Source organism: Uliginosibacterium sp. 31-16 (assembly GCF_030730865.1).
Classification (GTDB): domain Bacteria; phylum Pseudomonadota; class Gammaproteobacteria; order Burkholderiales; family Rhodocyclaceae; genus Uliginosibacterium.
Window position 1 is genome coordinate 630922 of the sequence record NZ_JAVALZ010000001.1, and the last position, 230686, is coordinate 861607.

The following is a 230686-nucleotide window of genomic DNA, read 5'->3' on the forward strand; positions in this document are numbered from 1 at the left end:
GCCGGCCGATACGGAACTCCTGTTCTATGAAGGCCTGCATGGCGGCGTGGTGACCAACGAGGTGGATCTGGCCAGCCATGTCGATCTGCTCATCGGCGTGGTGCCGACCATCAATCTGGAGTGGATCCAGAAAGTCATGCGCGACACCCAGGAACGCGGCTACTCGGTCGAATCGGTGCAGGACACGATCCTGCGGCGCATGGACGACTACGTGCACACCATCGTGCCGCAGTTTTCGCGCACCCATATCAATTTCCAGCGCGTACCCATCGTCGACACCTCGAACCCTTTTGTCGCCAAGGACATCCCGCTGCCCAATGAAACGCTGGTCGTCATCAGCTTCCGCAACCCGGCCGGCGTGGACTTTCCCAGCCTGCTGGCGATGCTGCAAGGCTCCTGGATGACCCGGCCGAACACACTGGTTGTACCGGGCAGCGAACTGGAACTGTCGCTGCAGATCATCCTCATTCCACGCATCAAGGCACTGCTGGCGCGCCGCGCAGCCGTCGAATAAGCCTGCCTGAAGAGCCGCGCCCCGCCTTGCTCTCCCGCTACCATTCCCGCACAACTAGGCTGCATGCGGCTTTGCGACGCACCCTTGCACAGGCTTGTCGCATGCAATTCCCGAACTCGGGCAACTGCCTCACCCGTCACCATCGCCCGGGTGAGGCACGAAACCTCGCCAGGCCCGGTAAACCCTGAATCTTGCGCTTCATCAAGGGGCTGTCATCCGGCTATCTGTATGGTGCGATCCGGGCCAACTTCGCCCGGCCGCGGGTTCCCCGCTGGCACGGCAGTTCGCATTTGACAGATAATCGCGGGTTCCCGACTTCATCCCGTGGCTCGCCCCCCGACAGAAACAATGAATACCAGCGCTCCTCGCATCGAATTCTCTCCCATCACCGGCGCCATCCGTGCCCTCGCCATGGATGCCGTCCAGCAAGCCAACTCCGGCCACCCCGGCATGCCCATGGGCATGGCCGAAATCGCCGAAGTGGTGTGGCGCAAGAACCTGAGCCACAACCCGGCCAACCCGGCTTGGGCCAACCGCGACCGCTTCGTGCTGTCCAACGGCCACGGCTCGATGCTGCACTACGCGCTGCTGCATCTGACCGGCTACGACCTGCCGATCGACGAGCTGAAGAAATTCCGCCAGCTCGGCTCGAAAACGCCGGGCCATCCGGAAGTGCACTACACACCGGGTATCGAAACCACCACCGGCCCGCTGGGTCAGGGCATTGCCAATGCCGTGGGTTTCGCGCTGGCCGAGAAGATGCTCGCCGCCCAGTTCAACCGCCCGGGCCATGAAATCGTTGATCACCGCTCGTGGGTTTTCCTCGGTGACGGCTGCCTGATGGAAGGCATCAGCCACGAAGTTGCCTCGCTGGCCGGCCTGTGGAAGCTGGGCAAGCTGACCGCTTACTACGACGATAACGGCATCTCGATTGACGGCGAAGTTGCCGGCTGGTTCGCCGACGATACGAAAAAACGCTTCGAAGCCTACGGCTGGCAAGTGATCGGCCCGATCAATGGCCATGACACCGCTGCGCTGGAAGCCGCCACGGCAGAAGCCCGCGCCGACAGCGAGCGCCCGGCCCTGATCATCTGCCGCACCACGATCGGCGCCGGTTCGCCGAACAAGGCTGGCACCGCCGACTCCCACGGTGCCCCGCTGGGCGCCGCTGAGATTGCAGAAGTTCGCAAAGCCATTGGCTGGGAACATGCTCCGTTTGAAATTCCGGCCGACATTTACGCCGCCTGGGATGCCAAGGTCGCTGGTGCAGCTCGCGAAGCTGCCTGGAACGACAAGTTTGCCGCCTACGCCAAGGCCTTCCCCGAGCTAGCAGCCGAGTTTACGCGCCGCCTCAAGGGCGAATTGCCCGCAGGTTTCGCCAAGGCCGCCGAAGATTTCGTCGCCAAGGTGCAGGCCAAGGCGGAGACCATCGCCACCCGCAAGGCTTCGCAGAACGCCATCGAAGCGCTGGCGCCGGCCCTGCCCGAGCTACTCGGCAGCTCCGCCGATCTGGCCGGCTCGAACCTGACCCACTGGTCCGGCTCGAAGGACTTCATGCCGGGCGTCGCCGACGCCAACTACATCAACTACGGCGTACGCGAGTTCGCCGAAGTGGCGATTGCCAACGGCATGGCCCTGCATGGCGGCTACATTCCCTACACCGCGACCTTCCTGGTGTTCTCGGACTATTGCCGCAGCGCAATCCGCATGGCCGCGCTGATGCACATCCGTCAGGTGATGGTATTCACGCACGATTCCATCGGCGTGGGTGAAGACGGCCCGACCCACCAGCCGATCGAGCACACCGCCTCGCTGCGTCTGATTCCCAACCTGAATGTCTGGCGGCCTTGCGACACAACCGAAGCGGCGGTCGCCTGGGTTGACGGCATCGAACGCGCCGACGGCCCGACCGTGCTGGCCCTGACCCGTCAGAATTTGCCCTTCAGCGCCCGTTCGGCTCAGCAAATTGCCGATATCCGCAAGGGTGGCTATATCCTGAGTGATGCCGAGGGCGCCAAAGCGGTGCTGATCGCCACCGGCTCGGAAGTCGGCGTGGCGCTGGCGGCACAGAAATTGCTCGCAGAGTCCGGTTTGCCGGTTCGTGTCGTGTCCATGCCTTGCACCCGCCTGTTTGACTTGCAGGATGCGGCCTACAAGGCCGGGGTGCTGGGCAAGGGCCTGCCGCGTGTCGCCATCGAGGCAGGCGTGTCGGATGGCTGGTACAAGTACGTGGGGCTGGAGGGTGCAGTCATCGGTCTGGACCGCTTCGGCGAGTCCGGCCCCGGCGGCACGCTGTTCAAGCATTTCGGCTTTACGCCCGAGCGGGTTGTCGAAGCCGTCACAAAGCTGGTTTAGACTGCTTGTTTTCGCACGCCCGGTTCTCCCCCGGCCGGGCACCGCTTGCGCACAAAGCCATACCGAGCGCAGCGCGCGATGATGTTGGATTGTTCAATAACGTTTTTTGGTAATCAGGAGTAAAAGAAGATGACAATCAAAGTCGGTATCAATGGTTTCGGTCGTATCGGCCGCATGGTTTTCCGCGCTGCCGTGCAGAATTTCAAGGACATCGAGATCGTTGCCATCAACGACCTGCTCGAGCCTGACTACCTCGCCTACATGCTCAAGCACGACTCCGTGCATGGCCACTTCAAGGGTGAAGTGTCGGTCGAAGGCAACACCCTGATCGTCAACGGCAAGAAGATCCGCCTGACGGCTGAACGCGATCCGGCCAACCTGAAGTGGAACGAAGTCGGCGCTGATATCGTCGTCGAATCCACCGGCCTGTTCCTCGAGAAGACCGGCCAGTGGGGTGCCGACAAGCACCTCGTCGCTGGCGCCAAGAAGGTCGTGATGTCGGCCCCGTCCAAGGACGACACCCCGATGTTCGTGTACGGCGTGAACCACAAGTCCTACGCTGGCGAAACCATCATCTCGAATGCGTCCTGCACCACCAACTGCCTGGCCCCGATCGCCAAGGTGCTGAACGACAACTTCGGCATCAAGCGCGGCCTGATGACCACGGTGCACGCTGCCACCGCCACCCAGAAGACCGTTGACGGCCCGTCCAACAAGGATTGGCGCGGTGGTCGCGGCATCCTGGAAAACATCATCCCGTCCAGCACTGGCGCTGCCAAGGCAGTCGGCAAGGTGATCCCGGAACTGAACAAGAAGCTGACCGGCATGTCTTTCCGCGTGCCGACCTCCGACGTTTCCGTGGTCGACCTGACCGTGGAACTGAACAAGGAAGCCAGCTACGAGCAGATCTGCGCCGCCATGAAGGCCGCCTCTGAAGGCGACATGAAGGGCGTGCTGGGCTACACCACCGAGAAGGTCGTGTCGACCGACTTCCGTGGCGAATCCCGCACTTCCGTGTTCGACGCCGACGCCGGCATCGCGCTGGACTCGACCTTCGTCAAGATCGTGTCCTGGTACGACAACGAGTGGGGCTACTCCAACAAGGTGCTGGAGATGGTCCAGGTCGTCGCCAAGTAAGTGAAAGATCCGGGCCGCAGCGCAGCGCGTTGCGGCTCGTTTTTTCATTCCCCAGTTGCCGCCATTACAGGGCTCTTCCATGCAATTCCGCAAACTCGCTGATCTCGATCTGGCCGGCAAGCGCGTATTCATTCGCGCCGACCTGAACGTGCCGCAGGATGATGTCGGGACAATCACGGACGACACCCGCATCCGCGCGTCCCTGCCCTGCATCCGGATGGCTCTGGACAAGGGCGCTGCCGTGATGGTGACTTCGCATCTGGGCCGACCGACCGAGGGCGAATCCCGCCCTGAGGACTCGCTGGCCCCGGTCGCGGCACGTCTCGCCGAACTGCTCGGCAAGCCCGTGCGTCTGGCGCAGGACTGGGTTGAAGGCCGTTTCAGGATATCGCCTGGCGATATCGTCGTGCTGGAAAACTGTCGCCTCAACAAGGGCGAAAAGAAAAACAGTACAGAGCTGGCCAGCAAGATGGCTGCCCTGTGCGATATCTACGTCAACGATGCTTTCGCCACGGCACACCGCGCTGAAGCCACCACCCATGCGCTGGCTCTCGCCGCGCCGGTAGCTTGCGCAGGGCCACTGCTGGCGGCTGAACTGGAAGCGCTGGGGCGTGCCCTCGTTGCTCCCGAAAAGCCACTGATCGCCATCGTTGGCGGATCAAAGGTGTCGACCAAGCTGAGCATTCTCGACAGTCTTGCCGACAAGGTTGACCAGCTCATCGTGGGTGGCGGCATCGCCAATACCTTCCTGCTGGCAGCGGGGTTCAATGTCGGGAAATCGCTGGTTGAAACAGATCTGCTGCCCGAAGCCCGCCGCATCATCGCCAAGATGAGCGCACGCGGAGCGTCGGTGCCGATTCCGACAGACGTTGTGGTGGCACGGGAGTTCTCGGCCCAGGCCGAAGCCATCGTGAAGCCCGCCTCTGCGGTGGCGGATGACGAGATGATCCTCGACATTGGCCCACAGACCTCGGCGCATCTGGCCGACATGCTCAAGGCGGCCCGCACCATCGTGTGGAACGGCCCGCTGGGCGTGTTTGAATTCGACGCCTTTGCCAAGGGCACCCAGATGGTCGCCGAAGCCATTGCCGCCTCTTCTGCCATGTCTCTGGCCGGCGGCGGCGACACCATTGCCGCGATTGCAAAATTCGGTATTGGTGAGCACATCAGTTACATCTCCACCGCTGGTGGAGCCTTTCTCGAATTCCTCGAAGGCAAGCCTTTGCCTGCCGTCGAGGCACTGGCCCAACGTGCCAGCAACTAAGACCGGATCCGTTTTTCTCTCATGACCAAATCTGCTGCACCGGCCACCAAGGCCCCCAAGAAAACCTCCCCGACTGTTCGCAGCACCAAGGCTGCTGCCATCGAATCCTCCTCCATGCCCAATACATCCTATAAAGGAATCAGCATGCAACGTCACACCAAGATTGTCGCCACCCTCGGCCCGTCCTCCAATGATGCAGAAGTTCTGGAGCGCATGATCCGCGCCGGCGTCGATGTCGTACGCCTGAACTTCTCCCACGGCAAGGCTGAAGACCATGCCAACCGCGCCAACCTGGTGCGCGAAGCTGCCAAGCGCGTTGGCAAGCCGGTCGCCATCCTCGCCGACCTGCAAGGCCCGAAGATCCGCGTCGGCAAGTTTGCCAACGGCAAGACCTTCCTCGAAAAAGGTCAGGGCTTCATTCTCGACGCCGAATGCGAGATGGGTAACGACGAACGCGTCGGCCTGGACTACAAGGAACTGCCGAATGACGTGAAGCCGGGCACCATCCTGCTGCTGAACGACGGCGCCATCGTGCTGGACGTCGAAAAGGTCGTTGGCGCAGAAATCCACACCCGCGTGCGTCACGGCGGCGAACTGTCCAACAACAAGGGCATCAACCAGAAGGGTGGCGGCCTGACCGCTCCGGCCCTGACCGCCAAGGACATGGAAGACCTGAAGACCGCAGCCTCGATCGGTATCGAGTACATCGCCGTCTCCTTCCCGAAGAACGCAGCCGACATGTACATGGCCCGCACTCTGCTGCGCGCCGCAGGCTCCAATGCCCTGACCATCGCCAAGATCGAACGTACCGAAGCTGTCGAACCGCAGACCCTGCGCGAAATCCTCGAAGCCTCTGACGGCCTGATGGTTGCCCGTGGTGACCTGGCGGTTGAAGTGGGCGAAGCCGCTGTGCCGGCCCTGCAGAAGAAGATGATCAAGCTGGCCCGCGAGATGAACAAGCTGGCCATCACCGCGACCCAGATGATGGAGTCGATGATCTCCAGCCCGGTACCGACCCGTGCCGAAGTATCCGACGTGGCCAACGCCGTGCTGGATGGCACCGATGCCGTCATGCTGTCGGCTGAAACCGCAGCCGGCAAGTACCCGGTGGAAGTGGTCGAAACCATGGCCCGCGTCTGCGAAGAAGCCGAAAAGTCCTACGTTGTGACGCTGGATCAGGACTTCCTGAACCGCACTTTCACGCGCATCGACCAGTCCATCGCCATGGCAGCGCTGTTCTCGGCGCACCACCTTGGCGCCAAGGCCATCGTGGCACTGACCGAGTCCGGCTCGACCGCCCTGTGGATGAGCCGTCTGCACTCGCCGACCCCGATCTACGCGCTCACCTCGCAGCCGGAAACCATCGGCAAGACGGCGCTGTACCGTGGCGTGTTCCCGATCGCCATGCCCCGCATCACCGACAGCAGCGAACACCTGCTGCACGAAGCCGAGCTGGCGCTGATCAAGCACAAGCTGGTGCAGCCGGGCGACGTCGTGGTGGTCACTGTGGGCGAACCGCTCGGCCAGTCCGGCGGCACCAACAGCCTGAAGATCGTCAAGATCGGCGGCTGAGCGCCTGACTGCAGCGCGACGATTCCGGCGCCTGCCGCCAATCGTCGCCATACAGCCTGAGAACGGCCTGTCGCACCTGCGACAGGCCGTTTTTCTTGCGCCTTGTGACACTTGTGCACATGCAGCAGCCCACTGCACAGGGTAGAATCGCGCCCGGAATGACGAAACCGCAACGCGGCTGCGTCGAAAATCACCCCAATTTCCGAAGGAATCCCATCATGGCTCTCGTTTCCATGCGCCAGCTCCTCGACCACGCCGCCGAGTTCAGCTACGGTCTGCCCGCGTTCAATGTCAATAACCTTGAGCAGGTCCAGGCCATCATGGAAGCCGCCAACGAGCTGGACAGCCCGGTGATCATGCAGGCCTCGGCCGGCGCCCGCAAATACGCCGGAGAAGCCTTCCTGCGCCACCTGATCGACGCTGCCGTGGAAGCCTACCCGCACATCCCGGTGGTAATGCACCAGGATCACGGCCAGAGCCCGGCGGTGTGCATGGCAGCGATCCGCTCCGGCTTCAGCTCGGTGATGATGGATGGCTCGCTGATGGAAGACGGCAAGACCCCCTCCAGCTACGACTACAACGTGGCGGTGAGCCGCGAAGTGGTGAAGTTCTCGCACGCCATCGGCGTGACCGTTGAAGCCGAACTGGGCTGTCTCGGTTCGCTCGAATCCGGCATGGCCGGCGAGGAAGATGGCCATGGCGCCGAAGGCAAACTCGATCACAGCTCGCTGTTGACCGACCCGGAACAGGCTGCCGACTTCGTCAAGCAGACCCAGTGCGACGCGCTGGCGATCGCCATCGGCACCAGCCATGGCGCTTACAAGTTCACCCGCAAGCCCACTGGCGACATCCTGGCGATTTCGCGCATCAAGGAAATCCACGCCCGCCTGCCCAACACCCACCTGGTGATGCATGGCTCATCTTCGGTGCCGCAGGAGCTGCTGGCGATCATCCGCGAATTTGGCGGTGACATGAAGGAAACCTACGGCGTGCCGGTCGAAGAAATCGTCGAAGGCATCAAGTACGGCGTGCGCAAGGTCAATATCGACACCGACATCCGCTTGGCGATGACCGCGGCGGTGCGCAAGTTCATGTTCGAGAATCCTTCCAAGTTCGACCCGCGCGACTTCCTCAAGCCCGCCCGCGCCGCCGCCCAGGCCATCGTCAAGGCCCGCATGGAAGCCTTCGGTTGCGCCGGTCAGGCCAGCAAGATCAAGGCCCTGTCGCTGGACAAGATCGCCGCCAAGTACAAAACCGGTGAATTCGCACAACAGGTGAAGTAAACCCGACACGGCTGAAGAGCCGCGTGTGGCAAAGGTTTCAAGGCCTCCCCCTCGGGAGGCCTTTTCGCATGGGGCTCTGCAACATACCTGCCTGAAGAAGGCCGCCACTTGCCCGTGTGCGGGCATGCCCCTTGCAAGAATCGGAGATCATCTTTTCGCAAACAGCCCTCCGCCATGAGCATTCTCATCCTCCTCGCCCACCCCAAACCGGGCAGCTTCAATCACGCCATTGCGTGCGCGATTCGCGACAGCCTGCAGGCCGCAGGCAAGGACGTCATCCTGCACGACCTGCAGGCCGAGGGCTTCGATCCGGTCTATACGGCCGAGGAAATGCCACGCGACGCCAGCGTCCCCGCCGCGATCACACAAGCCACTCACGAGGTCATTGAAGCGGAGGGCCTCATCTTCATCCACCCGAACTGGTGGAGCGGGCCGCCCGCCATCCTCAAGGGCTGGCTGGATCGCGTGTTGCGGCCCGGCGTGTGCTACCGCTTCCAGACCGGCGCCGACGGCAAGGGCTACGTACACGGCCTGATCACCGCCCAGGCCGGACTCGTCATCACCACCGCCAACACCCCGGACGAAGTGGATCGCGCGGTATACGGCGATCCGCTCGAAAACTTCTGGCAGAAATGCGTCTTCGGCTTCTTCGGTATCACCCGCTTCAAACGACTGAGTTTCAGCCCGGTGATCGTCAGTTCGCCGGAGCAACGCTCCGACTGGCTGCTGCAGGCGCAGGCCACGGCCCGGGAAATGTTTCTGTAGCCAGATCTGCTCCTTGGGGAAAGTCGGCTCGCGCATCCCGGCCCCGGTGCTAAGCTCGGCCTCACCGATCTGACAAAGGGAGTTCGTCATGCTGCACGGCAGGAATGCGCTGGTCACCGGAGCCACCAGCGGCATCGGGTTGGCCATTGCAGATACTCTTGCCCGCAGCGGCGCAAACGTCATGATCAACGGGCTCGGCGACCCCGTAGCCAATCGGGCCCTGTGCCACGAACTGGCCAATCGTCATGGCGTGCGCATCGGTCTGAATGCCGCCGACCTGCGCGACCCGGCGCAGATCGAGACCCTGTTCGCCCAGGCACACGCCGAACTCGGCGACATAGACATCCTGGTCAACAACGCAGGCATCCAGCATGTTTCGCCGGTCGAGGATTTTCCGGTCGAGAAATGGAACGACATCCTCGCGCTGAACCTCACCGCCGCCTTCCACACCACACGGCTGGCCGTACCACAGATGAAGGCGCGCGGCTGGGGCCGCATCGTGAATATCGGCTCGGCCCACGCGCTGATCGCATCGCCATTCAAGAGCGCTTATGTCGCTGCCAAGCACGGCCTGAATGGCTTCACAAAAAGCGTGGCGCTGGAGCTGGCTCAGCATGGCGTCACGGCCAATACCGTGTGCCCCGGCTACGTACTGACCCCGCTGGTCGAAAAGCAGATTCCGGACACCATGAAGGCACGCGGCCTGACAGAGGAACAGGTGATCCACGACGTGCTGCTGGCGGCCCAGCCGACCCGGAAATTCGTCAGCGTGCAGGAAATCGCCGAGGCGGTGCTCTACCTGTGTTCGGAAGGTGCACGCTCCATCACCGGCACGAGCCTGTCGATCGATGGCGGGTGGACCACGCAATGAACTTTCTTCCATCGGGCGAATGGTCGCGCACTGCGTTTGTGCTGGGCATCCTGTTCGCTTTATCGGCAGGCGCACTCACGCTGAGCGGGGAGAAGTTTCCAGCGTTTTTCGCTGCGCTGGCGCTCCTGAATGTGCTCAGTAGCCGTTTCGCCAAAGAGCAGTTCAATCGCGGCTTTCTCATCCTTGAAGCCAGCTCAGCCATCATCCTGTGCATTGCGCTTGTTCTAGCATATCCCAGCAACTGACCCGGCCAGAATCTGCGCCCCGCCTGCGTCTCCCGCACCCCTGCCTGTAGAGCGGCTTCCAGCGCGGCTCTACAGGCATGCCCTAGCCCGCCCGGCTTTCCTCTACAATCACGCCTCCCCAACGCAACACAGGAATTCCCTCATGGCACGCATGGTCAAGTGCATCAAGCTCGGCACCGAAGCCGAAGGCCTCGACTTCCCGCCCATCCCCGGCGAGCTGGGCAAGAAGATCTGGGAGACCGTTTCCAAGGAAGCCTGGCAACAGTGGATCAAGCATCAGACCATGCTGATCAACGAGAACCGCCTGAACCTGATGGACCCGAAAGCCCGCAAATATCTGGCCGAGCAGATGGAGCGCCATTTCTTCGGCACCGGCGCCGACGCAGCCACGGGCTACGTTCCGCCCGCACAATAAATCCGGAGCCGGGAACCGGGACTGCACTGGGAGACCCCTCGGTGCCACGCCTGTTGTTCCCTGCCCCGAGTTCCCAGTACCCCGTTCCGGAGTTTTACCCATGAGCCAAGCCCTCTACGAATCTTCCATCACCAGCCTGCCGCTGCTCGGCCGTGGCAAGGTGCGCGACATCTATGCCGTGGGCGAAGACAAGCTGCTGATCGTCACCACGGATCGCCTGTCCGCCTTTGATGTCATCCTGCCGGACCCGATTCCGCTCAAGGGCATCGTGCTGACGCAGACCGCGCTGTTCTGGTTCGACAAGCTCGCCCACATCCTGCCGGGCCAGCTCACCGGCATTGCCCCGGAAGACGTGGTAGCCCCGAACGAGCGCGATCAGGTGCGTGGCCGTGCGCTGGTCGTAAAGCGTCTGAAGCCGCTGCCGATCGAGGCGGTGGTGCGCGGCTACATCATTGGCTCGGGCTGGAAGGATTACCAGAAGACCGGCCAGGTGTGCGGACATGTCCTGCCGGTCGGCCTGCAGCAGGCCGCCAAGCTTGAAAAGCCACTGTTCACCCCGTCAACCAAGGCCGAGATGGGCCAGCACGACGAGAACATCGACTATGCCAAGTGCGTCGAGCTGATGGGCGAAGAACTCTCCGCCAAGACCCGCGATGCAGCCATCCAGCTGTATTCGGAAGCGCGTGACTTCGCGGCCGCGCGCGGCATCATCATCGCCGACACCAAATTCGAATTCGGTCTGGACGCCGCCGGTACCCTGCACCTGATCGACGAAGCGCTGACACCGGACTCCTCGCGTTTCTGGCCTGCCGACAGCTATGCGGAAGGCATCTCGCCGCCGTCCTTCGACAAGCAGTTCGTACGCGATTATCTGGAGACGCTGGACTGGAACAAGACCGCTCCGGGTCCGCGCCTGCCGGCCGACGTGCTGGAACGAACCAGCGCCAAGTACGTGGAAGCCTATGAACGCCTGACAGGCAAGAAGCTGGCGTACTGAGACTCTGCTTCGCGGATCGACCAAGGGCTGCTTATGCAGCCCTTTTTTGTTTTACTCAGGCTCTTCAGGGCACACCCTCCGTGCCGTGCAAACCGCTAAACTGCGGACTCCTCGTCCTGCAGAGGCCTGCCATGTTGCGCATCATCTCCCTGCTGTTCGTGATGGCCCTGAGCGCCTGTGCCACGCGCGAGAAACCAGACCCGGCGTATTACGAAATCGACGCAGGGCATTTGCCCAGACCGGATGTCACACTGAACATCCCCGGCCTCGGCCCCTGCACCGACAATCCGGACCGCAGCCTGCATCTGGACTCCAGTCAGCCGGTCAACGTGCTGGTGCATGGCTGCTTCGGCTCTTCCGGCAATTTCCGCGGGCTGGCCCAGGTGCTGGCCTTTCACGGTCAGCAGACCGCCTGTTTCACCTACGACGACCGCGCCGGCCTGACCCACAGTGCCACCGAATTGCGTCACGCCCTGAATCTGCTCGCCGAGCAGACCCGCGCCCCGCAGATCACCCTGATCGGGCACAGCCAGGGGGCGCTGATTTCACGCAAATCACTGGCGGATCTGCCACTGGCGCCACCGCGCCCTGAAACGGATCTGCGCCTGGTCACGGTCTCCGGACCGTTCGACGGCATCGCTGCAGCGAAAACATGTGGCCGCGACTGGCTGAACATCCTGAGTCTCGGGCTGCTGCCGGCGACCTGCCAGCTGGTGACTGGCTCGAAATGGAGCGACATCACCTTCTCCTCGCGCTTCATTCGTCAGCCCGGAACGCTGACCCCCGGGGTCAGCCGTTATCTGAAGATTGACACTGACGAACGCGGCAGTTGCCGACGCTTTGAGGGTTCGCGTTGCGTCGAGAGTGACGACATTTTCAGCGTGGCCGAGCAGCGCAATCAGCGCATCGAAGCGGATGCGCGCACGCAGCGCCTGGAGTTGCGCGCCGGGCATGTGGAAATCGTCGGCGACAAGCGGGTCGCACCGGTGAAGCTGATCGCTGCCCTGCAGGAGCAGGGCATCCTGAAACCAACCCCCTCGGCCCATGCCGCCGCCTTCCGGCAACTGCTGGCCAGGGTTTATCAGGATGATTCGTTCATGACCTGGAGCACGCCGGAGAGCCGCCCGCAGCCTTGACCTGCAGGCAGGCATCGCGCGCAGGCCCGTCGGGAGCTGAGCTCAGAGCATGTCTGCTGAAGAAGTCCGCCAGAAGCGGCTTTGCAGGTAGCCCTGTTCAGGCCGTCAGCATCGCCATCGCCGCGGCGCGGCGCACGCGTGCCTCATCCAGAAGGTGATTGACGGTTTCATGTTCGACACCGGCAAAGGCCTCCTGACGCCGGGCAATCTGCTCTTCCAGCGATACCGTGCTGAAGGGGTTGGGGGTACCGGCTGCCGAGTTGGCCAGGAACAGGATGTCGGAAAGCTTGCGCGGTGGCCAGCTGCCGGAGCATTCCTCCTGCTCGTCGAGCGCCGCAGTGATCAGCTCCGGCGTGCCGAGCGAACGCAGCACGGCCTGGCTGACGCGACGATCCCAGTACAGGATGAATTCGGCCAGCTCGCTCTGCTCTTCGAGCAGTTCGGGAAAATCATGCACGCGCGAGAGCAGGTAGAACTGGCCGATGTCATGCACCATGCCGGCGAGCAGGGCCGTGTCGGGCTGAGCATGGTCGAGCTGGATCGCCACGGAATAGGCCAGCGAAGCCACGTCGAGCGAGTGCCGCCAGAGCTGGTCCGCCAGACGCCATACCGGGGCAAACTCCCGCTCGGTGGCCAGCTGATCGCCGATCACCGCAAGGGCCAGCGTGCGAGCGTTGCTCACGCCCACCCGGATCAGTGCCCGCTGCACATCGGTGACGTCCACCCCGCCGGGGTTGAAGAAGGCCGAGTTGGCCATGCGCAACAGCTTCACCGACAGCAGGGGCTCCAGGCTGATGACCTTGGAGACAGAGGACAGGCTGGAGTCCGGGTCTTCAAGGGCACGCCTGATCTTGATCGCCGCCTGCATGCTGGTCGGAAACACCAGTTCCCCGCTCCGAAGCTCTTTTTCGATTGCCGCGCTGAAGGCCGCGCGACGGTCGCCCGTCTCAGCCATAGTCAAAACCTTCCACCGTGATTTTTGCTGCACTGCTTTCGTTGACGGCACAATGACGTCTGAACTTCAGCCCACACGCCTGCATTCCTGCCCCAAGGTCGCATAAAAATGTCTTCTCCCCTGCTCGATTTCTCCAGCCTGCCCCGTTTCGACGCCATCCAGCCCGCCGACGTGGCCCCAGCCATCCAGCAGCTGCTGGCCGATGGCCGTACCCTGATTGCCCGCCAGACCAGCGACGACGTTCCCGCGACCTGGGCAGACTTCGTGGCGCCCATGATCGACGCGGGCGAGCGCCTGTCACGCGCCTGGGGCATCGTCGGCCACCTGCACAGCGTGATGGATACGCCCCCCTGGCGCGAGGCCTACAACGCGCTGCTGCCGGAGGTGACGCGCTATTACTCGGAGCTGGGCCAGAACCTAGCCCTCTTCGCGAAATACAAGCAGCTTCGCGAGAGCGTGGAATACGCCACGCTCTCATCCACACGCCAGCGCATTCTCGACAATGAAGTACGCGATTTCCGCCTCTCCGGCGCGGAATTGGCCGAAGACCAGAAACCACGCTTTCAGGCGATTCAGGAAGAGCTCGCCGCACTGGGCGCCAAGTTCTCCGAAAACGTGCTCGACGCGACCAATGGCTGGACTCAGCATGTGACGGAAGAAGCCCGTCTGGCGGGCCTGCCCGAGGATGCCAAAGCCGCCGCAGCAGCGGCAGCGGAGCGTGCCGGCAAGCCGGGCTGGGTCTTCAGCCTGCAATTTCCGTCCTACTTCCCGGTGATGCAGTACGCCGAAGATCGGACGCTGCGCGAAGCCATGTACCGCGCCAACGCCACTCGCGCCTCGGAGTTTTCGGCCGAACTGGGCCACGCGGAGTGGGACAACGCGCCGAACATCGCACGCATCATCGCCCTGCGCAGCGAAGCGGCCAAAATGCTCGGCTACGCCAGCTACGCCGAAGTGTCGCTGGTGCCGAAAATGGCCGAATCGCCGGCACAGGTGCTGGCCTTCCTGCGCGATCTGGGCACGAAAGCCAAGCCCTTCGCCGAACGCGACATGGCCGAATTACGCGCTTTCGCCGCCAAGGAACTCGGGCTGAACACGCTCGAAGCCTGGGACATCCCGTGGGCCTCGGAGAAGCTGCGTCAGGCGCGCTACGCCTATTCCGATCACGAGGTGAAAGCCTACTTCCCGCAGCCCAAAGTGCTCGCCGGCCTCTTCAACGTGGTCGAAAAGCTCTTCGGCGTGGCGATCCGCGAGGACAGCGCGCCGGTGTGGCACGAGGACGTGCGCTTCTTCCGCATCGAACGCGCCGGCCAGCTCGTCGGCCAGTTCTACCTCGACCTGTATTCGCGCGACACCAAGCGCGGCGGCGCCTGGATGGACAGCCCGATCAGCCGCCGCGCCACCGCCAGCGGCACACAAACACCAGTCGCCTACCTGGTCTGCAACTTCCCCGGCCCGGTCGCGGGCAAACCGGCGACGTTCAGCCACGACGACGTGCAGACCCTGTTCCACGAAGCCGGCCACGGCCTCCATCACTTGCTCACGCGCATCGACGAGCTGTGGGTCTCCGGCATCAGCGGCGTGGAGTGGGACGCAGTCGAACTGCCCAGCCAGTTCATGGAAAACTTCTGCTGGGAATGGGATGTGCTGCAGGGCATGACAGCCCACGCCGAGACCGGCGAGCCGCTGCCCCGCGCGCTCTTCGACAAGATGCTCGCCGCCAAGAACTTCCAGAGCGGCATGCAGACCGTCCGGCAGATCGAATTTTCAATTTTCGATCTGCGCCTGCACCATGACTGGCCGTTTGACGCAACGCAGGGCGTGCAGCCGCTGCTGGACGAAGTGCGCAAGGAGTTCGCGGTGGTGTTCCCACCGCCATTCAACCGCTTCGCCAACAGCTTCAGCCACATTTTCGCGGGCGGCTACGCGGCGGGTTACTACAGTTACAAATGGGCCGAGGTGCTCTCCGCCGACGTGTTTGCCGCCTTTGAAGAAGCCCGCCCCTCCGGCGGCAGCGTCTTCGACAGCGACGCCGGTGCCCGCTACCTCGCCGAGATTCTGTCGGTCGGCGGTTCGCGTCCGGCATTGGCATCGTTCAAGGCCTTCCGTGGTCGCGAACCACAGGTCGACGCCCTCCTGCGTCACAGCGGGATGAGCACAACATGAGGGAGTTCAAAGTGAAAACATTCTGGATTGGCCTGATTCTCACCGCCCTGCTCGCCAGTCTGGGCGCACAGGCCGAGGTCTTTCGCTGGACCGACAAGAACGGCAAGGTGCATTACTCCGACGCCCCGCCGCCCGAAGCGGACGCTCAGGCTCGTCGCCTCTACGACAGCCGCATCGAGCAGGACAAGCAGCCCTACGAGACCAGCAAGGCTGCCGAAAAATTCCCGCTGACCCTTTACGTCAGCGATGACTGCAAAGAGCACTGCAACAGCGCCCGCGCCTGGCTGCAGAAACGCAAGGCACCATTCAGCGAGAAGCTCGTCAAGACCAATGAAGAGGGTGACGCACTCAAGCAACTCACCGGCAACAAGCAGGTTTTTCTGCCAACCCTGACCGTAGGCAGCAAGGTCATTGAAGGTTTCGAAGCGGGTGCCTGGGGCTCGGCACTGGATCTGGCCGGTTACCCGAAGTAAAACACGCGGTGGCCCGGCGCTCGGCGCCGGGTCGATTCAGGAGACGCGGAAAACCAGCAAATCCTGTCGCGGACCACGGCGCCGCGCAACGCGCACATCAGCGATCCTGCATCGGTGCCCGGGGAAAACCTGCCCGCACACCGCCATGGTGGTGCTCCTGCAACATGAATGACCGCCCGGCCTGTAACGACGTGCGGGAGCATGTCGCGGCCAGCCGCTTGGTGATATGTTGCGGGCTGCATGCGACAGCGCATGATCGGGGGAAAAAGTAATGATCTGCAGCAAGTGTCAAAGTGAGTTGAAACCCGGCGAAAGTGTCTGCGGGCAATGCGGCACAGCCGTCAAGTCCGCCGGGGAACTCGGTTTTCCATGCGTGCTCTGCGGCACGCCGATTCCGCCCGGTGCAGAGGGCTGCACGCAGTGCGGCAGCAGCTCCGGCAGTGACGCCGGCATGGCGCTGCCAGACTTGCCCTTGCCGAACACCGGCGCACCAGCGCCGACGCCCGCAGCCCCCCCCCTTTCGCCCGTGCCCGAAACCGCCGTACCCGCTCCTGCAGCGTCCGGAGCCGCCAGCGTCGCCACCTTCCGCATTCCCGACCCGGAGGCCAGCCCGGACGCTCCGGATGAAGCGGCCAGCTTTTCTCTGGAAAGCTTCCAGCTCGAAGCCATCGACATTCCTCCGCCCCCGCCGCCCGCACCGGTGATTGCGCAGAAGGCCGCATCGCGTGTGCAGGCCTTTGATCCCCTGCCCAGTCTGGAAGAGGTGACGGCACCACGTGTCGAAGTGCCCCCGCCGCCGCCTCTGTTCATTGAGCCCAAACGCGAACCCGCGCCCGAGCCGGTGCCCGAAGCGGTACCCGCTCCGCTGCAAGCTGTCGCACCCGTTCCGCCGGTACGCACGCCAGAGCCGGTCAAACCACGCCCTGCGGACATCGCGCCCCCGCCGCAAGCGCCGGTCACGCCCGCGCCACAGCCCGTCCAGGCGGCTCCAGGGCCGGCACCCGCACCGACGCCGGCCACCGCCATTCCACGCTCCGCACCCTTGCCGGTCTGGCCGCCCCGCGTCGAGGAAGAAGAGGAAGAGCTGGGTCCCCAGCCGGAGGACGTGCCCGATGAAGACCTCATCCGCCGGCGCAAGGCCATCCGGCAATTGGTCATCGTGATCCTGAGTGTCGTCCTGGCGCTGGCCGCTTGGGGCTACCTGATGACGACCAAGCCCTGGATCAAGCGCCCGGCCTCAGCCGACAGCACGCCGACCCTCGAAGCGCCTGCAACCCCCGCCGCACCGGAAGTGGTCGCCGCATCGGCCCCGCTGGCAACAGCGTCCGGAGCTGCCGCCGAATCCGCCTCTGCGCCAGCGGCCGCTGCCGAGCCAACGCAGGATGAGCCCGAACTGGTTCCCGAGCCCGTCGTCGCACCGAAACCGCAAGCTGCACCGCGCGCGGCCGCGAAACCGGCCGCCACGCCCAAGCCCACCCGGAACCGCAGCGAAGAGGATGCCTACATGCGCCAGATCCGCCGCCAGCTGGAGCAGCGCTAAGTGAAGATCGCCACCTGGAACGTCAACTCGCTGAAGGTGCGCCTGCCGCACCTGCTCGACTGGTTGCACAGCGAAGCGCCGGATGCGGTCTGCCTGCAGGAGCTCAAGTGCGAGGACAAGGCCTTCCCACTGGCCGAGATCGAGGCAGCCGGTTACCGGGCGGTGTTCAACGGGCAGAAGACCTACAACGGTGTGGCGATCCTGTCGAAGCTTGAAGCCACCGGGGTGCAACGCGACATCCCGGGCTTTGCGGATGAGCAGAAGCGCATCATCGCCGCCACCATCGGCGACGTGCGCGTCATCAGCGCCTACGTGGTGAACGGCCAGGCGGTGGGCTCGGAGAAGTACGCCTACAAGCTCGAATGGCTGGCGGCGCTGACCCGCTGGCTGCAGGACGAACTGGCGGCTCACCCGAAACTGGTGCTGGCCGGCGACTACAACATCGCGCCGGAAGACCGCGACGTGCATCCGGACTGGCAGGACGAAATCCTCGTCTCCGCCCCCGAGCGAGCCGCTTTCCAGGGGCTGCTCGATCTGGGCCTGAGTGATGCATTCCGCCTGCTGGAACAGCCGGAGAAAATCTTCTCCTGGTGGGATTACCGGATGATGGCCTTCCGCCGCAACTACGGCCTGCGCATCGACCATCTGCTGGTCTCGCAGGCGCTGGTGCCGAGCGTGGCGCGCTGCTGGGTGGACAAGGCCCCGCGCAAACTGGAGCGGCCATCGGACCATGCGCCGGTACTCGTCGAGATCAAGGCTTGAATAGCCAGAGCCTGAAGACCCGCCACTGACGGGCATTTCCGGCCGGGCTGCCGGTAATGCAAGACTGGACGCGGGCTGCACAGCAGGGGGCCTGAAGAAGCCCGCCAGATGCGGCTATCCAGCCTGGATCTTATAAAACCCCGCTCCCCAGCAAAATCGCCCCGAGCAGAATCAGCACCAGCACAGCCGCCATCAGCATGCGCCGCACATCACGCGGCACGGTCTCGCGCACCGGCGGCCTGGTGGCCGGAGTCGCGGCGGAGAAGCGCTGGCGCATGTGGGCGAGCCGTTCTTCCTTGCCCCCGGCAGGACGGGCAAAGGGAACGATTTTCTCGGGGGCAGCCATCGCGTCTCTCCATTCCTCAAGCCGGCAGAGGCAAAACTCTAACATCGTCACGGGGAAAGGCTCTCAAAACAACGCCTGCCTGAAGAGCCGCGCCTGACGCTGATCTGCAACCATGCACTCCGGAGAGGTGCGCGCCGCCTGGCTTTCGGGAACGGCCTGCCTGAAAGCATCTTGCCATGCGGCAATCCGGCTGGCGCGCCGTACAATGACGCCCATGAATCCCAAACCTTCCTCGCGCCGCCCCGGCGCTCACCCGTCCTCGGGTACCGTCGCCAACACCCGCTCCGATCACGCCCGCCGCCCGCCTCCACGCGCCTTGCCACCCCTGCCCGCTGGCTCACTGGGCGAAGCCCTGCTGGTGGCGAGCGATGCGCTGGCCGCCGTGTTGAAAGGCTATGCCCTGAATGACGGCCTGCTCGGCCTGTGGCGCGCGTATCCGGACCTCAGCCCGGCCACCCGTGGCGCGGCACAGGATCTGATCTACAGCACCTTGCGCGACTGCGGGCGCGGCACGGCGATCCTGAGCCGCCTGCTCAGCAAACCGCTGGAAGAGCCGCGCATCGAAGCGCTGCTGCTGATCGCCCTGCACCGCCTGGAGTCCCGCCCGGATACGGCGCATACGGTGGTCGATCAGGCGGTGGAAGCAGCTGCCCGGCTGGCCGAAGGACGCCTGAAGGCGCTGGTGAATGGCGTGCTGCGCAATGCCCTGCGCCAGTGGCCGGAACTCATTGCCGCCCTGAACGCTGACCCAGTGGCCCGCTGGCGCCACCCGGAGTGGTGGATCAAAAAAGTGCAGAGTCAGCACCCGGAGCATTGGGAAAGCCTGCTGGCCGGCAACAACGACCATCCGCCGATGAGCCTGCGCATCAACCCGCAGCGCACAGCGCTGGCGGATTACACCGCCGCACTGCAGGCGGCGGACATCGCGTTTGAGCCGCTGGGGCCACTGGCACTGCGTCTCGACAATCCGCGTCCGGTTGCCCAGTTGCCGGGCTTTGCTGAAGGACAGGTGTCGGTGCAGGACTGGGGCGCACAGCAGGCTGCCAGCCTGCTGGATGTGCAGGACGGACAACGCGTGCTGGACGCCTGCGCCGCGCCGGGCGGCAAAACCGCTCACCTGCTGGAGCTGGCCGCGGTGGATCTGCTGGCGCTGGAGCTGGAGGAGTCGCGCAGCCAGCGCGTACGCGACAATCTCAGTCGGCTGGGCCTGAGCGCCGAGCTGCAGACGGTGGACTGCCGCCGCATCGATGCGTGGTGGGATGGCCGCCCCTTCGACCGGATTCTGGCCGATGTACCCTGCTCAGCTTCAGGAGTGGCGCGCCGCCATCCAGACATCAAATGGCTGCGTCGGGCGGAAGATGTTGCGGGTTTCGCAACGGTTCAGGCCGAAATCCTTGATGCGCTATGGCAAGTGCTGGCGCCAGGCGGGAAAATGCTTTATCTGACTTGTTCCGTCTTCGCTGAAGAGAATGGACGGCAGGTCGCCCGCTTCGCGTCCCGCCACGCCAACTGCCGCCGCGCGGCCTTTGCAGACGGAACAACCGAGAGACAATGGCTGCCCGACGCCCAACATGACGGCTTCTATTTTGCACTGCTGGAGAAAACCGCCTGAGCCCTTGCGGCCGAGGTGCGCCAGCGGCCGTCTGTATCGCGCCCTACTCGTTCTGCTCCTGCCCCTCCTGCTGTGTCTGGGAGGACTGCCGGCCGCCCGGGCGGCGGGGCGTGGCATGGAGTTCCGCTACCACGAGGTGGTGCCGATCGATCTGCTTTACGTGCTGAATGCGTCGGTCGAGCTGCAGCCCAACCCACGCCTGCAGGAAATGGTGGAGAGCGGGCTGGCGATCCCCTTTCAGGCCGAATTCGTGCTGACGCGCGGGCGCTGGTACTGGCTGGATGAAACCATCGTGGAGCGGACCATGAATTTCCGTCTCGCCTACCATGCGCTGACCCGTCAGTACCGTCTCTCTATCGGCAGCATCCACCGCAGCTTCGCCAGCTTCGACGAGGCCCTGCGCGCCATGCTCACGCTGCGCAACTGGGCCGTGCTGGATCGCAGCCGCCTGAATGATGGCGAAGCCTATACGGCGGCCCTGCGGCTGCGGCTGGACATGAGCCAGCTGCCCAAGCCCTTTCAGGTCGCCGCGCTGGGCAACCGTGATCTGGACCTGAGCACCGGCTGGGCACGCTGGAGCTTTGTGGCCTCCGCCACGGACGCACAATGAAACGCCTGATCCTGGTCGTATCGACACTCGGGGCCATCCTGCTGTTCCTGCTGGCCTCGGCGGGTGCGAACACATCCCTGTTTTCACACAATTACCCGTTGTTGCTGGGGCTGAACGTCCTGCTTGCCCTGGGGCTTGCCGTGCTGGTCGGGGTGCAGCTGCGAACCCTGTGGCGGGAATACCGCCAGCGCAAATTCGGCTCCCGCCTCAAGCTCAAGCTGATCGGCATGTTCGTGCTGCTGGCGGTGGTGCCCGGCGCACTGATCTATGCGGTGTCGGTGCAATTCGCGGTTCGCTCCATCGAATCCTGGTACAACGTGCGCGTCGACTCGGCACTCGAATCCGGCCTGACTCTCGGGCGCAGTGCGCTGGACGCCTTGCTGGACCAGCTCGGCGAGCGCAGCCGCAGCATTGCGCTGGATCTGGGGGACGTAGGCCAGCCCAGCCTGGGCATGCTGGTACGCATCCGGGAGCAGCTGGATGCGGATGAAGTCTCGGTGCTTTCTACCAGCGGACGCGTGGTGGCAACCACCAGCGACATGCGTCACGGCCTGGCCCCGGATGTGCTGCCCTCGCTCCAGCTGCGTCAGGCTCGGCAGGGGCGCGGCTTCCGCGCCGTGGAGGGCGACAGCGACAAGCTGGTCATGCGCGTGGTGGTGCCGATTGCCAGTCGCCAGTTTCAGGCGGATCCTCTGCTGATGCAGGTGCGCGTGCCGGTGCCCGAAGCACTGGCGCAAAGCGCCGAACGCATTCAGGAGCTGCACCAGAACTATCAGGAACTGTTGCTGGCACGCCAGGGCCTGAAGCAGATCTACCTGATCACCCTGACCCTGGCTCTGCTGCTGAGCATGTTCGCGGCGATGGCGGTGGCTTTCATGTTTGCCCGCTCACTGTCGGCGCCGCTGTCGATCCTTGCCGAAGGTACGCAAGCGGTCGCGGCCGGCGATTTTTCGCCGCGCCAATCCCTGCCCTCTCGCGATGAACTGGGAGTGCTGACCCAATCCTTCAACCGCATGACCCGCCAGTTGCTGGATGCCCGCGCCCAGGCCGAGAAAAACCGCTCCGCCGTCGATGCAGCACGCGCCTACCTCGAAAGCGTGCTGGCCAACCTGTCCGCCGGGGTGCTGGCCTTCTCGGCCAGCGGCGAACTTCGCGCGGCCAATCAGGGCGCCATGACCATTCTGCAGGATGATCTGGGCGGCTACGAGGCCTTGAGCCTCTCAGAATGGCCCGGTCACACCTTGTTCCGCGACACCATCCTGTCCGGCTTTGCTGACAACGAGAACTACTGGCACAAGCAGATCGAAATCGATCACGGCGAAAGCGTCATTCAGACCCTGCTGCTGCATGGCTCACAGCTGCCCGCCAGTTCAGGCGGTGGTTTTGTGGTGGTTTTCGACGACATCAGCGAGCTGATTTCAGCACAACGCAATGCGGCCTGGGCGGAAGTCGCACGCCGTCTGGCTCACGAAATCAAGAACCCGCTCACGCCGATCCAGCTGTCGGCGGAACGCTTGCAGCTCAAGCTCATCGACCATCTCAACGAGGCTGATCAGGCCATGCTCACGCGGGCCACCCAGACCATCGTGAACCAGGTTGAGGCGATGAAAAATCTGGTCAATGGTTTCCGTGACTACGCCCGCCTGCCACCACCGCAACTTGCTCGCGTGGATCTGAACGCCCTGCTGCGCGAGATCCTGGTGCTGTATGAAGGCTCGCCCGTCCCGATCAGTGCAGAACTCGCCTCCGATCTGCCGTTTGTGCAGGCGGATGCCAGCCAGTTGCGTCAGGTCATCCACAACCTGCTGCAGAATGCGCAAGATGCCGTGGCTGAACACGCTCCTGCAAATATCAGCGTGCTGACCCGCCTTGATGGCAAACGGGTTGAACTGCTGGTTCGCGATAGCGGCACGGGTTTTCCAGCCGCCATCCTGGCCCGCGCCCTGGAGCCCTACGTGACAACCAAGCCACGCGGCTCCGGGCTCGGCCTGGCCATCGTGCGCAAGATCATCGAGGAGCATCGTGGCGACATCAGCCTGCATAACCGCAGCGAAGGTGGCGCCGAGGTCAAAGTGCGGCTACGGCTTGCACATGTGGATAACGTGGTAAATTAGCAACACTCTGTTGGATTTGGCGGGTATGGCAAAGATTCTGGTAGTGGACGATGAAATCGGGATCCGCGAATTGCTGCGAGAGATCCTGTGTGACGAAGGCTACGATGTGGTGCTGGCAGAAAATGCCATGAGTGCCCGCGCAGCGCGCCAGGCGGCACGCCCGGATTTGGTCCTGCTGGATATCTGGATGCCGGATACCGATGGTGTCACGGTACTCAAGGAGTGGGCTGCATCCGGTTTGCTGACCATGCCGGTGATCATGATGTCCGGGCACGGCACCATTGATACGGCGGTTGAAGCCATCCGTTTCGGGGCGCTGGATTTCCTCGAAAAACCCATCGCCCTGCAGAAGCTGCTGGCTGCGGTCAAACGCGGTTTGCAGCGCCAGCCCAACAAGGCCCAGGCGCATCTGACCCTGGCGGCCTTCACCCGTTCTACCCCCTTGCGCGACCTGCGCAAACGCTTGGAACAAATCAACCAGAAATCCCGCCTCTTGCTGCTGCGTGTTGGTCCTGGCTCGCTTGCCGAACTGTGCGCCCGCAGCTTGCAAACAGCCGGTACGCCCTGGCTTGATCTGGGCGTCTTGATGCAGCCCATTGAAGTCCAGGCTCTTGAAGCCGCGCGTGGCGGGCAGGTATTCATTGAAGACCTGGCTCAGCTGAACCGTTCGCAGCAAAAAAACCTGTCCTTCGTCATCGACCGCCTCGACAAATACGACCTGCATCTGCTTGCCGCCACGACGCGTCAAGCGGAGGCCCTGCTGCAGGACGGCTGGGACCCGCTGCTGGTGCGCCGACTGTTCGATGTTGCGCTGGTGCCACCCTCTCTGCTTGAACTCAAGGATGAAGTGCCGGAACTGGTTTCCCAGCTATTGCAGCATCTGAGCGAAAGCGGCGAAGTCCCGGTGTGTACCCTGACGACCGGGGCGCTCAATGCATTGCGCAACAGCCCGTGGGGCGGTGGTTTCGTCGAGCTGAAAGCTGCCGTCAAATCTCTCGCGCTAGGCGCGCTTGAAGAAGAAATCACTGCTGACGAGGTTGTCCGCTTCGTCGCCCGGGCTTCGACTGCCGCACTGGCCTTGCCTCTGGATCTGCCCCTGCGCGAAGCCCGCGAAACTTTTGAGCGCCTGTACTTTGAGCATCATTTGCAACTGGAGGATGGCAACATCACCCGACTGGCTGACAAGACCGGGCTGGAACGCACCCACCTGTATCGCAAACTGAAACAACTGGGCATTCAGGTCGGACGCCGCGCCGAGGCCTGAACATGAATGCGTGATGCATTTCACGCTTTCCTGCAAAAGAGTGCCGGACGGCCCGGAACTTATGACCAAAGACATATAGTTTTGCCTGTCATCCAGAGGCACTCCGATATAATCGGCAGCCTGCAGCCCTGAACCCGAAGCATCGTGACCCTCGCAAGCCCCGCCTCCGAAGATTTGTCCAATACTGTTCTGCGCCTCAAAAAACGTCTGATGCGCGGGATTGGCCAAGCAATTGCCGATTACAACATGATCGAAGAGGGCGACGTGATCATGGTTTGCTGCTCCGGCGGCAAGGACTCCTTCGCCCTGCTCACCCTGCTGCGGGAAATGCGCGCCCGCGCGCCGGTGAATTTCCGCGTCATCGCGATGAACCTGGATCAGCGTCAACCGGGTTTCCCGGCCGACGTTCTGCCTGCGTACTTTGAATCGATCGGGGTCGAGTACCGCATCGTCAGCGAAGACACCTACTCCATCGTCAAGGACAAGATCCCGGACGGGAAAACCACCTGTTCCCTGTGCTCCCGCCTGCGCCGGGCCATCATCTATCGCACGGCGCTTGAACTGGGGGCCACCAAGATCGCACTGGGTCATCATCGTGAAGACCTGATGGAAACGCTATTCCTGAACATGTTTTTCGGCGGCAAGCTCAAAGCCATGCCGCCGAAGCTGCTGTCTGACGACGGACAGCACATGGTGATCCGACCACTGGCTTACTGCGCAGAAAAAGACATTGCGAAATTTGCGCGGGCCATGAATTACCCGATCATCCCCTGCAATCTGTGTGGTTCGCAGGAAACCGCCCAGCGCAAACAGATCAAGGCGCTGCTTGCAGACTGGGAGGTGAATTTCCCCGGGCGTGTAGAGTCGATCGCCACTGCCCTTCAGAACGTAGTGCCCAGCCACCTCGCCGATGGCAAGCTCTTTGATTTCAAGACGCTGTCACGGGATAGCATTATCAGCGAGGGAGACCTTGTCTTCGATAGTCCGGCCGTCAGCAGCACACAGCCGCCAGCGCAGGATGCCGTACCGGTTCGCTGGATGACCACCGATGATTCTCTCGACGCAAATCCTTGGAGCCGCACACACAATGCCGAGCACGCCCATCACAACTGAAACTTGCGTCCTGATCGCCGAAGTCACTGGCGACAATCCGCTGCTGGACAAGATCGGCGCGATGGAAACCCAGCGCGCGGTTGAGCGCAGTCGCAAGCGCGCTGAACGCTCGGTGGAGGCTTACCAAGGGTTCGCCGTGTCAGCCAACGGTCGTCGCCTGATCGCTCACTTTCCGCGAGGAGAGAATGCGGTGCTTGCAGCCTTCGACATGCGCGCACGCGTCAAACAACTCCCTCCTGTTTCGGGGGTAGCCCTGACCGTCCATGTCGTTGTGCATGCCGGCACAGTAGAAACCACCAGCAACCAGCCGGACGACGCAACACTTGGCCTGGTCAGCAAACTGATTGCGGTCAGCCCGGCCAACCAGATCCTGATTACCAGCGAAGCTTCCGTCCGCCTGCCGGAAACCATGCGCGGACAGCTCGTGGCTGAGCCACCCAGTTCGATAGCAGTTCCTGGTTACAGCAATGCAGTTTATGCATTCCCTGAGGGCATAACGCCTACAGCGACAAGCAGCATGGCTGCAGCCCCATCGGCGGCAGAGCCTTTCTCACCTACGTCCACTTCGCTGAGCCTGAATCAGGCCGCACTGGACACCGCCAGTCACAGCCAATCTCCGGCATTCAGTCCAGCAGCTGCAGCCCCTTTGCGAACATCCCTGATGCTGCGGCATAACAAGAACAACCTTTCGGTATCCGACCATCACCCCGTGGTTTTGGCCGGACGCGAGGAAGGCAATGATCTCGTGATTGCAGATCGTCGTGCCTCACGCCATCACTCCCGCATCGAATGGCGCCATAACCATTTCGTGCTGATCGACACCAGCACCAACGGCACCTTCATGGTTGATGATGCGGGCAATGAAGTCGTGCTGCGTCGTGGCGAGGCGGATCTGCCCTTGCGCGGCCGCATCGGTTTCGGTTATTCGCCGACAGAAGTAGGCGCCGAAGTAGTGTTTTTCGACATCGGCCAGCGCTGAATTTTGTCAGCCAACAAAAAAGCCTGCTTCAAGCAGGCTTTTTTGTTGGCAGCTTGTTCTCCGCACTCAACGATCGTAATAAGGATCGTCCTGATCCAGGATACCGCGCTGGCGAACAACAAACTCCTGGGTTGAGTCGATGCCACGCAGCTGCAGGATGGTGTTGCGCACTGCAGCCTCAAGCAATACCGCAAGGTTTCGCCCCGCAGCCACTGGCAGAACAACCCGACGCACCGGCACCCCCAGGACGTCCTGCGCATCATCCTCGTCAAGAGGCAAGCGCAACGGCTCGTCATGCCCCCCAGTACGTCGCTGCAGATGTGCAATGAGTTTGAGTTTCATCTTGCGCCGACAGGCTGTTTCACCAAAGATGGTGCGAATATTCAGGATACCGAGGCCACGCACCTCCAGAAAATCCTTGAGCATTTCAGGACATCGCCCTTCAAGTACCCCGGATGCGACCCGCGCGATTTCCACGACATCATCCGCCACCAATCCGTGACCACGCGTGATCAATTCAAGCGCCAATTCGGATTTGCCCGCGCCGGAATCTCCGGTAATCAGCACGCCGACGCCCAGCACATCCATGAACACACCATGCAGCGACACCCGCTCGGCCATCTTGCGCGACAGGTAGACACGCAACACTTCTATGACCCGTGCCGACTCCAGCGGCGAAGCCATTACAGGCACTCCTGCCTCATCACAGGTACGCCGGATGATGTCGGGCACGTCACAGTCGTCCGCCACAATCACTCCTGGCGGAGAAGACGCAAGAATTCCCAGAAAATGCTGTTCGAAGTGCTCACGGGTCTGCTGACGGGCCCACGCAAATTCGGCCTCGCCCATGATCTGCAGACGATTGGGATGAATCAGATTAAGGTGGCCAACCATGTCGGCAGGCCAGACACGATTATCTGAAACGGATAGCCAGGAATCCAGACGCCCGGCCACGTGTCGTAGTTGCAAAGCCGTGCGATTGGCCTCAAACAGCTGGGCTACGCTCGCTCGACGCATGGGTGCTCCAGTTTTCAAACGCGGCTGCAACGCTCGCTGCATCAGGCGCAACGCAGAGGGTTTCGCGGAAAAGACGGTCACTGAACATCTGCGCCAGCTCGGCAAGCAAGCGCAGATGGGTTTCATTGGCCTGCTCAGGTGCCAGCATGATGAAGAACAGATTGACCGGAGCGCCATCAGGCGCATCGAAATCGATCGGCTGACTCAGTCGCAGGAATGCACCTTGAGTTTCCTTGAGCCCCTTGACGCGCTGATGCGGAATGGCGATACCCATGCCCAAACCTGTAGACCCCAGCTTCTCGCGTTGAGTCAGGGCATCAACCACCTTTTTGGCAGGCAAGCCACTGTGCTGCTCGAACAGGACACCGATATGCTCAAACACGGCCGCCCGCGAGCCAAGCGCTACGTCGACTTCAATGCGTTGCGGATCAAGAATTTTGGAAATCAGGTTCATGCGACACTTACAGCACAGCGGCGAGTCTCCTTTCGGAGCCCGCCGCTTGTCAGATTGAAAATTGACAGGTCAGGATTTCATCCTGCGGTCAGGCAGCTCATTATATGCCCTGCCTGCCCTGCTGCGTCCAGTCTGGTACAGCACTGCAATCCTCTTGCACGCAGGATCAACCCGCGCTTTCAATACTTTGGCGCTTTGCCGAGTCGTGGCCGTGATCGCCGGACTTCTCCTTGTGTTTGAGTACTTGCCGATCCAGCTTGTCAGCCAGTGCATCAATGGCCGCGTATAAATCGTCGTTTTCACTTTCCACGTGGATATCCTTGCCTCGCACGTGCACCGTTACTTCTGCTTTCTGTTTGAGCTTCTGTACCGAGAGGGTTACGTGGGTCGCCGTGACATGATCAAAATGGCGAATCACCCGATCGAGCTTGGAGGTGACGTACTCACGCAGGGCGGGGGTCACTTCAAGATGATGGCCGGTGATGTTGAGATTCATAAAGCACTCCTCTCCTGTTAAATCGACTTGCGCTGACTGACCGGCGGAATATTCAGTGACTCCCGGTATTTCGCGATCGTCCGGCGTGCCACCACAATACCCTGCTGGCCCAACAATTCAGCAATCCGCGCATCAGACAGGGGTTTTTTCCCGTCTTCCGCGGCAACCAGCTGGCGAATCAGCGCACGTATCGCCGTTGCTGAACATTCTCCACCCGTATCGGTGGAAACGTGACTGCCGAAAAAGTATTTCAGTTCGAAGACGCCGCGAGCACTTGCCATGTACTTCTGGGTAGTCACCCGCGACACTGTAGACTCATGCAACTCCAACTCCTCCGCGATCTCGCGCAGGGTAAGCGGCCGCATGGCCACCTCGCCGTGCTCGAAGAACTGACGCTGCCGATCCACGATTGCCTGTGAAACCCGCAGGATCGTCTCGAAGCGCTGCTGCACGTTCTTGATCAGCCATTTAGCCTCCTGCAACTGCCCGGACAGTGAACTACTTACGCCCCTGTTCTGTTGAAGTATATCGGCGTAGACCCGGTGAATCCTGAGTCTTGGCATCGCTTCAGGATTGAGACTCACCATCCAGGAGCCACGATACTTCTTCACGACCACGTCCGGAATCACATACCGCGTCTCAACCTGAGCAAAAGACGCTCCTGGCCGTGGGTTAAGGCTGCAGATCAACTCCTGTGCTGCCCGCAGGGCATCATCGTTACACGACAGGCGGCGCTTGAGCTTGGCAAAATCCCGCGCAGCCAGCAGCTCAAGATTGCCATCGACGATCAGCATGGCATGGCGTCGCGATTCACTCTCGGGCAGGTTCTTCAGCTGCAGGAGCAGGCATTCCTGCAGATTGCGGGCACCGATACCCGCCGGGTCCAGATTCTGTACCTGATGCAGAGCGATGCTGAGTTCATCAAGCTCGACGTCCCATTCCGCCGGAATCAGCGGCAGCAAATCTTCAAGATCCTGCAGCAGCAGACCATCATCATCGAGTGCCTCAACAACCAGCATCACCAAGGCCCGATCACGATCCTCCAGGGGCATCAGCGCAATCTGCCCCAGCAGGTGATCACGCAGGGATGTCGCTGCCGCCTGAAACTCCTGGAAATCGCTGTCTTCCCCGTCACCGTTGTTACGTGTCCCGCCTTCACTGCGCCACTCTGCCGCCTCACCGATGTCATCGTCCGAAACGCTGTCGTAGGCTTCGTTGATGCTGTCCGGCATGTCAGTGACGCTGGGAGTGTCGTGCTCTTCTTCGCTGGAAGACGAGAGGCGCTCACTGGAATACTCTTCGCCGGCGGTTGCCATGCTGAGCTCTGGCGCATCAGGCAGGGAGGGGCTCGAGCCTTCTTCTTCCTCGCCTCCCTCGCGCTCCAGCATCGGGTTTTCCAGCAGAATGCGCTCGATCTCCTGGTTGAGTTCGAGCGTGGACAATTGCAGCAATTTGATCGATTGCTGCAATTGCGGCGTCAGGGCCAGTTGCTGAGAGAAACGAAGTTGAAGCGAGGGTTTCATGCTGTCTGCAAGACCGGCCAGACCCTGCCAGCCCGGAGAAAGAGTTTACAAACGGAAATGCTCGCCAAGATAGACCTGACGCACCTGATCATTCTGCACGATGTCCTCCGGAGTTCCGCCAGCCAGAACCTCGCCCAGATTGATGATGTAAGCATGATCGCAGATACCCAGTGTTTCGCGCACATTGTGGTCGGTAATCAACACTCCGATGCCACGCGCCTTCAGGTAACTGATGATCTTCTGGATATCCAGCACCGCAATCGGGTCTACCCCGGCAAAGGGCTCATCCAGCAGAATCAGGCGCGGGCGGGTCGCCAGCGCACGCGCAATCTCCACCCGACGACGCTCGCCGCCAGAAAGCGACATGGCGGTTGCCTCACGCAGATGACCGATGTTCAGTTCGTCGAGGAGTTCATCAAGTCGCCGGTCCTGTTCGGTTTTGCCGAGTTTCTGCAACTCCAGCACGGCCAGAATGTTTTCGGCCACGGTGAGTTTGCGGAAAACCGAGTTTTCCTGCGGCAGATAGGAGAGCCCCTGGTGGGCACGCTTGTGGATCGGCCAGTGGGTCAGGTCCGTGCCATCCAGATGGATGCTGCCACCATCGGCACGCACCAGCCCGACGATCATGTAGAAACAGGTGGTCTTGCCCGCGCCGTTCGGGCCAAGCAAACCGACAACCTCTCCACTGCCCACCTGGAAGGACACGTCATGCACAACGGTGCGCGACTTGTAGCGTTTTTTCAGGCTGGTGACCCTAAGCAGACTCATCAAACGGTTCTTTCAACAATTTCCGGATCACATCCACCGCAAACCCGCGCGACTGCATGAAACGCGCCTGGCGTCCCCAGTCACTCTGATCCTGCGGCAGCACTCCAAATTTCTTTGCCCACACATCACGGGCACGCGTCAGTTCGTCTTCAATCAGACCTTCGCCAAGCGCCGCGGCAGCCACCTCACTGCTCACACCACGCTCTGCCAGCTCACGCCTCAGGCGCTCAATGCCTACACGTCCGCCTTGCGTGCGTACCCAGCCTTCGGCGAAGCGCTGATCAGACTGGAGACCGGTTTCAGCCATGCGATCCAGCACGGCTTCCACGTCCTCGCCTTCCTGCGCTTTGGCCTTGAGCTTGCGTCGCAACTCCACCCGCGAATGCTCCCGCATGGAGAGCAAACGCAAGGCGGTGGCCTTTAGCGACGGAACGGGCTTCTTGCTCACAGGCGGGGCTTACTCCGCCTTCACTTGCACGGCAATCACACCCACCGCTTCGCGGATCTTGTTCTCGATCTCCACCGCGATGGCTGGATTATTGCGCAGGAATTCGCGCGCATTATCCTTGCCCTGGCCAATCTTTTCGCCATTGTAGGCATACCAGGCGCCACTCTTGTCGACGAATTTGTGCTCTACGCCCATATCGATGACTTCGCCTTCACGCGAAATGCCTTCGCCGTACAGGATATCGAAGTGGGCTTCCTTGAACGGAGGAGCAACCTTGTTCTTGACGACCTTGACCTTGGTCTCGGAACCAATGACTTCGTCGCCTTTCTTGATCGTGCCGGTACGGCGGATATCCAGACGCACGGAAGAGTAGAACTTCAGTGCGTTACCACCGGTGGTGGTTTCCGGGTTGCCGAACATCACCCCGATCTTCATGCGGATCTGGTTGATGAAGATGACCAGGGTATTGGTACGCTTGATATTGGCGGTAAGCTTGCGCAGTGCCTGACTCATCAGACGTGCCTGCAGACCAGGCAGCTGGTCGCCCATCTCACCTTCGATTTCCGCGCGCGGCGTCAGTGCGGCAACCGAGTCGACCACCACCACATCAATCCCGCCGGAACGCACCAGCATGTCGGCGATTTCCAGAGCCTGCTCGCCGGTATCCGGCTGCGACACCAGCAGATCCGATACGTTCACACCCAGCTTCTGGGCATATCCCACGTCCAGTGCGTGCTCTGCATCGATGAACGCTGCCGTACCGCCCATTTTCTGCATCTCGGCAACCACCTGCAGGGTCAGGGTTGTCTTGCCAGAGGACTCCGGACCGTAAATCTCAACCACACGCCCACGCGGCAGGCCGCCGATACCCAGTGCGATGTCCAGACCCAGCGAACCGGTCGACACCGATTCGATGGCCTCCACCTCGCCATCGCCCAGGCGCATGACGGAGCCCTTGCCGAACTGCTTCTCGATTTGTGCCAGTGCAGCGGCGAGCGCTTTGGCTTTGTTGTCGTCCATGGATAACCTCACTGAATGGTCGGAATGATTATGGCACAGAGCTTGCTGCAACGCGTTTGCGGCTTGCCCGCAGGCTCTGCGTTAATTACTGTACAAATATACACCATCTTTACTTTGGCGCAAGAAGGACGCAACAGACACTCCGCATTCAAACTCAAACCCACATCCAGAACGCCCCTATGCCATGCCGAATTCTTCACATTTCCGGGTTAAGGTGGGTAAAGCCTCTTGGCGCGATAGCGTGCATGCAGGATGATTCGCTTCCGCTGCTCCGTCTCCTGACCATCCATAGCCATGGCGCCTCTGCGGATAACGCCGAGTCGAGTTTGATGCCCCGCTACACGCTTGCCCTGTTGCTTTCCGCTGTATGCCTGTTGCTGTCAGCCTGCCAGAACAAGAACTCCCCTGCCGGCCCTGAGGCGTCGGCCCCCGCCAGCGGCGAATCCCGGCCTGCGGCAGAGGCCAAAGGCAATGCCGGGCGCGGCAACCGGCCGCAAATTGTCACCACCACCACCAGCCGGATCGAGAACGTCCCCTTGCTGCTCGAAGCGCAAGGCAATGTGCTGGCGCTCGACGAGGTGGATGTGCGCCCGCAGAAGAGCGGCATGATCACCCAGATTCATTTCAAGGAAGGCGACGAAGTCCGCAAGGGACAGTTGCTCTTCTCGCTGGACGCCCGTGACGATGAGGCCAATGTGGGCAAGGCAGCCGCAGGTGTGGCCAGTGCCGAAGCCGCGCTGAGCATTGCGCAGCGTGATCTGAAACGCAGCCAGGAACTCTCGGACAAGAATTTCATTGCGCCTTCCGCGCTGGACACCACGCGCAGCAAGGCTGACACGGCCATCGCCAATCTCACGCAAGCCCGCGCTGCGCTGGAGCAGGCCAGGGTCAGCCAGTCCTACACCCGTATCCATGCGCCTTTCGATGGGCGCGCTGGCCTGATCAACGTGCGCCCGGGCAGTCTGGTCACCTCGACCTCCACCGCCGGATCACTGGTCAAGCTCACCCGCATGAACCCGATCGGCGTCACCTTCTCGTTGCCGGAACGCGATGTTCCTGCCCTGCTCGACGCCATGCGCAAGGGGCCGGTCAAGCTCAGCGCCAGCACGAGCAGTCAGGACAAGCTGCCGGGCGAAGTGATCTTCGTCGACAGCAATGTGGATCGCGCTTCGGGCACGCTGCTGGTCAAGGCGAAGCTGGACAACAGCAAACGCAGCGTGTGGCCCGGCCAGTACGTCTCGGTGAAGGTGGAAGCCGGCAGCATTCCGGACGCCACCGTGCTGCCCGCCCAGGCAGTGATCAACGGCCCGAACGGCCGCCTTGTCTACGTCATCGACGAAGAAAGCACGGCACAGGCCAAGCCGGTCGAGCTGCTGCGCATTGCCAGCGAGAAGGCGGTAATCAAAGGCTTGCCGGCAGGCGTCAAGGTGGTTCTGGAAGGCGGCCAGAACCTGCGCCCGGGCAGCAAGGTCACGGAAGCGAAAAGCGGTGACAAGGGAGAAAGCCGTGGCAAGCGGGGTGGGAAGCCCGTCTCCGGAGAGGCAGCCCGCGAAGCCGCTTCCAGCGCAGCTCCGCAGGCAGGCATACCGCAGAACAAGGCTGCAGGCGGCTCTTCAGGCAAGGCTGCTGCACAATGAAGTTCACGGAACAGAGTATCCACCGCCCGGTCGCCACCACCCTGCTGTGGTTGGCAGTGATGCTCGGCGGCATCGCTGCGTGGTTCAAGCTACCCATCGCAGCCCTGCCCTCGTTCAACCAGCCGATCATCGAAGTCAGCGCCAGCCTGCCCGGCGCCAATCCGGAGACCATGGCGAACTCGGTCGCCACCATCCTCGAACGGCAATTCTCGACGATTGCCGGTCTGAAGATGATGACCTCGACGAGCCAGCTCGGCAGCACCCGCATCACGCTGGAGTTCATTCCCTCGCTGGACATCAATGCCGCGGCCGTCGACGTGCAGGCTGCGCTGCTGCGTGCCAATCGCCAGCTGCCGAAGGACATGACCAATCCGCCGAGTTACCGCAAGGTCAATCCTGCGGACGACCCGGTGCTGTTCATCACGCTGGATTCGCCTTCGCTGTCACTGGACCAGCTCAACGATTTCGCCGACAACCTGATTTCGCCCACGTTGGCAACCCTCGAAGGCGTCGCCCAGGTGAGCATCAACGGGCAGAAGCGCTACGCCGTGCGTGTCACGGTGGACCCGGCCAAACTTGCTGCGCGTGACTTGTCCATCGGTGAGCTGTCGACGGCACTGGCCGCCGCCAACTCCAACACCCCGATGGGTTCGCTCGAAGGCAAACGTCAGACGCTGGTCATCACCGCCAATGACCAGCTCATGAACGCCGCCGATTTCGCGCGCATGATCGTGGCCAACAAGAACGGCCAGCCGGTGCGCCTCGCCGATGTGGCCGAAGTCATCGACAGCGTGGAGAACATCAAGAACGCGGCCTGGGTGAACGGCAAGCGCGGCATCAATCTGCAGGTGCTGCGCCAGCCCAGTGCCAATACGGTTGCCGTGGTGGATGCCGTGCGCGCAGCGATTCCGAAACTGCAGGCCCAGCTGCCCGCCTCGGTCGACATCAACATCCTCAACGACCGCTCGATCTCGATCCGCGACTCCATTCACGACGTCAACCTCACCATGCTGCTGACCGTGGCGCTGGTGATGCTGGTGATCCTGATGTTCCTGCGCCGGATCTCCGCCACCCTGATTCCGTCGGTCTCGCTGCCCGCTTCGGTACTCGGCACTTTCGGCTTGATGCTGTGGTTCGGCTACAGCCTCGACAACATCTCGCTGATGGGCCTGACGATTGCCGTCGGTCTCGTCGTGGATGACGCCATCGTGGTGCTGGAAAACATCGTGCGTCACATCGAGAACGGCGTGAAGCCTTTCCCGGCGGCCGTGCGCGGCGTACGCGAAGTGGGTTTCACGGTGATCTCGATCTCGGTGTCGCTGATCGCCGTGTTCATCCCGATCTTCTTCATGCCCGGCACCATCGGCCTGATGTTCCACGAGTTCGCCGTGGTCGTCACCCTGGCCATCTCGGTGTCAGCCGTCGCTGCGCTGACCATCATCCCGATGCTGGCTGCGCGCTTCATCCACCATCACCCGGACGAAGCCGAGCATGCCCCCGCCTGGAGCCGCGCCTTCGAGCGCGGTTTCAATGCCGTGCTCGACGCCTACACCCACAGCCTAGGCTGGACCCTCAAGCACCGCTGGCTGATGCTGCTGCTGGCGCTGGTGACCTGCATCGCCACCGTCGCGCTCTACCAGATCATGCCCAAGGGTTTCTTCCCCGAGGAAGACATCGGCCAGGTCCGCGCACCGATCACCGCGGCACAGGATATTTCCTGGCCGGCGATGCGCGAACTGACCATGAAGATCGACGACAGGATCCGCCAGAACCCGAATGTGCTCGATGTCGTCTCCAATGCCGGCGGCAACAACCGCGCCTTCATCTTCATCACTCTCAAGCCGCAGAAAGAGCGCGCGAAGATGAAAGACGTACTGGAGTCACTGCGCAAGGACACTGCGGACATTCCCGGCGCACAGATATCCTTCTCGGCGATCCAGAATCTGCGCATCGGCGGCCGCAGCTCGAACGCGCGCTTCCAGTACACCCTGCAATCGGTCGACTACGACCTGGTCGCCAACTGGGCCGAACAGATGCAGCGCAAGCTGCGCGAGTCGCCGCTGCTCAAGGACATCAACTCTGATGCCGAACGCCGCGCGGTGCAGGCCAAGCTGATCATCGACCGCGATCAGGCGCTGGCGCTGGGCGTGGACATGCAGAGCCTGCGCAATGTGCTGAATGCCTCTTTCGGCGAACGTCAGGTCACGACCATCTACGCCCCGCAGGACAACTTCCCCGTCATCCTGCAATGGGCCGAAGCCTTCCGCGCCGACGAAGGCGGCATGGAATTCCTGCGCGTACGCTCGAAGACCGGCCAGCTCGTACCGGTGACCGCCTTCTCGCGCATGGAGCGGGCCGCCGTGAACAATTCGGTGAACCATCAGGGGCAGATCGCAGCAGTCACGCTGTCATTCAACCTCGCGCCCGACGTGACCCTGTCGCAAGCCATCGACGAAGTGAAGAAGATCAAGGGCGAGATGGCCATGCCCGCCAACGTCTTCGGCTCCTTCGCCGGCGACGCAGCGGTCTATCAGGAATCCCAAACCAGCCAGCTATGGCTGATCCTGATCGCCATCGCAGTGATCTACGTGGTGCTCGGCGTACTCTATGAGAGCTGGATCCACCCGATCACCATCCTGGCCGGCATTCCTTCGGCGGCCGTCGGTGCGCTGCTCTCGCTGCAACTCGCCGGGCTGGAGCTGACCTTCATCGCCATGGTCGGCATCCTGCTGCTGATCGGCATCGTGAAGAAGAACGCCATCATGATGATCGACTTCGCGCTCGAAGCGCAGCGCAAGGAGCACATGTCGCCGCACGACGCCATTCGCGCCGCCAGCCGCCTGCGTTTCCGCCCGATCATGATGACCACCCTGGCCGCCATCATGGGCGCCCTGCCCATCGCGCTGGGTATCGGCGCCGGCGCCGAGCTCCGCCAGCCGATGGGTGTGGCGATTGTCGGTGGCCTGATCTTCTCGCAGATGATCACGCTCTACGTCACTCCGGCGCTGTATCTGTCGTTTGACTGGTTGCAGCACAGGCTTGGGCTGGTCAAAGACACGCCCAAGCACTGAGCCGAAGAGCCGCGTCTGGCAAGCCTCTTCAGCACGGTCGCCTGAAGATGCCCGCCCCGCGCGGCTCTTCAGGCAGCCCGCCGCAAACCCTCGCGGCGTGGGACAATCCGGCCTGATTTCCTGAAAGCACCGAAATAATGGCCATCCAGTGGTTCCCCGGACACATGACTTCCGCCCGCAAGAAAGCCGGCGAAGCCATGGAAAACATCGACGTCGTGATCGAGGTCGTCGACGCACGCCTGCCCGCTGCGAGCTGCAACCCGATGATTCAGGAGCTGCGTGCGCATCGCCAGCGCCCCTGCCTGAAGATCCTCAACAAGGCCGATCTGGCCGACCCGGCGGCCACCCAGGCCTGGCTCGACTACTTCAACCGTCAGCCCGGCGTGAAGGCGGTGGCCCTGTCGTGCAAAAAAGCCAGCGACGTGGCCCGCGTGCCCGGCCTGTGCCGCCCGCTGGCACCGCACCGCAACGACAACGTCAAACCTTTGCGCATGATGATCATGGGTATCCCCAACGTCGGCAAATCCACGCTGATGAACGCGCTCCTCGGCCGCAAGCTTTCGGCAGTGGGCGACGAACCGGCAGTGACCAAATCGCAGGTGCGCGGCGAGATCGACCTGCGCCATGTGCTGGTCGACACCCCGGGCATGATGTGGCCGAAGATTGCTTACGACAGCGACGGCTACATGCTCGCCGCCAGCCACGCCATCGGTCGCAACGCGGTGATCGACGAAGAAGTTGCCACCTTCCTCGCCAATCTGCTGCTCGCCCGCTACCCGACGCACCTGACCGAGCGCTACGGCTTCGATATCAAAGGCATGGATGGCGTTGCCGTGATCGAAGCCGTCGCCAAGCGCCGCGCCATGCGCCTGAAAGGCGGCGGGCTGGATCTGGAGAAAGCCGCGCTGGTCTTCCTGCAGGATTACCGCGACGGCAAGCTCGGCCGTGTCAGCCTGGAAACCCCGGAAACGCGCGACGCCATGCTCGCCGAGCACGCCCGCCTGCTGGAGCTGCGCAAGCAGGAAGGACCGCGCGCGGATGCCCCGTTGCCCGCAGAGCCTCCGACCGACGAGTAAACGGATGCCCACGCCGTCTGCGCTGTTTGCCAACCTGCTTTTCGGCCTGATCGGTGCTGCGGTTTTCATGTACGGAAAACGCGTCGTCAATTTTCCGCTCATCGGTATCGGCCTCACCCTGATGGCCTACACTTGGTTCGTGTCCGAAACCTGGTTGCTGTACGGCATCGGCCTTGCCCTCTGCGCCGGTGTCTACTGGTTCAGGGACTGGTCATGAAGTCTGCCGCCCACTCCACGCTGCGCCAGATTCCGCGCGGGATCTGGGTGCTGGGCTGTGTGAGTCTGCTGATGGATGTGTCTTCCGAGATGATCCACAGCCTGCTGCCGATGTTCATGGTGACAGTGCTCGGGGCGAGTGCACTGTCGGTCGGCATCATCGAGGGATTGGCAGAATCCACGGCGCTGATCGTCAAGGTGTTCTCCGGCGTGCTCAGTGACTATCTCGGTCGGCGCAAGCTGCTGGCCTTGTGCGGTTACACGCTGGGCGCACTCTCCAAACCCCTGTTTGCGCTGGCTCCAAGCGTCGGACTGGTACTGGGCGCCCGCCTGATCGACCGCGTCGGCAAGGGCGTGCGTGGCGCACCACGCGACGCGCTGGTGGCAGACATCGCCCCGCCCGAACTGCGCGGCGCCGCCTTTGGTCTGCGCCAGTCGCTGGATACGATCGGCGCCTTTCTCGGTCCGCTGCTGGGCGTGGGCCTGATGCTGCTGTGGGCCAATGATTTCCGGGCGGTGTTCTGGGTGGCAGTGATTCCGGGGCTGCTGGCCGTTGCCCTGCTCTTCGTCGGTGTGCAGGAGCCTGAGCATCAAGGCGTGCGGCGCGCCAATCCGATCAGCCGTGCCAACCTGCGCCGGCTGAGCCGCGACTACTGGTGGGTCGTCGGCGTCGGTGCCGTGTTCACGCTGGCGCGCTTCTCCGAAGCGTTTCTGGTGCTGCGCGCCCAGCAGAGCGGAATGCCCATTGCATGGGTGCCGCTGGTGATGGTGGCGATGAATCTGGTCTACGCTGCCAGTGCCTATCCCTTCGGCAAGCTCTCCGACCGCATGAGCCACGCCCGCCTGCTTGCGCTGGGCCTGCTCATGCTGATCGCTGCGGATATCGTGCTGGCGGCGAGCAGCCACTGGAGCGTGGTGCTCGGCGGTGTGGCGCTGTGGGGTATTCACATGGGCATGACACAAGGCCTGCTGGCAAGCATGGTGGCCGATACCGCGCCTGCGGATCTGCGCGGCACCGCCTATGGTTTCTTCAACCTCATGAGCGGTCTCACGATGCTGCTGGCCAGTGTGATCGCCGGCCTGCTGTGGGATCTGTCCGGCGCCGGTCTGACCTTCAGTGCAGGTGCGGGGTTCTGCGTGCTGGCCTGTGCGGTGCTCGCCTGCCACCCGGAGAAAAAATCATGAACGAGCCATCCAGTGCGAAAACTTCCTTGCACCAGCGCAGCCTCGTACTGCGGGTAATACACGCTCGTCCGCGCCTGTTTTCCTCGGCACTGATCGCCGGTTTGCTGCTGATCCTGCTGCCTGCCAGCTGGGCACCCCACCCGACCACCCGCCTGCTGCTGGCCTGGAATGCCGGAGCCTGCAGCTATCTGCTGCTGGCGGTGATCATGATCGCACGCGCCACTCCGGCACACATGCGTTGGCGTGCCCGGATCGAAGACGAAGGGCGGCGGATGATTCTGGCCAGCGTGGTGCTGGCCACCCTGGCCTGTCTGGTCGCGATCTTCGTGCAACTCGCCCTTGCACGGGATCTGCACGGTTTGCTCAAGTATGCCCACATCGCGCTGGCCGTGCTGACGATGGCCAGCGCCTGGGCTTTCGTGCACCTGATCTTTGCACTGCATTACGCCCATGATTTCTACAGCGACCGTGGTCAGAACGGCAACAGTGGTCTGCTGTTTCCCGATACCGAAAATCCGGACTATCTGGATTTCATCTACTTCGCTGCGGTGATCGGCACCTCCGGCCAGACCGCTGACGTGAGTTTCACCTCGCCGCATCTGCGCCGCATCGGCCTGTGCCATTGCGTGCTGGCCTATGCCTTCAACACCACGGTGCTGGCGCTCACCATCAATATCGCATCGGGCCTGCTTTAAGCTCCCTCCAGCGCCGCTCTGCCTCCACCAGAAAACCAGACGCCCACAGCGCCGCAGGTGAAATCACCGGCTTACCTCGTGGCACGTGATCGCCATAGCACTCGTGGCACCTGACGCGCAGTACTGGATCCATACGCAACCGTATTCGGGTTTCCCTGAATATTGCCTTATGGACATGACCCTCCTAGAATTAAAACGAACGTTTGAATCAAACACACAACATGACCACTGCTCCTACCGAAACACGCATCCGCATCCTCGATGCAGCCGAACGGCTGTTCATGGCCAACGGCTTTGAAGGCACCTCGATGCGTCAGATCGCCAGCGAGGCGGAGGCCAATCTTGCGGCAACCAACTATCACTTCGGCTCCAAGGAAGCACTGCTTCAAGCCGTCTTCAAACGTCGTCTGGAATGGCTGAATGGGGAGCGCCTTCGCGTTCTCGACGCCATGGAAGCAGAGGCTGGCGACCAGGCCTTGAAGCCGTCGCAGATTGTCGACGCTTTTTTCGGCACCTTGCTGCGCATGGGCAACGAACCCAATCAGGGCGGCCAGACTTTCCTGCGCTTGCTCGGGCGCAACCTTAGCAACCCCAGCGACATGATCCGCACCCTTTTCGCCGCCGAATACAGCGATGTGCTGGAACGCTGCAAGAACGCACTCTACCGGTCGCTGCCGGAGGTCCCGAAAGCCGAAATCGTGTGGCGCCTGCACTTCATGCTCGGCGCCACCCTACGCCATTGCCGGCACCGACGCGCTGGATCTGGTGACCGATTGGCAAGTTTCCGAAGGTGAAAAAGCACACAGCCCCGAGTTGCTGCTTCCCCGCCTGATGTCTTTTCTGCTGGGAGGCTTGCGCGCACCACTGCCCAGCAATTCCAAATAACAGCGTGCCGCAATGACGGCTCGCATCCATCCAAACCAAGAGAGACAAGCATGCACACACTGATAGTTCTGATCGTTCTGGTGATCGCTTTGCCAGTCGCCCTGCTCGGCATCGCACCTCTGCGGCGTGCCCTGATCAGCCGGCCACTCTTTGCTGTATACAAAAAGATCCTCCCGCCAATGTCCGACACCGAACGCACCGCGCTGGAAGCCGGCACGGTGTGGTGGGAGGGCGAACTGTTCTCCGGCAAGCCAACATGGGAGAAGCTGCTGGGCTACGCGTGGCCTCGTCTGAGCAGCGAGGAACAGAGTTTTCTCGACACCGAAACCGAGGAACTGTGCCGCCTGATGAATGACTGGGAAACCACCCATCAGCATCAGGACATGTCACCCGAGGCCTGGAAATATGTAAAGGAAAAAGGCTTTCTCGGCATGATCATCCCGAAAGAGTTCGGGGGAAAAGGCTTCTCGGCCTTCGGTCATGCTCAGGTCATTACCAAGCTGGCAACCCGGAGTTCTGCCTCCGCCATCAGTGTGATGGTGCCAAATTCGCTTGGCCCTGCCGAACTGCTTCTGCATTACGGAACCGATGCACAGAAGCAATTCTATTTGCCGCGTCTGGCGCGTGGTGAGGAAATCCCGGCCTTCGCACTGACCAGCCCGCAGGCTGGTTCGGATGCCGCATCAATTCCCGACTTCGGCGTGGTGTGCAAGGGTACATACCAGGGTCGTGAAGTGCTGGGAATGCGGGTCACTTGGGATAAACGCTATATCACGCTGGGTCCGATCTGCAGCATTCTCGGTCTCGCATTCCGTCTCTACGATCCAGACAAACTCCTCGGCTCCACCGAAGATCTGGGCATTACCTGCGCGCTGGTTCCGCACGACCATCCTGGCGTCAACATCGGCCGCCGGCACTTCCCGCTCAATGCGGTGTTCCAGAACGGGCCGAACTGGGGCAAGGAGGTATTCATGCCGCTGGACTTCATCATCGGCGGACCGGCCATGGCGGGCCAAGGCTGGCGAATGCTCATGGAATGCCTTGCGGCGGGTCGCTCAATCTCGCTGCCTGGTTGCAATACCGGCATGATGAAGCTCACCGCGCGCGCTGTCGGTGCTTATTCCCGCGTACGCAGCCAGTTCAAGATGCCTATCGGCAAGTTCGAGGGCATCGAAGAGCCGCTGGCACGTATCGGCGGCAACCTTTACATGGCGGATGCGGCACGCATCATGACCGCAGGAGCACTGGACCTCGGCGAGAAACCTTCGGTGGTCTCTGCCATCGTCAAGTATCACGTCACGGAGCGTGGCCGCCAGTCAGTCAACGATGGCATGGACGTCCTTGGCGGCAAGGGCATCTGCCTGGGGCCGCAAAACTTTCTTGGCCGGGCCTATCAGCAACTTCCCATCGGCATCACCGTCGAAGGAGCAAACATCCTTACGCGCTGCCTGATCATCTTCGGCCAGGGCGCCATCCGCTGCCACCCGTACGTGCTCAAGGAAATGCAGGCCGCACAGGATGATCATGCAGATCGCGGCCTGACCGCATTCGATCGTGCACTGTCGGGACACATCCGGTTCTCCATCGGTAATGCGCTGCGCACCCTTGGCATGGGCCTGACAGGATCACACTGGGCCAGCACGCCTGCCATTGGCTCACAAATAGCGCCAGAGACCCGGCGCTACTATCAGCAACTTACCCGCTTCTCATCAGCCTTCGCCTTTCTCTCCGATGTGTCGATGCTGACCATGGGCGGAGACCTCAAGCGCAAGGAAAAGCTTTCTGCACGCCTGGGTGACATCCTGTCCTACATGTACTTGTGCTCGGCCACTCTGCGTCGCTATGAAGCGGAAGGTCGTCAGGCCGCCGACGCGCCGCTGATGCACTGGGCAATATGGGATGCCATGTTCAAAGCCCAGAATGCTTTCGAAGGAGTGATCTCAAACTTCCCGAATCGCTTCATCGCAGCCTTGTTGCGGCGCATTATTTTCCCCCTGGGTCGCCCGTATGTTGTGCCCTCCGACAAACTGGGCCATGAAGTGGCCCGATTGCTGATCACCCCCTCGGCCACCCGCGACCGCCTGATTGCCGACAGCTTCTGTGACTTCGGTAACGAAGAAGATCCGGTTGCCGTACTGGAGCTTGCCCTGCAAGCCACCATCAAGGCTGAAGCGGTTGAAGGACGCATCCGCGCAGCACAGAAAGCCGGGCAGATCACCGGGCGCGGCATGGAAGCACTCATTGCGGAAGCCAGCGCCAAAGGGATTATCAGCAAGGATGAACAGGCTCTCCTCGTACGTCGCGAAGAGCTGCGTCAGAAAGCAATCCGCGTCGATGATTTCCCGCAGGACTTTGGCCTCGGTCAGGCAGATGCCCATATCCGCCCAGAGTCGACACCCGAGATCAGCCAGCGAGCAGCGGCATGATGGCCTTCAAGCCTGTCTATATTGTTGATGGCGCGCGCTCACCTTTTCTGAAGGCGAAGAATGCGCCCGGCCCCTTTTCGGCGTCCGATATTGCGACGATCACCGGGCGTGCCCTGCTGGCACGCCAGCCTTTCTCGCCCGAACAACTGGATGAAGTGATTCTGGGCTGCGCTTCGCCTTCGCCTGATGAAGTAAACATCGGGCGTGTGGTGTCACTGCGCATGGGATGCGGCAACAAAGTGCCGGGCTGGACGGTGATGCGTAACTGTGCCTCCGGCATGCAGGCCCTGGACTCCGCCATCACCAATATCCAGGCAGGGCGCTCGCAACTGGTTCTGGCCGGCGGCGTGGATGCGCTGTCACGTGCACCGCTGCTGTTTTCCGATGCAATGGTCCGCTGGCTCTCTCGCTGGTATGCGGCGAAGGGGCTGGGTCAGCGGCTTGGCGTACTCATGCAATTCAAGCTGGGCTATCTTGCGCCCGTCATCGGCATTGTCAAAGGACTGACAGACCCGGTTGCAGGTCTGATGATGGGGCAGACAGCGGAGAACATCGCCTGGCGCTTCGGCATCACCAGAGAAACCATGGATGCCTTCTCGGTGCGCAGTCACCAACGCGTTGCTGCAGCACAGGATGCCGGATATTTCGATGAAGAAATAGTGCCCCTGATCAATGAAAAAGGCACTCCATATTCCGCCGACGACGGTGTGCGCCGGGATTCATCGATGCCGAATCTTGCCAAACTGAAACCTTTTTTTGACCGCAAATATGGCGCCATCACTCCGGGCAACAGCTCGCAGATCACTGACGGTGCAACCTGGCTTGTTCTCGCCTCCGAAGAGGCTATCAATGCACACGGGCTGAAGCCGATCGGCAAGATTGTAGACAGCCAATGGGCCGGCCTCGCACCCGAGCAGATGGGTCTTGGCCCCGTACATGCAGTCACCCCGATCCTGCAGCGCAACAACCTGGGACTCAATGATCTTGATGCCTGGGAAATCAACGAAGCCTTTGCCGCACAGGTTATTGGCTGCCTGTCCGCGTGGAAAGATGAAACCTATTGCCGCGAACAGCTCGACCTGAATGGTGCTCTCGGCGCGCTGGAGGAAAGCCGCCTGAACGTCGATGGCGGTGCTGTCGCCCTCGGCCATCCGGTGGGGGCCAGTGGCGCACGCATCGTCCTACATTTGCTGCATATCCTCCGTCGCACTAATGGCAAACGCGGGATCGCAAGCATCTGCATCGGCGGCGGGCAAGGCGGCGCAATGCTGGTGGAGGCGCTGTGATGACAAACAGTATTGAAGAACTGAATTTGCAAAACTGGCATCTCGAACGCGATGCTCAGCAAATCGCATGGCTGTCACTCGATTGCGCGAACAGCAGCACCAATACGCTGAGTTCTGCAGTCATCATCGAACTGGCACGAGTGATTAATGCGCTGGAAAAAAACCGGCCTTCAGCGCTCATCATCCACTCCGGCAAGGATGCCGGCTTCATTGCGGGTGCAGACATTGAGGAGTTTACGAAGCTGTCAGATGGTTCGGCAGTTCGTGTGCTCGTTCAGCGCTGCTGGGATCTGTTCAACCGTATTGCAGGGCTCCCCTTCCCTACCCTGGCGCTGATCCGTGGCCACTGCATGGGTGGCGGGCTGGAATTGGCACTGGCGTGCCGTTACCGAATCGCCGTGGACGAGCCAGCCACGCGCATGGCTCTCCCCGAAGTCATGCTTGGCATCGTGCCAGGCTGGGGTGGCATGTTGCGCTTGCCGCGTCTGATCGGTCCAGCAGCCGCGCTTGACATGATGCTGACAGGCAAACAGATCGATGCGAAACGAGGCAAGAAGATGGGGCTGGTTGATGAGTGCGTGCCTCCACGCGTGATGAAAAACGCGGCACGAATGCTTGTTCTTTCCGGTCAGGCTGCGCACAAGTTAAGCCTCATGCAAACCCTGTTGTGTGGCCCGCTGAAAGCGATTGTGGCAAATGCAGCTCGCAAGCAGGTCGCCGGGAAAGCCAGCCCGGAACATTACCCGGCTCCCTATGCCGTCATCGACACATGGAAGAACTTCGGGGGTAATTCACTGGCCGTCCCGGCGGGTCATCCATCGTCCTTTGAATACATCCTGCAACAAGGCACGGCAGCGAATCTGGTACGCGTCTTCTTCCTGCAGCAACGCCTAAAAGCCTTGGGAAAGAGTGAAAACCCCAGCGACTTTGCCCCCAGGCACGTGCATGTAATCGGCGCTGGCACGATGGGTGGCGATATTGCCGCCTGGTGCGTGCTACGCGGAATGACGGTGAGCTTGCAGGATCAGACGACGGAACGCATTGCGCCAGCCATCGGACGTGCAGCTGAAGCCTTCAGCAAGAAGTTCCGGGGCGACCGGAAAGCGGCACGATTCGCTCTGGACCGCCTGATTGCCGATCCGCGTGGCGATGGCGTTCGACAGGCGGATGTCATAATCGAAGCAATTTTCGAAAATCTGGATGCCAAGCATGCGCTGTTTCAGGATATCGAATCACGCGCCCGTCCCGATGCATTGCTTGCCAGCAACACATCCAGCTTGAAACTCGAAGATATTGCGCAGGCACTGAAACGACCAGACCGCTTGGTGGGGATTCATTTTTTCAACCCGGTCGCGATGATGCCTCTGGTCGAGGTGGTTGCGGGTCAATCCAGTGATCCGGCACAGGTTCAGCGTGCAATCAGCTTCGTCCACAAACTGGACAAGCTGCCACTGCCGGTCAAGAGCGCCCCCGGCTTTCTCGTCAATGCCGTGCTTGGACCCTACCTGCTTGAAGCCATGCGCTGCGTGGAGGAAGGCATCTCTGCCGCAACCGTGGATGCGGCGGCAAGTCGCTTCGGCATGCCAATGGGGCCAATTGAACTGGCCGATACCGTAGGTCTCGACATTGCCATGGCGGCCGGCAAAGCGCTGACGGGCAGCGACGATGCACCGCCCCAGTTGCTCGCGCTCGTCTCGGCCGGAAAGCTCGGGAAAAAATCAGGGGCAGGCTATTACACATGGCTCGAAGGCAAGGCAATCAAAGCCAGGGTTTACGACATCCCGGAAGGGCTGACACAACGGCTCATCAAGCCACTGTTAACGGCTACACAGCGCTGTATCGCAGTGGGCGTAGTGGACGATCCTGATCTCGCCGATGCTGGAATCATTTTCGGCACGGGATTTTCACCCTGGACGGGAGGCCCCATGAACTATATGGCGCAAAAAGGAAATCCAGCATGACTCAGCTTCCGCAACGCGAACCTGTACTTCGAACCTTCCCGATGCCAAAGGACTTGAATGCGGCTGGCGACGTATTCGGTGGCTGGATCATGGCTCACGTGGACATCGCCGGTGCGATTCCGGCAGCGCGTCGCGCACGTGGCCGCATCGTGACTGTCGCGGTTAACTCACTGGTTTTTCGCGAACCAATGTTCAACAGTGATCTGGTCAGTTTTTATGCTCAGGTCACCAAGGAAGGCACGACTTCAATGACCGTAGAAGTCGAGGTTTACGCAGAAAGAGATCCTGCCAATCCAAAAATCGTCAAGGTCACGGAAGCTACGTTGATCTATGTCGCCATCGACGGCTCGGGGAAGAAGCGCCCCCTCCCGCCACTTTGATATGCGCTTCATTCCACCACGACCCACCACGGAGACAGAGCAATGACTAAAACCATGCTTTCACGCACCATCACTGCCGCAACAGCATTGTTGGCCGCGCAAGGAGCAAGCGCATCAGGCTTTCAGCTTCAGGAGCAAAACGCCAGCGGGCTAGGAAACTCCTATGCTGGCTCTGCTGCCGTAGCAGAAAACGCCAGCACGATATTTTTCAACCCTGCCGGCATGACAAAACTCCAGGACCGAGAGTTTTCACTGGGGCTGAATCTGATCAGGCCGAGCTATAAATACACCAACGAAGGCTCCAGCGTCGCACCGGCATCTACGGGCAGCAACGGCGGAGATGCCGGTTCGATCGCAGCACTGCCAAACGGCTACATGTCCTGGGCTCTCAACAAGGACTGGTACCTGGGTCTTGGATTCGGCGCACCGTTCGGCCTCAAGACCGAGTATGACGAAGACTGGGTCGGTCGCTTTCAGTCCATCAAATTCGATATCAAAACCTACAACATCAACCCGTCGCTGGCATGGCGCATCAACGACATGGTGTCCGTGGGTGCCGGGGTGAACTGGCAACGGATGGAAGCCGAATACGTTCGAAAAGCTGCCGTCATCAATTCACTGGCTCAAAACACCACGATCACGCTTGATGCCGATAATGACTCCTGGGGCTGGAACGCAGGGGCATTGTTTACGCTGAGTCCCGATACAAAGCTGGGGATTTCCTATCGTTCAGCCGTCAAGCACGAACTTTCCGGAACATTGACTTCCGACAACCAGTTGGTCTCTCCTGACGTCAGCGCCCGTGCGGACATCACGCTACCGGATACATGGATCCTGAGCGTGGCACAGAAAATGGGGCCTGACTGGGAACTGCTGGGCGATCTGTCCCGCACGGGCTGGGCCAAGATCCAGAACGTCGATGTCTGGCGTACAAGCGGATCTTCTGCGGGTCAAGCAACACCGGCACAAACCCTGGATGTGCATTTCCGCAACACCTGGCGTGCAGCCCTGGGCGCGACCCAGAAACTCAACGAACAATGGAAGATGAAGTACGGCATCGCTTACGACCAGTCCCCGGTTCGTGGAGCGGACACCCGTCTGGTGTCGCTCCCCGACAACAACCGGACCTGGCTGTCGCTGGGCGCCCAGTACAAGTTCAACAAGACGTCCACCATCGATGTGGGTGCCGCCTACCTGCTGATCAAGGAAACCACCGTCGACAATGATCAGTCGGCCAAGGGCCGTGGCCGCGTCACCGGTCGCTATGACGGAAGCGTTGCGATTCTTGGCGTGCAGTACTCCCAGTCGTTCTGATCACTTGAACCAGGGCTGCTCGTTACGGGCAGCCCCACTCCAGAAACCAAAAAAATACGGGGTGCCGCTTGCGGCAAGCCGGGGAGTGCCTCACCCATCAGCAGGAGAATATTGTGAGTAATTTCATCGTTCGCAAGGTGGCCGTTCTCGGCGCTGGCGTCATGGGGGCACAGATTGCGGCGCATTGTGCAAATGCCGAAGTTCCTGTGCTGCTGTTCGATCTGTCGACAAAGGATGGCGACCCCAGCGGCATTGCAAGAAAGGCCATCGACAGCCTCAAGAAAATCGAGCCCTCACCGATCGCGACAGCTGATCGCGTAAACCACATCGAAGCAGCCAACTACGATCAGCATCTCGACAAACTTGCTGAGTGTGACCTCATCATCGAGGCCATTGCAGAGAAAATGGAGTGGAAGCTCGACCTCTACCGCAAAGTCGCACCGTGCCTGCGCAGCGATGCAATCTTTGCAACCAACACATCAGGACTGTCGATCAACAAGCTCGCCGAAGGCTGCCCCGCATCGCTACGCCCACGCTTCTGCGGCGTACATTTTTTCAATCCGCCACGCTACATGTCTCTGGTCGAGCTGATCCCCTGCCACGGCACGGATGCGACGCTGCTTGATCACCTGGAATCCTTTCTCACCTCGACGCTGGGCAAAAGCGTCATACGCGCACTCGATACGCCAAACTTTGTCGCCAATCGGGTTGGCGTATTTTCGATGCTCGCGGTCATGCACCATACGCATCAATTCAAACTGGGCTTTGATGAGGTCGACGCGCTCACCGGCCCGATCATCGGGCGACCAAAGAGTGCCACCTATCGCACGGCGGATGTCGTCGGGCTCGACACGCTGGTCCATGTCATACAAACCATGGCCGACAACCTTGCGGATGATCCGTGGGCACATTATTACGCGAGCCCCGGCTGGCTCACCGCGCTGATCGGCCAAGGCGCGCTGGGACAAAAAACCAAAGGCGGGATCTATCGCAAGGAAGGCAAGCAAATCAAGGTTCTTGATCTTTCCACGCAAGCCTATCGCGACAGTAATGCAGAGGTGGCTGACGAGGTCGCTGCCCTCCTCAAACATAAAAGCGCCGCTGAACGCTTCGCCTTGCTCCGTGCAAACCAGCATCCGCACGCCCAGTTCCTGTGGGCAGTCTTCCGCGACGTATTCCACTATGTCGCTGTACATCTGGCGCATATCGCCCACAACGCCCGCGATATCGATCTCGCCATGCGCTGGGGTTTTGGCTGGAATGATGGGCCTTTCGAAACATGGCAAGCCGCCGGCTGGAAAGAAATCGCCGATGCCATTCACGAAGACATTCGAGCCGGCCGCGCAATGAGTTCTGCCCCTTTGCCACCCTGGGTATTTGAAGTCAGTGGCGTACATGGCGCACACGCTTCGTTTGATGCCGCAACGGGCACACTCAAAGGACGCTCGACTCTGCCCGTCTATCAACGCCAGCTGTTCCCGGAGCGAGTCGCCGGTGAACAAGAGAACCCGGGTCGCACGCTCTGGGAGAACGACGAAGTCCGCATGTGGACGCTGGACGACGACGATGGCCGGCATGTCCCCGTACTCTCCTTCAAGAGCAAGATGTGCGCCGTCGGACCTGTCGTGCTGGATGGCATCATCGAAGCCGTTCACCGTGCGGAGCGCGAACATGCCGGGCTGGTGATCTGGCAACCGACCACACCATTTTGCGTTGGGGCCAATCTCAAACAGATCCGCCCCCTGCTCGAAGCAGGTGATTTCGTCGGCCTGGAAGGCATCGTCGCCAAGTTCCAGCTCATGTCACAAACCCTCAAATACGCACAGGTTCCCGTTGTTGCTGCTGTAAATGGTCTGGCACTCGGCGGTGGCTGCGAGATCGTGATGCACGCCACGCGCGCCGTATGTGCGCTGGAGAGCTACATCGGCCTGGTTGAAGTTGGCGTAGGGCTGATTCCAGCCGGTGGCGGATGCAAGGAATTCGCCATCCGCAGCGCGGAGATGGCGGCACGCACGGCCACGAACGATCCCATGAACTGGCTACAGGGAATCTTCCAGACCATTGCCATGGGAAGCGTTTCCAAGAGCGCACGGAATGCAAAAGAACTCGGGCTTCTTCGCGAGCAGGACATCGTCATTCATAACCCTAAGGAGCTGCTGCACGTCGCACGCAAGACGGCCTTGAGTCTGGCGGCCTCGGGTTACCGACCGCGACTTCCTCCCGCTGGCGTACCCGTTGCCGGGCGCGGCGGAATCGCAACGCTGGAGATGATGCTCGTCAACATGCGTGAGGGCGGCATGATCTCGGCGCACGACTATCTCGTTTCCAAATCCGTCGCCACAGCGCTATGCGGAGGGAATGTTGAAAGCGGTACGCTGGTCAACGAAAAATGGCTTCTAGACGTGGAGCGTTCGCTCTTCGTCGATCTTTTGCACACAGCAGAAACCAAAGCACGCCTCATCCATATGCTGGAAGTCGGCAAACCGCTGCGCAACTGAGTGGCCTTGACGAGAAATCAGGAGAATCAAGCATGAACAAACAGATTCAGGACGCCTACATTGTCGCGGTCGCGCGCACGCCGGTTGCCAAGCGCCGGGGCGCCTTCAGGAATGTTCGCCCGGACGACATGCTGGCCCACGTATTGCGCAGCGTTGTCGAGAAAGCGCCGGGCCTGGCTTTGAACGAAATCGGCGACGTCATCGTCGGCTGCGCCATGCCAGAAGCAGAGCAAGGCATGAACGTGGCGCGCATCGGCCTTCTACTGGCAGGGTTTCCGGACACCATTCCGGGCATCACCATCAATCGTTTCTGCTCCTCCGGCGTCAATGCGGTCGCCGATGCCGCCCGGCGCATTCAGCTCGGTGAAGCGGATGTCATGATCGGGGCAGGCACGGAGTCAATGAGCGCAATGCCTCAGATGATGGGCAACAAGGTCGCGATGAACCCGGCGTTCTTCGAGCGCCGCGAAAACATCGCCATCGCTTACGGCATGGGTCTCACCGCCGAAAAGGTCGCGCAACAATACGGAATCTCGCGCGAGGAGCAAGACGCCCTGGCCATGCGCTCGCATCAGAAGGCATGTGCCGCAATCGCAGCAGGACGTTTCCGCGGCGAAATTTCACCCTACCTGGTGCGCGAGCATGTGCCCGACTTCGGCAGCAGCGCCGTACGCGTGGTCGAACGTCTGGTCGAGAGCGATGAAGGCCCTCGCCCGGACAGCTCGCCGGAAGGGCTCGCCAAGCTGAAGCCGATTTTCTCCGTAAAAGGAAGCGTCACGGCAGGCAACAGTTCGCAGATGTCAGACGGGGCCGCAGCAGTACTGCTGATGAGCGAATCCGCACTCAAACGCTACAACCTGACCCCCGTCGCCAGATACTGCGGCTTTGAAGTAGCGGGCGTCCCGCCTGAAGTAATGGGTATCGGGCCTATCGCGGCCATTCCAAAAGTGCTGAAAAGCGTAGGGATATCTCAGGAGGCACTGGACTGGATTGAACTGAACGAAGCCTTCGCCGCCCAGGCCCTCGCCGTAATGAAGACGCTCGACCTTGATCCGGACAAGGTAAACCCGCTGGGCGGCGCGATTGCGCTCGGTCATCCACTGGGGGCCACCGGCGCAATCAGGGTGGCTACGCTGGCAAGCGCCATGCAGCACGATCCGAAGCTGCGCTATGGCCTGATCACCATGTGCATTGGCACGGGCATGGGCGCTGCGGGGCTCTTCGAAAGGGTTTGATGCAATGAGAACGGACTGGATTCGCCGAATGCCTGCTGCATGGCAAGGGCGCTTGATCCGCTGGGGCTTCAATCTGCACCCGGCCTATCGAGCGACAGGCGGGCGGGTCGATTACGTATCGCCGGACATCACCCACATCCGTGTGCGCCTGCCACTGAACCGGCGTACACGGAATGTGGTGGGTTCGCTTTTTGGTGGCTCCCTGTTCGCCGTGACCGACGGCCCACACCCCACGCTTCTGATGTGGGCACTGGGGCCGGATTTCATCGTTTGGGACAAAAGCGCCAGCATCCGCTACCGCAGACCCGGACGCAGCACGCTGTACGGCGATTTCCGTATCCCGCCCGAAGAGATCGCCCGTATTCGCGCTGCGCTGGCAGAGAAGCCGGAGCTCGACTGCCAGTATCTGATCGAACTCAAGGATGACGCTGGCGAGGTGCATGCAGTTATCGAGCGCACGCTCTACATCGCAGTCAAACACCATTACAAGAGCAAGCTCCGGGGAGAAACAAGGAAATGACAATGCGCCAGATAAACCCCCTCCGTTACATCGTACTCACCTTGGTCATGGCTGCCTTGCTTGCGGGCAACGCAGGCAGAGCGGCCGAGATCGCCGGAATCCAGGTCGATGATCGTATCAAATCCGGCAGCACCGAAATGCAGCTCAACGGCGCCGGCCTTCGGACCAGACTCATTTTCAATATCTATGTTGCAGCACTCTACCTGCCACAGAAAAGCAGTGATCCGGGCACGATCATTCAGAGCAGAGCCCCTCGCCGGATGGCTCTCAGAATGCTGCGTGATCTGGATGGAAGCACTCTGTTAAACGCATTGAAAGACGGCCTTCGTGACAATCACAGCGAAGCAGAGCTCGCTGCACTACAAGCGGATATTTCGCAACTTGAAAAGGTATTCACGACTGTCGGCAGCACAAAAAGCGGCGACCTCATCGTCCTCGATCTAAATAACGAGGGTCTTGTCGTCACGGTAAACGGAAATCCGCGTGGCTCCGTGGCAAGCGAGGCGCTCGGGCGCGCATTACTGAAGATCTGGCTGGGAGAAAAACCGGTAGAAGCCTCACTCAAGAAGGCCTTGCTCGGAAACTAACTTCGATGTCAAACCAGTCTTGCCTTGTCCTCACGACAAAGATTGTTTGACCCTGAATCAGGATGAGACAAAACATGAAAAAAACATGGCTGGAAAGCTATCCGCCCGGTGTCCCTGCTGAAATCGACCCTGCCCGCTACAGCTCGGTAGTCGCCATATTTGAAGAGAGCTGCAAACGCTTTTCAAACAAGACTGCTTATATCAGCATGGGCGCTAGCATGAGCTACGCCGAACTGGACAGACAAAGTCGCAACTTCGCGGCCTGGCTTCAATCTACAGGCGTCCAGCGGGGCAGCCGCGTTGCCTTGATGATGCCCAATCTGCTGCAGTATCCGGTCTGTCTGTTCGGTGCCTTGCGCGCCGGCTGCACCATCGTCAATTGCAATCCTTTGTACACCGCACCAGAGCTGGAGCATCAGCTCCAGGATAGTGGCGCTGAAGTTATCGTCATCGTTGAGAACTTCGCTCACACACTGCAGAAAATCGTCGCGAATACAGCGGTGCGCCACGTGGTCACCACATCACTGGGCGAAATGCTCGGGGTTGTAAAAGGACGCGTGGTCAACTACGTTGTCCGCAAGGTCAAGAAAATGGTTCCCACTTGGCAACTGCCAGGTTCGATCAGCCTGGCTGCTGCCCTGAGAGCGGGACGCGCAAGGGAATTTAATGCTCCGCAGCTGAGCCATCAGGACATTGCTTTCCTGCAATACACCGGCGGCACCACGGGCATATCCAAGGGCGCGATGCTGACTCACCGCAATATCGTCGCCAACGTACTGCAGGCCGACGCCTGGATCGATCCCGTCATAAAAATCGGTGAAGAATTCATCGTCACCGCGCTGCCGCTGTATCACATCTTCGCTCTAACGGCGAACTGCCTGACGTTCCTCAGGCTGGGCGCGACCAACCTGCTGATCGTCAATCCACGTGACATCCCCGGCTTCGTCAAGGAACTCGGCCGCTATCGCTTCACCGCGATCACGGGAGTGAACACCTTGTTCAATGCCCTGCTGGCGAACCCGGATTTTGCAAAACTGAACTTCTCATCGCTGCGCCTCACGCTCGGCGGCGGCATGGCGGTCATGGCGCCCGTCGCCGAAAAGTGGCGACAAGTCACGGGCGTGCCGCTTGTACAAGCCTACGGACTGACCGAGACCTCGCCTGCGGTGTGCATCAATCCTTTCACTGAAACAGGTTTCTCCGGCTCCATCGGCCTGCCCATTTCATCAACCGAAGTATCGATCCGCGACGATGATGGTGAAGTCGAGGCGGGGAAATCAGGTGAAATCTGCGTGCGCGGACCGCAGGTCATGGCCGGCTATTTCAAACGCCCCGGCGAGACCGCGAATGTCTTCCACGCCGATGGTTTTCTCAAGACCGGTGACATCGGATATATTGATGACAAGGGTTTCGTTTTCCTGGTTGATCGCAAGAAGGACATGATCCTTGTCTCCGGTTTCAACGTGTATCCGAACGAAGTCGAAGCCGTCGTTGCCATGATTCCGGCGGTCCAGGATGTAGCGTGCATCGGCGTCCCCGACGCTCGATCCGGCGAGGCGGTAAAAATCTTCGTCGTGCGCAGCGACCCGCGCCTCACCGCAGCCATGATCATCGAGCACTGCCACACCCAGCTCACGGGCTACAAAGTGCCCCACCACGTTGAATTCCGCGAAGATCTGCCGCGCACCAATGTCGGCAAGATCCTGCGCCGAGCCCTGCGGGAAGGAGTGCCGTCATGAGCCTGCCACCCCTGCTGCAGAATCGTCTGAGCCTGCCCGTCATCTGTGCCCCGATGTTCATCCTGTCGTGCCCGGAGCTCGTCATCGCGCAGTGTCTGGGCGGTCTGGTCGGAGCCTTTCCGGCACTGAATGCGCGGCCCGAGCATGCTCTGGAAGAATGGCTCCAGACCATCGAAGCGGCGCTCGCTCAGGCTCGTGCGGCCAATCCGGAGCGGCGCATCGGCCCCTTTGCGGTCAACCAGATCATCCACCCCACCAATGCGCGCCTTGAGCACGACATGGAGGTCTGCATCCGCCATCGCGTTCCCCTGATCATCACCAGTCTGCATGCGCCGGGCGAGATCGTGAAGAAAGTCCACGCCTACGGAGGTCTGGTTTTCCATGATGTGATCAGCGTGCGCCATGCCGAAAAAGCGCTGGAAGCCGGCGTGGACGGGCTCATCCTTGTTTGCGCCGGGGCCGGCGGTCATGCCGGCACGCTCAGCCCGTTCGCGCTGGTCAGCGAAGTCCGCCGCTTCTACAGCGGGCCGCTGGCGCTCGCCGGGGCGCTTTCAAGCGGCAGCGCCATCCTTGCGGCGCAAGCCATGGGCGCTGATCTGGCCTACATGGGCACACGCTTCATCGCCACTCAAGAGGCGAGAGCCAGTCAGGCCTATAAGGACTGCATTGTTGCCAGCAAGGCCAGTGACATTTTGTACACGCCGTATTTCACGGGAGTGCCGGGCAACTATCTCAAGGCGAGCATTCGTGCCGCAGGTCTGGACCCTGACAAGATGCCCGACGCAGACACTGGCGGACTGAGCCTCACCAAGGACAGCGCCAAGGTGTGGCGCGACATCTGGGGCGCGGGTCAGGGCGTCGGCAGCATCGATGCTGTCCTGCCAGCGGCGGAACTCATCGCCCGTCTGCAACAGGAGTACGCGGCCGCGCGCCAGACGCTGGCAGGCCAATGACGGAGCGTCCTGAAGAGCCGCCACTGGTGGGCTTCTTCAGCCATGCACCGCTATCAGCAATACGTAGAGCGGATCTTGCGTGCATACGGGTGAAGACTCAGGTGCGGTGAGGCTCTTCAGACAGCTATCGGCGCAGCACCTCGACCAGCAGCACGGATTCAAACATCGCCACCGGCGAGATCACCGGCTCGGCCAGCGGCACTTTTTCGCCGTAGCGCTCGCGCATCTTGGCACGCACGGCGGCATCGTCCAGTTTGAAATCGCGCAGCTGCTGCAGCTCACCGATGCGGATGCCGAGCGCGCGGTCGTACAGTTTCCACACCAGCTCGGAGCAGTAGATGCGTTGATCCGACCACTCGAAAGTCAGGTCATACGGCCGCCCGACAAAAGCCCGCGCGGCGTTCTGCAGCTTGGCCTGCGCCCCCGCATCCGGCGCGGCTCGCAGGCGCTTGAGCACGAAATGTCCGCCCTCGCCGCGCGCGATCCAGTTTGCCAGCGGCGTGCAGCGCACCGTCTTGACCGCCTCGAACACGCAGGGCTGCCCGTTCTGCAGCAGGATCACGCCCATGTGGCTGTACGGCGAGCCGGTAGCTCGCTGCACGGCCAGACTCTGCGCGGAGCGCGAAGTATGGAAGATCAGATCGCCGGTCTGCACGGCCGGCAGGCCCGCCGCCTGCAAGGTTGAAGAAGCCAGAAGAATCAGGAAGATGAGTGGGCGCATGGTGCAGAAGAAAATCTGGACGAGCGCCTACAATGAACGCAGCCGCCACTTTTCTCAACAGGATTCCCCATGAATGGCACTGACCGTTTCGTCGCCCTGTTCATCGATGCTGACAATGCACCGGCTTCACATGTCGATGTGATCCTCAACGAGCTGGCCAGCTTCGGCACGGTCAGCATCCGCCGGGCTTACGGCAACTGGAAGGGCGATCGCCTGAGTTCCTGGGAGAAACTGCTGCATGAATATGCCATTCAACCGATCCAGCAGTTCGATCTGACCAAGGGCAAGAACGCCACCGACATCGCGCTGGTGATCGACGCGATGGATGCGCTCTACAGTCGCCGCGTCGATGTGTTCGCGCTGGTCTCGTCCGACTCGGATTTCACCCCGCTGGCCACCCGCCTGCAGGCCGACGGCAAGACTGTGGTGGGCTTCGGCGAACGCAAGACGCCCACGCCCTTCGTGAATGCCTGCTCGAAATTCCTCTACCTCGACATGGAGGCCGCACCGCAGGAAAACAGCTCCGGCAGTGCCAATACAGTCAGCGTGAGGAAATGGGGCGTCAAGGAACTCAAGAGTGACACCAAGCTTGTCACCCTGCTGCGCAATGCCGTGCAAGCCGCCGAAGCCGATGACGGCTGGTCGCCGCTGGGCCGTGTCGGCAGTCACATCGCCAATCAGGCCTCGTTTGATTCACGCAACTATGGCTACAAGAAACTGGTCGATCTGTTTCGCGCCAGCGAACTGTTCGATCTGGAAACCCGTGAAGACAAAGGCGTATTCCTGCGCGACAAACGCAAGGCCAAAGGCACATAAAGACGCCTGCCTGAAGAATCGCACGCAGCTTGCCTGTGCAGCACAGCGTGCCGTACAGGCAATCCCGACGCGGCTTTCAGGGCATGTCTGCTCAGTGCTCCTGCAGCAAGCTCAGTATGCCTTCCAGTGCCACCCGGGTTCCCGCCGTGCGCACGGCGGCACGATCTCCATCCAGATGCAGGGTAAGGCAACGCGCCGGGTAGCCACGCCGCTGCCAGCCAAAGCACACGGTACCGACCGGCTTGTCTTCCGTACCACCGGCCGGGCCGGCAATACCGGAGATGGCCACGGCCACGTGCGCCACCGACCGGGCCAGCGCACCCGCCAGCATCTCGCGCACGGTTTGCTCCGAGACAGCGCCATGTGCATGCAGGGTCAGCAGCGAAACGCCCAGCAACTCGACCTTGGCCTCGTTGGAATAAGTCACGAAGCCCCGGTCAAACCATGCGCTTGATCCGGCGACCTCGGTGATTGCGGCGCTAATCAGCCCGCCGGTACAGGACTCGGCGGTCGCCAGCTGCCAGTTCTGCGCCAGCAACGCAGGGCCGATCTGTTCGGCCAGCAAACGGATTTCAGGTGTCATCCCGGGCTCCTGCAAAAACGTTTTCAATCTGTGGCAGCACGATCTGCCAGACGCGTGGCAACACCTCGGCGATGAAGCCATTGCGGGCCATGATCTGTCCCAGCGTCACGCCATTCTCGCGCCAGACCTTGCCGCCATGATGAATGTTGTGCAGCAGTGGCATCACGCGATCCAGTGCATTGGCGTAGCGCGCTTCCGGCGTCTCGCAGGCAGTGAACTCCTCCCACAGGCTGCGCAGACTTTCCGCAGTCTGCGCCGGCAATGTTGCCAGCAGATGCTGCAAGCCTTGTGCCTCCAGCGCGCTCGCATCCGCCCGCGCCGCCGCGTAGGCGAAAGTGTCACCGCATTCGATCTCGGGCACGTCGTGCATCAGGAACAACAGCGCCGCATGCTTCGCATCCACTGCAAAGGCGCACTCACTCTCCAGCAGCAACGCGCACAGGGCGCCGTGCCAGCTGTGCTCGGCACTGTTTTCCCGCCGGCTCAGCCCGGCCGGGCTGGTGCGCCGCTCGACGGCCTTGAGGCGATCAAGGTTCAGGATGAAATCAAGCAGGGATCGGGTCGCACTCACCATTCGCTCCAGCACAGAAGAGCCCCGAGTTTGCCACCGAAAACGCCAGGCGTGCAGCCTGTCTTGCCAGCGGAATAAACTTTGCGCATGATGCCGCAACCCTGACTGCCCGCCACGCCCATGCGCATCCGCCTTGCCTGCCTTGCTCACCTCCTGCTGGGCCTGTGCGCCGCTGCACAGGGCGCCGACCAGGCAGCATCAAACCAGCCCCTCTCCCCCCGCCGCGTTCCCTGGCTGCAAGCCAGCCCTGCCGATTTCACCCAGGCCTTTGCGTTTTCGGACATCGAGTTGCGCGATCAGGGACGCATGGTCGCCGTGAAAACACCGGAGGGTTTGTGGGGTTTGCTTGATCGCGATGGGCGCTGGCAGCTCCAACCCACGTATTCAGCAGATCAACCCTTTTGTTGGCGAAGTCGCTACGGTAGCCCTCCGGCAAGGAGACAAATTCCGCTGGGGGCTGATCAACCGGCAAGGACGGGTTCTGGTCGCACCACGCTTCGAGGAACTCAGCCCGGAGCTGAACGGCCGGGTGATCGCCCGGACGATGGATGAAATCGGTCTGGTTGACCTCCAGGGGCGCTGGCTGGCGCGTTTCAGCACGGCCGGCAATCCGCCCTACCAGCCCATGCACGGTGCTTTCATTGGTGATCTGGTGGTTTTCCGCGTCAGCGGCCGCCATGGGCTGCTCGACAAGGATGGAAAGTGGCGTGTGGAGCCACGCTACACGGAGATCCGGCGCAGTGGCGATGGCTACGTGCTGCACGAGTTCCAGGGCGAAATTGCGGCCTTTGCCGATGCGAACGGCAAACTGCTGTTCAAGCCACCGGAGCTGTTTCGCGCCAAAGTCGACAATGGCATCGTGCACGCCGACGGCGTGGTCAGCCTGCAGATCGACGATGGGCGCTACGGCCTGACGGACCATCAGGGACGCTGGCTGATCCAGCGCAAACAGGACGCAGCAACGCGGAGAAACGGTGATTTGCTGACCTATCTCGGCGAACGCCTGGTCCTCGACAACGAGAACGGACAGCTCATTGATCTCACCGGCAGACTGCGCAGCAAGGATTTCCGCAGCGTCGAACCCTTCCTGAACGGATTGGCCAGGGCCGGCACAGACAAGGGCGTCGGACTGATCGACAATCGCCTCTCCTGGGTACTGCCCCCACGATACAGCGACGCGCAGGTACTCGGACCAGACCGTTTCAATGTGCTCGACGACAAGGGGCACTGGCATGAAGTTGATCGCCGCGGACAAGTCGTGGCTGATCAGGCGCCCAGCCTTCCGGCCCGCCGCCGCGAGGGTTGTCTGTACGGTCTGGCTGACGCGCAGGGTGGCTGGCGGGTGGCACCGCGCTACACCGATGTCGAGGCGCTGCCTGAGGGCAGCAGCATCGCCTGGTACATCGACCAGGCGATGCTGCTGGATGCGCAGGGCAAGGCGCTCACGACACCGCTGATGCCCCGCCCCCAGATCCGCGAAGATGACCCACGCCCCGGACGTTTCGGCTTCATCGACCCCAGCGGCCGGATGCGGATCGGGCCGCAGCTATGGGAAGCCGAGGATTTCAGCGAAGGGCTGGCACGCGTAAGCGGAGCAGGCTTTGTGGATCGGGACGGCTACTGGGTAATCCCGCCGACGTTCCAGGAAGCGCGCTCCTTCTCCGAAGGCCTGGCGGCCGTTATGATCGGTGGTGAAGGCTGGACTTACATCGATCACAACTGCCGCCCCCTCGGCGAGGAGCGTTTCGAGAGTGCCAAGAGTTTCCACGCAGGTCTGGCGCGCGTCACCGACAAACAGAATCGCACCGTTTTCATTGATCGCCGTGGTCAGCGCATTACTGCGCCGGTTCCTGCAGCGACAACAGACACGTCACCCCGGCCGCTTGCCCTCAACGCGCGCTGGGGCTACGCAGACAGCTCGGGACAGTGGCTGATCGAACCACGCTTCGAAGACGCGGAACCTTTCTCTGAAGGGCTTGCGGCAGTCAAGAGCGGCGGGCGCTGGGGCTTCGTCGACAGCAGTGGCAAGCTCGTCATTGCGGCTCGCTTCGCGGAAACCCGCCCGATGCACGAAGGCTGGGCCGCGGTGGCGATGCCGGCAGCGAAAGGTGAGCCCATCCCTGAGTGGCGCCTGATCAATCGCCAGGGCAAACTCGGCGACCTCAGCTTCAGCAGCGCGCCGGGGCCATTCGTGAACGGCCTCGCCCCAGCGCAATCGGGGAATTTCTGGGGTTATATCCGGCGCGATGGCAGCTGGCAGATCGAGCCGCGTTTCAGCTCCGCCGAAGCGTTCCATGACGGACTCGCACGCATCACGCAGGAGCCGCAGAGCCCCCCCGTCACGAAGTCTGGACCGCTGGAATTGCCACCACGACCGCGCTCGATCACTCGTCTGGATACTGGCTTGCTCAAGGTCGGCATTCAGGAAAACCGCCTGTTTGCCTTGCTGCGCCCCGATGGCTCGCTGCTCATCCCCACCCCGCTGACCGGAACCCGCCGATGATTCACCGCCTCTTTTCCTGTCTGCTCGTGACAGCGCTGCCCGCGCTGGCGCATGCAGAAACCCTGAATGTCATTCGTGCCCATGCCCCGGTCTATGCAAACGCTGGCGACAAGACGCCCAATGGTGACGCCTTGCTGCTCGGAACCCGTGTCGAGCTGGCGAACCGGCGTGGCGAGTGGTGCGAAGTCCGCCCGGAAGGCGCGGGAAAATCCAGCTTCATGCGCTGTGCCGAACTGCGCGCCGCACCGTTGAGTGCCGAGGAGATCCGCAAGGCACTGCAAGCCGACAAGCTTGATCCGGCGGCCCGCTTTGAATGGACCGCACGCGCCTTCTGGCTGCAGCCCTCCCTCGGCGCCTGGCTGGCCAGCGCCCGCGCACTGGAAGGCTGGCAGCTCGATGACAAGACCCGCGAACGCGAATACCGCCTGACCAAACCTCTGCGCCCCCGGAATGCCGAGTTCGATGCGATGAAAGCACGCCTTGCCGAAGGCATTGTCGCCAGCCTGCCCAGCGTGCCGGGAGACGCCAACTGGCCTGCCGCCTCTTCTTTCGAGGGCAATGCCGGCCTGGCCCTGCAGCGTCTGGGGCTGCCGCAAGCGAAACCATCGTATTTTCATACCGGTGACATTCTGGCCGTGCTGCCGCGCATCAGGGACTGGCAATCCGCCGGGCTGGCTGATGCATTGTCGGCCTGGAACAAGGCGCCCATGCGCGTGGCGCAGTTCAAACCTGCACATTACGCCATCAATGCCCCGCTCGACGGTTTCCGCCTCGTCGACACCGGTCTGGAAGCCGTGCTGGGCCACTGGGATGTCGCGGCACTAGCGCTGGAGTTCTACACCCCGGCGCTGTTTCAGGGCATCACTGCACAAGCCCGCCCCGTCACCGCACGCGTCCAGAAGATGAGCTTCGGCTTCGAGTATTTCGCCTGTCGGGGCTGGAGCACCGAGCTGCCCGGCAGTGCTTTCGTGCGCACCGAGCCTGGCTCCCCCCTTGTGAAGCAGGCCATCGTGCGCTGGATCGGCAAACCTGCCACTGACAAGGCACGCATCCTCACCCGTAAATCCAGCGGCAAGGACATGTACGCCCTGCTCTACGTGGACGACATCGACCTGGATGGCGACGGGGTTGCCGATCTATCGAACTGGCGGGGGCGCTATGAGCCGCAGGTAAGCGCCGAAGGCATCTGGAATGCGGTCTACGCCAACATCGACGGAAAATGGTATCTGCTCAGCGCGGACGAAGACGAAGACTGCACATGAACCTGCCGCGCGATCATTGCCGCAACTGCAACAGTGCCGAGAGGAACAGGGCTTCAGCCAGGACTTCGCAGCCTTCCTCCAGAAACGCCAGCCATACCGGCGGCGAGCCCAGATCGACCCAGATGGCCAGCAGACCGACACCAACCGCCGCGCGCAGCAGGCCGGTGGTGCTGCGCGGAAACCCGCAGCGGCCGGCAGCCCAGGCGAGCAGGACGCCACCGAAACCAACCAGCAGGACAGGCAGATCAGCAAGCCCGCCCGGCGCACGCTGATGCAGCAGGCCCGGCAGGAAGGCATGCTTGAACCATTCGTGGAGCATGAACTGCTCATCGAGCGCCAGCGCCAACAACGCCAGCGCCAGAGGCAGCCCCCACTTCAGGGGCAAGGCGCGTTCGGAGCACAGGCGCAGACATAGCATCGCGCCGGCGATCAGCAATGCCGATGACAGCCAGGACACAGGGGAATCATCGGAGCGGAAAGCCTCTTCCCAGAACGGGGCATAGACCCAGGCAGCCAGCACCATGAAACCCAGCACGAAGAGCAACAGCACGACGGACGGCAGCCAGTCCCGTGCGGAGCCCGGTTTCACGCAAGCGCCTTCGCGACCATGAGCAGGCACAACAAGGTGTAGCCTGCGGCAAGAAGATCATCGAACATCACGCCCAAGCCATTCTTGAAACGACGATCCGCGATATGGATCGGCCATGGCTTGGTGATGTCAAAAACGCGAAAGACCAGCACGCCGGCAAGCTGCCAGAGGAAGCCTGTCGGAATGCAGGCAAGCACCAGCCACACCGCCACGAACTCGTCCCAGACGATCCCGCCATGATCGACTTCGCCAAGAGCCGCCCCTGTCCTTGCTATACAGGCAGCCCCTATGAAGAATGCCGCCAATAGCGCGGCTACGAGCACCCATGCTGCAAACACAGGCGGGACGCTGCTTTCCAGCATGGCATACACGCCCCACGCCACGAAACTGCCGACCGTGCCGGGCGCCTTGGGCGCCAGACCGGAGCCGAAGCCCAGCGAGATGAAATGGGCGGGATGGGCGACAAGAAGTTTGAAAGTCGGGCGCATGGTGGCTTAGGTCTGATCGTTCCCGCGCAGATCGTAGGTGCGATCCGCTATTTGTTGGCTACTCTTGTATCCCCAAAATCCGCAATTCGTCCGCACTCAACATGCTGGTCGCTGCGCGGCCTTTTTTGGCAAACGTATTGATGAGCTTGACCAAGGCATCAACCTCATTTTTTGAAAAAAATGGGCAGAAGTCAGCCCTCGATTCGGGCAAAAGTTTTTCCCACAGATCGCGCTTGCCATCCACAAGCACTTCAAAATAATCATCGGCCTCAATCATCTGACGATCTTCGCCAGGAAAGCGCTCTTCCTCGATATGGATGGCTCGTGCCTTGATCTGCTGACAAGTACACGCTTGTCGTTGCCTTCGCCCGAGCATGCAATATCTGGTCATTGCAAGCACACAGGCATCACGCTGAGGCCTTATCTCTACGGCAACGGCTGTTGGGCGAAGACCAGCCCAGCGGGTCATGATGCATCCCAAGCAGATAAACACTGCCCCACCCATCAATGCGCCTGCCCAATTTTCCCTGACCGGCACTTGGGAAAGAACAAAGGCGCCCAAGACGATGAGTAGCACACCGAGCAGTATAAAAATCGCGATTTGACGGGAATAAACACGCACGACCAACGCATCCTTCTGGATTTTTACCGAAAAGCTCATTGCCACCTCACAGAGAATTTAAAACTGTCTCCTGCAAGCGATTTGACTCATAGACCACCGCATACGCTGATTTTAGTGACGGAGTTTGCACTCCCTCCCCCTACGCAAAATGATCAAAGCCGCTCGCCGCAATAGCCTCCACCACCCCATCGCCGCGCTGCAGCCACAGGCCGGATTTGTCGAGGATGCGGCCGATACGATGCAGGGGTAATTCGAGGTGGCGGCCAAGGGCTTCGACCTGACCACGTTTTTCACGCGGCACGGTGAACAGCAATTCATAATCGTCACCGCCCCCGAGCAGGGCGGCCATTGCGGGCTCGGTGCGCTTGCAGGCGGCCAGCAGAGCGTCAAGCGGCAGCGCGGTTTCCTCGATCATCGCGCCAACCTGAGAACGCTCCAGGATGTGGGCCAGGTCACCGAGCAAGCCATCGGACACGTCCAGCATGGCGCTGGCGACACCGCGGAGCGCCATGCCCAGCGCCACGCGCGGAATGGGGCGGTGCAGGCGGTCGAGACAGGATTCACTCCAGCCGTCGAGCAGTTGCAGCTCGCCGCGCAAATGAGCCAGACCCAGCGCAGCCATGCCGGGCCAGCCGGAAATCCAGATGTCGTCACCATGCCGCGCGCCATCGCGCCGCACGGCCGCGTCGGCAGGCACTTCACCGAACACCGTGGCACACAGGTTGAGCGGACCACGCGTGGTATCGCCACCGATCCAGTCCACGCAATAGGCTTCGCAACAATCACGGAAGCCACGTGCCAGTGCCCCAACCCACTCATCGTCAGCCTGCGGCAAAGCCAGGGCCAGCGTAATCCAGCGCGGCTCGGCGGCCATCGCCGCCATGTCGGAGATGTTCACTGCGGCGGCTTTCCAGCCCAGCAGGAAAGGGTCGGCCTGGGGAAAGAAGTGGTGGCCTGCAACCAGCATGTCGGTCGACACCACCAGCTGCATGCCAGGGCGCGGACGCAGCAGCGCACCATCGTCCCCCACGCCCAGATCGGTATGACTGGTGGGGTAATGGAAGAAACGACGGATCAGGTCAAATTCGCCCGGCATAGGGAGCGGGGAGTGAGAAGTGGGGAGTGGGCGTCGTGTTTCCGACGCCCGACTTCCCACTGTCGACTCCCTAGCGGTTCCGCTGTTTTGCCGCGTGCTCGACTTCGGCAGCACGCAGTTTGGGCGCCAGCTTGTCGAGCACGCCGTTGATGTAGCGATGGCCATCGGTACCGCCAAAAGACTTGGCGAGTTCGATGGCTTCGTTGATCACCACGCGATACGGGGTCTCGATGCGATGCGCCAGTTCGTAGGCGCCAAGCAGCAGGATGGCGCGCTCGATGGGTGAAACTTCGGTCAGCGGACGATCGATACAGCCGGCCACTTCGGTTTCCAGCGCATCCGCATTGGCTGCTGCACCACGCAGCAGCACCAGTGCCAACGGTTTATCAGCACGCGCCCATTCTTCGCTTTCCTGCTCCAGATGATCTTCGATCAGCGGCAGGGAGTTGCCGCTCATGCGCCACTGGTAGAGGCCCTGCATCGCGACTTCGCGTGCGAGCCGGCGCGGGGTCTTTTTGGGAGTTTCTTGCGGGATCAGTTCTTTGTTGTCGTCGCTCATGCGCGGATCGTCCTCAGCAGGTTGGCCATTTCGATGGCGCACTGGGCGCATTCGCGGCCCTTCACGTCCATGCGGATTTCGGCCTGTTCATCGGTGTTGGTGGTCAGCACGCCATTGGCGACGGGAATGTCCCAGTCGAGCTGCACGCGGGTGATGCCGGCAGCCATCTCGTTGGACACGATCTCGAAGTGATAGGTGTCGCCACGAATTACCGCGCCCAGCGCGATCAGCGCGTCATATTCTTCGGTCTGCGCCAGGGTCTGCAGGGTCAGCGGCATTTCCAGCGCGCCGGGCACTTTGGCAATCAGGATGTCACTGGCGGCAACGCCGCGGGCGAGCAATTCCTCGACACAGGCACCGAGCAGGCCTTCGCCAACGTTGGCATTGAAGCGCCCGGCGACGATGGCCACGCGCAAACCCTTGCCGTCGAGACTCTGGGAAATTTCGGGAACGTTTTCAAAACGGGACATGAATGGTCTTCCTTCTCAGGCCTTGGGTTCTTCGTAACCGGTCACTTCGAGACCAAAACCGGTCATGTTCGGGATGTGTCGCGCCTTGGCGAGTACGCGCATCTTGCCAACCCCCAGATCACGCAGGATCTGCGCGCCGATTCCGAACAGGCGTGGGTCCCACTTGGCTGCGGGTTTTTGTTCATCCGCCTTGATGCCCAGCGCGGCAAGCATTTCCTCGCTGCTCTCGGGGCGGCGCAGCATGATCAGCACGCCGTTGCCATGCGCGGAGATACGCGCCAGCGCGTCGTCAATCGGAAAGCTGTGACGACTGTTGGCGGCATCCAGAAAATCGAGCACCGAGATCGGCTCATGCACGCGCACCAGCGTATCCACTTCAGGCTTGATCTCGCCTTTATACATGGCCAGATGAAGGTCGCCGGAGGCACGGTCAGAGAAAGCCGCCAGACGGAATTCTCCATGCGCCGTCTGCACCGGCTTGTCGGCCACACGCTCAACCAGCTTTTCAACGGCGGAGCGATAGTGGATCAGGTCGCGGATGGCACCGATCTTCAAGCCATGCTGCTGGGCAAAAGGCACCAGATCCGGCAGACGCGCCATGCTGCCATCTTCGTTCATGATCTCGCAGATCACCGAGGCCGGCTCCAGCCCGGCCAACCCGGCCAGATCGCAACCGGCTTCGGTATGCCCGGCGCGCACCAGCACGCCCCCCGGCTTGGCCTGGATCGGGAAGATATGCCCCGGCTGCACGATATCGGCCGGGCGGGCGTTGCGAGCCACAGCGGCCTGCACGGTGCGGGCCCGATCCGCCGCCGAGATGCCGGTGGTGACACCTTCGGCGGCTTCAATGGAGACCGTGAAGGCCGTAGTGAACTGGCTGCGGTTGTCGCGCGCCATCGGGTTCAGGCCGAGCTGCCGACAGCGCTCTTCGGTCAGCGTCAGACAGATCAGGCCGCGCGCGTAGCGCGCCATGAAATTGATCGCCTCCGGCGTGATGTGCTGGGCAGCGATGACGATATCGCCCTCGTTCTCGCGGTCCTCATCATCAATGAGGATGACCATCTTGCCGGCGCGAATATCTTCGATGATGTCGCGAACCGGGGAAAGAACGCTGGCGCTTGCTGGATTCGTATTCATTTTTCCGTACTCTTTCATTGCTGCATACAGCTCTGTGGGTGGCTCCCCGGTCAAGCCAGAATGGCGCTTTCTGCCAGTCCGCATGGTCTGGAGAAACTGACGGCTTGAAAATCCGGTTTCCGCACCCAGTTAGTCAACACCAGGCCGGCGCTGCCGATGTGTCCATGCCCCCGTGCGCCGGCTATCACCGATAGCTCCCGCATTCAAGGCAAGCACCCCGGCCACCAGATTCGCACGCCCAACAGCGTTGGCGACCGCAACAACATCCGAGTACCCGAGAGGAAGAAACCCAGTGGCCTGTCTTGCAAAGCTTGATTTTACGCGATTCGACGCCCCCCCGCCCGGGAAAGACTGCACTGTGCCGATTGGAGTACCATCGCCTGCCCGGCAAGCCGCCCAACCCTTCATGAAAAGAGGCTGACCATGGTGCCCCACCTGACCACCGCCCTCTCCGGCCCCCTGCTCGCGCTGGAACAGGGCCTGCTCGACAACGCCTGTCGCATCGAACAATGGTTCCGCAGCCAGTGGATGGAGCACACCCCACCCTTCTACGGCTCGGTGGACCTGCGCAACAGCGGCTTCAAACTGGCACCGGTGGACATGAATCTGTTCCCCGGCGGTTTCAACAACCTGAACCGGGATTTCCTGCCCTTGTGCGTGCAGGCCGCCCATGCAGCGGTCGAACGCCTGTGTCCGAACGCCAGTGACCTGTTGCTGATACCCGAGAACCACACGCGCAACCTGTTCTACCTGCAGAACGTGGCGCAGATTGCCAACATCCTTAGCCTGAGCGGGCTGAATGTGCGTATCGGCTCGCTGCTGCCGGAAATCACTGCACCCACACCAGTAGACCTGCCTGACGGCAGCCAATTGATTCTGGAACCTCTGGTCCGCAAGGGTAACCGCCTCGGTCTGGCCGGCTTTGACCCCTGTGCCATCCTGCTCAACAACGACCTGTCGGCTGGCGCTCCAGCCATCATTCAAGGTCTGGACGAGCAATGGCTGCTGCCACCGATCCACGCCGGCTGGGCCACACGGCGCAAGTCGATCCATTTCGCGGCCTATGATCAGGTCGCCGCACGCTTCGCACGCCTGCTCGATATCGACCCCTGGCTGGTCAATCCATATTTCGGACGTTGTGGCGAGATCAATTTCCACGAGCGCACCGGCGAGGACTGCCTGGCGGCACAGGTGGATTCGCTGCTGACCATGATTCGCCAGAAATACGCCGAGTACGGCATCAAGGAAACCCCCTTCGTGGTGGTAAAAGCGGACGCCGGCACCTACGGCATGGGTGTGATGACCGTGCGTGATGCCTCCGAAGTGACCGGGCTGAACCGCCGCCAGCGCAACAAGATGAGTGTGATCAAGGAAGGCCAGCAGGTCTCCGAAGTCATCATCCAGGAGGGCGTGCATACCCTGGAAACCGTTAATGGCGGCGTGGCCGAGCCGGTGGTGTACATGATGGACCACTACGTGGTGGGCGGTTTCTACCGCGTGCATGGCGAACGCGGCCGCGACGAAAACCTCAACGCCCCGGGCATGCATTTCGAACCACTGGCGTTTGAAACCTGCTGCAACGTGCCGGATTGCAAACAGGCGCCGGACGCAGCCCCCAACCGCTTCTACGCCTATGGCGTGGTCGCACGCCTGGCTTTGCTGGCCGCATCGCTGGAGCTGGAGCAGACCGCTCCGGCAGAAGTGGCGCTGGCATGAAGATCGCGTTCATCGTCGATCCGCTGGACAAACTCAAGGCCTACAAGGATTCCAGCGTAGCCATGATGCGTGCCGCCCAGGCACGCGGGCATTCTGTTTTTGCCATCGCCCGGGACGGGCTGCTGGTGCGGGACGGCGAGGTGCATGCCCTGGCATCCGCACTGGACGTGAGTCTTGACGATGCCTGCTGGTACACCGCCGCTGCAAGCGCCTCGCAGCCACTCACCGCTTTCGACGCCGTGCTGATGCGTCAGGACCCGCCTTTCGACGCGGAATACATCGCAGCAACATGGATGCTGGAACGCGCCGTCGCACAGGGAGCAAAGGTCTTCAATGATCCGCGGGCCATTCGCGATCATTCGGAAAAAGTATCCATCACTGAATTCCCGCAGTTCACGCCAACTACACTGGTCGCACGGGATTCGACAAGCATTCAGGCATTCATCGACGAGATGGGCGACGCCATCCTCAAACCGCTCGACGGGATGGGTGGCACAGGCATCTTCCGCGTGCGTGCGGACGACCCGAACCGCAACGCCATTCTGGAAACCCTGACCGACAACGGCCGGCGTTCCATCATGGCGCAGCGCTACCTGCCGCAGATCAGCGAGGGCGACAAACGCATATTGCTGATTGCAGGTCAGGTCATGCCCTACAGCCTGGCCCGCATTCCCATGGCCGGCGAAACACGCGGCAACCTCGCCGCAGGCGGCAAGGGCGTCGCCATGCCATTGACTGCCCGCGAACGTGAAGTCGCCGAGGCGCTGGCTCCGGTCCTGTGGCAACGGGGTCTGCTCATCGTCGGACTGGACATGATTGGTGGACATCTCACCGAAATCAACGTCACCAGCCCGACCTGCATGGTCGAAATATTCCAGCAGACCGGCTGCGATATCGCAACCCGGCTCATCCAGGCTCTGGAACAGTTGTAGGAGCTTTGCGCCGCAGCAATGTAGGCGCTCCAGCCGCTGCCCTTCTTGGCCTACCGACCAATGGGCGTTTGGTCCGTCGGTGCTTGCCTGCTCCGCATAATTCAGAGCAACGGCAACCCCTTCCCCAGCCCGACGAATATGCGTTTATTCTATTCACAACTACACCGCAGTCGGCTTGAAATACCATCATTCAAGCTTCCACATGCCTCACGCAAAAAAGGGGCGATGCACAAGGCCGCCTCCAGCCTGTTGCCCGGGTCCGGCAAGCGCACCGAGGTTCATGGCTGGCTGCACCGTAACCGCATCAACATCCTGCTGTTGCTGCTGGCCTGTACCGCAGCATTGACGGCAGGTCTGCGCCTGATGACCCCCAACCTGGCCGAAGCCCTGGCCGACAGCCTTCCCGGCAGCTGGGTCCGCACCAGCTCTGAAAAAGTCCTGGCTCATCTGGAAACCGGCACACTGCTCGCTTCACAACGCCCTCTGGCGGAGCAGGACGCCCTGCGCGACCGCTTTGCTGCCCTGAATGCTGCTCCTGAAGGAGCCCCGCCATACCGCCTGCTGTTCCGGCGCAACCTCGCTTCCGACCGCATGCTGCTGACCCTGCCGGGCGGCGAGATCATCGTGACAGACCAGTTCATGCAAACCGTGCCAGATCCGGCAGAACAGCTGGCCTTGCTGTGCCACGAACTGGGTCATCTGTATTACCGCCACGCCCTGCGCAGCGCCATCGAGCACAATCTGTTCTGGCTCGCCTCGGCGGCCTTTGTCGGCAGCAGCGAAAGCAGTGTGCGCGCCCTGGTCAACGGACTGGAGCACGCTGACTATGGGCGCGAGCACGTGCTGGAAGCGGATCGCTACGCACTGTCCATGCTGCGGACCAACGGACTGCCGGCACGCTTGCTGCAGGATGCCATCGAGCATGGTCAGGGACCAGCTGGTCCAGCGCAGATCCAGCGCGACCCGCTCACGCATCGGCAATACTTCAACGAGCGGATTCGCGCCCTGCAGAATTTGCTGTAATGCAACAGGCCGGCTGCCTTATCATTAGGGCATGCCTGCCTGCAGTCCCCTCCTCTCCGTCGGCCATATCCTGCGTCATCTGCTCTGCATCTGCCTGATCAGCCTGTTGGCTGGCTGCGGCGACGGCCCGCTCGTCCGGCAGGAGTCGTTCGTCTTCGGCACGCGCGTGGAAGTTGTCACCCAGGGGGCTCCGGAAGCCCAGGCTCGTGACGCCATCGCCGCCGTGCTGCGGGAGTTCGACCGTTTGCACCGCACCTATCACGCCTGGCAGCCCTCCGAATTGACCCGCCTGAACGAGGCTCTGGCGCGTGGAGAAACCGCCAGCGTGCAACCCGAGATGCTCGGTCTGATCCGCTCGGCACAAACCTATTCCGAACTCGGCGAACATCTGTTCAACCCGGCCATCGGCCGACTGATCCAGCTCTGGGGTTTTCATTCCGACACCTTCGTTGCCCGTCTGCCGGCCCCCGAAGCACTACGCCAGGCCGTCGCCACGCAGCCTCACATGAGCGATCTGCAAATCGACGGCAACCAGATCCGCAGCCGCAATCCAGCGGTCGCTCTTGATTTCGGCGGTATCGCCAAAGGCTGGGCACTGGACAAGGCCGCAGCCATCCTGCGCGAGCATGGCATCCACAACGCCCTGATCAACATCGGCGGCAACGTCATGGCGCTGGGAAGCAAGGGAAAGCAGCCATGGACCGTTGGCATCCAGCATCCGCGTGCCTCCGGCCCGCTGGCCACGCTGGCACTGTATGACGGTGAAGCCATCGGCACCTCCGGCGATTACCAGCGTTTCTTCGACCTGAACGGCCAGCGCTACAGTCACCTGCTCGATCCGCGCACCGGCGAGCCTGCCCGTCACACCCAGGCCGTCACCGTGCTGATCACCCCGCGCCCCGATGCCGGCATGCTTTCGGACGTAGCCAGCAAGCCGGTTTTCCTCGCAGCAGACGAATGGCGCTCAATGGCCCGACGCTTCGGCGTAGCCCACGTATTGCGGGTCGACGGACAGGGAAAGATCATGTTGAGCACGGACATGCGGGCACGTCTGCGCTGGGCTCAAGGTGTCGAACCGGGGGAAGTGCTAGAGTAGGGCCGCCTTGCCCACCACGCAGCACACACGCGCATGATCGGCATCCTCATCATCACTCACGGCACCCTTGGCGAATCCTTGATCCAGTGCATCTGCCACGTGATCAACAAGCGTCCGCCACACATCGCCCAGCTTGGCATAGCCGAGCAGGATGCGCCGCAAGATGCTCTGGATGAAGCCCGGCGGCTGCTGGCCAGTGTGGATGACGGCGAGGGAGTTCTGATTTTGACGGACATCTATGGTGCAACACCGGCCAACATTGCCATGAAACTTCTCATCCCCGGTAAAGTCGAAGGCGTCGCCGGCGTCAGCATCCCGATGCTGCTGCGCGTCTTGACCTACCGGGAAAAGAGCGATATTCAAACCGTAGTACACAAGGCCATATCCGGCGGCTGCGATGGTGTGCTGCACATAAAAGGAGGCTTCTGAAATGCCCCGCGCGATGACTGAAATTGCCAACCGGCTGGGTCTGCACGCCCGCCCCTCTGCCAAGCTGACCCAGCTGGCCACCCAGTTCCGCAGCGATGTCTGGCTGGAACGTGAAGGCCGCCGCGTCAACGCCAAGAGCATCATGGGCGTCATGATGCTGGCTGCTTCACAAGGCACGAAACTCACCATAGAGACCGAGGGTGAAGACGCCGAGGCTGCGCTCGCCGCCATCGTCGAACTGATTGCCAGCCGCTTCGGCGAGCGCGAATAAGGCGACAGTCTCGACCCATGCCCTTCGTCATCCACGGACTGCCTGTCTCACATGGAATCGCCATCGGGCGTGCCCATCTGGTTTCCCATGCCTTGCTGGAGGTCGATCACCTGTTGATCGCCCCACGCCATGTGGAGGCCGAAGTGATCCGCCTGGAAGACGCTGCCGCCAAGGTCCGTTTCGAGCTGCGAGCGCTGCGCGAGGCCTCGGCCAATGTGCAGTCAGAAGTCTCGGCATTTGTCGACCTGCACACCATGCTGCTCGACGACCCGATGCTGGTCAGCACTGCCTGCAAGCTGATCCGCGAGCGTCGTTGCAACGCCGAGTGGGCATTGGTGCAACAGATGGAATTGATCGTCGACGACTTTGACAACATCGACGATCCTTACCTGCGCGAACGCAAGGCTGACGTGATTCAGGTGGTCGAACGCGTACTCAAGGCTCTGCTGGGGCATCCCGGCCATGTCACCACGCGCCGCGGCAAGGACGACGGGCTGGACAGCATCGTCGTCGCTCACGACCTTTCTCCTGCCGACACCATCCACTTCAAGGACAGCCAGGTCGCCGGCTTCGTCACCGATGTCGGTGGCGCCACCTCGCACACGGCCATCGTCGCCCGCAGCCTGGGCATCCCGGCGGTGGTCGGCCTGCGTCACATCCGCCACATCGCCCGCGACGACGACATCATCATCATCGATGGCGCACGCGGCGTAGCCATCATCGATCCGGACGAACGCGTCCTTGAAGAATATCGCCTGCGCCGCAGTGCCATCGAACTGGAACGGACCAAGCTCAAGCGCTTGAAAGCCAACCGCGCCGCCACGCTCGACGGCATCGAGATTTCGCTGCAGGCCAATATCGAGTTGCCCCGGGACATTCCCGGAGTCAAGGACGTTTACGCCGACGGGGTCGGTCTGTTCCGCACCGAATTCCTCTTCATGAACCGCGACACGCTGCCCAATGAAGAGGAGCAGTTCGAGGCCTACAAAGCCGTCGCCAAAGCCATGGGTGGCAAGCCGGTCACCATCCGCACCCTGGATATCGGCGCCGACAAGAACCTCAATTCAGGTGGCCCACGCCCAGAAACCAATCCGGCACTGGGCCTGCGCGCCATCCGCTACTGCCTGGCCGAGCCGCAGATGTTCCTGACCCAGCTGCGGGCCCTGCTGCGTGCCTCGCTGCACGGCAAGATCAAGATCCTGATCCCGATGCTGGCGCATGCTCACGAAGTTGACGCCTCGCTGGCCGCCATCGAGCAGGCCAAGGCCCAGTTGCGCGCGGAAAAGATCAAGTTCGACGAAGCCATCCCCGTCGGCGGCATGATCGAAATCCCTGCCGCCGCACTGGCACTGGGCATCTTCGTCAAACGTCTGGACTTCCTCTCCATCGGCACCAACGACCTGATCCAGTACACCCTGGCCATCGATCGCACCGACGAAGCCGTTGCCCATCTCTACGATCCGCTCCACCCAGCCATCCTGCGCCTGATTTCGGCCACCATCCAGGCCGGCATCAAGGCCGAAATTCCGGTGTCGGTGTGCGGCGAAATGGCCGGCGACAAGAGCTTCACCCGCCTGCTGCTGGGCATGGGTCTGCAGCAATTCTCGATGCACCCGACCCAGATTCTGGAGGTCAAGCAGGAAATCCTGCGCTCCAACAGCGCGGACCTCGCCCTCAAGGTCGCCAAGATCCTCAAGCTCGAAGAGCCGGACAAGATTCGCGAAGCAGTGGAAAAACTCTGAAGATGAAGCGCGTCAGGCGGCGGCTGAAGAGCCGCTTCTGACAAGGCTTACCGGCACACCCACCTCAAAACCCGCGCCAGACAATCCTTCGCAGCACCACTGTCCGGAGAAGTCCGCCAGAAGAGGCTCTCCGGGCATTCCTTGCAAGAGTAGTTTCTGACAGCAAGCACGCCTCCCGCCAGGCCTGCACCGACGTAAGCCCGCGTAAACTTCACTCCGCATGTGCTTTGGCTCTGTCACCAAAGGCGGCCGCTCCGTTTGACTTTCTCGCGCTCTGCGAGTAATTTCGACTCCATTGCGCCGATTTGATTCAGCTTGCGGGCGCGTAACAAATACGGCTAAAGCGGATGGGCACCACAAAACCCGATCACGCTTTGGCTGATCGGGTTTTTGCTTTTGACGATGACAAAGAATCCATCAGGTAGTGTCGGCATCGTAACGCCGCAATGTGCACACTTCACCGAGCCGCTCGCCCTGCGCAGCGGTGGCGTACTGCCCGCCTACGATCTGGTGTATGAAACCTACGGCACCCTCAACGCAGCCAGATCCAATGCGGTGCTGGTGTGCCACGCCCTGTCCGGCTCGCACCACGTCGCGGGGACCTATGCCGACAAGCCGAAAAGTACCGGCTGGTGGGATAACCTCGTCGGCCCCGGCAAGCCGCTGGATACCAACAAGTTCTTCGTTGTCGGCGTCAACAATCTCGGTGGCTGCTTCGGCTCGACCGGACCACAGAGCATCAATCCTGCGACCGGCCGGCCTTGGGGCGCGAGCTTCCCCTTCGTGACGGTCGAGGACTGGGTCGATTCGCAGGCTCTGCTGGCGGATCGTCTGGGTATCGACGCCTGGGCTGCCGTTCTCGGCGGTTCGCTCGGCGGCATGCAGGCGCTGGCCTGGACCCTGCGCCACCCCGAACGTGTGCGTCACGGCATGGTGATCGCTGCCGCACCGCAACTCTCGACCGAGAACATCGCCTTCAACGAGGTCGCGCGCCAAGCCATCCTGACCGACCCGGACTTTCACGGCGGCAACTATTATCAGCATGGCGTGGTGCCCGTGCGCGGCCTGCGTCTGGCGCGCATGGTTGGCCACATCACCTATCTGTCGGATGACGCGATGGCCGAGAAATTCGGCCGCAAGCTGCGCCATGGCGAGCACAAGTACCATTTTGATGTCGAATTCGAGATCGAGTCCTACCTGAACTATCAGGGCGACAAGTTCGCCGGCTTCTTTGACGCCAACACCTATCTGCTCACGACCAAAGCGCTGGACTACTTCGATCCGGCCTACGAATACGGTGGCGACCTGAAAGCCGCTCTGGCACGCGCCAAGGCCAAGTTCTTCCTCGCCTCCTTCACCACCGACTGGCGCTTCTCACCCGCACGTTCACGCGAACTGGTGTTCGCATTGCTGCACAACCAGCGCGACGTGAGCTACGCCGAAATCGCCAGCAGTGCCGGGCACGACTCCTTCCTGCTCGACGATCCGCATTACCACGCCGCGATGCGCGCGTACTTCCAGAACATCGAAGTATGAGTCTGAATCCGCAGTCGACAGCTCGACTCTCCACATCACTCCGCGCTTTCCGGACGATCGCTACGCACCCGATTGAAGCGCGCTGCAGCACGCTGGCCGCGTTGCTCCTCCTAGCGGGCATCAGCCCGCAGCGTCGTCGCGCCTCGCCAGCGCACAGCATCGCGCCCCACCCGGATGCGCCCAACTACGGATTCAGACTCTCATGGTAAAAACCGGCCAACAAGACCGCCACGACTACGACGTGATCGCCGGCTGGGTGCGTGAAGGCGCCCGCGTGCTCGACCTCGGCTGCGGCGACGGCGAATTACTGCAGCACCTGGCGGCCACCCGCAAGACCCTGGGCTATGGCGTGGAGCGTGACTCCGAGCGCGTTACCGCCTGCATCGCCAATCACATCAACGTGCTGCAGATCGATCTGGAACAGGGTCTCGCCGGTTTCGAGGACGGCCAGTTCGATTACGTGATCATGAGCCTCTCGCTGCAGGCCGTGCACAACACAGAGGGCATCCTCAGCGAAATGCTGCGTGTCGGTCGCGAGGCCGTGGTGAGCTTCCCGAACTTCGGTTACTGGCGCCATCGCGTGTCGATCAACGAAGGTCACATGCCCGTCTCTGACAGCCTGCCGCACCAGTGGTACAACACGCCCAACGTGCGCTTCTTCACCATGGCGGACTTTGAGCAACTGTGCGAAAAACGCGGCATCGCCGTGCTGGAGCGCGCCGCATTCGACGAAGACCGGGCCATTGACATCGACCCGAACAACTTCGCCAGTGTGGCGCTGTACCGCTTGGGGCGCACTGCCGCCTGAGCCTTGCCTGACGCGGCTGTTCAGGCCCCCTGTCTGAAGAGTCGCGCCAGACAACACGCGCCGCCCGCCATTCATCGCGTTTTAGTGGTTTGCGCAACACATCTCCCCGCGTTTCTGCGGCATTCATTGTTCCCGGTCCCATATTGCGTTAGTTTGATGCTTGCACAAGCACCGGGGAGACTTGCGAAGCCCCCCCGGCAATAACACATCCGGTGGAGACTCTCATGAAATTCGCACTTGGTCGTGCCTGGGGCAAGGCATGTCTTGGAACCGTACTGCTCGCTCTGCTGGCAGGCTGTGGCGGGGGTGGCAGTGGTGGTGGCGCAAGCGACTCCGGCGCATCGACCGGCAACTCATCCAGCAGCAGTTCCGGTGGCAATACGGTTCTGACGGTCAGCGCCACGCCTACGGGCTGGGCATCCGAAGACGGCGGCACGACTGGCGGCACCGGTGCGCCAGCCAGCAACATCTATGTGGTACACAACCGGGCAGAACTGCTCAACGCCCTGGCCAACAAGAACAGTCCGAACTACTCGGCTACCAATGCGACCAACCTTGGTCTGGGCGCACCGGCAGCCAAAGAAGCCAAGATCATTTACATCGTCGGCACCATCTGGGGCACTGATCTGGGTAACGGCAAGTTCGCAGACGAGACCTATTACAAATCCACTAATACGACCGCAGCCAAGTGGGACTTTGAGCTTTATCTCCAGAGTCTCGACACCCAATGGGCCGCAGATCTGGCCACCGCTGTCGCGGCCGGAGACGCTGCGGCCATTGCGACCAAGAGCAAGGTCAGCGCCTTGTCCTCGGCACGCAGCACACTGGGCCGCCTCCAGAAAGCGCAGATCCAGTTCCAGATCCCGTCAAATACGACCATCATGGGCGTGGGCTCAGACGCAAAACTGATCGACGGCTACTTCTCGATCAATGGCGGAACAAGCAAGGACCTGGGAACCAATATTGTCGTCCGCAACCTTGAATTTCAGGCACCTCAGGATCTGACCACGCAGTACGACACCAAAAAGCAGGAATGGAACGCCGCCTACAAGGCGTTCGGCATCGTCACTGGCAAGCATGTGTGGATCGACCACTGTACCTTCAGTGACGGCGCCCATATCGACTCGGCCGAGGTCCGCACCATCAACGGCTACACGCTGGAAGTGATGCGCCACGACGGCCTGCTCGACATCGAAGACAGCGCCGACTACATCACAGTTTCCTACTCCGTCTTCAAGAACCACGACAAAACCAACATGGTCGGCGGTTCAGGAGATCAGAACTACGCCAAGGAGCGGGACTTCAACCACCTGACCTTCAGCAACAACATCTGGCAGGATTCCGTGCAGCGCGCCCCGCGCGTGCGCTTTGCCAAAGCGCACGTTTATAACAACTACTACACAGGCGACACGGACAAGACCAGCTACGGCACCAGCTATTACATTGGTATGGGCGCCGAGTCCAAGATCCTCTCCGAAGCCAACGTGTTCGACCTGACCGGCTCGAAAGCCAAGGTCAGCCAGGTGATCTCGAATCTGAACGGCTATCAGTTCAAGGATGTCGGATCCTGGTTCAACGGAGTACCCGCTTCGGCAGATCTGGAAGCTGCCGCCAAAGCGGCGCTGGAAGCGCGCTGGGCCTCGGCGCAGGCAGCTCAGGCAGGGACATCCGGCGGGTTCATCCTGGCCCCTTACACCAACGAACTGGGCTGGGCTCCTACCTACAGCTACACGCGTGGCGCTTCGGCGGCACAGGTGCGCGAACATAATCTCGCCAATGCCGGCGCCGGCAAGCTGGTCGTTTCCCTGGCAACCACGGCAACACGCCCGCAACTGGACGACACCTCCGCGACCAATTACACCGTAGCCAAGGCTTTGGCCGGAGCAGACACCTGGGCGCCCCAGACGGTGAACAGCGACCAGCCTAATGTCGGCCGCATCAATCTGACCGGCGTGACGCCGAACTACGTCGTGGCCCAAGATGGCACGGGCGGTTACACCACCATCCAGGCCGCGCTGAACGCTGCTTCCATCGACACGTCGGGCGCAGCACGCCTGTATGTCCAGGTCAAAGCCGGGACATACAACGAGCAGCTCATCGTTGCCCACTCCACGACGCCGATCACCCTGTATTCGATGGAAAGCGACGCCTCCAAAGTCGTGGTGAGTACCGCTCTGTACCAGAACAGCGCGGCGCTCGACTACACCACGATGCTGGGCGCAAGCTTTGCCACCTCGGTCTACAGCACCAGCACCAACAGCACGATCAAGACCGACTACAACGGTTGTTATCGTGCGGCTGCCGTTGGAAAGCAGTGTTCCACCGCGATCCGCATCCACAACAAGGGCTTCAACGCAGTCAACCTGACCTTCCAGAACACCTGGGGAGACACTGACGCGAAAGGCAACAATCAGGCACTGGCCGCAATGGTCGACAAAGCCGACCAGGTCATGTTCGACGGCGTGCGCCTGATATCCAATCAGGACACCCTGTATGTCAACAACCCGGGCGCACGCGTGTATTTCGTCGCTGGCGAAATCACCGGGGATGTGGACTTCATCTTCGGAGCAGGCACCGCGGTGTTCGATGGCACAGCTGTTCGCTACACCGGCGCGCGCAAGCCTGCCGGTGGATACAACGGAGCACCGTCTACACTGACCGCACAAGCCTATGGCTTCATCTTCAACCGCTGCGTTTTCGTGGGCGACGATGCGACCACGGCAGACAGCGTCTTCCTCGCCCGTCAGTGGGATACCGATGCCAACTCGGTCGGCAAGATGATCGTGCGCAATTCCGTCATCGGCAAACACATCGCCACGACCAGCGGGCCGTGGAACGCCACCACGGTTAACAATGCCAGCACCAACTATGGAACGTCCGAGCGCTATCTGGCGGAATACCTGAACTGGGACGAAGCACAAAAGACCACCAGCGGCGGCAGCTCATCGAGTTCAAGCAGCTCTTCGAGCTCCAGCAGTTCTTCAAGCTCGTCCAGCTCGAGTTCATCCAGTTCGAGCAGCTCGTCCTCCAGCTCCGGTGGTTCCAGTTCGAGCTCATCGAGTTCGGGTGGTACCGATACTCCGATTACCGGCTCCGGCACCTTCACCAGTGCCTACGCTTCGGGCGGTCTACCGGGCACGGTGACAACGACGTACGACAGCGTCAACGGCGTCTTCACGCTTGTGTCGGCAGGCAGCATCGGTACATCATCGATTCTCTATGACAATCTGCAGTTCGCTTACAAGCAAGTCACCGGCGACTTCACGATCAAAGCCCGCCTGACCTCGCTGGAGCTGCCGACAGGGCTGTCCACAGCAAATGTTCGCGCCGGCCTCCTGCTGCGCAACAGCCTCGCAGACAACTCGCGCTTCTTCGGCATCATGGTGCGCGGCGTGCCGCGTGTGCAGTGGGAGCAGCGCTTGTCGGACGGCGGCGGTGAGTCCTCAGCCTCTCTGGTCTCTCTGGCCGCGCAACCCTCCAGTGCCGCACCTGTGTGGCTCAAGCTGCAGCGCGTAGGACAAGTCATCAGCGTCTGGTACTCCATCGACGCCGGCGTCACCTACCTGCCTGCCACAGTGAAGTCACAAGACTTTTCGACCGCCGCCGGGGCCACCCTGCTCAGCGACACCGTGTATGTGGGCATGGCTGGGGTTTCGGGCAGCACCACCGTCACTTCCACCAGCATCTTCGACAACGTGACGCTGACAACCCCCTGATCCAGCGTCACCACACAAAGCCCGCCCTCACCCGGCGGGCTTTTTTACGTCCGCTACAATGCGCCCATGCGCACTGAACACCCTCACGTCTACGCCGAACCACCCTGGACTGAACGCATCCTGCTTGGCAGTTTCACGCCCGCATCCGATCACGACTGGCCGGGCCGTCGCGTGGCGACGATCTACCTGCTCGGCTGCCCCTGGCGCTGCGTCTATTGTCACAACCCGCAACTGCAGAAACGCGGCACCGCTCCCATGCTCTCGTGGGCGCGCATCGCCGCAAAGCTCGAAGCCTCGCGCGGCAAGATCGATGGCGTGGTCTTCTCCGGCGGCGAACCAACCACCGATCGCACCCTGCCGGACGCCATCGCCGCAGTGAAAGCCTTGGGCTTCCCGGTCGGCCTGCACACCAGCGGCGCTTACCCGGAGCGGCTCGAAGCCATTCTGCCGCTGCTGGACTGGGTCGGCTTCGATCTCAAGAGCGATTACGAAAGCTACGAGCAACTCACCGGCACGCCCGGCAGCGCTGCGCGTGCCACGCAGAGCGCCAGGCTGCTGGTCGCCAGCGGCGTGCCACATGAATTCCGCCTGACCTGGCATCACGAACTGATCAGCGAGGAATCCGCCCTGCTCGCTGCACACTTCGCGCAGCATCTGGGCGCGCAGAATTTCGTGCTCCAGCTCTTCCGCGAAGAGGGGGTTGATACCCCGTTGCCGGCCAGTGCGCAGCCTGGGCCGGCGCTGCTTGCGCAGCTGCGCGTGCTGTTTCCGGGCTTCGTGCTGCGCGGCGACAACTGTGGCCTGGCAGCCTGAAGACCCTCTCCAGGCGGACTTCTTCAGGCATCCTGCTTGTCAGACCTCGCCAGTCATTGCTTTCCAGCCAGCCTGCCTGAAGAAGCCCGCTACATGCGCCGGTGCGGGCCAGCCCATTTCAGGCGGACGAACGTGGCTGCATCAGCGATAATCGCCCCACACCTCTCCGGACCCCTCACGTGACCCACCGCCCTGCCTGGCTGGATGCCTTGCTCAATCGCCGGATGCTGATCTGCATCCTCACCGGCTTCTCCTCCGGCCTGCCGCTGTATCTGCTGCTGAATCTGGTGCCCGCCTGGCTCAAGACCGAGGGCCTGTCGCTCAAGATGATCGGTGCCTTCGCGCTGATCCAGTTTCCCTACACCTGGAAATTCCTCTGGTCGCCGCTGCTGGACCGCTACGCCCTGCCCCTGCTGGGTCGGCGCCGTGGCTGGATGCTGGTAACGCAACTACTGTTAATCGCTGGCATCGCCCTGCTCGGGCAGATCTCCGTCAAGGAACTGGCCGCCGCCGCGCCGCTCGACTCCGCTTTGCCGGACTGGCTGCTCAACGTGCAGCGCTACGCCCCGCTTTTCGCGCTGACCGGCCTGATCGCCTTTCTGAGCGCCACGCAGGACATCGTGCTCGACGCCTTCCGCCGCGAGCTGCTGCCGGAAGTCGAACTGGGGCTGGGCAATGCCATCCATGTGAACGCTTACAAGATCGCCGGACTGGTGCCAGGCTCCATCTCGCTGATTCTCGCCGACCATCTGCCCTGGGGCACGGTGTTCCTGATCACCGCCCTGTTCATGCTGCCCGGTGCGGCAATGAGCCTGTTCAGCGTCGAACCCGCCGCCGCCAGCAGCGCTCCGCGCACCCTTCGCGCCGCCATCGTCGAGCCCTTTCAGGAGTTCTTCGGCCGCCACGGCGTGCAATCCGCCCTGCTGGTGCTGCTGTTCATCCTGCTCTACAAGCTCGGCGATTCGCTGTGCACCTCGCTGGCCACGCCCTTCTATCTCGACATGGGTTTCACCAAGACGCAGATCGGCCTCGTTGCCAAGAATGCCGGCCTGTGGCCCAGCGTGATTGGCGGTCTGCTCGGCGGACTGTGGATGATCAAGCTCGGCATCAACCGTGCGCTGTGGATCTTCGGCTTCCTGCAATGGATCGCCATTCTCGGTTTTGCCTGGCTGGCCTGGCTGGGCCCGGCGGAAGCCGATGCGGCGCGGCTGGCCGTGCTGGCCACGGTGATCGGCGTCGAGGCCGCCGGCGTCGGGCTGGGCACCACCGCCTTCGTCGCCTGGATGGCACGCACCACTCACCCGGCCTACACCGCCACGCAACTCGCCCTGTTCACCAGCCTGATGGCCGTGCCGCGCACCTTCATCAACGCCAGCGCCGGCTGGCTGGTCGAGGCGCTGGGCTGGTTCGATTTCTTCATGTTATGCACCCTGCTGGCCGTGCCCGGCATGCTGCTGCTGTTCAAACTCGCGCCCTGGAATGAAGCGCCCAAGGAAACGTTATGAGCACCCAAGCCCTGATCACCGCAGCTCGCGCCCTCTCCGCTGCCGTCGCCCCGATGCGCTTCGCCGCGCCGATCACCCATGCCTACAACCCGCTGGATTACGCCTGGGCGCCGCATGAGGAATATCTGCGCAAGTTCGGCGAGGGCAAAAAGAAGATCATCTTCGTCGGCATGAATCCCGGCCCCTTCGGTATGGTGCAGATCGGCGTGCCCTTCGGCGAGATTGCCGCCGCGCGCGACTGGATGGGCATTTCTGCAGCGGTCGTGAAACCCGCCGAGGAAACCCCGGCGCGCCCCATCGAGGGCTGGGCCTGCGAGCGCTCCGAAGTTTCCGGCCGCCGTCTGTGGGGCCTGTTCGCCGAGCGCTTCGGCACGGCCGAGGCCTTCTTCGCGGATCACTTCGTCGCCAACTACTGCCCGCTGGCCTTCTTTGAGGGCAAGCGCAATGTCACGCCGGACAAACTACCCGCTGCCGAGCAGGCCCCGCTGCTCGCCGCCTGCGACGCGCATCTGCGCGCACTGGTCGAAACGACGCAAGCAGAATGGGTGATCGGCATCGGCGCCTGGAGCGAGACGCGCGCGCGCGAAGCCTGCGCCGGCATGGCCGTGAAGTTCGGCCGCGTGCTGCACCCCAGCCCGGCCAGCCCGGCGGCGAATCGTGGCTGGAGCGAGGCCGCGACGAAGCAGCTCACCGCACTGGGCGTGTGGGCCTGAAGCCCGTAGAGCCGCGTGTAGCAATCTTCTGCAGGCACCCATGCCGCCAGACCGCATCCAGACTGACAGCACAGACGACATGCCTGCAGATGCCCGCCCCATGCGGCTTCGCGAGCTGGTCTGTCCTTACATCCATTATCTGAACACGGAACCTTCCATCATGCTCCGTCTGCTTCGCCCGAGCTTGCTGCTTGCTCTCAGCCTTCTGTCCCCGCTCACGCAGGCAGAGGAAGGCGCTTTCAGGTTCGCCAGCCGCCCGGTGGCGATGCAGAAGAAGCCCGGCGCGGTCTGGGTCGAGCAGCCGACCCGCGTGCTCACCGCCACGCCGGACAAGGCCGACGCGATCAATCAATACGGCGGCAGTCTGGACTGGCCAGCCGAGACGGCCAGCGGCTTCTTCCGCACCCAGAAAATCGACGGCCGCTGGTGGCTGATCGACCCGGAAGGGCGGCGCTTCATTCAGGCCGGCGTCGCGTCGGTCACGCCCATGGGCAACTCCGCCACAGCCAAGGCCGCGCTCGCGGCGCAGTTTGGCGACACGGCAGGTTGGGCCCAGACGACCAGCGCATGGCTGCGGGACAACGGCTTCAACGGCGCCGGCGCGTGGTCCAACAGCGCGTTCGCGAAAGCGGAATACCGCCTGCCGCACGCGCGCATCGTCAATTTCATGGGCGACTACGGCAAGCAGCGCGGCGGCGTTCGCCAGGTGCCCGGCCATCTCGGCTATCCGGAGAACGCGATCTTCGTCTTCGATCCGGAGTTTCCCGCCTTTGCCAAACAATACGCCGAGGCGCTGGCGCAAGAAGCCGCCAACCCCTGGCTGATCGGCTGGTTCTCCGACAACGAAATGCCGCTCTACGACAAGACGCTGGACGGTTTCCTGCGCCTGCCGGCGGAGGATCACGGCGGCCGCGAAGCCCGCCGCTGGCTGGCCGAGCGCCAGCGGCGCGACACGCCAGACATCGCGGCGATCACCAAAGACGACCGCCTCGCCTTCGTCGGCCACGTTTACGCCACCTACCTGCGCATCGTCAGCACTGCCCTGCGCCGTGCCGACCCGCATCACCTGTATCTGGGCTCGCGCCTGCATTCGGACGAGCTGCGCAATCCACAGGTCTGGCAGGCTGCCGGGCAATACGTCGATGTGGTAAGCGTGAATTTCTACCGCGACTGGGCTCCTGCCGCGAGCCTGCTCAAGGACTGGGAAGCCTGGTCCGGCAAGCCGCTGATGATCACCGAGTGGTACACCAAGGGCGAGGACAGCGGCCTGCCCAACACCACCGGCGCCGGCTGGGTGGTGAAGACCCAGGCCGACCGCGGCGACCACTACCAGAACTTCACCCTGGCCCTGCTGGAATCCACCAACGTCGTCGGCTGGCACTTCTTCAAGTATCAGGACAACGATCCGGCCGCCCTCAACCCCGAACCGTCGAACATCGACGCCAACAAGGGGCTCGTGGACGTTCGCTATCAGCCTTACGCCGAACTGGTTTCGCGCGCGCGCCGCGTGAATCAGCACAAGTACGGCCTGATCCGGCGGTTCTCTGCCGCGAGCCGTTCAGCACCATAACCGATTCACGGCACCCGTCTCATCCATTTTCTGGCGAACTTGCCGCCCTGCGCATAGTCTCTCAGAGGTCAGGCGCTCCAGCGCCACATGATTCATACAAGAAAAGGACTCCCCCCATGCCCCATTTCCGCTCTGTTCTGACAGCCTTCGCCCTCGGCCTGAGCCTGCACGCCATGCCTGCCAGCGCCGGACCGCAAGCCGAGGCGCTCGGTCAATGCTTCGTGAATTCGACCACCGCCGCAGAAAAGGAAACCCTTTCGCGCTGGCTCTTCGTCGTGCTGGCACAACAGCCCGAGGTGCGTGATCTGGCCAGCATTCCGGAAGCGACCAAAGTGGAAACCGACCGCGCCATGGCCAAGCTGGTCGAACGCATGGTCACCGCGGCCTGCCGCGCCCCCGCCCAGCAAACCCTGATGCAGGAAGGGCAGGCCGGCCTCACCCAAAGTCTGGAGATCTTTGGTCAGGCCGCTGCGCGCAAGATTTTCGCCGAGCCCTCCGTGGTCAGCGCCGCGAATGGCTTCACGCGTTACATCGACATGGCGCGCATCGTCCAGAGCTTCCTGATGCTCCAGTTCGGGCGCTGAAGCGTCACGGCGCTGGCGGCGCACAAGACTCCGATTCGAGCCTGCCTGTACAGTCGCATGCAGCAAGCCTCTCCGGGCAGGCAGGCCAGAGAGGTGCGGATTGCCTAGTTGTCCCGCCCAGCAGGCTGAAGAAGCCCGTCCCATGCGGCTCTGCAGGCTGCCACTACACAAGATCGGCGGTGATCGCTGCAGGAAGAGCCAATCCACCGTACACTTGCGACTTCGTTCTGCCCTGCAAGGGCGTTTCCCACTGAATCCGATCATGACTCTGCGCGTACTCACCGGCATCACCACCTCCGGTACTCCCCACCTCGGCAACTACGCCGGCGCCATCCGCCCGGCGATTGCCGCCAGCCGCCAGCCCGGCGCCGAGAGCTTCCTGTTCCTCGCCGACTACCACGCCCTGATCAAGTGCGACGACCCCGCGCGCATCCAGCGCTCGCGCCTCGAAATCGCCGCCACCTGGCTGGCTGCCGGGCTCGACACGCAGCGCGTCACCTTCTACCGCCAGAGCGACATCCCCGAGATTCCGGAACTCAACTGGCTGCTCAGCTGCGTGACCAGCAAGGGCCTGATGAACCGCGCCCACGCCTACAAGGCCAGCACCGACGCCAACGAAGCTGCCGGTGAAGAGCTGGATGCCGGCGTGACCATGGGCCTGTACTGCTACCCGGTGCTGATGGCGGCGGACATCCTGATGTTCAAGGCCAACAAGGTGCCAGTCGGCCGCGACCAGATCCAGCACATCGAAATGGCCCGCGACGTCGGCCAGCGCTTCAACCACCTGTTCGGCGCAGGCCGCGAACTCTTCGTGCTGCCCGAGGCCGCCATCGAAGACAACGTCGCGACCCTGCCGGGGCTGGACGGTCGCAAGATGTCCAAGAGCTACGACAACACCATTCCGCTGTTCGAAGGTGGCGCCAAGGCGCTGAAGAACGCTGTCGCGCGCATCGTCACCGACTCGAAGCTGCCCGGCGAGCCGAAAGACCCGGATAACAGCCATCTCGTCACCCTCTTCGACGCCTTCGCTACGGCAGATGAACGCAGCCAGTTCCGCGCCGACCTGCGCAGCGGGCTGGGCTGGGGCGATGCCAAGCAACGTTTCCTCGGCGTACTGGAACGCGAGCTCGGCCCGATGCGCGAAAAGTACGACGCGCTGATCGCCAAACCCGAAGCCATCGAAGCGATGCTGCAGGAAGGTGCGGCCAAGGCCCGCGCCGTCGCCACTCCCTTCCTCGCCGAGCTGCGCGAAGCCGTCGGCCTGCGCCGCTTCAACGCGATTCCGGTCGCGGTCGAGAAGAAGGCGGAAGCCGCCGCGCCGCAGTTGCCGGTGTTCAAGCAATACCGCGAAGCCGACGGCAAGTTCTACTTCAAGCTCAGCAGCTATGATGGCCGCCTGCTCCTGCAGAGTCAGGGCTTCGACTCCGGCCGCGACGCTGGCCAGTGGGTTGGTCGCCTCAAGAGCGAAGGTGCCGCCGCGCTGGACGGCGTGCCGGCGAGCTTTGGCGAAGGCGTTGCCCGCGAGGATGTGGCTGCAGCGCTGGGGGCGTTTGCGCAATAAGAGTCCCATCCACCGGCATACGAAACGCCCGCCTTTGGCGGGCGTTTTTCGTGCACACGATGCGAACTAGTCCTTCCGTATGCGCTCGCCCAGCCTGGCAATGACGGACTCCTGTGCGGCCAGCGGAGTCTGTGCCGTCGTGAGATATATGCACAGCACGATGGGCTTGCCGTCAGGTGTCCAGTAAACTCCGACGTCATTGGCCGTGCCGTTATAGCCGGTGCCGGTTTTGTCCGCCAGACTCCACCCCGCCTTCAACCCGGCGCGCAGACGCTTGCCGCTGGTACGGGTGGCCAGCATCCAGTCAGTCAGTTGCCGGCGCGAAGCAGCACTCAGGCCATCGCCCAGCAAGAGCCGGCGCAGGTCTGCCCCCATTGCAACAGGGCTGGTGGTGTCACGCACATCGTCCGTTCGAGCCTCGTTCAGCGCGGGTTCATAGCGGTCAAGACGGGTCGTCGCATCACCATGCTGGCGCAAAAATGCATTGAACCCGGACAGGCCACCAATGGCATCAAGCAGCAGATTGGCTGCGGTGTTATCGCTGTCAGCAATAGCTGCTTCGCATAAACGCACGATACTCAGTCCTGGCCCGTCTGCATGCGAGCGGGTAACAGGGGAATAGTCCAGCACATCTTGCGCCCGGAACCGGATCTGGCGATCCAGACGGTCGCGCCCCATATCGACCTGCCCCAGTACAGCTGCCGCAGCCAGCCATTTGAAGGTACTGCACATTGGAAAGCGCTCGTGGCCGCGATAAAGAAATTCTTTATCATTTCGTCCATCGAACAGATACACGCCAAGGCGCCCCCCGCTCTGTGTCTCCAATTCGCGGCACAGGGTTTCCAGCACTGGGAATGGAAGCGATTTGCTCAGAGCAAGCCGCGTACTGAGCATTAACGTGACTCCGCTCAAGATGAGAAAGGATCTGCGCTGCATGTCTCGGACTCCGTGGTGTAAGGTCAGGTGCATGCTAACGAGGCATGGCGTGCTCATTCAAACGATGTTTTTGATGAGATTGCACAAGAAAATCCAGGCCTCAACCAACAGACAACGGACAATCCGGCCATGAATCTCCCGCTGAATGCACTGCGAGCCTTCGAAGTAGCGGCCCGCCACCTGAGCTTCACCCTGGCAGCACAGGAGCTGAACGTCACGCAGGCGGCGGTCAGCCAGCAGGTCAAGAACCTGGAGGCACGCCTCGACATGACGCTGTTCCGCCGTCTGCCGCGTGGCCTTGTGCTGACCGATGAAGGTCAGGCACTGCTGCCGGTTCTGGCCGACACCTTTGGTCGCCTGAGTTCGGTCTTGCAGCAGTTCGAGGGCGGACGCGTGCGTGAGGTACTCAACCTTGCGGTGGTCGGTACCTTCGCCGTGGGTTGGCTGATGCCCCGCCTGGCCGCGTTCCGCCAGACCAATCCCTTCATCGACCTGCGCCTGTTCACGCACAACAACCGCGTCGACCTCACAGCAGAAGGGCTCGATTTCGCCATCCGCTTCGGCGACGGAGCCTGGCGTGGCATGGGTGCGGAGATGCTGGTGGAAGCAGAGATGGCGCCGCTGTGCGCCCCGCGACTTGCAGCCCAGCTGCAGGGCCCCTCCGACCTGCTCGCTTGCGAACTGTTGCGCTCTTACCGTGCGGATGAGTGGTCACACTGGTTCGCGACAATCGGCTTGCCCGCACCCTTGGTTCACGGCCCGGTATTTGACTCTTCGCTAGCCATGGCAGAGGCCGCAATGCAAGGGCTGGGGGTCGCACTGTTGCCCGTGGCGATGTTCCAGCGCCACTTGCGGGAAGGATTGCTCGTGCAAGCCTTCGACACCACGGTCACGACCGGCCAGTACTGGCTGACCTGGGTGAAATCGCGCCCGCATACCCCTGCGATGCGCGATCTGCATGACTGGTTGCTGCAGCAGGCACGAGTCAACAGCACTCCATGAAATGATCGAGCCGGCGGACTGGTCATGGATTCGGCGGCGCCGATCATGCGCTCGGGGGCTCGGGGGTCTTGGTCAGACGCCGGAATTGCCAAAGCCGCCCGCACAGGCTGCCCGGCAAGGCAGTTTGCGTGGCGCTATAGGTCTGTCCGGTCCGGCCGTAAACCCTGTCTGGATCGAATCATTCCGGGGGCCAGCATGAAAGCCTACGAAGACCACTCTGCGGCAAAACAGGAAGGCCATGTTCTGGTGGTCGACGACGTGGCGACCACACGCGCGATCCACAACCTGATTCTCGCCCGCAACTTCGAGGTGAAGAACGCCGCCTCGGGTCAGGAGGCGCTGGACCTGTGCGCCGAACGCATACCGGACCTCATCCTGTTGGATGTCGAGATGCCGGGCCTCAATGGCTTTGAGACCTGCCGCAAACTGCGCGAACACTACGACATCCCGATCATCTTTGCGACCGCGCATGAATCGCTGGAGGAGCACCTCAAGGCTTTCGACGCAGGTGGTACCGATCTCTGTGTCAAACCTGTTTCAGCGGAAATCCTGATCCGCAAGGTGCGTCTGGCCATCCGCCAATGGCGCGAGCGCACCGAGCTCAAGACCCGGCAGGAGTCGCTCAAGGCCCAGGCAGATCTGTATCAGTCCGGCATGAGTGATCGCCGTCTGTTGCTCCAGTTCACCCGCATCGCCCTTGGCTGCGACAACTACGAGCAGCTCGCCCGGAATTTTCTGCACGCCTGCCGGCTTTTCGGCGCGCAATGCTGCATTGCCATTCGCCACGATGACAGCGAATCCGCCTGGAGTGCCGAAGGCTCGGCCACGGCCCTGGAGCGCTCCGTCCTCACCCAGATAGCCGGCATGGGACCTCTCGTACAGTTCAAGAACCGCCTTGCGATCAATCAGGATCGTCTATCGGTCGTGGTCAGCAACATGCCGGAAGAAAATTCCGACGAGGCCGTTCGCATCCGCGACAACATGTCCATGCTTGTCGACATGGCCGCCGCCATTGCCGACAAACTCGCCCAGCAGCACACTACCCCGGTCAGCAGCAAGGACACTCCGGATCACCAGCGCAAGACGCTTGCCGACGCACGCCTGCTGGTTCAGGAATTATTCGACCGCCTGGACAATGCCTATGACCTGATGGCGACGGACAAGCAGCAGGAGGAGCGCATCACCGAAGCGGTGCGCGTTCCGCTCGAGCGTCTGATCGCCCTGCTGGAGGAAAGCTTCGGCCTGGACCCCGCGGCCTAGACCGGACAGCAGCACGCATCGCCAGCGTTTGCCCATATCAGCCGAAAACTCCGGCAACGCCGAAACAGCCCCAGACAGAGCTCATCGGAGGCCTGACCTGGTCAATACGTACTTCGCTGGAGTCAGCCGCTGCGTCGGCCTGCCGGCCGCCCTTCAGCTTGCGCAACCGGGAGCCGGTCTTGCCCAGACGCGCAATGGCTTTTTCATCCCACGTCGCAGCACCTCGGCCATCACCAATTCCTGCGATCCGGCAATGCCCTTCGTGCGATGGGCGCTCTACACCTGCGGTGTATTCCCCCGCGCCTGGCCTAATGCCTTGAACAGCAGGTTCAGGCTGCGCAATGCCAGGTAAGCGATGAAAGCGTTAGCACCGACGAAGATCGGAATGGCCAGTTGCCGTGCGGGGGCGACGCCAGCAACAGCAAGTTTGAGACAGCACACGGTGGTGGCGGCGATGCCGAAGGTATAGGCCCAGTAGGAAGGGGCAAAGGGCTCCTCGCCCAGCCAGCGCCCGAGGCGCAGCCCGAGCAGAAGCTGGAACAGGCCATAGCCCCACAGCATGAGGATCCAGTGTTCGGTGCTGCCCGGTGCCAGCATCAACCAGGCCATGGCGCACACCACGGGCGGGGCAAACTGGATGCCCAGCAGGGGACGTTGCCGGACCGGTACGGCGCTGGCGTGCCATAGACGCCCGATGATCAAGGATTCGAGTGCCAGCCAGGAGAACATGCCTGCGCCTAGAAACAACCAGCCCCATTCCGCCAAACCAAGTCCGCCCAGCGCAGCGGCGCTGGTGAAGTTGCCGGCCACCGTCGGCAGATAGAGGGTCGGCACCGTATCCAGTGCATCACGCCCACCTTGCCACAGCGCCCCGGTGTGCCACAGGGAGAAGCCGAGGTGCCAGGCGATGCCGGCCGCAGTCAGGCAGATTGCGACGGTGTGGGACCAGGGCAGCACGGCCAGCGCGATCAACAGCGTTGCCACACCGAGCAATGCCGGTGTGCCGCCCTGTACCGGGTGGCTGAACTCCTGCCGGACCCGTTCTGGCTGGCGCAGAGCTTGCACGAGGTAGAGAGCAAGCAGAGCCGCCCACACCAGAGCGGCGATTCCCAGCAGAGCCTCACCGATCAGGATGGGCAGCCCCCACAGGGCGTGGGCGACGCGCCAAGCCTGGCCAAGCCCGGCAAGACCGAGCACGATGCCGAAAAACGAGGCGGGCAGCGAACGCTGTTTCAAGACGATCAAACGCCGAACCGGATCACCCGTGCAGCTTGGCCAGCTGCTTGGCGATCACGTCGTGGCTCAGCCACAGCACCGGGCCGGAAGGCTGAGCGGCTTCGTTGAACATCAAGGGGCCGGTCGCTTCGATCACCACACTGGAGAGGTGATCGGTGATCAGCGCGCTGCGCTCCTTGTGCATGGCGGTGATGGCTTCGGAGGTGCCGATCATGCGATCTGCCAGTTCCGGGGTGTTGTTCATCGGCCAGGCGTCGAAATTGCGGAAGCCGACCATCACCGGGTCCTGATTGTAGGTGTCGAGTTGGGCGAGCACGGCCGCCAGCGAGTTGCCATCCTGCAGCAGCGCTTCGCAAGCGGCCCACTGGGCTTCGCCCCAGGCGCCACAGCCTTCGCGCTTGAGTGCATTGAGCAGCGGCACCAGCGACAGCTCCACGCCGACGAAGATGTCCGACGAGTTGGTGCGGATCTCCGGGCAGTTGAACACGGTGGCCTTCACGCCCTTTTCCCAGGCTGCGCGGGCAATGTCTTCCAGACGCTTCTTGGCGTAGCCCTGGGTGTAGTTGGTGTAGGTCTGCCAGTGGTACTCGCCGCCGATCAGGATCTCGGTACCGTGGTAGCCGTAGGCGGTATAGCGGGCTGCGCCACCGGTCTTTTCGATGCGGGCGCGGATCGCGGCCGAGCCTTCGATCAGGTAACCGAAGGTGTTGGCGGTGACTTCGTCGAAGTTCATCAGGTTGAGCTTGCCGAGGTCAGACTCGATCAGCGCCTGCGAGGACATGAAGCGGTCGCCACGGCCCTTGTAGATGCGGTTGGCAATCGCCAGGAACACCTTGGCCTTCACCAGACCACCGGCCATGGTGTGGGCGAAGAACACGTTCGCACCATCCGGAATCATGCCGTCGAGCTGCGCCATCGCTTCGCTTACAGCGGCCTTGAAGCGGGCCACGCCGACTGCGCGGCAGGCCTCCACATGCGCCCAGTCGAGCTTGTCTTCCTGCCAGGTCTTGAGGCCCATCTCGTTGACCAAGGTGGTCACGGTCGGCGTGCCGGCGGGCGAATCCATGTCGAAACCGGCCATCATCGGCACGTTGATGATCTTGCCGCCGAGGTTGGCTTCGGCGGTGGCGAGCTCTTCCTCAGTCAGCTTGCGCAATAAGCCATCGGCCTCGCGGCGGCCCACGGTCATGCCGATCAGGGTCAGGCCGGCAGCGCGGGCTTCATTCACCAGGCCATTGGCGTAGCCGCGCCCGAACAGTTCGCCGAACAGGACGAACACATCGCCCTTCTTGAACAGGGTTTGCTGGCTCAGGTTTCTCAATCCGGTCGGTGCGCTCACTTCGTTTTCCTCGGTTTTATGCCGGCAAACAGGCATGTCGCCGTTCGCTCCGGGCGTCGCACAGTGGGGGCAAAGCGCCGGATACACGCTGGCATGCTTCGCCTTCATTCACTGCGTTCATGGCGCTCGGCACAAACGGTATTGAACAGGTCAGGGCGCGGATTCTACCGCAGCCACCCCGCCATACCGACAGGTATGGGCCTGTCAGCGCCGTGGCGGCGTCCGGCGGCAGCGCTGGAGCACGCCCCGGAACCGTGTCATTCCGTCTTGTCCCCTTACCTTGTACCTGCTGAAGAGCCGCCTCCAGCCTGCATCTGCAGCATGCATGCCGCGCACATGGCGCTCCGCAAGGATCTTCACTGCATCAGGCTGAAGAGCCAGTCCCCGCGAGCCTCGGCAGGCAGCCCCCTGCGCTGCGGGGCATGGCTGGTCAGTTTGCCTGTGACAGGCGGATAATCCCCCCAACCCTGCAGCCGGAAATCCCCTCATGCGCCTGCTCCATCGTCGTCTTCTTGTTGCTGCCCTCGTGATCGCTGCGCTCGCCGCCGGCATCGGCTGGTTCAAACGCCCGCAGCCCATCGCGGTCACCGTGAAAACCGTGGAAAGCGGCAAGGTCGAGGCGAGCATTGCCAACACCCGTGCCGGCTCGGTGGAAGCCTGCCAACGCGCCAAAATGGCGCCGATCATGGGCGGGCGCATCGAATACATCGGCGTGAAGGAAGGCGATCACGTCAAGGCCGGACAGGTGCTGATGCGCCTGTGGAACGAGGATCAGCAAGCCCAGGCAGGCCTCGCCTCCGCCCAGCTCGAAACCGTGCGCCGCCGGGTCACCGAAATCTGCACCGCGGCCGACAGTGCCGTGCGCGAGGCGGCACGCAACAAACAGCTCTTCCAGCAGGGCTTCGTCTCAGCAGGGCGCGAGGAAACAAGCCGCCTAGAAGCCGATGCCAGGCGCGCCGCCTGCGAAACAGCGCGGGCCGAAGTCAAAAGCTCGGACGCCAAACTGGCCTCTGTGAAGATAGAACAACGCCGGACCGTGCTGATCGCGCCTTTCGCTGGTACGGTGGCGAAGATCGTTGGCGAAGTTGGCGAATACACCATGCCCTCGCCACCAGGCATCGTCACCCCGCCCGCCATCGACCTGATCGATGATTCATGCCTGTACGTGAAGGCGCCGATGGATGAAGTCGACGCGCCGCGTCTCGCCAAAGGCCAGAACGTGCGCATCACGCTGGACGCCCTGCCCGGCAAGCCCTTCGCCGGCCACGTGCGGCGCATCGCGCCGTATGTCTCGGCCGTGGAGAAGCAGGCGCGCACGGTGGATATCGAAGTCGATTTCGACCAGACGCCCGAGGCACGTGGCCAATTGCTGGTGGGCTACAGCGCCGACGTGGAAGTGGTGCTGGCCAGCCATGAAAACGTGCTGCGCATCCCCACCGCGGCGATCCTCGAGGGCAACCGGGTGCTGATCCTCCGCAGCAGCGACAGCAAACTCGAAGAACGCAAGATCAAGCCCGGCATCGCCAACTGGGAATACACCGAAGTGCTGGAAGGGCTTTCCGCAGGCGAGAAGATCGTCACCTCGCAGGAACGTGCCGGGGTCAAGGCAGGCGTACTGGCCGAGGCCGAAGAAGACAGCCCGGTCACAAAATAAGATGGCGCTGATAGAACTTGCCAGCATCGAACGCCGCTTCACCCTCGGCGACAGCGTGGTGCACGCCCTGCGCGGGGTGAATATCAGCATCGAAGCTGGTGAATACGTGGCGGTGATCGGCCCCAGCGGCTCGGGCAAATCCACCCTGCTCAACCTGCTCGGTCTGCTTGACCGGGCGGATGCCGGCACCTACCGGCTCGACGGCCGCGACACCACAGGCCTCAGCCCTGACGAACAAGCCGCAATGCGCAGCCGCCATATCGGCTTCGTATTCCAGAGTTTCCACCTCGTGCCGCGCCTCACCGCTGCCGAAAACATTGCTCTGCCCATGGTGCTGGCCGGGATCGACGCCGCCGAGCGCAAACGCAGCGTGCAAAAGGCGCTGGCGGCCTTCGGCCTGGCTGATCGCGCCCACCACCGCCCCAACGAACTCTCTGGCGGTCAGCGCCAGCGCGTGGCGATTGCCCGTGCCACGGTGATGCAGCCCGCCGTGCTGCTGTGCGACGAACCCACCGGCAACCTCGACCGCCACACCGGGCAGGAAGTTACGCATCTGCTCGAATCGCTCAATGCCAATGGCGTGACCCTGATCGTCGTCACCCACGATCCAGCGATGGCCGAGCGCGCCCGCCGTCAGATCCGCATGGAAGATGGCGCAGTGCTTTCCGATAGCGCATCGAGCGTTGGAGTGGCGGGGTGAAACCCCTCGATATCCTGCGCTTCGCCCTGCGGGCGGTCACCGCCTACCCGCTGCGCACCGCACTGATGCTGCTGGCCATGTCGATCGGTGTGGCCGCCGTGGTGATGCTCACGGCATTGGGCGACGGCGCGCGGCAATACGTGGTGAATGAATTCAACGCGCTCGGCAGCAACCTGCTGATCGTGCTGCCGGGGCGCTCCGAAACCCGTGGCGTGAATCCGGCCAACTTCTTCACCGAAACCCCGCGCGATCTGAGCATTGGTGACGCCGACGCGATGCATCGCGTCGCCGGCGTGGTGCGTGTCGCGCCGATGGTCGCCGGCACCTCGGAGGTCGCCTTCGGCGGGAAACTGCGTGAAGCCATGGTCGTCGGCACGGCGCACGATTATCTGGCGCTGCGCCGCTTCCAGCTCGCTCAGGGGCAATTCCTGCCAGACGAAGAAGGGCAACGCAACGCTGCCGTCGCCGTACTTGGCAGCAAGCTGCGCAGTGAGCTCGCCGGCAGCGAACCGGTGATTGGTCGGATGGTGCGCATCGGCGACCGGCGCTACCGCGTAATCGGTGTGCTGGCTCCTACGGGCAATGCAATGGGCATGGCGGTGGACGAGATGGCCTACATCCCGACAGAACAGGCTTTCGCGCTGTTCAACACCAGCACCCTGGTGCGCATCTTCATCGAAACGCGCGACCGCGCCGCCATCGAAGCCACGCGCACGCGCGTGGTCAATACGCTCAAGGCGCGTCACGATGGCGAGGAAGATGTCACCACGATCACCCAGGATGCGGTGCTCGGCACTTTCGACAAGATCCTCAGCGCGATCACCTTCGGTGTCGCCGGCATCGCCGCGATCAGCCTGGGCGTCGCCGGCATCCTTGTCATGAACGTGATGCTCGTCGCGGTGACCCAGCGCACGCCCGAGATCGGCCTGCTCAAGGCCCTCGGTGCCAGCGGTGCGGTGATTCGCCTGGCCTTCCTGACCGAGGCCGTGCTGCTCTCGCTGGGCGGTGCCATCGTCGGCGTGGCGCTCGGCCAGCTAGGCGCCTGGGGATTGCGGCTGGCCTATCCGGTGCTGCCCGCCTATCCGCCGTACTGGGCGGTGGCTGCCGGGCTGGGTACGGCGATGCTGACCGGCGTGCTCTTCGGCTTCCTGCCCGCCCGCCGGGCTGCCGGGCTGCATGTGGTGGATGCACTGGGGCGGCGCTGATGATCTGGGCCGATTTCCTCCAGCTCGCCACCCGCGCGATCACCGCCCACCGCCTGCGCAGCGCACTGACCTTGCTGGGCATCGCCGTGGGCATCGCCGCAGTGATCCTGCTGACCAGCATCGGCGAAGGCGTGCATCAGTTCGTACTCGGCGAATTCACCCAGTTCGGCACCAACGTGGTCGAGATCACGCCGGGCAAGGTGTCCACCGGTGGCGCACCGCAAGGCCTGCCGACGTCGGCCCGGCCCCTGTCGCTGGAAGACGTCAGCGCCCTCACCCGCATTGCCGGCGTCACCGGTGTCACACCGATGGTGTGGGGCAACTCGGAGGTCGAAGGCGAAGGCCGGCTGCGCCGCACCACCGTCTATGGCGTTGGCGCCAACATGACATCCGTGTTCAAGATGAACGTGCGCAGCGGCCGCTTCCTGCCCACCGATGACGAAGCCGCCGCACGCGCCTTCGTGGTTCTCGGCTCGACACTCAAGCAGGAGCTCTTTGGCAGCAGCAACCCGCTGGGCGCCCGCGTACGCATTGCCGGCCAGCATTTCCGGGTGATCGGCGTGATGGAAAGCAAGGGCCAGTTCGTCGGCATGGATCTGGACGACACGGCCTACATTCCCGCCAGCCAGGCGCTCGCGCTCTACAACCGCGAAGGCATGATGAAGGTGGACGTGGTCTACCGCGAAGGCCTGCCCTCCGCCCTGATCGCCGAGCGCGTCAAAACGCTGCTGAAGACGCGCCACGGCAGCGAGGATTTCACCATCACCACGCAGGAAGACATGCTGCGGACGCTGGGCAAGATCCTCGATGTGCTGACGGCGGCGGTGGCCGCCATCGGCAGCATCTCGCTGCTGGTCGGCGGTGTGGGCATCGTCACCATCATGAGCATTGCGGTGGCCGAACGCACGCAGGAGATCGGCCTGCTGGTGGCGCTGGGCGCCACGCACCGGGCCATCCTTGGCCTCTTCCTCGGTGAGGCAGTCATGCTCTCCGCCGCCGGTGGCGTGATCGGTCTGGTCGTGGGCATGAGCATGGCACAATTGCTGCGCCTTGCCGTACCCGCCATGCCGGTACATACGCCGCTGCTTTACGTATTTCTGGCCGAGGGAGTGGCGATTGCCATCGGACTGGCCGCCGGAGTCTTGCCGGCACGACGGGCCTCGCTGCTCGACCCGGTGGACGCCTTGCGCACGGAGTAGGCTGAGGAAGCCACCAGGCACACAGCCCGCTGCGCCCGGACAGCCCGCGCCGGCAATGCCAGCGGAGGCTTTTAACCCGCGACGCAGTCCTGCGCCGCAGGTGACAAGATCAGTGCAGCTTCTCCGGCGAGCCGCAGCACTTCTTGTATTTCTTGCCACTCCCGCACGGGCATTCTTCGTTGCGCCCCGGCGTGTCATCAGCCCGCAGCGGTTCGCGTGGCGCGTTCACCACATTCAGGTAGCGGCGCCAGAACACGTAGATGTACTGCAGCCCGGCGACCAGCAGGCTGATGACTTCGTCACGCTCCTGCTCGGTGATCGGGTGGCCCGGTGACTTCTCACCGGTGTCGAAGGCAGCAATCAGATTGAGCACGGCAACGCACTCCTCGTCCTGCTCCAGAGCGTCCCAGTACTGGTCTTCCAGCCAGTCCAGCCCGTCGCGGAAACCACGTGCCCAGCCTTCGGCCAGCGGGCAACCGCTCTCGGTCGGATCGTCGAGAAAGGGGAAATACATCAGCTCGGAACCTTCTTCGGCCGACATGCCGGACCAGTCTTCGCGAAAGCCGGATTCCACCGTATTCCAGTGGCGCAGCAGCAGTTCGAAAACACGGCGTGTATCTTCCTCGCTGATGTCCTCTTCCTCCTCCTCGCCCAGCACCACCGGCAGCCACTCGCTGGGCATGATGGTTTCGGGGCCGATGATCAGGGCACAGAACAGGCCGTCAAGTTCTTCGATCGCGCAGGAGCCGGGATAACGGTCCAGCAGGGTATCGAGTTCGGCGAAGTCCGCATCGGACAGGGGAATCTGGAGGTCGGGATTCATGGCAGGATCAGTAAGCGTACAGGTTCGTATTGTCTCCCAGAAGCGCTTTCCGGGGGTCAGGAAATTCAGTGGCCGGTCCCTGCGTCCGGATTCCGGGCGCGCAAGGGAGATGGCTGGGTGATGCCCATCGACAGGTAGATGCTGCTGAGTTGTTCGACGCCAATTTCGGCTGGCTGCACCCATTCTGCCGGCACGTACAGCAGGCCGCCGCCGACCGGAATCGGCGCAGTCGGCACCAGCACCGCGCGGTAGGACTTGCCGTTCAACTCGATCGGTGCGGGGTTGGGCATCAGGGCCAGCACGGCTGTGCCACCCTCGCCGCCAAAGAAACACCAGACCGGACTCATTGCCGCCAGATCGGCCTGCTGGTTGCGGTCGAACATGCCGACGAAACGGTCGGTTGCGTCATACAGGGTGCCGATCAGCGGCAGGCGCTTGATGCTGCGATCCACCAGCGCCCGGACGTGACGCTGCAGACTGGTCTGCACCACGATGCCCAGCAGGAAGATCGCCCCGGCAAGAACCAGTGCGCCAAGCAGGTAGGCCTGCCACTCGTCTTCCACCATGCGCAGGCCGATGGCTGACAGCAGGCGCCCCGGCAGGCTGCCCGGGCCAAGGAACTGCTTGAGCAGGTTGGCCACCCAGCCCAGCAGGAGGAAGGTCAGGATCAGCGGCAGGGAAGCCAGCAAGCCGGCCAGGAAGGTATTCAGCGGCGCACGCAGGATCCGCTTCATTGGCCGCCACCGAACAGGTCGGCAGCACCCGTCTTCGGCTGGATCAGCCCGAAGTGCCGCCACATGACCGGCGTGGCGACCCGCCCGCGCGGCGTGCGCTGCAGGTAGCCCTGCTGGATCAGATAAGGTTCAAGCACGTCTTCGATGGTGTCCGGCGCCTCGCCGATGGCGGCGGCGAGATTGTCCAGCCCGACCGGGCCGCCGCCGAATTTCTCCAGCATCGCACTGAGCATCTTGCGGTCCATGATGTCCAGCCCGAGGTGGTCGACATCCAGCATCGACAGCGCCGCGTCGGCCACGGCCTTGGTGATGCAGCCATCGGCCTTGACCTCGGCGTAATCGCGGCAGCGGCGCAGCAGGCGGTTGGCGATACGCGGCGTGCCGCGCGCACGACGGGCAATTTCCAGCGCACCTTCGTCTTCGATCTCGACATTGAGCAGGCGCGCCGAGCGGCTGACAATGAAGCCGAGTTCCTCGGGCGTGTAGAACTCCAGCCGGGCGTTGATGCCAAAGCGGTCGCGCAGCGGGTTGGTGAGCATACCGGCCCGCGTGGTCGCGCCGACCAGGGTGAAGGGCGGCAGATCGAGCTTCACCGAGCGGGCGGCCGGCCCTTCGCCGATCATGATGTCGATCTGGTAGTCCTCCAACGCCGGGTAGAGGATTTCCTCAACTACCGGCGAGAGGCGGTGAATCTCGTCGATGAACAGCACATCGTGCGGTTCCAGATTGGTCAGCAGTGCGGCCAGATCGCCGGCGCGCTCCAGCACCGGGCCGGAGGTCTGACGCAGATTCACCCCCATCTCGGCGGCGATGATGTGCGCCAGGGTGGTCTTGCCCAGCCCCGGCGGGCCGAAGAGCAGCACGTGGTCGAGCGCTTCAGAGCGGTTCTTGGCTGCGTGGATGAAAATCTCGAGCTGTTCGCGGATCTTCTGCTGGCCGACATATTCGGCGAGCCGTTTGGGGCGCAGCGCGCGCTCGATGGCGTCTTCCTGCGGCGTGGTGGTGGCGGCAGAAACGATGCGCGGGCCCTGTGCGCTGCTGAGCTGGTCGGTCTGGATCATGGCCTGAACATAGCACAGCCGCAGGGAGTGTTGGCATCCCTTCGCCCGATCACGAATCGGTGATGCCAACGCCCCCCGGATGGCGTACCCTTGAATCTGACTGAAAGACTGGGTTTTCACCATGGGATTGCTGGACTGGTTTCGCCAAAGTACGCCACAACTCAACGAGGAGCGCATTTCCGATACGCTGGTCGATGAGACCATCGATTACGTGGTCAAGATGACGGATTCCCGCCTGGCGCTGGTGCATCATCACCGCCAGCGCCTGACCGGCCCGGTCACCCGCACCCTGCAGTACCTGAACACGCTGCGCGGCAGCGGCCCCGGCACCCATGAGGCGGGGCCGTTGTCCTGGTCGGTAGACCCTTCAATGCGGGCCTTTTTCGGCCAGCCCGGCGATCTGCTCGACACCTTTGCCCACTGCCAGAAACTCAAGGATTACGCCGTCACGGCTTCGCCGCTGGACCCCATCTATGCCTTGCTGGCCATGGAGATAGAGGAGCAACCGCGCTTCGGCGTGGGCATACAGGGCGACATGGTGGTGCGCGACGTGGCGCAGACAGCGCTGTCCTTCAGCCAGCACCGGCTGCGCCTGTTTGCGCGCAACGAACAGGAGCTCTGGCGCTCGGTCGCCCGTCGCCTGCTCGACGAACTGGCCCTGATCGCCCTCGAACACATGCAGCACGAGCACGCCCAGCGCCGCGAACTGGAGGAGCACCGCAACCTGCTCACCGCGCGTCTGGCGACCTTCACCCGACGCGGCGCCGGGGTGGACTCCTTCCTTGGTGAAGCCGGTGTGCTGGTCGGCAGCGAAGAATCCAACGCCCTGCTGCAGAAACTCGAAGACAACGAAACCGCCCTCGCCGCCCTGGGCTGCCCGACCGAGACGCTGGACCGCCAGCTCGACTATCTGGCCGAGGTGCTGGCCGAGCCGATGCGCTTCATCCAGATCGAGCACCGCCGCCTGCATCTGGACAGCATGAATGTGGTGGTGGACGCCCGTCATGGTGAAAGTGTCGAATTCGGCATTGTCTGCTTCGAGCGGCATCCGCCGCAGCGCCGCGCCTTCCTGCCCGTACGCGTGGATCGTGCCCTAATCGGCGAAGGTCGCAAGCTGCGCCTGGATAACGCCGAGCGCTGGCTGTAAGCTGAGCCCTGAGGAAGATGGCCGGAGAGCCGCACAGGACAAGGCTTTTCAGAACATGATCTTCAAGACCCGCTCTGTACAACACTCCTCAGCATGCCAACCTGAAGAAGTCCGCCAGAAGCGGCTCGCCAGACAACCCCTGCAGGAGCTGATTCATCAGCACAGCACGCGTCAATGGCCGGATGAATCCGGCCCTGCTAACACTGCGTCAACGTACGCCAGCGGAAACCTCCACTCAGAACTCAGCACACCGCTGCAGGCGGTAACCGTCAGCTTCGTGCAAGCTTCGCCTCAGGCTTCGGTCAGCTTCGCCTCATAAGATGAACTCGTCGGACAAACAAACCGTGTCTTGCCCGCCCTTCAACCTGAATGAGGAATCGAAAAATGACCAAGACTCTCCTGACCGCCCTGATCGCCACCCTGACTACCGCTTCGGCTTTTGCTGCCGACGCGCCCGCCGCCAGCAGCACCCCGGTCGCCACCCCGGTGAAAGCCGAGCAGCCTGCTCAGACCCAGACATCGCACAAGGCCGCGCCGAAGAAAACCAGCAAGGCCCACAAGGCGGAAGCTGCGCCTGCCGCTCCGGCCTCCGCGCCGGCAGCGCAAAAGTAAGCCGTTCATCAAGCAGCCTCAGACTCGTCCCCCTCCATCGGGTCTGAAGCCGGTGCCGTCCGTGACCTCCACGGGCGGCACTGTCATTTGTGCGCGCACAAATTCCCTTATCATGGCCGCTCTGCCTGCTCCGGAGCCCCGCTCATGCCGACCCGCCGCACCGACCTCGCCCGCACCCTGCTCAGCATCACCATCACGGGCATGCTGCTGCTCGCATCACTGTGGGTGCTGTCACCTTTCGTTCTGGCCATCACCTGGGCGACGATGATCGTGGTGGCCTCCTGGCCGCTGCTGCTCCTGCTGGAACGCCGCCTGTGGGGCCGCCGCTGGCTGGCAGTCACGGTGATGATCAGTGCCTTGCTGACCCTGCTGTTCCTGCCTTTCACCCTGGCTACGGCAACCCTGATCGACAACGCCGACCAGATCATCGCGCTGGCCGGTTCGCTCAAGAGTCTGGCGGTGCCCGAAGCGCCGGGCTGGCTGAGCGGCTTGCCCTACGTGGGCGAAAAAGCCGCCCAGCTGTGGGCACAGGGCGCTGCACTCGGCTTGCAGGAACTGGCCGGCAAGGCCGCGCCCTACGCCGGCGACATGACCCGCTGGTTTGCTACCAAGATTGGCCACATCGGTCTGCTGCTGGTGCAGATTGCGCTGGCCATCGTGATCTCGGCCATCCTCTATGCGCAGGGTGAGGTCGCCGCCGCCGCGCTGCGCCGCCTGGCACACAAGCTGGGAGGGCAGCGGGGTGAGGAAATGATCGTGCTCGCCGCTGGAGCCATTCGTGGCGTGGCGCTCGGCGTGGGCGTCACGGCGCTGGTGCAGGCCATCCTCGGCGGCATCGGCCTGGCCTTGACCGGCATTCCCTTCATTGCCGTGCTCACCGCCCTGATGTTCATGCTCTGCATCGCCCAGCTGGGCGTCCTGCCGGTGCTGGCTCCGGCCGTGATCTTTCTGTACTGGAACGATCAGCCGGCGTGGGCCACCTTCCTGCTGATCTGGATGCTGGTGGTGGTGAATCTGGACAATTTCCTGCGCCCCTGGCTGATCAAGCGCGGCGCCGATCTGCCTCTGCTGCTGATCCTGGCCGGGGTCATCGGCGGCATCATCAGCTTCGGTCTGGTCGGAATCTTCCTTGGCCCGCTGCTACTGGCGGTGAGCTACACCTTGCTCGGTTCATGGCTGGGCGAAGAAGATCCACCCGTCCGCAAAGCCGCGCCTGACAAGGATCTTCAGGAAGACCTCCCCGAAACCGGCGCACAGAATTGATCTGCACGGCCCCCGGCTCAAGACCCACGTCAGGAGCCGGTCTGCAGCACGCTTGAGGATGGGTTGGCCGGGTCGTAGAACACCTCGACGCGAGCCCCCACCGGATAGCGCAGCAGCTCGGCCTGCGCCGCCGCCGCATCACGATGCCCCGTTGCCACGATGCGGATGCGTGTGCCGCGCAACGCCACGCCGGCCACGCTGTAGCGGTAGACCAGCTCGACCGTGAAACGCCGGCTGCCCTCGCCATTATTGCTGCCGTCATCGCTCTCGACGATCTGCGCCGACTGGATCTCGCCCGGCACGGAAGGCCAGTTCCGGCTCGCCTGCTGTTGCTGCCAGACGTGCCACACGCCCGCGGCAATCAACCCGAGCACAACCGCCATCAGCAACCCGATCATGGCTTTGCGCATCCTTCCGCTCAGGCTTTTGACAGCAGCTTCAGCGCCGCCCGGATCCCCTCGGACACACCGATCTCCGCCGGCAGCTGCTTGAGCGCAGCGGCCGCCTCCTTCTCGTTGTACCCCAGAGCCAGCAGGGCGTGCACGATGTCGCTCTGGGCCGCATGTTGCGGTGACAGGCTGGCAGCATTGACGCCCGGCAGCACCTTGGCAAACTTGTCCTTCAGCTCCAGCAGCAGGCGCTCGGCCGTTTTCTTGCCAATGCCCGGCACCTTCACCAGACGGCCAGACTCCTGCAACGCCACGGCACTGGCCAAGTCGGCAATCGACATGCCCGAGAGCACCGCCAGCGCAGTACGCGCGCCGATGCCGGAGATTTTCAGGAGCTGGCGGAAGGTAGCGCGCTCATCTTCGGAACCGAAGCCGTAGAGAAAGTGGCCGTCTTCGCGCACCGCCAGATGCGTCACCAGCACCACCCGCTCGCCAAGATTCGGCAGGTTGTAGAAGGTGCTCATCGGCACCTCGACCTCGTAGCCGACGCCATTCACGTCCAACAGGATCTGGGGCGGGTTCTTTTCGAGCAGGGTTCCGGTAAGGCGGCCGATCATGGTGTGTATTCCATATTGGTGGAACATGGAGTCAGGAGCGATTGCTCCTGTTTTCCCAAGCGTCCCAGTAATTTTCACAAGCTTTCACGAGCTGCACATAATCCACCAACTCGCCGCTATCAAGTGCAACAGTGGCTGCATGGTATTTCATCCTCAGTGTCCCACCTGCACAATCGATGATGGTCGACGAGGAGTCCTGCAGATAAAGGATTTCGGGTCTCGCTAACGCAATCTCGCTTAGAACCGAAGTAGCCGACTCGTCAAAAGGCTGATAGCTGATCGCTGAACAAGCATCCAGCGTCACCACAAAACCTTCTCCCTCACCCGGAAACATCCTGCGCAGATAGGGGATCCGGATTCGGAGACTCACAGCTCCCGGAACGACGCCAGCTGCAGTGATGATTTTTCCATCGTGAAAAATGCCCCAGAAATCCCGCTCTATCGCCTCCTTTGTCATTTCTCCCAAGCTATTCCTCCTCGCGCGAGAACGGACTTTCCGACTCCCACTCCCAACTTCCCGCACCCGACGCACTACATCAACGCCACCAGCACATCCTTCAGCGATTCCAGCACCGACACGCCATAGCGCCGGATGTCGGCATCGGGCTTGAGCAGGTCCGGCACCATCACGACATTCATGCTGGCCGACACAGCCGCACGCACACCGGCATTCGAATCTTCCAGTGCCAGACAGTCGCGCGGTTCGACGCTCAGACGTGCGGCGGCCAGTTCATAGATATCCGGCGCCGGCTTGCCGCGGGACACTTCGTCACCACACGCCAGCGCCTGGAAATGCTGCAGCAGATGGGCCCGCATCAGCTTGGCCTCGGCACGCGTCCGTCGCGTCGACGTCGCCACCGCACACGGGATGCGCGCACCAGCCAGATACTCCAGCAACTCGCGCGCAAACGGCTTGAGCGGAATGTCTCCAGCCACGATGGCCGCCTCATAGAGTTCGCCGAAACGCTGACGATGCGCCTCGATCGGAAAGTCTGCGCCGAAGGCCTGCAGGATCAGCTTGTCCGAGTCCTTCGAGTTGAGGCCCACCATCGACAGGCCGACCTCCTGCGACCAGGCTACGCCAAGCTCGCGGGAAGCCTGCTCGAAGAAACCCAGGGCAACGCGCTCGGAATCGAGCAGCAGGCCGTCCATGTCAAAGATGACGGCGCGGGGGCGAGTGAGAGTAAGCATGAGAACCAGAAGTAGAAAGTGGGGTTGGAGGGGAGTGAAGTTTCCGTCGGTTTCGCCAGCGCTGATCTGGCCGACACCCGACTATCCACGCCCCGCGCCCTATAACAAAACAATATCGAACTGCTCCGGTGTATAGCTGGACTCGGCATGGAAGGAAATCGGCTTGCCGATGAAATCCTGCAGATTGGCAATCGCTTGGGCTTCTTCATCGTGAAACAGGTTCACCACACTCGGCGCGGCGAGAATGCGGAATTCTTTCGCGGTGAACTGGCGGGCCTCGCGCACCACTTCACGCATCACTTCGTAAGCCACCGTGCGTGCGGTCTTCACTTCGCCACGTCCGCCGCAGGTGGGACAGGCTTCGCACAGTACGTGCGCAAGGGATTCGCGGGTGCGCTTGCGCGTCATTTCCACCAGTCCCAGCGAGGTAAAGCCACCGACCGAGACCTTGGTGTGGTCACGCACCAGCGCCTTGGTGAGCTCGGCCAGCACGGAGAGGCGATGTTCTTCGTTCTCCATGTCAATGAAGTCGAGCAGGATGATGCCGCCCAGATTGCGCAGGCGCAGCTGACGGGCGATGGCCTGCGCGGCCTCCAGATTGGTCTTGAAGATGGTGTCGTCGAAGGTGCGCGCACCGACGAAGCCGCCGGTATTCACGTCGATGGTGCACAGGGCTTCGGTCTGGTCGATGATCAGGTAGCCGCCACTCTTGAGGTCAACGCGCCGGGCCAGCGCCTTCTGGATCTCGTCTTCCACGCCATGCAGGTCAAACAGCGGGCGCTCGCCGGAATAGTGGTCCAGCAGGCCGGCTACGCGCGGCATGTAATCGGCGGCAAACTGGCAGAGTTTCTGGAAGTTCTCACGCGAGTCGATCACCACCTTTTCGGTGTCGGCGCCGATCAGGTCACGCAGCACACGCTGCGCCAGATTCAGATCGCGGTACAGCAGGGTCGGCGGCTTGCCATCCATGCGCTTTTGCTGGATTTCGGCCCAGGATTTGCTCAGATAGGCGATATCGGCAGCCAGTTCCTCGTCTCCCGCCTGCTCCGCCTGGGTGCGCACGATGAAACCGCCCTTCTCCTCGACCGGCAGCAAACCCTGCACGCGTGCGCGCAGCGCCTCACGCCCCGCCTCGCTCTCGATGCGCTGGGAGATGCCGATGTGCTTGTCCTGCGGCAGATACACCAGCAGGCGGCCGGCAATCGAAATCTGCGTGGACAGACGCGCGCCCTTGCTTCCGATCGGGTCCTTGAGCACCTGCACGATCAGCGACTGACCTTCGTTGAGGATGCGTTCGATCGGACGCTGCGCCTCGCCCGCAGCACGGTCCAGCCAGATATCGGCAACGTGCAGGAAGGCCGTACGCTCCAATCCGATGTCGATGAACGCCGACTGCATGCCCGGCAGCACGCGGACCACCTTGCCCAGATAAATATTGCCGACGAAACCGCGCGAATGCTCGCGCTCGATGTGCAATTCCTGCACCACGCCGTTGTAAAGCAGCGCAACGCGCGTCTCCTGCGGCGTGAAATTGATGAGATAAGCCTCGCTCATGGGAGCACCCGGAATTTTGTAAGTCCCGTCATTCTACCGGCAAGGGCTTGATCACCCGTTATCATCCTGCCCATTCAGGAGATGCGGCAGTGACAGACAACTACGATGTGGTGGTAATCGGCGCCGGCGCGGCCGGCATGATGTGCGCGGGCGTGGCCGGGCAACGTGGCCGACGCGTGCTGGTCATCGACCACGCCGAAGCGCTGGCCGAGAAGATCCGCATCTCCGGTGGCGGGCGCTGCAATTTCACCAACCTGCAGGCCGGACCGGCGAATTACCACTCCACCAACCCGCATTTCTGCCGCTCAGCCCTGTCACGCTACACGCCGCAGGATTTCCTGGGCCTGATGCAGCGCCATGGCATCCGCTGGAACGAGAAGCACAAAGGCCAGCTGTTCTGCGACAACTCCGCGCAGGACATCATCGACATGCTGGTCGCCGAGTGCAACGCCGGCAACGTGGCTTGGCGCCGGCCCTGCAAGGTGGAATCGCTGCGCCGCGAAGCGACGTGCTGGCAGCTTGCCACCAGCACTGGCGCGGTGACGGCAGAGTCGGTCGTGATCGCCACCGGCGGCCTGTCGATTCCGAAAATTGGCGCCACCGATTTCGGCCACCGCATCGCGCGCCAGTTCGACATCCCGGTGATTGCGCCACGCCCCGGCCTCGTGCCGCTGACCTTCGACGCCGACAGCGCCCCCTTTGCCGAACTGGCCGGGATCGCCCTGGAGGTGGAACTCTCCTGCAACGACGGTTTCTTCCGCGAGGATCTGCTGATCACCCATCGCGGCCTCTCGGGTCCGGCGATCCTGCAGATCTCCTCGTACTGGACGCCCGGTGACGCCCTGCGCATCAATCTGCTGCCCGAACTGAAAGTGGAGGACGAACTGCTCGCCGCCAAGCAGGGTGCGCGCCAGCACGTCGTCAGCGTGGTGGCGCAATGGCTGCCGCGGCGCATGACGGAGTTGCTGGTGGAGCGTGCGGGGCTGGCGGGACGACCGATTGCCGAAGCCAGCGACAAGGCCCTGCGGCTACTTGCCGCCAGCATCAATCGCTGGGAACTCACCCCCTCCGGCTCGGAAGGCTACCGCAAGGCAGAAGTCACCTTGGGCGGCGTCGACACCCGCGCGCTGGACCAGAAAACCATGATGGCACGCAGCCAGCCGGGGCTGCATTTTGTTGGCGAGGTCATGGACGTGACCGGCTGGCTCGGCGGCTACAACTTCCAGTGGGCCTGGGCCAGTGGCTACGCTGCAGGAATGGCGGTTTGAGCGCGCCGCGGTAAAGGCTTCAGGCGAATGGCTGGAGAGCCGCTTCTGACAAGGTTTTCCGGCACACCATCCTGAAGACCCTTACCAGCCAATCCTCTGCAGCACTGCCGCCCGAAGAAGCCCGCCAGATGCGGCTCTCCGGGCCCCATCCCGCGTAGCCCTGCTATTCAAACCTCGCCGATTTCTTCCAGCTCGGTCTGGATTTCCAGCCAGCGCTCTTCGCCCGCATCGATACTGCTGGCGAGCTCGCCCTGGCGCTTGAGCAGACTCTGCACCAGCGCGTTGTCGCCCGCCGCGTAGAGCGCCGGATCGGACACGCGCTCGTCGAGCAGCTTCTTCTCGCCCTGCCAGCCCTGCAGCTTGCGTTCGAGCTGTTCGAGTTCCTTCACCAGCGGGCGGCGGCGAACCAGCTTTGCCTGCCGATCCGCCTTGTCGGCTTCGCGCGCAGCAATCCGCGCAACCTTGTCGCTATCCACATTCGCCGCCGCTTCGCGGTTGCGGCGTGCATCCAGCCACACGAGGTAGTCCTCGATGTCGCCATCGAAAGGCACGGCGGCACCATCCGCGACCAGCAGGAAGTCGTCGCACACCGTACGCAGCAAGGCGCGGTCGTGACTCACCAGCACCATGCTGCCTTCGTACTCGGCCAGCGCCAGCGTCAGCGCGTGGCGCATTTCCAGATCGAGGTGGTTGGTCGGCTCATCGAGCAGCAGCAGATTCGGTTTGTGGCGGATAAGCAGGGCCAGCGCCAGACGCGATTTCTCGCCGCCCGAAAACGGCCCGACCTTGGCGTCCGCCATCGGCCCGCGAAAATCGAAACCGCCGAGGTAGTCGCGCAGATCCTGTTCGCGCGTCAGCGGTTCCTGGCGGACCAGATGCTGCAGCGGTGATTCATCCGGACGCAGCTGTTCGAGCTGATGCTGGGCGAAGTAGCCGAGCACCACGCCCTTGCCGAGCAAGAAGGTGCCGCTTTGCGTGGCCAGATCACCGGCGAGCAGCTTGATCAGGGTGGACTTGCCGGCGCCGTTCGGGCCAAGCAGGCCAAGACGCGCACCAGGGCGCAATTCGAGTTTCACGCGCTCGAGAATGGTCTTGTCGCCATAGCCGAGCTTCACATCCTTGATCGTCACCATCGGGTCCGGCGCCCGATCCGGCACCGGGAAGGCGAAGTCGAACGGCGTGTCGACGTGGGCGGCGGTGATGCGCTCCATGCGCGCCAGCGCCTTGATGCGGCTCTGCGCCTGACGGGCCTTCGTCGCCTGCGCACGGAAGCGGTCGATGTACTTCTGCAGGTGCGCCACCTCGCGCTGCTGCTTCTCGAACAGGGCCTGCTGCTGGGAAAGCTGGGCGGCGTGCTGGTCTTCGAAGGAGTCGTAATCGCCCGTATAGAGCGTGAGCTTCTGCGATTCGAGAAAAGCGATGTGGGTGACGCAGGCATCGAGGAAATCCCGGTCGTGCGAGATCAGCAGCAAGGTGCCGCGATACGCCGCCAGCCACTTCTCCAGCCACACCACGGCATCCAGATCGAGGTGATTGGTCGGCTCATCGAGCAGCAGCAGGTCGGAGCGGCACATCAGGGCCTGCGCGAGGTTCAGGCGCATGCGCCAGCCGCCGGAGAAATCCGACACCGGCCGCACGAAATCCGCATCGCCAAAGCCGAGGCCGTGCAGCAGCGTCGAAGCCCGCGCATTCGCCGAATAACCTTCGATTTCCTGCAGGCGGGTGTGCAGCTCACCAATGCGATGGCCGTCATGGGCGGCTTCGGCCGCCGCCAGATCGCGCTCGACGCGGCGCAGCTCGGCGTCGCCATCCAGCACGTATTCCAGCGCCGTGCTGGTTAGCGCCGGGGTTTCCTGCGCCACATGGGCGATAGTCCAGCCGGAGGGGATGTCGAGGTCGCCCATGTCCTGATGCAGCTCGCCACGCAGCAGGGCGAACAGGCTGGACTTGCCCGTGCCGTTCGCGCCGACCACGCCAACGCGCCAGCCGGGGTGAATCTGCAGGGAGAGGTTTTCGATCAGGCGGCGGGCGCCGCGGGCGAGAGCAAGATTACGGAACTGGATCAAGGCGCAGGTGTCTGGGACAATTGGAAGCGAACCGCATTTTACAGGCCCGCGCGGCCACATCGACCATGTCCATCAAGAAGCTGTGCTTTCTTCTGCTGCTGCCGCTCTGCGCCCAGGCTGAAAACGCCGTGCCAAAACCTTCGGCCTCGCTGCCTGCTGCTCCGCTGACCATCGAAGAGGCGCGTGCCCAGCAAGAGCGCGCCGCCGGCATGCGGCGTGAAGCCGACCGCCTGCGTGCCGAAACCGAAGCCACGCGGGCACGCGACGATGCAGCCTGCCTCCCGAAAATTCTGGTCAATGCCTGCCACGATGATGTGCGCAAAGCCTATATCCAGCGCATCACGGTCGTGCGTCAGCTGGAGATCGATGCCAACCAGATCGATCGTATCGCCAAGAGCCGTCAGCTCGAACTGGAGTCCGCGCTCAAGCAGCCCCCCTCCCCGACTGTTGCGCCCATGCCGGCCAGCAGCCAGCCAGCAGGCCAGCCGCCAAAGCCGGGCGCCAAGCCACTCAGCAACTCCTCCACTGTGAAAACGGCGCCTGCCGCAACGGTCACCCCGGCAACCCAAGCCAAGGCCGATGCCGCACGGAGCCAGCGCATCAGCGAAGCCGAGCGCCAGAGACAGACCCGCACCACCGCCGCGGCCGAGCGGGCACGCAAGGCCAGGGAAGATGCAGAGCGCTACGCCCAACGCGCACGCGAACACGCCGAGAAGAAAGCGCGCAAGGCCAGCGCCTCAACTCCAGCCGGGCAGTAAATCAAGGCAGCAGACTCTGCCGCAGGGATTGCAGTGTATCGCCGGGTACGGCATGCAACTCACGCCCCAACTGATCCTGAAGGGTGTCAAACACATTCAAGGCAGCACGACGGGCTCCCGATTCACGCAGCAAAGTAATGAGCGTGGCCGCTGCGTGCTCGTCCAGCGGGTTCTGCTGCGCCAGACGATGTGCGGTCCGGATCGCCTCTGGGGACTGTGGCTGGCGTTGCTGATGCAGGCAACGCGCTTCCATCAGAGTCAGAAAACAATTGCGCAGGTGTTGCCGGGTCAGATGCAGCCAGCTATCAAATTCATCGCCATCAGAAACCTCGACCCCTTCCAGAAAATCTCCACCCAGACTTTCCGGCTCCACGCACGCGTGGTGCTGTGACGACTCGGCCAGCTGCAGCTTCGTGAGCCAAGCCACATCCAGGCAGCATCCCGGGGTATGGAAAAAGCCCAGCCAGGTTCTGTCACTGCGGATGATGTCCGCCACCCCACAGGTGTTCAGCACGGCACGCAGGTTATTGAGTACCTGTCGCAGATTGGTCAAGGCTGCGGCGTGATTGAGGCGAGGCCACAGAAGACTGGCCAGCTGCTCACGACGCACCCATGTGTTTGCATGTACCGCAAGATAACCAAGTGCCGCGAAGCCCTTGCGGTACTTCACCTCCCGGCTGACATCCTGTCCATGCACAAGGATCTGCGGACGACCCAGCAATCGAACCGACAGAACTGGCTCGGCAGTGTTCGCAGACGCTGATATCGCGTCATCCCCTTGCAATAAAATGGCAAACGCATTGTCATCCACACTCGCCTCCGAACCACCGTCTTCTTCAACCATATGCCATGGTCACAGGTGGAAATATTAGGGAGGGGGAGAACACTGGTATGCGCGGGATTTCCCGGTCAAAAATAACAAAACCGTGATTTCCGTCACAATGGTTCACAAGGTTTTGATGTTGCACAGACGGAATCGGCCACACGTCGTACTGTCCTTGACAGAAAATCCTTATACCCGATGACGAATGGCATACTGTCGCAACTCTTTCATGCCGGACAGTTTGAGTTTTTCAATGATGCGGGCGCAGTATGACTCCACCGTGCGCACGCTGATCGTCAGGGCGTTAGCCATTTCTGTAAGACTCTGCCCGGCCCCCAGTGCGTCAAGGATCTGGACTTCACGCTCGCTGAGTTGTTCTGACCGATGCGTCCCGTTCGGCAGCGCCGCCCGGCAACCCAGAACTTCAGCTCCGCGCGGGCTGACAAAGCGGCGTCCAGCCAATACTTCAAGTACTCCCTTGCGCAGCACCCCGGACTCTTCCCGCTTGCTCAGATAACCGTCCGCACCAGACCGGAAACCACGCTCGATACTGACTACATCCTCGTGCATGGAATACACCAGAACCCGGATTCCACGTGCCCGCAAAACTCCGATCAGATCAAAACCGGTTTCCCCGCCCAAAGACAGGTCCACCAAGGCCAGGTCCGCCTGCACCCCGGTAATGGCTGACAAGGTCTCGGCCAAACTGGCGGCCTCGCCGCACACCACATGATGGTCCTGTGCCAGTAACAGACTCAGGCCCTGTCGCACAGCCGGGTGATCATCAACCAGCAGTATCCTGGCCCCTTGTCCCGGAATTTTTTCTTGCCGCATTGCATCCATTCACGCTCTCCTTGAGCACTGCACCTGCAACATGCGCCGCGCAGCTTTCTATTCAGCCACGTCCAGAGTGGCATCCTGAGGACGAAACCACGTACTGCAGGGAACAATACACTCGACCACCGTGCCGCCCCCGGCACGATCGGAAATCGACAGCAGCCCTCCGATGATCCGGGCTCGGTGCGCCATGATGCGGGTTCCCAACCCACCCCTGGAAAGACTTTTCACCTGCCGTCCAACACCATCATCCTCAACACGCAGGATCAGGTTTGATGGACTGCTACAACAGTCGAGCGTCATCCGGATGCTTTGTGCGCTGGCGTGCTTGAGCGAATTCAGCAAGGCCTCCTTGGCTATGCTGTAGATCTGATTGGAATTCGAATTACAGCAATTCCCACAGTTCAACTCGCACTGCAAGGCAATCTTGTCGCCCTGCGATACCTGGATTCGCCCGGCCAGCTCCTCCAGAGAGGAAACCAGACTGCGCGCATCGTGTTCAACAGGCCACAAGCCCCGTGAAAGTTCATATGCCTGATCTACAGACTCCTCCAGCAATATCGCCAGCTTCGCGATCTCGGCACCTTCCGGACCTGACCCGGCGTAACGGCTCTCCAGGACCGAGCAATGCAGGCGTGCTGCAGTCAGCTGCTGACACATACCGTCGTGCAGATCCCGGCTGATGTTGCGCCGCTCCTCCTCGCTGACATGTACGATCTCCCGCTCCAGACGCGTGCGCTCAGCCATTTCATCCTGCAGATCTGCATTCTGCTCTTCGAGCTTGTCCGACAGATTTTCTATGGATTGAAATGCCATCGAATAGCGATGGGCTAGCGCAAATGCCTGGAACAATACAAAGATGAACATCCCTGCCGGAATCATCCACGGCGTGTGGATAATCTGCATATCATTAAACATATCGTTCATTCCTGCAGCACCGACAAACAGGAATCCGCACAGGATCAGTCGGGCACCATCCCGCTTCAACCGGGCTGCCTTGAACAGACGGATCAATGCATATCCCATGACCCCCATCGAAAAAATGTAAAACCAGGGGACCGCTCTGGATAGCGCCAGTGGCGACGCCACCAGGGCAAACAGGGAAAACACCGCCGCTGCTGCTGCCGCGAAAAGCCTGAGTCGGGCTGAAAATTCCTGCGGATAGAGACTGTGGAAAAAAGCATACCCAACCGGAATGGACACAAATAGACTGATCATCTCCAGCGGATACAGAAAACCCGTAGTCAGGTTTGGCAGATAGACACGAATGATCCAGTCACTGGCGCTTGAACAAAGGCTGCTGATCGTCCACAACAGACAATAGAACCCGAAATAAAGGGGCGAAACCATGCAGCGGCGGGTGAGGTAGAGCACCAGATGATAGATCCCCATCACCAGCAAACAGCCGATAACAACGAAAATCAGCCCCCAGCGCATCACCTGTGCGACATCAAGAATCCGCGATGCTCCGAACTGAATCGGCACTACCAGACCACCATATCGATAGTGGTAATTGGAGACCTGCATCAGCAGCTCGATCGGTTCGCCATTGCTGACAAAACGGGGAATCCGCAAAGCGCGGTATTCCGTTTCGGTCCGCAAGCTGTCACCCACGATCCCGTTTTCCATGACCAGCCTGCCATTTACCCAGAGCTTGAAGGCCGAGCTGACATCCGCCATTCGCAAGCCGAACTCCTGCTTGCCTGGCGGGGGGATGATTTTCAGACGATAGGTTGCATGACCCAGGGTTGGCAGCTCCTGAGCGCCGAAGGACGTATCCGACCAGGAGGAAGGTACGTGCAGCATGGTGCGCACCGCAGGCAAGCGCCCTTCGGCGAAGTCCGCGGGCTCGAGCAAGTGCCCCCAGTAGAACTCCCACTCGCCGTCCAGATAGGCGGTTTCACCTTTGGCAGTGTCAACCGAGCGCAGATCAATCTCGCCCTGCATTGCTTTTGCGGCGGCTACTTCGACAGAAGTGCCAACACAGAAAAATGCAAACAGGCAAAGCCCGGTGAGGTACCAGAATCGTCTCATGCTGTCCGCAACCGCGAGTCCATGCTTAAGGGGGAGAAAGTCAATGACGCCAAACTATCGATGACAAACGCTCGACCCGGAGCAGGGAGCTTGTCCCGATGCGTGCCCTTAAAATTGGCGCAAGCTCAAACAAGCCACTACTCTCTGCGGAGAGTATCTCTTTGGGCCGACACACGCGAAATTTTCTGCGCCAAAGAGGAGCTCAGCAAACTCTTTCCCGGCCTTGCTCTTCAAGCGCCCCTGCCTCTCAGCCTTACTGCGCGTGGGTCTTCAGAATGTCGAACAGGAAACCCATACCACAAGCGGTTCTGCAAGCAGGAGCCTGAGTGTTCAGCGATTCATCTTGAAGTAAGCCAGAACCACGGCCACCTGGCTTTCATCCAGATTGGTAGCAAGTGCCGCACCATGCGCGACACCGTCGTCCACTGACCACCCCGTGGAAACCGGCGCTGCCACATTGGCCTGAGCCTGTTCGCGCACCCTTCCAAAAGCCGCATCAACGTGACCGTCGATGCTGGAGTCGAGCGTCGTCGCCAACGAAGGGGTCAGCCCCGCAAGAGTCATCACATTCCGGTTACGCAGCACAAAAGTCCCTGGCACCGCATTCGGTTCAGCCCAGGCAACACTGTTGAAGCACACCTGAACCTCCTGCGGATTGCCATTACTGTCCAGATACACGAAGCGATCCTGCGAACCTGCCGTACGTCCTTCCGGCAGGGGGATCCCGGCAGCCTGCATGGCTCCAATCAGGGCTGCGCCACACAACGCTCCCGCCCCATTATTCACTCTCCCGCTGGGGTTCGCGGCAAGATCGCCCGGCACATTGCCGGTCGCAGTCACGAAATTATCGTAGGCCATTGCCCAACCCTGCACAAAATCACTCGAAATGCGCTGATAGACCGCATTGCGCTGCACATCGCGACCAATCGTCACAGCCGCGACGATCAGGCCAATGACGGCCAGCACAACGGATAGCTCCAGCAGGGAGAAACCTTGCTGGGTGCGATGCAAAGGTTCCGTTCTCACGACAGGAGGGTAAAGCGTATTCATTTTGAGGTCCGTTCTCGTCATCACAAACCGGCCGCGTCGGCAGCCCGGGCATTGGCGTCGATTTGTCTGGCCAGAGCAGCCGAATCGCTTACAAGGTGGTAAGTGCCTTCCAGTTCGGCGGCACGCGCCTTGGATTCGGACAAAGCGATTCCTGCCGCCACGGTTCCGGCGGTGGCTAGCGCCACACTCACCGCATTCGCTGCAATGGCCACCGAGCCAAGCGCGATGATCGCCGAAGTCGCGCCATAGCTCAGAACTGTCTCGGCAATCGCCAGGGCCATCGCTGCAGCAGCCCCTGCCACTCCTGCGGCAGCGGCGAGCACGCCGGCTGCTGCTGCGGCTACGTCAGCCTCTGCGAGTTGCACTGCCAGATCAAGCTGAATCTGATAATCAGTCATGGCGTGCGCCATCATCGCCGCGCCCGCAGCCGAATTGAAGTGCGCATGTCCAGCAGACGACAGCGCATTACCACAGGCCAGCTCGCCGAAAAGCGTATCGAATCCGATGGCGCGGACTTGATCGTCATAACCGACGGAGACCGTACGGGAGGGGGCAGAAAATGAATTCCCGGCGACACTCTGCAGCCCATCAAATAGATTACCGTCACCATCTGCATCCAGCAGTCCGGCCGTGGCCAGCGCAAAGGCTACGTTGCGCGAATTGCCCTCCTCATCCTGAACCTGCAGTCCGTTCGCATTGGCGGCGGAAAGCGAGGCCGTCGTGACCGGCAAATTCAGGGCAAAACAAAGATCCAGACCATTTGTAGCGCCGATTGGAATCGAAAATGCGGCGGGCGGCGTGCCCGCCGTCGTCAACGGCGCATAACGATCTTTGGCAACGGCAAGGTCCGCGTCTTTCACCGGATCGGCATTCGCCGCACGATAAGCCCCGTAACGCACAAACGCGGCGCGGCTATCCGGCAACCCCAGAACGGCTGCAGGCAGAAACCCTTTCTGCAACCCACCGCCACAACTCTCGCCCCCCCCCGGGCTCACCGCTGGGCATGGCAATCGGCCATTGATGCGGGCAAAGGCAACAATAGCCGCTTCCGCCCGCTCCAGCAGATCACGCTCCGTCAGATGCACCGCCTCTCGCTGCGAGGTAATGGCAAAAAACATCAGGGCTGCGGCAACCACGCCCAGAATGGCCAGAGCCACAGCGCACTCGATCAGAGTGAATCCTTTGGGATGCGTCATGGCAATAACCCCCTTCCGTCTTGCGCTATCCCAGCCGCCAGGGTGTCCGCTGCGCGCTGTTGCGTCAGCAGTTGGAAGGCGACGGCCTCGGCTGACTGTTCACGCGCTTCGGCCGCCGAATCAATGGAGTCCTGCAGCGCCGTCGCCGCCAATGCCACGCCTGCTGTGGCGTATCCGATGTTTAACGTCGCAATCACGACCTGAGGTGCTGCGACACCTCCCGTTTCCGCCGCAAAAGCGATTCCTGATGCTTCTGTGCCAATCGCCACGGCCAGGCCGACTGCTGCCAAAGCCACCCCTGCCTCAGCAATCTTCAGATTGGTGTCGTTAACCTTTACTGCGAAAGCCCGGAAGCGCACGTACATGCTAGCCAGACGGTCCATGTCGTAGGCCGCGAAAGCAGCTCGCGCAGTGCCGTTCACCTCCCCCAGACGGCTTGCACAGCCCAGGCGTGCAAACATCTCGCCAACACCCGAAGCAAATACCCTGTCGTCATTTTCAGCGCTATGTGCCTTACCCGGCATGTCAAAGGCCAGACTTGTTCCGGCATTCACTCCATCAAAGACTCCGTTCGCACCGGCATGAGCTACTGCAAATGCTACCGGCATTCCTCCGGCCGTAACACCGGCGGCCCCCTGCAAACCCAAACATAGGTCGAGTCCGTTTATTCTTGCGGAGCTGCCGGTTGGGGGCAGGCGAGGAACATAGCGATCTGCGACCAGCGTCAACGGTCCACTGACTGCGTAGCGCAGAGGCGTTGTGTGAGAAATCCCCAAGCTCTCCGCAGGAAACCACCCACTTGCCGGCCCAGCACAACTGGCCGCTGCCGCACCACCAGGCGCCACAGCCGGACAGGGCAAACGATAGTTAGCCTGAGCAAACCCTTCCAGGGCCTGCTGTGCTTCAATCAGGGCGCGCCCTACCGGATCACCTTCCGCAACAGGCCGCGAAGCGCCAAAGAGCTTCCAGACCATCACGCCGACGATGGCAGAGACAACCAGCGCCACCGATATCTCAAGCAGACTGAATCCTCCTTGTCTGCATTTCATTCCATCGCTCCTTTAGCGTCAGCCGCCTGAAGTATTGCTTCGGCGCCATTCCAGACGCTGATCTCGCTGCCCGAAGACGAGCCACCTGCGGAGATCGTGCGTAGTTGCTGAGCGCGATTTGCCGTATCAGTCGCCGTGGCCCTTGCGTCGACCAGTGCCTTCTCCGCCTTGATAGCTCGCTGCTCCAGATCGAACCACTTGCGGTACTCGGGAACGTATCCGGCATCAATGCCCAAGAAGCTGTAATCCACCGCCTGCTGCATATCTCCACGGTGATCAACCACGGTGCAAACACCTGCCACCTTGTCGAAACAGAAGGCCTCGATGGCCGCTGACTCTGCGCTAGTCAGGGCGCTGGCCGCAGCCGCCTGCACGCTTTGTCGGCTGGCCAAAGCAGCTTGGGCGCTGGCAACACCCGTTTGAGCATCGGTAATCTGGCTGTTCAGGCTGGCAATAGCGGCCGTCAGTCGCGTCTGCTTGGCCGGATCCGTCTCGTTCGCCAGCATGGTTTGTAAATCGGCAAGCCCCTTATTCAGTTCGTCGCGCTTCTTGATGGCCACTTCAAGCTCACCTTGCGCCGTGCTCACATCAAGCTTGGCCTGCTCCAGCGCATTGGCGTCAAGTCTGACTGTAGACAGAAGGCCATCGTTCTGCGTCAGCGGGCGCGTCCCGACTGGATCGGTCTTGTTATTCGCGTCGGCCACATCAGCATGCGCAAGATTCAGCAGGCTTGTCCACAGAGCATCTAGGGCCGTTTTCGCGTTGTCTGCCTTTTGCCGGGCAACTGTAGCCTCCGCCTGCCGGGTCGCAAGCTCCTGAGCGGCAGTAGCGGCGGCGGCATCTGCCTCAGCAATAGCCTGGCTCATATCGACGACAGTCGTAGTCGTCTGGCCGTTGGCCTTGACGAGCACGTCGGCAGCAAGCCCGGTAGCGACTGCCTGTGAAATTGCTGAGGCTACATTTGCCGCGATCGCCACCCCCGCAGCGGCCACCGCGGCGGAAGCCGCAGCAACGGATGCTGCCGCATGAGGAATTTCCGCGCAGCCGACGAGCACTACACAGGTTGCAATGGCCGTCGCCAACGCCGCAGAGGCAGTTGCCAGCACCGCTACAGCAGCAGCCATATCCATCCCTGCCATGACCGTGTTCACAACGGTCATGACTGTTGCAATGCCATTCATGGTCGTGCTGATGATCGCAGCCTGGACCGTATCTGCTTTCTGTTGATTGACCTCTGAAACAACATCCGCCGCCCGGGAAAGGGTTTCAAGCGACATGGTCAGCAAAGCGCAGCCTGCGCTCACCGCGAGCTCGTCGGTCCGCCGACCCAGCGTCTGCTCACCGATCCCTTGGCCACTGGTGTTCAGCGTGCTGGAAGCGATCAAGGTATAGGCGTTGACGGCGCCTGCCGTCTCCAGCGCCTGACAGAAATCCGCTCCGTTTCTGGCGTTGAAGGGATAGGCTGTTCCGTCCCAGGTATGCGGACTGAAGTAGTTGTCTTCGACCGTCAACGCAGCTGTCGCTCCCAGCGAATATCGCAGCTGTCCTATACGCGTACGCACATCACCGCCCTCAAGCCCCAGTGTCCGGAACGGAAGACTGCCGGTAGTGGCACTGCAATTCTCTGTACCGGTAATGGTCGTAGCCGGGCAAGGCAGTCGGTGATGTTTAGCCACGAAACCCTTTACGTAGCGGTCTGCCTGCTGGAGCAATTCCTGTTGCCGCTGCGCTTCGCGCGAACCCTCTGTCGCCTTGAGGTACAAAAATCCCGCCGCCAGAGCGGTTCCAAGGATCATCAATAAGAGCATGACTTCGAGCAGCCCGAAACCGCGCGTATCTCTCCCCCGCCCCTGATTCGAAGCGGCCCTCAGTCTGCAGAGTCGTCTGTCCATGCTCTCTCCTTACCCCCCCATCGGGGCGAGAACCGACTGCCGGACCAGGTCATAAACCGGCAGCAGCAGAGCGACGATCAGGAAAATGAACATGCCACCGGCAAGCAGAATCATCGCCGGCTTGAGCACTTCGCCCAGATTAGCGATCAGCGTATTCAGACGCTGACGATATTCGGTGGCCAGATGACGCAGCTGTGTGTCCAGCGAGCCAGACTCCTCACCTACCGAAATCATCCGCACCACCATGGTCGGGAAACCGCCGACCTGCTGCATGGCCAGACCGATGCGGTCACCCCGGGCGACCCGCTCACGGATGGCCATCACACGCACGCGGTAATAACTGTCATGTACCGAACGCTCAAGAATGCTGAAGCTGCTGACCACATCGACACCTGATCGAATGAGCAACGCCAGATGCTCGGTCACATAGGCCAGCCCGGCAGATCGCAGCAAGGTCCGCACAATCGGCAGCCGGTGCCCGATGCGATACATGAAATTCTTCACCCCCGGAACCCGGCGAGGCACGATGACGGCCACAAGAATCAGGCAGACCATCAGGAACACGCCCAGAAACAGATGTGCCGTCAACCAGTTTGAGAACGCCACCAGTCCACGGGTAATGGGTGGCAGCTTGGCGTGCAGTTGCTTGAAAAGGATGGCCATGTTGGGAATCACGTAGTAAACCCAGAACAGCCCGACCGCGAAAATCGAAACAAACACGATCACCGGATAGATCATCGCTGTACGCACGTCGCGCCCGATCCGGGTAATGCGTTCGACGTGTTCGGCGGCTTCCAGCAAAACCTTGTCCAGCGAACCGGTAGCCTCACCGATGCGCACCAGATTGCGCACGGTTTCCGGAAAGATGTCAGGGTGACGCGCAAATGCATCACTCACCGATGCTCCTGCGTCTAGACTTCCCAGCAGCATCTTGGCTGTGGCAGCCACCTCTGGCTGATCATTGTCCGGGGTATCGATGGCCAGAACCCGCAGCGCATCCAGCATGGGAAGGCCGCCCGCCGTCATCAATGCCAGATCGCGCAGCAACCCGCTCAGACTGTCCCGCCCGACCCGTTGCCGGAAAAACTGCGACAGGCCATCCTGAACCGAGGCCAGCCATTCCGGTGTACGGATCAGGCTCAGCACCACGCCCGCATGATGCTTCTCCAGCCACAGACGCGCCGAAAAGTCCCTTTCTACGCCAAGCCGGACAAAGCCCCGCTTGACCTCGCCATCCGCGTTCAGTACCCGGTAGAAGTAGGTGTTCATGTCGCGGCATCTCCAACGACACGCAAGACCTCATCAACCGTCGTCTGTCCTTGCAGCACTCGCCAGCGGGCCATTTCAAGGATCGGCGCAAACCCCTCGTCGCTGGCCAGCTGCCGGACCACGCGACGGGGCTCGGCATTGGCAATCGCGTCTGCGAGCAAACGCGAGATCTGGATCATTTCATAAACAGGTAAACGTCCGTAGTAGCCGCTGCCACCGCACTGAGCACAACCTGCTCCATGCACAAGAACATCTCTTGCATCGGCGCCGAGGAAATTGCGCTCGGCAGTCGTCGCCTCGCACTCTGTCCGGCAGAAGGGACATACCTGACGCAGCAAGCGCTGATTGACAACAACAATCATGTTCTCCGCAATGCTTTCGGAATCCACGCCCAGCAAACGCAAGCGCGGCACGACACCAAACACGCTTCCCACATGCAGGGTAGACAGCACCAGGTGACCTGTTGAGGCAGCATCGATGGCCGCCTGAGCTGTTTCGGCATCGCGGATTTCGCCGACCAGCATTACATCCGGGTCATGTCTGAGGAAAAAGCGCATGGCTGAGCCGAACTCATAGCCAGCCCGCCGATTCACCTCGGTCTGGCAAGCGCCAGGAACCTGATATTCGACGGGGTCTTCAATGGTGAGCACGTTGCGCTCGATCAACGACTGCATCCGTAGCGCCGCATGCAAGGTGGTGCTCTTGCCAGAGCCGGTAGGCCCGGTAATCAGAACCATGCCAGAGGGCTTGGCAAACGCCTTCTCCAGAACACGCAAATCCCGCGGCAGGAACCCCAGCCTCTCCAAACCGCCCAACTCGTTACGTTCAGGCAGCAAACGCAGCACCATGCGTTCGCCATGCTCCGAAACGAGTGTCGAAACACGGATGGTCAAGCCTGTCTCGAGTACCACCGCATTGAAACTGCCATCCTGCGGCAAGCGTTGCTCCGAAACGTCCATTTCCGCAGACAGCTTGACGAAGGAGAGCAGTCTGTTCAGTGCTTGAGGCAGCGCGAACATCGGGCGCAAAACACCATCAATCCGCAGCAATACATGCAGACTGCGCTCGGCAGGAGCGAAGTGAATGTCGGTAGCCCGCTCGCGCACCGCCAGATGAAGAAGATGATCGAGTAACTTCTCGGGGCTGTAGGCCCGATCCGGATCGTCCCCCAGACGACGAACCTCTCGACCAATCAGCTCCTCAATCGGATTCTGGGAAAAATAGAAATGCTGACGTACGGCTTGTGCTACCCGGGTGAATTCACCCTGCAGGAGACGTGAGCGCATCCCTGTACGCCGCATGACCAGATCGCTTACAACAGCGGGCTCACCATCCCCCAGCATTACATCCAGCAATCCATCAGCACGGCGTAATGGCAGAAATCCGTGCGAAAGGCATAGATCCCGGTTGAACAAGCCGAGAACTTCAGCTTGCGGCGGCGCACACTTTTCCAGATCCTGCAGCGGAATTCCGCGCTGAGCAGACAGGAAACTAGCCACTTGATACTCGCTGGCCAGACCATGCCGAACCAGCAAACCGCCGAGCTTTTGCCCTTCAACCTTCTGCTTCTGCAGGGCGTATTGCAACTGCATCGCCGACAAAACACCCCTCTGGCACAGATATTCACCCAGCAACTGGCCGTGCACTTCGACATCATCTTCCTGATGATCGATGACCATTCCATCCTGATTCTCAGCCACGACTATCTCCTGCGCGCTCTGCGTTGAGGTCATTCACGTTCATCTTTTCCAGCAGAAAAAGGGTGAGATCATCAGGCTCACCATCCTTGCCATAAGTGGTTTGAGTCTGGAACCGTGCCAGAGCTCCTCTGGTTTTCGGGCCAAACCAGCCGTCCGCATCGCTGACATCAAACAAGCCCAGCGCCGCCAGCCTCATCTGCATGACCTGCACCACTTTGTTTGGCCCTCTTGTGGTCATGCCTGCGCTCGAGAGAGTCGGGTGCCACGCCACCCAGACACTGGCCCCCTCGTGATACAGACACGCTCTTTCATCGGCCTGTACAAAGCGACTCAATTCATCAGGCAAACGGAATACCTTGATTTCGCTGGAGATCCGCAGCGGGGATCCTGTTGGCAAAGATCCATTCAAGGCCTCTTCTATGCGCAATGCACAGCCAGACAAACCCGTCTCCGCAACATGTTTCACGGGATCGGTCTGAATCACCGGCGTTACCGGCACAGGAGGTGGCGCAGCAAGGGTGACCCGGCTCTCCTCTTGCTTCGGGGCTGTCTGCATCGCAAAAGAAACACCTAGAATTCCACTCAGCATCAGACTCGCCGCAGCAAGAGCATATGGCCACCAGCGCCGGCCAGACGCCTCGGTGCGACAGCGATTGAAATCCACTTCGGCAGCGGCAGTCTTGACCAGGAGATGGCTGATTTCATTCGTCCGCAAAGCCACCAGACCATAGAGGCAGCGATCCAGGATCAGGTGCACCCGGCGTGGATTTCCGCCACTGATCTGATGCAGATGCGTCAAGGCCCTTCCGCTCAAGCGCAAGCGGCCAGCAGCTCCTGCCTGGCTGATGCGGAACTCAAAATAGCGCAGCAAATCCGCCTTGCTAAGACTTTGCAGACTTACATGGGCAACTATGCGGCTGGTGAGCTGGCGGATTTCGGCCTTAGCTAGAAGTGCCAGCAACTCAGGCTGTCCGGCAAGAACGATCTGCAGTAATTTTTCCTGTCCGGTTTCCAGATTGGTCAGCAAACGGACCAGTTCCAGGCTTTCCAGGGTGAGATTCTGAGCATCATCAATCACGACCAGGCAAGTCAGTCCGTCTCGTCGTTGCTGCAACAGGAATTCGTTGAGCTGTGCCAGATCGTCCGACAAATCGCCCGTCGCCTCGATTCCGAAATCACGATTAATTTCTTGCAGCAGGGCGGCGCCCTGCAGGAACGTATTCAGGACCAAAGCATAAACAACGTTTTTCTCTGTCAGCGTGTCCAGCATATGCCGCACAAAAGTGCTCTTGCCAAGACCGACCTCTCCGGCTAGCAAAACAATGCCTTTGTGGGCCAGCACACAATGCAGGGCCTCGGAAAACTCCCGCTCCAGTTTCGACGTATAGAAGTACGACTGCGCATCCGGGGTAGGCGGAAACGGATTACGTTGCAGCCCCAACGCTGCCAGATGGCCGGCAGCGCTCTCGCTCATCGCGCGCCCTCGCGCAATACCTTCATCATTTCATTGCCCGCAGAAGACTCAGGATCACGTTGCAGCAAATCATTGATGAGGATGAACGCTTCGCCGGGCCGTCCAGCCCTGGCCTCTAGCGAGGCCAGATTAAGGCTGGCATTTTCATCGCCAGGCAAGCGCTCAAGCAGGTTCCGGTACAGACGGTTAGCTCCCGTCAAATCACCGCCACGGACGGCATACCAGGCCTGGGCCCGCAGCAGGCTCAGGCTGTTGGATGGCAACGTTGCAGCAAGTTGATCAAGCAGGGCTTTGCCACGTTCCAGATCATTTTTTTCCAAGGCGCCAGAGAAGTCGGCAAACAACAGCTCTGGAGCAATGACTGGCCTGGCACCTGGCACCGGCACAGCTACTGTCGGTCTGACTGATTTCTTCGCAGAGCCCCTAGCAGCAGACCTTGAGACCGTAGCGGCCGGCTTGGCCACGGAAGAATCGGTGATGATCACACTCGACTCCCTGATCTCTGGCGCAGGCTTCACCGCAACCGGGACGATCTGCGCGCGGAAAGTCTCGACAGCAACAATCGAATCGGGCTTCGCCACCGGTTCCACCGCAGCCGGAACTGAAGCCGCCTCAGTCACGCCAGTCGGGGACGGTGCCGTTTCTGGTGCAAGCATGGACGACACCGGCTCAACATTGACAATCGGAGCCGGAATTGGGGCAATGACTGCCACGGAGGACTCCGGAGGTTGTGGCGAACCTCCAGGCTTCGTGATCATCCACCAGATGGTCACCCCAGCCAGAACAAACGCAAAACCGATTGCGGATCCAACCAGCCATCCCGCCACATTCCTGTCATGGCCTGGAGTCGGAATGCCGGAAGTTTCCACCAAGGGAGTACTTGCCCGGGTCGGCTTCTCCATTTCCTTCAGTGCATCGTGGATGAGACTCATAAGACCCTCACACGCAACACCATCACCATTTCACGACTGTTGTGACTTTTCTTCTGGTTACCAAATGCCCAACCGACATAAGGCACATCGGAGAGACCCGGAGCGCCCTTGTCCGCGTTGCTGGAGCGCTGATCGATCAAACCACCGATCAACACCGTATCGCCATCGGAGACATTCAGCGTGGTCGTCATGCCCTTGTAGCTCACCACTGGCAGCGTCACCTTGCTGCCATTCCCTACATCAACCAACGCCAGACTGGTGGCTTCCACGTCCGTCTGCATCGGATGCACCATCAACTCAACACGTCCGTCATCACGAACAAAAGGCACTACACCAACCATCACACCGGCAAACACCGAATCGGTCTGCACATCGGCGGCCGTCGAAGTAGCTGTACCTGTCGTGGTTGTCACCGTCGTCTTCGAAACATAGCGGGTACTGGTCCCTACACTCAGCAAGGCGGGGGTTCCATTACGCACCTGCACGCTGGGGTTCGACAGAACCTTGACGTTACCAAACGAACGCAGTGCATCCAGCGCCACCGAGAAGGAATTGGACTGGAATGCCACACCCATCGCAGCGTCAGTCGCCGAGCCAAGAATTTTCGACGGAATTGTCAGGGAGCGCGCAGGCAGGTTCGCCGTAGCACCAGCCGGCAGATTTGCAGAGATGGGGCCCAAGGTCATCGGCGATGTCCCATACGTCCCGGCCACCTGATTACGCAGAATGTTCCAGTCCACCCCCAGCGAGAAGCCATCACTGAGTTGAACATCTACAAGTTGGGCCTCGATCTGGACCTGGCGCTTCAATACCTTCTGGGTGCGCTCCAACAGTTTCTCGATTGACCGGACCTGCGACGGACGTGCCTTCACGTAAAGGCTGCCGGACATCTTGTCCAGACTGAAAGTCGTCGCTCCTTTGGAATCGACCTCGGCATCCTGACGGCGGGTCTGAACATCACCCACTATCCGCTTGACCGCATTTTCGATCTGGTCGTAGGGATCACTTTTGCCGGTACTGCCACCGTTGAGAATCACATTCCCACGCAGGGCATTCCCGCTTCCGCCTGACGTGCCACCCGTATTTGAACCAAACACATTGCCGCCAGCACTGATATCCAGATTCGTGTTCGTATTCAGGAAGTCCAGCGAAAAGATCCGTTCATCCATCAGATCAACACGCAGGGTATTACCCTTGATCTGGCCAACCAGATCGAATGCTTGCAGCACATTATTGACCGCCTCACGCAGGGTCACATCTTTCAGATGCAGGTCAGCGCGCTTGTCCATCGCCAGTACTGATGGATCAACGATCAGATTAAGCTTTGACTGATCTGCCAGTGCCACAACCAGTTGGCTGATAGTCGCGTTGTTCATGCTTACACTGATGGTCCGCGACTCCAGCGGATCCAGTTGCGGCGCGGTCATTGGCAGTGGAACAGCTGCCCTGGACGTAGCCAGCTCAGCGCGCAATCCATCCTGCGCCTCACTCAGCTTTTTCGACTCAGCCACCACATGTTCGCGGATGCGCTTGAGTGCGGCCTGATCCACCTCTGGCATGCTCGCAACGCTTCTTGGTTCAGAGGAAGCACACCCGCCCATAATCAGGAGCATTCCGAGCAGCGGCAGTGCGCGCGACTTTCCCCGCGTAGTCCCGCAGGACCTTGCCTTCGGTGTTTTCACGTTGTTCATGGACATTCATTCCTATCAATATTCAAGAAGCACGGGCTGACAGCCAGCCCATCAGGGAAGACAACCCTTCGCTCAGCACCACATCATCCTGTGCCGAACTCGCAGCAGTCGCTGCCGACTGCACACACAAACCCGTGGCTGGCAAACCCGCCTGCACACCATCAAACCTGCTGCCGTCACCATCCCGATCTTCCAGTGGGGCAATCAGCACAAACGCCGGATGTGCAACCAGATTGGCCGCGCAATCAACAGCGCCCAGCGCGGCGCCATCACCCGTCATATAAAGAAAACCATTGCTCACCACTTGCGCCTGGGCCAGTTGCACGCCAACCATCAAGTCCCGGATGTCCTGATAATGCATATCTCCCACCGCATCGCCAGTCCGCTCAGTCCGCACAGCCAGATCGGCATTGGCCGCAGCATTCCGGTAGACCCCGTAGGCAAATCGATCACGGTCTGCAGGCTGCTCCAGCCCCAGACTGCGATAGGGCGCCCACCCCATCTGCATGCCCGCAGCACAATCCCCTTCCCATCCCGACCCAGCCGGATCTGGACAAGGCAGCCGACCGTTATTCAATGCAAAGGCCCTGATTGCTTCTTGCACAGTCTTGCCACGCGCCTTTGCCATTTCACGGTCTCCGGCACCTGCCGCACCGCCATACGTTCCACTCACCAGCCAGGTCAGCAAACCAAGAATCATCAGCACAACCACCACCTCAACCAGACTGAATCCCCTCTGGGTGACTTCTCCTGCGCGCGTACTTTCACCCAGCATGAGTCGCCTCACGGCTTCTGCGTACTGCTGGTCGCAGGTTGCACCGCCATCACATCTGTTCGTAGCCCCGCCTGTGTTGCCTGGATCTGCGCCATCAATGCCTGGATCTTCGGCATGTCCGGCTTGGGCTGTTTGGACAACAATTCCATTTCCTTCGCCAGACGTTCGATTTCCTGCGCTTTGCCCAGATTGCTTCGCAGCACGGCGAAGTCGACCCCGCCAATCACCGTACTGCCCTGAACCTTGATCAGATCCGCCAGCACCGAATCCAGAGCCTTGAAGTCCGTGACTTTCCCCCCAGCAGTCAAGGAGGTCAGACGTGACTGAAGTGCTTGCAATTGACGAACTTTTTCCGGATCTCGCCCTCCTGCCCCACCGGGAGCGGCCGGTTTGGCCCAAGGTGGTGGCAAATCAGCCGACCGAGCAGCATTAGCCTCCTGCCCCGGCGTCTGCACAGTCGGAAGCAGGGCGGGGTTGGCGGACATACCTGCTCCTTGCGCCGGAGTTTGCGAAGGCAGCAACCAGACAACCAGAGCCACCACCACCCCAGCAAGCACCGCCCCAGCTATCGCGGCGATTGCCAGTTGCCTTTTATGCCCCATGGATAAACCTTTCTAGCGAACGGGTTTGCTCGAGTGGACCGTACCAATACGCAGTCGATCGCCGGGCACGGCAATGCTGCGAACCCCGACACGCTCCTTGATCACCACACGATCCTCTTTCACCTCAAGCAGCTTGCCGCCTGACGGCAATGCATCGCCCACTGCAAACATCAGCCCATCCAGTACGACGCGCCGATAGTCATCGCCGTAATACACGAGGCTCAACTCACGTACCGGATACGGCGATTTGACCGGTGCATTCTTCCCCGGTGGTACTTGTGCAATCAGGGTCAAGGGAAGGGCACTGGGCTGCATCAGCGCCTGAAGACTGGACAGCTTTTTCAGTACGCTCTCCGCCTCAGTGGCCTGCTGGTGCAGTCCGGAAGTCGCGCCCGCGTCCGCAACAAACGGACTCTCCTGCGTCGAGCGCTGCAGACTCGGCCGCAAAACGCCATAGCCCCCCCAGCCCAATATCAGCAGCCCGAAAGCCAGGATCACTGTCGCCACATATTTCATCAGGAAGCCTTTCGCACCAGCCGGTAACTGAAAAATGCCGTGGACTGACTGGCATCCGCTGGATTCAGCGCAGCAGGCTCATAACCGGCCATGCGCAAACGCGTGATGATCCGGGAAAGCCCCTGTCCATCCATGGCCGTCTCTTTCAGGGCGCCATCAATGACGATCGATTGAAGACCTTTCGGATCCTTGTCCAGCCGCACCCGCAGGATGCGCGCATCAGCACCGGCAGCATCGCGCACCACACCGACGAGCTTGTAAGGGTTGTACGAGGTATTGATCCGGTCGGCCCTGGCGAGGAAGTCACGCACCGCGGGATAGCGCGCGGGCGGAACCTCTCGCATCAGACGGTTGCTGGCTATTTCCGAACGCTTCACTGCTTCCAATGTGCGTTGGCTCGCCTCCCGCAAGATATCGTTCGATTTGATGTAGGCATATGCACCATATCCGAACAGAGCGAGCGCAATCACGACACAGACCATCGCAGCAACCGGCAGCCAGCTTTCCGCTGCAACCAGGAGTCTTGCCGGCTGTGGATTGATCGCATCCCGATCAGACCAGCCGTTCAGCAGATAGCCCAGACCAGAGCGCAACCGCACACCATCACCACCAGCTACCAGTTGGCTAGGGCAAGCCTGCAGGGCTACACCAGCGCTGCGCAGGAACGCCGCGCGCAAACCATCGTCATCCCGATCCTGCGGAGCATCCAGCGCACACCAGATCAACTCCGGCGACGAGCCTCCAGCAAGCAGGGAGCGAACCTGATCTCCCAGTGAGGCCATCGCCATCAGCAGATCATCCGGATTCTCGCTGAACGCCATCATGCTGGCATAACGCAGACTACTGCCTTGCTGCGCCAGAAAAACCAGACTCCGCCCATAGTTCAGAACGATGCCCGTTCCATTGCTGACATGCTGGCTAAGCAGTGCGAGCAAGGGCACCACCTGGCAATGATCAGGCTGAGCCTGAGCCCATGCCTGCACCTGCTGCCACACATCAACCGACACAGCGGTAAACAGGGTCTGCACCCCACCGGGGACTATCGTGCGATGATGGATCAGTACATGGCTCTCGCCATCCACCAGTCCCTCGCTGCGCATCTGGCGCTCGATCACCGCATTGGCGTGCTCGGGCTTGCCATCGAGAGCGCGACTCCCCGCCGGTGCGCCGGCAAAGTCGTCAATCACTCCAACCGCACCCGAGCACTGCGGGAATGCCGGGACGGTCACCAGGCGCTTGCCATCAAACTGCAGCCAGCGCTCGCCGAGACGCAAGACAATCATTGAATGCTTCATGGCGTGCCAAGCGCCTCCCGGTTCAGAACCGTGCCTTGCAGACTGAGTTGCAAGCCGCGTGTGGTTTCAGCCGGCGCGTCGAACAAACCTTCGTCCGCCCCCAGCACCGACACCTCGAACTCTTCGACATCAAACAGCTGTCCGGGCCGGCGAGCCGTGTCACGAATCAGCCTGTCACCCTTGTCACGGCTCAATACCACCTGCCGCAAGGCCAGCTTGCGCTCGACCCAGCGCGAAGGCTCCAGCCCCATGCCGGAAGCCTCCGACACCACACGCTGCTGGATCTGCGCCAGCTGTGCCTGTGCATCGGCTCGCAATTCAAGAGATTGTGCGGCTGCCATCTGCTTGCCAGCCGCCGTCGCACGGGCGCGCGCCTCGCTCAGCCGCGCAGTACCGATCTGCGCCGCCAGCACCGCCAACGCCATCAACACAACGGCGGTCGCGCCAAGCAGGAGCGTCCGGTTCCGCGACACGCTTGTCATTGATCCATCACCCAGTGAGCGGTCAGCAGCACCACGCGATCTTCATCCAGCGCGCGTCCGGCACCCGAGGCTGTCGCTTCCGCATCACCTGTACGTGCATAGGTGTTATTTCCAGCCCATTCATCACCCGGAGAATTTCCGGTGTGCTGAGCAGTGTTCAAAGTCGCGTTCTGAATGCGGAAGCGGCCTTCGCGTTGATCCGGCTTGCCGTCGACAAGCTGATCCAGATAACGCGCCAGATCCGGTGTCAGACCACGCAACACCATCACATTGCCAGCGCCGCTGATCGTGCCCGGAGGGTTCCACTGGAAACAGATCTGCAGTTCGGCACCATTGCCGTTGCTATCGGTGTAGATGTAACGATCCTCCTTGCCTTCGCCACGCCCGGGCGGCACGCGCAGCCCCAAACGAGCCATCAGCTCGCGCAGATCCTGTTTCGACAAGCCCGTCGGATCACCTTGCCCGACCGTATTCGCCGGATAGCCCTGACCGTGACAGACGCGCAAGCCAGTATTGGTGTAGTTCTCCGGCAAACCCGCCAGTGCGCCGCTGACGTTCCCGGTGGAAGCCGACGCGCCGCCAATCAGGGCTTCGCCCCCGTTAACCATGTAGGTTGGTGCCACCTGAGAATCCCCCAGCACCACACCGGCACGCTGGTAGTACTCGTCATAGGCTTTCTTCCACTCGTAGACAAATTTGTTGCCTACCTTCTGATATTCAGCATTGCGCTGCACATCCTTGCCCACGGTCAGTGCGCCGAGAATCAAGCCGATGATGGCCAGCACGATCACCAGTTCGACCAGCGTGAAGCCGCCCTGAACAGGTGCAAACTTATGCGAATCCACTTTCATGTCAGTATCCTTCCCTGGCTTACTGGTTCATCTTGTAGTGAGCGATCACAGTGACCACCTGATCTTCATCGGCCGAAGCACCAGAGCTGGTTGCCGTCGCGGCTCCCGATTGCGCCACGTTGTAGGTATTGTTGGCTGCCCACTCAACGCCCGGCGCATTGGCGGTGCCTTGCGCCACCCCAGCCTGACGGAACAGGCCTTCCTGCGCGTCAGGCTTGCCATCGATGGCCTGATCGAGATAGCGGGCCAGATCAGGAGTCAGTCCGTAAAAGACCATTACGTTGCCGGAACCCGAAGCGGTTCCCGGAGGATTCCACTGGAAGCAGACCTGAACTTCCTGCGGGTTGCCGTTGGTGTCCAGATACACATAGCGGTCTTCACTGCCTTCGGCACGGCCGGGTGGCATGCGTATGCCCAGACGCTGCATCACTTCGCGCAGGGTGACTCCCGCTTGCACGGCGGCTCCGGCAGGCGCTGCACCTGTGCAGACTTGTGCTGGTGCAGTCACCCCTGTCATGTTGCCGCCCGATACCGGCGCGCCAGCCGCGGCAACATAATTCGTCCCATTCACCATCAGGCGCGGAGTGGTCTGGTTGTCATTGATCGTCACGCCAGCGCGCTGGTAATGCGTGTTGTAGGCCACCACCCACTGATCGACGAATTTCTGCTTGATCTTGGTGTACTCGGCATTGCGCTGCACATCCTTGCCGATCATGACAGCGCCAAGGATCAGACCGATGATGGCCAGCACGATCACCATCTCGACCAGGGTGAAGCCCCGCTGCATCAGGGAAGTGCGTCGTCCGAGCCTGCTCGACTGGGTGCACGAATGATTCATGTCTACTCCTTCAAAATTCTTTCAGATGACCCGGTCAGAGTCACACCAATGCATTCAGTCCCCGGCACTCCGGCGCGCCACTCAGTGACCACGGCACAAACCTGTTCGCTGAGCCCAGGAAGCAGCGTCATATTCGCAATCGACAGTAAGAGCTCCGTAAGAGACGGCCGCCATCTCCGTGACATGCGTCACAGCCGGATACAAAATCTCGGGCTTAATGATCAGAATTACCGTTCTGGAAGCCCCGGCAGGCATTCCCCGGTGGCAAGGCCGGCGGGGCTCCTTGTTCAGGAGAACGCGTGCCGGCGGCACCGACCTGGTGTTAAGGAGGGTTGTTCTGTCGGCACGAGAGGGCTTCTGCGTGACGAGGAAGCACGCCGAGGCCTTGCGCAGATGAACGGGGATTCCGGGTACCTGGCAGCAGGCAACCTCGCTCAACTCAGCGCCGTCAGGCCAATCTTTGCGGGGGAATCGGAGGGAGCAACCAGACTGGCTGCCAGACCACGCGGATCACTGCATCGCCGCAACGCCGGCAACAGGAAGACGCGCACGGTCGGCGCGAGCCATTATGGCTAGCAAGTCATGCAAATATCAGCACCTAGCAGCATCGCCGCGCGCCGCAAGCCTCTTCAGGCTCCCTGCCCGCTCAGCCAGCAGGGGCGGGCGCAGATGGCATGGCATGCTGAAGAGGCCCGCCACAGGCGGCTCTTCAGGGGGGCTCGCAAATCAGTTCGGCACGTGCGGATGCTCGGCGCCGGCATGCCGCCGCGCCGGCCATTGCGACACCACCATCGCCACGATCACCAGCGCGCCGCCGGCCATGCCGCGCACGCCGAATACCTCGCCCAGCCACCATGCGGCGAAGACGGCGGCAAAGAACGGTTCCAGCGCATAGATCACCGCTGCCTGCACCGCACTTGCCCGGGCCTGTGCCCAGGTCTGCAGGATCAGCACCAGACCGCTGCAGACGATGCCCAAATACAGCAATTCGCGCCACACCGTTTCCGCTCCGGCCGCCATCGCCGGATACGCTTCGCCCCACCACAGCCACTCTCCGGCAATCCACAGCGGCGCGAACAGCGTCATCACCACCGCCTGAGCCCCGGCCAGCGACAGCGCACTGTGGCGCGGCGCAAACCGCTCCATGCCGAGCACGTAGATCGCGAACGCCACCGCGCAGGCGAGCGTCAGCAGATCGCCGAGCCAGCCCGCGCCCTGCTCGTAGCTCATCACCACGATGCCGGCCGTGGCCAGCGCTGCGGCCAGGCTGGCGCGCCGATTCAGGCGCCCTCCCAGAAACGGCATCAGCAACGGCACCAGAATCACGTTCAGACCGGTGATGAAAGCGTTGCGTCCGGCGCTCATCAGGGTCAGGCCCAGCACCTGCAGCACGAAACTCGCGAACAGGGGCATCACCAGCAACACCGCGTCGCGCCACAACCGGCGGTCGCGCCAGTCAATGAAAGGCGCCAGTGCCAGCGCCGCCAGCGCCCAGCGCGCGCCCACCATCAAGCCGGGCGGCATCTGCTGCGACACGGCCTTCATCGCCGGAAAGGTCGTGCCCCAGAACAGGGTGACGAAGACCAGCGCCAGGCTGGCAATAAAGGAAGCACGCGCGGGTTTCATGGCAAGGCAGCAAAACGGCAGGAAGCGGATTGTGCCATGCGGCAACGTATCGGGGCGCCGCTGCAGAGCCGCACGCAGCGGCCACCTCCAGCAACCCTGCCCGTACACGCCCGCCCCGCGCGGTTCTTCAGCCACCCATGCTGCGCAGGCGCTTGCAGGCTAGACTGGCGCACCCGGTCCGGAAAAACACCATGTCCCTGCGCATCCGCCCTGCTACCGAAGTGTCCGTCGCGACGCTCTACGCCTTGTTCGAGGGGGTGTATGCCTCGACCGACGGGATGTGCGAAACGCTGGCAGAAAAATTCGGCGGTCTCCCCGGCTTCCCGGCGTATCTGGCAGACATCGCCTCCCGCCCGGGTGGTCGAGTGCTGGTGGCTGAGGACGCGGGAACGCTGCTCGGCTACCTGACCCTGACGCCACGCCGCCCGGCCAAGCTGGCGCATACCGCCGACCTGAGCATGGGCGTACGCGCAGCCGCCCGCGGGCGCGGCATCGGCAAGGCACTGCTGGCCGCCGCCATGACCCAGGCGAGCCCGCCGCTGGAGATCCTCTATCTGATGGTGCGCGCCGACAATGCGGCCGCGTTGCGGCTGTACGCCGCAGCCGGCTTCGAAACGCTGGCCCGGCTGGAGAAGGACACACGGATCGGCACCCAGCATCACGACGGTTTGCTGATGCGCGCATGGGTGGGAGAACTCCGGGCCTGAAGGCGCCGAATGCTACAATCCGGCCAGTTTGCAGCGGGCCGCCTTTGCCGGCCCGCCGCCATTTTGCCGGCGCCCCCTATCCACAATGCCTCTCTTCGCTCTCGGTCTGAACCATCACACGGCCCCCGTCGCGATCCGGGAGCAGCTGGCGTTCCCGCCCGGCGCCCTGACGGCGGCGCTGGCAGGGCTGGCCGACAGCCAGGTGGCACGTGAGGCAGCGCTGATTTCGACCTGCAACCGCACCGAGCTGTATTGCCGCACGGATTCGCCCGAGGCCGCTGCGGACTGGCTGGCACGCCAGCGTGGCGTACGTCTGGCCGACATCGCGCCCTACCTGTTCACGCTGCCCGAGCAGGATGCCGTGCGCCACATGTTCCGGGTGGCCAGCGGGCTGGATTCGATGGTGCTGGGCGAGCCGCAGATTCTCGGCCAGCTGAAAGAGGCGGCACGCACCGCCGACGCCGCCGGCACGCTGGGCACCTTGCTGCACAAACTGTTCCAGAAAAGCTTCGCGGTCGCCAAGGATGTGCGCGCCAATACAGCCATTGGCGCCAACGTGGTATCGATGGCCGCCGCCGCGGTACGCCTGTCGGCCCGCATATTTGAAGACATGCGCGACACGCGGGTGCTGTTCATCGGCGCGGGCGAGATGATCGAGCTGTGCGCCAGCCATTTTGCGGGCGCGTCGCCGCAGCGGATGACCGTCGCCAATCGCACGCGCAGCCGCGCGGAGATGCTGGCGGCGCGCATCGGCGCCGACGTGCTGCCCCTGGAGGCGATCGGCGACATGCTGCCGCACTACGATGTGGTGGTGGCCTGCACGGCCAGCCCGCTGCCGCTGATCGGCCGTGGCATGGCCGAGCGTGCACTGAAGGCGCGCCGCCGCCGGCCAATGGTGATGGTGGATCTGGCGGTGCCGCGCGATATCGAGCCGGAAGTGGCAAAAATCTCCGACATTTTCCTGTACACCGTGGATGATCTGGCGCAGATCGTCAGCGCCGGGCTGGAGTCCCGTCAGGCCGCCGTTGATGAGGCCGAGGCGATCATCGGTCAGCAGGTGGAGGACTTCCAGCACTGGCTGGGCCGCCGCGATGCCGTGCCCACCATCCGCCAGCTGCGCGAGCAGGCCGAGACACGCCGACTGGCCGAGCTGGAGCGTGCGCGCCGCCGGCTGGCGCACGGCGACGATCCACAGGCCGTACTCGAAGCACTCAGCCAGCGCCTGACCAACAAACTGCTGCACGGCCCGACCCGCTTCCTCAACCATGCAGAGGGCGACGCCATTGCGCAGGCAGTGGATACCGTGCAACGTGTCTTTCAACTCAATCCATCTTCTCCTGATTCATGAAACCCGGCATCCGCGCCAAACTCGAACAACTGGCCTTCCGCCGCGAAGAACTTGATGGCCTGCTGGCCAGCGAGACGATCACGCAGAACATTGATCAGTACCGCAAGCTCAGCCGCGAACACGCCGAAATCGGCCCGGTCGTGGAACTCTGGCTGGCCTTCCTGCAGGCCGAAGCCGACGAGCGCACGGCACAGGAGATGCTCGCCGACCCGGAGATGAAGGAACTCGGCCAAAGCGAGATCGAAGCCGCCCGGGCAGCCCAGACGCGCATCGAAGCCGAGCTGCAGCTGGCCCTGTTGCCAAAGGATCCGAACGATGAACGCAATCTGTTCCTCGAGATCCGCGCCGGCACCGGTGGAGATGAAGCAGCGCTGTTCGCCGGCGATCTGCTGCGCATGTACACGCGCTATGCCGAGCGCCAAGGCTGGAAGGTGGAGCTGGTCTCAATCAGCGAATCGGATCTGGGCGGCTACAAGGAAGTGATTGCCCGCGTGGTCGGTGCCGGCGCTTTCTCGAAGCTCAAGTTCGAATCCGGCGGGCATCGCGTGCAGCGCGTGCCAGTGACCGAGACACAGGGGCGCATCCACACCTCGGCGTGCACCGTGGCAGTGATGCCCGAAGCGGATGAAGTCGCCGAGGTTCAGATCAATCCGGCCGATCTGCGCATCGACACCTATCGCGCCAGCGGTGCCGGTGGTCAGCACATCAACAAGACCGATTCGGCCGTGCGCATCACCCATATTCCGACCGGCATCGTTGTCGAATGCCAGGACGATCGCTCGCAACACCGCAACAAAGCTCAGGCCATGAGCGTGCTGGCCGCCCGCATCATGGATGCGCGCCTGCGCGAACAACAGAGCAAGGAAGCCGCCACGCGCAAAAGTCTGGTCGGCAGCGGTGACCGCTCGGAGCGCATCCGCACGTACAATTTCCCCCAAGGCCGGATTACCGACCACCGCATCAACCTGACGCTGTACAAGCTGGATGCAGCGATGGAAGGCGAGATCAATGAGCTGATCGACGGTCTGATCACCGAGCACCAGACCGAGCTGCTGGCGCAGCTCACCAACGACGACTGATTTTTTACCTGCAGTACTCAAGGAGATATTTGCATGAAGCGATACCTGAGTCTGGCCACAGCCCTGCTGCTGGCCCTGACCCTCACCGCCTGCGGTGACAAGAACAAGGACGGCTCCACCAACAAGGTGCTGGCCAAGGTTAACGGCAGCGTCATCAGCAGCGAAACCCTGGACTGGCTGCTCAAGGAACAGGTTCCTCCCGGCACGCCGGTGGACGAAGCCCTGCGCACCAAAGCCCGCGACCACCTGATCCAGCGTGAAACCCTGCTGCAAGCCGCCCGCGCGGCCGGGCTGGACAAGGATGCCGACATCAAGCGGCGCATGGAATACATCCGCGACGAACAGCTGGTGAACGCCTACCTGAAAGACTGGAACACCAAGAACCAGGTCAGCGACGCCGATGTGAAAGCCGATTTCGACAAGCGTCTGGCCGAAGCCGGCGACACCGAATACAAGGCCCGCCACATCCTGGTCGAGCAGGAAGCCGATGCCAAAGCCATCATCGCCAAGCTCCAGAAAGGCGCCAAGTTCGCCGACCTGGCCAAGGCCTCGAAAGATCCGGGCAGCGCCGCCACCGGTGGCGATCTGGGCTGGGCTCGTCCGGGCACCTTCGTGCCGGAATTCGCCGCCGCCCTCAAGACGCTCGAAAAGGGCAAGTTCACCACCGAGCCGGTCAAGTCCCAGTTCGGTTACCACGTGATCCTGCTTGAAGACTCCCGCAAGGCCGCGGTGCCCAACCTGGATGCCGTCAAACCCCAGCTGCAGCAAGCCATGCAGCAGGACGCCCTGAAGAAGCACATCGACGATCTCGTCGCCAAGGCCAAGGTTGAATAAGCCCGAAACCGCACTCCCCCGCAGCCTGGGCGAAGCACTCGCCCAGGCGCGCGGGCGCATCGACACGGTCGATGCACGCATCCTGCTGCGCGAAGCCAGTGGCGCCACGGCGGCGCAGCTGATCGCGTTTCCGGAACGTCCGCTGAGCCCGGAAGCGGCACACCGCTATCTGGAATGGCTGGCCCAGCGCGTCGACGGCAAGCCCGTGGCGCACATCCTCGGCCGGCGCGAATTCTACGGACGCCCGTTCCGCGTCAGCCCGGCAACCCTGATCCCGCGTCCCGACACCGAATTGCTGGTCGAACTCGCCTTGCATCAGTTGCAGGGCATCGAGCGCCCGCGCATCCTCGATCTGGGCACCGGCAGCGGCGCCATCGCAGTCAGCCTCGCCCTCGAATGCCCGGGTTCCGAAGTCGATGCGGTGGACTTTTCGCCCGCCGCACTGGAAGTCGCCCAGAACAACGCCATGGCGCTGGGAGCTCGCGTGCGCTTTCACGCCGGCAGCTGGTACGCCCCGCTGGAAGGGCTGCGCTTCAACTGCATCGTCAGCAACCCACCCTATATCGCCGAAGCCGACCCGCACCTCGCCCAGGGCGATCTGCGCTTCGAGCCGCTCAGCGCCCTGGCCAGTGGCCGCAATGGGCTCGCCGACATCGACCAGATCATCGCTCACGCCGACGCGTATCTCGAGGACGATGGCTGGCTGCTGCTCGAACACGGCTACGATCAGGCTGAAGCCGTGCGCGAGCTGCTTGAAGACGCCGGCTTCTGCGGCGTGCAGTCCTGGCGCGATCTGGCCGGCATCGAGCGGGTCACTGGCGGGCATCTCTAGAGCCCGCTCCGGGCAAGGCTCTACAAGAGCCCCTCTCGCCGAAGCGCATCAAGCGGCCTTCTCCATCATGGGTGTCCGCAAAGCCTTGCCAAAAGCGCCTCTTCAGGCCGGCTTTGCGCAAACGGATTAATCCGATAAAATTAGTCGGGTATAGACACCTCGTCCAGAGTGTCATCCAGCCGGAGAACCCCCATGAGCGTCCAAGACCAGATTCATCAGACCGTCACCAGCAACCCCGTCGTGCTCTACATGAAAGGCACGCCCACCTTCCCGCAATGCGGTTTCTCCTCGGCGGCCGCGCAGATGCTCAAGCTCTGCGGCGTGACCCAGTACATGGCCGTGAATGTGCTTGCCGACGACGACATCCGCCAGGGCATCAAGGAATACGCCAGCTGGCCGACCATCCCCCAGCTCTACGTGAAGGGCGAATTCGTCGGCGGCAGCGACATCATGAAAGAGATGTTCCAGTCCGGCGAGCTGCAGAAACTGCTCGACGGCATTACCGGCTGAATCGCTCAGCCGGCATGAAAAAGGCGACCCGCGGGTCGCCTTTTCTCTGCGCCGGACACCGGCTTACTTCGCCTGCTTGACCAGATAATCCACCGCCGCCTTCAGCTCGGCATCGCTCAGCGCCGGGTTGCCACCGCGCGCCGGCATCACGTTCTTGCCCTTGATCGAGCTTGTGTAAAGAACCTCCATGCCCTGCGCGATACGTGGCGCCCAGGCGACCTTGTCACCCGTCTTCGGCGCGCCGGCAGCGCCGGTGTTATGACACGCTCCACACACCGTCTGCACGATCTGCTCGCCAGACTTCGGCGCACCGCCCGCCTCGGGGGCCGCGGCTTCCGGCGCAGCACCTGCCAGTTCAACGCTGCCCACCGGCTGAATCAGCTCCGCCGTCTTCTCCTCATCCACCTTCTGCTTGCCACAAGCCACCAGAGCCAGCACCGCCAGTGCCGGCACAAACAGACGCGCAAACTTGATCATGAGGAGCCTCTCTGCATTCTTTTGCTTGGAAAGGCCGGATTATAGCCAGCTTCGCCCGCCCTGCGCATGGACGCGCCTGCCTCTCATGCAGTATCATCCGCTCCCTCAAGGCCACCGGTTCCCGGTCGCCCCACGCATCCGTAGCTCAGCTGGATAGAGTACTGCCCTCCGAAGGCAGGGGTCGGACGTTCGAATCGTCTCGGATGCGCCAGAATTCATAGCCCGGCAAGGGCGCCAGAAAGTTCGTGCCCGCCGGGCCGGACTATTCCCCCGTCAGCCCCGCTGCGCCGCCATCACCGCAATCTCCACCCGCCAGCCCGGCTTCGCCAGCCGCACCACCTGCACACAGGCCCGCGAAGGCGCACAGCCCGCAGGCAGCCATTCCTCCCACACCGCGTTCATCCCGTCGTAGTCCGCCATGTCGACCAGATAGATCGTCGCCATCAGCAGGCGTTCCTTGCCCGATCCGGCCGCGTTCAGATTGTTTTCCAGCAGGGTCAGCATACTCGCCGTCTGACTGCGGATGTCGCCGGTTTCTTCGGCAGGCACCTCCACCGCATGCACCAGACCATTGAAAAGCGTGGCATCGGCGTAACGGGCTGCGGGATTCAGGCGGGTGATGTCGGTGCTCATTTCAGGCTTTCAAAGAAGGGGGCTGGAGAGGCGCATGGGGCGCGGCTCTTGCGGCAGGATACTCGAAGAGGCAGGCAGGACACGGGTCTGCGGGCAAGGGTATGTAGGCTGGTTAGCGCAGCGTAACCCGCCGTTTCATTGCGCAACGATTGCTGCGCGGGTCAATGACCCGCCCTACAAAACTATATGTCCGTGTGTAATACAACAACGCTGAACGAAAAAATGATGAAGAACCACGCGAACCAACTAACCAGCAAATCTTCACGAAAAGAGAAGTGACGGCGGTTTTCCCAGTAGCGGCGAAACGGAGCCCCAAACTGCTTGAAGGCAAACAGACCGCGAGGTTCACGCGTCATCCACCAAAGGAACAAACGCAGCGGCCATGACGGAGAACTCGTATCGCCCGAAATGACCGTGGCAAAACCGAGAACAAGACCCGCACCCAATGCGGCCAGACCGACCCAGGCAATGTTCGGGATGAGCGACAAGTCCATTTCTAACGCTCTTCCTGTACTTGTGTGAGGATCTTGCCAAACCCCTCCACCCCCATAAACCCAATCACCCTCTTGTCCTTGATCTCCTTGCCGGCTGGCGCGAAGAACAGAATCCCCGGCGGGCCGAAAAGGCCGAAGCGCTTGAGCAGTTCGCGGTCGGCCGGGGTGTTGGCGGTCACGTCGGCCTGCAGCAGGGTGAAGCCGGCGAGCTGGGCGGCGATCTTCGGGTCTTTGAAGGTCTGCTCTTCCATTTCCTTGCAGGTCACGCACCAGTCGGCGTAGAAATCCAGCATCACTGGCTTGCTGCTGGCGGCGATGCGGGCATCGAGCTCGGCGCTGCTCTTGATGCGCTCGAAACGCGGGGCGGTGTTCTCGCAGGCGTTCGCCGCCGTGCAGCCGGTCAGACCTGAGAGAGGCTGGAGCGGGTTGCGGCTGCCGGCCAGCGCTCCGATGAGGATAGCGCCGCCCGCCAGCAGCAGGACGATGCCAATGGCCTTGAAGGCGCGCAACGAGGCGTGCGCCTCCGCTGGCAATGAATCAAGCGCGCGCAGGAAGACGCCCCCGGTAATCAGCAGCGCGGCCCAGCCGAACATGGGCAGGATCGGCGGCAACACCGGGGCGATCAGGTACAGCGCGGTGGCAAGCAGGGTCAGGCCGAAGAAGCGTTTCACGCCTTCCATCCACGGCCCCGGTTTGGGCAGGAAGCGCCGCGCGGCGACGCCGATGAGAATCAGCGGGGCGCCCATGCCCAGGCCCAGCATGAACAAGGCCAACCCGCCGAGCACGGCGTCGTGCGTCCGGGCGATGTAGAGCAAAGCGCCGGCCAGCGGGGCGGCCACGCAGGGGCCGACGATGAGCGCGGAGATGGCTCCCATGAGTGCCAGCTGGCGCGCCGAGCCGCCGTGGTGGTGGGCGCTGGCGGAAAGTGTGTGCTGCCAGCGCGCGGGAATCTGCAACTCGTACACGCCGAACATGGCCAGCGCGAGGATCACGAAGAGCAGCGCGAAGGCGCCGAGCACCCACACGTTCTGCAGCCAGGCGGACAGCAGTTGGCCGGAGAAGCCGGCCGCCACACCCGCCAGCGCATAGGTGACGGCCATGCCAAGCACGTAAGCACTGCACAGCACGAAGGCGCGGGCGTGGCTGATCTTGTGGCCATGGCCGACGATGATGCCGGAGAGGATCGGCAGCATCGGCAGGGTGCAGGGCGTGAAGCTCAGGAGCAGACCGAAGCCGAAGAAACTCAGTGCGATCAGGAACAGGTTGCCGCCGGCAAGCAGGCTGGAGACCCGCTCCTGTTCTGGTTCTTCAGCCTGCATGCCGGAAGGCCGGCTGCTGGCGGGGTTTTCCAGCACGGGGGCCTGTTCAGGCCCGTCCAGTGCGGCGATCAGGGATGATCCGGGTTTGGTGCTGCCCGGCAGGGCGCTGCTCATGTTGGCGAGTTTGAGCTCGACCGGGATTTCGCTGGGCGGGTAGCAGATGCCGAAATCGGCGCAGCCCTGATGGCTGACGACGAGGATGAGCGGACCGTTCTTCGCCTCGCTCGCCGGCCGCACCAGCGGCAAGGTCAAACGCAGGGCATCGCGGTAGATCTGCTGTTTGCCGAAGAATTTGTCTTCGTGATCGAGTCCGGCGGGCAGCTCATAGGCGCCGAGCGACTCGCCGGACTCGAGCTTGAAGCCGAGCTTGTTGCGATACAGGTAGTAGCCGGGCTCGATGGCAAAACGCACTTCGATGGTCTGCTCGTCGAGCAGGCTGGCGGCGAGCCGGTAGGCCTGCTCGGGCGGCAAGGGTTCGGGCGACGCGGCGCAGGCGAAGCCGCTGAAGCACAGCAGGGCGATGAGCAGAAAGCGTTTCATGCGTCGGCAGTCTCTTGTACAAGCCAGTCCAGATACGCCGGCAGGCCGGCGGCAATGGGCAGGGCAATGATTTCAGGAACCTCGTAAGGGTGCAGCGTGCGCAGCGCGGCTTCGAGCCCGGCGTAGCGCGCGGCCGTGGTCTTGATCAGCAGCGGCACCTCGGTCGCCTGCTCGATCTTGTCTTGCCAGCGATACACGGACTGGCACGGCGCGAGGATGTTGACACAGGCGGCGAGCCGGCGTTCCACCAGTGTCTGTGCAATCTGCGCGGCGCAGTCTGCATCCGGGGTGTTGCACAGAACAAGCAGGGCGGTGGCGGGCATGTCATCAGGGGCACAAGAGGAACGCCCAGTTTACCCGCATCACGGCACAGCATGGGTGGCTGGCGAACCGCGCCGGACGGGCGTTTGCCAAGCCCCTGCCCGGCAGGCCGCAGCTCGCTTGCCTGCTGGCTCAGACGGGCTGGACAGCCCCGTCAGGCGCCACTTTCGGCAAGGTGAGGGTGAAGCAGGCGCCCTGCCCCGGCTGGGAATCAACCGAAATGCTGCCGCCCAGCAGGGTCGTGGTCAGACGATAGACGATGGCCAGGCCAAGCCCGGAGCCGCCCTGGCCGAGTCGCGTGGTGAAGAAGGGATCAAAGATGCGCCCCAGATGTTCATCGCGGATGCCCTGCCCGTCGTCGCGCACCACAATCTGCAGGGAATCGGCGTCCAGCTCGCAGGCATGCACCTGGACGGTACCGCCAGCCGTGTCCGCCAGGCCATGCAGCACAGCGTTCTGTACAAGGTTGCTGATGATCTGACCCAGCGGGCCGGGATAACTGTCCATGCGGATGCCGGCAGGCAGGTCGCAGATCAGCTTGATGGGCTTGAAACGCAGCATCGGACGCAGGGTATTGATCACGCTGTCCAGCGTTTCGGCAAGATCGAACGGACGACGACGCTCCGAGGTCTGGTCGACGGCGACCTGCTTGAAGCTGGCAACCAGCTCGCTGGCGCGCTGCAGGCTGCTGGAAGCAAGTGAGGCGCCCTGCTCCTGCTCGGCGATGAAATTCTGCAGCGCCGAGCGGGTGATCGTCTCGCCATCAAAATTCAGGGACATTTCGCGGGCCCGCTCCTGCAGGCTGCTAACCACGGTGAGGGCGTTGCCGATGGGCGTATTCAATTCATGCGAAACACCCGCGACCATGGAGCCCAGTGAGGCCATGGTTTCGGAATGCACGAGTTCGTCCTGCGTGCGCTGCAGGATATCGACGGTATTGGCCAGCGACTGGTTGGCTTCAGCCAGACGCTGGGTCCGCTCGGCAACCCGTTCTTCCAGCCGGGCATTGAGCTGCTTGAGCGCTTCTTCCGCTTCACGCCGTGCGGTGACATCCACGAAGGCCGCGAAAATGCATTTGTGGCCGTCGAACAGGATGGTTTCACAATTGGCCACGAAGTGCCGGATGCTGCCGTCGCGCAGGCGGAAACGCACCAGCTGATTGCTGGTGCGGCCGCTCTGACGAAACTCGGCAACCCAGGCGTCGCGCTCGGCGGGCGTGACCCAGATGCCGATCTGGGTGGCGGTCTTGCCCGCAACCTCATCCTTGCTCCAGCCCGAGAGCTTTTCCCAGGCCGGGTTGACGTCGAAGTAGGCGCCATCAGCCAGCAAGGTAATGCTGACGGGAACCGGGTTCAGGTAGAAGAAAATTGAAAATTTCTCGCGTTCCAGCCGGAGCTCCTGCAAACGCATGGCCAGTTCGCCACCGGCGTGCTCCTGACGTGCATGCTGCCTGCGCATGGCAGCCGCCAGATAGGCGGCAACAACGCCTCCGACAACGATGCAGAAGCTGTAAACGACCCAGTACTGGAAAGGGGAGCGCGGCAGCTGGGTGGCCCAGAAGTGCTGATCGAGCAGCGCCATGCCGCTTAGCGTAACCAGCAGGACACTGCACAGGATCAGGGTATGGCGGGTGCTGGTCACCCAGGCGCACAGGATGACAATGAGCGGAAGCGTCGTTGCGATCGGGCTGCGGATGCCGTTGACCAGCAGACACTTCAGGCCGACCAGCACGACCAGACCCCACAGGAAAAGCGCCATGGCAAGCTTGACCTGCTGACGCTGCAACAACCACAAGGCACCAAAGCCGATGGACAGGATCGCCGCCGGAAACAGGCCGATCTGAAGCGCGGGCGTATCAGCCGCCAGATTGCCGGCCAGACTCAGAGGGAAACCCAGCCCGATGAACAAGCACAGCACGATGCGGATCAGCCGCAGGTCCGCGTCGATCAGCGCAGCATCCGCCCCGGGCATGGCGGCAGCAAGTGGCGCAGCATCAGTCGGAATGGGTTCAGGCACGGCACCTTCCTTGAGCGGGACCCCTGCATTGTCGTCCTGCGCATGGGCGCGACAATGCAGGTGCCCGTAGGGGTGCGTTTCCCTCGCGGGGAATTCAGCGCAACAGGCGACGACGCATCAACACCCGCGCGATGGCAACACCACACAAGGCATAGCTCAGCAGCACCAGCACGTGCAGCCACAGCCCGCTCACCTCGCCGTGCAGCAAGAGTGGCCGGATAGCGCCAATCGCATGCCCCAGCGGCAGCACCAGTGCGGCCCCCTGGATGAAGGCCGGCAACTGTTCCAGCGGGAAGAACACCCCGCAGAGCATGGCCATCGGGCTGATGAAAAGCGTAAACCAGTACATGAAAAAGTCATAGCCCGGCGCCAGCGAGGTGGCGATGAAACCGATGCCGGCAAAGCACAGACCGGTCAGCAGCACCAGCGGCAGAGCCATCAGGGCGTGCTGCCAGGAGGCCAGACCGAACACGGTGATGACCAGCAGGATGGCACTGCCCGAGAACAGGGATTTGGTCGCCGCCCACAGCACCTCGCCGATCAGCACATCATCCAGTGACAGAGGCGCGTTCATGATGGCCTCCCAGGTCTTCTGCTGGTGCGCACGGGCGAAACCGGAATACAGCGCCTCGAACGTGGCCGCGTTCATGGTCGAGAAAGCCACGGTGCCAGTCGCCAGAAAACTGATGTAGCTCACCCCTTGCACCTGCGGCAGCAGCGCACCGAGCCCCAGCCCCAGCCCCAGCAGATAGATCAGCGGATCGGCCAGATTGCCCAGCAGTGAGGGAATCGCCAGCCGGCTCCAGACCTTGAGATTGCGCTGCCATACCGCCAGCGCGCGACGTGGAGAAAGATCGAGGGGAACGAAGAGCTTACTCATCACGCATCTCCCGTCCCGTCAGTTTGAGGAATACGTCTTCCAGATTGGCCGGGCGGTGCAGGTAGCGCAGCCCCCCTTGCGCAGCGAGGTGGGCAAGGAGCACATCGGCATCCTGAACGTAGCAGAAGGCGGTCTCGCCGCTGACTTCGAAGCGGCTGGAAAACTGCGCGGCATGGGTCGCCGCCCAGGCGGCCGCGCCCCCCTCATGACCGGCCCACTCGCCAAAGACTTCAACAACCTGAGGCTCGATATGCTCGGCAATCACCTCCCGCGGAGTGCCCATGGCGATGATCTGACCACGGTCGAGAATCGCGATGCGGTGCGCGAGGCGCTCGGCCTCATCCATGAAATGGGTCGTCAGCAGCAGCGTCTTGCCCTGAGAAATGAGCCCCTTGAGGCGATCCCAGATCAGATGGCGGGCCTGCGGATCAAGGCCGGTGGTGGGCTCATCCATGATCAGCAGATCAGGATTGGCCACCAACGCGCGCGCCATGGTGAGGCGACGTTTCATGCCACCGGAAAGTGTCGGCACCTTGGCATCGGCCTTGGCCTCCAGCCCGGCAAAAGCCAGCAGATCGGGAACGCGTGCCCTGGCCGCTGTCGCCGGGATGCCGAAATAGCGCGCGAAAACAAGCAGGTTCTCGGTGACGGTGAAGTCCGGATCCAGGCTGTCGTTCTGCGGCACCACGCCAACGCGAACGCGTGCCTCGCGCGCACGCGCCGGAACCGGCAAGCCGCACAACTCGATGCGGCCGGCGCTAGGTTCGGTGTGCCCGAGCACGCAGCGCAGGGTGGTCGTCTTGCCGGCACCATTCGGCCCGAGCAGTGCAAAGCACTCGCCGGGCTGAAGCTGGAAGCTGATGCCCCGGACGACTTCGGTTGCGCCGTAGGATTTATGCAGGTCGGTGACGGTAAGCGGCATCTCAGGGTTTTCTTTGTGAGGCTGAATTCAGGGGGCCATCCTGTTCGATCGTTTGCTTGTCCAAACTGATACGCGCTAGCCGCAATTCGCCTTTTCGCGTGTAGAGCAGCATTGCGTGCCGTGGCGAATCGTGGGCGATGACGACCTTGTTAATCTCACCGGTGAAGGGCATCAGGGCCTTGAGTTGATGGCCTTCTGCGTCCGACAGGGCAAGGACGGCCTCATCGTCATCGCCAAAGCGGTTGTCACCGCTGGTATCGCGGTCGACGATGAGATAAAGCACCGCCACAGGGGCTTTTGCTGCGCGCCCTGTTGTCTCCTCGCGAGTCCCTAGTTCGATGGTCTGTCGGATCAGTCCGGGCGCTTGCCCCCGCAGCCACCAGCTTTGGCGGCTGAGTGTATCGACGAACAGATAGTCGCGTACGCGTGGCCCGTGTTTGTAACCGCTCAAGTGGTCACTACGGCCATCACTCTCAAAGCGAGCACGAAGCACAGGTCTGGTCGGGATGATTTCAAACTGTGAGAGTAGCTCTATCGCAACAGGCGCGTCGTCGCCTGCGGAGACGACTGATGATTGAGCCTTTTGCGTGTTGAACGGATTCGGAATTTCGCGGATCAGTGCGATGCCAATCAGGGCTAAAGCCCCCAGGCCAATGAGCAAAATCACCAGTGCATTGAAACGCCAGGCATACAGGAAGAAACGGCGAGTGCGATTCATCTCAAACCACCGGAACCGTTTGTGCAAAGCTCGGGCGCTCAAGCAGACGGGCAGTGTGAGCGGCGAGCAGGGGGCGGCCAGCACGCCAATCGTAAGCGGGGAAACGGAAGTCGATCCAGGCGAGGCCGCAGGCGCTGGCGATGTCAGCACGACTGAAGCTGCCGCCGTGCAGCCACTCCTTGCCGTGCAAGCGAGCTTCCAGCACGTCCAGTCCGCGCTCGACCTTGCCGCGCTGACGCTCGATCACGCCGACATCCTGCTTGTCGGTGCTGCGACGCGTTTCAAGCAGCCACACCACCGCTGCGTCGGTGATGCCATCCGCAAGGGCTTCGAGCTGTTTCACCCGCAGGGCTTCAAGTGCATCGGCCGGCAGCGTGGGAGCATAGACTCCCAAGGTCTCAAGATAGTCGGCGATGATCGGCGAGTCGAAAAACACCTCGGCCTCATCCGTGACCAGAGCGGGCACCTTGCCCAGCGGGTTGAAGTCGGCCACATGATTGCCCGGTTCCCAGGGCGGGTCATTCACGAACTCGAAAGGGATGCCCTTCTCAAGCAACAGCACGCGGATCTTGCGTACATAGGGGCTGGTCAGCGAGGCGATGAGTTTCATGATGTCACTCCGGTAGGGGATGAATGTCTGAAGAGCCGCATGCAACCTTGGTCTGCAGCCCGGATGCTTGAAAAAGTCCGCTGCAGGCGGGTCTCCGGCATGCCTGCCTGAAGAAGCCCGCCACTAGTGGCATTCGCAGGAGGAGCGATTGATGATGTCTTTCAGGCAATGCAGACGACCGTGAAAGAAATGATCAGCCCCGGGCACGACAACCACCGGCACATCAAGCGGCTCTGCCCAGGCAAGCACATTTGCCAGCGGTACGGTTTCATCTTTCGAGCCATGAATCACCAGCGTGTCGGGCCCGACGGCTTCGGTATTGTACTGACGCGCACCTTCGACAAAACCGGCGGCGGTGCCAATGAGGATCAGGCGTTTGGCCGGGCTGCCCGCTTCGGCCAGACGCTTGGCAACGCGGGTCTGCACGAAGGCACCAAAAGAGAAACCCGCCAGCACGGTCGGGCGGTAAGCGTCGAGGTTCCAGCGGTTGTGCGCCCAGTCGAGCACGGCGAGCATGTCTTCCGTCTCGGCGCCACCATTGTCGTGGGCGCCTTCCGACTTGCCGACACCCCGGAAATTCGGGCGCAGGGCAACATAGCCGAGATCACGCAGGGTCCGGGCCAGGGTATGGGCAACCTTGTTGGTGTTGGCGCCGCCAAAAAGAGGATGCGGATGGCAGACGAGGGCAATCCCGCGCGGGCTGGCGGCCGCATCGACCAGCAATTCGATCTGACCGTCGGGTCCGTTGATCAGGAGTGATTCGACAGGCATGGGCTTCATACTTTCAAGCGTTCCACGATACGGTCGTTCTGCAGGTGCTCACGGATGATTTCGTCGATATCTTCCTTGTCGACGAAGGTATACCAGGTGCCCTCGGGATAGACCACCAGGACCGGTCCATCGTCACAGCGCCCCAGGCAACCGGATTTATTGATGCGGATATTGCCGGCACCACTGAGCCCCAGAGCCTTGATCTGCTCCTTGGCATAGGTTTGCAGATCACTGGCGCCGTGATTGTTGCAGCAGCTGTCGGGGGCCGCCCGCTGGTTGCAGCAGACGAAGACGTGATGTTTGAAGTACGGGTTCATGGCTGGGGGCTGCCTGTTCGGGTTGGTGCCCAATTATAGGCGGAGGTCTGCCTGAAGGTCCGGCTTTCGATCCCGTAAAACCCTCAGGCCCTGTTACTCTGCAGACTCTTCACTGTATGGTCGCGAACTGTGAAATACGCCCTGATTGCGGATCTGCACGGTAACCTCGAAGCGCTCTACGCCATTCTTGCCCACGCCGGTGCACAAGGCGTGGGACGTTACGTTTTTCTGGGCGACATCGTGGGTTACGGCCCTGATCCGGAGCCCGTGCTGGAGCTGTGCCGGCACATGGTAAGCACTGGCGATGCCCTGGCCGTACTGGGCAATCACGATGCCGCGGCATGCGGCCGGGACTCGACCTCGAACATGAATGAAGCTGCACGCGCGGTCATCGAATGGACCCGCAGCAAGCTCAAGCCGCGTCATCAGCAATGGCTGGCAAGTTTGCCTCTGGTGTTGCAGCGCGATCGCATGACCTGGGTCCACGCATCCGCTCTGCGCCCGGAAGCGTGGACGTATATCGACACGTCGCGCCAGGCACGGCTGAGCTTGCGGGAAGCCGGTTCAACCTGGGTGTTCAGCGGACATGTGCACGATCCGATGCTCTATTACACCTGTCCTGACCAGCGCGTACCGGGAGTCCGGCTGGTTGAGCGCCGCAGCATTCTCTTGAATCCACGCCGCTCCTGGCTGGCTATCGTGGGCTCTGCCGGCCAGCCCCGCGACGGCTTGCCGGGCGCACGCTATGCCGTGTTTGACCGGAGCCGCTACCTGTACACAAGCTATCGGCTCGCCTACGACTTTGCCGCCACCGCAGCGAAAATCCGCGCAGCTGGGCTGCCTGAACGACTGGCCCACCACATAGAAGGTGTCCTGCTCCCCGTGCCCCGGGCCATCAGGCGCTGAGCAGCCAGGCATCAACGGCACGGCGCAGCGCATCAAGCGACACGGGCTTGGTGATGTAGTCGTTCATGCCAGAGGCCAGCGCGACGTTGCGGTCGTCACTCATTGCATCGGCACTGACGCCAACAATGCGTGTTGCCAGTCCTTCCCTGCGCAATTCACGGGTAGCACACAACCCGTCCATCTCCGGCATGTGTGTATCCATGAAGATGACGTCATACACAGCAGTCCGACAGGCTGCGAGGGCTTCAAGCCCATTACGTGCCGTGGTGATGTGCTGCGCTCCGAGCTTCTTGAGAAGGTTGTTCAGCACCATGATGTTGATGGTGTTGTCCTCCACCACCAGGATACGTGCGTGGGCAGGCACCAGTACGTCGTGCTCCGTTGCAGGCGCAGCTGACTCGCTCTGCATTTCCGCTTGCTCCATGCAGATCTCGAACCAGAATTCGGCCCCTTGCCCCACCTCGCTGCGCACGCCAATCTGCCCTCCCATCAATTCACACAACATGCGGCAGATTGACAGGCCCAGCCCCGTTCCTCCGAAGCGACGCGTAGTACTCATGTCCGCCTGTTCGAAGGGGGTAAAGATATGTGCCTGCTTGTCGGGCGGGATACCGATGCCGCTGTCGTGAACCGCAAAACGCAGCCGGACCTGAGCCTCCTGCCGCGACACCTCCCGGACACTGACGCGGATACAGCCCTGCTCTGTAAATTTGAACGCATTCCCGATCAGATTGACCAGAATCTGACGCAAGCGGACCGGATCACCCAGCAGACAGTCAGGCGTACCCGGAGCTATCTCGCACTGATAGTCGAGATTTTTGCTGCGCATCTGGATGGCAAACAGACGCCCGAGATCCCCAAGCAGATCACCAATGCGGAAACGGGTTCTCTCCAGCTCCAGTTTTCTCGCCTCGATTTTCGAGTAATCAAGAATATCGTTGATGATGGCAAGCAAGGCTTCGCCAGAGCTGCGCATGGTGCTTACATAATCGCGCTGCTCGGCATCCAGAACAGTGGTTTCAAGCAATTGCGCCATGCCGATGATTCCATTCATCGGGGTGCGTATCTCGTGCGACATCATGGCGAGAAACTCGCCCTTGGCGCGACTGGCAGCCGTCGCCGCGTCACGCGCGGCAATCAAATCCTGTTGCGCAATGTGCCGCTGCGTCACGTCGGTAAAACAGTACACACGCCCAATGATCTGCTCACCATGACGTGCCGGACGCGATTTGCACTCAAACATGCGACCATCCGCCAGCGCCAGCGTGTCGAAAGCCTCACCATCCTCATCCGTCCCCACTTCATTGATACGTTTTGCATACCATACCGGGTCAGCCAGCTGGTTAACAATGAAGTGAATGAGCCGCTTGTCTTCATGACGCAACAGCAGGTCGTCAGGAATCCTCCACATCTGGGAGAACCGCCGGTTCATGTTGCTGATCTGGCCGTGACGATCCCGCACCATGATGCCGTCAGCAGTCGCCTCCAGTGTGGCTCGCAGCTGCGATGTCATCATCGCAAGCTCTTCTTCCGCCTGTTTCTGGTGAACGATGCTGCGCGCCCGGATCACGATCCAGCCCGGACCTCCTGACTCCCGGAATACACTTTTGGAGGTTGCGAGCATTTCACCATCCGCGCACTGATACATGCCTTCAGCATCAATCAGCTCCGGGTTTCCGCCGTTGCGAACCTCCTCCCAGAAAAACACATCAGACAAGGCGCACTCGATGTCTGTAATCGGTTTTCCAATCAAATCATCCTGCGGGTAGCCCAGCAACTGCAAGGCTGCGGGATTGGCGGCACGGATTTCGAGAGACCCCGGATCTACCAGCAGCAGGATTTCGCTGGCAGCGGCGAGCAGCGCGATCTCCGGCGCCGTGTGGCTCATTTGTGTCCTCCGCCTTGTGCGGTATCCGCATCAAAGAAATAGGTCACCCGTTTGCGCGGGCTCAGATAGTCATACACCGCCGCAGGAAGCTGGATCGGGCGGATGGCCTTGCTGATATTGATTTCCGGCTCCTGCTCCAGATCGAGCATGATGGCTTCTTCCTTGGGAACTTCCGGATCGTAGACCACAACCCAGGGCCGCAGCGGTTTCTGCGGATTGACCGACTGGACCAGCGCCAGAGCGTCATTCGATAATTTGACGATGCTGCCCGGCGGATAGACCCCCAGACAGCGAATCATCAACTGCAGCACTTTCGGGTCAAATTTGTTTCGCCGTTGCGCGAACATCAGCGACAGGGCTTCGTGCGGCGTGAACGCCTTGGCAAGATCAACCGGATTACACAGATTGTCGTAAAAGTTCACCATCGAGATGATTCGCGCCAGGCGATGTATCGCCTCTCCCTTGAGTGACTTGGGATAACCCGAACCATCCATCATCTCGTGATGCTGATAAATCACCAGCTGAACCGCTTCGGGCAAACCTGCCCGCTGCGCAATACGGACCCCGTATTCGCAGTGCAGCTTACGCAGTTCTATCTCGGCATGCGTCAGCTCTTCCGGATTTTTTTTGAGCACCCGGTCAGGAATCTCCATCAGACCGATGTCGTGCATCAGTGCGCCCAAACCCAACAGGCGCCCTTCTTCAAGCGAGACGCCCAGCTCCTTGGCCAGCATCATCGACAGGATCGAGGTGTTCAACCCGTGGTAATACACCTCCTCACCCCCCGCCTTTTCCCCCATGACATGGAGGGTCAGCTCCGGAGCATCAAGAAAGGCCCGGGCCATCTGATCGACGAGCTCGCCAACCTCCTCCAGACATTCTTTCGGTCGGGACATCAAGCCACGGTTGATGTTCCGCATGATGCCTGCGGCCTTGATGAAGGCTTTTTCAACATTGCCGATTTTCTCGCGTCGCTCCTTCAAGCGCTCGACACGTTCGCGCTTGGCCGCCAGCGCGGGATCATCCTGAATCAGTACCGAAACAGGTTCTGGTGCAGACACTTCCATTGCTCCGACAGCCACCGAGGACGGGAATGCAGAAGCATCACTACGATCCGGATCATAGCGAAACCTCTTCACGCCAAGCCCGCGCAAAGTCCTGATCTGATCGGCAGACCGGATCTTGAAATTGTTGAAGCTGAACGGATGACTGAACCAGGGCAAGTCGACAAATACGTACAACCCAAGACATAACTGTTCCGGGCTGACGTAGTAACTCTGATTCTGCTCTTCACAGTTCATGATATGGGTCTGCACGCAAATGGTCGGACTCTTACATTATCGGCAGCACCGGCAGGCAATTGAGTCAGTCCTCACAGGAGAAGCGACTTCAACTAAAGTGTACGCATACTCTGGATCAATCTCTTCACAGTGCTTGCATTCAGGGCAAGCTTTGTCTAGAATGCTTGGCTCGATGGCCTGGTAGCTCAGTTGGTAGAGCAGCGGATTGAAAATCCGCGTGTCGGTGGTTCGATTCCGCCCCAGGCCACCAGAGAATTCCCAGCAAAAAGCCCTGTCCGTGCAGACAGGGCTTTTTGTTTTCTACGGCGCCAAATTCCACCTCCCCATGGAGCCCAATCAAACGGCCCGTGCCGTACGATCACAATCTCCACACGCTCCAGCGGGTCGCCTTTGTTATCTCGAAGCCCTAAAATGCGAAGACTGCTGCCCCCGGCAGATCAATAAGGCACCCCACAGCCATGCAAGTCGCCCCAGAGTTCGTGAACACTCCTCAGCCCGCGCGCCTGCGCGAAATCCCCTACAACTACACCTCCTTCTCCGACCGCGAGATCGTAATCCGTCTGCTCGGACCCGAGATGTGGTTGGCTCTGGACAGCCTGCGCAGCGAGCGCGTGACCGGCCGTTCGGCACGGATGCTCTACGAGGTGCTGGGCGATATCTGGGTGGTGCAGCGCAACCCGTATCTGGAAGACGATTTGCTGGACAATCCAAAGCGCCGGCAGGCTCTGCTGGACGCCTTGCGCCATCGCCTGCACGAGGTAGAGAAACGCCGGCAGGACTCTTCTGCTGAAGATGTGGAGCGCAGCGAGAAGGTTGGCCTGCTGGTCGCCGCCGCCAACAAGGCCGTGGATGCTTTCGCAACACACTTCGAACACACGGCCAACCTGCGCGCCAGGGCGTTGAAGCTGCTCTCGCGCCACACCCGCCGCGATAACATCGCCTTCGATGGCTACGCCCGCGTGGCCCACGTCACCGATGCAACCGACTGGCGCGTCGAGTTTCCCTTCGTGGTGCTGTACCCGGACACAGAGGAGGAAATCGGCCATCTGGTGCGCGCCTGTATCGAACTGGGGCTGACCATCATCCCGCGTGGCGGTGGCACCGGCTACACCGGCGGGGCCGTGCCGCTCACCGCCAACTCGGTGGTCATCAACACGGAAAAGCTGATCGACATCGGCAAGGTGGATTTCGCCACCGAACTGCCCGGCGTGGCCCAGCCTTACGCCACGGTGTTCACCGGGGCTGGAGTGGTGACGCGCCGGGTGATGGATCTGGCCGACGACAGCGGGCTGGTCTTCGCCTGCGACCCGACTTCGGCCGACGCCTCGTGCATCGGCGGCAACATCGCCATGAACGCGGGCGGCAAGAAAGCGGTGCTGTGGGGCACGGCGCTGGACAATCTGGCGAGCTGGCGCATGGTGACGCCGGACGGTAACTGGCTGGAAGTGGAGCGCCTGAACCACAACCTCGGCAAGATCCACGATCAGGCTGAAGTGCTGTTCCGCCTGAAGCGTTTCGACACCTCCGGCAAGAAGCTGCTTGCCGAAGAGTTCCTCACCATCCCCGGCGAACGCTTCCGCAAGGTAGGCCTGGGCAAGGACGTGACCGACAAATTCCTCGGCGGCCTGCCCGGCATCCAGAAGGAAGGTTGTGACGGCATCATCACCTCGGCGCGCTGGATTCTGCACAAGATGCCCCCGCACACGCGCACGGTGTGTCTGGAGTTCTTCAGCCAGGTGCGCGAAGCGGTGCCGGCAATTGTCGAGATCAAGAATTTCATCGAGGCCCTGCCAAAGACCGGCGGGGACCGGGTGATGCTGGCCGGTCTGGAGCATCTGGACGAGCGCTACGTGAAGGCAGTGGGCTACGCCACCAAGGCAAAACGCCACGGCCGCCCGAAGATGGTACTGATCGGCGATATCGTCGGCGACGACGAAGACGCCGTGGCCCGCGCCGCCTCTGAAGTAGTGCGCCTGTGCAATGCGCGCGGTGCCGAAGGCTTCACCGCCGTGAGCGCGGAAACGCGCAAGAAATTCTGGGCCGACCGCTCGCGCACGGCGGCGATTGCCCGCCACACCAACGCCTTCAAGATCAATGAAGACGTGGTGATCCCGCTGCCCCGCATGGGCGATTATTGCGACGGGATCGAGCGGATCAACATCGAGCTGTCGATCAGGAACAAGCTGCGTCTGGCCGCCGCACTGGAGGAGTTCTTCCGTGGCGATCTGCCCCTGCGCGCCTATGATCCGGCACTGGAAAAGGAAGAACTGATCGGCGACCGCCGCGCCCGCACGCTGGAAGTGCTGTCCACTATCGGCGCCCGCTGGCGCTGGCTGCTGGAAAACCTCGATCTGCCACTGGCCGAGGCGGGGGCAAAGTTTACGGATTTCGGCATCGAACTGCGCCGGGATGGCAAGGGCACTGAAACCCTCTTCCACATCGTGCAGGATCACTCGCTACGCATCTCCTGGAAAGCCGAGCTGAAGACGGCCATCGAAGAGATTTTCGAGGGCAACACTTATCGCCCGGTGATCGAGCGCATGGAGTCGATCCAGAAGGAAGTGCTGCGCAGCCGCGTGTTCGTGGCACTGCACATGCATGCGGGCGACGGCAACGTGCATACCAATCTGCCGGTCAACTCCGACGACTACGCAATGCTGCAGGAAGCTTATGCGGCCGTCGAACGCATCATGCATCTGGCGCGCAGCCTTGGTGGTGTGATCTCCGGAGAGCATGGTATCGGCATTACCAAATACGAGTTTCTCACTGAAGAAGAACTCGCGCCTTTCCACGCCTACAAGGCCAAGGTCGATCCGGACGGACGCTTCAATGCCGGCAAACTGATGCCCGGCGCCGATCTGCGCAACGCCTACACGCCCTCCTTCAACCTGATGGGCCACGAATCGCTGATCATGCAGCAGAGCGATATCGGCGCCATCGCAGACTCGGTGTCGGACTGCCTGCGCTGCGGCAAGTGCAAACCGGTGTGCTCGACCCACGTGCCGCGCGCCAACCTGCTGTATTCGCCGCGCAACAAGATCCTCGCCACCTCGTTGCTGATCGAAGCCTTCCTGTACGAGGAACAGACGCGGCGCGGCGTATCGATCCGGCACTGGGAAGAATTCGAGGACGTGGGCGACCACTGCACGATCTGCCACAAGTGCTACACACCCTGCCCGGTGGATATCGACTTCGGCGATGTGTCGATGGCAATGCGCTCGCTGCTGCGCAAGATGGGCAAACAGTCGGTGAACCCGGCCAAGACACTGGCAATGGCCTTCCTGAACACAACCTCGCCGGAGAAGATCAAGTTCCTGCGCAAGGTGTCGATCGAGTGGGCCTACAAGGCGCAGCGCCTCGCCGTCGACCTGCTCCGCCCGCTGAGCCGTGGCTCTACGCGCCAGCCGCCCAGCTCGCTCGGCAAGCCGGCCCTGAAGGCGCAGGTGATTCACTTCGTGAACAAGAAGATGCCGGGTAATCTGCCGAAGAAAACTTCGCGCGCCCTGCTCGACATCGAAGACGATCACATCGTGCCGGTCATCCGCGATCCGCAGAAAACCCTTGTGGACTCAGAGGCGGTGTTCTACTTCCCCGGCTGCGGCTCGGAGCGCCTGTTCTCGCAGGTGGGGCTGGCCACCCAGGCCATGCTGTATCACGTCGGCGTGCAGACGGTGCTGCCGCCGGGCTACCTGTGCTGCGGCTATCCGCAGAAAGGTGCCGGGCAGGCCGAGCTGGCCGAGAAGATCACCACCGACAACCGTGTGCTCTTCCATCGCGTGGCCAACACGCTCAATTACCTGGACATCAAGACCGTGGTGGTGAGCTGCGGCACCTGCTTTGATCAGCTGACCCAGTATGAATTCGACCGGATCTTCCCCGGCTGCCGGCTGCTGGATATCCACGAATTCCTGCTCGAAAAAGGTGTGAAGCTGGAGGGCGTGAATGGCACGCGCTACATGTATCACGACCCCTGCCACAGCCCGATGAAGCAGCAGGACCCGCTCAAGACAGTGAATGCGCTGATCTCCGGCGTGGCCGGTCAGGCCAAGATCGAAAAGTCAGACCGCTGCTGCGGCGAATCCGGCACGCTGGCAGTGGCCCGTCCGGACATTTCGACCCAAGTGCGCTTCCGCAAGGAAGAGGAACTGGCACATGACGCCGACAAGCTGCGCGCCGATGGCTTCAGCGGCGACCTGAAGGTACTCACCTCCTGTCCAGCCTGCTTGCAAGGCCTGCAACGCTACAACGAGGATGTTGAAAAGCTAGATGCGGATTACATCGTAATAGAGCTGGCGAAGAACATTCTCGGTCCAGACTGGCTGCCAGGCTATGTGAGACAGGCCAATATCGGCGGTATCGAACGCGTATTGTTATAAGAATGCGCGCGGGCCGCTCGGACAGAATTCTTTAACTTTTTAAACACTCATGCCATGAGCCAGATAGATCCCTTCGCCCTCTTTCAGGAATGGTTGTCAGACGCCGAAAAGACCGAGTCCAACGATCCGAACGCGATGTCCATCGCCTCGGTCGGGCCGGATGGCATGCCTTCGGTGCGCATGGTGCTGCTCAAGGGCTTCGACGCGCGCGGTTTCGTGTTCTACACGAATCTGGAAAGCCAGAAAGGCCATGAGCTGCTGACCCATCCGAAAGCCGCCCTGTGCTTCCACTGGAAATCACTGAAACGCCAGGTTCGCGTGGAGGGTGAAGTCTCGCTGGTCAGCGATGAAGAGGCCGATGTCTACTATGCCAGCCGGGCGCGAGATTCGCGAATTGGCGCCTGGGCGTCGAAGCAGTCGCAGCCGATGCAGGGGCGCTTTGAATTGGAGCAGCGCGTGGCGAAATTTGCGCTGAAATTCGGCATCGGCACCATTCCCCGCCCAAGCTTCTGGAGCGGTTTCCGCGTAGTGCCGACGAAGATCGAGTTCTGGAAAGACAAACCCTTCCGTCTGCACGAACGCGTCGTATACCGTCGCAGCATGAACGGAGGGTGGGAGACCGAAGTACTCTTCCCTTGAGTTCCCAACACGCAAGACGATCAAGCAGGACAGAATAAACGGCCTCACAAGGCCGTCTCTGGCTCACACAACTTCACCAAAACAGCCATAAAGCAAGTGTAATTGCCAGTGCAATGCCGATCATGGTAGGGGCGTATCCGTGCATGCGTGCTTGACGTCGCTCCGGCGTAGTCTGCATCCGTGACATGGCTGTGCGCAACTCATCGCGCGACCGGCCAGATGGCGCGGACGTCGCGACACTATTACGCATCAACGCCGGAGGCATATTCCCCAGGACTGTAGTTGGTGTCGCATATGCAGAGGCATCCATCGGGATATGCGGACGCGGCTGGGAGCGTTTCATCTCTGTCCCGCAGACCCTGCAGCGTGAGCTGGATGTCTGGCGGTGGCCGCATTGGTCACAGCGCACGTAATCAACAGATGCTGCTGCCGGCGTAGGAACTACGATCGGTTTGCTGCTGCGTGGAGGTTGAGGCTGGGAGCGATGCGATAAAGACTCCGTCTTCCGCAGTGGAGCATCGTAACTGGAAGCTGCTACAGCCGAGGAAACGTTTGCAACAGGCTGCGGAAAAATTCCCTCAGCATAATCAGAGGTGTCAGGCAATTCGAATTGCGTCTGCAACAAGGCGGAATAGCTTTCATCGCCGTGCCGACGAAATCCTGCCGGACGTTGACTCGCTGGTACGGCAGGCGCCGTAACAGGCACAACAATCTGTTCAATCGCGGGAAGCTCAGCCACCCTCTCTACGGTTTCGACTTCCAGATCAATCTGCATGCCGATACGCGCCAGTTCAACGACGTAGCGCGACCCCACATCCGAAGAGACTCCGCGCTTGAGCACCGCCTTGCTGCCATTGAACATCCGCTCCAACTGCGCTGGCGCTGCCTTCAGGCGGGCTGCAGCCGCCCGCATCACGGCATCCCGTTGAAAACCGTCCAGAATGCGCCCCCAGAACACGACCTTGAATGTTGCCAGTGCCTGTACGGTATCTGCAGAACGGGGGATGCGCGCCATGCCCGCATCCAGACCCAAGCGCCTCAGGACATCCAGATAAAGGCGCCCGGAATCTTCGGTCACGCCTTTTTTGAGAACCATCCGCTCACCACAGAACAGGCGCTCAACCTGTTTTGCGTCAAGACTCAAGCGACTTGCCACCGCCTTGCGTACAACCTGCGGATCGTAGCCATCAAGCAGACGACCACTGAACACAATGCAATACATTGCCCGCCCCCGTTTTATTAGTGCCCGAGTTGCATCGGGCTATTTTTTGCATGGTTTCGCAACACGCCAACTTCTGCCCATTGGGGCATACGCTAATATGCCGTCCCAAGCGGCGTCTCACAAGGATTTTGCCCTCTTCTGTTGCGACAAACTGACAAATCAGTTTGTCACGCCATCCTAGCCTCAGCGAACCAGCAAGAATATTAAAACCGCGAGTACAACCAGAAGCAGGAGTGTCTTGAAATAGGGGAAATTCGACTCTGTTTGCTCCGGCGCATCCTGCAATTGCATGAGGTCATGCAGCGACTCTACTGCCTTCTGACGCGCCTGTACCTTCTTCAGAACGGGGATCTCTGCAGGGGTAACCAAAGTTGTCGGGGCAGTATCAACAAAACGATCGGCTCGTCCAACATATATGCGTGGCTTGGGTAATTCAACCCCACACTTGCTGCAAGTAATCGCATAAGGTTGATAAAAGCCACAGCGAGGACAATTAAGGTAGCCATCCGTATTTGCTGCTGAAAAAGCCCCCCCAACGGAACGTGGCGGCACTACGGGTGGAGTAACTGTCGATGCATCGTCATCACGGGCAATTGAGGAAGACGTATCGTAACCAGCGAATACCGTGCCAGAAAGATCGCAGTCAGTCCGAAGAAGCGCGCCATACTGCGGGTCATCCTCCTGCAAGCCTGCAGACGGCAGCATGGGCACACCTTGCGGGGTCGGTTGCAGTGCCACGGCAGCAACGGGGGCTTCGACTTCCAGCTCGATCTGCATGCCAATCAGTGCAAGTTCGACGACCAAGCGCGCGCCTTGCTCTGCAGAAACGCCACGCTTCAGAACAACCTTGGCGCCGCCAAAAACCCGGATCAACTGCGCAGGAGGTACGCGCAAGCGCTTTGCAGCCGCAGCCATGACAGCAGCCCGCTCAAACCCCGGTAGTACTTTGCCCCAATACACTACCTTGTATTCGGCAGTTTCATCTTGCGCAGGCTCTTCAACGCCCAGAGGCACAAGCGTTGCGTCCAGTCCGATAGAGCGCAGCTCGGCCATATATGCCTTGCTGTTGTTTTCGCTGACCTCCTTCTTGAGGACTACGGTCTGACCTGAGAACAAACGTTCAATCTGCGCTTCGCGCAGGCGCAGACGAACGCCAACCTCAAGACGCACGAACTGTGGATCGAAGCCTTGCAGCAAGCGACCACTGAACTCAATTCGATACATCATCTCCGTACCCTCGTATACGCCCTGACTCAGCAAGGCTTACCCAAGCCATCCTGCTCAGCTTTAGCAATTTTGTTATGGAAGGCGATTATGCCTACGCTGCCGCATTCGTGTCTTGTCGCGCCGCAACTTCCGACGAGCGCGGAATAGCACCGCCCGAAGGCCGCCACAAAGCACAACGGGCCGCATATAGCGGCCCGTTGTGCTTGCTTCCGTGTAACCTCAGCGAGGTAGCACGCTGGTTCCCATCAAATAGGAGTCAACTTCGCGTGCTGCCTGGCGACCTTCGCGAATCGCCCAAACGACCAGTGACTGACCACGGCGGGTATCACCAGCCGCGAAAACCTTCGGTACGTTGGTAGCGTAGCAGCCAGCGCCGTCAGTCGTCGCCTTGGCGTTGCCACGCGTGTCCTTGTCGACACCGAAGCCTTCCAGCAAGCTGGCGACCGGATTGACAAAGCCCATGGCGAGGAACACGGCTTCCGCCGGAATTTCGCGCTCGGAGCCCGCCACTTCGCTCATCTTGAACTGGCCGGTCTTCTCGTCCTTGGTCCATTCCACATTGGCAATGACCATGGACTTGAGCTTGCCATTCTCGCCTTTGAACTCCTTGGTGGTCACGCACCACTCGCGCTGGCAGCCTTCATCATGCGAAGACGAAGTCCGCAGCTTGTTCGGCCAGTACGGCCAGGTGACGGACTTGTTTTCCTGCACCGGAGGCTTCGGCATCAATTCGATTTGCAGGATGCTCTTGGCGCCTTGGCGATTGGAAGTGCCCACGCAATCAGAGCCTGTATCTCCACCACCAATGACAACAACGTTCTTGCCGCCCACAGTGATCTGATCCTTGAGTTTGTCGCCAGCATTCACCTTGTTTTGCGGGATCAGGAATTCCAGCGCGTAGTGCACGCCGTCCAGCTCACGTCCCGGCACAGGCAGATCGCGCGGCAGTTCGGAACCAGCGGTGATGACTACGGCATCGAAGTCCTTCATCAATGCCTTGGGTGAGATCTTTTCCTTGGCATCGGTATTGATGCCTTTGGGCAGATCAACGTCGCCGATGTAGACTGAAGTCTTGAAGGTTACGCCTTCCGCTTCGAGTTGCTTCATGCGGCGATCGATGATGCTCTTGTCGAGTTTGAAGTCTGGGATACCGTAGCGCAGCAGGCCGCCCACGCGCGAGCTCTTCTCGAACACGGTCACCGCATGGCCGGCGCGCGCCAGTTGCTGAGCAGCTGCCAGACCAGCAGGGCCGCCGCCAACCACAGCAACCTTCTTACCGGTCTTCACAGCAGCAGGTTGCGGAACGACCCAGCCGTTTTCCCATGCCTTGTCGATGATGGCGTGCTCGATGGACTTGATTCCCACCGGTGCAGCGTTGATACCCAACGTGCAGGCGGCTTCGCACGGAGCCGGGCAGATGCGGCCGGTGAACTCCGGGAAGTTGTTGGTGGAGTGCAGCACACCAATCGCCTCCTGCCACTTCTGCTTGTAAACCAGATCGTTCCAGTCCGGAATGATGTTGTTTACAGGGCAGCCGTTGTTGCAGAACGGAATGCCACAGTCCATGCAGCGTGCGCCCTGAATCTTGGCTTGATCATCGCTCAAGGCGATGACAAATTCCTTGTAGTTCTTCTTGCGCAATTCGGGGGCTGGATAACCCTCTTCCTGGCGCTCGAATTCAAGAAAGCCGGTAACTTTTCCCATTTCTATTCCTTCCCGATTCTCAGGCGGTGGCTGCTTCAGACTTGGCGCGTGCAGCAGAGGCCAGTTCTTTCAGCGCACGACGGTATTCCTTCGGCATGACCTTGACGAAAGTCTTCCGAGACTCTTCCCAGTTTTCGAGCAGAGCTTTGGCACGCAGGCTGCCGGTGTACTTGAAATGGTTTTCGATCAGGCGCTTGAGAATGATTTCATCCGCCTCGCCTGCACCACCGCGTTGCACCGCATGCCAGATGTCGCGATCGATCTTCTCGGCTTGCTCGGCTGCGGGCAGCACGGCCTCCAGATCCACCATGGCCGTATTGGCCTTCTTCGCAAAAACGGCTTCCGGGTCATACACGTAACTGACACCACCCGACATACCTGCAGCGTAGTTGCGGCCGGTTTCGCCCAGCACGACGACGGTGCCACCAGTCATGTATTCGCAACCGTGGTCGCCCACGCCTTCGACAACGGCCGCAGCACCAGAGTTACGCACCGCGAAACGTTCGCCGCCCACCCCGTTGAAGTAGGCTTGACCTGCAATTGCGCCGAACAGCACGGTGTTGCCGACGATGATGTTCTCAACACCAGACCCACGGAAATCATTCGGACAACGCACGATCACACGGCCGCCACACAAGCCCTTGCCGACGTAGTCATTGCCTTCGCCAACCAGATCCAGCGTCACACCATGAGCAAGGAAAGCGCCAAAGCTCTGACCCGCGGTACCTGTCAACTGTACGTGAATGGTGTCATCCGGCAGACCGGCGATACCGTACTTCTTCGCCACTTCGCCGGAGAGCATCGCGCCGACCGAACGGTTGACGTTGATGATCGGCTGGATGAAGGAAACGCGCTCGCCCTTGTCCAGAGCAGGTAGTGCCTTCTCGATCAGCTTGTGATCCAGCGCCTTTTCGAGCAGGTGATCCTGCGTCGACACGACACGACGCGGCGAATCCACTTGCGGCACATGGAAGACCTTGGCGAAGTCCAGTCCCTGAGCCTTCCAGTGATCCACGGCCTTCTTGCGGTCGAGCAGATCAGCACGACCGATCAGGTCTTCGAACTTGCGGATGCCTAGTTGAGCCATCAGTTCGCGTACTTCTTCGGCAACGAAGAAGAAGTAGTTCACCACGTGCTCGGGCTGGCCGGAGAAGCGCTGACGCAGCACCGGGTCTTGCGTGGCAACGCCGACCGGGCAGGTGTTGAGGTGGCACTTGCGCATCATGATGCAGCCTTCAACCACCAGCGGAGCGGTAGCGAAGCCCATTTCATCAGCACCCAGCAGCGCGGCAATGACGACATCACGACCGGTCTTCATCTGGCCGTCTGCCTGAACAATGATGCGGTCACGCAGGCCGTTGATCATCAGGGTCTGCTGGGTTTCAGCCAGACCGAGTTCCCAGGGAGCACCAGCGTGCTTGATCGAGGACAGGGGCGATGCGCCCGTGCCACCGTCATGACCGGCAATCACCACGTGATCGGCCTTGCACTTGGCCACGCCTGCAGCTACGGTACCAACACCGACTTCGGACACCAGCTTCACGGAGATGTCGGCCTTGGGATTCACGTTCTTCAGATCATGGATCAGCTGAGCCAAATCCTCGATCGAGTAGATGTCGTGGTGCGGAGGCGGCGAGATCAGGCCGACCCCCGGAACCGAGAAACGCAGCATGCCGATGTACTCGGACACCTTGCCGCCCGGTAGCTGACCGCCTTCACCGGGCTTGGCGCCCTGAGCCATCTTGATCTGGATCTGGTCGGCTGAAGTCAGGTATTCGGTGGTCACACCGAAGCGGCCTGAGGCGACCTGCTTGATCTTCGAACGCAGGGAGTCGCCTTCCTGCAGCACCACATCGCGCTCGATACGATCCTTGCCGATGATGCCAGCCAGCGTCTCACCCTTCTTGATGAAGATGCCCTTCATCTCGTTCTTGTAGCGGTTCGGATCTTCGCCGCCCTCACCGGTATTGCTCTTGCCGCCGATGCGGTTCATGGCAATCGCCAACGTGGAGTGGGCTTCAGTAGAGATCGAGCCCAGCGACATGGCGCCGGTGGCGAAGCGCCTGACGATGTCCTTGGCGGATTCAACCTCCTCCAGAGGAATGGCGCGAGCCGGATCAAGCTTGAACTCGAACAGACCGCGCAGCGTCATCTGACGCTTGCTCTGATCGTTGATGATCTGGGCGTATTCCTTGTAGTTCTGGAAGTTGTTGGTGCGCGTGGAATGCTGCAGCTTGGCAATCGCGTCCGGCGTCCACATGTGCTCTTCGCCACGGATGCGGAAGGCGTATTCACCGCCGGCATCCAGCTGGTTGGCGAGCACCGGCGAGGCACCGAATGCGTCTGCATGCAAACGCAGGGCCTCTTCTGCTACTTCGAAAATGCCGATGCCTTCGACATTCGACGGCGTGCCGGCGAAGTACTTGTCGATCAGGTCGCGATTCAGACCGATGGCTTCGAAGATCTGCGCGCCACAGTAGGACATGTAGGTCGAGATGCCCATCTTGGACATGACCTTGCACAGCCCCTTGCCGACAGCCTTTGTGAAGTTGTAGATGGCCTTGTCGCCATCCAGATTCGGCAGGGTCTTGGCCAGCTCGCGCAGGGTTTCCATCGCCAGATACGGATGGACTGCTTCAGCGCCGTAGCCCGCGAGCAGAGCGAAGTGATGCACTTCACGCGCCGAGCCGGTTTCCACCACCAGACCGGTAGATGTACGCAGCCCCTTCTTGACCAGATGCTGGTGAATCGCCGAGGTGGCAAGCAGCGCTGGGATGGCAACGTTCTGCGTGTCGAGCTTGCGATCCGACACGATCAGGATGTTGTAACCCGAGCGCACGGCATCTTCAGCCTTTGCGCACAACGAGGCCAGACGGGCTTCAACACCTTCCTTGCCCCATGCCACCGGGTAGCAGATATCCAGTTCGAAGGACTTGAATTTGTTGTCGGTATAGGTACCGATGTCACGCAGCTTGGCCATGTCCTTGAAGTCCAGCACCGGCTGGGAGACTTCGAGACGCATCGGTGGGTTGATATTGTTCAGGTCCAACAGGTTCGGCTTCGGGCCGATGAAGGACACGGTCGACATCACCAGCGCTTCGCGGATCGGATCGATCGGCGGGTTCGTCACCTGCGCGAAGAGCTGCTTGAAGTAGTTGTACAGCGGCTTGTTCTTGTTGGACATGACAGCCAGCGGCGAGTCATTACCCATCGAACCGATGGCTTCTTCGCCATTGGCTGCCATCGGCGCCATCAGGAACTTGAGGTCTTCCTGCGTGTAGCCGAAAGCCTGCTGGCGGTCGAGCAGCGGCGCGCGCTCTTCGGCTTGCGCCTCGGGGCCATCCACCTCGTCCAGCTTCACCTGGATGCGGCTGATCCACTCGCGGTAGGGTTTGGCGTTGGCCAGCGCGTCCTTGAGTTCCTTGTCGTCGATGATGCGACCGGCTTCCATGTCGATCAGGAACATCTTGCCCGGCTGCAGACGCCATTTCTTGACGATCTTGCTTTCCGGCACTGGCAGTACCCCAGCTTCGGACGCCATGATGACCAGATCATCGTCGGTCACGATGTAACGGGCCGGACGCAGACCATTGCGGTCCAGCGTGGCGCCAATCTGACGACCATCGGTGAAGGCAATCGCGGCAGGGCCGTCCCACGGCTCCATCATCGCAGCGTGGTATTCGTAGAAGGCGCGACGATTGGCATCCATCAGCTCGTGCTGTTCCCAAGCTTCCGGGATCATCATCATCGCAGCCTGGGCCAGCGGGTAGCCGGCCATGGTCAGCAGCTCGATGCAGTTGTCGAAGGTTGCCGTGTCGGACTGGCCTTCGTATACCACCGGGTAGAGCTTCTGCAGATCGTCAGCCAGCACGGCCGACTTCATCACGCCTTCGCGGGCGCGCAGCCAGTTGAAATTGCCCTTCACCGTGTTGATTTCGCCGTTATGGGCGATCATGCGGTAGGGGTGGGCCAGCGGCCACTCCGGGAAGGTGTTGGTCGAGAAGCGTTGGTGCACCAGCGCCAGCGCAGACACGCAGCGCGGGTCAGCCAGATCCTTGTAATACACGCCGACTTGCGTGGCGAGCAGCAGACCCTTGTAAATCACGGTGCGCGCCGACATGGACGGCACGTAGTATTCCTTGCCGTGCTTCAGACCCAGTTGCTGGATCGCATGGCTGGCCATCTTGCGGATCACATACAGCTTGCGCTCCAGCGCCTCGGTGACCATCACATCCGGGCCACGACCGATGAAGATCTGGCGGATGACGGGTTCCTTTTCACGCACACGCGGCGACATCGGCATTTCGCGATCCACCGGCACATCGCGCCAGCCCAACAGCACCTGGCCCTCGGCACGTACAGCGCGCTCAAGCTCCTGCTCGCAAGCCAGACGCGAAGCGGCCTCCTTGGGTAGGAAGATCATGCCGACACCGTATTCACCGGCCGGCGGCAGTTTCACGCTCTGACTGGCCATTTCTTCGCGGTAGAACGCATCCGGAATCTGGATCAGGATACCTGCACCATCGCCCATCAGCTCGTCAGCACCCACGGCGCCACGATGATCGATGTTCTCAAGAATTTTCAGGCCACCCTGAACGATCTCGTGGCTTTTGCTGCCCTTGATATGGGCAACAAAACCCACACCACAGGCATCGTGTTCGTTTGCGGGGTCGTAAAGCCCCTGACGCTCTTGCATGGTTACACTCCAGAAACCGGAAATCTGCGGACGCTTGCGCCTCAGGGCGCAGCGTGGACAACCGTAAGGGTTTGAACTATAGGACGAGCAATTCTCGCCCTCAAGCACTATAAAACAGGGTCAGAGTCTAATTTACATTACGCACCAACTTGGCGCCCAATAAATAAGGGACAGAGTGATACGGGTGCGCGCAGAGAAGATATATCACGCTTGTCGTTTCATCGCCCCCCCCTTCCTCAGGCGGGGCTCGAAAAGCTTCTCTGCACTAGCCCTGCGGTAAGCCGCGTGCAGCAAGGGTTTTCAGGCAATCACCCCGAACAGGACCGCCCAGCAAGCGTTTCAGCACACAGCACTTCAAAAGACCCGTCCAGCGCAGCTCTTCAGGCTGAAGGCAGTTTGCGCGGACGCCCCTTTGGCAAAGGCGCGAGGCGACGGTTCGGTTGGGGATCAAGACTGGTGACGGGCGCCTGTCCAAGCATCCAGCCACGATGGGCGGAATAGCGCAGGCGGTCGAGTTCGGCGAACGAGATGCCAGCTTCGAGCAGGCGACGCCAAGCGGCTTGCCGCTCAAAAGGGGTGTTGCCGAGCTGCCAGTACAGGGCATGGTCGGCAATCAGCGGATCAGGCTCTAGGCCAAGGTGGTGACGACAACTGGACCAGGGATAGTGTTCGGCACTGGCCACCAGCCCCGCGCGCACGGGATTGAGTTCAATGTAGCGACTGGCTGCGTGCAGCCATTCGTTGGGTTCGACAACCGTGGAACGGTAGCGCCCTTCCCACAAGGTACCGCTGCGATGGTGACGATCGTTGAACCAGCGCACATAACGACGGCCGAGGCGCTGCATCAGGCTCCCCGCCGCATCTTCATCCGGCGGGGTAATCAGGAGGTGGGCATGGTCCGGCATGAGCACATAGGCATGCAGAGCGACGCCTGCTTCACGGGCGGATTCGCGCAAGTGCTGGCGATATTGCTGGAAATCAGCCTCGTCGGCAAAAACGCTGCTGCGGTTGTTGCCACGCTGGGTAATGAGTTGCGGCAGACCAGGGATGTAGAGGCGCGGCAGGCGGCTCATGGTTGAGCACCTACTTGCCTTCGGCGAGCGAAAAGAGGCGGCGATGCTCTTTCATGGCGTAGCGATCAGTCATGCCGGCAATGTAATCGGCAATCGCACGAGCCTTGTCTTCACGTGCCCAGAGTTGGTATTGCGGCGGCAACAGGCGGGTATCGTCCATGAATACGCCAAAGAGATCGGCAATGATGCGACGGGCCTTGCTCATCTCGCGCAGCACCTGATAGTGCCAGTAAAGGTTGTCACGCAGAAATTGCTGCAACTGCAACAGTTCAGCTTGCATGGCAGGTGAAAAAGCTACAAGCGGAGCAGTTGCGCTGCGCACATCAGCCAGGGTGCTGATCCCGGCAACAGCGATGTTTTGGCAGGTCTGTGTGATCAGATCGATCGCCTGGGCATTGATCATCCTGCGCACGGTTTCATGGATGAGGCGCCGCCCTCCCAGATCAGGATAGTGGACTCTCACGCTCTGGCAGTGGCGGGCAAATGCATCAACGCCCTCCAGTTGCTCCAGTGTGAGGAGCCCGGCGCGCAAACCATCGTCGACATCATGATTGTTGTAGGCGATGGAGTCGGCAAGGTTGCAGAGTTGGGCTTCAAGCGAGGCTTGCTGTTTGTCGATGAAGCGCGCCCCGAGTTCGCCAAGCTGGCGCGCATTGGGCAAGGAGCAGTGCTTGAGAATCCCCTCACGCGTTTCGTACATCAGGTTGAGGCCGTCAAAGGCAGCGTAATGCTCTTCAAGCTGGTCGACAATGCGCAAGGACTGGAGGTTGTGCTCGAAGCCGCCGTAAGGCTGCATGCACTCGTTCAACGCCTCCTGCCCGGCATGGCCAAAGGGGGTATGGCCAAGATCATGCGAAAGCGAGATGGCCTCGACCAGATCTTCGTTCAGACTGAGGGCACGTGCCAGCGAACGGCCAATCTGGGCAACCTCGATACTGTGGGTGAGGCGGGTACGAAAGAGATCGCCCTCGTGATTGACGAAGACCTGAGTCTTGTACTCGAGGCGGCGAAAAGCGGTGCAATGAATGATACGGTCACGATCACGCTGGAATTCGCTGCGTGATACAGGGGACTCTTCGGCAAAACGCCGTCCTTTGCTGTTGCCTTCATCGACGGCATAAGCGGCCAGGGTGTTTGGCATGCTCAGGCGCAGCAGGCGTCAATCGCCGCTTCAATATCATCCAGCGAGGCCGAGTCATGGATGATGCCCTGTCCGATGGCCTTCAACAGGATAAGACGCAAACGACCAGACTCAACTTTCTTGTCGTGGCGCATCAGATCGATGTAGCGCTCAGCTCCCAGCTTCGGCCCTATAACAGGCAAACCAGCGCGCTCCAGAATCTTGCGCACTCGCGCCACGTCTCTTGCTTCGAGCAGGCCAAGTCGTGCGGAAAGCTCGGCTGCCATCACCGTTCCAGCAGCAACCGCCTCGCCGTGCAGCCAGGCTCCAAAGCCAAGACCAGCCTCAATCGCGTGACCGAAAGTATGGCCAAGATTGAGCAAAGCGCGCTCGCCCTGCTCGGTTTCATCATTGGCAACAACTTCGGCCTTGTTGATGCAACTGCGCTCAACGGCGTAGGCCAGCGCAGCGGGGTCTTTGGCAAGAATGGCGTCAATATTGGCTTCAAGCCACTCAAGAAAGGGCAGATCGCGGATGAACCCATATTTGATCACCTCGGCCAACCCGGCTTTCAATTCAGCGTCCGGCAGGGTCTGCAGAGTGTCAATATCCGCCAATACCAGACGCGGTTGGTAAAAAGCACCAATCATGTTCTTGCCGAGCGGGTGATTGATGGCGGTCTTGCCACCCACCGAGGAGTCCACCTGTGAAAGCAGTGTGGTCGGGATCTGGATAAAGGGAACGCCGCGCTGATAGGTGGCCGCAGCAAAACCGGCCATATCGCCAATAACGCCCCCTCCCAGAGCGATCAGCGTCGTCGTGCGTTCGCAACGCGCTCCCAGCAGCCCATCGAATATCTGATTGAGCGTAGACCAGTCTTTCCGAGACTCACCATCAGGCAAGATGATACTGGTGACCTGTACGCCAGCTTCCGTCAGCCCTTCGACCAAACGAATCAATAACAATGGCGCGACAACCTCGTTGGTGACGATCGCCACACGCGGTGATCTGAGATACGGCAGGATCAGTTCCGGCTTGCTCAACAGATTCTGACCGATACGAATCGGATAAGCGCGCTCGGCCAGAGCTACGTTGACAGTGCGCATTGGCGCTCCCACTCAGCAAGGATTTTCATGGCTGCACCATTCGAATTGAGCCGCGCGCCATCTACAACCATGTCGGCGATTTCCCGGTATAGCGGGTCACGCTCGGCGCGCAATATGTTCAGTTTGGCGGCGGGGTCCGCAACCTGCAGCAAAGGTCGGTTGGTATCGTGGCGTGTCCGCTCAAGCAATACCTGCGTAGGGACATCCAAGTATACGATCCAGCCAGAGGCTTTCATCGCCTCACGATTGGCAGGATTCAGAACAGCGCCACCGCCAGTTGCAACAATAACGCCGGCCTCTGCAGCCAGTTCGGCAATAACCTGAGCCTCACGCCGACGAAATCCAGCCTCGCCTTCCAACTCGAAAATCACAGGAATCCTCACCCCGGTACGGTTGACGATTTCGTGATCGGAGTCGTAAAAAACCCGTCCCATGCGCCGGGCAATCTGGCGACCGATTGTAGTCTTGCCCGAGCCCATCAGGCCGACAAGATAGATGTTGCGTCGAGAGGTGTCCACGAGCGGATTCTAGCCGAAATCACCACAGCTCTTTTGTCAGCTCGCCCGCAAATTTGCCTGTGTACCAATGAAAAACCCGCAATACCAAGGTGGTACTGCGGGTTTTGGATTTCCAACCGAGCGTATCAGCGCAAGACTGACTGATCAGTCACGATCTTGGGTGTGATGAACACCATCAGCTCGGTCTTATTGTCTTTCTTTTCGTTGTTACGGAAGAGCGCCCCGAGGAACGGGATGTCTCCCAGGAACGGGACCTTGGTCACGACACCTTTGGTGTCTTGCTGGAAGATCCCGCCGATCACGACGGTCCCACCGTTCTCGACCAGCACTTCACTCTTCACGTGCTTGGTATCGATTGCCACACCAGCGCCCGTTGCAATCTGGGTGTTGGGCGTGTCCTTGCTGATATCCAGAGTCATCGAGACCCGACCATCAGGCGTAATCTGCGGCTTAACCTTCAGCGACAGATTGGCCTTGCGGAATTGCACAGCAGTAGCGCCGGAACTGGTCGCCGTCTGATACGGAATTTCAACACCCTGTTCAATCAGTGCTTCAATCTGGTCGGCAGTCATGACACGAGGCCGAGACACCACTCGCCCACGGCCATCCGCTTCAAGTGCGGAAAGCTCAAGGTTCAAAATCCCGGTTCCATTGGCACTCAACAAGGTGAGGCCCAACTGACCTGCTGACTTACCGGCAATCGTTGACGCCACATTATTGAAATTCAAACGGTCAGTCTGGAATTTGGATTTGTCTTCAATCTGGCCCGTAATGTAGCCCGTGTCGATGGTGTTGCCGCTGGTCGTGTACGACCCGCCGGTTCCGATCGACTTGTTCTGCGTCAGACCGAATCGAGCACCCAGATTCTTGCTGAATGTGTCTTCCGCCTCAATGATCTGAGCCTCGATGATCACCTGACGTGCAGGTACATCAATGTCGTTCAGCATGCGGCGAACATCATCCAGACGCGCATTAGTGTCAGTAACAATCAGCTTGTTGGAGCGCTCATCCATGATGACCGAACCACGCTTTGACAGGATGGTCTTGTCCTTGTCCTTGAGAACTCCGTCGTAAATTGCTTTTGAATTGTGATAGTTGATCTGGAAAGTCTCAGTTCTCAACGGCTCAAGATCGTTGATCTGAATCTTGGACTCCAGCTCAAGCTTTTCACGAGCGGCCAACTCTTCTCGCGGTGCAATCCAGATCACATTGCCATTCTTGCGCATGTCCAAGCCTTTGGCCTGGAGGATGATCTCAAGTGCCTGATCCCACGGAACATCCTTGAGACGCAAGGTCAGCGATCCCGTCACCGAGTCACTGGTAATGATATTGAAATTAGTGAAATCCGATATGACCTGCAATACGGAACGCACGTCAATGTTCTGGAAGTTCAGGGAGAGTTTCTCGCCAGCATATTTGACGGCGCGAGAGGTCCCCTGAACCAGTTTGCGCGGATCATCCTGCGTCGGCTTCACTTCGAGGACGAACTGAGTATCCGTCTGATAGGCGTTGTGCTCCCACAGCCCGCTCGGCGTAATGACCATCTTTACGGCAGCGCCCTGTTGAGTTGTCGTGACATTCGTTACCGGGGTTCCGAAATCAGTCACATCCAGACTCTTGCGCAGACGGTCTGGCAGAGAGGTCTTCAGAAACTCGACCACCAAGTTTGAGCCTGTCTGACGAATGTCAATCCCGGTATTGGCGTCTGACAGGTCAATCACTACGCGGCCTTCGCCGTCCTTGCCCCGACGGAAATTGATATCACGGATCGCGTGACTGTCAGGCCCACCTTTCTGCTCAGCAAAACGCGCAGTGGTTGTCGCTTCAGGTGATTTGGCGGTTGCAACCGACAAACTGATCAGCAACTCTTTGCCCTCGATCTTGGTCTCATAAGACAAAGGCCGCAGCAGGTTGATCACTAGACGAGTGCGGTCAGCCACCTGAACGATATTAACGCTGCGCACATCACCCTCACCAATTGCCTGGGCCGTTTTGCCCGTGGCATTGCTCGTCGCGGGGATATCAATCGCTACACGCGCTGGATTGGATACGCTGAAACTGCCAATCTGCCCTTCCAGAGCTTGCTTGAGCGTGACTTTGATCTGCACATTGCCACCAGACTGGGTTGTCTGGATGGATTCAATGGCATTTTTTGCCTCCGCAGCAGAGGCGGGAGCAGGACTGGTTTGTGCATGCACGAAGCCGGTCTGGACAATACCGACAAGGACACACAACACCGGCGCAATCAAACGCGTTACGGTCTTCATTTCTTGGTCTCCTGCTCTTGCAGCTGCATAGTGCTGAAACGCTCGACCCAGTCACCATTGGCGTCTTCGACGAGCTCTTTCAACGTAAGGTCATTTTCAGTGATCTTGGTGACCACCCCGAAATTCTGGCCAAGGTAGTTCCCGGCCTTGACTTGATGAACGGTCCGGTCAGCCTGAACCAACCCAACCGGCTTCCCATTCATCATCATCATGCCAACCATCTTCAAGGTCTCCAGCGGATATGCCTCCAGCGGCTCCCGCCTTCTATTCCTGTCAGGTTGATTGGCTGCCCCGCTGCGTTTTTCCGGCTCAAGGCGAACAGCCTGGAAAGGATCCACCAGAGCCATTACGTCATAATCGACGACAGGAAACTCCATCAGCTTCGGCAAGGGCTGAATGCGCCCTTGCATCCCCTTTGCTTCGGAATCCATCCAAGACTTCAGATCTTGATGATCTTCCCCGCTGCAACCCGAGAGCAGCACACAGCTTATAAGCACAGACCAGATCGGCTTCATTTCCATATCCTCCGCTGGCCTTATTTCTTTTTCTCTGCAGCAGCTTTATCACGCTTCTGCTTAGAAACTTCTTCATCATCAAGGTAACGATAAGTTACCGCAAAAGCATCCATTTTCAGGCCACCATCCTTGGCAGGAGCCACGACTACGTCCCTTAAAGTCACAATCCGAGGCAGCTTGGCTACATCACCGACAAACTGTCCGAGAGCGTGATAACTCCCTGTGATTGAAATGGCAATCGGCAGTTCCGCATAAAAGTCTTTCATGGACTCCTGCCCAGGCTTCCAGAGCTCGAATTGCAAACCCCGACCTCTTCCTGCCTGGTTGATATCGATGATCAGCGACTCCATTTCAGACTTGTTGGGCAATTGCTTCAGCAGAGCCCCGAACTGGCGGTCCATTTCAGCAAGCTGCTTGCGATATTCATCCAGATTGACCGCTTGGCGCTTCTTGCCGAGCCACTCATCCTTCAGCTTCACTTCCTCCTGCTGAGCCTGCTCAAGCTGTTCCACCTTGCCCTTCCAGTCAAACCACCACCCAGCAAAAACAACCACGACCAAGAGCAAGACAAGTGCCGCGACTTTTGGAGCCAAAGGCCAAACACCGGGGTCATTCGGATCCAACTGACGGAAATCATTAATGATCCGGTCCAAACGAAGGTCTTTCATGACTTGCCTCCTGCAGAAACGGGGGCGGCGTTTTTGCTGGCAGGATCCTCGGCAAGAGGACGCTCAATGCTCACATTAAGGTTGAACTCCCCGACTTGCCGACGGTTATAACTGACTGCTTTGATTTCTTGAAGCAATGGCTTCTCAAAAATCGGCGACGCATCAAGATTACGCATCAACTGAGAGACGCGCGCATTCGACTGGGCATACCCCGTAAGATTGATCCCACCACCAGCGGGCTTAACCGCCTTGAGAAATACACCTTCCGGCATTTGCCGAACCAGTTCATTGAAAATCACGACGGTCTGAGTCCGATTGCCTTGCAATGACTCAATCACTTGCTTCCGCGCCAACAAGGACTGTGTCTGCTCTTTAAGACGCGCAATTTCAGCGATTTCCTTGTCAAGCGCCGAAATTTCTCTTTTCATGAATTCATTTGATGAAACTTGCGCATCGATCCTTTGGCCGATCAATACACTTCCTACAAACCACACCGCCGCACCCGCCAGAACAACCAACACAGACAAGGAAATAAACTGCTGCCTGCGATCCTTGCGCGCCTGTTCACGGTGTGGCAAAAGGTTGATGCGAATCATGCGTCAAACCTCCGCAAAGCCAAACCACATGCCACCAGTAATGCCGGAGCGTCTGCCGCCAGATTTTTCGGACGAATCCGTTGAGACAACCCCATGCCAACAAAGGGGTTCGCCACTTCGGTAGTAACCTGAGTACGTCCAGCCACTATCTGATCAATCCCGGGAATCACGGCACACCCTCCTGAGAGGACGATGTGATCAACTTGGTTAAATTGAGTAGAAGTAAAGAAAAACTGCAAAGCACGCGAAATTTCCAGCGCAACACTTTCGGAGAAAGGCCTTAGCAAATCGTGCTCGTAATTTTCGGGCAGACTGCTGGAACGTTTTGCGGCCTCAGCCTCTTCCGTGCTCATCCCGTAATTACGGGAGATATCCTGCGTCAGTTGATTTCCACCAAAAGCCTGCTCACGCGAATACAGCACGCTGTCGTCGCGCAGAACAGTCACTTTCATCATCTGGGCACCAACATCAACAAGCGCCACTACCTTGCCCCGGCCGGCTTCGGGCAATCGGCGTTTGATCAAATCAAACGCTGACTGAGACGCAAAGGACTCAACATCCATAACAATTGCACGCAGACCAGCAGCTTCGGCCGCCGCCACACGATCTTCAACTTTTTCTTTACGTGACGCAGCTATCAACACCTCAACCTCGTCCGCGCCAGACCCCGCCGGACCTAGAACCTGATAGTCAAGATTCACTTCTTCGATAGCGAACGGGATGTATTGATTGGCTTCAGACTCAACCTGAATTTCCATCTCCAACTCACGCAAGCCCGCAGGAAGGGTGATTTTTTTCGTAATCACCGCAGCGGCCGGCAACGCCAAAGCCACTTGCTTGGTTGAAGAGCCCAAGCGTCGCCATGCACGCCGAATTGAATCGGCAACTGCTTCCAAGCTGGCTATATTGCCATCCGTCACAGCATCTCGCGGCAAAGGTTCAATAGCGTAGCGCTCAAGGCGGAACTGATTCGACCCCGCCTCTACAAGCTCTACAAGTTTGACCGCAGAGGAGGATATATCCAGCCCTATCAAGGCTTTGGATTTCCCTCCCAGCAAAGATTGAATGTCCATCTCGTCAGGCCACTCTCTAAATGTTGTTTAAATTCAGAAACTTAGGCGCACTTACAATAAATTACTTTAAATCCTAACAGTAAGTTGCAATACAAGTAAAGCATAACGGCGCCGAACGGTAGAGGCTCCTGCCCGAAGGAGGTTGCCTGCCGCCTGTCATACCCACCTATCCCCCTCTCCGAGACGCATATAATTGCGGCTTGATTGAAGGAGTCTCATGCGTAATCGCCTGCTTGTCCTGTGTTTGTCTGCCGTAGTCGGAATTCCCCTGTTGGGAGTGGCGGCTATCGCCGTGGCCGCGTCTTTTGCATGGCCCAAACTGCCCTCTCTTGAAGCGCTCTCCGACTACAAGCCGCGCATTCCACTGCGCATATATACCGCCGATGGAGCATTGATAGGTGAATTTGGCGAGGAACGTCGCACCTTTGTCGCCATACGGGATGTTCCTGACAACCTGAAGTACGCAATTCTGTCTGCCGAAGATGACCGTTTTTTTGAACACGGCGGCGTTGATGTATCCGGGCTGATCCGTGCCACTCTGCTGAATCTAGTGGGCGCAAGCAAGCAAGGAGGGAGCACCATTACTATGCAGGTGGCTCGTAACTTCTATCTGAGCCGAGAAAAAACTATCAGCCGCAAGTTGTATGAAATTCTGCTGTCACTGAAAATCGAACGCAGTCTTAGCAAAGAACAGATCCTGGAGGTTTACATCAACCAGATCTATCTCGGGCAACGATCTTACGGCTTCGCTTCAGCCGCGCAAGCTTACTATGGGAAAAATCTCGGAAAGCTGAGCCTGGCAGAAACGGCCATGCTTGCTGGCTTACCCAAAGCCCCCTCCAAATATAATCCCGTCGTCAATCCCGAGCGTGCAACGGCGCGCCAGCACTATGTACTGCGTCGCATGCACGAACTCGGACGCATAGATGATCAATCTTTGGAGGCAGCACTTAAGGAACCTCTGCAATTGGCCATCGGGAAAAATGCCACGCAGCCTTCCGCCCCCCAATTGCACGCCGAATTTGTCGCTGAAATGGCTCGACAACTGGCTTACGAACAATTCAAGGACGAGGCTTATACCAATGGCATTCGCGTAATCACCACCATCACAAAAACGGATCAGCAAGCCGCTTATCAAGCCCTGCGTCGCGGCCTGATTGATTACGAGCGGCGCCACGGCTACCGCGGAGCAGAAGCCCATGTCGATCTGGCTGCATTGAAAGACAACCCGGAAGACACGCTGGAAGATCTGATAGAGCCCTTCCCCGACCTGGATGAAATGCGCGCGGCTATCGTAACGGAGGCCTCTCGTCAGAAGATTCGTGCGTATCTGCGTGGTGGCGAAACGATAGACATAGCGGGAGACTCTCTCAAATACGTCGCAGCCATGCTTGCTGACAATGCTCCGCAGCAAAAACGCATCACGCCTGGGGCAATAATCCGCATTGTAAAAGCCAGCAAGGGTTGGCAAATCGTGCAGCCCCCTGAAGTTGAAAGCGCTTTCATTTCCCTTGACCCACACGATGGAGCCATTCGCTCCTTGGTCGGAGGGTTTGACTTTAATCGCAACAAATTCAACCATGCCACGCTGGCTTGGCGTCAGCCCGGCTCAAGCTTCAAACCCTTCATTTTTTCGGCGGCAGTCGATAAGGGTTTCACTCCGGGAAGCGTATTTGACGATGCACCGCTCAGCTTTTCGGCAGAAGCAACCGGTAGCCAAGCCTGGAATCCGGGCAACTATGATGGCAGATATGATGGGCCAATGAGTCTGCGCACGGGGCTCGCCAAATCTAAAAACATGGTCGCCATCCGCGTCCTGCAGGAAATAACCCCGGCTTATGCTCAGGATTATGTCACCAGCCGCTTTGGCTTCGATCCAGCCAAGAATCCGCCTTACCTGACCCTGGCGCTTGGGTCAGGATCGGTCACTCCTTGGCAGATGGCCGCAGCCTATGCCAGTTTCGCCAATGGCGGTTACCGTATCCGGCCTTACATCGTCAAGGAAATGCTGGATAACAGCGGCAACGTTCTTGCCAGAGTCGATCCCCCGGTTGCGGGCAGCGACGAAGCCGAACGTGTGCTTGACCCACGTAATGTTTACCTGATGGACATGATGATGAAAGATGTCGTACGTCGTGGCACGGCGGGTAAAGCCATGGCCCTCGGGCGCGGTGATCTGGCCGGAAAAACGGGGACAACCAACGAATATGTCGACGCCTGGTTTTGTGGTTATCAGCCGACGCTTGTGGGCATCGCTTGGGTAGGGTTCGATCAGCCTAAAAAGCTGGGGTCGGGTGAGACCGGTGGCCTGCTGGCGCTACCGATGTGGGTCGATTACATGCGTCAGGCACTGAAGAACAAGCCCGAACAATATATGGTCCCGCCTCCCGGTCTGGTGGAGGTCAAGCCCGCTTTTGACAAAGAAGGGCCTGACTACATCTATGAAGAACATCTACCGCGTGAAACACCTGTCGAAGCACAAAGTCAGGCAGCCGCTACACCGTGATCAATCCCTGCGGGCCAGCACAACCGGCACACCAGCCTGCAGGGAAAGCTGCTTTGACAGAGAGGTCCACAACTCAAGCCCATCACGCGTGCCTACCCAGACCTTACCTTCTGGCCGGAAATGGAAACCTCCCAATCGTGCGGCTACCCATATCTCACGCGCAGCGGCATGGCGATTAATGATGATCTGCGAACCATCCTCAAACTCCAATTGCAGAATTCCACCAGGCTGAACCTCGATATCAATATCGATTTCAGCCGCAGCGGCGGCAGCCTCAATTGCGTCCTCCAGTTGCAGCAATAGCGTTTCTGCCGCCGCCAGAAAATCCTCTTCGCCCATCATGCACACCTTCCTTTGTTAAGATTGGTCCTTACTTCTACAGCCTCGGTAACCCGCCCATGCGCATCCTGCCCCTGATCACTCTCTGCCTTGTCCTGACCGCCTGCGGCATCAAGGGGGCATTGGAGCTCCCCCAGCCTGTCAAACCCGGCACGACGCAATCACCCCCTGCAGGCAGGCCTTGATTCTCCTTTGCATTTTAGCCGTATCCGCATGACCTCCTGCCCGCATGGGCAAGTGCATTCCGTTACGTCCTCTGGCCGCGCCGTTGGCTGCCTGCTGATGGTAGAAAGACTGTTGAGACACACAGGCTCCTGTTCAAGGAACAGGGCTATCGGCCGATAAAGTCGCTGTTGACCTGCTGCCCTGCGCCTTTCGGCGCTGCATCTGTCACTTGCAACACGACACCGGGTCACGGGAGACGTTACATGGTAACCAAGACAGCTGATGACGAGTTGCTGTTCGCCGGAGATCCGGCCGAGCGCCCTGTCGGCAAACAATCGGGCCATCCGCCCCCATGGCGAGTCTTGATTGTTGACGACGATCCCGACGTTCACACCACGACCACCTTCGCCTTGCGGGGAACGGAGATCCTGGGCCGTGCGATTACCTTTCTGCACGCAGACTCCGCCGCTCAAGCGCGTGACATCCTCACGAATGATCGCGACATAGCCGTCATTCTTCTCGACGTCGTGATGGAAGAAGAGGACTCCGGCCTCAAACTGGTCCGCATCATCCGCGAAGACTTCGGCATGGGCGAAACCCGTATCATCCTGCGCACGGGGCAACCAGGCTATGCCCCGGAAATGGACGCCATTCGCGACTATGACATCAACGACTACAAGACCAAGTCGGAGCTCACCCGCAACAAGCTATTCACGGCGCTGACCTCGGCCGTTCGCTCCTATCGGCAGATCCGAACCATCAATGAAAATCGACGTGGTCTGGATCTGATTGTCCGCGCCAGCGGCGAATTGCTCGCGTTATCAGGCATCCGCAACTTCGCTGCGGGGATCATCACTCAAATGTCAGCCTTGCTTGGAGTGATGCCAGAAGGTCTGATCTGTGTCCAGAGGCCGCCAGAGATAGAGCTTGCTGAAGATGGCACGCTGGTTATTGCCGCAGCCGGCAGGTATGCCTCACTGATCAATCTGCCGATAGATGAGATCGGTAATGAACGCGTCTTCAACAGCCTCAATCGCTGCCTGGATGAAGAACACCACATTTTCGAAGCTGATAGCACGACCTTGTTTTTCGGCAGCCGGACACACCGCAACATGGCTGCCTATCTGGATGCTCCGATCGACATTGATGACAGCAGCCGACAGCTGCTTGAAGTCTTCTGCACCAACATTTCAATTGGGCTGGAGAACACGCTCCTGTTCTCGCAGCTTCACGATTACGCATATTTCGACTCGCTGACAGGCCTGCCCAACCGTCGCAGTCTGATCAACAAGCTCGACGAGCGCCTGCTTGGCGGCGAGCGGGGCCGCTACAGTCTTGCACTCATAGATCTGGACGGCTTTGCCGAAACCAATGACGCACTGGGACATCAATACGGAGATGAACTGCTGAAGGCCGTCGCTGAACGTATCCGCAGCATTCTCGGACCGCAATGCACCCTGGCTCGTCTGTCGGCCGACACGTTTGCTGTGCTGGGGCAGATTGAGCTGCTGCTTCCCGCCAACCTTCAGGCGTTGTTCCGCGATGCATTTGTAATTCAGGAACAAGAGCTCATGATCGCCTCCACGATGGGCATCGCTCATCTTGTGGATGTTGACGGCAATGGCGCCGAAGCGCTCAAGGATGCCTACCTTGCCTTGCGCCGGGCAAAAACTCACGCCCGTGGAGAATACATGTTCTTCACACGTGATATGGCCACCGAAATTCGCGAACGCTCAAAGCTGATGCAAGCCCTGCGCGTAGCCATTGAAAGACAGCGCCTGTTTTTGTGCTACCAACCACAGATTTCTCTCGTAACAGGTCAGGTCATAGGGCTCGAGGCCTTGCTGCGCTGGAGAGCTGAAGATGGCCGCCTGATCGAACCAAGTCGCTTCATTCCGATCGCGGAACACTCTGGCATGATCGTGAGTATCGGAGACTGGGTTCTGCGCATGTCCTGTTTCCAGCAGGCCGAACTGTCCCGGCATGGCTTCAAGAATCTCTCCATGGCGATCAACGTCTCGGTCGGGCAATTCCGCCATCCACGCTTCCTGGCTGCGCTGCAGGGAGCCTTGGCGGATAGCGGCGTTGATCCGCGCCTGATCGAACTGGAAATCACGGAGTCCATGGCGATGGAAGAAGCCGACCTGCTGGCCAAGACGCTGGACAGCATCAAAGGACTGGGCGTGCGGATCGCCATTGATGACTTTGGTACCGGTTTTTCATCTCTGTCCTACCTGCAGCGCCTGCAGGTCGATCGTTTGAAAATCGACAGAGCTTTCGTCGCGGAAATCACCCATAGCGAACGTGCACGTCGCATTCCCGAACTCGTCATCCAGCTGGGGCACAAGCTGGGCTTGACTGTACTGGCCGAAGGCGTTGAAGAGCAAGAGCAGGCCGATATCCTGCTTCAACTTGGCTGCGAGGATGCGCAAGGCTTCTATTACGCCCGCCCGATGGAACCGCAACAACTGATTGACTGGCTGCGCGCCTACCCGGTATGTAGCCCGGACGGCGGCGCTCCAAACGACGCATAAACCGTTATCCAGCAAGTCTACAAGACCCGAGCAGGAGGAGTAGCACCGTGCAGTTCACCGTCCGACGTGCAGTCATCATTGCCGTATTGCTGGGCATGCTGCTGCCGGCGATTATCGCCGGGCTGGTTCTCGCGCGCTTTTTCTACAGTGACAAACTCAATACTGAGGTCACGCGCAGCCTGGAACACAACACGGATGTGATTGCCCTCGGAGTCCGCGAAAGCCTGTGGGCGCTGGACAAGGACTCTGCCACCGCCCTGGTTGAAGCACTGATGAAAGACCCCGCGCTGGTCAGTATTGAGGTTCTTGATCCACGGCTTGGAAAATTTGTCTTCCGCGAAGCTCCAGAACGCCGCGAGGGCCAGATTCACGCCTTGGAACGGCCGGTCTTGCACCGTGGCGAAACAATTGGCCGGATTCGCCTTGAGCTGAGTGAGGCCCCCCTGAAGCAGAGCCTGCAAACCCAGCTACTTACCTCGACTGGGGTCCTCAGTCTGCAACTGATTGTCAGCGTAGCGCTGATTCTTTTCGTCCTGCAGCGCAGAGTCGGACGTCCGCTATTGCGACTGAGCGATGAGGCTGCAGCGCTGGCCCGTGGAGAACTCGACAAGCCCATACAGCCCCTGCGGGCTGACGAAATCGGCCAGGTCGAATCCCAGCTCGAAGTCACACGCCAGGCCCTGCAGGGTCTGTTCCGCACTCTGGAGCAGAAAAATCGCGCGCTGGAGGTCGATTTGCGCGAACGCATGCGTGTTGAGGCCGCCCTGCGTGATCGTGAACAACGCCTGCGCACGCTGGTTGAACAAAGTCCGCTGGCGGTTATCGAATTTGATCTGGGTTGGCATATCTTGGACTGGAACGACGCGGCCGTACGCATTTTCGGCTGGCGCCGCGAAGAGGTGCTCGGGCGCCATGCCAGCATACTCATGTCGCGCATCCAGCCTCTGCCCGAAGACAGCCTCAACCAGCAACTGGATCGTGCCATAACCGACGCACATATCAAGCTGCGCTGCGGGCGTGCCGACCAGGCTCAAATCGTCTGTCAATGGTACAACAGCCTGATCCGGGACTCTTCTGGTGCGGGGCAGCGGATCGTGGCAATGGTCGAAGACATTACCGAACGCCAACGCTCCGACGACGAGATCCGCCGGCTGGCCACGGTGGTGCGCCTGACCACCAATCTGGTAGCGCTGACGGGTGCTGACGGTCGTATCGAATGGTTCAACCAGGCTTTTGAAGAACGTTGCGCCGGTGCGGGAGAAAGCGTACTGGGCGCCCACCTGGGTGATGTCCTGCGCGGGCAGGCCGGTCCTGAAGGGAGTGCCCGCATCCCGGAATTTGAAGCAGCAATGCTCAACGGGCAGATGCTCAGCGGTCTGGAACTGTCGCTCTCCAGCCCCGTCGGCGAGAACCGCTGGGTTTCGCTTGAATTGCAACCCATTCGTGGCGATGGCGAACACGTACTGCAATGGGTTGCCTTGCTCACTGACATCACCGATCGTCGCGCCATGGCCGACGCTCTGCGCAATCTGGCCCGGATTGATGCCGATGTCGAATCAGCAGCCTTTTTTGAAGATTTGCTCTTGATTCTTGCGCGCGGCGCAGGCGCCCAGGCCGCCTACCTTGCGACCCATGACAAAGACAGCTTCACCATCCAGGCAAACTGGACATCTCCAGGCTGGTCAATCGTTCCAGGACGCCATCCACTTCGTGGCACCCTCGGTGGCCGGGTCAGCACGGACGGCCCGCTCATGCTCAAGCACCATGCCTACGAAGCCATCAGCCGCGATCCTGCCCTGTTTGGCAGCACCCGAACCGAAGCCCTGATCATCGAGCCCATCATTGATAGCTCGGAGCACACCCTGGGGCACATCCTGATGCTCTTTGAGAACCCGCTCAGTCAGGCTGCCGGTGTGCAATCACTGATCGAGCTCGGTGCCGCGCGCGCCGCCACCGAGATGCTGCGTCAGCGCACCCTGCAGGCCCTGCAGCACAGCGAACAGAAATTCTTTTCAATTTTCCAGTACGCCCCGATCCCGATTGCCCTGCTGCGCCGGTCGGACAGCATCTGCCTAGATCTGAACCCATCCTTCCTTGCCCATTTCGGTTATCAGCGCGCTGACATCATTGGCCGCACCGTCGCTGAAACCCCGATCTATGTTGACCTTGCCGAACGCCAGTGGGTGCTGGATCTGCTCGCCAGCGCAGGAGAAGTCTCCGGCGCCGAAATGCGCCTGCGCACCCATGATGGAGACATCCGCGACTGCCAGATCTACGTCCGCCCGGTCACCATGGGGGAGGATGCCTGTCTGCTGGTCGCTACCGTTGATGTCTCCCCGCTGCTGGAAGCGCAACGGCAGGTTGAAGAGCTCAACCAGTCACTGGAACGCCGCGTTGTCGAGCGCACCCACGCGCTGGCTGACGCCAACGCCGAACTGGAAAAAACTCTTGAACGCCTCAAGCGGACCCTCGATGAACTCGTGCGTTCTGAAAAACTCGCCGCGCTGGGGTCACTGGTTGCCGGTATCGCTCACGAACTGAATACGCCAATCGGCAATAGCCTGATGGTGGCCAGCACCCTGCGCGACTCCAACCAGACCTTCCGTGCCGAACTCGCTGCCGGTCTGCGTCGCTCCACGCTGGACACACACATCGCCGAATCGGACACCGCCGCTGACATTCTGATGCGCAATCTGGGTCGCGCAGCAGAGTTGATCTCCAGTTTCAAGCAGGTCGCGGTAGATCAGACCAGCTCACAACGGCGCAAATTCGATCTGGCCGAAGTCGTCGGCGAAATCATCGTCACCATGCACCCGGTATTCCGCAAGACCCGCTTTTGCGTTGACTGCCAGATTCCTCCGGGCATTCAGCTTGACAGCTACCCCGGCCCCTTCGGTCAGGTCGTTGCCAATCTGCTTAACAACGCCATCCTGCATGCTTTTGAAGGGCGTACAGAGGGCCAGATCACTCTCAGCGTTGAAATGGAAGGTAGCGATCACATCCTCTTCCATTGCCGTGACAACGGGATCGGTATCAGCCCGGAGAACCTGCGCCGGATCTTCGATCCATTTTTCACCACCAAGCTGGGACGCGATGGTACGGGCCTGGGGCTGAACATCGTGCACAACATCATCACCGGCATTCTGGGTGGTGAAGTCCGGGTAAGCAGCACGCTTGGGCAAGGCAGCCTCTTTACCCTGCATCTGCCATTGCGCGCCCCTGCCGCAGAGCAGCCACCAGAGCCTCTCTCAGGCTCCCTTGCCTGAAGACGCACGACTGGCGGTCATCACCCCGAGCACGACCAGCAAACCTCCGCCAATACTGGCCCACAGCACAGGTTCGCCCAGCAACAAGGCCGACAGCAGCACGCCAAACACGGGCACCAGATTGGTAAATTGCGTCGCACGTGCTGCACCGATTGCCGCCACCGCCTGGCTGTACCAGACAAACGACAACGCGGTACCCAGCAAGCCCATGTACGCAATGGCCCCCCACGCAGCCAGCGTTGGCAACTGCCAGTGCGCGGCTTGCCATTCAAAGCCAGCTGGCACCGCCAGCAGCACGGTACCGCACAGGATGGAGCAGAAAGTCAGGGACAGTGCGTCCAGCCCCTGTGCCCGATAACGCAAGATCAAGGTGTAGACCACCCACGCCACCACCGCACCAAAGATATACAACTCGCCAAGCCCCACCGCCCCGGCAAACAGGCTGGCGAGCTCCCCGTGCGAAACCACGATCACCGCACCGACGAACGACAGCAGCACACCCAGTACCTGCCGTGCAGCCCAGCGCGAGCGCTGCAGCCACTGCACGGCACACAGCGTCAGCACCGGACTGGCCGCCACCATCAACGCCGCACGGCTTGCCGAGACCTGCCCGAGCCCTGCAAAAAAGCCTGCGTTATAGGCAAAGATGCCGCTGGCCCCCAGCGTCAGCATCACTCCCCATTGACCGCGCCCCGGCCACACGATGCGCCGTCCGCTGCTCCATGCATACCCCAGCAAACCCACCAATGCAAAGCAGAAGCGCAGAGTAGCCGCTACAAAGTGCGGCATGGTCTGAGCCAGAAAGCGCCCGGCAATGAAGGTCCCCCCCCAGAACAGGGTGGTCAATACCAGACGCAGAAAAATGCCGCGTGGCACATCGACAGACATAGGCAGCTACAGAGTCAGGCCACGTGGCTTGCGCCCGGCCCTGGCTGCAAAGATGTCATAAAGCCAGCATGGCACATGCGCCAGCAGCCTCGCTACAACACCCATCTGCCAGGGAATCGTACTGCGCGCAGCACCGCCCTCGATCGCCCGGATGAAACGCAGCGCTGCATCGTCGGCATCAATGATGAACGGCATTGCGTAACGATTCACCGCCGTCATCGGCGTCCGGATATAGCCCGGCCGGATCTCGCTGACCCGCACGCCACTGCCACGCAGCTCAACCCGCAGGCTTTCCAGATAACGGCTCACCGCAGCCTTGGAAGCACTGTAGGCGCCAGCACCGGGAAGACCACGCACACCCGCCACCGAGGAGATTCCCACCAGCTGACCGGCGTGTGCACGGCGCATCGCCATGATGAAAGGCTGAAATGTCGCCACCATTCCAAGCAGGTTGGTACGCAACACGCGTTCGAACACGGCCAGATCGCCCTGCTCCTCGGTCAGCGTACCGGCCGATACTCCCGCGTTGGCAATCACCACATCCGGCAAACCGAAGCGCTCGATGAACTGACGCGCGGCAACTGCCAGCTGTTCCGGCGCAGTCACATCGGCCACGTAGATCCCGTGTTCACCGGGCAAGCCGGCCAGCAGCGCCTCCAGCGCCTCGGCACGCCGGGCCACCAGCCCAAGCGTAGCCCCGCGCGCGGCATAAGCTCGCGCCAAGGCCGCACCGATTCCACTGGAAGCGCCGGTGATGAATACGCGCTGCGGCGCGCTCACTTGCGAGCGGGTTTCTGTGCGGCCGGTGCAGGTGCGGCAGCCGGAGCTGGCGCAGCACCACGCATCTTGCCGATCAGCATGCTGGCGGTTACCAGAGATTGCGGGTCACCACCTTCGATCATGTACTTGCCATTGATCGCCAGTGCCGGTACGGCCATGACCTTGAATTCATTCGCCTGCTGCTCGGCGCGCTTGGCCTGTGCATCAACACTGAACGAACGCCAGGTGTCATTGAACTTGCGCACATCGACACCCTGCTTGGTCAGCCACTCATTACGCGCCTTTTCATCATCCAGCTTGACCCGGCCACGATGTACCGCATCAAACACGGCCGAATCCAGCTTGTCGGACAAACCCATGGCATTCAGCGTGATATAGATGCGCCCCAAGGCACCCCAGGCGGGGTTGCCAAAAGACACCGGCACGCGTTTGAACACCACATCCTTGGCCTGCTCGCTGCGCCACTTGGCCAGCAGAGGATCAAAGTGATCGCAATGCGAACAACCGTAAGAGAAGAACTCGACGACCTCGATCTGTCCGTTGCTGCCCCCTGGCTGCGACGGGTTCAGGGTCTGATAGGCCGGTTGCTGCTGGGCCTGGGCACTCATGCCGCCCAAAACCAGCAAGGCAGAGATGGCGAGAAATTTGAGGGTGTGACGACGTTGCATTATTGAAGTCTCCAGACTCGTTTCGATAAGACGCCCGATCGGGCGCTAAGGCTTGGACCGCACAATCGCAGCTTCTATCCCTTCGGTCGCCAGACGCGCCCGCATTGATTCGGCAGCATCCGCTGTAGCAAAGGTTCCCAGACGCACACGATAAAAAATTCCTTTGGCTGCCAGATCCACCCGCTGCACGCTAGCCTCGATGCCCATCAAGGCCAGCCGGGCTTTCAGATTGTCCGCATCCGACGGATTCTGATACGCCCCAGCCTGCAGATAGATCTTCTCCGGCACATCCTCGACAGGCTTGTCGAGCACCGGAGCCGAGGCGGCTTCGCCGCCCGGCAATATCTTGTAGAAATCGAATTTCGGCTTTTCCACCGGCCGGTCCCCCGGCTTGCCTGGCAGAACTATCGGCGCACTCTGGCCCGCCGGCGCGCCCTGAACCGGCCGCACCGGCTGGACCTCAGGCTTGCTGACAAAAGGCGTACGCCCGAAATTGATGTACAGCGCCAGGCCGGCTGCAATCGCAACCCCGATCAGCAAGCCGATCAACAGGCCTGACAGAGTATTGCCACGCTGGCTGCGCTGAGTACCGGTATTGCAGAGCATGCCACTCCCTTCGAAAAAGTTTGCCGAGTATAACCCGCAGCTGTTGTCTTGCCGCCAGGCCCCGCCAGCTCAGCTGCGCCGCATGATCCGGGCCACTGCCGCCTCGTACACACCCATGGGATCATCGCTGCGTTCGACGTCGGCGCCCAACTCGCGCACCACGCCATCCGCAAGGCTGTACATCCAGCCGTGCACGGTAATCTCCTGACCCCGTTCCCAGGCATCCCGCAACACCGTGGTTTCACAGACATTGAGCATCTGTTCCACCACATTCAGCTCGCACAAGCGCGCCGCGCGCTCGGTCACGTCGTCGACGCCGCCGAGCCAGTTCCGGTACTTGTCGCGCACGTCCTGCACATGTCGCAGCCAGTTATCCACCAATCCCATGCGCATGCCCTGCATCGCGGCCATCACGCCACCACAGCCGTAGTGGCCGACGATCAGGATGTGCTTCACCTTCAGCACATCGACCGCGTACTGGATCGTCGACAGACAGTTCAGATCGGTATGCACCACCACGTTGGCCACATTGCGATGCACGAAGACCTCGCCTGGCGCCAGTCCGATGATCTCGTTGGCCGGCACCCGGCTATCGGCGCAGCCGATCCACATGAATTCCGGATTCTGCTGGGAAACGAGGCGTGAGAAATACTCCGGATCGTTATCCCGCTCGTTCTGCGCCCAGGCACGGTTGCGCGCCAGCAAATCTTGCAGGGGAATGCTCATTCTGGTTTCTTTTTCTGTATGACCGAAGCCGGATTCTAGCGGAAGGTGGTGATTCCCTCGCCCGGCACCTCAAGCCTCGAAATCGCGCAGACGGGCCACATCGTGCACCCGGATGGTCTTGCCTTCGACCTCGACCAGCCCGGCACTGCTCAGATTGTGCAGGATGCGCGAAAAGGTTTCAGGCGTTACCGACAGGCGCGAGGCCAGCACCTGCTTGCTGGTCGGCAGATCGATTTCCAGCGCGCCAGCCTTGTCCTCGGCCCCGGCCTCGCCCAGCAGGTAACCGATCAGGCGCTGGGTCGAAGAACGCAGCGCGTAGCCTTCCACGTCCTTGACCAGCGAATGCAGGCGCAGCGACAGGCCGGCAAGCATCTTGCGGGCGAACAGCTTGTCGGTATCGATCAGCTCCTGCACCGGCTCGCGCGGCACGCCCAGCACCAGCGAATCGGTCAGCGCCTCGGCCGTCACCGGGAAGGGCCGGCCAAGGAACATCACCGCCTCGCCGAAACTCATGTGCGCCGGAATCAGCTCCAGCACCTTCTCGTTGCCATTCGGTGCCGTCACCGCCAGCTTGATCTGGCCATGCGCGACCAGATAGAAGCCGGTGCAGGGCGAATTCTGGCGGAACAGCACCTCGCCGCGCGCCAGACGATGCTCGGTCACGCTCCCCGCAATGCGGTCGAGCGACTCCACATCCACCGCGGCAAACAGCGGCAAACGGCCCAGCAGGCCACGCACATCGGTTTTGAGTTGTTTTTCCATCGGGGCACCAGTACTGCAAAATGTCGGGGTGCCATAACGTAACACAGCCCACTCACTCCTCCGACCCCACGCATGCCCGCCCTTCACTGCGACATTTTCTGCAAGGTCATCGACAACTACGGCGACATTGGCGTGTGCTGGCGACTCGCCCGCCAGCTCGCCACCGAGCATGGGCTGCACGTGCGTCTGTGGGTGGATGATCTGGCGGTGTTCGCGCTCCTTGATGCCCGTGTGGATGCCCGCTCAGCCACGCAATGCGTCGCCGGCGTGCAGATCTGCGCGTGGGACGAGGCCATCCGCGCCGAAGCCGCTGACATCGTCATCGAAGCCTTCGCCTGCGATCCGCCGGACGCCTACATCGCCGCGATGGCCGCACGGGCGCACAAACCGGCATGGATCAACCTTGAATACCTCACCGCCGAAAACTGGGCTGCCGACAGCCACGGTCTACCCTCACCGCATCCACGCCTGCCCTTGGTAAAACACTTCTTCTTCCCCGGCTTCACGCCAGATACCGGCGGCCTGCTCTGCGAAGCAGCATTGGGCGATGATCTTCAGGCATTCAGGCTGGACAGGCGCGCGCAGCAAGACTTCTGGAGCACGCTGCTCGAAGAGCCGCTTCCGGAGCGGGTCTTGAAGGCATCCCTGTTCGCCTACGAGAACACGGCCATTCCCGGCCTGCTCGATGCCTGGGCGCAAGGCGAGCGCGAAATCCTCTGCGCCGTCACCGCCGGGCGGCATGTGCCGCAGGTGCGGGCCTGGCTCGCCAGCCGCCCGGATCCGCAATCCATGCAACAGAGTCGCCTGCGGCTGGGCTTTCTGCCCTTCCTGCCCCAACCGGACTACGACCGCCTGCTTGCCGCCTGCGACCTGAATTTCGTGCGCGGCGAGGATTCCTTCGTGCGCGCCCAGTGGGCTGCACAACCGTTCGTCTGGCACATCTACCAGCAGGAAGAAGGCGTGCATCAGGCCAAGCTGGCGGCTTTTCTGGATCTGTACTGTGCTGATCTGGAACCGGCAGAGAGCGCCGCCCTGCGCGGCTTCTGGCAAGCCTGGGAAGACGGGAAAGATGCCGGCACACACTGGCCGGCCCTGCTTGCCGCCCTGCCGGGCCTGCAGGCCCACGCCGAAAAATGGGCAAAAAATCTTGTTTCACAGGGCGATCTTGCATCCAAGCTGCTGATTTTTTGCAAAAACTTGCTAGAATGCCCGGCTCTGTAAATCTAGTCAGGCGCTCGTGGGCGCCGTTTTAAGGTGTCCTTATGAAAACCGCTCAAGAACTCCGCGTCGGCAACGTCGTGATGGTTGGCGCCGATGCACTGGTCGTGCAGCGCGCCGAATACTCCAAGGGTGGCCGCAACGCCGCTCAGGTGAAGATGAAGTTCAAGAACCTGCTGACCGAAGCCGGTTCCGAATTCGTTTACAAGGCTGACGACAAGTTCGAAGTCGTCTCGCTGGATCGCAAGGAAGTGACCTACTCGTACTTCGCCGACCCGATGTACGTGTTCATGGACGAAGAGTACAACCAGTACGAAATCGAGCCGGACAACATGACCGACGCGCTGAAGTATCTGGAAGACGGCCTGAAGTGCGAAGTCGTGTTTTATAACGAAAAAGCCATCTCGGTCGAACTGCCGACCTCCGTGGTCCGCGTGGTCGAGTACACCGAGCCTGCTGTCAAAGGTGACACCTCCGGCAAGGTCATGAAGCCGGCACGCCTGTCCACCGGTTTTGAACTGCCGGTGCCGGCCTTTGTCGAAATCGGTGACAAGATCGAAATCGACACCCGCACCGACGAGTACAAGAGTCGCGTGAAGTAAGCACAGCCTGCATTGCATCAAGAAAAAGGGGCTGGCAACAGCCCCTTTTCTTTTGTGTGCAGCACTCTGGAGAACCCACCCATGCAACCTCGCATCATCCTCTCAACGCTGGATTACGACCGCCTCCACGCCCTGCTCGATTCGCCTGCGACACGCGGGGTGGCCGCGGCCGATTCGCTGCGGCTTGAACTTGATCGTGCCGACGTGCTGGAACCTGCCGTCCTGCCACCCGACGTGGTCAGCATGAACTCCACGGTGCGCTTCGTCTTCGATCCGGAGCCCGAGGAATACGAATACACCCTGTCCTGGCCGCGCGACGCCGAGCTGACAGACAAGGCACGCATCTCGGTGTTCACCCCCATTGGTGCGGCCCTGCTGGGCCTGCGCGTGGGCGACGCCATTGACTGGATGGTGCCTAGCGGCAAGACTGTGCGCCTGCGGGTGACCGAACTGCTGCTGCAGCCCGAGCGCAGCGGCGCAGAGCTCGGTCAATAAACTCAAGCCGGACAGCTTCACGGAGAAACATGATGCGCAAGATCCTGATCCTCGGTGTGTGTGTTCTGCTCGCGGCCTGCTCCGGCCAGAGCGTCAAGGAAGGGGCCAAATCGGCCAGCGGTGAAGTGGCCGGTGGCGCCAAGGCGGTGGCCGGAGGTGCCGTCGAAGCGGCCAAGGTCGTCAAGGATACGGCCGTCGAGGTCTATCACGGCGCCGCCGACGTCGGCAAAACCATCGGCAAGGATGCGGCGGACGTGGGCCGGGAAACCGGCAAGAAGGCCAAGGAAACCTTTACCAAGTAAGGCCCGGGGGTCTCATCGCGGCGCAGACCGGCCCCTCCAATGCCCTCTCTGCAAAGCCGCTTCTGGCCTGCTTCTACAGGCAGACATCCTGCAGACCGGCATCTGGCATGACTCTCAAGGCACGCCGCCCGGAGAACAGCTCCACAAGCGGCTCTTCAGCCTCCTCCTTGCACTGGCACATCTGTTACACGGATCAGCGCCTGCACGAAACCCTGGACACGCGGCGAATCTTCGCCGCTTCGGGTCGCCAAAGCCATTACCAGATCGGCGCCTTCATCCGTGAGCGGCACGAAGCTCACACCCCCCAGACGCAACATCGCCATCGGTGCCGACAGCACGGCAACCCCCATGCCGGCAGCCACCAGCCCGATCTGTGTGAGGGCTTCGCGAGCCTCCTGCGTCACTCTGGGAACGAAGCCGGCAGCGGCGCAAAGCTGGTTCACGTAATCCACCAGACTGGCACCGGAGCCCGCCGGATAACCGATGAAGGATTCGTCGCGGCACTCGGCAATCGACACCTCGGGCAGGCTTGCCAGACGGTGATCTTCCGGCACGATCAGGCACAGGCGGTCACGCCGCAATTCCAGCAGACGCAGCCCCGCTGGAGCAAGCACCTCATTGAACCGCACGAAGCCGATATCGAGCTCACCACGCTGCAGGGCCGCGAACTGGGCGTGGGTATACATCTCGCGCAGGCGCAGGGTCACTCCCCGGAAATCTTCGCGATAGGCTTTCAGCACCTGGCGCATCTCGCCGATCAGCACTCCGCTGGAGGTGAATCCGATGCGCAGCTCACCGGATTCACCGCGTGCAATGCGCTGCAGTTCATCGGCGACTCCAGCGCTGGCACCCAGGATCTCGCGAGCCCGCCCCAGCAGATGCTGGCCGGCTTCAGTCAGTTGCACACTGCGTTTGGTGCGGTGGAAGAGCGTAACGCCCAGCTCGGCCTCCAGCGCCTGAATCTGCTGGGACAAGGGCGGCTGGCCGATGTGCAGGCGCGCCGCCGCGCGAGTGAAGTGCAGCTCTTCGGCAACGGCCAGAAAATAACGCAGATGACGCAACTCCACTCATATCTCCAGACGATTAATTCATCCTGAAATATATATTGGACAGGGTGTTACGCCAAACCTAAGATCATCGCCATTCCGCTTTCCTGCCCGGAGCCTTTCATGACCGACCGCTACGCCATCATCGGCAACCCCATCGCCCAGGCCAAGTCGCCTGCCCTGCAGAGTGCCTTCGCCAGACAGTGCGGACAGGACATGGAGTACGGTGCGATCCTCGGCGAGCTGGATGGCTTCGCAGCGGCGGTGCGCGCATTCCAGCAAAGCGGCGGCAAGGGCATGAACATCACCATGCCCTTCAAGCTTGAAGCCTTCGAACTGGCCGACGAGCTGACTCCGCGTGGCCGCGCGGCCGGCGCGATCAACATGTTCACGCTGCGCGCCGACGGCACGATCCTCGGCGACAACACCGACGGCTTCGGCATCATGCGCGACATCACCCACAACCTCGGCCGCTCGCTCAAGGGCGCACGCGTGCTGTTGCTGGGCGCCGGTGGCGCGGTGCGCGGCACCCTGCTGCCGCTCTTCGACGAACAGCCGGCGGAAATCTTCATCGCTAACCGTACCGCCAGCAAGGCCGTGGAGCTGGCCGCCGAATTCGGCGCACAGGCTCGCGGCATCCGGCTTGCCGGCGGCGGTTTCGCCGACATCGCCGGACGCTTCGATGTGGTCATCAACGGTTCGGCGTCTTCCATGACCAACGATGTGCCACCTTTGCCCGCCGGCGTGTGGGACCAGGATTCGCTGGCCTATGACATGGCTTACAAGAAAGAGCCAACTGCCTTCGTGCTCGCCGCACGGGCGGCCGGTGTCGGCCAGACCGCCGACGGGCTGGGCATGGTGGTCGAACAGGGCGCCGAGTGCTTCTTCCTGTGGCGCGGCCAGCGCCCGGATACCGCTCCAGTCATCGCCGCGCTGCGTGTGGCGTGATTCCTGTGGGAGCGACGCTCACGTCGCTCCCATAACCCTGCTCCGTTCTTCCGAGGTCCCGCCTCACTGTGTCTCACGAACTCCTGATCCTGCTGCCGATCTCCTTCATCACCGGAGCCATCAATGCCGCCATTGGTGGTGGTGGCCTGATCGGCATCCCGGCCTTCTATAACGTCCTCACCACTTTTTCACCCGCCCAGATCATGGGGGTGGACAAGCTCTCATCGGTGATGGGCCACGGCATGTCGATCCGTCAGTACGCGCGGAACATGAACCTGCCCTGGCGTCTGATGCTGCCAACGGTGATCACCGCCTTTGCCGGCTCCTACATGGGCGTGCGCATGCTCAACCTGATGCCCACCCAGTGGATGCGTCCGGTGATCATCGTGGTACTGGCGATCATGCTGGTTTATACGTGGTTCAAACCACAACTCGGGCATGTCGACACCAGCCGCATCCCGATCCGCGCCGATCTCGCCAAGGGCGCCGCACTGGGACTGGCACTCGGTTTCTACGACGGGTTCATCGGCCCGGGAACAGGCAGTTTCCTGCTGTTCCTGTTCGTCCACTTTTTCCACTTTGATTTCCTGCGCGCCACCGCCTGCGCCAAGGTTGTGAACTTCGGCACCAACGCCGCCACGCTGGTATTCCTGATTCCGGCAGGCATGGTCGATTACGGCCTCGCCGTGCCATTGGGCATCGCGGCCATCGGCGGCTCGGTCGTCGGAGCCCGGCTGGCCATGAAAGGCGGCAACCAGTGGATCCGGCGCCTGTTCCTGATTCTGGCAGTCGGTCTGCTCTGCAAACTGCTGTGGCAGACAATCGCGCCCTGGCTGAGCTGAGCGTCCGCCCGCTGCGGTTGTACCGTGAGACGTTTCTGATCTATCGTTGTGCTAGGGCTTGCTCCCAAACGCCTGAACCCAACCCAGAGAGAAGATCATGACAAACGTACGCCAGATCCTGGATGCCAAGAAGAATCAGCAGATCCACTCGGTCAGCCCCCAGGCCTCGATCTTCGAGGCGCTGGAGTTGATGGCGAAAAAAGATGTCAGCGCCGTACTGGTGCTTGAAGACGAACGTCTGGTAGGCATCTTTACCGAGCGCGACTACGCCCGCAAAGTCATTCTGAAAGGCCGCAACTCGCGAGACACCCGGATCAGCGAGTTGATGACCCAGAACCTCCTGACCATCTCGCCCAGCCAGACCGTGGAAGACGTGATGACGATCATGACGGAGAACCGTTTCCGCCATCTTCCGGTTGTCGAGCGCGGCCAGCTGATCGGCATCGTGACGATTGGTGACGCGGTCAAGACCGTGATCGACCAGCAGCAGCAAACCATCAACCAGCTGGCAGGCTACATTGCCGGAGATATTGCCCCGGGGATGTGAGGCGTCCGCCCCGTCCAGTCATGGCCGATAGCATGATCGGCCATTGTTTTGTCTGCGAGATGCGTATTGTTCTCAATACACCGTTGATTTGATTGGATATTTTTCGTCTGAAAGTAAAATTCAGGGCAAAAACCGGTGATAATCCGGCTCCTCCGGAAATCACCCGTCATGCCATGAGTCGCAAGAAGAACGTCGCCCTGCTGTCCGTCGCCTCCAACACCCTGCTGATCACCCTGAAGCTGATCGCGGGGACTTTGTCGGGCTCGGTCTCCATCATTTCCGAAGCGATCCACTCGATGATGGATCTGGTTGCCGCCGTCATCGCATTCTTCGCAGTGCGTCTGGCCGATGCACCGCCGGACGAAGATCATCCTTATGGGCACGAAAAATTCGAGAACGTGTCAGGCGTCATCGAAGGGGTGCTGATCGTTGTCGCCGCCGTGTGGATCATTGTTGAAGCGGTGCACAAACTGTTCAACCCGGCACCGCTTGAGGCGGCCGCCTGGGGGGTTGCGGTGATGTTCGTCTCGGCGCTGGTGAATACGCTGGTTTCGCGTCTGCTCTACAAGGTTGCGCGGGAAGAACATTCCATGGCGCTGGAAGCCGATGCGCTGCATCTGAAGGCCGACGTTTACACCTCGCTGGGCGTGGGTGCCGGTCTCGCCGCCATCTGGCTGACCGGCTGGCACCAGCTTGACCCGCTGGTGGCGATTGCGGTGGCGCTGTTCATCCTGAAGGAAGCCTTTGAACTCATCGCCAGGGCGTTTGCGCCGCTGATCGACGCCAGCCTGCCAAAGGAAGAGATCGACGCCATCCACGCCGCACTGAGCCGCCACGCGCATGACTATATCGATTACCACAACCTGCGCACCCGTCAGTCCGGCAAGATCCGCCACGTCGACCTGCACGTCACCCTGCATCGTTACAGCACACTGGAAAATGCTCATGCGCTGTGTGACCGGCTGGAGGCTGAAATCGAAAGCGTGATTGCCCACGCCAACGTACTGATCCACTCGGACCCCTGCGACGCCAGCTGCACCTGCCCGGATCAGGTTTTTGCACGGCCGATCAGCACGACGCCGGCAATGACCAGCGCCGCACCGAACAGCTGAATCGTTCCCAGCGATTCACCGAGAAAGGCCCAGCCGAACAGGATGGTCAGCACCGGACCCAGCGTGCCGATCATCGAGGTCGCGCTGGCGCCGATGCGGCGCATGGCCACGGCAATCAGCCAGATCGGCAGCACGGTCGACAGCAGCGCCATGGCCAAAGCCAGAGCATGCACCTGCCAGGGCTGGGCGAGACTGGCCAGCGGCCGCATCACGACAAACTGCAACAGGCTCAGCACGCACGCCACGCTGGTGGCGAACGCCGCCACACGCGTGGCGCCCAGCGTCTTCACTTCTTCGCCGCTGAGCATCAGATAGATTGCGTAAGAAAGAGTGCTGCCGAAAACCAGCAGGCAGCCCAGCGCCACATTGCTGCCGGCCTGGGTCAGGTCCAGATCGTGCGATACGGCCAGCGCGATGCCGATGTAACACAACAGCATGGGCAGATACATGGCCCGCGTCACCCGCTTGCCGAGGAAAACCGCAGACAGGATGACCACCAGCGTCGGATAGATGAACAGGATCAGACGCTCCAGCGCTGCCGTCACATAACGCAAACCGAGGAAATCCAGGTAGCTCGCCAGATAGTAGCCAGTGACGCCCAGCACCAGCAGCATCAGCAGATCACGGCGACTCAGGGTGCGTGGCTCACGGTACGAGATGCTGAAACCCATCGCGATGAAGAAAGGCAGCGCATAACCCATGCGCAATGCCAGCAGGGTTTCCGCATCCACGCCGTAACGATAGGCCAGCTTGACGAAGATGGCCTTGAACGAAAAACACACCGCGCCCAGCACGGCAAAGGCAAAGCCGGAAACCTGACCCAGCCCCCGCATGTCAGGCCACCTGCATGCGCTGGCGATTTGCGTACACGCCATGCAGTTCGTTGAGCAGCAAGGCTGCGATCACCACCGCACCACCTTGCAAGGTTGCCAGGGTCGGCACTTCGCTCGCCCCCAGCCACGCCCACAGCGGGCCAAGCACCACTTCGAGCTCGGCCAGCAGTGAAACCTGCGGCGCAGACAGGCTGCGCGCCGCCACCACCATCAGCATGCATGGCAGGGCCAGCTGGAAGCAGCCCAGCACACCCAGAATCTGCACGTCATGCAGGGTCGCCTGGAATGGAAAAGCAAACGGCAGCATCAGCAGCGCCGAAAAGCTCGCCCCCAGACACACTGCCGGCACCAGATCCACCGCATGCCCGGAGCGCTTGAACACGATCACGTTGATCGCTGAGGCCAGCGGCACCACGAAGGCAATGCACATGCCCAGCACATCGCGGGCGCTGCCGGCCTGAACGCCGCCGGAAAAGATCCAGGCCATGCCCGCCACCGCCAGCACGATGGCCAGCCAGGTTGCGCCCGCAATCGGCTCGCGCAGAACCACCCAAGTCAGCAGCGCGGTGAGCAGCGGCGAGGCACAGCTCACCACCAGCGTATTGCTGGTCGAAGTCAGGGTCAGCGCAATCATGAAACTGGTAAACATTGCTCCCCACAACAGGCCGGATACGAGCAAGGACCGGCTCGGCCGGCGCAAGGCGGTCAGCGCCTCATGACCCCGCGTCGCCAGCAAGGCGAGGATCACGAAAACGGCACAGAAGGCACTGCGCCAGAAGGTCACCTCGAAGCTGCGCGCCGCATCCAGATGCCGCGTGAGCACGCCTGCCGTGCTCCACAGCAGAGCGCAAAAAATCATCACGGCAACGGCCGCCGGACGGCTGTAACGACGGGTAAACATTTCAGCTCGCCTCAAGCAGGGCCATCACCTCGGCCTCGTCTTCCACGATGGCAAAGGCGCTGCGCACCTCGGCCAGAATCGGCCGCGGCAGGCCGGCGCGGATGTCGATGAAGACCCAGGCGGTCTCCGCACGCGCGATCACCTGACGATCACTCTCACGCCAGAAAAGGTACTTGCGCGTACTGCTGCGCTCGCCCATGTCAGCCACCCAGGTCACCAGATTGAGCGGATCGTCGAGCAGCGCCGGGCGCAGGTATTCAATGAAATGCGAGCGGATCACCCAGGAACAGCGCTTCTCGAAATAGCGCTCCATCGGCCAGCCCAGATCCGTGGTGTGGGCGATCGCCACATCCTGCATCCACTGCAGATACGCGACGTTATTGACGTGACGATGCACGTCGATGGCTTCGGCGGGAACGGCAAAACGCTGGCTGAAAATACGGGTCATGGCAGATCGGCTCGGGTACTGGGCTGCAGGGCAGGCTGGCCGGAGAGGCGCACAGCGCCTCGCTGCACACACAGGCATGCTGAAGAAGCTTGCTGCGTGCGGGTTCTGGCGACTGTGTGGCATGCAACCTGAACATACCAGAACGTATTCTGCCATGCGGCAGTGCAGCGTACCCGATCCGTTTCAAGCGTTTTTGCGGACCGGCAGCAATTCCCGGAACACCTCCGGCAGCAGACAGGTCTGCAGGCTGCGCTGGCTGAAGAGAAAGCGTCCGTCGCAGACGAAGCCCAGTTCCTGCCAATCAACCGCGGTATTCAACAACTCGATGGCACGGTCGATATCCAGCGCCGGATCCTTCGGAAACAGTGCCAGAATCGAGCCATCGTAGTTTTCGCAGGCGTGGGTGAAAAACGGGTTGGCGCGCCGCGTCTTGCCATTCACATAAATGCGGCGGGACTCCGAAATGTGATGCCGGCGGCCCCATTTCCACCAGTTCGATTCATCAAAATGCGTCACCCGCCGCTCAAGCAAGCGCGCCTTGTGGGCTTCGAGATGGGCGTTCCGCACATCGAAATACATGCGCCGGGTCTGCCCGGTATCCACGGTCTTCGAACACACGAAATCCATATTGCCTTGCGGGTGCGTGAAGATTTCGTCTGCGCCAGAGACTGCGCCGACGCGCACGTCGAACACTTCGGCGAGCGGCATCGTGTAATCGTTGCGCAGGAACATCAGCTGGCCATCGACCAGCGTGAATACATGCCGGCCATCACGCATGCGCCGGTCCATGCGACCTTTTTCGAAGCGGAAGATGGCGCAGTTCGGCACGAATTTCCCGAAGATGCTGCTGTCGCCGGTTTCGATGAAATCGGTGATCGTGCCCTGCTCGAACAACCAGGCATTCAGCTTGCGCGCAGCGGTCAGCTTGATGAAATCACGCGGCACGATGAAGATCAGCTCACCGCCGGGATTCAGATGGCGCACGCATTTCTCGATGAAAAACAGAAACAGGTTGCTGCGCGAATCGAACAGCGTCATGTCCAGCCGGGCACGGGTTTCCGGCAGCACATCCTGAAAGCGCACGTAAGGCGGATTGCCGATGATGCTGTCAAATTTCTCGGTCTCGGGGTAGGCAAAAAAATCCATCCGCAGGGCCTGCGCCGGCGCCACGCGCTCATCCAGCTCGATCGCCACGCAGCCCGGCAGTTCGCGCGCGAATGCTCCGTCGCCGCAGGACGGCTCCAGCACCCGGCCCTGCTTGCGCCGCAAGGCGAGCATCTGCTGCACCACCATGGGCGGAGTGAAAACCTGACCGAAATGTTCAACAGGGTGAAAAGGCACGAGAGGTACGCCAGGCAGAACAAAGCGGCATTCTACCGGCTGGCTGCACCGCCTGCGGCGAAGCCCGTTAGAATGCCGACACCATGTTCATGATGCCCTACGTTACCCGTCTCACCCGTGGCAGCTTTCCGCTGGGGGTGATCCTTGTCGTGCTCACCTGCGCGATCGTGTTCTTCGGTTTCCAGTCCGGTGACGAGAAACGTTACGCACTGATGGGCGACTACTACGCCAGCAGCGTGTTGCCAGCGGTCGAACTGCCGGCTTACGAGGCCTACCTGCGCAAGCAGGGTGAGGCCAGACAGCTCAAGCAGTTCGAGGCGCTCAAGCAAAGCCGCGCCCTGTTTCCGACCTTGCGCCTGATGCAGGCTGACGAAGTTTTCATGGGTCGCCTGCGCGCCGGCAGCATCATCACCGATGCGCACCCGCAGTTCGACGACTGGCAACGCGCCCGCCGCCAGTTCGATGCGATGGAAAAGCGCCTGTTCACCGAACGCTTCCACTTCGACACCGAACACCCCACCTGGCTCACGGCCATCAGCCACCAGTTCATGCACGGCGGCACCGGGCACATCGTCGGCAACATGATCGTGCTGATTCTGGTCGGCCCAGCGGTCGAGGCTCTGATCGGCACCCTGCCCTTCCTCCTGCTCTTCGTCCTCGGCGGCATCGGCGCGGCGGCAGGCCACTGGCTGGCCACCCAGGGCGCGCCGGGCGGGCTGGTCGGTGCCTCTGGCGCGATTGCTGCTGTCATGGGCGCCTTTGCCGTGCTGCTGGGGCGCCGACGGATTCCTTTCTTCTACTTCGTCTTCGTCTTCTTCGACGTGATTCGCGCACCGGCCCTGCTCGCTCTGCCGATCTGGCTGATCAACGAGGCACTGCAATTCTTCTGGCTGGGTAATGCGCAGGTGGCTTACGGTGCGCACTTCGGCGGGCTGCTTGTCGGCGCCCTGCTGGTGCTGCCGCTGCGCCGCCGGGCGCTGGAGCGCCTGCTGCCGGAAGGCGCCGAGGATACCGCCGAAGCGGCGGCCAAGCCAACTGCCGAACTGGCCATCCACGAAGCCCGCCGCCTGATGAGCAGCCAGCGTTTCGACGAGGCCCGGCGCGCATACGCGCGGGCCGCCAGTCAGGCCCGCGGCAACGCCGGCGTGCTGCGTGAATGCCTGAACGTGGCCAGACTGGCCCCGGCCAGCGCGGAATACCATGCCATCGTGGCCTGCGTACTGGCCCTGCGCGGGCAGGATGCGGCAAGCCAGGCGTTGGTGCTGGAGAGTTTTCGCGACTATCTGCAGAAGGCCAGGCCGCTGCCACAGATTGCCCCCGAGACGGCAGTCGCCCTGATCGAGCGTTTCAGCCAGACGCGCTGCCTGCCGGAGCTGGACCGCTGTGCGCGCCTGCTGCATGCCAGCGCGCCTGCCCACCCGGGGCTGGATCAGATTCTGGCGCTGGCCGTGCATGCGCTGCGCACGGCAGGCGATCCGCTACGCGCGACAGAACTGTCGAAACTGAAGGTTTAGGGGTCGCACACAGCCCCTCGCAGAGCCGCATGCAGCGGGCTTCTCCGGCATGCACGCCGGAAAGGTAAGCGGGGCGCGGCTCTTCAGCACACGCCCCGCCGGTTCCGGATGGCCTCGTCCCGCGCTATCGGGAGTTCTTGTCCAGCCGTGCTTTCACGTAGGAGCCGGGGGCATCTTCCAGCACCTTGAGCTTGCCCTTGAGCGGGTCCCGCGCGGCCACTTCACTGGAATCCTGCGCCTTGACCCAGGCCTGCCAGTCGGTCCACCAGGAGCCGGGCTGCTGGGTGCAGCCGGCCAGCCAGTCTTCGCTATCTGCCGGGCGCTTGTCATCGTCGCGCACCCAGAAGCCGTACTTGTTGGCGACCGGCGGATTGACGATACCGGCAATGTGGCCGGAGCCGCCCAGCACGAAGCGCACGTTGCCGATGCGCTGGGCTCCGGCGTAGGTGCTCTTCCAGGGCGCGATGTGATCTTCAATGGTGGAGATGAAGTAGCACGGCACCTTGATCTTGCCGAGATCGATCTTGACCCCGCAGATCTCGATGCCGCCCGGCTCGCGCAGGGCATTTTCCATGTACATCTTGCGCAGATAGAAGCTGTGCATCTTGGCCGGCATGCGCGTGGAATCGGAATTCCAGTACAGCAGGTCGAAGGGGAAAGGGTCCTTGCCAAGCAGGTAGTTGTTCACCACGAAGGACCAGATCAGATCGTTGGCGCGCAGCATGTTGAAGGTGCCGGCCATCTCGGAACCTTCCAGATAGCCGCGCTCGGCCATCTTCTTCTCCAGCGCCTGCACCTGTTTCTCGTCGATGAACACGCCCAGCTCGCCGGGCTGCGAGAAATCCAGCAGTGAGGTGAAGAAGGTCCCCGAAGCAATGCGCTTGTCTTTCTTTGCCGCCATCCAGGCCAGCGCAGTGCCGAGCAAGGTGCCGCCCAGGCAATAACCGGCAGCATTGATTTCCTTGACACCGGTCTGCTCAATCACCGCATCCACTGCGGCCAGCACGCCTTCGCTGAGGTATTCATCGAAGCCCTTGTTGGCAAGCCAGGCATCCGGATTGACCCAGCTGATCACGAACACGCTGTGCCCCTGGTCGACGGCCCACTTGATGTAGGAATTCTTCTCGCGCAGATCCAGAACGTAGTACTTGTTGATCCATGGCGGCACGATCAGCAGCGGTCGCGTCGACACCTTGGCGGTGCTCGGCGTGTATTGCAGCAGCTGCATCAGTTCGTTCTGGAACACGACCTTGCCGGGTGTGGTGGCGACATTCTTGCCGAGTTCGAACGCCGAGGTGTCGGTCATGCGGATGCGCAGCTTGCCGTCCCCCTCCTCCACATCGCGCAGCAGATTGTTGAAGCCCTTGATCAGGTTCTGACCATGGCTGCGCATGGTCTCCTGGAAGACCTCGGGATTGGTCAGGGCAAAATTCGAGGGGGCAATCGCGTCGATGTACTGGCGCGTGTAGAAATTGACCTTTTTCCGGGTTTCCTCGTCAAGGCCATCAACGCCGGAAACCGTGTCGTGGATATGCCGTGCGGCAATCAGGTAGCTCTGCTTGACGAAGTCGAAGAGGAAATGTTCCTGCCAGTCTTCGTGCTTGAAGCGCTTGTCGGATTTTTCAGGTGCGGCGATCGGCTCGGGCGACATGCCCCACATGCGCTGCATGGAGTGTTGCCACAGCGAAAAGTAGTCCCACACCAGATTCATCTGGTTCTGCGCCAGCCGGTAAGGATTGGCCAGCAGCTTGTTCATCATGTCCAGAAAGGCCTGCGCCACCCCGAGTTCATCACTGGGCGGCTGGACGCCTTTTTTCACCTCCCGCTGCATGTGCTCGGTGAGCAGCTTGGAGGCGCGCTGCGCCACTTCGGCATAGGTTTTCGCCACTTCCTGCGGATCGGGCAATTCGGCCTTGGGTGCGTCAGTCGGTGCAGTTGCCATGGAACAGACTCCTGAAAGAGCAGTTGGGGGAAATTCACTTCGCTATCTGATAACGGACCGGCTCTCCGGCTTCTTCAATCCGGCGCAGCGGCCCTCTGTGCCAGAGGTGATTCAGGTGCGCAATGGTCTCGCTCATGGCGAACATCAGCTGGTGCGCGTCCAGCTCCCGCAGGAACAGGGTCTGAAGAAGATCTGCAGCACTTTGCGGGTTCCTCAGCGCCTCAAGGATTGTTGCATCCCTTTCAGCATGATGCGCGAAGAGCTGGCCTATTCGGGCATGCAGCCCGCGGAAGGGCAGACCATGCGCCGGCAGCACCAGCGTATCGGCAGGCAGCGGCTCGAAACGGCGCAAGGAGGCAAGGAAGCGCCCGACCGAATCCTCATCCGGCATGGCCGCCGGGACGTTGATGTTGGTGGTGATGCGTGGCAGCAGCATGTCGCCGGAGATCAGCGCCCCCGCTTGCGCGCAATACAGCGAGATGTGCTCGGGCGAATGGCCATGGCCGGCGATCGCCTGCCAGTGGCGTCCGCCAATCACCAGCACGTCACCATCAAGCAGGCGCTGGTAATGCACTGGCAGGGTCGGCACGCCGCGGGCGTAGACATTGCCGCGTGCCGCCATCTTCACCAGGCGCTCGTCGTCCAGCCCGTGCCGGCGGAAATGCGCCAGCATTGCTGAGGATTCAAATCCGCTGGTCTGGGCGTGCAGTGCATGCGCCAGCAGGTATTCCCCCATCGCCAGCCAGACCGGCGCCCCCGTGGCGCCCGCCAGCCACTCCGCATTGCCGAGATGGTCCGGATGATAGTGCGTCACGATGATGCGCCGGATCGGACGCTCCAGCGCCTCGATCAGGGCTGTCCACGTGCCACGCGAGGCCGGGTCGCCCAGCCCGGTATCGACGACCGCATAGCCCTCGTCATCCTCCAGCAGCCACAGGTTGATGTGGTTCAGGCTCCACGGCAGGGCGAAGCGCAGCCAGAAAACGCCCGGCACGACTTCGATGCGGGCAATGCCAACCGGCGCTTCGGTAAAAGGATGGGTGAGTGCGTGAGCAGACATGCGGACAACCGTGACAGTGGCTTGATGCTGATGATGCATCGCAGCATCCGGGCTTGCAACCATTGATCCTGCAACCCTACCCTTCCGGCCAGCAAGGGCACATAATCCTTCTACCGCAGTGTCATGCCACCCCGCGTTCAGAGACCACAACAATGAGTAAAACCGTACTTGTGGCCGGTGCCAGTCGCGGCATCGGTCTGGAATTCGCCGTGCAATACGCCGCCGAGGGCTGGCATGTCGTGGCCGGCTGCCGCGCGCCCGAGCAAGCCAGGCGCTGGACGCCTGCCGGTGTCGATCTGCAGACCCTGGACGTGACCAACGCCAATTCCATCGCCGCGTTGGGCTGGCATCTTGATGATGCGCCGCTGGATCTGCTGATCGTCAACGCGGGCGTCTCCGGCCCGGATACCGGCAGCTTTGCCGCTCCTGGCGACGACGCCTTCGATACCGTCATGCACACCAACGTGCTAGGGCCGATGCGCCTGATCCAGGCCTTCGGCACGAATGTCGCGCGGGCGGGCGGAGTCATTGCGGTGATGTCGTCAAAGATGGGCTCGATCTACGAAACCACCGGTGCCGATGCGCTGGCCTATCGCGCCTCCAAGGCCGCGGCCAACATGGTGATGAAAGCCGCCGCCAACGAGTTCGGGCCACAGGGCGCCACCATCGTCAGCCTGCATCCGGGCTGGGTGCGTACCGACATGGGCGGGCCCAATGCGCAAGTCGGGGTCAGCGAATCGGTCGAAGGCCTGCGCAAGGTGATCGCCGAACTGTCCGCCGACGACAATGGCTGCTTCCTTGACTACACCGGCCGCAATCTCTCCTGGTAAGCATGGCTGCCGAACTGCCCGCCTCGCCCTGCGTGCGTGATTGCTGTCTGGATGACCGCACGGACACCTGCGTCGGCTGCTTCCGCACCCTGACTGAAATCACCGGCTGGCACACCGCTGACGCGGCAGAGCGCGAGGCCATCCTGGCCCGTTGCGAGCAGCGTCGCTGCGCTCACGAAGCACAGCAAAGAGCCCTGCGGCGCTGATTTTCGCTATCCTTCGCACTGAAGCCGGTTCTCTCGCCCGGCGGCAAAGCACCCCAGCATGCAACTCACCCTGATCAGCGGCCTCTCCGGCTCCGGCAAGAGCATCGCCCTCAAACTGCTCGAAGACACCGGTTACTACTGCGTCGACAACCTGCCGGCAACCCTGCTGCCACAGCTCGTAGCCCAGCTCCAGGCCGAAGGCTACAAGCGTGTCGGCGTGGCCATGGATGTGCGTTCCGGTGCCAGCATCGAAGCGCTGCCGGAAATCATCGCGCAGGTGCGCGAACAGGTGCGTGACCTGCGTTTCATCTTCCTCGATGCGCGCGACGAGGCCCTGATTGCACGCTATTCCGAGTCCCGCCGCCGCCATCCATTGGCCGAAGAACACACCACCTTGCAGGAAGCCATCAGCCGCGAACGCCACCTGCTCACCCGGATCGCCGAGATCGGCCAGCGCATCGACACCAGCGCCCTGCATCCGAATGTGCTGCGTGCCTGGATCCGCGAACTGATCGAATCCGCCCCGAGCGCCGGACCAACCCTGCTGTTCCAGTCCTTCGGTTTCAAGCACGGTCTGCCGGTGGATGCAGATTTCGTGTTCGACGTGCGCTGCCTGCCCAACCCCTTCTACGACCCGGCCCTGCGCAGCCTGACCGGGCTGGATCAACCGGTCATCGAGTTCATGCAGGCCTCCGACGACGCCCTGCGCATGGCACAGGACATCCGCAAATTCATTGCCGACTGGCTGCCCGCCTTCTGCCACGACGGGCGCAGCTACTTCACCGTTGCCATTGGTTGCACTGGCGGCCAGCACCGCTCGGTGTATCTGGCCGAATGGCTGGCGCGCGAATTCGCCGGGCAAGCCAAGGTGATGGTGCGCCATCGCTCGCTCGACGCCGGGCTGAAGAAGTCCGCCTGACGCGACTCTCCGGGCATGCATTTGCGTCAATGGCTCCTGCTTCTGCGCCCCGGCGACTACGCTGTCGTGCTGGCCGCCATTGCCGCCACCCTCGCCGCCGGGCTGAGCCTGTGGGGGCCGGACCTGCCGACCACCGCCGTGATCCGCGCGGCAGGCCAGACGGTGGCCAGCCTGCCACTGGATCGCCCGGGCGTGTTCGATGTCAAAGGTCCGCTCGGCACCACCCATATCGAGGTGCAACCGGGCCGCGCCCGTGTCGCGTCGGACCCCGGTCCGCGCCAGTATTGCGTAAAGCAGGGCTGGCTGACGCGCAGCGGCGCCGCCGCGATCTGCGCGCCGAACGAAGTCAGCCTGCAGTTGCAGGGCCGGCGTGAAGCCTACGATTCAATGAGTTACTGATGACCGAGCCGGTGCTGATCCGTGCCGATGCTTCCGACCACCGCGTGGCCCGCTACGCCGCGGCGGCCATCGTCCTGTCGATCGCCGAGGCGGCGATCCCCACCCCGCTGCCGGGGGTCAAGCCGGGGCTGGCAAACATCATCGTGCTGCTGGTGCTGCTGCGCCACGGCTGGTCCGAAGCTGCCTGGGTCGCCCTGCTGCGCGTATTCGCCGCCAGCCTGCTGCTCGGCCAGCTGTTTGCGCCAGGTTTCTTCCTGAGTCTGACCGGCACACTGACAACCCTGGCGTTGCTGGCTGCCGCCGTGCATCTGCCGCGCCGCTGGTTCGGCCCGGTCAGTCTGTCGGTGCTCGCGGCCTTTGCCCACATCGGCGGGCAGATGCTGCTGGCGCGCGTCTGGCTGGTGCCGCATGAAGGACTGTGGGGACTGTGGCCGGTGTTTTCCGCCACGGCCACGTTGTTTGGCACGATCAACGGCCTGATCACGGCCAAACTGCTGCAGGACCAGCGCCAGTAGGTCTTCGCAAACCCGCATCTGGCGGACATCTCGCGGCATGTCTCGTGAAAACCCGCGAAAACATTACGTCTTCACGCACCCCGTCCGTCAACGCAAACGGGGCGTGGCTCTTCAGCACGCGCCCCGTCAGGTATTTCTCCAGAATCAGCCGTCGATGCCCTGGCTGGCCAGATATTCCTCATAGGTGCCACGGTAGTCGATGATCTGCCCGTCTTCCTTGATTTCAAGAATGCGGGTCGCCAGCGAATCGACAAACTCGCGGTCATGCGAGACGAAGATCAGCGTGCCGCCGAAATCCATCACGCCGGAATTCAGCGACTCGATCGACTCCATGTCCAGGTGATTCGTCGGTTCATCCAGCAGCACCACGTTCTTGCGCTGGAGCATCAGGCGACCAAAGAGCATGCGGCCCTGTTCGCCCCCGGAAATCACCTTGACGGATTTCTTCACGTCGTCGCCCTTGAACAGCAGGCGGCCGAGCGTGCCACGGATCAGGGTTTCGGCGTCGTCGCCTTCGTAACCGCCTTCACGCACGTAGCCGGAGATCCAGTCGGTGAGGCTTTCGTCGACCTCGAAATCCTTGGCGTGATCCTGCGCGTAGTAGCCGAGCTTGGCCTTTTCGGCCCACTTGATCGTGCCCGAAGTCGGGGTGAGCTCGCCCACCAGCAGTTTCATCAGCGTGGTCTTGCCGACGCCGTTCTCGCCGATGATCGCCACGCGATCGCCGGCATCGAAGGTCACGGTGAGCTTGTTGATGATCTTGCGGCCCGACTCATAGGCAAAGGACAGGTTCTCGATCTCCACGGCCTGACGGTGCAGTTTTTCCTTCTCGTCGAAGTCAAAGCGGATCCACGGATACTGGCGTGATGAGGGCTTGAAGTCCTCGATCTTGATCTTCTCGATCTGCTTGGCACGGCTGGTGGCCTGACGCGCCTTGGACTTGTTGGCCGAGAAACGGCGCACGAATTCCTGCAACTCGGCGACCTTTTCCTTGGCACGCGCATTGTCGCGCGACTGCTGTTCGCGGGCCTGCTGGGCGGCTTCCGTGTAGTCATCCCAGTTGCCGGGATAAGTCTGGATGCGGCCGTAGTCCAGATCGGCCATGTGCGTGCATACCTGATTCAGGAAGTGGCGGTCGTGGCTGATGATGATCATCGTGCTGTTGCGGTTGTTCAGTACGTGTTCCAGCCAGCGGATGGTGTTGATGTCGAGGTTGTTCGTCGGTTCATCCAGCAGCAGGATGTCCGGGTTCGAGAACAGCGCCTGACACAGCAGCACGCGCAGCTTCCAGCCCGGCGCCACTTCGCGCATCGGGCCATTGTGCTGGCTGGTCGGAATGCCCACGCCCAGCAGCAGCTCACCCGCACGCGCTTCGGCGGTGTAACCGTCGTACTCGGCGAAGTGGTGCTCCAGTTCGGCCGCGTGCATGTAGTCGTCTTCGGTCGCCTCGGGATTGGCGTAGATCGCATCCTTCTCCTGCATGCAGGCCCACATCTGCTCGTGGCCCATCATCACCACGTCGAGCACGCGCACGTCTTCATACGCGAACTGATCCTGGCGCAGGAAAGCCATGCGCTCACCCGAATCCAGCGCCACGTTGCCACCTGAAGGCTCCAGCACGCCGGCCAGAATCTTCATGAAGGTCGACTTGCCGGCACCGTTGGCACCGATCAGGCCATAGCGATTGCCGTCGCCGAACTTGATGGAAACGTTTTCAAACAGGGGCTTGGCCCCGAACTGCATGGTGATGTTGTTGGCGATGAGCACTGCGGAATCCCTGAATACCGGCGCGCGACAAATGCCGCAGCGCAAAAGCCCGTAATTCTAACGCAGTGCAAAAATCGCCGATAGCTCAATGGCTTGGGCAGAAACCGTGAGCTATTTGGCACCGATAACAAAAAGTTGTGTTCCCGGTGCCAAAACCCTTCCGTTACCGGAAACATTGGATTAGGATTTTCCCTGACAGGATAAGCAGAACTTTTCCGCTCATAAGCTCCTGTTTGAAAGCCGGCCAATGCCCCGCTTTTCCAAAATACGTATCCACGTTCAGCCGGCAAGTCCATGCGGCAAGTCCAATGAAGAAGCAAGAAGGAGATAGGGATGTATAAAAGTAACAGTTTCAAAGGGGTAGCTACTGCACTGATCCTCAGCCTGGTGCTGGCGGCTTGCGGTGGTGGCGGCGGTAGTGACAACAACAGCACACCGGCCAGCAGCTCTTCTTCGTCGAGCTCTTCGTCTTCTTCAAGCAGCTCCTCAAGCTCTTCTTCAAGCAGCTCCTCAAGCTCTTCTTCGTCGAGTTCCAGTTCTTCGTCGTCGTCGTCGTCGTCGTCGTCGTCGTCGTCGAGTTCATCCTCCTCATCGAGTTCGTCTTCTTCAAGCTCGTCGAGCTCTTCGTCCAGTAGTTCCAGTTCTTCTTCCAGTTCTTCGTCGGGCGGAGCCAGTATTGCGTGGAACGTGTATAACGCCACCTATGCGCCGTTGACGGCAGGCTCTATAACCTTGGCGGATGGTTCGTCTGGTACCTTCACTCAAGGGACCCTCTCAGGAGGCTCTGCAGCAGATTTCTCTGCTACATCTGGCATAACCACGTTCTCGTCGACGACAGCAGCAAACAAGAATGTTGTTTCGACCACGGCAGGTGTGCCGAGCGCCTATCCCAGAACTTACACGCTGTTGGCCTACGTCAAAGTAAACGACGCAACTAACCGCGGGATCGAACTGGATATGAACACCGGTGCAGAACGCGTCAAGGCTGTCATTTATGCAAATGGAAATGGCTTTGGTATTGAAAAAACTGCAGATGGCGCCGCAACGATCAAGGACTCCGCAAGCTATAGTGGCTCCTATCATTTGTTCCAAGTGAGCGCGAATATAACTGCGGCGTGCACGGGCACTGTCACCCTGTGGGTGGATGGCTCTCCTGTAACCTTGGCATCGTCGACGGCACTAACGGCCGGCTCGATCAGCGCAAACGTAGTCACGCTTGGATCTACTTGCCTGACTTCCACAAGTTCGGGCCTGTATATCGGCGACGGTGGCTCCAGTGGCTATAACGCAGATATTGACTGGATCGTCTGGAGCAACACTGGCGCTTATACTCCGACCGAGGTAAAGGGCACTCTGCCGGCATCAATGGGTACAATCCCCGCCGCTTACCAGTAATTTAGTGCGCATTCCGGAGGAATCCTCTGTGGAGCCCTCCGGCCCGTCCAAATCAAAAGGCCTTGTTTCCAGACAAGGCCTTTTTTGCTGCCTCCCTGGATGTCATCCCCACATTACATCCAAGGGGCGGCGTTTTACCTCGCCATGCCTGTAAGGCATGGCAATCTGAAGAAGCCCACCCGATGCGCCTCTGCAGACAGGTTTATTTACTTTCGCCCCAGCGCTGTATGAGCTGATGGGCGACACCGATCTGGTCAAGAATCCGCGCAACAACGAAATCCACCAGATCCTGCACGCTCTGCGGGTGGTGGTAGAAGCCGGGGTTGGGCGGCAGGATGACCACGCCCATGCGCGAGAGGCGCAGCATGTTTTCCAGATGCAGGGTGGAGAACGGTGCTTCGCGCGGCACGATCACCAGCTTGCGGCCTTCCTTGATGCACACATCGGCGGCGCGCTCGATCAGGTTGCTGGACAAGCCGGCCGCCACCGCGGCCAGGGTGCCCATGGTGCATGGGCAGATCACCATCGCGTCCGGCGGGTTGGTGCCGCTGGCAATCGGCGCAAACCATTCCTCGCGGCCGTAGACCACCAGCTGATCGGCGCTGGCGCCAAAACGCGCACCCAGCATCGCCGCGGTTTCGGCGGTGTTGCTGCTCAGCACCAGATCCATTTCCTGCCGGGCGACGATCTGTGCAGCCTGGGTGTAGACAAGCTGCACGCGGCATCCGGCGGCCAGCAGGCTTTCGATCAGGCGCAGGCCGTAGGGCATGCCGGACGCGCCAGTGAGGGCAAGGGCGATGGTTTTCATGGCATGCCCATCGCTTTACGGTGCCGCGCTGACGCGGATTTCTTCGTCCTGCACGCGAACCACATCGCCCGCGCGGATCTTGCGCGTCTTGCGCAGTTCGATTTCGCCATTCACCTCGACCTCGCCTGCCGCCACCATCATCTTGGCAATGCCGCCGGACGGCGCAATGGTGAGCAGCTTGAGCAGGCTGTCCAGGGTGATGAATTCGCGGGTGAGTTCAAAGTCGTGCAGGTTCATGGTGTGATTCTGGACAGGGTTTGACGGACTTCCAGCGCCATGCTCTGCCCTTGTTCGAGCAAACGCAAGCCGGGCATGCCGGGGCGGGCGTGGGCACCGGTGATGTGGGTCACTGGTTCGTAGCAGAACCATTGCCCGTGAGCCGGGCGGTACAGGATGGCCGTATCCAGCCCCTGCGGTTCGGTGGTCTGCCAGTCCAGGCGCAGATCGATATCCGGCCGCTCCATGCGCATGTGGCCATCACAGCCGTGGAAATTATGGTCGATTTCGCCGTCGCCGATGTCGCGCAGCACGTTGAAATCCCATTCCGGCGGCAGCGGCGCACTGTCCGGCACGGGCACGCCCTTCTCGCCCGGCCAGTGCCCCTGGGCACCGAAACGCAATTGCAGCCCTGCGGCACGCAGGATGTAGGGGTGAAAGCCCAGCCCGTAGGGACGGCGCTGCGGTCCCAGGTGCGTCAGTTCGAGGCGCATGTGCATCACCTCGTCTTCCAGCCGGTAATGCTGGCGCGCCGAGAAGTGGAACGGGTAGCCACACGGCTCGTGCGCCTCGACCACCATTTCGACATGCGTCGCACTGTGGGCGGCGACTTCCCAGGCGTGCATCCAGCCGGTGCCGTGCATGGGCACGGGCGAGTCGACACGGTTGCTGACCATCGGATAGAACTCGCCATCAACATGGATGCCCCCGCCGAACAGCCGGTTGGACCAGGGCAGCAAGGGAAAATTGGCCACCGTCCGGCGCTCCGGATTGGGTGCATAAGGCCGCCAGATCGGGCACCAGCGCTCGTCACGGCGCACTTCCCAGAACGCCGCACTGCCGCCCAGGGTGGGCAACAGGCCAAGACGCTGATGGGCATTTTCAAGGGTAATCAGGGGATCGGCAGGCATGAGGCAGAATTCAGCAACAAGTTGTCTGACATTTTCGCTGAAAAGCCGGCAACAGGGAACTGCTGCAGGGCAGCGCCGCACGCAGGGTGGCTGGAGAGCCGCTTGTGGCAAGGCTCTTCGCAATGCCTTCCGGAAAACCCTCGCCGATCAAGCCTCTTCAGCACCACCACCCGAAGAAGCCCGCCAGGGGCAGCTAGCTTTTCAGGCAGCCCTTTCCATGCTCTAAAACCCTTGCTGTTTCAGCCAGTCGGCAATCCGCTGGGCGGCAGGCTGCCAGTCCGGCTCCAGCATCAGGGCGTGGCCGGCGTTCGGGATGATCTCCACCGGCAGATGCAGGGCCTTGCCCGTCTGCTCCACCTGCTGCGGCGGAATCAGTGCATCGTGCTCGGCGCCCAGCAGAAGCATGGGCGGGCGGCGCATGCGCGCCGGGCGCGGCAGGTCAAAGCCGCTCATGTCCCAGATGGCGCGCATCGATTCGGCCTGCATGTGCATGAAGCATTCGTGCAGCAGCGCACGGCTGACCGGCTGGTGAAACAGCGCCTCGCGCACCGAATCGAGCTGCGGCTCGCCACCGCCGATGATGCGGTTCAGATCGAAGAGCACGTTCGGCCGGCCGAACATCAGGCTCAGCGTCGAGCCCAGCAGGCCTTGCGGCGGCACCGAACACAGCAGCACTGCGCCGGGCAGTTCGGCATCTTCCAGATATTTCTGCAGCACCACGCCGCCCATGGAATGCGCGATCACCACCGGAGCACGCGGCATGGCTGCAACCACCTCGGCAAGATCATTCACATAATCCTGCAGGCTCAGGCTGTTGAGAACATCGCCGCCACGGCTCCCGCCGTGCCCCGAAAAGGAGAACGCGCTGGCCTGCCAGCCCTGTTCGGCGAAATACGGCAGGTAGTGCTTGTCCCACAGCCAGGCACCGGCGTAAGCCCCATGCACAAAGAGCAGCGGCGTCGGCCGAGCCTTGCCGGCGGGCTCGCGGTGGATGATTTCAAGGGTGGTATTGGCGGCAAATTTCATGGGCGGACTCACGGTTGTGCTTCCGCAGCATGCACGTCGAATTCCACACTGTCGAGCGTCTGATCGGTCGGGTCGCTGATGCTCAGGCGATGCCGCCCCGGCTGCGGCAGCCAGACCTGCCGGCTGCCCTCGCCCAGCGGCTTGCCATCGAGCTGCCAGCGCAGAGCCACGCTGGTCTCGGCCGACAGGGACCAGCGATCCCGTGCCGCCGGTTCGCCAGCGACGATGTAGTTTTCGTCACGTACCGGGAAACTGATCCGCGCCCGCCGCCCTTCGGGCAGCACCGTCACCAGATCCAGTTCGGTGCCGCGCAGGAACCATTCGCGCCGGGGCGCCTCGCCCGGAGGTTCGAAGCGGACCAGGCTGCTGAGCACACCTTCCGGTGCCAGCGGCGCTTTCGACTCCGGAGCCAGCGCCGCCAGCGCACTGCGCCAGGCAACTTGCGGCACCAGCGCATGGGTCACCAGCGCCAGCGTGAAGCGCTCGGAATTGCCCACCACCACTGCGCTGCCATCCTCGGCAGCAAAACTTGTCCAGCTCGCCGCCCAGCCGCCCGGGCCTTGGCTGGCATGCAGATCCTGCATGACAAAAGCCGTCTCCGCGCGCCACACCCGGCGAGGGGCGACGACCGGCTCGGCCATCAGCAGGCGGGCGGGCTGATAGCTGCCGCCCGTGGCAAATGCCCGCCAGGCAGCGGCCAGACGCGGCAGATCGGGATCTGGCGGAATATCCGCCTGCCCCGCCAGACCGGCCGACTCGAAACCCAGTGCGCGCACCCGCTCCAGCCAGACATCCCGGTTGCCAGCATGTTGCAGGTACAGCAAGGCGCCGATCTGGTGCCCCTGCAGTGCCGGGCGCAGACTCAGCCAGGCCGGGGTGGCGGCCCGCGCATCGCGCGGATCGAAGATGGCCCAGCCCAGCGGCAGCGGACTGGCGGCGGTGAACTGGCGCGATTCGATGGCCTGTGCGGCCAGCGCCGGCCAGTGCCAGTCCGGCAGATGACGGCGCAGGCTCACCCCGTCAGGCGCCTGGGGCGATACACCACCCACCCAGGCCAGCACGTCGCCACTGGCGTTATCCAGCAGCACAGCGGCGGCCTGTGGATCGTCCTGCAGCTTCAGCGCTTCCAGCAGGCGCCGCTGCAGATTGGCGTCCAGCACGGTTTGCAGACGCTGGCCGGGCTGCTGCAGACGCGCGCGCGCCAGTTGCAAGGCCAGCGTCCAGCGCGGCGCGGCGCGTGGGGCATCCAGCCGGGCGTTGGCCAGCTGGGTGATCTCGCCGCACAGGCGGGTCTGCCCGAGCGTGGCCGCCAGCTTGCAGGCGCGCTGCGCCACCCGCGCCGGGCGGGCATTCGGCCCGCGCAGCAGCGCTGCCAGCAGGCTCGCCTCGCGCGGCTTCAGCTGGCTGGCGGGAAGACCGAACAGCAGTTCGCTGGCGGCCCCCACGCCCTGCAGATCGCCGCGAAAAGGCGCCAGGTTGAGATAGGCCTCCAGAATCTGCGGCTTGCTCCAGTGCGCCTCCAGCTCGATCGCGGCGCGGCTCTGATCCCACTTCTGCGTATAGCTGCGCCGCTCGCCACGCTTGGGCGGCATGCGCAGGGCCGGGTCGAGCAGGCCGGCAAGCTGCATGGTCAGGGTCGACGCACCGCGCTTGCCCTCGCCCCACAGGTTCTGCCAGGCCGCGCCGGCAAAGGCCAGCCAGTCGACGCCGTTATGCTGAAAGAAGCGCCGGTCCTCGGCGCGCAGCAACGCATCGCGCATCGCGGGCGACAATTGCGCCAGCGGCACCCAGTCGAGGCGTCGCACATCCGGGGTCAAACGCACGTCGGCCAGCGGCTGGCCGTTGCGGTCCAGCAGGACGGCGTCCGAACTGAAGTGCGTGGCACGTACCTGCTCGAAGCTGGGCAGCACGAAACCTTCAGCCAGAGTGGCCAGCGGGCACAGCAGAAAAACGAGGAGGGAGGCGCGGATCAGCTTCATGGGCAGAACGAAAAACGAGGCGCTATTGTGCGCCAGACACAGCCTGGGCGGTGAGCCGCCCGCCGCCTGCCTTGCGGCCGGGGCTATCTGGCGAAGCGCAGGTGACGGCACGGTACCGGCAGACGGGCTGGAGAAGCAGGCGCGGAGCGGGTCTGCAGGCAGGCCCTAATCCAGCGGGCGCAGGGTTTCGAGCACCGCGCCCACGGCGGCCACCCGTGCTTCGTGCAGGCGTTGCGGGATCTGGCGCTTGTCGCTCAACGCAGCGGCTATCGACCCCGCATCCACACTCAGGAAGGCCGCCAGCAGCGCGCGCCACAGCGGCGTGGCGCGGTCTTCACGCTCGGCGTAACCGGGGCGACCATGGAAATCACAGGCCGCCGCAGCGAGCAGCCCCTCAAACCGCTCCGGCCGGCGCAGCGCATCGCAGCGCTCGAAAATTTTCGTGATGGTGTCGGCCCGCATCTCACCGATCTTGTGGATGTTGCCGTGCTCGCGCGCAGTCAGCAGCGCCAGTTCGCGGCACTCCACCGGCACCTTGAGGCGGGCACACGCAGCTTCGACCAGCGGCCCGCCGAGACCCTCGTGGCCATAGTGGTGCGGCCAGTTCTCGCGCGGCGTTACCCCCTTGCCCAGATCGTGCAGCAGCGCCGCCCAGCGCACCGGCAGAGGCGCGTTGCGCAAGGCGGCCTGATCAATCACCAGCAACTGGTGGATGCCGGCATCGATTTCCGGATGGTATTTCTCGGGCTGCGGCACGCCGAAGAGCGCGTCCAGCTCGGGCAGGATGCGCGCGAGCGCACCACATTCGCGCAGCACTTCGATCATGCGCGAGGGGCGTGCGTACATCAGGCCGCGCGCCAGCTCCTGCCACACCCGCTCGGGCACCAGATGATCCACCTCGCCCGCCGCAACCATGCCGCGCATCAGCTCCAGCGTCTCCGGAGCCAGCGTGAAATCGGCAAAACGCGCGGCAAAACGGGCTACCCGCAAGATGCGCACCGGGTCTTCGGCAAAGGCCGGGCTGACGTGGCGGAACACGCGATCGGCCAGGTCACGTTGCCCGCCGTAAGGGTCGATCAAGGTGCCGTCTTCGGCCTGGGCAATCGCATTGATGGTCAGATCGCGCCGGACCAGATCCTCTTCCAGCGTCACGCTGGCATCGGTGTGGAACACGAAGCCCTTGTAACCCGGCGCAGTCTTGCGCTCGGTACGCGCCAGCGCACATTCCTCGTGGGTGTGCGGGTGCAGGAAAACCGGAAAATCCTTGCCGACCGGTTTGAAGCCGGCGGCGAGCAGATCGTCCGGAGTGGCGCCGACCACGACCCAGTCGCGGTCCTGCACCGGCAGGCCGAGCAGGCGATCACGCACGGCGCCGCCGACGATCCAGGTTTGCCATTTGGGGTGAGTCATGGCTTATTTCTTTGCCTGGTTAAGGGGTTTCAGCGGCGCCGCACCGGGCTCGTAGCGCACGTCGGGACGCAACAGCGGGCCTTTCAGGCGCAAGGGCAAGGGTTTGCTGCGCAGGTCGGCCAGATCCCGTGCCGCCATTGCGGTAACTCCTGGCAGCAGGCTGGCCTGCAGGCTGAAATCCAGCTCGTCGCGCAGCAGGTCGGCACTGCCCGCCCCACTCAGCGCCAGCCAGCTGTTGCGGCTCTGAATGGTGTCAGCTTGCAGCTTGCCGCCCGCCAGCAGGAAACGGCTGCTGGCCACCCCGATTTCGGTGGTTTCAGCATCAACCGGGCTGCGCGCGGACTGCTTGCCTGCTGCAATGGCCGGGCGGAATTCACGCAGGCTGCGCACCAGATCCACGCCACGGATTGCGCTGTTGGTCAGCGTCCAGCGCACCGCCCCGTTCAGTTCGGCGAGCGGTTGCTTGTCCGCCCTGAGCAGGGTGGCCAGCTTGTAGGAACCGGAGAGGCGGCCACTCAGCGGAATCGGCAGGCCGCCTTCAAGCGCAAGCAGTTCAAGCCCCAGATCATTGAAATCGCCCTGCACGCCCAGACGCCCGCTGCCACCCTCGGCGCTCAGCTCGCCGCCGATCTGCCCCCCGTACAGACTGGCCGTGAAGCCGCTGGCCGTGAGAACTCCCTTGTCCACACTGAGCGGGCTCTGCAGACTGTTCAGGTTCAGACCCGCCACGCGCAGATTTCCCAGCTTGAGCTTGCCGTTCAGACTGAGCTGCTCGAAGCCGGGCAGCTGCAGCGGCGGCAGCCGGGTGCCGGGGCGTGCTTCGGCAACGAGACGGTCCAGATCAAGCCGGCTGGCACTGAGCTCGAAGCGCCCGCTCAGCGGCCAGAGCTGTGACAACTGCGCCTGCAGGCGCAGCTTGTCTTCTCCCAGCGCGCCGTCCAGTGTCATGTCGCTGCCACCACTGGCGCGCCACTGCGCCTGCCCGGTCACGCTGATGCGCGCCGTCGGGGTGTGCAGGCGCGGATGCTGGAGCGAGGCCTCGGCCTTGATGTCGCGCAGGCGGTAAGCATTGCCCTGCACGTCGGCGCTCAGGTTCGCATTCAGCTTGCCCTGGCTGCCGTGCTCGCTGCCGGCCTTGTACTGCCAGGCAAAGTCCAGCCCGTCAGTACTGAAGCCTTGCCCGCTTTCCTGCAAGTGCGGCAGTGCAAGCTGAAAATCCGTCTGCGCATCCACCGTGCGCAGGGTCAGGCTCGCCGCCAGTTTCTCGCCCTGCAGCCGGAAGGATTGCCAGCCGAAAGCGGGAGCCGCGGCGCTGAAGCTGACCGCCTGAGCCCCAGCCGCGCCTTGCAGTTTGAAACTTGCCTTGCTGAGATAGCCTTGCGCCGCCTGGCTGCCCCAGCCCAGACGCTCGCTGGTGAAGCGCGCCTCGGCACCCTGCAGACCATACCCGTTACCGGAAATCCGCACGCTCAGCTCATCCAGCGTGCCGGCACTCAGGCCCTTGAGCAGGGTATAACGCGCCTGCCCCTTGAATTCCAGATCCCCGGCGCCAGCCTTGTCCAGCCACTGCCCCTGCCAGCTCAATTGACCCGGTACACCCTTGTTCACACTCTGCGCATCGGCATCCAGATTCTGGATTTCGACCTGCATGCCCGTCCCGGCATCGTCAACCTGCAGCGCCGCGCCGCGCAGACTGATTTCGCTGATGTGCAACTGCCAGGGCGGCGGCGCGACGCTGGCAGTCGAAGCAGCCAGCAGATTGGCAAGATTCCACTCACCATTGCGCGCGCGAACACAATGCGCCTGCAGCCCGCTCAGGCTGACGCGCAGGATTTCGTGACGCCGGGCAAGCAGGGCCAGCGGGGCCAGATCCAGACGTACGCTGGCGGCGCTGGCGAACACCTCGCTGCGCCCGGGCTCGGACAGGGAAGCCTGCCGCAGGACCAGCGCCGGGCGGGGCCAGACCCGCAGCTGCGGTTCCTTGCCCAGCACCAGCGTACGCTGATAGTGATCCTTGAAATGCTGGGTGAGCGCGCCCGCGGTGCGTTCAGCGTCAAAGCTGACCCACACCAGAAACGCCAGTGCTGCCACCACGGCGACGAGACCACCGAGGAAAAAGCCCAGCACGCGCAACACCATTGCCAATCGAATTTTCAAACCGGCTACTCCGGATGAAGGATCGGCGATCATACCCCAGCTTGAATTTCAGGCTTCTGACGCAGGTCGGCTGGCTCCGCCGGGTCCAGATTCGCCCGGCAGCCCCTCGCACAGCCGCATCCGGCGGGCCTCTCCGGGCATGCCATCGGCACAGGCCCGCCAGCCGCCGCTCTGCAGCCACCCCCGGTCCGGAGAGTCTGCGGCGATGCATGACAACGGTTGCCCATCGCCCCGCTTTTGCGGGACACTGCCGCTCATCCCGGCAGCCAGTCGGGCCTCATAAACCGGTTTTTGAAAACAGGGGGTCATTCATGAGTTTCGTCAGCGAATTCAAGGAGTTTGCACTCAAGGGCAATGTCGTTGATCTGGCTGTTGGCGTAATCATCGGCGGCGCCTTTGGCAAGATCGTCGAATCCATGGTCAACGACATCATCATGCCCGTGGTCGGCGCAGTCGTTGGCAAGATCGATTTCACCAACCTCTTCATCGTGCTCAGCAATGACCCGAAATACAGCGGTCTGGCCCTGGATGCCCTGAAAAAAGCCGGCGCCCCGGTCTTCGCTTACGGCAGCTTCATCACCATCGCGATCAACTTCGCCATCCTCGCCTTCGTGATTTTCATCATGATCAAGCAGATCAACCGCCTCAAGCGCGAGGCCCCCGCCGCTCCGGCCGCCGAGCCGGTGACGCCGGAAGACGTGGTGCTGCTGCGCGAGATCCGCGATGCGCTGAAGAAATAAGCCGTTCCCGGCTCCCGCAAAAAGGCCGCATGAAAATGCGGCCTTTTTTGTTGCTCCCGCCTTGCGTCTGCCGCGCTAGGCTACATGCGACGCTGGCGCCTCGGCTTCGGACGCATCGACCCGTTCCAGCCGGTAGCCGAAATTGTAGGTGGGCACCAGACGGAAGCCGTGCTCGGGCTTCAACTGCAGCTTGCTGCGCACGCGCGAAATGTGGGTATCCACGGTGCGGGTCGCCAGATCCGGGTTGCGCCCCCACACGGCTTCGAGCAGATGACCCCGCGAGAGCAGACGCCCGAGATTGCGGAACATGAAGGCCGCGAGATCGAACTCCTTTTCGGTCAGATCCAGCGACTGACCATTGAGCAGGATGCGTTTCTGGGCGTGATCAATCAGGTAAGGCGGCAGATCCATGCTGGCTTCAGCCTCGCGTGGCTTGCTCCGGCGCAGCACCGCCTCGATGCGCGACATCAGCACGCGCTGGCTGACCGGCTTGATGATGAAATCGTCGGCGCCGGCGGACAGCCCGGCCACGATGTCATCCTCGGTGTCGCGCGAGGTGATGAAAATGGCCGGCGTGTTGTCGCGGCGCTCGCCACGCAGCCAGCGCAGGAACTCTTCGCCCGAGATGTCCGGCATCATCCAGTCGAGCAGGTAGAGGTCGATGCTCTCACGGGTACAGAAACGCTGCAGGTCACGCGTCAGCGCAAAGCTGTGCGCGTCGTGCCCGGCATTGCGCAGCCAGGCGCTGACCAGGGTTGACTGGGTCAGGTTGTCTTCGAGCAGGACAATGCGCATGCTGCCCTCCAGAGGGGAATTGTTATTTTCTGATTCTTCACCCCAGCTATCACGGCATCGGGATCACCAGACTTTAGGGACACATGGCATTCACGCCCCGATGGTCGGCAGGATCAGGCCCGAACGGCCGGATTGCCTGTGCGGAGTCGCTTGCCCGCACCGTTTTCAGGCCGGGAAATCGGCAACGAAAGGATTGCTGTCACGCTCCTCGCCAAACGTGGACATCGGTCCGTGGCCGGCGATGAACGCCACCTCCCGCCCCAACGGCCACAGCTTGAGCCGGATCGAGTCGAGCAGATGCTGATGATTGCCGCGCGGGAAATCGGTGCGGCCAATCGAGCCGGCAAACAGCACATCGCCCACCAGCGCCAGATTGGCACTGCGGCTGTAAAACACGATATGCCCAGGCGTGTGGCCGGGTGTATACAGCACCTCCAGCACTTCCTGGCCGACGCTGACCGTCTCACCCTCCTCCAGCCATTGATCCGGCTGGAATACCGGCACCTGCGGGAAGCCGAACATGCGGCACTGCTCGGGCAGGGCATCGATCCAGAACGCATCTTCGCGCTGTGGGCCGATGATCTGCACGCCCGCAGCGCGGGCCAGTTCGGCACTGCCGCCAACGTGATCGAGATGGCCGTGGGTGAGCAGGATCTTCGTCAGCTTCACCCCGGTCGCCGCGATTACGCTCTGGATGCGCGCCACATCGCCACCGGGGTCGACGACGGCGGCTTCCATGCTCTGGTCACACCAGATCAGGCTGCAGTTCTGCTGGAACGGAGTGACGGAAATGATCTTGTATTGCAGGGCCATGAGACAGCTTTCATGAGGAGTCAGCGTTTGTGAAAAAAATCGTCGCGAGCGGCGCAAGGTCGAAACGAGGAACGGAAGCGTATGTGCAATACGCTGAGTACCGGAGTTTCGAGATTACGTCGCACAGCAGATTTTTTCACAAACGCGCGCTGCGCCCGCCATCCACGGCCAGGATCTGGCCGGTGACATAGCTGGCGTCGAGCAGCAGAAAGCGCACGGCAGCGGCCACTTCATCCGCTCGGCCGGTACGCTGCAACAAGGTGTGACGCACGATGGTCTCGCGCTGCTCGGGCGAGATCTGGCCATCCTCGGGCCATTCGATCGGCCCGGGGGCAACCCCGTTGACCCGCACGCGCGGCGCCAGCTCGATGGCCAGCGAACGCGTCAGCCCCTGCAAGCCAGCCTTGGCCGCCGAGTACACCGGATAACCTTCGAGCGGACGCTCGGCGTGGATGTCCACGATGTTGACCACCGCCCCGCCGCTCGCCGCCAGATGCGGTGCAGCGGCCTGGGTGAGGAACAGCGGCGCCTTGAGATTGGAACCGATCAGGTCCAGCCAGGCCGCCTCGTCAATGCTGCCCAGCGCGGTCGGGAAGAAGCTGGAGGCGTTGTTCACCAGCCCGTCGAGCCGGCCGAAGCGCGCCACGGTGTCCGCCACCAGACGCGGCAGGGCCGCTGTGTCGAGCAACTCAGCCTGCAGCACGCAGGTGGAATCCGCGCGTTGCGCTTCCAGCTCGGCGGCCAGCGCCTGTGCTGCCGTCAGCGAGGCGTGGCAGTGAATCGCGATGCGGCAGCCGGCCGCATGCAGGCCACGCACGATGGCCGCGCCAACGCGGCGGGCGCCGCCGGTGACGAGAATGACCGGCGCGTCCATCACGACTCCCAGACCACCACCACACCGCCTCGCTGGGCATGGCGCAGCATGTCCAGCAAGGGTGCCGCGCGGCGCGCCAGGCTGACCTCCCGTTCGCGGGCCTGGCGGCGCTCGCGCAGGGCCTGCAACTCGATGGCATCCCGCCCCCACTCGTCTTCATCTTCGTCGGGAGGATTGTCCAGCCGGTCCTGTTCGATGGCTGCCTGCAGGGCGAGTATGGCGTCGGGCAACTGCTCCACCGTCAGGATGCCCTGCGTGTCGTCCGGGTCCTTGCCGAAGATTTCCAGCATGCGCCGGCCCACGGCGCCAAACATGATGACGTCGCCGTCAGCGTCGGATTTGAAGGTAATGAGCATGGCTGTCCTCGTGTGCCGCAAGCGGCAAGGATAGCCTAATCACACTTGCCGCTGGGCTGGTCGATCAGCACCGGCCAGATGTACTTGAACACCTCGGGGTTGCTGCAGCGGGCCGCACACTTGGAGTAGGACACCGTGAGTTGCGGGCCCTGCGTCCAGATCCGCACGGTGCAGCCATCGGCATGGCGCATCTCTATCGACGGCGTACGGGCGGTCTGGCGGAAACCGGAGCCCTCGAAACTGCAGCTACCCCCGTACAGCGGCACCTGGATGCTGGTGCTGAGCGCCTTGACCTCGTTGTTGGCAATTTCGATGTGGGTGCTGCCGTTGTAGCCGGTTTCATTGCGGAACGAGCAGCGATGGCGAATGTTGATGGCTTTGGGCGCCTGCTGCACCTGCGCGGAGAGCCGCGCCCGATCTACCTTGGCGAGCAGGCTGCCCGGTTTGCCGCGCGGAATCTGGGGCTGCGCGGCAGCCCCGCTGGAAGCCTTGTCAGGAGCGGCTTCCGGAGCAGGTGCCGGCCGGGCTTGAGCTGTGGGCGTGGCCGGCGCTTCCGCTGGCGGCGAACTGCCACAGCCGCCGAGGAGAATCAGATTCACACCCAACAGCCATGACAGTTTGCGCATCTCAGCTCCTTCTGAAGCCAGCCAGCAGCAGCCCGGCGCCGATGAACAGGCTGCCGAAACCGCGATTGAGCCAGCGGATATGCCGCGGGTCGTGCAGGGCACGCAGCACCCGGGCGGCGAGCAAGGTGTAGCCGTTCATCACCACCACATCGGTAAACAGCAGGGTCAGCGCGCAGATGCCGTACTGCGGCCATTGCGGCGCATGCGGGTCGATGAACTGCGGCAGCACCGCCAGCATGAAGATGATGCCCTTGGGGTTGCTGGCGTTGATCAGGAAGGCCCGCAGCACCATGCCCCAGCGGTCGTGCGGCTCATCGGCGCCCAACTCCATCGGGGTTGCCGGCGCGCGCCATTGCTGCACGCCCAGCCACAGCAGATACGCCACGCCGAACCATTTGATGCCCACGAACAGGGTCTGCGAGGCAGCCAGCACGGCGCCCAGCCCGGCGGCACAGATGCCCACCAGCAGCAACACGCCCAGCTGCAGACCGAAAATGTTCCACAGCGCACGGCGATAGCCATGCCGCTGCCCGGCCGCCATGCACGACACGGCACCGGGCCCCGGCGAGAGGCTGATGATCCAGGCGGCAGCAAAGAAAGCCAGCCATGTGTGCAGAGTCATGTGTGCAAGGCAGGAATGGTCAGTTGCTTGATTTTGAAACAACGCCGCAATTCTTCAAACTCATCCTGCTGCAAGGCCGGCAGCGACCGCCACAGGGCCTTCAATCCGGCATGAGCGGCGCTGGGCAATGCACGCTGCGCCGGCGAACGGATGATCACCATGAAGGCTGCCAGCGGCGAATGGTAAAGGCGCAGACCCGGCCCCAGCGCCGGCAGGGCCGCCTGCAGTTCGGCCACACTGAAGGCCGCGCGCAACGAATTGTGATAATCGGTGGTGAACATCTCGCCCTGCTCTACCGCATGACGGTACGCCATGAAATGCATGGTGGCCGGGCGCTTGAGGCGGCCGAAGTCGGACAGATACACCCGCCCGCCGGGTTTGAGGATGCGCCGGATCTCGGCAAAACAGCGCCCCAACGCCGCCACATCCGGCAGGTGGTGCAGCGAGAAGGTGGACATCACCACATCGGCCGAAGCATCCGCCAGCCCGCTCAGCTGCGTGATGTCGCCCAGCGCGAAACGTACATTGCCCAGCCCCTGCTGCGCGATATGCGCCGCGGCATCGGCAAGCATCGTCGGCGCCAGATCGATGCCCAGAAATTCCGCCTGCGGATTCAGGCGCGCCACCTGCGCCAGCTGGGTCGCCGGGCCACAGGCCAGATCCACCACCTTGTCCCCCGGGCGGATCAGCTCGCACAGCTGCGCCGTATTGAGCAGATAGACCTGACCGATCACCCCGTCCTCGCGCCCGGCCCGCGCAAACGCCGCCACCTGCGCCGGATCATCCATCAGCATCGCCGGCTCCGGCTCGCGCGGCGGTGGCGTGCGCGAAAAGGCTTCACAGACGAGATATTTGAAGAAGGTCAGGCTGGGCATGGCTGCGCGTGAAGAGTGGAGGCCGGGGAAGATTATCCCCGTTTTGCCCTGCGAGCCAGCACCGACGGCCCGACGCAAGCCCCCTCACCGAAGACCGGCGCCCCGCGCGGCTCCCGGAGCAGCATGCCCGGAGAAGGCCACCAGGTGCGTGTCTTCGGGCGACACTTCAAAACAGGTAGAGTGGGTTTGATGCACAGTGACAACCCGTCATCGCGTCAGGCCTGCCCCTTCAGTATCTGCCTCCTCAACGAGGAGACCTCTTCCCGCAATTTAACGGCACGCAAACGGGTTTTCCCGGCAAGCGAAATTACTTCTGGATCAAGCGCCGTTGTGTCGTACTGCAACTCAATTTTGAGCTTCTCATCGAGAATTTTGCACTTTTCCAACAAGTCGATTGCTTGGTCAACAAAAACGATTAGTTGGGCCCGAGGCAAATCGGAAACGCCAAATTGCCGCAAAGCAGCGACGATTTCGTCAGCGCGCCCCCCTGACCACACCTTCAGTACCTCTCGAAAGACGTCGCTCGCCAAGTCGGCAGCAGGCAACCGCTCCGCCAAGGAGCACGCTCGTTCAATGAATAATGCAGGCTTGTCGAAAGCGCGTAGCGTCTCATCCCGCGCGAGAAGCTTCGCGCTGCGCAGGTCAAACCAGTGTTGCACAAGCACAATGACCAAGGAAAAGAGTATTGCAGCTACGCTCGCCAATGCCTGTACCCAGCCGGTGCACTCCCCACCGGAGTCCGCTCCGATGAAGCGACAAACACTTTGCAGATATGACCCCATAAAGCCTCCCTGACACCCAAATTCACGGCCGTGACGCGCTTCTGCCCCCTCACGGCATCCGCAAACCCTTGGAAATGAAGTTGTGGCCCTTGGTCTTGGCCAGATAGTCGATGGCCATGCGCGCCATGTCGCCATCCGTCAGCCCCCAGAAGGAGGGCTCGGTGGAGACTTCGAGGCTGTGCAGGAAATCTTCGAGCCGATCGATCGGCTCGGCTTCTTCCGGCCCGAAGATCTGGGCGAGCACGCGGTCGCGGTCGGGGTCGTTGCCAGTGGCCTGACGCCAGACCCAGGGCAGCGACCAGGAACAAGCCAGGCCGTGCGGAATGCCCTTGCTCAGGGTGATCGGGTAGGACATCGCATGGGCCAGCGCGGTGCGCGTCTGCGACAGACACATGCCGGCCTGCCAGGCGGCGCGGGCCAGCTCGACACGCGCCTTGACGTTGCCTTGGAAGCGCCAGGCGATCGGCAGCTTGGCCAGCACCGTGCGCGCGGCGTCGACGGCGAGCATGTCGCTCATCGGGCTGGCATTCACGTTCCAGATGGCTTCGAGCGCATGCGACAGGGTGTCCAGTGCGGAATTGCGCATCACCACCTTGGGCAGGCTCATGGCCAGCTCTGGATCGATCAGCGCGGCCTCGGGCCACAGCCGCGAGTTGTTCAGGGTGTATTTGGCCTGATTCTGGTCGCGCGTGTCCCACAGCACCGAAAAGGGAGTGGCCTCGCTGCCGGTGCCGGCCGTGGTCGGCACGGCGATCACTCGCAGGCGCCGTACGACCGGGGTGGCATGCGTCAGCAGATCAAGGAAATGGCCGGATTCGGGCTGGCAGCACAGGGCTTTGGCGAAATCGATGACGCTGCCGCCGCCCACGGCGACGATGACTTCGGCCTTGCGCTCTTCCCAGATGCGCATGTGCACCGGCACGATGTCGGCAAGCTCGGGGCGACTTGCCACGGTGTCGATCACCTCGACGATGCGCTCACCAAGCAGGCTCTTGATCCGTGCCAGCAAACCGGAGGCATGGGCACTCTGGAAAGTCACCAGCAGCACGCGACGCCGCCCGACCAGCTCGGGAAGCCTGTCCAGTGCACCGATCCCGAAGACCGTGCGCACCGGGTTGTGCCACTGGAATTGCCCCATGCTCATCCCTTTCGGTGTTGCAGGGCCGGGTTCGGCCGGCCATCCACGTTAGGCATGCGCCAGGCCTCTCCGGGCCCGTCGAAGGGCCACAACGGCGGAAGAGCCGGGCGTTTACCGGTCCGGCCGGCGCAGATGCCAGTCGGTGGCTTGCTGCAACTGGTGAGCGACATTCAGCAAGCGTGCTTCGCCGAAGTAATTGCCGATCAGCTGCAAACCAACCGGCATATTGTCACCTGAAAAGCCGGCCGGGGTCGACAGGGCCGGCAAGCCGGCGAGATTCACGGCAATCGTGTAGATGTCGGCCAGGTACATCTGCACCGGATCATCGGCCATCTGGCCGATGCCCCAGGCAGCGGTCGGGGCAACCGGTCCGGCAATGACATCGCACTGTGTCAGTGCCTGCTTGAAGTCTTCGGCGATCAGGCGGCGCAGTTGCTGGGCCTTGATGTAGTAGGCGTCGTAGTAGCCATGCGAGAGCACGTAGGTGCCGACGAGGATGCGGCGCTTCACTTCGGCGCCGAAGCCTTCGGCGCGGCTGCGCAGGTACATCGCGTCCAGTGCAGGTGTCTTGGCGTCGATCAGCTCGCGGTACTCGGCGGCACGGTGGCCGTAACGCACGCCATCGAAACGGGAGAGGTTGGAGCTGGCTTCAGCCGGTGCGATCACGTAATAGGCCGGGATGGCCAGATGTGTGTTCGGCAGGCTGACTTCGACGGTGCTGGCACCGAGCTTGCGTAGCTCGGCCAGTGCGTTCTCGATGGCTGCGCGCACGTCTGCCGCCAGACCGTCGCCGAAGTACTCTTTCGGCAAGCCAATGCGCAGGCCGCTCAGCGGCTGGTTCAGCTGGGCGCTGTAATCGTCCCTGGCGCGTTCGAGGCTGGTCGAATCGCGGCTGTCGAAACCGGCCATGTGGTTCAGCAGGAGTGCGCAGTCTTCTGCCGTGTGGGCCATCGGCCCGCCCTGATCCAACGAGCTGGCATAGGCCACCATGCCGTAGCGCGAGACGGTGCCGTAGGTCGGCTTGATGCCGGTGACGCCACACAGGCCGGCGGGCTGACGGATCGAGCCGCCGGTGTCGGTGCCGGTGGCGGCGGGGATCATGCCGGCCGCCACGGCAGCCGCCGAGCCGCCGGAAGAGCCGCCGGGCACGCGACTCAGATTCCACGGGTTCTTCACCGCGCCGTAAGCCGAGTTCTCGTTGGTCGAGCCCATGGCGAACTCGTCGCAGTTGGTCTTGCCCAGGCTGACCGCACCGGCGGCCTTGAGCTGGCTGACCACGTGCGCGTCATAGGGGCTGACGAAGTTGGCAAGCATCTTCGAACCGCAGGTGGTGAGCACACCTTCGGTGCAAAAGATGTCCTTGTGGGCGATCGGCAGGCCGGTCAGCGGGCCCGCCGAACCGGCAGCAATGGCCTTGTCGGCAGCGTCGGCTGCAGCCAGCGCGCCATCCCGGTCGACGGTGATGAAGGCGTTGATCGCAGCGTTCTGCGCTTCGATGCGGCCAAGGTAGTCGGTCACCAGCTCGCGGCTGGAGGTCTTCTTTTGCGCCAGCGCATCGGCCAGCGATTTCAAGGTCTGGATGCTCATTTTGCGTCGACGTAGCCGAGCCCGATTTCGACGTGGTCGATCAGGGAGTGGATGAACTTGATGTGGATTTCCTGGATGCGGTCGGCGTAGCCGAAGTACGGCACGATGATTTCGGCGTCGGCAATGCCTTTCATTTTTCCGCCGTCCTTGCCCATCAGCAGGATGACCTGCATGCCGCGTTCCTTGGCGGCCTTGGCGGCGGCAAGGATGTTGGCGGAGTTGCCGGAGGTCGAGATGCCGAAGAACACGTCACCGGCACGGCCCAGCGCCTCGACCTGACGGCTGAAGATGAACTCGAAACCGTAATCGTTGCCCACGCAGGTGATGTGCGAGGGGTCGGAAATCGCCAGCGCACCGAGCGCCGGGCGGTTGTCGCGGTAGCGGCCGGAGAGTTCTTCGGCGAAGTGCATGGCGTCGCAATGCGAGCCGCCGTTGCCGGCTGAGAGGATCTTGCCACCGGCCTTGAGGCAATTGACGAGGATGTCGCCAGCCTTGTCGACCTCGGCGAGCAGGGCTTTGTCGGCCAGAACGCGAGTCAGCAGGTCATGGCCTTCCTGCAGGTGCTGTAGAAGTCGGCTCATCATTCAATCACTTTCGGCACGAGATAGAGGCCGGCTTCGGCCTCGGGCGCCACGGCCTGATAGGCTGCGCGGCGGTCGGATTCGATGACGGCATCGGCGCGCAGACGCTGCACCACGTCCTGCGGGTGCGACATCGGCGCCACGCCGGTGGTGTCCACGGCCTGCATCGCTTCGATGAGGCCGAAAATCCCGTTGAGCTTGGCCTGGGTGGCCTCGGCGTCAGCGGGGGTGAGTTCGATGCGGGCGAGCCGGGCGATGCGGTCGACCTGTTCCAGCGAGAGAGACATGATTGCGGGCCTCGGCGAGACAAAACCCACCGTCAGGTGGGTGCATAGGAAACAACGGGATAGGGTAACATAGAGGGCTATTCCTGTTCCCGGTTTGCTCGGGCCTGAACGTGGTGTTCGGGTCTGTCACAGAGAGGTGCCTCTACACATGTTCGGACTTCTGCGTTCCTATTTCTCCAATGACCTGGCCATCGACCTTGGCACGGCCAACACCCTGATCTACGTGCGCGGCAAGGGCATCGTGCTGGACGAGCCTTCCGTCGTGGCGATCCGCACCGAAGGCGGCCCGAACGCCAAGAAGACCATCCAGGCCGTCGGCCACTCGGCCAAGCAGATGCTGGGCAAGACCCCGGGCAACATCACGGCGATCCGCCCGATGAAGGACGGCGTGATCGCCGACTTCACCGTCACCGAGCAGATGCTCAAGCAGTTCATCAAGAAGGTGCACGACTCGCGGATGTTCTCACCATCACCCCGCATCATCATCTGCGTGCCCTGTGGCTCGACCCAGGTGGAACGCCGCGCAATCCGCGAATCCGCACTGGGCGCGGGCGCTTCACAGGTCTACCTGATCGAGGAGCCGATGGCCGCAGCCATCGGCGCCGATCTGCCGGTGGCTGATGCAACCGGCTCGATGGTGGTCGACGTCGGTGGCGGCACCACCGAGGTGGGCGTGATCTCGCTGGGCGGCATGGTGTATGCAGGCTCGGTGCGCGTGGGCGGTGACCGCTTCGATGAAGCCATCGTCAATTACATCCGCCGCAACTACGGCATGCTGATCGGCGAAACCACCGCCGAATCGATCAAGAAGACCATCGGCTCGGCCTTCCCGGGCTCCGAAGTGCGCGAAATGGAAGTCAAGGGCCGGAATCTGGCCGAGGGCATTCCGCGCTCCTTCACGATCTCGTCAAACGAAATCCTCGAAGCCCTGACCGATCCGCTCAACTCGATCGTCTCGGCCGTCAAGATCGGTCTGGAGCAGACCCCGCCGGAGCTGGGCGCTGATATCGCCGAGCGCGGCATGGTGCTGACCGGTGGTGGTGCGCTGCTGCGCGACCTGGACCGCCTGCTGATGGAAGAAACCGGCCTGCCGGTGATCGTCGCCGAAGACCCGCTGACTTGCGTGGTCCGCGGCTCCGGTCTGGCCTTGGAGCGCATGGACAAGCTGGGTTCGATCTTCGCTTCCGAGTAAGCGGTGTCGC

212 protein-coding genes, 2 tRNA genes and 2 pseudogenes (1 of these 216 cut by a window edge) are annotated in these 230686 nt (G+C 61.5%); 103 read left to right on the top strand and 113 right to left on the bottom strand.

Annotation, left to right across the window (positions count from 1 at the left end; all coding sequences use genetic code 11):
* The 12 genes from Q9Q94_RS02910 to Q9Q94_RS02965 all read left to right on the top strand — a co-directional run.
* Positions 1-514: the 3' portion of a phosphoribulokinase gene (locus Q9Q94_RS02910; protein WP_305978518.1), read on the top strand. Its footprint begins 362 nt before the window's first position; the window shows 514 of its 876 coding nt (coding positions 363-876); its start codon lies beyond the left edge, outside the window; the stop codon is at positions 512-514.
* 348 nt (positions 515-862) lie between these two features.
* A complete protein-coding gene (tkt, locus tag Q9Q94_RS02915; protein ID WP_305978519.1) occupies positions 863-2869 on the top strand; it encodes a transketolase in 2007 nt (668 codons plus the stop codon).
* A gap of 129 nt (positions 2870-2998) precedes the next feature.
* On the top strand, positions 2999-4006 hold the full coding sequence (gap, locus tag Q9Q94_RS02920; RefSeq protein WP_305978520.1) for a type I glyceraldehyde-3-phosphate dehydrogenase: 1008 nt from the start codon (positions 2999-3001) through the stop codon (positions 4004-4006).
* Between the two features lie 79 nt (positions 4007-4085).
* Positions 4086-5270 carry a phosphoglycerate kinase gene (locus Q9Q94_RS02925; RefSeq protein WP_305978521.1) on the top strand — a complete coding sequence of 395 codons (1185 nt, stop codon included), beginning with the start codon at positions 4086-4088 and terminating at the stop codon, positions 5268-5270.
* 144 nt (positions 5271-5414) lie between these two features.
* Entirely contained in the window at positions 5415-6842 is a 1428-nt protein-coding gene (gene pyk / locus Q9Q94_RS02930; RefSeq protein WP_305979472.1) for a pyruvate kinase, read from the top strand.
* A 218-nt stretch (positions 6843-7060) separates the two neighbouring features.
* A complete protein-coding gene (gene fba / locus Q9Q94_RS02935; protein WP_305978522.1) occupies positions 7061-8125 on the top strand; it encodes a class II fructose-bisphosphate aldolase in 1065 nt (354 codons plus the stop codon).
* A 174-nt stretch (positions 8126-8299) separates the two neighbouring features.
* Positions 8300-8890: an NAD(P)H-dependent oxidoreductase gene (locus tag Q9Q94_RS02940; RefSeq protein ID WP_305978523.1), complete on the top strand. Its 591-nt coding sequence runs from the start codon at positions 8300-8302 to the stop codon at positions 8888-8890.
* 88 nt (positions 8891-8978) lie between these two features.
* A complete protein-coding gene (locus Q9Q94_RS02945) occupies positions 8979-9761 on the top strand; it encodes a 3-hydroxybutyrate dehydrogenase (protein WP_305978524.1) in 783 nt (260 codons plus the stop codon).
* Positions 9746-10006, top strand: coding sequence for a hypothetical protein (locus Q9Q94_RS02950; protein WP_305978525.1), 261 nt, complete (start codon positions 9746-9748; stop codon positions 10004-10006). The genes Q9Q94_RS02945 and Q9Q94_RS02950 overlap by 16 nt, the downstream gene beginning before the upstream one ends.
* Positions 10007-10148: 142 nt before the next feature.
* Complete coding sequence (locus Q9Q94_RS02955; RefSeq protein WP_305978526.1) at positions 10149-10421, top strand: oxidative damage protection protein; 273 nt, start codon at positions 10149-10151, stop codon at positions 10419-10421.
* 100 nt (positions 10422-10521) lie between these two features.
* On the top strand, positions 10522-11418 hold the full coding sequence (locus Q9Q94_RS02960) for a phosphoribosylaminoimidazolesuccinocarboxamide synthase (RefSeq protein ID WP_305978527.1): 897 nt from the start codon (positions 10522-10524) through the stop codon (positions 11416-11418).
* Between the two features lie 131 nt (positions 11419-11549).
* Positions 11550-12554 (top strand): triacylglycerol lipase, encoded by a 1005-nt coding sequence (locus Q9Q94_RS02965; protein ID WP_305978528.1) that lies wholly within the window; start codon positions 11550-11552, stop codon positions 12552-12554.
* Between the two features lie 97 nt (positions 12555-12651).
* Here Q9Q94_RS02965 and Q9Q94_RS02970 read toward each other — a convergent pair whose 3' ends face one another.
* Positions 12652-13509: an HDOD domain-containing protein gene (locus Q9Q94_RS02970; RefSeq protein WP_305978529.1), complete on the bottom strand. Its 858-nt coding sequence runs from the start codon at positions 13507-13509 to the stop codon at positions 12652-12654.
* 108 nt (positions 13510-13617) lie between these two features.
* Between Q9Q94_RS02970 and Q9Q94_RS02975 the strand changes: the two genes are divergently transcribed.
* The 5 genes and pseudogenes from Q9Q94_RS02975 to xth all read left to right on the top strand — a co-directional run bounded on the left by Q9Q94_RS02975 (position 13618) and on the right by xth (position 18450).
* Positions 13618-15675, top strand: coding sequence for a M3 family metallopeptidase (locus Q9Q94_RS02975; protein ID WP_305978530.1), 2058 nt, complete (start codon positions 13618-13620; stop codon positions 15673-15675).
* 11 nt (positions 15676-15686) lie between these two features.
* Positions 15687-16148 (top strand): glutaredoxin family protein, encoded by a 462-nt coding sequence (locus tag Q9Q94_RS02980; protein ID WP_305978531.1) that lies wholly within the window; start codon positions 15687-15689, stop codon positions 16146-16148.
* A 271-nt stretch (positions 16149-16419) separates the two neighbouring features.
* Positions 16420-16563: pseudogene (locus tag Q9Q94_RS18010) on the top strand (zinc ribbon domain-containing protein); the annotation flags it as partial.
* A 36-nt stretch (positions 16564-16599) separates the two neighbouring features.
* A complete protein-coding gene (locus Q9Q94_RS02985; protein WP_305978532.1) occupies positions 16600-17688 on the top strand; it encodes a hypothetical protein in 1089 nt (362 codons plus the stop codon).
* Positions 17689-18450: an exodeoxyribonuclease III gene (gene xth, locus Q9Q94_RS02990; RefSeq protein WP_305978533.1), complete on the top strand. Its 762-nt coding sequence runs from the start codon at positions 17689-17691 to the stop codon at positions 18448-18450.
* A 130-nt stretch (positions 18451-18580) separates the two neighbouring features.
* On the opposite strand, the gene Q9Q94_RS02995 is transcribed toward xth, so the two are convergent.
* Entirely contained in the window at positions 18581-18796 is a 216-nt protein-coding gene (locus Q9Q94_RS02995; RefSeq protein ID WP_305978534.1) for a hypothetical protein, read from the bottom strand.
* Between the two features lie 214 nt (positions 18797-19010).
* Between Q9Q94_RS02995 and rsmB the strand changes: the two genes are divergently transcribed.
* From rsmB to Q9Q94_RS03025, 6 genes are all read left to right on the top strand, one after another.
* The gene (gene rsmB, locus Q9Q94_RS03000) at positions 19011-20408 is read left to right on the top strand and encodes a 16S rRNA (cytosine(967)-C(5))-methyltransferase RsmB (protein WP_305978535.1); all 1398 of its coding nucleotides are present in this window, start codon (positions 19011-19013) and stop codon (positions 20406-20408) included.
* Between the two features lie 115 nt (positions 20409-20523).
* Positions 20524-21018, top strand: a complete 495-nt coding sequence (locus Q9Q94_RS03005; RefSeq protein ID WP_305978536.1) for a DUF4390 domain-containing protein — start codon at positions 20524-20526, stop codon at positions 21016-21018.
* Entirely contained in the window at positions 21015-23132 is a 2118-nt protein-coding gene (locus tag Q9Q94_RS03010; RefSeq protein WP_305978537.1) for an ATP-binding protein, read from the top strand. Before Q9Q94_RS03005 ends, Q9Q94_RS03010 begins: the two co-directional genes overlap by 4 nt.
* 25 nt (positions 23133-23157) lie before the next feature.
* Positions 23158-24396, top strand: coding sequence for a sigma-54 dependent transcriptional regulator (locus Q9Q94_RS03015; protein WP_305978538.1), 1239 nt, complete (start codon positions 23158-23160; stop codon positions 24394-24396).
* Positions 24397-24606: 210 nt separating this feature from the next.
* On the top strand, positions 24607-25509 hold the full coding sequence (ttcA, locus tag Q9Q94_RS03020; protein ID WP_371929826.1) for a tRNA 2-thiocytidine(32) synthetase TtcA: 903 nt from the start codon (positions 24607-24609) through the stop codon (positions 25507-25509).
* Positions 25484-26488, top strand: a complete 1005-nt coding sequence (locus tag Q9Q94_RS03025) for an FHA domain-containing protein (RefSeq protein WP_305978539.1) — start codon at positions 25484-25486, stop codon at positions 26486-26488. Before ttcA ends, Q9Q94_RS03025 begins: the two co-directional genes overlap by 26 nt.
* Positions 26489-26554: 66 nt before the next feature.
* Here Q9Q94_RS03025 and hprK read toward each other — a convergent pair whose 3' ends face one another.
* From hprK to recA, 7 genes are all read right to left on the bottom strand, one after another.
* On the bottom strand, positions 26555-27505 hold the full coding sequence (gene hprK, locus Q9Q94_RS03030) for an HPr(Ser) kinase/phosphatase (protein ID WP_305978540.1): 951 nt from the start codon (positions 27503-27505) through the stop codon (positions 26555-26557).
* Positions 27474-27959, bottom strand: a complete 486-nt coding sequence (locus Q9Q94_RS03035) for a PTS sugar transporter subunit IIA (RefSeq protein ID WP_305978541.1) — start codon at positions 27957-27959, stop codon at positions 27474-27476. Before Q9Q94_RS03035 ends, hprK begins: the two co-directional genes overlap by 32 nt.
* A gap of 166 nt (positions 27960-28125) precedes the next feature.
* On the bottom strand, positions 28126-28455 hold the full coding sequence (gene hpf, locus Q9Q94_RS03040; protein WP_305978542.1) for a ribosome hibernation-promoting factor, HPF/YfiA family: 330 nt from the start codon (positions 28453-28455) through the stop codon (positions 28126-28128).
* 17 nt (positions 28456-28472) lie between these two features.
* Entirely contained in the window at positions 28473-29978 is a 1506-nt protein-coding gene (locus Q9Q94_RS03045) for an RNA polymerase factor sigma-54 (protein WP_305978543.1), read from the bottom strand.
* 45 nt (positions 29979-30023) lie between these two features.
* Positions 30024-30746: an LPS export ABC transporter ATP-binding protein gene (lptB, locus tag Q9Q94_RS03050; RefSeq protein ID WP_305978544.1), complete on the bottom strand. Its 723-nt coding sequence runs from the start codon at positions 30744-30746 to the stop codon at positions 30024-30026.
* On the bottom strand, positions 30733-31194 hold the full coding sequence (gene recX / locus Q9Q94_RS03055; RefSeq protein ID WP_371929811.1) for a recombination regulator RecX: 462 nt from the start codon (positions 31192-31194) through the stop codon (positions 30733-30735). The genes lptB and recX overlap by 14 nt, the downstream gene beginning before the upstream one ends.
* Before the next feature lie 9 nt (positions 31195-31203).
* Entirely contained in the window at positions 31204-32214 is a 1011-nt protein-coding gene (gene recA, locus Q9Q94_RS03060) for a recombinase RecA (RefSeq protein WP_305978545.1), read from the bottom strand.
* 329 nt (positions 32215-32543) lie between these two features.
* Here recA and Q9Q94_RS03065 point away from each other — a divergent pair, with 329 nt between their 5' ends.
* The 18 genes and pseudogenes from Q9Q94_RS03065 to Q9Q94_RS03150 all read left to right on the top strand — a co-directional run bounded on the left by Q9Q94_RS03065 (position 32544) and on the right by Q9Q94_RS03150 (position 55878).
* A complete protein-coding gene (locus Q9Q94_RS03065) occupies positions 32544-33851 on the top strand; it encodes an efflux RND transporter periplasmic adaptor subunit (protein WP_305978546.1) in 1308 nt (435 codons plus the stop codon).
* A complete protein-coding gene (locus tag Q9Q94_RS03070; RefSeq protein ID WP_305978547.1) occupies positions 33848-36922 on the top strand; it encodes an efflux RND transporter permease subunit in 3075 nt (1024 codons plus the stop codon). Before Q9Q94_RS03065 ends, Q9Q94_RS03070 begins: the two co-directional genes overlap by 4 nt.
* Before the next feature lie 137 nt (positions 36923-37059).
* A complete protein-coding gene (ylqF, locus tag Q9Q94_RS03075) occupies positions 37060-37998 on the top strand; it encodes a ribosome biogenesis GTPase YlqF (protein ID WP_305978548.1) in 939 nt (312 codons plus the stop codon).
* A gap of 4 nt (positions 37999-38002) precedes the next feature.
* On the top strand, positions 38003-38215 hold the full coding sequence (locus Q9Q94_RS03080; RefSeq protein ID WP_305978549.1) for a hypothetical protein: 213 nt from the start codon (positions 38003-38005) through the stop codon (positions 38213-38215).
* Positions 38212-39399 carry an MFS transporter gene (locus Q9Q94_RS03085; protein WP_305978550.1) on the top strand — a complete coding sequence of 396 codons (1188 nt, stop codon included), beginning with the start codon at positions 38212-38214 and terminating at the stop codon, positions 39397-39399. Before Q9Q94_RS03080 ends, Q9Q94_RS03085 begins: the two co-directional genes overlap by 4 nt.
* Positions 39396-40094 carry a DUF1345 domain-containing protein gene (locus Q9Q94_RS03090; protein ID WP_305978551.1) on the top strand — a complete coding sequence of 233 codons (699 nt, stop codon included), beginning with the start codon at positions 39396-39398 and terminating at the stop codon, positions 40092-40094. The genes Q9Q94_RS03085 and Q9Q94_RS03090 overlap by 4 nt, the downstream gene beginning before the upstream one ends.
* Before the next feature lie 221 nt (positions 40095-40315).
* Positions 40316-40979: pseudogene (locus tag Q9Q94_RS03095) on the top strand (TetR/AcrR family transcriptional regulator).
* A gap of 50 nt (positions 40980-41029) precedes the next feature.
* On the top strand, positions 41030-43405 hold the full coding sequence (locus Q9Q94_RS03100) for an acyl-CoA dehydrogenase (protein WP_305978552.1): 2376 nt from the start codon (positions 41030-41032) through the stop codon (positions 43403-43405).
* Complete coding sequence (locus tag Q9Q94_RS03105; RefSeq protein ID WP_305979475.1) at positions 43405-44691, top strand: acetyl-CoA C-acetyltransferase; 1287 nt, start codon at positions 43405-43407, stop codon at positions 44689-44691. Before Q9Q94_RS03100 ends, Q9Q94_RS03105 begins: the two co-directional genes overlap by 1 nt.
* A complete protein-coding gene (locus tag Q9Q94_RS03110; protein WP_305978553.1) occupies positions 44691-46652 on the top strand; it encodes a 3-hydroxyacyl-CoA dehydrogenase NAD-binding domain-containing protein in 1962 nt (653 codons plus the stop codon). Before Q9Q94_RS03105 ends, Q9Q94_RS03110 begins: the two co-directional genes overlap by 1 nt.
* Positions 46649-47032, top strand: coding sequence for an acyl-CoA thioesterase (locus Q9Q94_RS03115; protein WP_305978554.1), 384 nt, complete (start codon positions 46649-46651; stop codon positions 47030-47032). The genes Q9Q94_RS03110 and Q9Q94_RS03115 overlap by 4 nt, the downstream gene beginning before the upstream one ends.
* Positions 47033-47074: 42 nt before the next feature.
* Positions 47075-48346, top strand: a complete 1272-nt coding sequence (locus Q9Q94_RS03120) for an OmpP1/FadL family transporter (protein ID WP_305978555.1) — start codon at positions 47075-47077, stop codon at positions 48344-48346.
* Between the two features lie 113 nt (positions 48347-48459).
* Positions 48460-50844, top strand: coding sequence for a 3-hydroxyacyl-CoA dehydrogenase/enoyl-CoA hydratase family protein (locus Q9Q94_RS03125; RefSeq protein ID WP_305978556.1), 2385 nt, complete (start codon positions 48460-48462; stop codon positions 50842-50844).
* Between the two features lie 32 nt (positions 50845-50876).
* The gene (locus Q9Q94_RS03130; protein ID WP_305978557.1) at positions 50877-52079 is read left to right on the top strand and encodes an acetyl-CoA C-acyltransferase; all 1203 of its coding nucleotides are present in this window, start codon (positions 50877-50879) and stop codon (positions 52077-52079) included.
* Positions 52080-52107: 28 nt separating this feature from the next.
* Positions 52108-52599, top strand: coding sequence for a DUF4442 domain-containing protein (locus Q9Q94_RS03135; RefSeq protein ID WP_305978558.1), 492 nt, complete (start codon positions 52108-52110; stop codon positions 52597-52599).
* A gap of 2 nt (positions 52600-52601) precedes the next feature.
* Positions 52602-53186 (top strand): chalcone isomerase family protein, encoded by a 585-nt coding sequence (locus Q9Q94_RS03140; RefSeq protein ID WP_305978559.1) that lies wholly within the window; start codon positions 52602-52604, stop codon positions 53184-53186.
* 74 nt (positions 53187-53260) lie between these two features.
* Entirely contained in the window at positions 53261-54925 is a 1665-nt protein-coding gene (locus Q9Q94_RS03145; RefSeq protein ID WP_305978560.1) for a long-chain-fatty-acid--CoA ligase, read from the top strand.
* Positions 54922-55878: a nitronate monooxygenase family protein gene (locus tag Q9Q94_RS03150; RefSeq protein WP_305978561.1), complete on the top strand. Its 957-nt coding sequence runs from the start codon at positions 54922-54924 to the stop codon at positions 55876-55878. The genes Q9Q94_RS03145 and Q9Q94_RS03150 overlap by 4 nt, the downstream gene beginning before the upstream one ends.
* Before the next feature lie 124 nt (positions 55879-56002).
* On the opposite strand, the gene Q9Q94_RS03155 is transcribed toward Q9Q94_RS03150, so the two are convergent.
* Positions 56003-56599, bottom strand: coding sequence for a YiiX family permuted papain-like enzyme (locus tag Q9Q94_RS03155; RefSeq protein ID WP_305978562.1), 597 nt, complete (start codon positions 56597-56599; stop codon positions 56003-56005).
* A gap of 69 nt (positions 56600-56668) precedes the next feature.
* Here Q9Q94_RS03155 and Q9Q94_RS03160 point away from each other — a divergent pair, with 69 nt between their 5' ends.
* Positions 56669-57415, top strand: a complete 747-nt coding sequence (locus Q9Q94_RS03160) for an NYN domain-containing protein (RefSeq protein ID WP_305978563.1) — start codon at positions 56669-56671, stop codon at positions 57413-57415.
* 91 nt (positions 57416-57506) lie between these two features.
* Here Q9Q94_RS03160 and Q9Q94_RS03165 read toward each other — a convergent pair whose 3' ends face one another.
* Both Q9Q94_RS03165 and Q9Q94_RS03170 read right to left on the bottom strand, forming a co-directional pair.
* Positions 57507-57998, bottom strand: a complete 492-nt coding sequence (locus tag Q9Q94_RS03165; RefSeq protein WP_305978564.1) for a CinA family protein — start codon at positions 57996-57998, stop codon at positions 57507-57509.
* A complete protein-coding gene (locus Q9Q94_RS03170) occupies positions 57988-58569 on the bottom strand; it encodes an HD domain-containing protein (RefSeq protein WP_305978565.1) in 582 nt (193 codons plus the stop codon). Before Q9Q94_RS03170 ends, Q9Q94_RS03165 begins: the two co-directional genes overlap by 11 nt.
* Positions 58570-58924: 355 nt before the next feature.
* On the opposite strand from Q9Q94_RS03170, the gene Q9Q94_RS03175 reads away from it, so the two are divergent.
* Both Q9Q94_RS03175 and Q9Q94_RS03180 read left to right on the top strand, forming a co-directional pair.
* On the top strand, positions 58925-61072 hold the full coding sequence (locus Q9Q94_RS03175; protein ID WP_305979476.1) for a WG repeat-containing protein: 2148 nt from the start codon (positions 58925-58927) through the stop codon (positions 61070-61072).
* Entirely contained in the window at positions 61069-62334 is a 1266-nt protein-coding gene (locus tag Q9Q94_RS03180; protein WP_305978566.1) for a hypothetical protein, read from the top strand. Before Q9Q94_RS03175 ends, Q9Q94_RS03180 begins: the two co-directional genes overlap by 4 nt.
* Before the next feature lie 13 nt (positions 62335-62347).
* On the opposite strand, the gene Q9Q94_RS03185 is transcribed toward Q9Q94_RS03180, so the two are convergent.
* The 7 genes from Q9Q94_RS03185 to ribBA all read right to left on the bottom strand — a co-directional run bounded on the left by Q9Q94_RS03185 (position 62348) and on the right by ribBA (position 67295).
* Positions 62348-62923, bottom strand: a complete 576-nt coding sequence (locus Q9Q94_RS03185) for a hypothetical protein (RefSeq protein WP_305978567.1) — start codon at positions 62921-62923, stop codon at positions 62348-62350.
* On the bottom strand, positions 62920-63411 hold the full coding sequence (locus Q9Q94_RS03190) for a phosphatidylglycerophosphatase A (protein WP_305978568.1): 492 nt from the start codon (positions 63409-63411) through the stop codon (positions 62920-62922). The genes Q9Q94_RS03185 and Q9Q94_RS03190 overlap by 4 nt, the downstream gene beginning before the upstream one ends.
* Before the next feature lie 58 nt (positions 63412-63469).
* Entirely contained in the window at positions 63470-64072 is a 603-nt protein-coding gene (locus Q9Q94_RS03195; RefSeq protein WP_305978569.1) for a hypothetical protein, read from the bottom strand.
* Positions 64073-64172: 100 nt separating this feature from the next.
* The gene (gene thiL, locus Q9Q94_RS03200) at positions 64173-65129 is read right to left on the bottom strand and encodes a thiamine-phosphate kinase (RefSeq protein WP_305978570.1); all 957 of its coding nucleotides are present in this window, start codon (positions 65127-65129) and stop codon (positions 64173-64175) included.
* Between the two features lie 70 nt (positions 65130-65199).
* Positions 65200-65688, bottom strand: coding sequence for a transcription antitermination factor NusB (gene nusB, locus Q9Q94_RS03205; RefSeq protein ID WP_305978571.1), 489 nt, complete (start codon positions 65686-65688; stop codon positions 65200-65202).
* Positions 65685-66158, bottom strand: coding sequence for a 6,7-dimethyl-8-ribityllumazine synthase (ribH, locus tag Q9Q94_RS03210; protein WP_305978572.1), 474 nt, complete (start codon positions 66156-66158; stop codon positions 65685-65687). The genes nusB and ribH overlap by 4 nt, the downstream gene beginning before the upstream one ends.
* 15 nt (positions 66159-66173) lie before the next feature.
* Positions 66174-67295, bottom strand: a complete 1122-nt coding sequence (gene ribBA / locus Q9Q94_RS03215) for a bifunctional 3,4-dihydroxy-2-butanone-4-phosphate synthase/GTP cyclohydrolase II (protein WP_305978573.1) — start codon at positions 67293-67295, stop codon at positions 66174-66176.
* Positions 67296-67718: 423 nt separating this feature from the next.
* On the opposite strand from ribBA, the gene gshA reads away from it, so the two are divergent.
* From gshA to Q9Q94_RS03295, 16 genes are all read left to right on the top strand, one after another.
* Positions 67719-69011, top strand: a complete 1293-nt coding sequence (gene gshA / locus Q9Q94_RS03220) for a glutamate--cysteine ligase (protein WP_305978574.1) — start codon at positions 67719-67721, stop codon at positions 69009-69011.
* Positions 69008-69943 carry a glutathione synthase gene (gene gshB, locus Q9Q94_RS03225; RefSeq protein ID WP_305978575.1) on the top strand — a complete coding sequence of 312 codons (936 nt, stop codon included), beginning with the start codon at positions 69008-69010 and terminating at the stop codon, positions 69941-69943. The genes gshA and gshB overlap by 4 nt, the downstream gene beginning before the upstream one ends.
* 225 nt (positions 69944-70168) lie before the next feature.
* Entirely contained in the window at positions 70169-70966 is a 798-nt protein-coding gene (locus Q9Q94_RS03230; protein WP_305978576.1) for a M48 family metallopeptidase, read from the top strand.
* Between the two features lie 31 nt (positions 70967-70997).
* Positions 70998-72062, top strand: coding sequence for an FAD:protein FMN transferase (locus tag Q9Q94_RS03235; RefSeq protein ID WP_305978577.1), 1065 nt, complete (start codon positions 70998-71000; stop codon positions 72060-72062).
* 33 nt (positions 72063-72095) lie between these two features.
* Positions 72096-72491, top strand: a complete 396-nt coding sequence (locus tag Q9Q94_RS03240; protein WP_305978578.1) for a PTS sugar transporter subunit IIA — start codon at positions 72096-72098, stop codon at positions 72489-72491.
* A gap of 1 nt (position 72492) precedes the next feature.
* On the top strand, positions 72493-72762 hold the full coding sequence (locus tag Q9Q94_RS03245; RefSeq protein WP_305978579.1) for an HPr family phosphocarrier protein: 270 nt from the start codon (positions 72493-72495) through the stop codon (positions 72760-72762).
* Between the two features lie 17 nt (positions 72763-72779).
* Entirely contained in the window at positions 72780-74504 is a 1725-nt protein-coding gene (gene ptsP, locus Q9Q94_RS03250; RefSeq protein ID WP_305978580.1) for a phosphoenolpyruvate--protein phosphotransferase, read from the top strand.
* Between the two features lie 402 nt (positions 74505-74906).
* Positions 74907-76040, top strand: a complete 1134-nt coding sequence (locus tag Q9Q94_RS03255; protein ID WP_305978581.1) for a homoserine O-acetyltransferase — start codon at positions 74907-74909, stop codon at positions 76038-76040.
* A 202-nt stretch (positions 76041-76242) separates the two neighbouring features.
* Positions 76243-76848, top strand: coding sequence for a methionine biosynthesis protein MetW (metW, locus tag Q9Q94_RS03260; RefSeq protein ID WP_305978582.1), 606 nt, complete (start codon positions 76243-76245; stop codon positions 76846-76848).
* Between the two features lie 224 nt (positions 76849-77072).
* Positions 77073-80564 carry a pectinesterase family protein gene (locus Q9Q94_RS03265; protein WP_305978583.1) on the top strand — a complete coding sequence of 1164 codons (3492 nt, stop codon included), beginning with the start codon at positions 77073-77075 and terminating at the stop codon, positions 80562-80564.
* 66 nt (positions 80565-80630) lie between these two features.
* Positions 80631-81377 carry an anaerobic ribonucleoside-triphosphate reductase activating protein gene (locus Q9Q94_RS03270; protein ID WP_305978584.1) on the top strand — a complete coding sequence of 249 codons (747 nt, stop codon included), beginning with the start codon at positions 80631-80633 and terminating at the stop codon, positions 81375-81377.
* A 224-nt stretch (positions 81378-81601) separates the two neighbouring features.
* Positions 81602-82882, top strand: coding sequence for an AmpG family muropeptide MFS transporter (locus tag Q9Q94_RS03275; RefSeq protein ID WP_305979477.1), 1281 nt, complete (start codon positions 81602-81604; stop codon positions 82880-82882).
* On the top strand, positions 82879-83595 hold the full coding sequence (locus Q9Q94_RS03280) for a single-stranded DNA-binding protein (protein ID WP_305978585.1): 717 nt from the start codon (positions 82879-82881) through the stop codon (positions 83593-83595). The genes Q9Q94_RS03275 and Q9Q94_RS03280 overlap by 4 nt, the downstream gene beginning before the upstream one ends.
* 79 nt (positions 83596-83674) lie before the next feature.
* On the top strand, positions 83675-85165 hold the full coding sequence (locus Q9Q94_RS03285) for a hypothetical protein (RefSeq protein ID WP_305978586.1): 1491 nt from the start codon (positions 83675-83677) through the stop codon (positions 85163-85165).
* Between the two features lie 116 nt (positions 85166-85281).
* On the top strand, positions 85282-85749 hold the full coding sequence (locus tag Q9Q94_RS03290) for a hypothetical protein (protein WP_305978587.1): 468 nt from the start codon (positions 85282-85284) through the stop codon (positions 85747-85749).
* Between the two features lie 262 nt (positions 85750-86011).
* Positions 86012-87310 carry a tryptophan--tRNA ligase gene (locus Q9Q94_RS03295; RefSeq protein WP_305978588.1) on the top strand — a complete coding sequence of 433 codons (1299 nt, stop codon included), beginning with the start codon at positions 86012-86014 and terminating at the stop codon, positions 87308-87310.
* Between the two features lie 66 nt (positions 87311-87376).
* On the opposite strand, the gene bla is transcribed toward Q9Q94_RS03295, so the two are convergent.
* The gene (bla, locus tag Q9Q94_RS03300; RefSeq protein WP_305979478.1) at positions 87377-88204 is read right to left on the bottom strand and encodes a class A beta-lactamase; all 828 of its coding nucleotides are present in this window, start codon (positions 88202-88204) and stop codon (positions 87377-87379) included.
* 171 nt (positions 88205-88375) lie between these two features.
* Here bla and Q9Q94_RS03305 point away from each other — a divergent pair, with 171 nt between their 5' ends.
* Positions 88376-89248, top strand: a complete 873-nt coding sequence (locus Q9Q94_RS03305) for a LysR family transcriptional regulator (protein ID WP_305978589.1) — start codon at positions 88376-88378, stop codon at positions 89246-89248.
* 195 nt (positions 89249-89443) lie between these two features.
* On the top strand, positions 89444-90508 hold the full coding sequence (locus tag Q9Q94_RS03310) for a PleD family two-component system response regulator (RefSeq protein ID WP_305978590.1): 1065 nt from the start codon (positions 89444-89446) through the stop codon (positions 90506-90508).
* Between the two features lie 276 nt (positions 90509-90784).
* Here Q9Q94_RS03310 and tehA read toward each other — a convergent pair whose 3' ends face one another.
* Entirely contained in the window at positions 90785-91744 is a 960-nt protein-coding gene (tehA, locus tag Q9Q94_RS03315) for a dicarboxylate transporter/tellurite-resistance protein TehA (protein WP_305978591.1), read from the bottom strand.
* Positions 91745-91766: 22 nt separating this feature from the next.
* Positions 91767-93083 carry a hypothetical protein gene (locus tag Q9Q94_RS03320; protein WP_305978592.1) on the bottom strand — a complete coding sequence of 439 codons (1317 nt, stop codon included), beginning with the start codon at positions 93081-93083 and terminating at the stop codon, positions 91767-91769.
* Positions 93084-93570: 487 nt separating this feature from the next.
* On the opposite strand from Q9Q94_RS03320, the gene Q9Q94_RS03325 reads away from it, so the two are divergent.
* Genes Q9Q94_RS03325 through Q9Q94_RS03340 form a run of 4 tightly spaced genes read left to right on the top strand, consistent with a single transcriptional unit; the run spans position 93571 to position 97841 of the window.
* Positions 93571-94737, top strand: coding sequence for an efflux RND transporter periplasmic adaptor subunit (locus Q9Q94_RS03325; protein WP_305978593.1), 1167 nt, complete (start codon positions 93571-93573; stop codon positions 94735-94737).
* Position 94738: 1 nt separating this feature from the next.
* On the top strand, positions 94739-95437 hold the full coding sequence (locus tag Q9Q94_RS03330) for an ABC transporter ATP-binding protein (RefSeq protein WP_305978594.1): 699 nt from the start codon (positions 94739-94741) through the stop codon (positions 95435-95437).
* On the top strand, positions 95434-96642 hold the full coding sequence (locus Q9Q94_RS03335) for an ABC transporter permease (protein WP_305978595.1): 1209 nt from the start codon (positions 95434-95436) through the stop codon (positions 96640-96642). The genes Q9Q94_RS03330 and Q9Q94_RS03335 overlap by 4 nt, the downstream gene beginning before the upstream one ends.
* Positions 96642-97841 (top strand): ABC transporter permease, encoded by a 1200-nt coding sequence (locus Q9Q94_RS03340; RefSeq protein WP_305978596.1) that lies wholly within the window; start codon positions 96642-96644, stop codon positions 97839-97841. Before Q9Q94_RS03335 ends, Q9Q94_RS03340 begins: the two co-directional genes overlap by 1 nt.
* Before the next feature lie 109 nt (positions 97842-97950).
* Here the strand turns inward: Q9Q94_RS03340 and Q9Q94_RS03345 are convergent, their stop codons facing one another.
* From Q9Q94_RS03345 to ruvB, 3 genes are all read right to left on the bottom strand, one after another.
* Positions 97951-98664 carry a UPF0149 family protein gene (locus Q9Q94_RS03345; RefSeq protein ID WP_305978597.1) on the bottom strand — a complete coding sequence of 238 codons (714 nt, stop codon included), beginning with the start codon at positions 98662-98664 and terminating at the stop codon, positions 97951-97953.
* 65 nt (positions 98665-98729) lie between these two features.
* Positions 98730-99398, bottom strand: coding sequence for a DUF502 domain-containing protein (locus tag Q9Q94_RS03350; RefSeq protein ID WP_305978598.1), 669 nt, complete (start codon positions 99396-99398; stop codon positions 98730-98732).
* Entirely contained in the window at positions 99395-100459 is a 1065-nt protein-coding gene (ruvB, locus tag Q9Q94_RS03355; RefSeq protein ID WP_305978599.1) for a Holliday junction branch migration DNA helicase RuvB, read from the bottom strand. Before ruvB ends, Q9Q94_RS03350 begins: the two co-directional genes overlap by 4 nt.
* 121 nt (positions 100460-100580) lie before the next feature.
* Here ruvB and Q9Q94_RS03360 point away from each other — a divergent pair, with 121 nt between their 5' ends.
* From Q9Q94_RS03360 to ydiK, 3 genes are all read left to right on the top strand, one after another.
* Positions 100581-101606 carry a hypothetical protein gene (locus Q9Q94_RS03360; RefSeq protein ID WP_305978600.1) on the top strand — a complete coding sequence of 342 codons (1026 nt, stop codon included), beginning with the start codon at positions 100581-100583 and terminating at the stop codon, positions 101604-101606.
* 384 nt (positions 101607-101990) lie between these two features.
* The gene (locus Q9Q94_RS03365) at positions 101991-102218 is read left to right on the top strand and encodes a hypothetical protein (protein WP_305978601.1); all 228 of its coding nucleotides are present in this window, start codon (positions 101991-101993) and stop codon (positions 102216-102218) included.
* Between the two features lie 144 nt (positions 102219-102362).
* Positions 102363-103481 (top strand): AI-2E family transporter YdiK, encoded by a 1119-nt coding sequence (gene ydiK / locus Q9Q94_RS03370; protein WP_305978602.1) that lies wholly within the window; start codon positions 102363-102365, stop codon positions 103479-103481.
* 29 nt (positions 103482-103510) lie between these two features.
* Here ydiK and Q9Q94_RS03375 read toward each other — a convergent pair whose 3' ends face one another.
* From Q9Q94_RS03375 to rng, 5 genes are all read right to left on the bottom strand, one after another.
* On the bottom strand, positions 103511-103891 hold the full coding sequence (locus Q9Q94_RS03375) for a DUF3592 domain-containing protein (RefSeq protein WP_305978603.1): 381 nt from the start codon (positions 103889-103891) through the stop codon (positions 103511-103513).
* Between the two features lie 8 nt (positions 103892-103899).
* On the bottom strand, positions 103900-104487 hold the full coding sequence (gene ruvA, locus Q9Q94_RS03380) for a Holliday junction branch migration protein RuvA (RefSeq protein ID WP_305978604.1): 588 nt from the start codon (positions 104485-104487) through the stop codon (positions 103900-103902).
* Positions 104488-104518: 31 nt separating this feature from the next.
* Complete coding sequence (locus Q9Q94_RS03385) at positions 104519-104953, bottom strand: hypothetical protein (protein WP_305978605.1); 435 nt, start codon at positions 104951-104953, stop codon at positions 104519-104521.
* Positions 104954-105018: 65 nt separating this feature from the next.
* Positions 105019-105678 (bottom strand): HAD family phosphatase, encoded by a 660-nt coding sequence (locus Q9Q94_RS03390; protein WP_305978606.1) that lies wholly within the window; start codon positions 105676-105678, stop codon positions 105019-105021.
* Between the two features lie 99 nt (positions 105679-105777).
* Positions 105778-107232, bottom strand: coding sequence for a ribonuclease G (gene rng / locus Q9Q94_RS03395; RefSeq protein ID WP_305978607.1), 1455 nt, complete (start codon positions 107230-107232; stop codon positions 105778-105780).
* Between the two features lie 89 nt (positions 107233-107321).
* On the opposite strand from rng, the gene Q9Q94_RS03400 reads away from it, so the two are divergent.
* Positions 107322-108500: an NAD(P)/FAD-dependent oxidoreductase gene (locus tag Q9Q94_RS03400; protein WP_305978608.1), complete on the top strand. Its 1179-nt coding sequence runs from the start codon at positions 107322-107324 to the stop codon at positions 108498-108500.
* Between the two features lie 167 nt (positions 108501-108667).
* On the opposite strand, the gene Q9Q94_RS03405 is transcribed toward Q9Q94_RS03400, so the two are convergent.
* Positions 108668-110566, bottom strand: coding sequence for an ATP-binding cassette domain-containing protein (locus tag Q9Q94_RS03405; protein ID WP_305978609.1), 1899 nt, complete (start codon positions 110564-110566; stop codon positions 108668-108670).
* 65 nt (positions 110567-110631) lie between these two features.
* Here Q9Q94_RS03405 and Q9Q94_RS03410 point away from each other — a divergent pair, with 65 nt between their 5' ends.
* Positions 110632-111324: a hypothetical protein gene (locus Q9Q94_RS03410; RefSeq protein ID WP_305978610.1), complete on the top strand. Its 693-nt coding sequence runs from the start codon at positions 110632-110634 to the stop codon at positions 111322-111324.
* A gap of 1 nt (position 111325) precedes the next feature.
* Here Q9Q94_RS03410 and Q9Q94_RS03415 read toward each other — a convergent pair whose 3' ends face one another.
* From Q9Q94_RS03415 to Q9Q94_RS03510, 20 genes are all read right to left on the bottom strand, one after another.
* A complete protein-coding gene (locus Q9Q94_RS03415) occupies positions 111326-112168 on the bottom strand; it encodes a BTAD domain-containing putative transcriptional regulator (protein ID WP_305978611.1) in 843 nt (280 codons plus the stop codon).
* A 168-nt stretch (positions 112169-112336) separates the two neighbouring features.
* On the bottom strand, positions 112337-112990 hold the full coding sequence (locus Q9Q94_RS03420) for a response regulator transcription factor (RefSeq protein WP_305978612.1): 654 nt from the start codon (positions 112988-112990) through the stop codon (positions 112337-112339).
* Between the two features lie 48 nt (positions 112991-113038).
* Positions 113039-115018 (bottom strand): 7TM diverse intracellular signaling domain-containing protein, encoded by a 1980-nt coding sequence (locus Q9Q94_RS03425; RefSeq protein WP_305978613.1) that lies wholly within the window; start codon positions 115016-115018, stop codon positions 113039-113041.
* Between the two features lie 330 nt (positions 115019-115348).
* Positions 115349-116068 carry a type II secretion system protein gene (locus Q9Q94_RS03430; RefSeq protein WP_305978614.1) on the bottom strand — a complete coding sequence of 240 codons (720 nt, stop codon included), beginning with the start codon at positions 116066-116068 and terminating at the stop codon, positions 115349-115351.
* Between the two features lie 20 nt (positions 116069-116088).
* The gene (locus Q9Q94_RS03435) at positions 116089-117264 is read right to left on the bottom strand and encodes a type II secretion system protein (protein ID WP_305978615.1); all 1176 of its coding nucleotides are present in this window, start codon (positions 117262-117264) and stop codon (positions 116089-116091) included.
* Complete coding sequence (locus tag Q9Q94_RS03440; protein ID WP_305978616.1) at positions 117261-118313, bottom strand: type II secretion system protein; 1053 nt, start codon at positions 118311-118313, stop codon at positions 117261-117263. The genes Q9Q94_RS03435 and Q9Q94_RS03440 overlap by 4 nt, the downstream gene beginning before the upstream one ends.
* Entirely contained in the window at positions 118310-120205 is a 1896-nt protein-coding gene (locus Q9Q94_RS03445) for a hypothetical protein (protein WP_305978617.1), read from the bottom strand. Before Q9Q94_RS03445 ends, Q9Q94_RS03440 begins: the two co-directional genes overlap by 4 nt.
* Positions 120206-120214: 9 nt before the next feature.
* Positions 120215-121474 (bottom strand): type II secretion system F family protein, encoded by a 1260-nt coding sequence (locus Q9Q94_RS03450; RefSeq protein ID WP_305978618.1) that lies wholly within the window; start codon positions 121472-121474, stop codon positions 120215-120217.
* Entirely contained in the window at positions 121471-123174 is a 1704-nt protein-coding gene (locus Q9Q94_RS03455) for a GspE/PulE family protein (protein WP_305978619.1), read from the bottom strand. Before Q9Q94_RS03455 ends, Q9Q94_RS03450 begins: the two co-directional genes overlap by 4 nt.
* A complete protein-coding gene (locus Q9Q94_RS03460; protein WP_305978620.1) occupies positions 123167-124648 on the bottom strand; it encodes an ExeA family protein in 1482 nt (493 codons plus the stop codon). The genes Q9Q94_RS03455 and Q9Q94_RS03460 overlap by 8 nt, the downstream gene beginning before the upstream one ends.
* Entirely contained in the window at positions 124645-125580 is a 936-nt protein-coding gene (locus tag Q9Q94_RS03465) for a M48 family metallopeptidase (protein WP_305978621.1), read from the bottom strand. The genes Q9Q94_RS03460 and Q9Q94_RS03465 overlap by 4 nt, the downstream gene beginning before the upstream one ends.
* A complete protein-coding gene (gene mshL / locus Q9Q94_RS03470; RefSeq protein WP_305978622.1) occupies positions 125577-127271 on the bottom strand; it encodes a pilus (MSHA type) biogenesis protein MshL in 1695 nt (564 codons plus the stop codon). The genes Q9Q94_RS03465 and mshL overlap by 4 nt, the downstream gene beginning before the upstream one ends.
* A gap of 22 nt (positions 127272-127293) precedes the next feature.
* Entirely contained in the window at positions 127294-128046 is a 753-nt protein-coding gene (locus Q9Q94_RS03475; protein WP_305978623.1) for a type II secretion system protein, read from the bottom strand.
* Positions 128047-128054: 8 nt separating this feature from the next.
* Positions 128055-128531: a hypothetical protein gene (locus tag Q9Q94_RS03480; RefSeq protein ID WP_305978624.1), complete on the bottom strand. Its 477-nt coding sequence runs from the start codon at positions 128529-128531 to the stop codon at positions 128055-128057.
* A 129-nt stretch (positions 128532-128660) separates the two neighbouring features.
* Positions 128661-129164 carry a hypothetical protein gene (locus tag Q9Q94_RS03485; protein WP_305978625.1) on the bottom strand — a complete coding sequence of 168 codons (504 nt, stop codon included), beginning with the start codon at positions 129162-129164 and terminating at the stop codon, positions 128661-128663.
* Complete coding sequence (locus tag Q9Q94_RS03490; protein WP_305978626.1) at positions 129164-130447, bottom strand: hypothetical protein; 1284 nt, start codon at positions 130445-130447, stop codon at positions 129164-129166. The genes Q9Q94_RS03485 and Q9Q94_RS03490 overlap by 1 nt, the downstream gene beginning before the upstream one ends.
* An 8-nt stretch (positions 130448-130455) precedes the next feature.
* Complete coding sequence (locus tag Q9Q94_RS03495; RefSeq protein WP_305978627.1) at positions 130456-130932, bottom strand: hypothetical protein; 477 nt, start codon at positions 130930-130932, stop codon at positions 130456-130458.
* A 5-nt stretch (positions 130933-130937) separates the two neighbouring features.
* Positions 130938-131792 carry a type II secretion system protein gene (locus Q9Q94_RS03500; protein WP_305978628.1) on the bottom strand — a complete coding sequence of 285 codons (855 nt, stop codon included), beginning with the start codon at positions 131790-131792 and terminating at the stop codon, positions 130938-130940.
* 19 nt (positions 131793-131811) lie between these two features.
* Positions 131812-132630 (bottom strand): type II secretion system protein, encoded by an 819-nt coding sequence (locus Q9Q94_RS03505; protein WP_305978629.1) that lies wholly within the window; start codon positions 132628-132630, stop codon positions 131812-131814.
* 726 nt (positions 132631-133356) lie between these two features.
* Positions 133357-134256: a DMT family transporter gene (locus Q9Q94_RS03510; protein WP_305978630.1), complete on the bottom strand. Its 900-nt coding sequence runs from the start codon at positions 134254-134256 to the stop codon at positions 133357-133359.
* A 191-nt stretch (positions 134257-134447) separates the two neighbouring features.
* Between Q9Q94_RS03510 and Q9Q94_RS03515 the strand changes: the two genes are divergently transcribed.
* The 6 genes from Q9Q94_RS03515 (at position 134448) to grxD (ending at position 139566) form a co-directional block, all read left to right on the top strand.
* Positions 134448-134963: a GNAT family N-acetyltransferase gene (locus Q9Q94_RS03515; protein WP_305978631.1), complete on the top strand. Its 516-nt coding sequence runs from the start codon at positions 134448-134450 to the stop codon at positions 134961-134963.
* A gap of 85 nt (positions 134964-135048) precedes the next feature.
* Positions 135049-136311, top strand: coding sequence for a glutamyl-tRNA reductase (hemA, locus tag Q9Q94_RS03520; RefSeq protein WP_305978632.1), 1263 nt, complete (start codon positions 135049-135051; stop codon positions 136309-136311).
* A complete protein-coding gene (gene prfA, locus Q9Q94_RS03525) occupies positions 136308-137390 on the top strand; it encodes a peptide chain release factor 1 (RefSeq protein WP_305978633.1) in 1083 nt (360 codons plus the stop codon). The genes hemA and prfA overlap by 4 nt, the downstream gene beginning before the upstream one ends.
* 33 nt (positions 137391-137423) lie before the next feature.
* Positions 137424-138224: a peptidylprolyl isomerase gene (locus Q9Q94_RS03530; RefSeq protein WP_305978634.1), complete on the top strand. Its 801-nt coding sequence runs from the start codon at positions 137424-137426 to the stop codon at positions 138222-138224.
* Positions 138217-139056: a peptide chain release factor N(5)-glutamine methyltransferase gene (gene prmC, locus Q9Q94_RS03535; RefSeq protein ID WP_305978635.1), complete on the top strand. Its 840-nt coding sequence runs from the start codon at positions 138217-138219 to the stop codon at positions 139054-139056. Before Q9Q94_RS03530 ends, prmC begins: the two co-directional genes overlap by 8 nt.
* A gap of 192 nt (positions 139057-139248) precedes the next feature.
* The gene (gene grxD, locus Q9Q94_RS03540) at positions 139249-139566 is read left to right on the top strand and encodes a Grx4 family monothiol glutaredoxin (protein WP_305978636.1); all 318 of its coding nucleotides are present in this window, start codon (positions 139249-139251) and stop codon (positions 139564-139566) included.
* Positions 139567-139629: 63 nt separating this feature from the next.
* On the opposite strand, the gene Q9Q94_RS03545 is transcribed toward grxD, so the two are convergent.
* Positions 139630-140043 carry a cytochrome c5 family protein gene (locus Q9Q94_RS03545; protein WP_305978637.1) on the bottom strand — a complete coding sequence of 138 codons (414 nt, stop codon included), beginning with the start codon at positions 140041-140043 and terminating at the stop codon, positions 139630-139632.
* A gap of 134 nt (positions 140044-140177) precedes the next feature.
* On the opposite strand from Q9Q94_RS03545, the gene Q9Q94_RS03550 reads away from it, so the two are divergent.
* A tRNA-Arg gene (locus Q9Q94_RS03550) sits at positions 140178-140254 on the top strand.
* A gap of 62 nt (positions 140255-140316) precedes the next feature.
* On the opposite strand, the gene Q9Q94_RS03555 is transcribed toward Q9Q94_RS03550, so the two are convergent.
* From Q9Q94_RS03555 to Q9Q94_RS03605, 11 genes are all read right to left on the bottom strand, one after another.
* Positions 140317-140676: a RidA family protein gene (locus Q9Q94_RS03555; protein ID WP_305978638.1), complete on the bottom strand. Its 360-nt coding sequence runs from the start codon at positions 140674-140676 to the stop codon at positions 140317-140319.
* A gap of 182 nt (positions 140677-140858) precedes the next feature.
* Positions 140859-141170, bottom strand: coding sequence for a hypothetical protein (locus Q9Q94_RS03560; RefSeq protein WP_305978639.1), 312 nt, complete (start codon positions 141168-141170; stop codon positions 140859-140861).
* 2 nt (positions 141171-141172) lie between these two features.
* On the bottom strand, positions 141173-143029 hold the full coding sequence (gene dsbD / locus Q9Q94_RS03565; RefSeq protein ID WP_305978640.1) for a protein-disulfide reductase DsbD: 1857 nt from the start codon (positions 143027-143029) through the stop codon (positions 141173-141175).
* Positions 143026-143352, bottom strand: coding sequence for a divalent-cation tolerance protein CutA (gene cutA / locus Q9Q94_RS03570; protein WP_305978641.1), 327 nt, complete (start codon positions 143350-143352; stop codon positions 143026-143028). The genes dsbD and cutA overlap by 4 nt, the downstream gene beginning before the upstream one ends.
* Positions 143353-143482: 130 nt before the next feature.
* Positions 143483-145366: a PAS domain-containing sensor histidine kinase gene (locus tag Q9Q94_RS03575; RefSeq protein ID WP_305978642.1), complete on the bottom strand. Its 1884-nt coding sequence runs from the start codon at positions 145364-145366 to the stop codon at positions 143483-143485.
* Positions 145367-145460: 94 nt separating this feature from the next.
* The gene (locus tag Q9Q94_RS03580; protein WP_305978643.1) at positions 145461-146246 is read right to left on the bottom strand and encodes an ABC transporter permease; all 786 of its coding nucleotides are present in this window, start codon (positions 146244-146246) and stop codon (positions 145461-145463) included.
* Positions 146239-147168 (bottom strand): ATP-binding cassette domain-containing protein, encoded by a 930-nt coding sequence (locus Q9Q94_RS03585; protein ID WP_305978644.1) that lies wholly within the window; start codon positions 147166-147168, stop codon positions 146239-146241. Before Q9Q94_RS03585 ends, Q9Q94_RS03580 begins: the two co-directional genes overlap by 8 nt.
* 1 nt (position 147169) lies before the next feature.
* On the bottom strand, positions 147170-147886 hold the full coding sequence (locus tag Q9Q94_RS03590; RefSeq protein WP_305978645.1) for a hypothetical protein: 717 nt from the start codon (positions 147884-147886) through the stop codon (positions 147170-147172).
* A gap of 1 nt (position 147887) precedes the next feature.
* On the bottom strand, positions 147888-148496 hold the full coding sequence (locus tag Q9Q94_RS03595) for a glutathione S-transferase (protein ID WP_305978646.1): 609 nt from the start codon (positions 148494-148496) through the stop codon (positions 147888-147890).
* Between the two features lie 123 nt (positions 148497-148619).
* Positions 148620-149276 (bottom strand): alpha/beta hydrolase, encoded by a 657-nt coding sequence (locus Q9Q94_RS03600; RefSeq protein WP_305978647.1) that lies wholly within the window; start codon positions 149274-149276, stop codon positions 148620-148622.
* Entirely contained in the window at positions 149273-149584 is a 312-nt protein-coding gene (locus Q9Q94_RS03605; RefSeq protein WP_305978648.1) for a ferredoxin, read from the bottom strand. Before Q9Q94_RS03605 ends, Q9Q94_RS03600 begins: the two co-directional genes overlap by 4 nt.
* A gap of 129 nt (positions 149585-149713) precedes the next feature.
* On the opposite strand from Q9Q94_RS03605, the gene Q9Q94_RS03610 reads away from it, so the two are divergent.
* Positions 149714-150490, top strand: a complete 777-nt coding sequence (locus Q9Q94_RS03610; protein WP_305978649.1) for a metallophosphoesterase — start codon at positions 149714-149716, stop codon at positions 150488-150490.
* Here Q9Q94_RS03610 and Q9Q94_RS03615 read toward each other — a convergent pair.
* Entirely contained in the window at positions 150480-152378 is a 1899-nt protein-coding gene (locus Q9Q94_RS03615) for a PAS domain-containing hybrid sensor histidine kinase/response regulator (RefSeq protein WP_305978650.1), read from the bottom strand. The genes Q9Q94_RS03610 and Q9Q94_RS03615 overlap by 11 nt on opposite strands.
* Positions 152375-153679, bottom strand: coding sequence for an HD-GYP domain-containing protein (locus tag Q9Q94_RS03620; RefSeq protein ID WP_305978651.1), 1305 nt, complete (start codon positions 153677-153679; stop codon positions 152375-152377). The genes Q9Q94_RS03615 and Q9Q94_RS03620 overlap by 4 nt, the downstream gene beginning before the upstream one ends.
* Before the next feature lie 174 nt (positions 153680-153853).
* On the opposite strand from Q9Q94_RS03620, the gene Q9Q94_RS03625 reads away from it, so the two are divergent.
* The 3 genes from Q9Q94_RS03625 (at position 153854) to pdxH (ending at position 158694) form a co-directional block, all read left to right on the top strand.
* Positions 153854-153929, top strand: a tRNA-Phe gene (locus Q9Q94_RS03625).
* Between the two features lie 208 nt (positions 153930-154137).
* A complete protein-coding gene (locus Q9Q94_RS03630; RefSeq protein ID WP_305978652.1) occupies positions 154138-158055 on the top strand; it encodes a DUF3683 domain-containing protein in 3918 nt (1305 codons plus the stop codon).
* Positions 158056-158109: 54 nt separating this feature from the next.
* Positions 158110-158694 (top strand): pyridoxamine 5'-phosphate oxidase, encoded by a 585-nt coding sequence (gene pdxH / locus Q9Q94_RS03635; RefSeq protein WP_305978653.1) that lies wholly within the window; start codon positions 158110-158112, stop codon positions 158692-158694.
* Between the two features lie 73 nt (positions 158695-158767).
* Here the strand turns inward: pdxH and Q9Q94_RS03640 are convergent, their stop codons facing one another.
* The 13 genes from Q9Q94_RS03640 to Q9Q94_RS03700 all read right to left on the bottom strand — a co-directional run bounded on the left by Q9Q94_RS03640 (position 158768) and on the right by Q9Q94_RS03700 (position 176479).
* Positions 158768-159916, bottom strand: coding sequence for a hypothetical protein (locus Q9Q94_RS03640; protein ID WP_305978654.1), 1149 nt, complete (start codon positions 159914-159916; stop codon positions 158768-158770).
* 183 nt (positions 159917-160099) lie between these two features.
* Positions 160100-161143 carry a hypothetical protein gene (locus Q9Q94_RS03645; RefSeq protein WP_305978655.1) on the bottom strand — a complete coding sequence of 348 codons (1044 nt, stop codon included), beginning with the start codon at positions 161141-161143 and terminating at the stop codon, positions 160100-160102.
* A gap of 219 nt (positions 161144-161362) precedes the next feature.
* Positions 161363-162847 (bottom strand): glutamate synthase subunit beta, encoded by a 1485-nt coding sequence (locus tag Q9Q94_RS03650; protein ID WP_305978656.1) that lies wholly within the window; start codon positions 162845-162847, stop codon positions 161363-161365.
* Between the two features lie 19 nt (positions 162848-162866).
* A complete protein-coding gene (locus Q9Q94_RS03655) occupies positions 162867-167543 on the bottom strand; it encodes a glutamate synthase-related protein (RefSeq protein WP_305978657.1) in 4677 nt (1558 codons plus the stop codon).
* Positions 167544-167923: 380 nt separating this feature from the next.
* The gene (locus Q9Q94_RS03660) at positions 167924-168616 is read right to left on the bottom strand and encodes a transposase (protein WP_305978658.1); all 693 of its coding nucleotides are present in this window, start codon (positions 168614-168616) and stop codon (positions 167924-167926) included.
* Between the two features lie 10 nt (positions 168617-168626).
* On the bottom strand, positions 168627-169757 hold the full coding sequence (locus Q9Q94_RS03665) for a deoxyguanosinetriphosphate triphosphohydrolase (protein ID WP_305978659.1): 1131 nt from the start codon (positions 169755-169757) through the stop codon (positions 168627-168629).
* Between the two features lie 2 nt (positions 169758-169759).
* Positions 169760-170842 (bottom strand): 3-dehydroquinate synthase, encoded by a 1083-nt coding sequence (aroB, locus tag Q9Q94_RS03670; protein ID WP_305978660.1) that lies wholly within the window; start codon positions 170840-170842, stop codon positions 169760-169762.
* Positions 170824-171360, bottom strand: a complete 537-nt coding sequence (locus tag Q9Q94_RS03675; protein WP_305978661.1) for a shikimate kinase — start codon at positions 171358-171360, stop codon at positions 170824-170826. Before Q9Q94_RS03675 ends, aroB begins: the two co-directional genes overlap by 19 nt.
* Positions 171361-171485: 125 nt before the next feature.
* Positions 171486-173627, bottom strand: a complete 2142-nt coding sequence (pilQ, locus tag Q9Q94_RS03680) for a type IV pilus secretin PilQ (RefSeq protein ID WP_305978662.1) — start codon at positions 173625-173627, stop codon at positions 171486-171488.
* Entirely contained in the window at positions 173624-174142 is a 519-nt protein-coding gene (locus Q9Q94_RS03685; protein ID WP_305978663.1) for a pilus assembly protein PilP, read from the bottom strand. Before Q9Q94_RS03685 ends, pilQ begins: the two co-directional genes overlap by 4 nt.
* 20 nt (positions 174143-174162) lie before the next feature.
* Positions 174163-174810: a type 4a pilus biogenesis protein PilO gene (locus tag Q9Q94_RS03690; protein ID WP_305978664.1), complete on the bottom strand. Its 648-nt coding sequence runs from the start codon at positions 174808-174810 to the stop codon at positions 174163-174165.
* Positions 174807-175406, bottom strand: a complete 600-nt coding sequence (locus Q9Q94_RS03695; protein WP_305978665.1) for a PilN domain-containing protein — start codon at positions 175404-175406, stop codon at positions 174807-174809. Before Q9Q94_RS03695 ends, Q9Q94_RS03690 begins: the two co-directional genes overlap by 4 nt.
* Complete coding sequence (locus tag Q9Q94_RS03700) at positions 175403-176479, bottom strand: pilus assembly protein PilM (RefSeq protein WP_305978666.1); 1077 nt, start codon at positions 176477-176479, stop codon at positions 175403-175405. The genes Q9Q94_RS03695 and Q9Q94_RS03700 overlap by 4 nt, the downstream gene beginning before the upstream one ends.
* 217 nt (positions 176480-176696) lie before the next feature.
* Here Q9Q94_RS03700 and Q9Q94_RS03705 point away from each other — a divergent pair, with 217 nt between their 5' ends.
* Complete coding sequence (locus Q9Q94_RS03705) at positions 176697-178985, top strand: penicillin-binding protein 1A (protein WP_305978667.1); 2289 nt, start codon at positions 176697-176699, stop codon at positions 178983-178985.
* On the opposite strand, the gene cyaY is transcribed toward Q9Q94_RS03705, so the two are convergent.
* Complete coding sequence (gene cyaY / locus Q9Q94_RS03710) at positions 178986-179327, bottom strand: iron donor protein CyaY (protein ID WP_371929813.1); 342 nt, start codon at positions 179325-179327, stop codon at positions 178986-178988.
* 56 nt (positions 179328-179383) lie between these two features.
* Here cyaY and Q9Q94_RS18015 point away from each other — a divergent pair, with 56 nt between their 5' ends.
* The 3 genes from Q9Q94_RS18015 (at position 179384) to Q9Q94_RS03720 (ending at position 185289) form a co-directional block, all read left to right on the top strand.
* Positions 179384-179509 carry a lipoprotein gene (locus Q9Q94_RS18015; protein WP_371929814.1) on the top strand — a complete coding sequence of 42 codons (126 nt, stop codon included), beginning with the start codon at positions 179384-179386 and terminating at the stop codon, positions 179507-179509.
* A 243-nt stretch (positions 179510-179752) separates the two neighbouring features.
* Complete coding sequence (locus tag Q9Q94_RS03715; protein WP_305978668.1) at positions 179753-182023, top strand: EAL domain-containing protein; 2271 nt, start codon at positions 179753-179755, stop codon at positions 182021-182023.
* A gap of 47 nt (positions 182024-182070) precedes the next feature.
* Positions 182071-185289, top strand: a complete 3219-nt coding sequence (locus Q9Q94_RS03720; RefSeq protein WP_305978669.1) for a PAS domain S-box protein — start codon at positions 182071-182073, stop codon at positions 185287-185289.
* Here Q9Q94_RS03720 and Q9Q94_RS03725 read toward each other — a convergent pair.
* The 6 genes from Q9Q94_RS03725 to Q9Q94_RS03750 form a co-directional block, all read right to left on the bottom strand.
* A complete protein-coding gene (locus Q9Q94_RS03725; protein WP_305978670.1) occupies positions 185272-186177 on the bottom strand; it encodes a DMT family transporter in 906 nt (301 codons plus the stop codon). The genes Q9Q94_RS03720 and Q9Q94_RS03725 overlap by 18 nt on opposite strands.
* A gap of 6 nt (positions 186178-186183) precedes the next feature.
* Positions 186184-186957, bottom strand: a complete 774-nt coding sequence (locus Q9Q94_RS03730) for an SDR family oxidoreductase (RefSeq protein WP_305978671.1) — start codon at positions 186955-186957, stop codon at positions 186184-186186.
* Positions 186954-187625 (bottom strand): thiol:disulfide interchange protein DsbA/DsbL, encoded by a 672-nt coding sequence (locus Q9Q94_RS03735; RefSeq protein ID WP_305978672.1) that lies wholly within the window; start codon positions 187623-187625, stop codon positions 186954-186956. The genes Q9Q94_RS03730 and Q9Q94_RS03735 overlap by 4 nt, the downstream gene beginning before the upstream one ends.
* A 45-nt stretch (positions 187626-187670) precedes the next feature.
* The gene (locus Q9Q94_RS03740; protein WP_305978673.1) at positions 187671-188231 is read right to left on the bottom strand and encodes an SPOR domain-containing protein; all 561 of its coding nucleotides are present in this window, start codon (positions 188229-188231) and stop codon (positions 187671-187673) included.
* A 69-nt stretch (positions 188232-188300) separates the two neighbouring features.
* Positions 188301-188957 carry a carbonate dehydratase gene (gene can, locus Q9Q94_RS03745; RefSeq protein ID WP_305978674.1) on the bottom strand — a complete coding sequence of 219 codons (657 nt, stop codon included), beginning with the start codon at positions 188955-188957 and terminating at the stop codon, positions 188301-188303.
* Between the two features lie 69 nt (positions 188958-189026).
* The gene (locus Q9Q94_RS03750; protein ID WP_305978675.1) at positions 189027-189719 is read right to left on the bottom strand and encodes a Crp/Fnr family transcriptional regulator; all 693 of its coding nucleotides are present in this window, start codon (positions 189717-189719) and stop codon (positions 189027-189029) included.
* 72 nt (positions 189720-189791) lie between these two features.
* On the opposite strand from Q9Q94_RS03750, the gene earP reads away from it, so the two are divergent.
* From earP to Q9Q94_RS03770, 4 genes are all read left to right on the top strand, one after another.
* A complete protein-coding gene (gene earP, locus Q9Q94_RS03755) occupies positions 189792-190940 on the top strand; it encodes an elongation factor P maturation arginine rhamnosyltransferase EarP (RefSeq protein ID WP_305978676.1) in 1149 nt (382 codons plus the stop codon).
* Between the two features lie 41 nt (positions 190941-190981).
* Positions 190982-191539: an elongation factor P gene (gene efp, locus Q9Q94_RS03760; protein WP_305978677.1), complete on the top strand. Its 558-nt coding sequence runs from the start codon at positions 190982-190984 to the stop codon at positions 191537-191539.
* Positions 191540-191620: 81 nt separating this feature from the next.
* Entirely contained in the window at positions 191621-192034 is a 414-nt protein-coding gene (gene rnk / locus Q9Q94_RS03765; RefSeq protein WP_305978678.1) for a nucleoside diphosphate kinase regulator, read from the top strand.
* 29 nt (positions 192035-192063) lie between these two features.
* Positions 192064-192336 (top strand): hypothetical protein, encoded by a 273-nt coding sequence (locus Q9Q94_RS03770; RefSeq protein WP_305978679.1) that lies wholly within the window; start codon positions 192064-192066, stop codon positions 192334-192336.
* 155 nt (positions 192337-192491) lie between these two features.
* On the opposite strand, the gene Q9Q94_RS03775 is transcribed toward Q9Q94_RS03770, so the two are convergent.
* The gene (locus tag Q9Q94_RS03775) at positions 192492-193403 is read right to left on the bottom strand and encodes a LysR substrate-binding domain-containing protein (protein WP_305978680.1); all 912 of its coding nucleotides are present in this window, start codon (positions 193401-193403) and stop codon (positions 192492-192494) included.
* 102 nt (positions 193404-193505) lie between these two features.
* Between Q9Q94_RS03775 and aroE the strand changes: the two genes are divergently transcribed.
* The 4 genes from aroE to Q9Q94_RS03795 all read left to right on the top strand — a co-directional run bounded on the left by aroE (position 193506) and on the right by Q9Q94_RS03795 (position 196831).
* On the top strand, positions 193506-194330 hold the full coding sequence (gene aroE, locus Q9Q94_RS03780) for a shikimate dehydrogenase (protein ID WP_305978681.1): 825 nt from the start codon (positions 193506-193508) through the stop codon (positions 194328-194330).
* Positions 194331-194398: 68 nt separating this feature from the next.
* The gene (locus tag Q9Q94_RS03785) at positions 194399-195172 is read left to right on the top strand and encodes a sulfite exporter TauE/SafE family protein (RefSeq protein ID WP_305978682.1); all 774 of its coding nucleotides are present in this window, start codon (positions 194399-194401) and stop codon (positions 195170-195172) included.
* 97 nt (positions 195173-195269) lie between these two features.
* Entirely contained in the window at positions 195270-195719 is a 450-nt protein-coding gene (locus Q9Q94_RS03790) for a CBS domain-containing protein (protein ID WP_305978683.1), read from the top strand.
* A 173-nt stretch (positions 195720-195892) separates the two neighbouring features.
* On the top strand, positions 195893-196831 hold the full coding sequence (locus tag Q9Q94_RS03795; protein ID WP_305978684.1) for a cation diffusion facilitator family transporter: 939 nt from the start codon (positions 195893-195895) through the stop codon (positions 196829-196831).
* On the opposite strand, the gene Q9Q94_RS03800 is transcribed toward Q9Q94_RS03795, so the two are convergent.
* From Q9Q94_RS03800 to Q9Q94_RS03815, 4 genes are all read right to left on the bottom strand, one after another.
* Positions 196768-197664 (bottom strand): DMT family transporter, encoded by an 897-nt coding sequence (locus tag Q9Q94_RS03800; RefSeq protein ID WP_305978685.1) that lies wholly within the window; start codon positions 197662-197664, stop codon positions 196768-196770. The genes Q9Q94_RS03795 and Q9Q94_RS03800 overlap by 64 nt on opposite strands.
* Position 197665: 1 nt before the next feature.
* Positions 197666-198565 (bottom strand): DMT family transporter, encoded by a 900-nt coding sequence (locus Q9Q94_RS03805; protein ID WP_305978686.1) that lies wholly within the window; start codon positions 198563-198565, stop codon positions 197666-197668.
* Between the two features lies 1 nt (position 198566).
* The gene (locus Q9Q94_RS03810; RefSeq protein ID WP_305978687.1) at positions 198567-199013 is read right to left on the bottom strand and encodes a thioesterase family protein; all 447 of its coding nucleotides are present in this window, start codon (positions 199011-199013) and stop codon (positions 198567-198569) included.
* Positions 199014-199196: 183 nt separating this feature from the next.
* Entirely contained in the window at positions 199197-200306 is a 1110-nt protein-coding gene (locus Q9Q94_RS03815; RefSeq protein WP_305979480.1) for a class I SAM-dependent methyltransferase, read from the bottom strand.
* Positions 200307-200443: 137 nt separating this feature from the next.
* On the opposite strand from Q9Q94_RS03815, the gene Q9Q94_RS03820 reads away from it, so the two are divergent.
* Entirely contained in the window at positions 200444-201868 is a 1425-nt protein-coding gene (locus Q9Q94_RS03820) for a rhomboid family intramembrane serine protease (protein WP_305978688.1), read from the top strand.
* Between the two features lie 124 nt (positions 201869-201992).
* Here the strand turns inward: Q9Q94_RS03820 and Q9Q94_RS03825 are convergent, their stop codons facing one another.
* Entirely contained in the window at positions 201993-203810 is a 1818-nt protein-coding gene (locus tag Q9Q94_RS03825) for an alpha/beta hydrolase (RefSeq protein ID WP_305978689.1), read from the bottom strand.
* Between the two features lie 34 nt (positions 203811-203844).
* Positions 203845-204870: an MBL fold metallo-hydrolase gene (locus Q9Q94_RS03830; protein ID WP_305978690.1), complete on the bottom strand. Its 1026-nt coding sequence runs from the start codon at positions 204868-204870 to the stop codon at positions 203845-203847.
* 152 nt (positions 204871-205022) lie between these two features.
* Here Q9Q94_RS03830 and Q9Q94_RS03835 point away from each other — a divergent pair, with 152 nt between their 5' ends.
* Genes Q9Q94_RS03835 through Q9Q94_RS03855 form a run of 5 tightly spaced genes read left to right on the top strand, consistent with a single transcriptional unit; the run spans position 205023 to position 207739 of the window.
* The gene (locus tag Q9Q94_RS03835; protein ID WP_305978691.1) at positions 205023-205700 is read left to right on the top strand and encodes an SDR family NAD(P)-dependent oxidoreductase; all 678 of its coding nucleotides are present in this window, start codon (positions 205023-205025) and stop codon (positions 205698-205700) included.
* Between the two features lie 2 nt (positions 205701-205702).
* Positions 205703-205906, top strand: a complete 204-nt coding sequence (locus tag Q9Q94_RS03840) for a DUF1289 domain-containing protein (protein ID WP_305978692.1) — start codon at positions 205703-205705, stop codon at positions 205904-205906.
* Between the two features lie 58 nt (positions 205907-205964).
* Positions 205965-206825 carry an RNase adapter RapZ gene (rapZ, locus tag Q9Q94_RS03845; RefSeq protein WP_305978693.1) on the top strand — a complete coding sequence of 287 codons (861 nt, stop codon included), beginning with the start codon at positions 205965-205967 and terminating at the stop codon, positions 206823-206825.
* A gap of 15 nt (positions 206826-206840) precedes the next feature.
* Positions 206841-207224 carry a NusG domain II-containing protein gene (locus tag Q9Q94_RS03850; protein WP_305978694.1) on the top strand — a complete coding sequence of 128 codons (384 nt, stop codon included), beginning with the start codon at positions 206841-206843 and terminating at the stop codon, positions 207222-207224.
* Positions 207224-207739 carry a Gx transporter family protein gene (locus tag Q9Q94_RS03855; RefSeq protein WP_305978695.1) on the top strand — a complete coding sequence of 172 codons (516 nt, stop codon included), beginning with the start codon at positions 207224-207226 and terminating at the stop codon, positions 207737-207739. Before Q9Q94_RS03850 ends, Q9Q94_RS03855 begins: the two co-directional genes overlap by 1 nt.
* A gap of 144 nt (positions 207740-207883) precedes the next feature.
* On the opposite strand, the gene Q9Q94_RS03860 is transcribed toward Q9Q94_RS03855, so the two are convergent.
* On the bottom strand, positions 207884-209506 hold the full coding sequence (locus Q9Q94_RS03860; protein ID WP_305978696.1) for an ABC-F family ATPase: 1623 nt from the start codon (positions 209504-209506) through the stop codon (positions 207884-207886).
* On the bottom strand, positions 209410-210207 hold the full coding sequence (locus Q9Q94_RS03865) for a hypothetical protein (protein ID WP_305978697.1): 798 nt from the start codon (positions 210205-210207) through the stop codon (positions 209410-209412). Before Q9Q94_RS03865 ends, Q9Q94_RS03860 begins: the two co-directional genes overlap by 97 nt.
* On the opposite strand from Q9Q94_RS03865, the gene Q9Q94_RS03870 reads away from it, so the two are divergent.
* Positions 210194-210901, top strand: coding sequence for a hypothetical protein (locus tag Q9Q94_RS03870; protein WP_305978698.1), 708 nt, complete (start codon positions 210194-210196; stop codon positions 210899-210901). The genes Q9Q94_RS03865 and Q9Q94_RS03870 overlap by 14 nt on opposite strands.
* 202 nt (positions 210902-211103) lie before the next feature.
* On the opposite strand, the gene Q9Q94_RS03875 is transcribed toward Q9Q94_RS03870, so the two are convergent.
* The 7 genes from Q9Q94_RS03875 to Q9Q94_RS03905 all read right to left on the bottom strand — a co-directional run bounded on the left by Q9Q94_RS03875 (position 211104) and on the right by Q9Q94_RS03905 (position 219408).
* Positions 211104-211709 (bottom strand): flavin prenyltransferase UbiX, encoded by a 606-nt coding sequence (locus tag Q9Q94_RS03875; protein ID WP_305978699.1) that lies wholly within the window; start codon positions 211707-211709, stop codon positions 211104-211106.
* A 15-nt stretch (positions 211710-211724) separates the two neighbouring features.
* A complete protein-coding gene (locus Q9Q94_RS03880) occupies positions 211725-211946 on the bottom strand; it encodes an RNA-binding S4 domain-containing protein (protein WP_305978700.1) in 222 nt (73 codons plus the stop codon).
* Positions 211943-212836, bottom strand: coding sequence for an aldose 1-epimerase (locus Q9Q94_RS03885; protein ID WP_305978701.1), 894 nt, complete (start codon positions 212834-212836; stop codon positions 211943-211945). The genes Q9Q94_RS03880 and Q9Q94_RS03885 overlap by 4 nt, the downstream gene beginning before the upstream one ends.
* 222 nt (positions 212837-213058) lie before the next feature.
* A complete protein-coding gene (locus tag Q9Q94_RS03890; protein ID WP_305978702.1) occupies positions 213059-213862 on the bottom strand; it encodes an alpha/beta hydrolase in 804 nt (267 codons plus the stop codon).
* An 8-nt stretch (positions 213863-213870) separates the two neighbouring features.
* Complete coding sequence (locus Q9Q94_RS03895; protein WP_305978703.1) at positions 213871-215841, bottom strand: transglycosylase domain-containing protein; 1971 nt, start codon at positions 215839-215841, stop codon at positions 213871-213873.
* Positions 215842-216006: 165 nt separating this feature from the next.
* Entirely contained in the window at positions 216007-217251 is a 1245-nt protein-coding gene (locus Q9Q94_RS03900) for a multifunctional CCA addition/repair protein (RefSeq protein ID WP_305978704.1), read from the bottom strand.
* 3 nt (positions 217252-217254) lie between these two features.
* A complete protein-coding gene (locus tag Q9Q94_RS03905; protein WP_305978705.1) occupies positions 217255-219408 on the bottom strand; it encodes an AsmA family protein in 2154 nt (717 codons plus the stop codon).
* Positions 219409-219719: 311 nt separating this feature from the next.
* On the opposite strand from Q9Q94_RS03905, the gene mscL reads away from it, so the two are divergent.
* Positions 219720-220148 carry a large conductance mechanosensitive channel protein MscL gene (gene mscL / locus Q9Q94_RS03910; RefSeq protein ID WP_305978706.1) on the top strand — a complete coding sequence of 143 codons (429 nt, stop codon included), beginning with the start codon at positions 219720-219722 and terminating at the stop codon, positions 220146-220148.
* Between the two features lie 75 nt (positions 220149-220223).
* On the opposite strand, the gene Q9Q94_RS03915 is transcribed toward mscL, so the two are convergent.
* The 12 genes from Q9Q94_RS03915 to gatC form a co-directional block, all read right to left on the bottom strand.
* Positions 220224-220943, bottom strand: a complete 720-nt coding sequence (locus Q9Q94_RS03915) for a response regulator transcription factor (protein WP_305978707.1) — start codon at positions 220941-220943, stop codon at positions 220224-220226.
* Between the two features lie 165 nt (positions 220944-221108).
* Positions 221109-221756, bottom strand: coding sequence for an MBL fold metallo-hydrolase (locus Q9Q94_RS03920; protein ID WP_305978708.1), 648 nt, complete (start codon positions 221754-221756; stop codon positions 221109-221111).
* A 136-nt stretch (positions 221757-221892) separates the two neighbouring features.
* Positions 221893-222630: a pteridine reductase gene (locus Q9Q94_RS03925; protein ID WP_305978709.1), complete on the bottom strand. Its 738-nt coding sequence runs from the start codon at positions 222628-222630 to the stop codon at positions 221893-221895.
* Entirely contained in the window at positions 222630-222986 is a 357-nt protein-coding gene (locus Q9Q94_RS03930; protein ID WP_305978710.1) for a DUF1840 domain-containing protein, read from the bottom strand. Before Q9Q94_RS03930 ends, Q9Q94_RS03925 begins: the two co-directional genes overlap by 1 nt.
* 35 nt (positions 222987-223021) lie before the next feature.
* On the bottom strand, positions 223022-223612 hold the full coding sequence (locus Q9Q94_RS03935; protein ID WP_305978711.1) for a hypothetical protein: 591 nt from the start codon (positions 223610-223612) through the stop codon (positions 223022-223024).
* A gap of 1 nt (position 223613) precedes the next feature.
* A complete protein-coding gene (locus Q9Q94_RS03940; protein WP_305978712.1) occupies positions 223614-224234 on the bottom strand; it encodes a LysE family transporter in 621 nt (206 codons plus the stop codon).
* Entirely contained in the window at positions 224231-225109 is an 879-nt protein-coding gene (locus tag Q9Q94_RS03945; protein WP_305978713.1) for a class I SAM-dependent methyltransferase, read from the bottom strand. Before Q9Q94_RS03945 ends, Q9Q94_RS03940 begins: the two co-directional genes overlap by 4 nt.
* A 215-nt stretch (positions 225110-225324) precedes the next feature.
* Positions 225325-225891 carry a hypothetical protein gene (locus Q9Q94_RS03950; RefSeq protein WP_305978714.1) on the bottom strand — a complete coding sequence of 189 codons (567 nt, stop codon included), beginning with the start codon at positions 225889-225891 and terminating at the stop codon, positions 225325-225327.
* Positions 225892-225940: 49 nt separating this feature from the next.
* A complete protein-coding gene (locus tag Q9Q94_RS03955; protein WP_305978715.1) occupies positions 225941-227029 on the bottom strand; it encodes a phosphonoacetaldehyde reductase in 1089 nt (362 codons plus the stop codon).
* A gap of 111 nt (positions 227030-227140) precedes the next feature.
* Complete coding sequence (gene gatA / locus Q9Q94_RS03960; RefSeq protein ID WP_305978716.1) at positions 227141-228616, bottom strand: Asp-tRNA(Asn)/Glu-tRNA(Gln) amidotransferase subunit GatA; 1476 nt, start codon at positions 228614-228616, stop codon at positions 227141-227143.
* Positions 228613-229197, bottom strand: coding sequence for a D-sedoheptulose 7-phosphate isomerase (lpcA, locus tag Q9Q94_RS03965; RefSeq protein WP_305978717.1), 585 nt, complete (start codon positions 229195-229197; stop codon positions 228613-228615). Before lpcA ends, gatA begins: the two co-directional genes overlap by 4 nt.
* Positions 229197-229484, bottom strand: coding sequence for an Asp-tRNA(Asn)/Glu-tRNA(Gln) amidotransferase subunit GatC (gene gatC, locus Q9Q94_RS03970; RefSeq protein ID WP_305978718.1), 288 nt, complete (start codon positions 229482-229484; stop codon positions 229197-229199). The genes lpcA and gatC overlap by 1 nt, the downstream gene beginning before the upstream one ends.
* Before the next feature lie 148 nt (positions 229485-229632).
* Here gatC and Q9Q94_RS03975 point away from each other — a divergent pair, with 148 nt between their 5' ends.
* The gene (locus tag Q9Q94_RS03975; RefSeq protein ID WP_305978719.1) at positions 229633-230676 is read left to right on the top strand and encodes a rod shape-determining protein; all 1044 of its coding nucleotides are present in this window, start codon (positions 229633-229635) and stop codon (positions 230674-230676) included.
* Positions 230677-230686 lie beyond the last annotated feature (10 nt).

Coding starts and splice junctions, on each gene's coding strand:
- Q9Q94_RS03585 (WP_305978644.1), bottom strand. CDS start 147,168: ATGCCGCTTACCGTCACCGACCTGCATAAATCCTACGGCGCAACCGAA.
- Q9Q94_RS03025 (WP_305978539.1), top strand. CDS start 25,484: ATGCCGAGCACGCCCATCACAACTGAAACTTGCGTCCTGATCGCCGAA.
- Q9Q94_RS03005 (WP_305978536.1), top strand. CDS start 20,524: ATGGAGTTCCGCTACCACGAGGTGGTGCCGATCGATCTGCTTTACGTG.
- Q9Q94_RS03620 (WP_305978651.1), bottom strand. CDS start 153,679: ATGAACTGTGAAGAGCAGAATCAGAGTTACTACGTCAGCCCGGAACAG.
- Q9Q94_RS03825 (WP_305978689.1), bottom strand. CDS start 203,810: ATGGCAACTGCACCGACTGACGCACCCAAGGCCGAATTGCCCGATCCG.
- Q9Q94_RS02975 (WP_305978530.1), top strand. CDS start 13,618: ATGTCTTCTCCCCTGCTCGATTTCTCCAGCCTGCCCCGTTTCGACGCC.
- Q9Q94_RS03035 (WP_305978541.1), bottom strand. CDS start 27,959: ATGAACCTGATTTCCAAAATTCTTGATCCGCAACGCATTGAAGTCGAC.
- ydiK (WP_305978602.1), top strand. CDS start 102,363: ATGCCGACCCGCCGCACCGACCTCGCCCGCACCCTGCTCAGCATCACC.
- Q9Q94_RS03595 (WP_305978646.1), bottom strand. CDS start 148,496: ATGAAACTCATCGCCTCGCTGACCAGCCCCTATGTACGCAAGATCCGC.
- Q9Q94_RS03935 (WP_305978711.1), bottom strand. CDS start 223,612: ATGCGCAAACTGTCATGGCTGTTGGGTGTGAATCTGATTCTCCTCGGC.
- Q9Q94_RS03485 (WP_305978625.1), bottom strand. CDS start 129,164: ATGAAATATGTGGCGACAGTGATCCTGGCTTTCGGGCTGCTGATATTG.
- efp (WP_305978677.1), top strand. CDS start 190,982: ATGAAAACCGCTCAAGAACTCCGCGTCGGCAACGTCGTGATGGTTGGC.
- Q9Q94_RS03690 (WP_305978664.1), bottom strand. CDS start 174,810: ATGAAAGACCTTCGTTTGGACCGGATCATTAATGATTTCCGTCAGTTG.
- bla (WP_305979478.1), bottom strand. CDS start 88,204: ATGCTCAGTACGCGGCTTGCTCTGAGCAAATCGCTTCCATTCCCAGTG.
- Q9Q94_RS03490 (WP_305978626.1), bottom strand. CDS start 130,447: ATGATTGTCTTGCGTCTCGGCGAGCGCTGGCTGCAGTTTGATGGCAAG.
- Q9Q94_RS18015 (WP_371929814.1), top strand. CDS start 179,384: ATGCGCATCCTGCCCCTGATCACTCTCTGCCTTGTCCTGACCGCCTGC.
- Q9Q94_RS03800 (WP_305978685.1), bottom strand. CDS start 197,664: ATGCGGGGGCTGGGTCAGGTTTCCGGCTTTGCCTTTGCCGTGCTGGGC.
- Q9Q94_RS03830 (WP_305978690.1), bottom strand. CDS start 204,870: ATGTCTGCTCACGCACTCACCCATCCTTTTACCGAAGCGCCGGTTGGC.
- ribH (WP_305978572.1), bottom strand. CDS start 66,158: ATGTCCCGTTTTGAAAACGTTCCCGAAATTTCCCAGAGTCTCGACGGC.
- Q9Q94_RS03465 (WP_305978621.1), bottom strand. CDS start 125,580: ATGAGTCTCATCCACGATGCACTGAAGGAAATGGAGAAGCCGACCCGG.
- Q9Q94_RS03615 (WP_305978650.1), bottom strand. CDS start 152,378: ATGAGCCACACGGCGCCGGAGATCGCGCTGCTCGCCGCTGCCAGCGAA.
- Q9Q94_RS03665 (WP_305978659.1), bottom strand. CDS start 169,757: ATGCCAAACACCCTGGCCGCTTATGCCGTCGATGAAGGCAACAGCAAA.
- Q9Q94_RS03945 (WP_305978713.1), bottom strand. CDS start 225,109: ATGCCCAGCCTGACCTTCTTCAAATATCTCGTCTGTGAAGCCTTTTCG.
- Q9Q94_RS03850 (WP_305978694.1), top strand. CDS start 206,841: ATGCATTTGCGTCAATGGCTCCTGCTTCTGCGCCCCGGCGACTACGCT.
- Q9Q94_RS03790 (WP_305978683.1), top strand. CDS start 195,270: ATGACAAACGTACGCCAGATCCTGGATGCCAAGAAGAATCAGCAGATC.
- rnk (WP_305978678.1), top strand. CDS start 191,621: ATGCAACCTCGCATCATCCTCTCAACGCTGGATTACGACCGCCTCCAC.
- Q9Q94_RS03650 (WP_305978656.1), bottom strand. CDS start 162,847: ATGGGAAAAGTTACCGGCTTTCTTGAATTCGAGCGCCAGGAAGAGGGT.
- Q9Q94_RS03795 (WP_305978684.1), top strand. CDS start 195,893: ATGAGTCGCAAGAAGAACGTCGCCCTGCTGTCCGTCGCCTCCAACACC.
- lptB (WP_305978544.1), bottom strand. CDS start 30,746: ATGAGTCTGCTTAGGGTCACCAGCCTGAAAAAACGCTACAAGTCGCGC.
- Q9Q94_RS03410 (WP_305978610.1), top strand. CDS start 110,632: ATGTCCATCAAGAAGCTGTGCTTTCTTCTGCTGCTGCCGCTCTGCGCC.
- Q9Q94_RS03015 (WP_305978538.1), top strand. CDS start 23,158: ATGGCAAAGATTCTGGTAGTGGACGATGAAATCGGGATCCGCGAATTG.
- Q9Q94_RS03885 (WP_305978701.1), bottom strand. CDS start 212,836: ATGCCTGCCGATCCCCTGATTACCCTTGAAAATGCCCATCAGCGTCTT.
- Q9Q94_RS03310 (WP_305978590.1), top strand. CDS start 89,444: ATGAAAGCCTACGAAGACCACTCTGCGGCAAAACAGGAAGGCCATGTT.
- can (WP_305978674.1), bottom strand. CDS start 188,957: ATGAGCATTCCCCTGCAAGATTTGCTGGCGCGCAACCGTGCCTGGGCG.
- Q9Q94_RS02965 (WP_305978528.1), top strand. CDS start 11,550: ATGTTGCGCATCATCTCCCTGCTGTTCGTGATGGCCCTGAGCGCCTGT.
- Q9Q94_RS03695 (WP_305978665.1), bottom strand. CDS start 175,406: ATGATTCGCATCAACCTTTTGCCACACCGTGAACAGGCGCGCAAGGAT.
- hemA (WP_305978632.1), top strand. CDS start 135,049: ATGCCTCTCTTCGCTCTCGGTCTGAACCATCACACGGCCCCCGTCGCG.
- Q9Q94_RS03975 (WP_305978719.1), top strand. CDS start 229,633: ATGTTCGGACTTCTGCGTTCCTATTTCTCCAATGACCTGGCCATCGAC.
- Q9Q94_RS03440 (WP_305978616.1), bottom strand. CDS start 118,313: ATGAAATGCAGACAAGGAGGATTCAGTCTGCTTGAGATATCGGTGGCG.
- Q9Q94_RS03445 (WP_305978617.1), bottom strand. CDS start 120,205: ATGGACAGACGACTCTGCAGACTGAGGGCCGCTTCGAATCAGGGGCGG.
- Q9Q94_RS03950 (WP_305978714.1), bottom strand. CDS start 225,891: ATGGGGTCATATCTGCAAAGTGTTTGTCGCTTCATCGGAGCGGACTCC.
- Q9Q94_RS03600 (WP_305978647.1), bottom strand. CDS start 149,276: ATGAAGCCCATGCCTGTCGAATCACTCCTGATCAACGGACCCGACGGT.
- prfA (WP_305978633.1), top strand. CDS start 136,308: ATGAAACCCGGCATCCGCGCCAAACTCGAACAACTGGCCTTCCGCCGC.
- Q9Q94_RS03195 (WP_305978569.1), bottom strand. CDS start 64,072: ATGAGCTTTTCGGTAAAAATCCAGAAGGATGCGTTGGTCGTGCGTGTT.
- Q9Q94_RS03090 (WP_305978551.1), top strand. CDS start 39,396: ATGAACGAGCCATCCAGTGCGAAAACTTCCTTGCACCAGCGCAGCCTC.
- gshA (WP_305978574.1), top strand. CDS start 67,719: ATGGTGCCCCACCTGACCACCGCCCTCTCCGGCCCCCTGCTCGCGCTG.
- Q9Q94_RS03235 (WP_305978577.1), top strand. CDS start 70,998: ATGCCTGCCTGCAGTCCCCTCCTCTCCGTCGGCCATATCCTGCGTCAT.
- Q9Q94_RS03275 (WP_305979477.1), top strand. CDS start 81,602: ATGCTGATCTGCATCCTCACCGGCTTCTCCTCCGGCCTGCCGCTGTAT.
- Q9Q94_RS03240 (WP_305978578.1), top strand. CDS start 72,096: ATGATCGGCATCCTCATCATCACTCACGGCACCCTTGGCGAATCCTTG.
- aroB (WP_305978660.1), bottom strand. CDS start 170,842: ATGCGCACTGTCAACGTAGCTCTGGCCGAGCGCGCTTATCCGATTCGT.
- rapZ (WP_305978693.1), top strand. CDS start 205,965: ATGCAACTCACCCTGATCAGCGGCCTCTCCGGCTCCGGCAAGAGCATC.
- ruvA (WP_305978604.1), bottom strand. CDS start 104,487: ATGATCGGCCGCCTTACCGGAACCCTGCTCGAAAAGAACCCGCCCCAG.
- Q9Q94_RS03920 (WP_305978708.1), bottom strand. CDS start 221,756: ATGGCCCTGCAATACAAGATCATTTCCGTCACTCCGTTCCAGCAGAAC.
- Q9Q94_RS03840 (WP_305978692.1), top strand. CDS start 205,703: ATGGCTGCCGAACTGCCCGCCTCGCCCTGCGTGCGTGATTGCTGTCTG.
- Q9Q94_RS03835 (WP_305978691.1), top strand. CDS start 205,023: ATGAGTAAAACCGTACTTGTGGCCGGTGCCAGTCGCGGCATCGGTCTG.
- pdxH (WP_305978653.1), top strand. CDS start 158,110: ATGAGCCAGATAGATCCCTTCGCCCTCTTTCAGGAATGGTTGTCAGAC.
- Q9Q94_RS03640 (WP_305978654.1), bottom strand. CDS start 159,916: ATGTATTGCATTGTGTTCAGTGGTCGTCTGCTTGATGGCTACGATCCG.
- Q9Q94_RS03345 (WP_305978597.1), bottom strand. CDS start 98,664: ATGAATCCCGACCTCCAGATTCCCCTGTCCGATGCGGACTTCGCCGAA.
- Q9Q94_RS03065 (WP_305978546.1), top strand. CDS start 32,544: ATGCCCCGCTACACGCTTGCCCTGTTGCTTTCCGCTGTATGCCTGTTG.
- Q9Q94_RS03875 (WP_305978699.1), bottom strand. CDS start 211,709: ATGAAAACCATCGCCCTTGCCCTCACTGGCGCGTCCGGCATGCCCTAC.
- Q9Q94_RS03815 (WP_305979480.1), bottom strand. CDS start 200,306: ATGGTGGTGCAGCAGATGCTCGCCTTGCGGCGCAAGCAGGGCCGGGTG.
- Q9Q94_RS03805 (WP_305978686.1), bottom strand. CDS start 198,565: ATGTTTACCCGTCGTTACAGCCGTCCGGCGGCCGTTGCCGTGATGATT.
- Q9Q94_RS03555 (WP_305978638.1), bottom strand. CDS start 140,676: ATGAGCACCGACATCACCCGCCTGAATCCCGCAGCCCGTTACGCCGAT.
- Q9Q94_RS03705 (WP_305978667.1), top strand. CDS start 176,697: ATGCGTAATCGCCTGCTTGTCCTGTGTTTGTCTGCCGTAGTCGGAATT.
- Q9Q94_RS03900 (WP_305978704.1), bottom strand. CDS start 217,251: ATGACTCACCCCAAATGGCAAACCTGGATCGTCGGCGGCGCCGTGCGT.
- Q9Q94_RS03820 (WP_305978688.1), top strand. CDS start 200,444: ATGATGCCCTACGTTACCCGTCTCACCCGTGGCAGCTTTCCGCTGGGG.
- Q9Q94_RS02985 (WP_305978532.1), top strand. CDS start 16,600: ATGGCGCTGCCAGACTTGCCCTTGCCGAACACCGGCGCACCAGCGCCG.
- Q9Q94_RS03085 (WP_305978550.1), top strand. CDS start 38,212: ATGAAGTCTGCCGCCCACTCCACGCTGCGCCAGATTCCGCGCGGGATC.
- hpf (WP_305978542.1), bottom strand. CDS start 28,455: ATGAATCTCAACATCACCGGCCATCATCTTGAAGTGACCCCCGCCCTG.
- ttcA (WP_371929826.1), top strand. CDS start 24,607: ATGCGCGGGATTGGCCAAGCAATTGCCGATTACAACATGATCGAAGAG.
- tkt (WP_305978519.1), top strand. CDS start 863: ATGAATACCAGCGCTCCTCGCATCGAATTCTCTCCCATCACCGGCGCC.
- Q9Q94_RS03280 (WP_305978585.1), top strand. CDS start 82,879: ATGAGCACCCAAGCCCTGATCACCGCAGCTCGCGCCCTCTCCGCTGCC.
- pilQ (WP_305978662.1), bottom strand. CDS start 173,627: ATGAAGACCGTAACGCGTTTGATTGCGCCGGTGTTGTGTGTCCTTGTC.
- Q9Q94_RS03475 (WP_305978623.1), bottom strand. CDS start 128,046: ATGCTGGGTGAAAGTACGCGCGCAGGAGAAGTCACCCAGAGGGGATTC.
- Q9Q94_RS03770 (WP_305978679.1), top strand. CDS start 192,064: ATGATGCGCAAGATCCTGATCCTCGGTGTGTGTGTTCTGCTCGCGGCC.
- Q9Q94_RS03150 (WP_305978561.1), top strand. CDS start 54,922: ATGAGCCTGCCACCCCTGCTGCAGAATCGTCTGAGCCTGCCCGTCATC.
- gap (WP_305978520.1), top strand. CDS start 2,999: ATGACAATCAAAGTCGGTATCAATGGTTTCGGTCGTATCGGCCGCATG.
- dsbD (WP_305978640.1), bottom strand. CDS start 143,029: ATGAAACGCTTTCTGCTCATCGCCCTGCTGTGCTTCAGCGGCTTCGCC.
- Q9Q94_RS03590 (WP_305978645.1), bottom strand. CDS start 147,886: ATGAATCGCACTCGCCGTTTCTTCCTGTATGCCTGGCGTTTCAATGCA.
- grxD (WP_305978636.1), top strand. CDS start 139,249: ATGAGCGTCCAAGACCAGATTCATCAGACCGTCACCAGCAACCCCGTC.
- Q9Q94_RS03010 (WP_305978537.1), top strand. CDS start 21,015: ATGAAACGCCTGATCCTGGTCGTATCGACACTCGGGGCCATCCTGCTG.
- Q9Q94_RS03880 (WP_305978700.1), bottom strand. CDS start 211,946: ATGAACCTGCACGACTTTGAACTCACCCGCGAATTCATCACCCTGGAC.
- Q9Q94_RS03925 (WP_305978709.1), bottom strand. CDS start 222,630: ATGGACGCGCCGGTCATTCTCGTCACCGGCGGCGCCCGCCGCGTTGGC.
- Q9Q94_RS03120 (WP_305978555.1), top strand. CDS start 47,075: ATGACTAAAACCATGCTTTCACGCACCATCACTGCCGCAACAGCATTG.
- Q9Q94_RS03560 (WP_305978639.1), bottom strand. CDS start 141,170: ATGGACTTGTCGCTCATCCCGAACATTGCCTGGGTCGGTCTGGCCGCA.
- Q9Q94_RS03255 (WP_305978581.1), top strand. CDS start 74,907: ATGACAAAGAATCCATCAGGTAGTGTCGGCATCGTAACGCCGCAATGT.
- Q9Q94_RS03115 (WP_305978554.1), top strand. CDS start 46,649: ATGACTCAGCTTCCGCAACGCGAACCTGTACTTCGAACCTTCCCGATG.
- Q9Q94_RS03270 (WP_305978584.1), top strand. CDS start 80,631: ATGCGCACTGAACACCCTCACGTCTACGCCGAACCACCCTGGACTGAA.
- Q9Q94_RS03895 (WP_305978703.1), bottom strand. CDS start 215,841: ATGAAGCTGATCCGCGCCTCCCTCCTCGTTTTTCTGCTGTGCCCGCTG.
- Q9Q94_RS03420 (WP_305978612.1), bottom strand. CDS start 112,990: ATGGATGCAATGCGGCAAGAAAAAATTCCGGGACAAGGGGCCAGGATA.
- Q9Q94_RS03740 (WP_305978673.1), bottom strand. CDS start 188,231: ATGCTCTGCAATACCGGTACTCAGCGCAGCCAGCGTGGCAATACTCTG.
- Q9Q94_RS03295 (WP_305978588.1), top strand. CDS start 86,012: ATGACTCTGCGCGTACTCACCGGCATCACCACCTCCGGTACTCCCCAC.
- hprK (WP_305978540.1), bottom strand. CDS start 27,505: ATGCGTCGAGCGAGCGTAGCCCAGCTGTTTGAGGCCAATCGCACGGCT.
- ribBA (WP_305978573.1), bottom strand. CDS start 67,295: ATGAATACGAATCCAGCAAGCGCCAGCGTTCTTTCCCCGGTTCGCGAC.
- Q9Q94_RS03930 (WP_305978710.1), bottom strand. CDS start 222,986: ATGCTCATTACCTTCAAATCCGACGCTGACGGCGACGTCATCATGTTT.
- Q9Q94_RS03105 (WP_305979475.1), top strand. CDS start 43,405: ATGGCCTTCAAGCCTGTCTATATTGTTGATGGCGCGCGCTCACCTTTT.
- Q9Q94_RS03435 (WP_305978615.1), bottom strand. CDS start 117,264: ATGACGCATCCCAAAGGATTCACTCTGATCGAGTGCGCTGTGGCTCTG.
- Q9Q94_RS03545 (WP_305978637.1), bottom strand. CDS start 140,043: ATGATCAAGTTTGCGCGTCTGTTTGTGCCGGCACTGGCGGTGCTGGCT.
- Q9Q94_RS03415 (WP_305978611.1), bottom strand. CDS start 112,168: ATGGTTGAAGAAGACGGTGGTTCGGAGGCGAGTGTGGATGACAATGCG.
- Q9Q94_RS03390 (WP_305978606.1), bottom strand. CDS start 105,678: ATGCTTACTCTCACTCGCCCCCGCGCCGTCATCTTTGACATGGACGGC.
- gatA (WP_305978716.1), bottom strand. CDS start 228,616: ATGAGCATCCAGACCTTGAAATCGCTGGCCGATGCGCTGGCGCAAAAG.
- ylqF (WP_305978548.1), top strand. CDS start 37,060: ATGGCCATCCAGTGGTTCCCCGGACACATGACTTCCGCCCGCAAGAAA.
- Q9Q94_RS03645 (WP_305978655.1), bottom strand. CDS start 161,143: ATGATGTATCGAATTGAGTTCAGTGGTCGCTTGCTGCAAGGCTTCGAT.
- Q9Q94_RS03140 (WP_305978559.1), top strand. CDS start 52,602: ATGCGCCAGATAAACCCCCTCCGTTACATCGTACTCACCTTGGTCATG.
- Q9Q94_RS03180 (WP_305978566.1), top strand. CDS start 61,069: ATGATTCACCGCCTCTTTTCCTGTCTGCTCGTGACAGCGCTGCCCGCG.
- Q9Q94_RS02970 (WP_305978529.1), bottom strand. CDS start 13,509: ATGGCTGAGACGGGCGACCGTCGCGCGGCCTTCAGCGCGGCAATCGAA.
- metW (WP_305978582.1), top strand. CDS start 76,243: ATGGTAAAAACCGGCCAACAAGACCGCCACGACTACGACGTGATCGCC.
- Q9Q94_RS03480 (WP_305978624.1), bottom strand. CDS start 128,531: ATGTCCGCCAACCCCGCCCTGCTTCCGACTGTGCAGACGCCGGGGCAG.
- rng (WP_305978607.1), bottom strand. CDS start 107,232: ATGAGCGAGGCTTATCTCATCAATTTCACGCCGCAGGAGACGCGCGTT.
- Q9Q94_RS02995 (WP_305978534.1), bottom strand. CDS start 18,796: ATGGCTGCCCCCGAGAAAATCGTTCCCTTTGCCCGTCCTGCCGGGGGC.
- aroE (WP_305978681.1), top strand. CDS start 193,506: ATGACCGACCGCTACGCCATCATCGGCAACCCCATCGCCCAGGCCAAG.
- Q9Q94_RS03110 (WP_305978553.1), top strand. CDS start 44,691: ATGACAAACAGTATTGAAGAACTGAATTTGCAAAACTGGCATCTCGAA.
- pyk (WP_305979472.1), top strand. CDS start 5,415: ATGCAACGTCACACCAAGATTGTCGCCACCCTCGGCCCGTCCTCCAAT.
- Q9Q94_RS03685 (WP_305978663.1), bottom strand. CDS start 174,142: ATGAAGCCGATCTGGTCTGTGCTTATAAGCTGTGTGCTGCTCTCGGGT.
- gshB (WP_305978575.1), top strand. CDS start 69,008: ATGAAGATCGCGTTCATCGTCGATCCGCTGGACAAACTCAAGGCCTAC.
- Q9Q94_RS03365 (WP_305978601.1), top strand. CDS start 101,991: ATGACCAAGACTCTCCTGACCGCCCTGATCGCCACCCTGACTACCGCT.
- Q9Q94_RS03605 (WP_305978648.1), bottom strand. CDS start 149,584: ATGAACCCGTACTTCAAACATCACGTCTTCGTCTGCTGCAACCAGCGG.
- Q9Q94_RS02955 (WP_305978526.1), top strand. CDS start 10,149: ATGGCACGCATGGTCAAGTGCATCAAGCTCGGCACCGAAGCCGAAGGC.
- Q9Q94_RS03100 (WP_305978552.1), top strand. CDS start 41,030: ATGCACACACTGATAGTTCTGATCGTTCTGGTGATCGCTTTGCCAGTC.
- lpcA (WP_305978717.1), bottom strand. CDS start 229,197: ATGAGCCGACTTCTACAGCACCTGCAGGAAGGCCATGACCTGCTGACT.
- Q9Q94_RS03940 (WP_305978712.1), bottom strand. CDS start 224,234: ATGACTCTGCACACATGGCTGGCTTTCTTTGCTGCCGCCTGGATCATC.
- Q9Q94_RS02925 (WP_305978521.1), top strand. CDS start 4,086: ATGCAATTCCGCAAACTCGCTGATCTCGATCTGGCCGGCAAGCGCGTA.
- fba (WP_305978522.1), top strand. CDS start 7,061: ATGGCTCTCGTTTCCATGCGCCAGCTCCTCGACCACGCCGCCGAGTTC.
- Q9Q94_RS03715 (WP_305978668.1), top strand. CDS start 179,753: ATGGTAACCAAGACAGCTGATGACGAGTTGCTGTTCGCCGGAGATCCG.
- ptsP (WP_305978580.1), top strand. CDS start 72,780: ATGCCCTTCGTCATCCACGGACTGCCTGTCTCACATGGAATCGCCATC.
- earP (WP_305978676.1), top strand. CDS start 189,792: ATGCCCGCCCTTCACTGCGACATTTTCTGCAAGGTCATCGACAACTAC.
- Q9Q94_RS03430 (WP_305978614.1), bottom strand. CDS start 116,068: ATGAATACGCTTTACCCTCCTGTCGTGAGAACGGAACCTTTGCATCGC.
- Q9Q94_RS03045 (WP_305978543.1), bottom strand. CDS start 29,978: ATGAAACCCTCGCTTCAACTTCGTTTCTCTCAGCAACTGGCCCTGACG.
- cyaY (WP_371929813.1), bottom strand. CDS start 179,327: ATGATGGGCGAAGAGGATTTTCTGGCGGCGGCAGAAACGCTATTGCTG.
- Q9Q94_RS03915 (WP_305978707.1), bottom strand. CDS start 220,943: ATGCGCATTGTCCTGCTCGAAGACAACCTGACCCAGTCAACCCTGGTC.
- Q9Q94_RS03360 (WP_305978600.1), top strand. CDS start 100,581: ATGGGATTGCTGGACTGGTTTCGCCAAAGTACGCCACAACTCAACGAG.
- Q9Q94_RS03190 (WP_305978568.1), bottom strand. CDS start 63,411: ATGCGCCCGACTTTCAAACTTCTTGTCGCCCATCCCGCCCATTTCATC.
- Q9Q94_RS03325 (WP_305978593.1), top strand. CDS start 93,571: ATGCGCCTGCTCCATCGTCGTCTTCTTGTTGCTGCCCTCGTGATCGCT.
- Q9Q94_RS03230 (WP_305978576.1), top strand. CDS start 70,169: ATGCACAAGGCCGCCTCCAGCCTGTTGCCCGGGTCCGGCAAGCGCACC.
- Q9Q94_RS03660 (WP_305978658.1), bottom strand. CDS start 168,616: ATGAGCCGCCTGCCGCGCCTCTACATCCCTGGTCTGCCGCAACTCATT.
- Q9Q94_RS03510 (WP_305978630.1), bottom strand. CDS start 134,256: ATGAAACCCGCGCGTGCTTCCTTTATTGCCAGCCTGGCGCTGGTCTTC.
- Q9Q94_RS03155 (WP_305978562.1), bottom strand. CDS start 56,599: ATGCGCCCACTCATCTTCCTGATTCTTCTGGCTTCTTCAACCTTGCAG.
- mscL (WP_305978706.1), top strand. CDS start 219,720: ATGAGTTTCGTCAGCGAATTCAAGGAGTTTGCACTCAAGGGCAATGTC.
- mshL (WP_305978622.1), bottom strand. CDS start 127,271: ATGAACAACGTGAAAACACCGAAGGCAAGGTCCTGCGGGACTACGCGG.
- Q9Q94_RS03080 (WP_305978549.1), top strand. CDS start 38,003: ATGCCCACGCCGTCTGCGCTGTTTGCCAACCTGCTTTTCGGCCTGATC.
- Q9Q94_RS03505 (WP_305978629.1), bottom strand. CDS start 132,630: ATGAATCATTCGTGCACCCAGTCGAGCAGGCTCGGACGACGCACTTCC.
- Q9Q94_RS03890 (WP_305978702.1), bottom strand. CDS start 213,862: ATGAAATTTGCCGCCAATACCACCCTTGAAATCATCCACCGCGAGCCC.
- Q9Q94_RS03750 (WP_305978675.1), bottom strand. CDS start 189,719: ATGGAAAAACAACTCAAAACCGATGTGCGTGGCCTGCTGGGCCGTTTG.
- ruvB (WP_305978599.1), bottom strand. CDS start 100,459: ATGATCCAGACCGACCAGCTCAGCAGCGCACAGGGCCCGCGCATCGTT.
- Q9Q94_RS03735 (WP_305978672.1), bottom strand. CDS start 187,625: ATGCAACGTCGTCACACCCTCAAATTTCTCGCCATCTCTGCCTTGCTG.
- Q9Q94_RS03305 (WP_305978589.1), top strand. CDS start 88,376: ATGAATCTCCCGCTGAATGCACTGCGAGCCTTCGAAGTAGCGGCCCGC.
- thiL (WP_305978570.1), bottom strand. CDS start 65,129: ATGCCGGGCGAATTTGACCTGATCCGTCGTTTCTTCCATTACCCCACC.
- Q9Q94_RS03330 (WP_305978594.1), top strand. CDS start 94,739: ATGGCGCTGATAGAACTTGCCAGCATCGAACGCCGCTTCACCCTCGGC.
- gatC (WP_305978718.1), bottom strand. CDS start 229,484: ATGTCTCTCTCGCTGGAACAGGTCGACCGCATCGCCCGGCTCGCCCGC.
- Q9Q94_RS03700 (WP_305978666.1), bottom strand. CDS start 176,479: ATGGACATTCAATCTTTGCTGGGAGGGAAATCCAAAGCCTTGATAGGG.
- Q9Q94_RS03340 (WP_305978596.1), top strand. CDS start 96,642: ATGATCTGGGCCGATTTCCTCCAGCTCGCCACCCGCGCGATCACCGCC.
- Q9Q94_RS03145 (WP_305978560.1), top strand. CDS start 53,261: ATGAAAAAAACATGGCTGGAAAGCTATCCGCCCGGTGTCCCTGCTGAA.
- Q9Q94_RS03630 (WP_305978652.1), top strand. CDS start 154,138: ATGCAAGTCGCCCCAGAGTTCGTGAACACTCCTCAGCCCGCGCGCCTG.
- Q9Q94_RS03165 (WP_305978564.1), bottom strand. CDS start 57,998: ATGACACCTGAAATCCGTTTGCTGGCCGAACAGATCGGCCCTGCGTTG.
- Q9Q94_RS02960 (WP_305978527.1), top strand. CDS start 10,522: ATGAGCCAAGCCCTCTACGAATCTTCCATCACCAGCCTGCCGCTGCTC.
- Q9Q94_RS03265 (WP_305978583.1), top strand. CDS start 77,073: ATGAAATTCGCACTTGGTCGTGCCTGGGGCAAGGCATGTCTTGGAACC.
- Q9Q94_RS03130 (WP_305978557.1), top strand. CDS start 50,877: ATGAACAAACAGATTCAGGACGCCTACATTGTCGCGGTCGCGCGCACG.
- Q9Q94_RS03530 (WP_305978634.1), top strand. CDS start 137,424: ATGAAGCGATACCTGAGTCTGGCCACAGCCCTGCTGCTGGCCCTGACC.
- cutA (WP_305978641.1), bottom strand. CDS start 143,352: ATGCCCGCCACCGCCCTGCTTGTTCTGTGCAACACCCCGGATGCAGAC.
- Q9Q94_RS03460 (WP_305978620.1), bottom strand. CDS start 124,648: ATGAGCGAGAGCGCTGCCGGCCATCTGGCAGCGTTGGGGCTGCAACGT.
- Q9Q94_RS03855 (WP_305978695.1), top strand. CDS start 207,224: ATGACCGAGCCGGTGCTGATCCGTGCCGATGCTTCCGACCACCGCGTG.
- rsmB (WP_305978535.1), top strand. CDS start 19,011: ATGAATCCCAAACCTTCCTCGCGCCGCCCCGGCGCTCACCCGTCCTCG.
- Q9Q94_RS02945 (WP_305978524.1), top strand. CDS start 8,979: ATGCTGCACGGCAGGAATGCGCTGGTCACCGGAGCCACCAGCGGCATC.
- Q9Q94_RS03245 (WP_305978579.1), top strand. CDS start 72,493: ATGCCCCGCGCGATGACTGAAATTGCCAACCGGCTGGGTCTGCACGCC.
- Q9Q94_RS03070 (WP_305978547.1), top strand. CDS start 33,848: ATGAAGTTCACGGAACAGAGTATCCACCGCCCGGTCGCCACCACCCTG.
- Q9Q94_RS03290 (WP_305978587.1), top strand. CDS start 85,282: ATGCCCCATTTCCGCTCTGTTCTGACAGCCTTCGCCCTCGGCCTGAGC.
- Q9Q94_RS03655 (WP_305978657.1), bottom strand. CDS start 167,543: ATGCAAGAGCGTCAGGGGCTTTACGACCCCGCAAACGAACACGATGCC.
- Q9Q94_RS03955 (WP_305978715.1), bottom strand. CDS start 227,029: ATGGGGCAATTCCAGTGGCACAACCCGGTGCGCACGGTCTTCGGGATC.
- Q9Q94_RS03135 (WP_305978558.1), top strand. CDS start 52,108: ATGCCTGCTGCATGGCAAGGGCGCTTGATCCGCTGGGGCTTCAATCTG.
- Q9Q94_RS03810 (WP_305978687.1), bottom strand. CDS start 199,013: ATGACCCGTATTTTCAGCCAGCGTTTTGCCGTTCCCGCCGAAGCCATC.
- Q9Q94_RS03450 (WP_305978618.1), bottom strand. CDS start 121,474: ATGAACACCTACTTCTACCGGGTACTGAACGCGGATGGCGAGGTCAAG.
- Q9Q94_RS03425 (WP_305978613.1), bottom strand. CDS start 115,018: ATGAGACGATTCTGGTACCTCACCGGGCTTTGCCTGTTTGCATTTTTC.
- recA (WP_305978545.1), bottom strand. CDS start 32,214: ATGGACGACAACAAAGCCAAAGCGCTCGCCGCTGCACTGGCACAAATC.
- nusB (WP_305978571.1), bottom strand. CDS start 65,688: ATGAGCGACGACAACAAAGAACTGATCCCGCAAGAAACTCCCAAAAAG.
- Q9Q94_RS03350 (WP_305978598.1), bottom strand. CDS start 99,398: ATGAAGCGGATCCTGCGTGCGCCGCTGAATACCTTCCTGGCCGGCTTG.
- Q9Q94_RS03515 (WP_305978631.1), top strand. CDS start 134,448: ATGTCCCTGCGCATCCGCCCTGCTACCGAAGTGTCCGTCGCGACGCTC.
- Q9Q94_RS02940 (WP_305978523.1), top strand. CDS start 8,300: ATGAGCATTCTCATCCTCCTCGCCCACCCCAAACCGGGCAGCTTCAAT.
- Q9Q94_RS03175 (WP_305979476.1), top strand. CDS start 58,925: ATGGGCGCTGGCAGCTCCAACCCACGTATTCAGCAGATCAACCCTTTT.
- Q9Q94_RS03160 (WP_305978563.1), top strand. CDS start 56,669: ATGAATGGCACTGACCGTTTCGTCGCCCTGTTCATCGATGCTGACAAT.
- Q9Q94_RS03725 (WP_305978670.1), bottom strand. CDS start 186,177: ATGTCTGTCGATGTGCCACGCGGCATTTTTCTGCGTCTGGTATTGACC.
- Q9Q94_RS03375 (WP_305978603.1), bottom strand. CDS start 103,891: ATGCGCAAAGCCATGATCGGGTTGCTGATGGCGGTTGTGCTCGGGTTG.
- Q9Q94_RS03580 (WP_305978643.1), bottom strand. CDS start 146,246: ATGAGTAAGCTCTTCGTTCCCCTCGATCTTTCTCCACGTCGCGCGCTG.
- Q9Q94_RS03500 (WP_305978628.1), bottom strand. CDS start 131,792: ATGAAAGTGGATTCGCATAAGTTTGCACCTGTTCAGGGCGGCTTCACG.
- Q9Q94_RS03285 (WP_305978586.1), top strand. CDS start 83,675: ATGCCTGCAGATGCCCGCCCCATGCGGCTTCGCGAGCTGGTCTGTCCT.